Source organism: Phyllobacterium sp. GQ127, from assembly GCF_059758635.1.
Genome location: NZ_JCAXDZ010000001.1, coordinates 1,309,768 through 1,536,481, shown reverse-complemented (window position 1 = coordinate 1,536,481; position 226,714 = coordinate 1,309,768). Strand labels below are relative to the sequence as shown.

Sequence of the window (226,714 nt, the reverse complement as noted above, 5' to 3'; positions counted from 1 at the left end):
TGAATAAGACCCATGCAAACCCAGGTGATTGCAAAGGAAATGACTGCCAGAGCCGCAGGCTCATAGGCGCGGTTTGCACCGATAAGCTGCAGGAATGGTCCAAATGCGGGCCGGTTGAGCAGCGCCGCCATGGTAAATTCGCCGATGACGATGGCGAATGTCAGGAAGGCGCCGGAAAGCACGGCAACCAGAACATTGGGGAGAATGACGCTCCACATGATCTTTAACCGGCTTGCACCAAGACTTTCCGCAGCTTCGGTCATGGTGCGGATATCGATAGCGCCAAGGCCCGTATCCACAGCGCGATACATATAGGGCAATGCCAGCATCGTATAGCCAAAGACCAGCAGCAGGTTGGTACCCATGGCGGAGCCGGTCAAGGGCAGAAATGACGATGTATTGTAGAGGCGGATATAGCCGAACACGACAACAATTGCCGGAATGACCAGCGGTAGCAGCGTGATGAATTCAAGGAATGGACGCCAGCCGGGGAGCCGCAAGCGCACCCAATAGGCAGTGGGAACAACCAGCACGATACCGACAATAATTGTCACCAGCGCCATAACGATGGAGTAGCCGAATGTTGCCTGAAAGCGAGGATCGCTGAGGATGACCCAATAGGCATCGAAGGAATATACGCCGCGGCGCATGCGTAGCGAAAATTCCAGAGTGCCGATAAGCGGCACCACAAAATATATGATGCCAAAAGCAAGTGCGATCCAAGACCAGAAACGATTGGTTTTCATTTAAGCCACCGTTCGCTGCGGGCGCGCATCCAGATATAAATACCGTTGGAAACGCCGGTGATAACTATCATACCGAATGCCAGCGCATAACCGAGGTGAGGGTCTTGCAAGACGTCGCCGCGAATCTGCGCGAAGAGCACGATAGGAACAATGCTGAGCGATGAACCGGTGAGTGCATAAGCGGTCGCAATTGCGCCGAACGAGTTAGCAAACAATAGGAGAATCGTGCCCAGCAGTGCAGGCCAGAGAATGGGAAATGCGACCATGCGCCAATATTGCGGGCCGGTTGCGCCAAGAATGAGCGCTGCTTCCTTCCATTCCTTCTTCAGCCCGTCCAAAGCTGGCGTAATAATGAGGATCATCAGCGGAATTTGAAAGTAGAGATAGGTGATCGTCAGGCCCCAGAAACTGAGCAGATTGAAGCCGTGGCCATAAAGATTGAAGCCGAAAACATTATAGAGGAACGTCGTGACAAGCCCTGTTCGCCCCAGCGTCGCCAAAAAAGCAAAGGCGAGCGGCACGCCGGCAAAGTTGGAAGCGACGCCCGAAAAGGTCATTAGCGGCGAGCGTATCCAGGGCGGCAAACCGCCAAGTGTGACAGCAGCAGCGACGCAAAACCCTATGGCTGCACCGAGAATGGCCGAAGCAAGGGAAATTTTTATGGATATCCAGTAGGCATCCATGATGGATGGCTGGAACAGATTCACAATGTTTGTGAGTGTCAGATTACCCTGACTGTCCTGAAAGGCTCCGGCAATCAGATAGATTGTCGGCCATATCAAAAACAGCACGGCAAAGATGATGAAGGGCATGACCCCAAGCCAGTCGAGCGACAGGCGTTTGCGCTCATTCGCTATTGGCGCCGCCGGTGGAGCTGGTGATGAAACGTCTTGTTCTGAAACTGCACTCATGAGTGTTTGGGACCACTTGATAAAGTAATATTCAGCCGCGCCAGAGTAATGCAAAGGCAAGGCAGCCAGGATACCGACCCATCGGATATTCAGGGCCGACGCTGGCCCTCACATGATGGAAAAATCCCCGCGGCGGACCCGCGGGGATTTTTATCCTGTATTACTTGACGTTGGCGCCTACGATCTTGTCCCATCCCTTGGTGATGACTTCCTTGGCGGCAGCCTGTTCATCGAGAGTCGGGAAAATTGCCTTTTCATAGGCGGCAGCAGGAGGCAGCTTGTCGAGCAGGTCCTTGGGGATCTTGTTGTTCTTGGCAAGATCGTTGAAACGGATCGGATGGCAATAGCCCTTGAGCCATGTCAGCTGACCTTCGTCGGAATAGAGATATTCCATCCAGAGCTTGGCAGCATTTGGATGAGGTGCGTAAGCGCTGATGGCCTGAACATACACACCAGCAACAACGCCGGAAGCCGGAACAACAACTTCTACAGGCGGATTGCCCTTGAGAGTGTCGCGGCCGGAAAGCGCATTATAATCCCAGTTGATGATGATCGGTGTTGCGCCCTGAGCCAATGTACCGGACTTGCCGATAACTGGAACGAAGTTGCCAGCCTTGTTGAGGTCAGCAAAATACTTAAGACCTGCTTCACCTGCCGCAGCGCCATAAGTGCCGCCTGTGGAAACGCCAGCGGCGCCTACAGCAAGGATAGCCTGATTGGAAGCGCGCGGATCGCCAGCAAGAGCAACGGCATTTGCATATTCAGGCTTCAAAAGGTCAGCCCAATCTTTCGGGACTTCCTTGACGATGTCGGTGTTTACCTGGAAGGAAAGAACGCCGTAATAGTCGCCATACCAGTGACCTTCAGCATCTTTTACATTGTCAGGAATGGAGTCCCAGGTGGAGACTTTATAAGGCTGGGTTAGGCCGTCTTTCTTTGCCGATGGACCAAAAGCAAAGCCGACATCGATGACGTCAGGAGCCTGCGGGCCCTTATTGTCCTTGTTGGCCTTGATGGCTTCGATCTCGTCGCCCGAGCCTGCATCCGGATTCAGTTCGTTGACTTCAATGCCATATTTGGCCTTGAAACCAGCGATCACATCGCCATAGGCGCACCAGTCATGCGGCAAGGCGATTGTGGTCAGCGTGCCTTCCTTTTTTGCAGCCGCAACCAAATCTGCCGGTGCGTCGGCAAAGGAAACTGCCGTGCTGGCAAATAGCACAGCAGTCGACAGCGCTACCGCGCGTTTTGTATAACCTACCATTTTTAGACCCCTGTTTGAGCGATACGTCATTGGCTCTTTATCCGACGTCCGGCACCCGATACAGGTCTCTCATGTCAGTTGGATGACAGACCCGTGACGTGCCGGTGAACAGACTTTCCCTGAGCAGTAAGGATAAGTGAACCACTTTTTCGGCGGCTTAGCAATTCGGCGAAAGCCTAAATTTATGGGGTATTCCCAATCGTTTCAAAATTACTTCAATAACGACAAAAACATTGTTGGAGACGCCAATTCGGGCAGGGAAAAGGGGCGAATTGGCCACAATATGACAGCTTCAGCATCAGGACTGAACGCCAGAGCTGGCGAAACAACTTAGGAGACTAAGTTAATTTTCCCATTTGCCGGAGCAGGGGGATGCCGGGCGGATGGAGGGGGCGACTCTAATGTCCGCCGCCTCCGGATGCCGGTGCCCCTGGCTTGCGCATCAGGATTGCGAAAACCGCCAGCGATACAAAGAGCATTGTCAGGATATAGAAGACATCCATGAAGGACAGCAGCGAGGCCTGCTGATGAACCATGCCGGAGATTCTGCTCAGAGCGGTCGTGGTTCCATCCAGTCCATGTGAAGCAAAATTCTTCGACATGGAATTCATCAAATCTTCTGCTTCCGGATTGCCCCAGCGAACATTTTCGGAAAGCTGGGCGTAGTGCAGCGCACCGCGATCAGTGAGTATCTGGTTAATCACTGCCAGCCCGACCGCGCCGCCAAGATTACGCATCAGATTAAACAAGCCGGAAGCGTTTTTCAGGCGAGCCAGCGGCAAAGTGCCAAGCGCAAGATTATTGATCGGCACCATGCACAGCATGAGCGAACAGCCGCGCAGGATCTGCGGCACAAGCAATTCGTAGAAATCCCAGTCCGCAGTAAGATGCGTCATTGTCCAGGTGCCCGCGCCAAAACCGATAAAGCCGATCATGATCATAATACGCGGGTCCATCCTGCCGGACAGGAAACCGGCTATTGGCGCGGTCATGAACATGGCAAGCCCGCTGACAAACAGCGCTTCCCCGATCATCAGCGCGTCATAGCCGCGAATCTGCCCCAAATAGACCGGGTAGATATAGGTAAGGCCATAGAGGCCAATACCGAGGACGAACGAGAAGGCTGATCCAAAGGCAAAGTTCAGATTTTTGAAGGCGAAAAGATCGACGATGGGCTGTTCGGCGGTAAAGGCCCGATAGAAGAAGATGATGCCACCAATGACCATGACGATGCTGCAATAGTAGACGGCGTGATCCTGCAACCAATCATTGCGTGGACCTTCCTCAAGCACATATTCGAGCGAACCGAGGAATGCTGCCATACCGGCGAGACCCCACCAGTCGAATTTGCTCAACAGGGACCGGTCGCCCTTGTCGAAGTCGATCAGGTTCCACGCAGCGATCGCAACGGCGATACCGGGGATGACGTTGACAAGAAAGAGCCAATGCCACGAAAAAGCATGGCTCAGATAACCACCGACCGTCGGCCCGATCGTTGGGGCCAATGTCGCCACGAGGCCGATCATAGGGGAAACAATGGAGCGTTTGGAGGGCGGGAAAATTGTAAAGGCAGCCGCAAACACACTTGGGATCATACCACCGCCGATAAAGCCCTGGATGGCGCGGTAGACGATCATCTGGTCAATATTCGTTGCAGTGGCGCAAAGCACGCTGGCGGCGGTGAAACCTGCGGCAGATACCGAGAAAAGAATCCGCGTTGAAACCAGCCGTCCCAGAAAACCTGACAGCGGGATCATGATAACTTCGGCGATCAGGTAAGAGGTCTGGACCCATGAAATCTCATCAGCGCTGGCGCTGAGGCCTGCCTGAATTTCGGCCAGGGATGCCGAGACGATCTGAATGTCCAGAATCGCCATGAACATTCCAAAGACCATCGCCAGAAAGGCGATGGCTTTTTTGGGATCGATTTTATCTTCCGGAATGGCTGGAGCGCCCGGACCGCCGGCTGCCGTTGTTGCATTTGCCATAATCGTCGCCCTTTCCGATTCCGGAACCGGATTTACTTGGCTGGAGTCGTCCGCGTGTCGACATCGACAACGACGCTGAGGCCCGCCTGCAACTTGCCGCTGGCCAAGGCGTCACCCGGCAAGGCAATGCGAACAGGAACACGTTGCACAACCTTGGTGAAGTTACCCGTGGCATTTTCCGGAGGAAGAAGGGAGAAGACGGCGCCGGAGGCCGGTGCAATGGAAGCAACCGTGCCTTCAAACGTATCGCCATCCAGCGCATCGACCCGAATGTGGACTTTCTGGCCCACATTTATGTCACGAAGCTGCGTTTCCTTGTAATTTGCATCGATATAGAGCGCATTAACAGGAACGAGTGCAGCCAAACGCTGGCCGGGACTGACAAGGTCGCCCTTCTTGGCGGCAAGATTGCCAATGACGCCATCCACTGGTGCACGGATGACGGTAAAGCTCAGGTCGCGCGCTGCTTTGTCTTTCGACAGTTCGAGCGAGGCAATGGTGCCTTCAGCTTCCTTGTATTGGGCCTCAAGAACGCCGACATTGGCGGCTGCGCTGGCGATCTTTGCATCAGCGGATGCAAGATTGGCCTTTGCCTGATCCAATGCGGCAGTTGCATCATCAAGCGTCGACTGCGAAGCAAACCGCGTTGCATGCAACTGATTGGCCCGTACCGAACCGGCTTGCGCATTGGTCAGCACTGCCTGTGCGCTCAACTTTCCAGCCTGCGCCTCGGTCAGCGAAGCCCTTGCGGCCTCGGTCTGCGCCTTGATACGGTCAAGCGAAAGCTTCTGCGTGGCAATCTGTGCTTCGGCCTGTTCCTCAGCGAGCGTGTAATCGCCATTATCAAGCGTGATCAATGGATCACCCGCTTTGACGCGCTGGTTGGCAACAACATTGATTGTATCGATATAGCCGGTCACCTTGGGAGCGATGGCAGTAATATCGCCCTGGATATAGGCGTCATCGGTGGAAATCATAAAACGGCCCGTCGTCCAATATCCGTAACCGAAATATGCACCACCGGCGAGCGCCGCTACCAAAATAGTCGTCAGGATCAGCCGTTTGCGGGAGCGCTTGGGAGGCTCGGCTTTCTTTACGTCAGCGGCAACATCATGTTGCGGCGCTTCCGTAGTTGCGGGCATCTCGGATTTTGAAACTGGAGCCGGGAACTGACGGATGTCAGCCTCATTCTTTGCTTTGGACGCAGGCATTTGGGGTTTCTTTCTACGGATGTTCAGCCATAAAACTGATTGAACCATTCGGTTCGATCGTTGACATAGCGCAATTGAGAGCGCATATCAAGGGGATCGAACCGCTTGGTTCGAAAAAAGAACAACAAACGAGGAAACAGAACGAGAATGTCATCTAAAAAGGCCTATTCGACATCATTGTCCACCGCTAACGCGCTGGAAGCAGCGCTATCGGGCGATGAGCGGCAGGGCCGTTTAGCTGCCGGGCAAGATCCGGCAAAGCGTCAGCAAATATTGGAGGGAGCCGACCGGGTATTTTCCACGATGGGCTTTGACGCAGCCAGCATGAATGACATTACGCGCGAGGCTGGTGTCTCCAAAGGCACGATCTATGTCTATTTCGATAGCAAGGAGGAGCTTTTTCTCGAACTTTGCATCAGTTATCGCGAAAGGCTTTTCAGCGGTATTTATTCCGCCTTTGAGGGCGACTATGATTTGCGTGATGCACTTATCGCATTCGGTAAGGCGCTTTCGATCAAGGTGACGTCCGATGTGGTCATTCGTGCGCAGCGTGTTGTTATCGGTGTGGCCGAACGCATGCCCTCAATGAGCCGGAGCTTTTACGAGCAGGGCCCGAAAAAGGGGCAGGCGATGATGAAGGCATTTCTGGACAAGCATGTCGCCGCGGGCGATCTGGAAATTGAAGATACCGAACTTGCCACCTATCAACTGTCAGATCTTGTGATGACGGGCCTCTTCAAGCGCCGGCTGTTTGGCTGCATGGATGAGGCACCGACGGAAGAACAAATCAACAAGACGGTTACTGCGGGTGTCGATGTGTTTCTGAGAGCCTATGGCAAGCGCTGAATATTCAGGCTGTGCCACAGCTGGCGCAGATGCCGCGAATTTCGATTGTCGTTTTGGAAGGTTTAAACCCATTACCCTTTGTCCATTCACGGACACGGGCAGTGATAACGTCATCTGAAAACTCGGTAACCTGGCCGCATTTCTCGCAGATCGCGAAGGCGATCATGCCATGGTTGTGGCTATGATCATGAGGATGGGAGCAAGCAACAAAGGCATTTATGCTTTCAAGCCGGTGGATCATCCCATAATCGAGAAGTTTATCCAGCGCGCGATAGACCTGTAAGGGGGCGCGGAAACCATTTTCACGCAATTGGTCCAAAATAGTGTAGGCGCTCAACGGCCCGTCGGCGCGTGTCAAAGCGTCGAAAACCAGTGACTGGTTCTTGGTGAGTTCCTGAGTGGCCGCCATATTCGCTTGTTCCTTTTATCTGCTTACTAGATAAGAAATTTTTTCACGAACCGCCAGTGCGTCATCTCTTTTCCACTGATCTCAAATTTGCCATTGTTGACTAATGTAATAACATCACATACGAAGACGTCAAGAATTTGCCGAGAAGGCTTTCAGTAAATCCGGCTTTTCCGCGAGTTTTACCTTTATGACTGAACCAAGTCTGACATTTCGTGATCTTACGTTGGGTTACCACAGCCATCCAGCTGTGCATCACCTTAGCGGCGTTGTCGCGCGGGGATCTTTGACAGCCGTTGTCGGATCAAATGGTTCAGGCAAGTCCACGCTGATGAAGGGTATTGTCGGTGTGTTGAAGCCCATGTCCGGCTCATGCACAGTCGAGAAGGGCATGCGGATCGCCTATCTGCCGCAGCAATCAGAGCTTGACCGGTCTTTCCCGGCACGCGTGGTCGATCTCGTATCACTTGGTCTGTGGCCAAGGCGGGGATTACTGGGCCGTTTCAGCAAAGAAGACCGGGCAAGCGTTTCACAGGCATTGATGGCTGTGGGGCTTGGCGGCTTTGAAAAGCGCGGCATTGATACCCTGTCCGGCGGACAATTGCAGCGGGCATTGTTTGCGCGCGTTCTTGTGCAGGACGCTGACATAATTCTGCTGGACGAACCCTTCAATGCGATCGATGCCAAGACCGTTGCTGATCTCGTCGGCCTCATCAAGCGCTGGCATGGCGAAAGCCGGACCGTCATGGTTGTCGTGCATGATCTAGAACTGGTGAAGGAACATTTCCCGGAAACCCTGCTTCTGGCCCGCAAGCCAATTGCCTGGGGTTCATCCCGCGATACGTTGCGGCCGGAAAATCTTCTCCACGCCCGCCAGTTCCACGAAGCATGGGAAGAAGGCGCTGCATGGTGCGAGGATGACCAGTTGCATGGTCACGATCACACGCACGCCCACAATCACAGCGGACCCCATGACCATATGAAAAAGGGGGCTGCATAGCATGTATGATTTTCTGATTGCTCCCTTCGTTGATTATAGCTTCATGCAGCGTGCATTGCTGGGTTCGCTGGCTCTGGCACTTGGCTCATGTCCGGTCGGTGTATTTTTGATGCTGCGTCGCATGAGCCTGACCGGCGACGCGATGGCGCATGCGATCCTGCCCGGCGCTGCGGTCGGTTTCCTTCTCTATGGTTTGCAGATCGTGCCGATGACAATTGGCGGGCTGGTTGCCGGTGTCATCGTTGCCTTGGGGGCGGGGGCGGTTTCCCGCTTTACCATCCAGAAGGAGGACGCTTCAATGGCGGCTTTCTATCTCATATCGCTGGCGCTGGGTGTTTTGATTGTTTCGCTGCGCGGATCGAATGTTGATCTCATGCATGTCCTGTTCGGCACGGTACTCGCGCTCAATAATGATGCGCTTGGCCTGATTGGTCTTATCTCGGCAATCAGTGTCGTGACACTGGCAATCTTCTGGCGGGGATTGGTGGCGGAGTGTCTTGATCCGTTATTTCTGCGCTCTGTCAGCCGCATCGGTACGCCGGTTCATTTCATATTTCTCGGCCTGGTGGTGATAAATCTCGTCGGCGGTTTTCAGGCGCTTGGCACATTGCTTGCTGTCGGGCTGATGATGCTTCCGGCTGCCGCTGCGCGTTTCTGGACTGCTCGTGTCGGGCCGATGTGCGCCGTGGCCATAGCAATCGGCTTTGCCTCATGTGTCGGGGGACTGTTGATCTCCTATCATTTTTCGGTGCCATCAGGACCGGCTATTATTCTCTCTGCCGGTGCAGTTTATCTTTGCTCCATCATAATGGGCTCGCGCGGAATTCTACAAAGCCGCCTTCGCCCTCATCGTCACAGAACCGCATAAAATCAAGGAAAGAGACCATGATCAAAACCCTCAAACTTGCCAGTGCTTTAAATGTTATACTATTACTGAGTGCAGCCTATAGTTCTGCTTCTGCCGAAAACCTGAAAGTTGTTTCGAGTTTTTCGATCATCTCTGACTTCGCCAAGAATGTCGGTGGCGACAAGATCGATCTGACGACGCTGGTTGGCCCGGATGGCGACGCGCATGTTTATGAGCCAAAGCCATCTGATGCCGCAGCTGTTGCCAAAGCTGATGTTGTGTTGGTCAATGGTTTGAACTTCGAGGGATTTCTGCCGCGGCTTGTAGAAGCAAGCGCCACAAAGGCACCAATCGTTGAATTGACCAAGGGCGTTGAGCCGTTGAAAAGCGGCGAAGAAGAGCATGATCATGCGAGTGGAGAAGAGCACAAGCATGAAGGCGAAGAGCACAAGCATGAGGGTGAAGCGCATGCCCACGATCACGGTGCCTATGATCCGCATGCTTTTCAGTCCATCAGCAACGCAAAGATTTATGTGAAGAATATCGCCGACGCCTTCTGCACGGCTGATGCTGCAAATTGCGATACCTACAAGACCAATGCTGCCGACTACACCAAGAAGCTCGACGCGACGGAAGCAGATGTGAAGGCCGCAATTGCGTCAATTCCGGAAAGCAAGCGCCTCGTCATCACGTCGCACGATGCATTTGGCTATTTTGAACATGAATATGGCCTGAAATTCCTGGCGCCAGAAGGCATCTCGACGGATTCGGAAGCCTCTGCTGCCGATATTGTTGCCCTGATCAAGCAAATCAAGGAAGACAAGGCCTCGGCAATCTTTGTCGAGAATATCACCAACCCGCGTTTGATCGAGCAGATTGCCAGCGAAACGAAACTGAACGTCGGCGGCACGCTATTTTCGGATGCTCTATCCAAGCCTGAGGATGGTGCCGGGACCTATGTCGAAATGATGCAGCACAATATCGCTACATTCAAGAAAGCCATTCTCGGCAGTTAATACGGCACGCCGGAAAAGCGGAGCAGGACTCCGCTTTTCTTTTACCCAGAAATGTTATGTTATTACATTAGGAGAAAACCATGACACGGCACCTACTTGTGTTCTCGTCTCTCGCCATCACAGCTGGTTTGCTGATGACCCCCGCCTTGGCAGAGGGAAAAACGGCATGGCGGCTATTCGTCGCCGATCAGGCCGATCCCGTAATACGCGCTCTGGATGCCAAGACCGGCGAGGTGCTGGACACGTTCAAGATGAAAGCACCAGCCAGCCTTTCGAAGAGCGAAAGTGGTCGCCTGGTATTCGCCAACGAGCGTGATGCTGGCCAATTCTCAGTCATTTCAAGTGGCATTTCCCTTGATGATCATGGAGATCACGGGGATCTGAAAGTTGAAAAGCCTACGCTGCTCAATTTGAATTTTGCGGGAAAGAAACCGTCGCACTTTGTCGACCACCATGGGCAAATTGCCTTGTTCTTTGATGGGGACGGGGCGGTCAAAATTGTTAAAGAGTCTGACGTCCTGGGCGAGAAGGCCGATGCAAGGGAAGTGAAAGTTGCCTCGCCGCATCATGGCGTTGCGGTCGCTTTCGGTGAGAAGGTTCTCGTGTCCGAACCGCACCCGACAGAGCCAGTCAAGGAGCTGCCCATCGGCGTGCGTATTGCCGGAGCGAATAATAAAGTTTCAGGAGAATTGTATGATTGCCCGGATCTCCACGGCGAAGCGGCCTCAGGCAGTATCGTCGCCATAGCCTGTAAATCGGGTCTGCTTCTGGTGAAATCGGCGAATGACGAGCTGGAGATCAATCATCTTGATTATTCAAAATCGCTTCCAGAGGGCAAGTCCTCAGCTTTGGTTGGTGGCAAGGGGTTACAGTATTTTCTGGGCAATTACGGGCCGCAGGCGGTGGTTCTGATTGATCCAACCGCTGAAGATGCATTCCGTCTGATCGAGCTTCCCGCACGCCGCGTTCATTTTGCTGTCGATTCTGTGCGCCCGCGCTTTGCCTATATCTTTACCGAGGATGGTCAACTGCACCAGCTGGACGTCATCACCGGCAAGATTGAAAAATCGCTACAGCTTACAGAGCCTTACAGCATGGACGGCCATTGGAACCTGCCGCGGCCTCGAATTGCCGTCGCAGGCGATGACATCATACTTACCGACCCTCTGAAAAGCCGGTTGCAGGTCATTGACGCAGCCCGTTTCGAAAAGTCCCGCGATATTCCAGTTGAAGGCACTCCTTACAATGTTGTGGCCATAGGCGGGTCGGGCGAAGTTCACGAGTAATTCTATGCCCGCGCGCTTGAACAGCGCGTGGGCTTCTTTTTTTGGAAAGGCTAAAGCCATGCAAAACACAGCAACAGCCAAGCGCTTGCCCGTGACAGTGCTTTCGGGTTTTCTCGGAGCGGGCAAGACCACACTCCTCAATCATATTCTCAACAATCGTGAGGGCCGCCGTGTCGCGGTTATCGTCAACGATATGAGCGAGGTTAATATTGATGCCGCGCTTATCCGCGACGGCGGTGCTAACTTGTCGCGGACGGAAGAGCAATTGGTTGAGATGACCAATGGTTGCATCTGCTGCACCTTGCGCGACGATCTTCTCGCAGAAGTGCGGCAATTGGCAAGTCAAGGCCGGTTTGACCATCTGTTGATAGAGTCGACCGGCATATCAGAGCCGCTGCCGGTGGCATCCACCTTTGATTTTCGTGATGAAAACGGCATGAGCCTGTCGGATATCTCATGCCTCGACACAATGGTGACTGTCGTTGATGCGGCAAATCTTTTGAAGGATTATGCCTCCAGCGACTTTCTCAAGGATCGTGGCGAGTCACTGGGTGATGGTGATAACCGTACATTGGTCGATCTTCTCGTCGATCAAATCGAATTTGCCGATGTCATCATCCTGAACAAGATATCGTCGGCCTCCATGTATGACCGCGATATCGCACGAAAAATCATTCGTGCCCTGAATCCAGATGCCAAGGTAATCGAAACGGATTTTGCCAAGGTCAATCTTGCCGACGTTCTGGACACGGGCCTTTTCGATTTCGACAAGGCGCAAGAAAACCCGCTTTGGTACAAGGAACTGAACAATTTTGCCGATCACATACCTGAAACGGAAGAATATGGTGTTCGCTCATTTGTCTATCGTGAACGGCGCCCGTTCGATCCGCAAAAGTTCCAGGATTTCATCAACTCAAACTGGACCGGGGTCATCCGTGCCAAAGGCTTTTTCTGGCTTGCGACACGGCCGGACCATGTCGGCGAGCTTAGCCAGGCGGGTGCATTGGTCAGATCAGAAAAGCGCGGTCTTTGGTGGTCATCGGTTTCGAAAAGCCGTTGGCCTGATAGTCCCGAGTGGTTGAATGCCATGAAGCCATATCTTCATCCTATTTGGGGTGATCGGCGCCAGGAACTGGTCTTCATCGGCGTCGATCCCATGGATGAAGCTGAAATCCGCGCGCAACTCGACGCCTGTCTCTTGGATACGGATGAATTCACGCCGCATAAATGGGAGGCGTTGCTGGACCCCTTTCCAAGCTGGATGAGACAGGCTTCCTGAGAGCCGGCAAATGAGATTGCGCTTGGGAACCATGCAGAATCTGGCATCGAAACTCCTGGGTTTTGATGTCTCAGACGAGCGGGCAAAGCCTGTTCAAACCAAAAGCTTCAATTGCGATAGTCCTTCCCTTTTGGGGGAAGGACATCAGTGCCCGGAAGAGGTCATGAGTTGCGATTGCGAAAAAGCTTCTAGAGCATTTCCAATAAAAACGGAGTCACCGTAATGCTCTATCTCTTTGTTTTTACGCATTATCCAACGCAAAACCGCTTCACACTTTTGCTGGAAATGCTCTAAATGAAAAGCGCCGAAGCCAAGGTTGAACTGATGCGCACCTTGCCAATATTTCGGCCATCCATTTCTACAATTTCATACTCGTAGTCATCGACGGTCAGTTTTTCGCCTGTGGTCGGAATATGCCCAAGATTCCACAGAATATAACCGGCGAGCGTGGTGTAACGGTCGCCGTCATCGACCAAATCCCGATCGATGAGGCTGCCCAAACGGCGGATGTCGATATAGGCATCCACCACCATGCTGCCATCTTCGGACCGCTCGAGGATCGGGCTTTCTTCACCCTCTTCAGGAAAATCACCGGCAATCGCTTCGAGAATATCGGTTGGCGTCACCACACCCTCAAACGAACCATGCTCGTCGAGGATAACGCCCATCTGAACAGTTGAACCGCGAAGCTGTTCCATCACGCGCAGAACATTGGCGTTCTCATGCAAGATGAGTGGTTGGCGTGTCACCTTTTCCCAATCGATCTTGCCGCCATCCAAAATTGCGAACAGCAAATCCTTGGTGAGCGCGACACCAACAAAATCATCCACGCGCCCTCGGGCAAGCACAACGCGGCTATGGGCGAGCGTGCGGATTTCCGCGAGCAATTCCTCATTGGTTTCATCCAGATCAAGCCACTCCACTTCGTTGCGTGGCGACATGATCGAGCGCACCGGTCGCTCGACCAGATCGAGGACGCCGCGGATCATTTCCTTTTCTTCCGGATGGAAAACATCTGATGCAGCAGAATGTTCTGCTATGGCATCCAGCGTGTCCGAGTGAGGCGCATCGCTGCCGCGACCACCGCCGAGAAGGCGCAGAACGGCACCAGCCGTGCGATCGCGCAAGTCCATTGTGGTGATGCGTTTTTCGCGATTGTGGCGGCCAAACTGATTTGCAGCTTCCACGAGAACCGAAAAGCCAATGGCCGCGTAGAGATAGCCCTTTGGGATATGAAAGCCGAAACCTTCGATAATGAGACTGAAACCTATCATCATCAGAAACCCGAGGCAGAGGATAACCACTGTCGGATGACGATTAACGAAGCTCATCAATGGCTTTGCGGCGAGCATCATCACGCCGACGGCGACAATGACCGCAATCATCATCACTTCAAGGTGCTTGACCATGCCAACGGCGGTGATCACGCTATCCAATGAGAACACGGCATCCAGAACGACAATCTGCGCGATGACCTGCCAAAATACGGCGTGGACAGCATTGCTTTCCTTGGCTGCAAGACTTCCCTCCAGCCGCTCATGTAACTCCATCGTCCCCTTGAACAGAAGGAAAACGCCGCCCACGATCAAAATGAGATCGCGGCCGGAGAAAGCAAATCCTGCAACACTGAAAAGCGGTTCCGTGAGGGTAACGACCCAGGAGATAGAGGCGAGCAAGGCAAGCCGCATGACCAATGCCAGCGACAGGCCGACAAGTCGTGCCCGGTTACGCTGGTGCGGCGGAAGTTTGTCGGCAAGAATGGCAATGAAAACAAGATTGTCGATACCAAGCACGATCTCCAGAACGACGAGCGTCGCAAGACCGATCCAGGCATTGGGGTCGGCAATCCATTGAAATGTCAGATCCATTGGAAGTCGGGTCCTGTTAGCGGATAAAATGAGAGCATGACTTTGCGGGCGGACCGGCTGTCAAAAACAGCACAAATCCACCAGCATAGCGGGCAAATTCAGGATAAGGGAGAATGGCGGGTTTTCGGTGCTGACGCTGCGAGTGCAGAGTCAGCATGCTTCGCAAGTCCGGCTCTTCAGATTGATCGTCCGGCATTGATGCGCGCGGTCAGTCCCTGTGTCACTGGCTGAAATTGTGAAATGTATCGGTGCCAGATGCGCATATAATGGCAGTCCCGCCGCTTTGGTTCAAGTGGCGGACAATAACAAAGCCGATACCGCGATAGATATTTCAGCCGGCAAACCCGCCTGCATCAAGGAATGCGCGTTCTTCCTCGGTGGTATCGCGGCCCAATATTATGTTGCGATGGGGAAAACGTCCGAAACGTTGAATAATGTCATAGTGGTCATTGGCATATTCGACATTTGCTGGAGAACCGTGACTGCAAAGCTCTACACAACGGCGCTGGTCGTCCACATCTTCCGAATGCATGAATGGCAGATAGAAGAATGCGCGCAGTTCCGGCGCGACAGAAATGTCATGGCCTTGTTCCAGCGCCCGATTTGCGTAATAGCGCGCCAGTTCATCGGTCGCGTACATATGACCGGTATTGCGGAAACAATTGCGGGGAAACTGATCGAGCAGGATCATGAGTGCCAGCGCACCCTCAGCCGTGTCGACACAAGCTTCATATTCCCGTCTTGCGGCGGCGAAATGTTCGTCAAGAAATGTCTTGTGAAAAACAGTGTCGAAGGCTTCGTCCTTCTTGAACCATTTTTCCGGTCCGGCCTCACGCCAGAAGTCAGTGACTTCCTTGATTACCGACGATTGTTCCTTTGACATATTCTATCCTCTTTAGTCTGACCGGCCCACTCAGTTTGCGTCCGCAGATGCGGCAATGGGCAAGACACTTGCAGTTTCTTCGCTCAAGGGGCGTCCGGGCTGGCGTGGTTTGATCAAAGGTCCGGGAACCGGCATATTGCCCTTCATGAGATCATTGCCTGCATGTATGCCGCCAGCCAGTTGAAGATCGAGACGCTCGTCATCGCGCTGGCGGATGTCGCGGATGATCTCGGCTGCTTCTTCGGGATCAACGCCAAGTCCGATCAAAGTTGTTTGCCCGAACATGAGCGCGGATTCAAAGGTTTCGCGGAGTTGGTACTCGACGCCGATCTTGATCAGTTCAATCGTATTGCCACGATCAAATGACCGCGCATAAATCTGCACCAGCGGAAATTCGGCCTTGATGAGATGGGCGATTGAAAGAATTGTTTCTGCCTTATCGACGCAGATCAACACTGCCTGGGCGCGACCAGCACCGGCTGCGTGCAGAATATCCAGACGCGTGCCATCGCCATAATAGACCTTGAAGCCGAACTGCGCGGCTGCCTGGATCATTTCTATATCATTATCAATGATCGATACGTCGACATCGCGAAGCAGCAGCGGTTGGCTGGAAATCTGGCCGAAACGGCCAAAACCGATAACCAATACCCTGCCGGTCAATCCTTCCGCTATATCAACATCCTTCAGCGCCTGCGTCTCGGCTGGCAAGATATATCGCATGCCGATAATGGCGAGAGGCGTAAGAACCATGGAGATAATGATGATTGCCGTCAGGATCGCATTGGATTCGCCATCCAGAATGCCCACTGCCGTCGCCGTGGAATAAAGCACAAAGGCAAATTCGCCGCCCTGAGCCATTACAATGGCGCGTTCCAGCGATTCGCGATGGGATGATTTCAGCATGCGAGCCACAATGTAGATCGCGATTGCTTTGACGATCATGAAGGCGGCAACGTAGAAGACCACCATTTGCCAGTTGGCGGCAACGACAGCCAGATTAAGGGACATGCCGACTGCGAGGAAGAAAAGCCCAAGCAATATGCCGCGGAATGGTTCGACATCCGCCTCCAACTGATGGCGGAAGGTGGATTCAGACAGGAGTACGCCTGCAAGGAAAGCGCCCATGGCCATGGAAAGGCCGCTGACCTGCATGACAAGCGCGGCCCCGAGCACAACCAGCAAAGCGGCAGCAGTCATAACCTCCCGGGCTCTCGTCATGGCGAGCAGGCTGAACAGGGGATTGAGCAGGTAGCGCCCCGCAATGATAAGGCCCGCGACAGCGCCAATCCCGATGCCAATATCAAGCCAACGCAATCCGCCCGCCTCGGTGGTGCTGATGGGTGCAAGAAAAGCGACCAGCGCCAGCAGCGGTACGATTGCCAGATCTTCGAAAAGCAGGATCGATACCATGCGCTGGCCTTTGGCCGAGGCAATTTCGCCGCGCTCTTCCAGCAATTGCATGACGATGGCCGTCGAGGTCAGAACAAAGCCTGCGCCTGACACGAAAGACACGGCAACGGGAAAGCCGGTTGCGATGCCAACGCCAGTCAGCAGCAGCGCGCAGACGATGACCTGTAATGCACCGAGACCGAAAATCTCATTGCGCATGCCCCAAAGTTTCGTCGGCTGCATTTCCAGTCCAATAATGAACAGAAACATGACAACGCCAAGTTCAGCCACATGCAAAATGGTTTCAGGGTCAGAAAAGAAGCCAAGACCAAAGGGACCGATGACCAGTCCGGCGGCAAGATAGCCAAGCACCGATCCTAGCCCGAGCCTCTTGAACAGGGGGACAGCGACCACGCCTGCACCCAGCAGGACGACAACACTTAATAGATCGGGGCCACTTGCTTCAGCTGCCATTGTCTCTCCTGCGATGCGCAATTGCTCTGATTTTCACAGGTAAAGCGGTGGTGCCCAGCAGGCAAGCTAAAATGGACGAGATGTCCTCTACAATAATTTGAAGATTACAGCTTCCAGATCCGCTTGGCGTTTTGCGAGAAAAGTTTTGCCTTCTCATCCTTGCTACAGCCGGCAACAAGCGCATGCGTGGCAGCAACCCATGTGGCGAGGCCTCCACCCAACGTACATACTGGCCAGTCGCTTCCCCAAACCAGGCGATCAAAACCAAAACTGGCAATGACGTGGTTCACATAAGGGGCCAAAGTCTGAACGTTCCAGGTCTGCGCATCGGCATAGGCAATCACGCCGGATATCTTCGCCGTGACATTGGCGCGCTTTGCGATTTCGGTGATGCCTGCCTGCCATGGCTTGAATGCCTCGCCCTTGATATCGGGTACGCCGCAATGATCAAGAATGAACTGAACGTCGGGGGCAAGGTCGGCAAGGGCGATCGCTTTTTCGATCTGTTTGGGCAGAACGCACAGGTCAAAAGATAGCCCCGTGCCTCCAAGCTTCTTTAAATTCTCGCGAAATAATGGCTGCGCAGAAAGCTCGTCGGGCATGACGTGGAGAACGCGCCGAAAGCCCTTGACCAGTGGATTTGCGAGTTGCCGCTCAAGAAAGGCAGAAAAACCCTCATCTTCCGGGCGGCAGGAAGAGATCGCCCCCGCAATCAAGTTTCCTTCGCGTGCGGATAATTTGGCGACGTTGGTCGTTTCGCGCTCAATATCAGAGGCTGCGACGTCAACTTCCATATGCAATGCGCGGGTAATGCCGACGCGAAGTGCTTGCTGGGCATATTCTTCGTAGAGGAAATCACGGTTCAACACTTCCACGCTGGATAGCCAAGGATAGGACAAGACGGATTGGTCAATGAGGTGCAGGTGCGTATCAATCAATTCACTGGCCATTATTTGATTTCTCCAATCAGGTCTTACCTACGTCGGCGCCGGAAAGTTCCGACAGTTTTTTCGCTGTCGCAACTATCATCTGACAGACCTGATCAACGCTAGGTGCTTCAGGAACATTAAGGACCTGAATATAGGGGCAGGTGATTGCAGCAATCGCGCGCCCATCCGGCCCGAGTACTGGAGCAGAAACGTTGAAAACCCCTCCCGTCTGGGCACTGGGCATGACCTCGTAGCCGCGTTCGCGTATCATATTCAGCCGATCACGATAGTCGTCCGGTTGTGAATTATCATCAACGTGGCGTTCATACTCGGCGATCATCAGGCTACGCTCTTCAGGCGAACGGAATGCCATCAATACATGACCGGAGCCGGTATTGAGCAAACTCATATGCGAGCCGACCCGAATTGAGATTCCCCAATATTCAGGCGCTTCCTGCTGGGCAACGACCACGACTGCCCCGCGATCAAACACGCATAAATGATTTGCCTGCTTCGATTGAACCGCAAGATCGCGCATCAAGGGCGTTGCGTAAGCCGCCAACCGCCGAACAGGGGCGTGGAGCTGTGCAAGGCCGAAAAGCTTGAGCGTCAATGAATAGCGATCACCTTCGAGCCTGGTTACATAGCCTCGGCGCACCAAGCGATCTAGCATCCGGTAAAACTCGTTGGGGCTGCGGCCAAGGCGCTTGGCTATCTCCGCCTGTGTTACGCCGCCATCAATGCCGGCAAGCAGCTCCAATATATCAAGACCTTTGTCGAGTGCGGGCGCGCGATAGCGGTCACTGTCGTCTTCATCAGTCATATGCGAATACCCCCTGGAGCGCTTCTGCAATCTTTGAATCGCCTGCGCCCTGACTGTTTATTTTAGCGCAATTCCGAATAGAAAACCGGTTCCCATTTTCCTGGAATTCCTCTCATCTAGGCTTATACGAAGAACATGAGCAGATGGAAGCGGTTTCATTGCTTGACGATATGTGGCGCAAATGTTTGTATATGAATGAAGTTCCCATATATGGGTATATAATATATAAGGGCAATATACAAAGCCCGACGGGAGGATAATTTGGCTAAGATCCAGCGCGTGGAACTGCGGATGGTTGACCTGCCGCCAAAGGTGCTGCGGACGGATGCAATTCAGAGTTTTGTCAGCCAGGAAACGCCAATCGTTACAATTACCGATAGCGATGGCGCTGTGGGCACGGGTTATAGTTATACGATCGGAACGGGCGGATCGTCGGTAATGCGACTTCTTTCCGATCATCTGGCACCCAGACTGCTTGGCAAGGATGCAGACCAGATCGAAGCCATCTGGCATGATCTTGAATTTGCTACACATGCAACCACCATCGGCGCAATTACTGCGATTGCGCTTGCAGCCATTGACATCGCTCTGTGGGATTTACGGGCCAAGAAGCAGAATCTGCCTTTATGGAAACTCGCTGGCGGCGCAAAGGATCGCTGCCCGCTTTATACAACTGAAGGTGGCTGGCTGCATATTGAAAAGCAGGCTCTGGTCGATGACGCGCTGCAAGCCAAGGCAAAGGGTTTTAAAGGTGCCAAGGTCAAGATCGGCCGTCCGCATGGATCGGAAGATCTTGATCGCCTGTCGGCCGTTCGCGCTGCCGTCGGTTCCGGATTTGAGATCATGACGGATGCAAATCAGGGTTTTTCACTTGATGAAGCCATTCGGCGCTCGCACGTGTTGCGGGATATTGATCTGGCGTGGCTGGAAGAGCCGCTGCCAGCGGATGATATTGATGGGCATGTGCGCCTGTCAGCTTCTACACAAACGCCCGTGGCGGTTGGAGAATCGCTCTATTCGATCCGGCATTTCCGCGAATATATGCAAAAGGGAGCCTGCTCCATCGTTCAGGTCGATGTTGGCCGTATTGGCGGGATCACTCCCTGGCTGAAAGTGGCTCACGCAGCGGAAGCTTTCAATATTCCCATATGTCCACACTTCCTGATGGAACTCCATGTCAGTCTGACATGCGCGGTTCAGAACGGCAAATATGTTGAGTATATTCCCCAGCTTGATGATCTGACCAAGACTCAAATGCGGATCGAGAATGGCTATGCTTTGGCACCGATGGAACCAGGTATCGGAATTGACTGGGACTGGGATGCCGTCAAAGCGCGCAGCGTGGAAGAGTTCACCACTGAAATTCGCGTTTGATGGCTGACTTAACGAGAAATGATTGCCCTGTTCAGGGCTGAAGTGCATGACTGGCATCATAAGATGCCCAATGGAGATATGAGATGACAGGCAAGCTTGAAGGCAAACGCGTTCTTATCACGGCAGCTGGACAAGGCATTGGTCGGGCTTCGGTGCTGGCTTTCGCACGCGAAGGTGCAATCGTGCATGCAACCGATATCAATCAGCAACTGCTTGATGCTTTGCCGAAGGAAGCCAATATCAAGCCGCGCAAGCTCGACGTGCTCAAGGCAGAAGAAGTGACGCAGGTCATTGGCGAAATCGGCGCTATCGATGTGCTGTTTAATTGCGCTGGTTTTGTCCATGGCGGTTCAATTCTCGATATGCCGGACGCCGATCTGGATTTTGCACTTGATCTCAATGTCCGCGCCATGATCCGCACGATCAGGGCGGTACTACCGGGTATGATCGAACGTAAGGACGGTGCTATCGTCAATATGTCTTCAGTCGCCAGCAGCGTGAAAGGTGTCCCGAACCGTTTTGCCTATGGCGTGACCAAGGCTGCCGTATTGGGAATAACCAAATCGGTAGCCGCGGATTATATTACGCAGGGTATTCGCTGCAATGCGATCTGCCCCGGCACGGTGGAAAGTCCTTCGCTTGAGCAACGCATGCGCGCTGGTGGCGACTATGACGCCACGCGGGCGGCATTTATAGCGCGCCAGCCCATGGGGCGTCTGGGCCTCCCGGAAGAAATCGCTGACCTTGCCGTCTATCTTGCTGGTGCTACCTACACCACGGGACAGGCCTACAATATTGATGGCGGCTGGACAGTTTAGGAAAGACCATGACCATCATCACTGATCTTCGCGTTTTCGATATCCGTTTCCCGACCTCGCAAAGTCTGGACGGATCGGATGCCATGAATCCTGACCCGGACTATTCGGCTGCCTATGTGGTGCTGGATACGGATGCAGGGCTTTCCGGCCACGGCCTTACCTTTACCATCGGGCGCGGCAATGAGATCTGCTGCCTTGCCATTGAGGCCATGAAACACCTTGTTATCGGCCTTGAACTTGATTGGATAAAGGAAAACCCGGGCAGATTCTGGCATTTTATCACCGGTGACAGCCAGTTACGCTGGATCGGCCCTGATAAGGGTGCAATGCATCTGGCCACAGGCGCGGTAGTGAACGCCGTTTGGGATTTGCTGGCCAAGGAAGCGAAGAAGCCTGTCTGGCAACTGGTCGGTGAAATGACGCCGGAAGAGATCGTCAAAATCGTGGACTTCCGCTATCTTACGGACGTGCTGACGCCTGAAGAGGCGCTGGAAATTCTGCGTAGAGCAGAGGTCGGTAAGAAAGAACGTATTGAAACGCTAAAAGCAGATGGGTATCCCTGCTATACGACATCGGCAGGCTGGCTGGGCTATTCCGATGAAAAGCTCCGTCGCCTTTGTCAGGAGGCCGTGGATGCGGGCTTCAACCACATTAAGATGAAAGTCGGCCGCGATCTCGAAGATGATATCCGACGTCTTACCATCGCGCGCGAAGTGATCGGCCCTGACCGCATTCTCATGATCGATGCCAATCAGGTCTGGGAAGTGAATGAAGCCATTGATTGGGTGAACAAGCTTGCCTTCGTCAAGCCGTTCTTCATTGAAGAGCCAACGAGCCCCGACGACGTTGCGGGCCATCGCAAAATTCGGCAGGCTATCCATCCGGTGAAAGTCGCGACCGGTGAGATGTGTCAGAACCGCATCATGTTCAAACAGTTCATCGCCGAAGGCGCTATCGATGTCGTGCAGATCGATAGTTGCCGCATGGGTGGACTGAACGAAGTGCTGGCGGTGCTGCTTATCGCCGCAAAGTATGAGCTGCCAGTCTGGCCGCATGCGGGCGGTGTTGGTCTGTGTGAATATGTCCAGCATCTGTCAATGATTGATTATATCGCCGTTTCAGGGACGAAAGAGGGCAGGGTTATCGAGTATGTCGATCATCTGCACGAGCATTTTGTTGATCCCTGCAACATTCAGGATGCGGCCTATATGCCACCCTCGCTGCCGGGCTTTTCAATTGAGATGAAACCGGAATCGATCAAGCAGTATTTGCATCACGGTCTTTAAAGCCTTTCCGCCCGGTAAATGAACCATCGCCGTCTCTGGTGATATTCATTGCTGACATGGAAAGGGTATTGTGCCGCCATTCTGACGTGCCGGAGTGGCGGCATTTTCTGTTTTTTCGGTCGTGTCGTCTTGTGTAAATGCGATGTCGTTTCCGCACCTATTCTTTTTATCATCCGGATGCTTTTATCAGGCTACTTGAGGTGCCGCTTTCTAGGGAAGGTGGAGAATTGGGAAGCCGGTTTAATCCCGGCGCTGCCCCCGCAACGGTAGTGGAGTGAAACGCGGCAAAATAGCCACTGGAGCATGGTTCCGGGAAGGCGCCGTGAGGCTCGCAAGAGCAACTCCAGAGCCCGGAAACCAGCCGCAAGCGATAACACCGACTGATCGCGGTGGGCGATCAAGGAGCATTGTTTTGTATGGGCAGCCATACGGACGGTCTTCTCCGTCACCACCAGTCAGTTCTTTCGCAAATGAGATGGCGAGGACACGACATGGACGCACATAGTGAACTACTCCGGAACCTGAAACACCGGAAACCTGGTTATGGCCTTGAGCAGGCTTTCTACAATGATCCGGAGTATTTCCGGTTGGATATGGAAAATATCTTCTACCGCGACTGGCTGTTTATCGGTCATGATTGCGAAGTGGCGCGACCGGGCAATTATTTTACCGTGCAGATTGGCGATTATCCGGTCGTTATCGTCCGGGACCGCGAGAAGAAAATACGCGCGTTTCATAATTCATGCCGCCATCGCGGGTCGCGCGTTTGTGCTTCTGAACGGGGCACCTCGGCGAAGCTTGTTTGCCCCTATCATCAGTGGACTTATGAACTGGATGGCCGTCTATTATTCGCGCGCCAGATGGGCGACGATTTCGATGCCAGCCAGCACAGCCTGAAGACGGTGCATTGCGAAAGCGTTGGCGGCTATATCTTCATCTGCCTTGCGCCGATTGCGCCGGATTTTGCCGCTACGCGTGCCATGATCGATCCTTATCTTGCACCGCATCGCCTCAGCGAAACCAAAGTCGCCTTTCAAAGCTCGATCGTGGAGAAGGGCAATTGGAAGCTGGTGTGGGAAAACAACCGCGAATGCTATCATTGCGCCGCCAATCATCCGGAACTCTGTAAGACGTTTCCTGAGGCACCAAGCGTGACGGGCATACAAGGCTCAAAGGATGATCCGGAAATCGTGGCGCATTGGGACAAATGCGAAGCCGCAGGTCTTCCGAGCGTGTTCCGTATCGATGAAAATGGCCAGTACCGCGCGACACGCGTGCCGCTGCTTCACGAAGCCGAGAGCTATACCATGTCGGGCAAACGTGCTGTAGCGCGTCAGCTTAGCGATGATGTGAATGCACGGCAGATCGGTTCGCTATTGCTCTATCATTATCCGACGACGTGGAATCACATTCTGGGGGATCATGCCCTTTCTTTCCGCGTTCTCCCGCTTAGCCCGACCGAAACCCAGGTCACGACCAAGTGGCTGGTGCACAAGGACGCGGTGGAAGGCGTCGATTACACCATTGAGGAACTCACGCATGTCTGGCTCGAAACCAATGATCAGGACCGCCAGATCGTTGAAGAAAATGCTTTTGGCATTCGCTCTCCTGCCTATGAGCCGGGCCCTTATTCGGTAGAGCATGAAGGCGGTGTTCTGCAATTCCTTGAATGGTATTCCAACACGATGGAAACGCGCCTTTCCGGCGACAAGCGACTGAGCAAGGTAGCGTAGTGAATATGGGCATTCCTCAAAAGTACCCGCATCTCGATCAGATGCAGCCATGGAACGACCGGCTGCATCTGCTGGAGTGCCTGTCTGTCATTGAGGAAGCGCCCAATGTGAAGACATTCACATTTCGTTCCGACAATCAAAACTGGTTCCGGTATGAACCCGGCCAGTTCATGACGTTTGAATTGGGTACGCAACCGGATGCGGTCCTGCGTACCTACACACTCTCTTCCAGCCCCTCGCGGCCATTTACGATTGCAATCACGGTCAAAGCGCAGGATGGCAGCATCGGCACCCGCTGGATGCTGGACCACCTCACGCCGGGCGCGCGGCTGAAAGCATTTGGGCCGCTGGGTGACTTTTCAATCTCAAAACATCCCGGCGAAAAATATCTGTTTATTTCTGCCGGATCAGGCATCACGCCTATGATGTCAATGACGCGCTGGATGCAGGATTGTGCACCACAAAGCGATATTAGTTTTGTCAGTTGCGCACGCCGCCCGAGCGATATAATTTTTCGCAAGGAACTCGAATATCTGACCAGTTGCATGCCAAATCTCAAATTGTCCTTTCTGATCAAGGAACATGAAATGGGGCAGCTCTGGACGGGTATCAGAGGCAGGCTCGAAGCGCCGAAGCTTTCGCTATTGTCGCCCGACTTCAAGGAACGGACGATTTTCTGCTGCGGTCCTGACGGATTCATGCGCGATATTCGGGCCATGCTGGAAGAGTCCGGCTTCGATATGGCCAATTACCATCAGGAAAGCTTTGGTTCCGCCGCCGAACCTGTGCTTCCGGTAATGGACGATATTTCTACGGAGGTGTCTGAAACTGCCGCGATCGTCACTTTCTCCATGGCCGGCAAGGATGTGCACTGCGTCGCAGGCGATACAATCCTCAAGGCTGCCCGTGGTGCTGGCATTCGAATTGCCGCGGCCTGTGAATCCGGATTGTGCGGCACCTGCAAGGTCATGAAAATTTCCGGCAATGTCGATATGAACCATAATGGCGGGATTCTCGACGAGGAAATTGATGAAGGCTATATCCTGGCCTGTTGTTCCAAACCGTTGGGCAATGTTGAAGTGGAAGCCTAGCGCAAATTTTGCTCCAGCTCCCAAGCGCATTTTCGTGTTGTCGATCTCAATCCCCTTGCTTTTCCCGATGCATTGCTTGACGAAGCTCGTGTATTGCCAGAGGCCGAGATTCGCATAGAGCAGGCTGGCTCAAAGCTGTGGGGAGGAACCCAAAATGGCTGCACCAATTTTTGCTATCAATCATATCGCTACTCCTTATCTTCGCCCTGCCGCGTTTTTTCAGTTGGCGGTGGCGCTTGGCTTGCGCGATGTTGAGATTCGTAATGACCTTGGCGGCAATGCGATTATTGACGGCACAGCTGCAACTGAAATGAAGGCGCTATCGAAAGCAGCCGGCGTGCGCATTGCCACGATCAATGCCTTGCAGCGCTTTAACGAGTGGACTCCGGAACGTGAGCACGAGGCTATTGAGCTTGCGGATTATGCGCGAGACGCTGGCGCAGCGGCACTTGTTCTGGTTCCTGTCAATGATGGTACGGGTCAGGAAGAGGGTGAGCGGCAGACTAATTTGCGAAAGGCGCTGACGGCGCTAAAGCCCATTCTTGAGAGCCGCGGACTGTTGGGTTTTGTCGAGCCGCTGGGCTTTGAAATTTGCTCGCTTCGTTCAAAGGGCGAGGCGGCGCGTGCCATTGAGGCTATCGGGGATAAGGCTTGTTTCAAGCTTGTCCATGACACTTTCCATCATCGTCTTGCCGGAGAGCCAGAATTTTTTCCGGATTTGACAGGGCTCGTCCATATTTCCGGCGTGACGGATCCTCATGTGAGCATTGATGATATGCGTGATCCGCACAGGGTTCTGGTTGATGAGAATGATCGCCTTGGCAATGTCGATCAGATCCGCGCACTTTTGAAGCAGGGCTACGAGGGCCTGTTTTCGTTTGAGCCTTTTGCAGAAGAAGTCCAGAAAATGGCTGACCCGGCACGTGCCATTTCTGCCAGTATGGCATGGATTAATACCCGATTGAGCTGATCGCCGCTTCGCTCTAAAGGCCTATATCCCATGGCGTCCTCCTTTCTGATAAGGTAGGTGCGACTATTGTTGGGAGAATGGCGATGTTCCTGCAAACGATTGACGATGAAAGCGCGACGGACGAAGTGGCCGAAATTTATGCCAGGCACAAAGCCCAGCTTGGCTTCGTCATGGACGCGACGCGCTGCTTTACGGCGCGCCCTGATCTTTTGCCCGCCTATACAGATTTCATGGATAAAATACGGGCAGGCTTTTCGCTCGGCATGCGAGAATGGCGGCTGATCACGCTCATTGCGGCAAAGCACATCCCTTCGACCTATTGCTCGCATGTTTATGCGAAACAACTGATCGGCGATCTTGGGTCAAAGGAAATGGTACTCGCTGTCCATAGCGATTTTCGAACTGCCGGGCTTTCTGCTGCGGATGTGGAAATGCTGGTCTATGCGGAAAAGATTACGCAGGATGCTTCCAAAGTTGAACAAGAAGATATTAATCGGCTGCGCGCGGCGGGCTTCACGGATGTCCAGATATGCGACATCGCCCTATGTGCCTCATTCCGTTGTTTTGTCAGCCGTTTCTTTGATGCGACAGGCGCTGCGCCAGAAGCAATATTTCTTGATCCAGATACGAATTTTCAAACGGCGATGACTGTCGGAAAACGTTTCTAAACTGATGAGGCACTGCGCCGTTTTACAGGCTTCGTTGCGATAGGCTATGGCGCTGTTTCAGAATCTCTTTGGCATTGACCCAAGACGCTCGGTTGATTGTCATGTGATTTCGTCTTGGGTGCGACGGAACATTATCGCTCCCCCAAGGTTCCTGTATCCCAATCGACAGGAGGAAAATCATAATGAAGACACTAGCTGAGATTTTTGAACACACATTGCATGACGTCTATTATGCCGAGAATGCGCTCGTCAAAGCTCTACCAAAAGTTGCGAGCGCCTCCAAAGACGCCAAACTCAAAAAGGCAGTAGAAGAGCATCTTGAAGAGACGAAGGGTCAGGTAAAGACGCTGGACCAGGTTTTCAAATCGTTGGGTCTTAAGCCGAAAGCCGAAAAATGCGATGCCATTGAAGGTTTGATCAAGGAGACGGATGGTCTTATTGAAGAGGCTTCCGGCACCGCGCTGAATGCGGGCTTGCTTGCCGCTGCGCAAGCCGTGGAGCATTATGAGATTGCCCGCTACGGTTCATTGCGGGAATGGGCTAAAACACTCGGCCATGACGAAGCTCACAAGCTGCTCAGTGAAATTCTCGATCAGGAGAAGGCAGCCAATAACAAGCTGACCAACATCGCTGTTGAGAGCGTCAACAAGCCTTAACAGGCCCTTCTATCGGACAAATTGAGCGGGTCTGGCAAGTTTTCCGGGCCCGTTTTCATGTTGGATGGACAGCGAACCATTTTGCGCAGCTGTGCAACTAATTACTTCGTCTAACTATAATCGAGAGTTGAATCGGACTTGACGATGAAGCCTTAAAATGGAATAAATATTTCAGAAACTAGCGTGGCGGTCTGTACATTCCGAAAACGCGCCAGGATCGAGTTGCGCGAGAGATACGCGCTTTCCATAACTTCGTCGCTTGCCGGTCAGGGGTAGTGGCCACAAGGACGAAGTGGAAGATTCCGGATAGAAAGGTGTTGCCGGGCACCATTGTGGAGGAGAAAAAAGTGAAAAAGTTTCTATTGGGAGTGGCTGTTTCAGCGTTGATGAGCAGTTCGGCGCTGGCCGCCAATATAGGCGTGTCGATGGCGCAGTTTGATGACAATTTTCTCAACGTTTTGCGCACGGGGATGGAAGACTATGCCAAGACGCTTGATGGCGTGACTTTGCAGGTTGAAGATGCGCAGAATGACGTGGCGAAACAGCAGAGCCAGATTCAGAATTTCATCGCCTCAAAAGTAGATGCGATTATTGTCAATGCGGTGGACACGGATGCCACTGCGGCCATGTCGAAAATTGCTGCCGATGCCGGTATCCCACTGGTTTACGTTAATCGCCAGCCAGCAAATGTCGACGAATTGCCTGAGAAGCAGGCTTTTGTGGCCTCCAATGAAACTGAAGCGGGCACACTTGAAACAACGGAAGTCTGCCGGTTGCTCAAGGGGCAGGGCAAGGTCGTCGTCATGATGGGCGAGTTGTCCAATCAGGGTGCGCGGGCACGCACAAAGGCCGTGCATGATGTGATTGCGACCGATGCATGCAAGGGAATCTCCATTGTTGAAGAGCAGACCGCCAACTGGTCGCGCACACAGGGCGCGGATTTGATGACAAACTGGCTCTCGGCTGGCTTGGAGTTTGACGCTGTAATTTCTAACAATGACGAGATGGCAATCGGGGCTATCCAGGCGCTTAAGGCTGCAGGCCGTGCCCCGGACAGTGTCGTTGTTGCCGGTGTTGACGCCACACAAGACGCTTTGGCGGCAATGACTGCCGGTGATCTTGATGTAACCGTATTCCAGGATGCGGCAGGGCAAGGCAAGGGTGCTGTCGATGCGGCGCTCAAGATTTCCAAAGGCGAGAAGATTGAAAGCAAGGTCTATATTCCTTTCGAGCTCGTAACGCCTGAAAACCTGTCGAAATATCAGTCAAAAAACTAAGCAATAAGTCGTTGCCGGTCTCTCCCCCCCTGGGGAGAGACCGCATTGGTATTTAAAGCAGCCAAACTCTCTGGGAGGAGAAGAGCATGACACTCAGCCCTTCAACCATGGCGGCAGTTCGTGCCAGCGGTGCAGTGCCGCAGGCGGAATATCTTTTGAATGTTGAAAATGTCCGCAAGGAATTTCCAGGTGTTTTGGCGCTGGATGGTGTGCAGTTCCGGCTGAAGCGCGGGACAGTTCATGCGCTGATGGGTGAAAATGGCGCCGGTAAATCCACTCTGATGAAGATACTTGCTGGAATATATATTCCAGATGAGGGCGAGGTTTATCTCAAAGGCCTGCCCATTCGCCTGAAATCGCCATTGGACGCGCTCGAAAATGGCATAGCGATGATTCATCAGGAATTGAACCTGATGCCATTCATGACTGTAGCCGAGAATATATGGATTCGCCGTGAACCGAAGAATGCTTTCGGCTTTGTTGATCATGGTAAAATGTACGATATGACGGCCGAGCTTTTTCAGCGGCTGAATATCAGGCTCGATCCTGATAGCCAGGTGCGGGATCTCTCGGTCGCCAACCGCCAGATGGTCGAAATTGCCAAGGCGGTTTCCTATGAATCCGATGTGCTGATTATGGATGAGCCGACCTCTGCGCTGACTGAGCGCGAGGTGGAACATCTCTTCGCGATCATACGTGATCTGCGTTCGCAAGGGATCGGCATTGTCTACATCACGCACAAGATGAATGAACTGTTCGAGATTGCCGATGAGTTTTCGGTATTTCGGGACGGCCGTTACATCGGCACACATGCCTCAACCGATGTAACCCGTGATGACATTATCAAAATGATGGTTGGCCGTGAGATCACCCAGATGTTCCCGAAGGAAACTGTGCCTATCGGCGATGTCGTGCTTTCGGTGAAGGATTTGTCGCTGAAGAATGTATTTCACAACATTTCTTTTGATGTTCGCGCGGGTGAAATCCTGGGTATTGCCGGACTCGTCGGCTCTGGTCGCTCAAATGTGGCTGAAACCATTTTCGGTGTTACTCCAGCCACGACAGGAACCATTGCCATCAATGGCAAGGAGGTAAAGGTCACCACGCCCAACCAAGCCATCAATATGGGCATGGCCTTTCTGACAGAGGATCGCAAGGATACGGGCTGCCTGCTGATCCTCGATATTCTTGAAAACATGCAGATCGCTGTGCTGCAGGATCGCTTTACCAAATTTGGTTTTGTGCAGGAGAAGCAGATTACGGCTGTTTGCCAAAAGATGAGCGAAACCTTGCGGGTGAAGACGCCCAATCTTGAAGAAAAGATCGAAAATCTATCCGGTGGCAACCAGCAGAAGGTTCTCATTGGTAGGTGGTTGCTTACCAATCCTAAAATTCTCATTCTGGATGAGCCGACCCGCGGCATTGATGTTGGTGCCAAGGCAGAAATCCATCGCCTCGTCACGCAGCTCGCAAGGCAGGGCGTTGCGGTCATCATGATCTCATCGGAAATGCCTGAGGTGCTTGGCATGAGCGATCGCGTGATGGTGATGCATGAGGGGCGCGTAACGGGTTTTCTGGATAGGGCTGAAGCGACGCAAGTCAAGGTAATGGAGCTGGCGTCAAAATAATCCGGTCAAATTTTTCAGATCGGACGACGCTACTGGGGTATTGGGAGAAACTATAATGACAAGCGAAAAAGCAACTGCAACGCTTACGTCTCGCCGAAGCCGGCGGCTACCGCCTGAAGTCAACATTCTTCTGGTGTTGATCGGGATTGCGCTGGTGTTCGAAATCCTTGGCTGGATACTTGCAGGCCAGAGCTTTCTGATGAACACACAGCGCCTGCGGATCATCATTCTGCAGGTTTCAGTGATCGGCATTATCGCTGTTGGTGTCACCCAAGTGATTATCACGGGCGGTGTTGATCTCTCGTCAGGCTCGGTTGTAGGCATGACCGCGATGATTGCCGCGAGTTTTGCGCAATCCTCCACCTGGGCGCGACCGGTTTATCCCGGTCTTACCGACTTGCCGTTCGTCATACCGATCGCTATCGGGCTGGGTGTCGGGCTCTTGGCCGGGATCATCAATGGCTGGCTGATTGCTCGAACCAAAATTCCCCCCTTCATTGCCACGCTGGGCATGATGGTTTCTGCTCGTGGCATTGCAAAATGGTACACAAAGGGCTCGCCCATCTCGGGCTTGACTGATCAATTCAATTTTATTGGAACCAGTATCTGGCCGGTCATTGTTTTTCTCCTCGTGGCTCTCATTTTCCACATAGCCTTGCGATATACGCGCTATGGAAAGTTCACCTATGCCATCGGTGCCAATGCACAGGCGGCGCGGGTTTCGGGTATCAATATCGAACGGCATCTCATCAAGGTCTATGCCATTGCCGGTCTGCTGGCGGGGCTTGCCGGTATTGTCACCGCGGCTCGGGCACAGACAGCACAATCGGGCATGGGCGTGACCTATGAGCTCGATGCGATTGCAGCGGCCGTCATTGGCGGGACATCGCTGACAGGTGGTATAGGCCGCATCACCGGCACGGTTATCGGCGCCATTATTCTGGGCGTCATGATTTCAGGTTTCACCTTTCTTCGGGTGGACGCCTATTATCAAGAGATCATCAAAGGCATCATTATCGTTGCAGCGGTGGTCATCGACGTATATCGCCAGAAAAAGAGAAAAGTCTGAGTTTTGTAACGCCCGGGAATCATCCCGGGCCATTCTTCCATGAGGTAATGAAATGACTGTACGTTTTGGTCTGCTGGGCGCAGGCCGTATCGGCAAGGTTCACGCCAAGGCAATCGGCTCCAATGCACGGGCAGAGCTTGTTGCAGTGGCCGATGCGTTCGAACAGGCTGCCACGGATCTATCTGCTGCCTATGGCTGCGAAGTGCGCACCATTGATGAGATCGAGAGTGCCGGCGATATCGACGCCGTTATCATCTGTACTCCGACTGATACGCATGCGGATCTCATCGAACGTTTTGCGCGTGCAGGAAAGGCCATCTTTTGCGAGAAGCCGATCGACCTTGACGTAAAGCGGGTTGAAGAGTGCCTTGCAGTGGTAAGGCAGACAAAGGCGACATTGATGGTAGGCTTCAACCGTAGGTTCGACCCGCATTTTGCCGCAGTACGCAAGGCAATCGACGATGGCGCGATTGGCGACGTGGAAATGGTCACCATAACCTCGCGTGACCCCGGTGCGCCACCTGCCGAGTACATTACCCGCTCTGGTGGCATTTTCCGCGATATGACTATCCATGATTTTGATATGGCGCGCTTCCTGCTTGGCGAAGAGCCTGTGTCTGTCGCTGCACATGCTTCTGTACTTGTGGACAAGAAGATTGGCGAGCTTGGCGATTACGATAGTGTCAGCGTCATTCTTTCGACGGCTTCGGGGAAGCAATGCGTGATTTCAAACTCACGCCGTGCAACCTATGGCTATGATCAGCGCATTGAAGTGCATGGTTCCAAGGGAATGGTCGCAGCGGAAAATCAGCGTGCCGTTTCAATCGAAATTGCCAATGGCAATGGCTATACGCGCCCGCCGCTGCACGACTTCTTCATGACGCGTTATACGGAGGCCTATGCCAACGAAATCGCGGCCTTTATCGACGGTATTGCCACCGGCACGCAAGCTGCCCCCAGCGGCGAAGATGGGCTGATCGCATTGGCACTTGCCGATGCTGCCTTGCGTTCGGTGAAAGAAGGCAAGACGATTACGGTGTAAATTTCAAATTGCAGCTTCATCGTTTTTTCGGTGAAGCTACAATTGAAAGCTTATAGCTTTGTCAGCCATTCATGCTCGGCAGCATTGTGGAATTTCCACGTGCGCTTTGGACCGGCCATCACATTGAGATAATAGAGGTCATAGCCGTGGCAGGCCGCGCAGGGATGGTATCCTTTGGGCACCATGACCACGTCGCCATCCTCAATCGCCATGGCTTCATCAAGCGAGCGATCATCCGTATAGACACGCTGGAACCCAAAACCTTGCGGCGGGTTAAAGCGATGGTAGTAGGTTTCTTCCAGATAGGATTCGGCTGGAAGATTATCCTGATCATGTTTATGCGGAGGATAGCTGGAAGTATGTCCTCCCGGCGTAATCACCTCAACCACCAGAAGTGAGTCCGCAGGCTCGTTTTCAGGAAGAATATTGGTGACATAGCGGGTATTGGTGCCTTTGCCGCGCGTTTCCTGACCAAGGTCATCCGGCGATATCACGCGCACAGGTAGCCCGCCATCGAGGCTAGGTGCGGAGCAGACGGCAAGTTCGACGCCAGTCTCGGCTGAAATGGACCAATCCGAACCTTCAGGCAGGTAGACAGACCATGGCTTGCCATCAAATGGCGACATGCGTTTGCCGAGAAGGCCAAGGTCTTCGCCATTGGCAGTTACCTTGCCCTTGCCGGTTACAAAAACGAGGCAGACCTCTTTGTCCTCGGTTTTTCCACACAATGACTGCCCGGCTTCCAGCCGGTGCAGGTCAAAGCCTACATAAGTCCAACCAGCACTTTCAGGTGTGATATTGGCAATATGGCCAATACCATCCACGGCCTTGATTAAAAGTTTCGACATGGATCATTCCTTCTCGGCATTAACGTCCGCCGGCGGCACTGGTTCCGACGCGTCGTAGACGATGATGAATTGCCAAACGCCATAGCCTGCGAAGCCTAGTGCGATGATGCCCCAGAATGGTGTTCCCGTGGCAAATTCGAAAATTGCCCAAGCAACGCAGAACGCCACGACGGCAATTCTGCGCCACAGGGGACGGAAGAATGGATGGTTGGAGTCTTTAGTCACGCAAGCCCTGCTTCCTTTATGAAGCGGCTTAGATTGGCATGCCCAAGCTTGGAATAGGTTGCCGGATCAGCTTTCGTCGGATCCTGCTCAGCTTCGACAACCACCCAGCCGCTATAGCCTTTGAGTTCCTTAAGTACTCGAACATAGTCGATCATACCGTCGCCGGGAACAGTGTAAACACCGGCGAGAACGCTATCAAGGAATGACCAGTCTTCGCGGTTTGATGCCCACATGACGTCTTCGCGAATATCCTTGCAATGGACATGGCCGATGCGTGCTTTGTAATGCCGTGCCAGACGCGCCGGATCTCCGCCACCCCAAGTCGCATGCCCCGTGTCGAGCAGAAGATTTACCGCATCGCCAGTGACTTCCATGAAGCGGTCAATCTCGGATTCCGTCTGAACGACAGTACCCATATGGTGGTGATAGACCAGTTGCAGGCCATAGGTTTGCTTAATGGCTTGTGCCAAGCGGGTATAGCGCTCGCCGAAGACTTTCCAGGCCGATTTCAGCAAGACGGGGCGGGCGGAAAGTGGCAGCTCCTTATTGGAATGGATGGCATTTGATGTTTCCGCTGCAATCAGAACGGTGCAGCCCATGTCTTTCAACAATGTGGCGTGATCTTTAACAGCTTCAAGTTCCGCATCCACATCGCGGACCAGCAACTCGGTTGAATACCATCCGCTGACAAGGCTGTGCCCATAAGCGTCGAGAATAGGGCGCAATTTTTCGGCAGTGCGCGGAAATTTATTGCCAAGTTCCATGCCGGTAAATCCGGCTGCCTTTGCCTGCTCAAGACAGGTTTCCAGTGGAATATCGCCACCGATTTCCAGCATGTCGTCATTCGACCAGCCGATTGGGTTCGCCCCGATACGGATCATTCTTCAGTTCCTTTGGTTAGCGGTAAACAGCTTAGTCACCGACGCGCTGTAATTTCAATTTTTGTTCATATTCCTTGCGTGCCGCAGTGACCTGGCTGCGCTGGCTTACCTCCGGCACCGCCACATCCCACCAGGTGCCGCCTTCTTCCGTCGAAATCAGTGGGTCGGTATCAATGACAATAACTGTTGTGCGATCGTTGTCTTTTGCCCTTGCAAGCGCTGTTTCCAGCTCAGCAATTGAAGCGACTTTTTCTGAGATTGCACCGAGGCTACGGGCATGAGCAGCGAAATCGATATCGGGCAAGACTTCGTGCTTCGAATCCTTCAGAAGATTATTGAAGTTGGCCCCACCCGTTCCCATTTGCAGCCGGTTGATGCAGCCATAGCCGCGATTGTCGAGCAGCACGACGGTGATACGCTGACCCAGCATGACGGAGGTGGCAAGTTCCGAATTCAACATCAGATAGGAGCCATCGCCAATCATCACAACGACTTCATCGTCAGGCTTGGCCATCTTCGCACCCAGCCCGCCAGCAATCTCGTAGCCCATGCAAGAAAAGCCATATTCAGCATGGTAGGAGCCGGGAGCACCTGCCTGCCATAATTTGTGCATTTCGCCCGGCAGTCCGCCTGCAGCATGAAGGACCGTTGCCTCAGCGCCAAATGTACGTTGCACGGCACCGATAACCTGTGCATCCGAAGGCAGCGAAGCATTGGTAGGGCCGGTAACCTTTGCAGCGGCTTTTTGCCATTCGGCTTTTCCGGACTTTGCATTTTCTGTCCAGCTTGCAGGCGCCTTATATCCCTGCAAAGCGGCCGTGAGCTCCAGCAATCCTTCTTTCGCATCAGCAACCAGTGGCAGCGCCCGATGTTTTGCAGCATCAAAGGTCTGGACGTTAAGGCCGATGAAAGTCTTGGCAGAATTCTGGAAGAGTGACCACGAACCCGTCGTAAAGTCCTGCAAGCGTGTACCCACCGCAATGATCAGGTCGGCCTCTTGTGCCAGCCGGTTTGCAGCAGAAGTGCCGGTTACCCCGACAGCTGCCATGTTGAGTGGATGGCTATCGGGCAGCGAAGACTTGCCGCCTTGCGTTTCACAGACAGGGATACCCGCAGCCTCGACAAAATCAGCAAGTTCCTTTGAAGCTTGCGAAAAAATGACACCGCCACCGGCAATGACCAAAGGCTTTTTGGCGGATTGCAAGGCTGCAACAGCGGCTGAAAGCTCATTACGGTCAGGACGCGGGCGTCGAAGTGACCAGACGCGCTTATCGAAAAAGCTCTCCGGATAATCGTAAGCTTCCGCCTGCACATCCTGACAGAGAGCCAGAGTGACCGGGCCGCACTCCGCCGGATCGGTCAGCACTGTCATGGCGCGGGCGAGGGCGGGAATAATCTGTTCAGGGCGCGTGATACGATCGAAGTAACGAGACACAGGCCTGAAGCAGTCATTGGCGGAAATGGTGCCGTCGGCAAAGGATTCGACCTGTTGCAGAACCGGGTCGGGAATACGGTTTGCAAAAACATCACCGGGAAGCAGGAGGAGGGGCAGGCGATTGACATGGGCAAGGGCGGCGGCGGTGACCATATTGGTTGCGCCAGGTCCCACCGAACTCGTTACGGCCATCATACGCTGGCGGAAACTCGCCTTGGCAAAGGCGATTGCGGCATGGGCCATCGCTTGTTCATTATGCGCGCGATAGGTCGGCAGTTCATCGCGGACTTGATAGAGTGCCTCCCCAATACCAGCCACGTTGCCATGGCCGAAAATCGCCCAGACACCGCCGAAAATCGGCATTTCCTTGCCGTCTATCGTGGTCATCTGTGCCGCGAGAAAGCGTGTCAGTGCCTGCGCCATTGTCAGACGTACTGTATTGCTCATATCAATCTCCTCCCCGGTCCTATTCTCCGTATAACGGATGGAAAACCGGCTCCACTATTCGTAATTATCTAGTTCGACAATATATCGCGACTGGACAGCCATGCCTTGGTCAATTTCTCGAAACGACCAGCCATATCACCAACCGCTTCCTCGTCGGAAAGTTTACCCGAAAGCCAAGCTTCCGCAGCCTCCATGAAGAGTGTCCGGCCCACAGCAAAGCCCTTCACGATAGGAGCCTTGGCGGTGGCGGCGAAAGCTGCCTCCAACTCATCTTGCGGTGCTTCCAAACCAAGCAATACAACACCGCGGCACCAAGGATCATTTTTTTCAACGATCTGCTCGATATTTTTCCAAGCCGTTGCCGAGGCCTGCGGCTCAAGCTTCCACCAGTCGGGCTTGATGCCGAGTGCGTAAAGCTCTTCCAGTGCGCGTGGAATAGTGTTGTCATCCAGAATGCCGTGTTTTCCCGCGATAATCTCGATCAGCAATTCCCGGCCCACTTTGCGTGCTGCCTCAAAAAGCGTGCGCAATTTTTGCTGCTGTTCAAGCTTGAGGTCAGCAGGGTCGTCGGGGTGATAAAAGCACAAGCACTTTATGCAATGATCGACTGGCCACTCAACAAGCTGGGAGCCAATATCCTGCGAGAACTCAAACCGTAGCGGACGGGAACCTGGCAGTTCTACCGGACGTCCAAGCCAGTCAAAACTATGGCGTGCAAATTCGAACATGGCTTCACGACCGAACTTCTCATCCAGCAGCATTCCATATCCACCACGACCATCGGCAACTTTTGCAGCGGCTTTGACCGCCAATTCCTTGAATTCACCGATCTTTGATGTATTCGCACCCAGCTTTTGACAAAGATCTTCAAGCTGGACCCTGTGATCAATGGCGAAGGTCATCATTGAAGGAATTTCGCGCCGACGCGTTGTTGCCCAATGGATATGGTTGATGGCCTCGTCCTTGCGCAGAGCATGATGCTTGCTGCCATGTTCGAGGAAATATTGCAGCTCTGCGAAGGTTGGTATTTCCGGTGAGCAAAGCAAGCGCGAAACGGCAAATGCGCCGCAGGCATTTGCCCATGTTGCGGCAGTTGCCAGAGACTCGCCGCCGAGCCATCCGCGCAGCAGGCCGGACATGAAGGCGTCACCCGCTCCAAGGACGTTGAACACTTCGATAGGAAAGCCCTTGCCGACAATGCCATCTTCGAGATCGTCGGAGATGGGTCCCTCGTAAACAATGCAACCCATGGGTCCGCGTTTGAGGACAATCGTTCCTTTTGATAGAGCGCGAATGGTCTTGAGAGCGCTCAGAAGGTCATCTTCCCCGGAAGCGATCAAAACTTCTTCTTCGGTGCCAACAATCAAATCGCAATCAGGCAATACGGTTTTAAGGTGGTTGGAAACGGCATCAGATGCGATATAGCGGCTGTCGCCATCACCATGACCGGCAAGGCCCCAAAGGTTAGGACGATAGTCGATATCGAACACGACTTTTCCGCCAGCTTCTTTCATCAGGCGAATGGCTTTGCGCTGTGCAGCGTCCGGCTTTGGTTTAGAGAAATGCGTGCCTGTGACAACGACCGCGCGGGCTGAAGCGATGAAATCCGCGTCAATATCGCTTTCTTCCAATGCCATGTCGGCACAGTCTTCGCGATAGAAAATCAGTGGGAAGCTTTTATCATTCTCCACAGACAGAATAACCAGTGCAGAAAGACGCTGCGGGTCAGTAATAACGCCCGTTGTCGCGACGCCTTCCCGTACCATTTGTTCGCGGATAAAACGGCCCATCTGCTCATCACCGACACGGGAGAGCAGGGCAGAACGCAAACCAAGCCGCGCAGTGCCAATGGCAATGTTGGCCGGGCAGCCACCCACTGATTTTGCAAACGACGTGATGTCTTCGAGACGTGAGCCGATTTGCTGGCCGTAAAGATCAACTGACGAGCGCCCAATGGTTATGACATCAAGCGGCTTGCCAAGGGGCTTGGCGCTATCAGTTCTATCCATGTCGTTCTCCCGATATTCTGATTAAGTGTCCCATTTCGGACAGCAGGTTCTCGTCTATATGAAATAATAATTCTATCAAATCGTCAACATGGAATGTATATTCTTTTTAGGTTTTTGACATTCACAGTTTGCGGCGCCGTTCGGCAACGCTGACGGTCAAAGCCATGGCAAGCGCCATTGTGCCGGACAGTGAGCGGAAGCCTGAGAAATCGCCTTCCGCCGCCTCGAACCAGACTTTTGCCGACTGAGCGAGCGGCGAAAATGCGCTGTCAGTGATTGCAACGACAGGAACGTTGCGAGCAGCGAGCGTGGCGGCATGCTCAATTGTGGCTGATGCGTAAGGAGAAAAGCTGATGGCAATGGCTGCATCTGCCGGTGTTGCAAATGACAAAATCTCAGGATCAATCCCGGCTGTTGATTCAATCAACTGATTGCGAATTTTCAATTTGCCGAAGGCGTAGGCCATATAGGCGGTAATTGGATATGAACGTCGGCGGGCGAGAAGAAAGATGGTCTCGGCACCCGCCAGAATATCGACTGCCCGGTCCAGTACATCATCTTCGAGCTGCCGGGAGATCGTCTCCACAGATTGGCTGGCCGCAGCCAGAAACCCGTTGAGAATTGCGCGATTTTGGGAAAGACCATCCGTATTTCCATGCAGTGCGGAAAGGCGCTCTTCATAAGAGATTTGCCGCTCGCGCAGACGTTCGCGAAAAACAGATTGCAGGCTGGTGAAACCATCGAATCCGAGGTGCTGAGCAAACCGGATAAGGGTTGAAGGTTGCACGCCTGCCGTATTGGCTATGCTGGCGGCGGTACCAAAGGCAATCTCGTCGGGATTGCTGAGGGCATAGGCTGCGATCTGGGCCAAACGTTTCGGCAGGATATCTCGCCGCTCCAGGATGAGATTGCGCAATGCATCGAAGTCCCGCGGCAACTCCGCTCCATTGTCCATAGTACCCATCCGAATCATTGCCCCAATGACTACATCTTACAAAGCAAAATATTTATATCAAAGTGGATCAGTTATTCCATTTTCATCTGTTATAGATTATTTCATTCGTTATTCGCAAGCGCTGGAGAAGAGTCGATGCTGGGTGTTGGGCTGATCGGAACAGGTTTTATGGGCAAATGCCACGCTCTGGCGTGGAATTCGGTACGCGCCGTCTTTGGCGACGGCCCCGACATTTCCCTGGTTCATCTTGGCGAAGCCAATGAAAATCTTGCGGTAGAACGTGCAAGCGAGTTCGGTTTTCGAAGGGCATCCGGTGATTGGCGCGAAGTCATCAACGATCCACAGGTTGATGTTGTATCGCTTACAACGCCGAACCAGTTCCACCCTGAAATGGCAATTGCAGCTCTTAGGGCTGGCAAACATGTCTGGTGCGAGAAGCCGATGGCACCTGGCTTTGCAGAGGCAGAAGCAATGGCTGCTGCTGCAGCTCAGTCCGGAAAAGTAGCTGCGCTTGGATATAATTATACGCAAGGGCCAGCGATCCGTCATATCCGCAAGCTTCTGGATGAGAAGATTATCGGCGAGGTAAATCACCTGCGCATTGAAATGGATGAGGATTTCATGGCCGATCCTGATGCGCTTTTCTACTGGAAGCATGAAGCGACCTCGGGCTATGGGGCGCTTGACGATTTCGCCGTACATCCTTTGTCACTGTTGTTCACACTGTTCGGGCGCGTGTCGCGAGTGATGTGCGACATGGCGAAACCCTATGCGAGCCGCAAGACCCGAGATGGCACCAGCCGGGCTGTCGAAACCTATGACAGTGCCAGCGTTTTGATGCATATGGAAAACGGCGTGGCAGGTACATTGCAGGTGAACCGTTCTGCATGGGGACGCAAGGGCCGCATCGCGTTGCAGATATTCGGTTCAAAGGGCTCCATCCTGTTTGATCAGGAGCGCGCCAATGAATTTCAGCTCTATGTGACATCGGATCGCCCTACAGAGCAGGGCTATCGCACCATTTTAACGGCACCGCATCACGAGCCCTATGGCCGGTTCATTCCAGCGCCGGGCCATGGGCTTGGTTTCAACGATCTAAAAATCATTGAATGCCATGAGCTGATCAAGCGTATCGAAGGCCAAGCGGCGCATCTGATCGAGTTTGCAGATGGCCTGGAAATCGAGCGCACCGTTCATGCCATGGCTCGCTCTTTCAAGGATCAGCGCTGGGTGGATGTCAGGTAGCTATTTCTACCATCTGAGAAAGAAACGCCCGGCCAAGGCACCGATGAGGCCGGGTATCAATACGCCGAGCGTATACCAGACAGCGACAAACGGCATGGCGCTTTCCGTGCAGTGGAAAGAATAGATAACCGAGCCTATCGCGCCCGCTGCAATGCCGGCCGCAGCCCCCGCCATGGTGAGGCGAGTGGGTGCCATACCACGCAAAACCCAGAATGCGCCGATCAGCAGTGGCATGGACAGTACAACAATATTGAATGTGCATACGGCCAGCGATTTGCCGGTCAGCATCGTCATGTGCGCTTCGGGCGGTGCCATGGCGAATATTCCCGCAGCCAATATTCCGAATGCAAACAGTGCGACTGCCATCAAGACAAGATTGATGATGATGCTGCCAAGTGGATAAGCGATCCGCTTGACTGCCCATGCACCGATAACGGCGAGAAGAAGCGTATATGCGAGCTTTCCCCAGAAGGGCATTGTGGCAGAAGCTTCCATGAGATCTGGCCGCATGCCCAACCACCAGACCATCAAAAGCCAGGATGCGGCAAAGCCCAAGCCAAGACCTATGGCAAGCCGCTTGGCGACGCTGCTGCGCTGTATAGGCTTCAGATCGCGCGTGAGACGTGCAATCAAGTCATCCGTTGCCATGTGCACGTCCTTTCAATTTTGCGGCAATCGCCTTGATGCCTCTATGTATACCAACCTTCACCGCTGATTCCGAAAGTCCGGTGCTCGTCGCGACCTCTGCTATTGATTGCCCTTCAATTTTTGTACGGTAAATCAACTCCCGTGATTTCTCCGGGACTGACTGTAACAGGCTTTCCACATCTATCCGGTCTGCAGTTGCATCGGAATAATCCGCCGGTATCAAATCTTCAGCATTATCCAAAGGTATAGTTGCGCGAATTTTGTTGCGGCGGAAATGATCTATCAATTTATATCGCGCGATGGCGTGCAGCCAGGCGGTGAACGGGCGATCGGTTTCGTAGGTTGCCCGTTTGGTATGCAGCGCCATCAACGTCTCCTGCACGAGATCGTCAGCGTCCCCCTTATGGGCTTCAGAGAGCCGTCGCAAAAAATAAGAACGCAAATGCTTTGCCACGTCATTCAGAAGAATGGCGTAGCTGCGCGCATCACCTGCAAGACTAGCAAGCATCAGTTCTTTCAGTCGCGTTTCGACAGAATGCACTCCGGTTTAATTCCTTATTCGCAGCGGTGGCAGAAAGGTTACAGCATGAGGTGCAAGATGGCGGAACGTCAATGAGCGACACGCAAATTGGGTGCAAATGTTGGAATCAGACCACCCGCCCATCACCAATCCGTGATCCTCGTAACCAATTTCCTGTCCGATCCGTATTGCTTCATGTCACTGGCGACAACGCGCCGAAGCAATGTGGGTGTCAGAGGCACTCGAAACTTATGGGCACGTTTATCGTATCTGAATTAACTCAAGGAGAATGACCATGAACGTTTTCACACGTAGTATAGTCCTTTCGGCTTTCGCACTTACCGCTGGTTTGGCCAGTGTGAATCTGGCCGCTGCTGAAGATGCCATGAAGGCACAACCGGTGAAAAAGCAGGATGCGATGAAACATGACGCAATGAAACCAGATGCAATGAAAGCCGACCCGATGAAGGGCGATGCGATGAAAGCGGATGCCATGAAGCCGGACGCCATGAAAAAAGACGCGATGAAGGGCGATGCCATGAAGCCTGTCAAGAAAAAGCCGGATGCAATGGCTCCAGCAGCCAATTAGCATTGGCAAAGGTTATAATTGTGATCTCTCCTCGAAATTGGGGAGGGATACACAGTTGGAATAGATGCGATAATGGGCCGGTGGAGGCTTAAAATGACAAGTGTAACGACTGGCACTGCATTGAAGGAAAAGCCAAAAAGAGCTGTGGTCTACCGCCATTCCCTGGCGGTGCGGATTACCCATTGGCTGAATGTTTTGTGCCTTAGCTTCCTTTTGATGAGCGGTTTGCAAATATTCAACGCCCATCCGCATCTTTACTGGGGGCAATATGGTGCCGATGCTCTGCCTGATCCGGCATTTGTTTCCATCGAGGCATATCCCGATGGGGACAGCATGAAAGGCGTGACCAGCATTGGGTCCTTTCAGTTTACAACAACTGGAGTGCTTGGCGCATCGAAGGTTGATGGAGAATTAACCCCGCGCGCCTTTCCGGCGTGGGCGACAATCCCAAGCTATCAGGATCTCGCCACGGGACGACGCTGGCATTTCTTTTTTGCCTGGTTCTTCGTCATTAACGGGTTCGTTTATATGCTTTACGGGCTTGTCTCCCGGCATTTTCGCCGCGATCTGCTGCCGACGAAAGTTGAGTTGACCCCCAGGCATCTCGCTCACGAGGTTGCTGAGCACGCACGTCTGCGTTTTCCAAAGGGTGAGAAAGCTCGCCGCTACAACTCTTTGCAGAAGCTTGCCTATATCGGGGTAGGTTTCATCTTGTTGCCACTGATGGTGCTGACGGGCCTCACCATGTCTCCCGGCTTCAATGCAATTTTTCCTTGGTTGCTGGATGTATTTGGCGGTCGTCAGTCGGCACGAACAATTCATTTCATCACGGCCTCGCTGATCATTGTCTTCGTATTCATACACATTGCCATGGTTCTCTTATCCGGCGTCTGGAACAATATGCGCTCAATGATTACCGGCTATTACGCTTTAAAGCCTGAAGCAGATAAGGAGATAACCAAATGAGTATTGATCTCACACGGCGTCGTTTCCTGATTGGTTCAGGCATTGCAGCCACAGGCATTTTGACGGGTTGTGATGCGCTGGTTCAAAGCCCAAGCGTCAATGCCGTTCTTGAGAAAGGTGAGTGGCTTTCAATGAACGCTCAGCGTCTGCTTTTGGGCAACCAGCAGCTGGCTCGTGAATATAGCGAGGCGGATTTATCACCTGTATTCAAGGCAAATGGAACGCAAATGCCTGAGACAGATGTCTATAAGCAGCTTGTTGATAGTAATTTTGCCAATTGGCGACTTCAGGTTGGTGGCATGGTCAAGACGGCCAAGAGCTTCTCCATGGCGGATTTGAAAGCCATGCCGTCGCGCACACAAATTACCCGCCATGATTGCGTCGAGGGCTGGAGCGCGATCGGCAAATGGACCGGCGTCCCGCTCGGACTGGTTTTGGAACAGGTTGGTCTTGCGCCCGGAGCACGTTATGCGGTGTTCTATTGTGCAGACGATTATGAGCAATCACTTGACGGCAGCGGTCTTTACTATGAAAGCATTGATCTGGTGGATGCCTGGCATCCGCAAACAATCCTTTCCTATGGTATGAACGGCAAAGATCTGGAGATCGCCCATGGCGCGCCCTTGCGCCTGCGGGTTGAGCGGCAGATCGGATATAAACATGCCAAATATCTGATGCGAATTGAGCTTGTCGACAGTTTCAAGAACATCGGTTCCGGCAAAGGCGGCTTCTGGGAAGATCGGGGATATGAATGGTACGCCGGTATTTGAGTGTGCCCCTCCAAAAAGTAGGCGCTGGTCTTTGCCATATTCGGATCATCTGACATAAGAGGCGACACAATCCGCTAAAGAGAGATTTTTCGTGTCCGCAACTTTCGTCTTCGATAAAACTTATGCAGCCTTCCTCTTTGACATGGATGGCACGATTCTCAACTCCACCGTTGCTGCAGAGCGCGTCTGGAGCAAATGGGCAGAGTCTCACGGGCTTGATGTGGCGGCATTCATGCCAACCATGCATGGCGTGCGGGCGATTGATACTATTCGCCGTTTGGGATTGCCTGGTGTTGATCCTGAGGTTGAAGCTGCCAAGATAACGGAAGATGAAATAAACGACGTAGCTGGCGTGATGGCGCTGCCGGGAGCGGCGGCTTTCTTGGAAAGCCTGCCACCTGAAAAATGGGCGATTGTGACGTCCTCGCCGCTTGAGCTGGCAAAACGGCGCCTTGCCGCGGCGGGAATTCCCGTGCCGCGCACATTGGTGACAGCTGAAGACGTCAAGATCGGTAAGCCAAACCCGGATTGCTATCTGTTGGGCGCACGCAAACTGGGCTTTGACGCTTCAGATTGTCTCGTCTTTGAGGACGCTATTCCCGGTATTCTGGCTGGAGATGCCGCCAAAGCTGATGTTATGGTGATTACGGCAACCCATAAACATCCCGTCGAAACGACACACACGACAATAGCGGATTATGAGAACGTGGTTGCGCAGATTGATCTGAACGGAAGACTATCTGTTGTTAAAAGCAATTGATCGGCAGAACATTATTGGCTTTGCCGAGCAAACGCAAAATTGATCAATCTCCCCCACACAATTTGCGGCTCGTCCTTTTAATCCCTGCAGCTCTTCCCCATATGTAGCGCGAACGTCACGTGACGCATATTGAGGAGATTTGCATGCCGCTCGTACTATTCAAGCTGAGTTGGGCCACCCTTAGCAGGATTGCCGCGATACTCGTTATTGGACTGGCTGTAAGCTTTAGCGCAGTCTATGAGGCTGATGCACGTCGTGGCGGCGGCGGATTTGGTAGCCGTGGCTCCCGAACATTCGATGCGCCCGCACCGACACGCACCGCGCCGACCAACGCAGCGCCTATTGAACGTACAATGACACCCCGCCAGCAGACTCAGCCCGGTGCAGCTCAGACGCAGGCTACGCAGCAGCGCCCTGGCGGTTTGTTCGGCGGAATGGGCCGCTCGTTGATCGGAGGCCTCTTGGTTGGCGGCCTTATCGGAGCATTTCTCGGAAACGGGTTTGGCGGAATGGCGGGGTTATTCGGCATGCTGATCCAGATTGCTCTGGTCGTCGGCGTGGTGATGCTGGCTCTACGCTTTTTCCGCTCTCGCCAGACATCTTCAATGGCTCCCGCTGGCGCTGCTGGTCAGGCGTTCGGTCGAAATGCATTTAACGACCAGCCAGCCTCGTCTTCGTCAATGCGCGTTCCAACAATTGGTTCAGGATCAAGACAAAACGATACGGCGAGCAACGGTTTTGGCTCGGGCAGTGCTGCCAGTAGTGCTGCAGGCAATGCTAAACAGCAGCCGGGAAAGCTGGTCCCAGAAGATGAAATTGGTCTGACCCAAAACGATCTTGATCGTTTTGAAGCCCTGCTGACTGAAGTGCAAACTGCGTATGGCAAAGAAGACTATGCAACCTTGCGCAAGATCACGACGCCGGAAGCCATGTCGTATCTTGCCGAGGAACTTGGTCAAAATGCCACCGATGGACTGCGTAACAGCGTGACCGATGTCAAGCTCGTCCAGAGCGACATTGCTGAAGCATGGGCCGAGGGTGACAGGGATTATGCGACAGCCGCGCTGCGCTATTCCAGCATTGATGCCATGCTCGACCGCAATACAGGGCGCGTGGTCAATGGCGATGAAGGCGTACCAAGCCAGACAACGGAAATTTGGACATTTGTGCGCGAGAGCGGCCAAGAATGGAAGCTTGCCGCCATTCAGGACGCGGCCTGATCAAATCTGAACGAAATGCGGCCCGGTTCCACTCTACGTGGACCGGGCCTTTTTTTGCCCAGCCCGACACGTCCCAAGCAAGATCATCTCGATAAGCCTTGCTTCTAGCTTTTTTGCAAAGCGAGATGTGCGCCAAGGCCCACAAGAATGGCGCCACCAGCACGTTGCATGAGCTTTTGAGCGCGGCTCGAGCGTTGCAATCGGCTGAGCATTGCACCCGCAAGAAACACGCACAAAAGATCTGCGGACGAAAACACCATGTTGACGATTGTTCCAAGGAGAACGAACTGCACCCAGACAGGAAATGCAGCAGAGGGATCGATAAATTGAGGCAGGAACGCAAGAAAGAAAATTGCCGTTTTTGGATTGAGGACCTCAACGGTTATGCTTTCGAGAAAGGCGCGCTTGCCAGACTTTTGTTCAATGGGAGCCGACGCGATTTCTCTGTGTGTTTTGGTGCGGAAAAGTGAAATTCCCAGCCAGATCAAATATATTGCGCCAGCAAATTTAACCACCATGTAGATCAGGGGAACGGCGTGAAAAAGCACGGAAAGGCCCGCTGCTGCCGCGATGACATGAATATATCCGCCAAGATGAATCCCGAGCGATGCCATAAGCCCTGACCAGCGGCCACGGGCTATTGTTTGCGCAGCCGCGTAAAGCATTGCCGGGCCGGGGATAAAAGCAAAGACGGCAGTGGTTACCAGAAAAGCAATTAAAGTATCCAGAGGAGGCATGATCAAAGTCCTTTAGGAGGAATATTTATGGAATCGAATCGGCTTGCAATGATAGTCAGACAAATGTCTTGTTTCTGATCTCTAAAGCTGACGAGAACACCAGGAAAGAAAAATTTGTGATCACCAGATTGATAAATAGATTTCGAGCTTCGTCATCAGCCCATCGGGCAATGCTCGTTCATTTTCCTGACAGCAAGGAAGCGGCAATTCGTGCCGCAAGCACCAAGCAAAGCAATAATTTGGTTGTGGCCTTTTACACGCGGGATTCATTTTACGAGCGGGAAGCTCAACGCATGTCGGCCTCGGCAATCCGGCTGGGGTTATCCGTGGCTATGACGGCGGTGGACAGTGCCGGGAGCTGGGTGCGGAACGCTTCCATGAAAGCGGAGTTTTTGTTCAACGAACGTCGCGCAAGACGAGGTCCTTTGCTTTATGTCGACGTCGATGCTGTATTTCACCGCGATCCATGGCCAGCCCTGGAAGAATATATGGGAGATGTTGCGGTACATTATGATCCGCGTGTCAAAAAGCTGATCGCAGCAACCATTCTGATCAATGATACGCCGGCGGCTTTGATTCTGATGGAGATGTGGAAGGATCGTTGCAATGCCAATCCAGATATCTGGGATCAGGTAGTATTGGAGCAAATCATAGCAGAAGATGCCGCTGCAGATGCTCCGCAATTCGACGTCCGGCATATTCCAGTGGCTTTTTGTTGGATATTTGATCGTTTGTCGAATGTTCCGGTAGACGCAGTTTACATAGAGCAGCTTCAGGCAAGTCGTGAGGCGCGCAACAAGCCCAGATGGTTTGGCTTTGTCGGCAAACGCCTCCAACGTCGCAGAGATCGCGTAGAGATGATTGACCGTATTTTGATGCAAGAAAAAGACTCGGATCGAACCAAGTCATAGGGTCCGGACCCTAAGGCTCTAATTCGGCAAAATGCGCACTTTGTAGCGGCCAACTTTTGGCGATGTTCCCATTATCTTCAATTCGCTATTCTCAAACTTGATAATGGATGTAGTCATGCGGAATTCCGTATGAACGAAGACTGGATTGAGTTGACCGGCTTCACTGAAGCGAATCGCCGAGACATCATCATCGCGAAAGCTGATATGGACCCGCGTTTGTTCATCTACATTTCTATCGCTGCGAAATGAAACCAACGCATCAAAACGGCAACGTTGCCCGCGATCAATGTTAATGCCCGACTCCTCGATGAAATTGGTCAATGCCTCCCAGTTCGCATCTTCGTCAATCTGTTCCGGTTCGGTCGGTTCCATCGGGAGCTTTCATTGCTTTCAGCATGTCGTCAGTTATTTATACATCAAATCGCGGTTGTGGCGCGATGCTTGAATTTTCAATCGTGAAAGGGCTCTACAAAGGCGCGCTCACCCATCATGAATGCGTCTGCCACATGACGTAACGGGGCGATGTCGACATCGGATTTGCCATTCTTTACCAGATCGGCAAAGCGCCGGTAAAGCTCAGGATATTCGGCTTCTTCCGGCAAGGAAACAGCCTTGCCGCCAATGGTAAGCTTCGACCCTCCATCAATCAGGATCATCTGGCCAGCAGATGTTTCGGCTATGATATCCCATGTCTGCTTGCCAGTTTGTCGCCAGTCGAATTCTGCGTGAACAGGTGTCCCAATAGCACTGGTCATTTTCAGATCGGCAGCAATCGGCGCTTGCCGGTTCTCTGGAAATTCCAGTGTCGCGCTTCTGATGAATACCGGGTTTGGCATGATATGGGTAAGGATCGACAGGGCATTAATGCCCGGATCAAAAACGCCAAGGCCGCCAGCCTGCCAGATCCAGTCCTGGTTAGGGTGCCAATGCCGGACATCCTCCTTCCAGACGATGTGAACACTTTGGATCGTATTGGAGCCAAGGAAGGATTTCGCTGCTTCGACACCGGGAGCATAACGGGAGTGCCAACTGGCAAAGAGCGAAACGCCTTTTTCATTTGCCAAAGATGCCAGGCTCTCAACTTCGCTCAACGTCGCCCCCGGCGGCTTCTCAAGAAAGACGTGCTTGCCCGCTAGAATGGCTTCGTAAGCGGCGTCATAACGAAACTGCGGCGGCATGCATAAAGACACAGCGTCGATAGTCGGGACGGCCTCGAACATGGCCTTCATGGTGGTAAAATTGGGGATGCCGTCTACAGTGCCGTTGCGGCTTGCTGCGGCCACCAGCGTGAAGTCAGCATTTCTCTCTATGGAAGGCAGGTGTTGATCCCGGGCAATTTTGCCAACGCCGACGATTGCCAGATTGATTGGGGGCATAGCGACGTTCCTCTTTTTCCGTCATCGCATCAAGCGATTGAAGTGCACTGATTTTTCAGCAGAGGTAATGCGGAAATCGCGCAGCGGCAAGTGGGGCACGCGATAAACTGTGTATCAACGGCATGGTGCTCAACACCCACATGGGTGAGTTCAATCTTGCACTTGGAAGAAAATTGGAGTCCTGTCCGATATTGAGTTGAATCAGTTATGCGAGAAACAGAATGTCCTTCCAGAAAATCGACGATCATGGCCGCAAGCTCGAAGCGCTTGAGCATGCGCTGGCAATTCTGGGGGCCGATGAGGCCACGCACATGGCCGTCGGAGGTGGCGAAAAACGTGCCGAAGCAATGGCAGCGCTTGCGGGAATGTATCACAGACAAGCAACAGCTCCAGAAATTGCCGATTGGATTGCTGATGCTGAAGCGCAAACGCTGGGTGATGAACAGCTTGCCGCCGTGCGTGAGTTCCGGCGCCATTATACAAATCTGACTTGCCTGCCTGTTGAGTTTGTCGAGCGTCAGACAAATGCGCGGATGCGCTGTGAACAATTATGGCGGGACCTGCGGGCAAAAAACGATTGGGCTGGTTTTGTGCCCGCGCTCGACGGCGTTATTGCACTGGCCCGTGAGGAGGCGGCTCTGCGTGCACAGGCGTTAGGACTTACGCCTTATGACGCAATGATCGAGCAACATGATCCGGGTGCCCGTACCGCCACGATTGGCCCGGTTTTCTCGGAGTTGAAAAATTTCCTGAAAGATTTTGTTTCCGAGGCATTGGCTGTTCAGGAGGAGAGGGCGGCCAAACGCCCCGTAAAAGCTTTGTCCGGAGTTTATCCCGTCGAAAAACAGCGAGAGCTCGGACTGGCAATCATGGCGGCAACCGGCTTTGATTTGGCGCACGGAAGTCTTTCAGTTTCACATCATCCGTTTTGTGGCGGCGTGCCAAGCGATGTGCGTATCACCACGCGTTATAAGACAAGCGAATTCCTTTCAGCGCTCATGGGCGTCCTGCACGAGACAGGTCATGCGCTTTACGAGCAGAATCTACCGAAAGAATGGTCGCATTGGCCGCTCGGCAGAGCACGGGGAATGGCAATGCATGAGAGTCAAAGCCTTTTCGTGGAGAAACAGATAGGCCGCAATCCGGCATTTTGGCGCTGGGCGCTCCCGGTTATTGCCCAACATCTGAATGAGACATGGTCTTTGGAAGACATCCTTCCGCACGTGCATCATGTAGGGCGCGGGTTGATCCGCGTCGATGCGGACGAAGTGACTTATCCGCTTCACGTTATCCTGCGATATGAGCTGGAAGAAGAGATTATCGCGGGCAAACTGCAAACCATAGATCTTCCGGAAGCGTGGGACGCGAAAATGCGTGAATATCTGGGTCTGTCCACGATTGATACACCGGGGGATGGCCCGATGCAGGATGTGCATTGGCCCGCGGGTGCTTTTGGTTATTTCCCCTCATACACGCTCGGCGCAATGATGGCAGCACAGCAATGGGCCGCGCTGATACGCGACTACCCGACAGCGAACAACGATCTTGCGGAAGGCAACTTCACGAAGATCAATGATTGGCGACGTGAGAAAATCTGGTCGCAAGGCTCACGCTGGTCCACGCCGGAGCTGCTTGAGCGGGCTACTGGTGAAAAGTTGGATGCCAGCCACTTCATAGGGCATCTGCGCAGCAGATATGGGGCTGCCTGAATATTATAGCTTCAGCGATAGTTTGGCCAACTGCCTGGCTACTTCTTTCTTGCGGCTTGGATGAATGGCCAGAATATTGGCAACCCGTCCGGATGGAAAAGCGGAATCGATTGCCTGAACGTCGGGCAATCGATTGATCCTCCCATTCAGAACTTCCCATATCTGATAATCCCAACCTATCAGCCTGTCGTAAATTCCGCCGGGCGTCGTCTTTGACAAATTGGCAAGAACGTCGCGGTTTATCTCGATGAGCATTGTGGGAGTATATGCCGGGATCGTGTTTGTCGCGCCCTCCAAAAACAGGCCCTCTGCGCCTTCAATATCGACCTTGATGGAATCCGGCTTTAGCCCTTTTGCCATCACGTCCAGCGTCTCCACCTTTGTGCTCCGCTCGGATTTTGTATTGCCTGACCCCGCTACCAGACTTGTCGCTCCGGCATTGACCGAATATTCCGCTGTGTTGAGTTCCATCTCGCCAGGCTGATCGGCGAGAGCCAGTTGATGTACTTTGACCGTTTTCGAAAGCTTGTTTGCAATGATCGACTTGCTGAAAAGATTCCATAGATGAGGTAGCGGTTCAAACGAGACCACTTTCCCGTTGAACCCCGGCTTTGTGGCAATCGAAAGCGAGTAATAGCCGACATTGCCGCCTACATCGAAAAATGTACCATTGTCCGGCGTGACAGCTTTCATGATGTCTATGTCAAACTTCTCATATCCGCCGCTGAAAATACCAAACGTCATGTGATACTGACGCAGATCGAGATATATCTTGAAACTATTGGTCGTCTCGAACAGCAACTCGACGCTTTTGGGCACAAAATTGTTAAATATGATCTCGGCATGGCGCTGATGAAATTCGGATGAGGCGAAGAAGTTTCTGCGGTGCTGCTCAAGGGAAATCGTGCAAAGAGAGGACAGATTGTCCGATATTTTCAATTTCTCCTCGGCGTTGGCATCACGTCCGAGGATGAATTTATAACAGTTCAGAATATCGCCAAGATCAGTCATGTTGCCATCACGTTACTTCAGAAATCAGTGACCAAGGCTCACAGGATCAGGCTCGCCGGGCTATGAAATAATAAGCGTGAATTCCCGTCGTTGAACGGTCATGGATCAGATGTACATCGGTCATCTGGTTCTTGTGAAACAGCGCCATCACCGTGTTCGCGTCGTAATCATACATTTGAATATCAGGGTGATCATAATTATCCCTGTCGATGAAAACGGTTTCATTTTTGTAGTAATCATTGCGGAAATACATCATCCGGTCGTTATAATACTCGGCGCGGTTTGCGGTTTTGAACAGCGGAACGTGCAGCGAAGCAACACCGCCACTCTTCACACATTGCAAAAGATCATTGATGATAAAATAGCCCCGGCGCGGTTCAATGTGTTGCAAAACAATATAGCTATTGAGCCAATCGACTTTGACACCTTCCTTGACAAGGACCTCGGGTGACTCGACGCAGCGCACGTTTTTCAACCCGCGATTGGCGCAATTTTTCAAAGCAATATTTCGCATCGTTTCAGAAATATCGATGCCAATGGCATTTTTTGACTGCTCGGCGAGGGGGATCAGCAGTCTTCCTACCCCACAGCCAAAATCAATGATCGATTCAGTGGGAACCTCAAATTCCGGAACCAGACTTTTAATAAGCTTGGACAAATTGGCGATATCAGTCTGACCTGTGGCGAAGAATTCAGTTGCATCTTTTTTTGTCAATTTTTTCGATTTGAACTGGTCTTCTGTCAATACGGCCCAATAGGCATTGTCTTGAGCCAGTTTCTCCCAGTCTTCATTTGTATTGCGCATGGAATTCCCCTCGATCCAGTCAACTCATTTCAGGCAATTAAAAGTATTTTACATATATCTCAGCAAAGTATTTTCAGTATTAAATAGCATCAATGCAGCGCCTCTATAAGAACTGATTTTACCAAGTTGTGGCGGTTGGTGTACTGAACTTCCGGAAGAAATGGGTCCGGCGCCAATCTGGAGTATATTCCGAAGCTCTGTTCGATGAATTGTTCCAGGGAAATTTGCTTATATTCCTGGGGTACCTTGAACATGTAAGAGCCTCTCACGCCGAAAACTTCTCCTATTTCCGGGTAGACCGGATAGCATGCTCCTGAAGTCATCACGTCTGCTGGCACAAGATCTGTGCAATTGGGTTCGATGCCGCATTTTTCAAGAAATAATTGCGCGATATCGTGTATCGGCCGCGCCTTGGAGTGATTGATTCCGTACATGAAGCAATCGCCGCGTGTCCAAACCCTGAATTTGCGCGAAATATCGAGCCCGTGATTCATGAAGGTTTTCAGAAGCTGATCTCGCTCGATTTCCCATCGCGTGAAATAACCGCATCGTTCAAATACGTCGCGACGAAAGAGCGCCGTTGTTGTTTGAACATCGTATCCGGCTTGATAGGCGGCAAGCACAATCATTGAATGGAATGGCCCCAAGGGGCTATCCAACATTGCTCCCCGCGCTACCACCGTGCAAAGGTCCGGGTGATAAGCATCAAACTTTATGGACGGTATCTTGCTAAGATTGTCCAATGCTGAAAAATCATAGGCGAGGCCGTTAATGTCGGGGTGAATGATTACTTTCGCATATTGGGACAGCGTTTGTTTATAGTCATCAAGCTTGTTGCGGAACGACCAATAGTCGGCGTGATCGATCTTGATGCCATTGGTGAGCAATCGCAGTGAGTTCGCGAGTCCGAATGTATTGCAGTTGGAAACGAGTAGCCAATTATCCATGACAGGTTCTCGAGTTCGGGGTTACGGGCGCATCATCTCGATCTCGCGTTCGTCGCAAATGACATTGCGTTGCGGTGCTTCCGGAAGGGGCAACATTGTCGCCGCCGTCTTTTCTTCTTCCGGTTGAGACACATAATTTTTGACGAAGCAGCGCATGGCATGCGCCACACCGATTGAGTTTACCTCTCGATAATCGTCCTCATAATACAAGCCGCCCGCATAGCTGCCGGTTATGATCTCGTAGGAGGGAAAATAGTCCACCCAATCAAAACGCGCCAACATCTGTTCGGCAACTACCCGCAAAACGGATTTACTATAGGTGGTGGAAACAAGGACACTTCGGTCTTCATAGGTAGCGACTAGCGGTACTGGAGAGACAGTGAGCAGCACCTTAACGCGAGGATTGACCGCTTTCAGCTTTTCCAGAAAAAGAGTCATATCCATATCAACGTCAGCAACGTTGAAATTGATGAACTCGTATTTTTCAGCATCGTAAGCACCAGCGCTGACGCCAGGTGCCAGCGGAAAAACAGAGCCATCGGATCTCGATCGCCATGCTTCGGTCAGACCGAGCGTGAAAACGAAAACATCTGAATCGAGAAATACGGATTTAACTGCTTTAAGATGGGCGCGGCGTGCTTCCCTGACGGCTTCTTCCGTCTCATAGCCGTCCGGCTCAATGAGCGGACGAAATGGATCGACAAATTTGCCGTCCTTACGCCGCCAGGCGGTTTCCAGTGGTGTTCTTCCCTCAAAAACTTCCTCAAAAAGTTGCAAGAGCTGGCGGGCAGTATAGAGATTTCCGTAACGCGCAGAAAACACCCCGAAATTGCGGGAAATACGCTCCTGAGGGGGCAGGTCTTCACCGGATTCTGCAATCAAATAATGGAAACCTATCCGCTGCATCTGACGAGAGATATGTTGGGCGAAACAGCTTCCAGCCGTGGCAATTTTCATTGAACTGTCGATTTTGTACCGGGGATTTTCAACCGGATCAAAAAGATGGGTTTCCACTCGCGCAACCGAACGCCGCCACAACTGATAATCCTTGATTCCGACGTAGGGGTTGGTCATTTGTCCGCCTCCGCTATGATATTTTTGACGTGATTGTATCGGTCAGCAAAGAAATATTCGGCTGCAACTTCGCCCGGTGCCCATTTGGAATAGACCTCAAAACTTTTTTGAATGAACTCTTCCAGTGACATCAACCGGTATTCGCCCAGAACCTTGAACATGCGCGATCCGCGAAAGCCGAATGTTTCCGCAATTTCCGGGTAGACTGGAAGGCATATGCCGTCGACCAAGGTGTCGTGGGGTACAAGGTCAGATTTGTTTGTCTCAATGCCGATCGATTCAAGAAATACTCTCGCAACATCGTGAATTGGCCCAGCCTTTGGGTGACCGAGGCCATACATGAAGGACTGGCCGCGAGACCATGATCTGAAGGGCGCTGCTATATCGAGATTGAAGAATGAAAAAACTTTCATAAGCCGGTCCCGTTCCGGCTCCCATCGTGAAAGAAATCCGCACTGCTCGAATATTTCCCGCCGAAATAGTCGCTCGGTTTTCTCGACACTATAGCCCGCTTCAAAAGCGGCAAAAACCAGCATGGAATGATAGCCGGCCGTCGGGCCATAAATGCGCTGTCCGTCCGCAAAAAGATAACAAAGATCCGGATGATAGGCATCAAAGTCGATACCGGGAATTCGGCTGACGTTTTTCAGAAGAGAAAAATCATATTCTACGAATTGAATGGCAGGATTTATAATAACCCTATCATATCCCGGCATGGTTTCCTTGTACTTTTCGAGATTTTTCATCAGTTCGAAGACATCGAAACAGTCCAAGGTGAAACTGTTACTGAGAAGCTTTAAGGAGTTTGCCAATCCATATGTATTGCAGTTCGAAATCAGCAACCATTTTTCCAAGGGACGCTCTCTTCAAAGTGACTGTTACACAACGCTATATTCGATAGCTGCGGAATGGTTCCATTGCTCACAAAACTCGTCGGAATTCTCATGAACGGCTGTAAATCATTGTCAAATTACGACGTTGATCCGAGATAAGCCTTTTGGAGACTTATAAATCTATACAGATTGCGTCTTAACGCGTCATAATACGACCGTCGTACATTATCCTTTGAAGACTTGGTAAATGGCCGCTGGCATAAGCGCGGCAGTGCCCAACCTATGGCTGACGCAGAAGTTTTCGTCGCATCGTTTCGCAACAGCGAACTGTCAGATGACGTTTAAAGCGTGAAGTTTAAGCGACCCCGGTATCCGGTGATACCGGGGTTATGTGCGTTATGCCTCCGGCGCGTGGCAAACGGCCTCGATATTATGTCCGTCAGGGTCGATGACAAAGGCAGCATAATAATTGACGTGATAATGGGGGCGAAGACCAGGCGCACCATTATCTTTGCCACCAGCTTCCAAAGCTGCATGATAAAACGCGTCGACTTCCTGGCGGGTTTTTGCCGCGAAAGCCAAATGAATATGCGCTGGCTTTTCCTGGGTTTCGAACAGACACAATGAAGCCTCGCTTCCAGCGCTAAGCTCAATACCATATGAAGGCTCGCCCTCGGCGACGATAGTTACTCCCAGCGGTTTTAATGCCTCGACAAAAAATGCCCTGCTTGCAGCATAATCGCTAACGCCGAATTTGACATGATCAAACATTGGACCTCCTTGTTGCCTCGCTATTTTGCTGGAACAGGACAGTCCATGTCTCCATCCGTGCATTTGAGGTATAGTTTCAATTCCTGAATACGGGACCGAGTTTTATTATAGAGGCAAGAATTCGAGATAAAAGGGTATGCTGTTCCACCTTGAACGGTCGAACTTGAGAAGTTGCATTCCGCGTCTCGAAATCCAATCCAGGCTTTTTGTGCAGCCACCAAGAGTTTTGCGGTGTCCGGATCACCCTTTAATCGTCCTGCAATCTGCTTGTAGACCGAATTGAGTTCTCCGTCAGCTCTGGAATAAGCGTGCCCGGCACAAATATTCATGTCGGTCTGATTGGTCTTATCGCCACAGTTTTGCTGAGAATGTGCGAGTGAAATTCCTCCGAGAAATATGGCTGACGCCATAAACAGAACCTTCATTGCTTCTCTCTCCCTCTGAACAACGGATCAATGCCGCCTCGGCAGTCATATCAAACTGAAACAGGATTGTTGAGCCAATCGGCCAGCGCAAAATTTGCTCTAGGCGAAACAAAGCACCGTATGCTCGCCAATCTGTGCATATCGCCATTTGTTCGTATGAACCTCATGCATCAGATCGCGATCAATCAGCCTACGGAACTTGGCCAATAGTTGAGGGTGCTCAGAATAGGTGGTTAGAAAGAGCTTGTTCTGAAAAATCAGAAATGGTGCAAGGCGGCGGTTTGCAACGCGCATATATTCAAAGAAGCCTTCCGAAACACTAGGCCAATGTGGACCGAGGAAATCATCAAGCAGGATGACGCCGCCGGGTACGATCATTTCCTGAGCGAGCGTCATATCATTGATTACATGCTTGACCGTATGACCGCCATCGACCGAAAAAAGTCGCACACCAGAGCTTTTTAGCCGTTGTCGGATGGTTGCCGGTGTAAATGACATGCTGTCAGCCGAAATTGCTGTGACCTGCCGCTTCAGGTGGGAAAAATAACTGTCGAGATGCTGGTTAAACATCGACAATGACCCTTTCCCGCTATGATCAAGATTTTTTTCCTGGTCGTCAAAAAGGTCGATGGCAGTGCATTTCTCATTCGGTCTTGCCGTGGAAGCCATAAGGAAAAATAGTTTGCCGTGGTGCACACCGATTTCCACGATATCGCCAACGACATTATCTTCCAGCTGAATCTCCCTGATGAGCTTCAGAACATGGGGTACCCGGCTGCCTACCCAACCTTGGATGTTTATCCAAACATCTTTTAACGCGGTTCCAATTGGGTCGCTGTCATTTTCTACCGGAGTGTCGATGAATTCATCCCCCCTGCAATATGAAACTCCTGGAAACCTAGGAGCAATGATTGGGGGCAACAATACAAATCACGCCAGAAAAGCCCGGATGCAACGATTCCTGCGGAGCACGAAGATGCCATGGACAATTTTCCGGGAATTCGCCTATGTCGATCGTGCCTGCGGCATCCGAGGGCGATGGTTCATGATGATCGTCGTTCCCAAGCGGGATGGCCCATTACCCAGAGCGAAAGGTTGGAGGTGGCAGGGCCGATTAGTTGGTCGGCCCTATCGCGCATCATGACCGAAAAAATGCAAGAAGATCAGAGTTGATAGTATCCGCATGGGTCGTCGGCATCCCGTGCGGAAAGCCTTCGTAGGTCTTCAGCGTCCCGTTCTTCAAAAGCTTTGCCGACAATGGTGCTGAATCAGCATAGGGCACAATCTGATCATCGTCGCCGTGCATCACAAGCACGGGAACCGTGATTTTCTTGAGGTCTTCGGTGAAATCGGTTTGCGAGAAAGCAACAATTCCATCGTAATGTGCCTTGGCACCACCCATCATTCCCTGACGCCACCAATTATTGATCACTGCATCCGAAGGTTTGGCGTTTGGCCGATTGTAGCCATAGAAGGGGCCCGCAGCCACGGCATGATAGAATTCACTACGGCCTGCAGCGAGCTGTGCCTGAAAGCCATCAAATACATCTTTCGGCAAGCCATCCGGATTGGCATCGGTTTTCACCATGAGCGGTGGTACGGCACTTAGAATGGCTGCCTTTGCTACCCGAGCTTCGCCGTGGCGCGCGATATAGTGTACCACCTCACCGCCGCCAGTCGAATGCCCGACGTGAATGGCGTTTCTAAGGTCAAGTTTTTCCGTCAGTGCGGCAAGGTCATCGGCGTAGTGATCCATGTCGTGACCATCACCGACCTGAGCGGAGCGGCCGTGTCCGCGCCTATCATGTGCAATGACGCGAAAGCCATGATTCACGAAGAATATCATCTGTGCATCCCAGTCATCGGCCGAGAGTGGCCAACCGTGACTGAAGACAATAGGTTGGCCAGTGCCCCAGTCCTTATAGAATATCTCGACGCCGTCATTGGTGGTGATTGTAGACATTTGCTCTCCTTGACAAGATTGGACGATCTCATGCTGTACTTCGCAACCTCGGTTGCGTTTGCCTACCTGCTGGCCGCACTCCCCAAAGTATTTTCATTGAGCGTAACATCAAACATACCGTCAGAAAATATTGCTCAAATAAGCATATTTGCTAAGTCAATTCAGCAAGATGAAGGTCATAACCTCAGTCATGCAGGCGGCGGAGTTCATTGTGAACGAGTGTCCGGGCACTGATACCGAAAAGCTGGATATAGCCAAGCACACGCTCGTCAAATGTTATGATGGCAAAATGTCGCCCGGCGTTGCTCGCATGGCCTTTATTGAGGGGCCAAGGAAGCGGGCATTTACGTCGAAACGGCAGGCCGCCCGCCGCCTACCGGTAAGCTGGAAAAGTGGCGCAGAGCTTAGCCATGCCTTCCCCGCCTATGTTGGCGGTTTTGAGAACTGCTCCGATGGATGATTGAGGGCTGGAAGCTGCAAATCAGGTCACCCTACAGTGGCGACAAAAACATAGCCCGTTGCGATCTGTGAGAATCAAAGATGCCTTTGAATGGTCTTTGAGAACCACTTTAAGGTCATTCGAAAATATCGTCTGTTCTAAAATCGGGTGGCAAATTTTCAGAATCGCGCGGCGCGCTACAGTCATTTCACTATAACTTATTGAAATACCTACTCTTTAGGAGAATGGTAGCGAAGGAGGGATTCGAACCCCCGACACAAGGATTATGATTCCTCTGCTCTAACCTACTGAGCTACTTCGCCCCATATGTCTTGCGACCCGTAAATGGCTGCCTCATAAAGCTGACCTGGGAGCGCACTGTCATTCGCCGAAGACGGGCGACAGGGACGTGGGCGGATATATGTGGGTGGAATGGGCCTGTCAAGCAATCTTCTCTACCAGCAAGTCCAGAAATTGTCCGAAAACCGATTCATCACAGTTACCGTCTATGAAAAACCGGGAAAATCTATCCAATCGCGTTCCTTTTCGCCGTTGGTCACAACAATATTTACCATGCTTGTCCACTGTATGGGTTGAATTCTTTGGTAGCCATGTTTGCAACACTTGTGTTCGTTAGTTGCTCCAGATATTGCATGCGGGCATGAACAAGGCTGAAAAGATGGCTCCACGAATTGCAGTGCTCGGTTGTGGTTATTGGGGCAGCAATCATATCCGTACATTGAAAAGCCTCGGCGCGCTTTACGCCGTGGCTGATCAAAATAGCGATCGCGCTGCGGGCTTTGCTGCCGAGCAGGGTGTATTGCATATTGAGGTCGAAGACCTTTTCACTCATCCTGACGTTGATGCCATCGTCATGGCACTGCCGCCGCAGTTTCACGCTGCAGCCGCAATACGCGCCGTAAACAACGGTAAAGACGTTCTTGTCGAAAAGCCGATTGCCTTGACCGTGCCTGATGCGGAGGCAGCCGTGAAGGCTGCCCGCGATAATAATCGCATCTTCATGGTTGGCCATGTTCTTCGTTTTCATCCGGCCTTTGAGAAATTGCTGGAATTGATCAAGGTCGGCGATCTTGGTGATGTTCGCTATATCCACTCGCACAGACTGGGTCTTGGAAAATTTCATACGGAAAATGATGCGCTATGGGATCTTGCGCCGCATGACTTGTCGATGATTCTTGCAATCACCGGCACCGAGCCATTGGAAGTGCGGGGCGAGGGTGCAGCGGTTCTGGATCATTTGAGTGATTTCGCCCATCTTCATCTGCGGTTTCCAAACAATGTGCGGGGGCATCTGTTTGCCTCGCGGCTTAATCCCTATCGCGAGCGCCGCTTGACGGTGGTCGGGACCAAGGCCATGGCAGTTTTCGACGATATGGAGCCGTGGGACCGCAAGCTGGCTGTCTACAAACATTCGATCTGGCAGGATAATGGCCAGTGGGCTTCGACCACGGAAGAGCCGAGCTATATCAAGGTCGCGCAAGGAATGCCGCTGACGCGCGAATGCCAAAGCTTCATTCACAGCATCCAAACGCGTGAAGAGCCGAAAACCGATGGCGAAGAGGCCGTTCGCGTCTTGCGTATCCTGACGGCAGGCACCGTGGCTCACAACAAGGCCGGCTAACCTTCCTTGCCCTCCGGGATCGGCGTTGTTAGAACGGCCACGCCTTGTTACAAGAAGAGGCAAACTTTGAACGGCAACATCTGGCGGTTGTCGATCCGCCCTTTTAAAGAGTTGCCTAGATCTCGCCCGCAATGGATTCGCGGGAAACTTTTATTGGAGCAATGATGCAGTTCATCGATCTCGGCGCACAGCGTGAACGGATTAGCGGCAAACTTGACGCGGCCATCGCTAAAGTGGTGCGTGAAGGCAAATATATTCTCGGTCCGGAAGTCGCCGAATTTGAGAAACGCCTGGCCGATTATATCGGCGTTGAACACGTCGTTGCCTGCGCTAACGGCACGGATGCGCTGCAAATTCCACTGATGGCCAAGGGCATTGGTCCTGGCGATGCGGTGTTTGTTCCAAGCTTTACCTTTGCTGCAACAGCCGAAGTTGTTGCATTGGTCGGTGCGGAGCCGGTGTTTATCGATGTCGATCCCGACACCTACAACATTAATGTTGAGCAATTGCAGGCAGCGGTTGATGCGGTTCGGGCCGAAGGCCGGTTGCAGCCCAAGGCTGTTATTCCCGTTGACCTGTTTGGCCTGGCTGCGAATTACACCTCCATTTCGGCAGTCGCCGCCAAAGAAGGCCTGTTTGTTATCGAGGATGCTGCGCAGTCTATTGGCGGCAAACGTGACAATGCCATGTGCGGTGCCTTTGGAGACGTCGGCGCAACCAGTTTCTATCCGGCAAAGCCACTTGGTTGCTATGGCGATGGCGGCGCGATGTTTACCAATAATGGCGAGTTGGCCGAAATAATGCGGTCCGTGCTTTTCCACGGCAAAGGCGAAACCCAATATGACAATGTGCGCATCGGCCTGAACTCGCGACTGGATACGATTCAAGCGGCGATCCTCATCGAAAAACTGGCAATTCTTGAAGATGAGATGGAAACGCGGCAGGTTGTTGCCAAGCGCTATGCTGCAGGCTTGAAGGATATTGCCAAGGTTGCTGTCATGCCGGAAGGTTCGCGTTCAGCCTGGGCACAATATGCTATCGAAACTGAAAACCGTGATGGGCTGAAAGCACATCTGCAAGCGAACGGCATTCCTTCGGTTATTTATTACGTGAAGCCTCTGCATTTGCAGGATGCATATAAGCATTATGGCCGCGCACCGGGCGGGCTTCCGGTTTCAGAAACTTTGCCGAAGAATATACTCTGCCTGCCGATGCATCCTTATCTCAGCGCGGATGATCAAGACAGGATCATTGCTACGATCCGCGATTTTCATGAAAAAGGGGCCTGAGGCCCCAATTTCTCAAATATGATGATGTGATCAGGCGTGCAGACTGCTCTGTGCGGCCAGCTTCTTGAGCATGGCTTCGGCCTGTGGAGCGCGTTCCGAACGGCCGATGAAGCCGCCGCCATAAACGCGGGCTGTGTTGCTGTCGTCGGAATAAAGAACACAGGCCTGGCCCGGTGCAATACCGCTTTCGCCATCAACCAGTTCCACCCATGTTTCACCAGCCTGATGATGTAGAACTGCAGGGCGGGGCGGGCGTGTTGAACGCACTTTGGCATAAATTTCGACACCGTTTTCCGAGATGTCGGTCAATGCTTCATCGCCGAGCCAATTGACGTCGCGCAAATAGACTTTTCGGGTCTCAAGCGCTTCGCGTGGCCCAACGACCACGCGCGCATTGGCAGCGTCGAGATGCACGACATACAATGGATCGCCTGTGGCGACGCCAATTCCGCGACGCTGACCGATAGTGTAATGGACAATACCCTCATGCCGCCCAAGCACGCGGCCATCTATATGGACAATGTCGCCGGGATTTGCCGCTTCCGGCTTTAATTTCGAGATAATGTCGGAATATTTGCCTTGCGGGACAAAGCAGATGTCTTGGCTATCCTGCTTATTGGCAACGGTCAGGCCAAGTTCTTCGGCGATGGCACGCGTCTCCGCCTTGGTCAGTCCACCGAGTGGAAAGCGCAAATAATCGATTTGTTCCTGCGTTGTGGCGAACAGAAAATAGCTCTGGTCTTTATCGGTGTCTACGGGACGGAACAGCGAGCGGTGCGCACCATTTGCACGGCTGCGAATATAATGACCCGTTGCAAGGGCGTCGGCACCGAGGTCACGGGCTGTTTGCAACAGATCGGCAAACTTCACGGTCTGATTGCAGGACACGCATGGAATCGGCGTTTCGCCGCTAACATAGCTGGCAGCGAAGGGATCAATGACTGCTTCACGAAAGCGCGCTTCGTAATCGAGTACGTAGTGGGGGATGCCAATGCGCTCGGAAACCCTGCGCGCGTCTTCGATATCCTGGCCGGCACAACAGGAACCAGCACGGTGAGTCGAGGCGCCATGATCATAAAGTTGCAAGGTTACGCCAACAACGTCATAGCCCTGGCGTTTAAGAATGCCTGCGACAACAGAGGAATCCACGCCGCCGGACATGGCAACGACGATACGAGTGTCTTCCGGCCGAGCCGGTAGATCGAGACTGTTCAGTGTCATAAGCAATTCCAATTGGATGCAGCGGCATAAAAGCGCATGGCTGTTGTCCGCTCTATATAGGTGAAATGGGAGGGCCTGCCAACAAGAACCGGCATCACAACTATTTTTTCCCGCGAAGTCTGTTTCGCCTGCTTGTCCGGAACTTTGATCAGCTGCTTGGCGGGTTCGGCTAAAGTTTAACAAAAACAATATGATTCCATTAACCGAAGTTACCAGAGAGTGACTACGTGTTTAGTCAATTATTAAAGCCCTGCATGTATTGTCAGCTGCGATAGGTCTTGAAGTTAAGTGTAGAGAGTACAATGACCGATCTTGTTCGACCGAGAGTAAAATATGTAATCGGCCCGGATGGCAGCCCGCTGACCATCGCCGATCTTCCACCCGCTAGCACGCGGCGTTGGGTAATTCGCCGCAAGGCCGAGGTGGTTGCCGCTGTACGCGGCGGTCTTCTCAGTCTTGAGGAAGCCTGCCAACGCTATACACTAACGGTGGAAGAGTTCCTGTCCTGGCAGTCGTCGATCTCGGATCACGGCTTGGCAGGTCTTCGAACGACCCGGATACAGCAATATCGTCATTAGATGATGGTGCCTATAAACGTGGAAAAGGCTGGTCTTCGGATCAGCCTTTTCCTTTTTGACCGATTTGCTTGTGTATCGTAGGGGCAGTCAGTCGCTAGTTTTCGGCATCCTTGCGCACAACGAAATGGGTGGCAACAGCCGAAAGTATGGCGGATATGGTGAAAAACCACAGGCCAGGTTGAGCAATCGCAGTGGCGAGGTCGCTGGTCTTGGCGCCGAAAATCACCAAAGCCACCAATAAGACGTCCAACATTGACCATTTCGACAGGAACGCAACGGAATGGCGCCATTTGTGTCTTGCGGGGGTGGTCTGCAGAGCCGTCATTTGAGCCACTCCAAGCTTTGTGATTGGCAAAACGACGGAAAAGAGTGCGACAATTATTGCGAGCAATTGATCGCCGCCGCCCCACAGGGATTGTATGATACCGAGCAGTGACGGGTTTTCTTCAAAGAAATACAGTTTACTGACATTCATCAGGGGCATGGTCAGACCGAGTGCCAATGTGAATGTAGCAATAAACAGAAGTAACGGAACAATTGATCGCATTGACAACAGAGTTTCCAGTTAGCCTGTCAGGGCTATGGCACAGGATGGTTGCATCTATCCAGAGCAAAGCAATTTTTGGCAACGCCTGCGCCTTTAATTTCTGGCCGGACGTGAACAAACGCGATACAGACGTAATACAGTCTCGATAAGCACAGATATTGGATAGAAAATCATATGCGTACTAAAATCGGCTTTTTTCTGGTTTTCATTGGATTGGCAACCTCTGCCTTTGCTCTGGAGAGCGGTGCGCCACCGGTACTGAAGCCTTTGACTGAGCAGGCGCAAGCTGCGCATTTAAGCGCGCAATTTCTTATCCAATATCACTATAAGACTGTGCCACTGGGCGACGAGCTTTCCGAGAAAATCCTCAATCGCTATATCAAATCGCTTGATCCGGAGAAATTTTTCTTCTCGCAAGCGGATATTGATGTCTTCAATGCCGATAAAGACAAGCTGGATGACGGTATTTATGGTGAGGATCTGACGATCCCTTTTACCATTTTCAACCTTTACGAACAGCGCGTGGTGGAACGTCTCAACTATGCTCGCGACTTGCTGAAGCAAAATTTCGATTTCAGCACCAAGGAAGATTTTCCAATTGTTCGTGACGATGAGGCATGGCCGAAGACCGAAGCAGAAAGTCGCGATCTATGGCGCAAGCGCGTCAAGAATGATTGGCTGCGTTTGAAGTTGGCTGGAAATGATGATGCAACCATCCGCAAAACGCTCGAAAAGCGTTACGCCAATTCGCTTTCCCGCGCCTACAAATACAAAAGTGAAGATGTTTTCCAGATATTCATGAATGCCTATACAAACTCGATAGAGCCTCATACGGACTATTTTGGACCTACGGCGGCGTCGGATTTTGATATTTCCATGCGTCTTTCGCTGGTCGGAATCGGCGCTGTCCTACAGGAGCGCGAAGAGTACACAACCATTCGCGAGCTGGTCGCAGGTGGTCCAGCTCAGCTATCCGGGCAATTGGGCGTGGGTGACAGGATCGTTGGCGTTGCACAGGGCAAGGACGGCGAAATGGTCGACGTTGTCGGGACGCCGCTTCCAGATGTGGTAAAACTCATCCGGGGCACAAAAGACACGGTGGTTCGTCTCAGCATATTTCCATCCGACGCCGGACCTGATGGCAAACATCGCGAGATCAGCCTTGTTCGCAATACCATTAACCTGGAGAAACAGGCTGCAAAGAAGACCGTATTGCAGGTAAAGAATGGCGATGTGACCAATAAGGTAGGCGTCATTACCCTACCGACTTTCTACGAAGATTTCGATGCCCGCCGCAGAGGTGACAAGGATTACCGTAGCGCCAGTCGAGATGTTTCCAGACTGTTGACTGAACTGAAGAAAGAGCAGGTTGATAGTGTGATTATCGATTTGCGTAATAATGGCGGTGGGTCGCTGCCGCAAGCAATCGAGTTGACAGGGCTTTTTGTCGGCAAGGGGCCAGTCCTTCAGCAGCGCAACCATGAAGGCCAGATCAAGGTGAATGGTTCCGACGCGCGTTCAGCAGCCTGGACAGGCCCGCTTGGCGTTCTGATCAATCGCGGATCGGCCTCGGCGTCGGAAATCTTCGCAGCAGCAATACAGGATTATGGCCGTGGCATCATTATTGGTGAGCCTAGCTTTGGCAAAGGCACTGTACAAACCGTGGTCAATCTTGACGAAGAGGCCAACAATCCCAAGCCCGAATTCGGTGAATTGAAAATGACGGTCGCCCAGTTCTTTCGCATAAATGGCGGCACCACGCAGCTAAGGGGCGTCTTACCCGACATTAGTTTGCCGGGTTTTTCCGATCTCGAAAATTTGGGTGAGGCGAGCTATGACAATGCTCTGCCATGGCTTCAGATTAAAAAGGCTGATTATAAGCAGCTCGGTGACATTAAGGACCTGCTGCCCCAGGTGCAGACGCTACATAATGAGCGCGTGACAAAGGATAAGGATTTCCAACGTCTCGTGGAAGATGCGGCTGAACTCGAACGTCGTCGGAAACAAAAAGCGATCTCGCTGAACGAAACAGAACGACGTAATGAGCGCGAGCAGCAGTTGAGCCGTATCAAAGCCCGCGAGAAGGCTGATGGTGTGACACCGCTCGACGCGGCCTTTCAGGAGGACGGACTTCAGGCCAATGAGCGCAGCCTGAGCGCTGACATTGCAAGTGAGAAAGCATTGAAAAATGCCAAGGACGTGTTGCTCGAAGAATCTGCTCACATACTCGTGGACGTGACGGCGCTTACGAATGGCTCCTCAAGCACGGCAGGAAAAGCGGTAAAGCAATAGGTGCGCTCGCTCGAGACCCTCGGAGATTTGAATGTCTGAAAATATCAAGATTGAAAAGAAAGAGGCTGGAAGCGGCGGGCGCTATGTAGCCACACTGTCCGGCCATGAAGCGGAAATGGCCTATTCGCGGGCAAGTCCCAAGCTCATCATTATTGACCATACGGCCGTGCCCGATGCACTGCGTGGGCAGGGCGTGGGGCAGGCTTTGGCTTTACACGCAGTTGAAGATGCAAGGGCTGGCGGCTGGAAGATCATTCCGCTATGCCCATTCATGCGCGCCCAGTCGCTTAGGCACGAAGAATGGGCTGATGTCATTCAGCAAAAATGAGACGTTTTGATAGATTCGCGCGGGTTGCCGAACTCTATCAAAATGTCTCCGTCAACCGATCATTGCACGGCGGTCGGGCACGACAACTTCTTCGGCTTCTCTTGGCTTGCCATCACGCTGCTCGAGCGCTTCGGCCTTTGCCAATTCTTTTTCCGATTCCACAAGCGCAGCCTCCGCCTCATCTTTCTGATTCTTCAGGTCTCTGATCGATACAAAAAGATTATCGCGACGCTGACGTGCAGCTTTTGCGAAGGTCGGGTAGGCAAAATGCGTTGTGTCGGTGATGCCGGCTTTCGTCTCCTCAGACGTTATCTGTGCGTCTAGTTCGGCAGCCATACGTTCGAATTCACCCATCATCAGGTCAAGCTGGCCGAGTTGGCGGCGCTTCTCCTTAACCTGAAACAGCTTCAATCGTACTAAACCTTCATGCGACTTCATATTTACTACCCCCGTAACGCTTCACCAAAAGCTGGTACTCTGAGTGCTGTGAAACCCTTCCTGGCGCTCATCCAGCCCCATTCGACCCGAATCACTTGGGTAAAATGAAACAAAAACTTAAAGACAGGCCCGCTTGGTAACCTTTCCTTTACGTTCAGCATTAATCATACGCCTTAAGACTTAAAGCTCTGTAAACTGATGCATCAAGTTTTGAAGCGGCAAGTTTATTGAGTCGAATGAATCGCTTAGGTGGAAAACCTGATGCTTTGGCTGATGGTATTTTGGCGGCGAGTTGACCTTATGAATCAATGCAGTGTCTGCGATTTTTAATTTATGAGTCAAAGACACTTGCAAAGCGGAATTAGATTTTGTTAACCATTCGGTGGCAATCTTAACGTTATGGAAACGGCTTGTTTCGCGACCTGACTCGGGATTGCCTGACCTAGGGTTTTGGGCAACCCATTTCAGCGGCGGGAAAAGGGGAATGATATGCGGGTTCTTTTAATCGAAGATGATAGTGCAACGGCCCAGAGCATCGAATTGATGCTCAAGTCGGAAAGCTTCAATGTTTATACGACGGATCTGGGCGAAGAGGGTGTCGATCTCGGCAAGCTCTACGACTATGACATTATCCTCCTCGACCTCAATCTGCCGGACATGTCCGGTTATGAAGTCCTGAGGACCCTGCGTCTGTCGAAGGTAAAAACACCAATCCTTATCCTTTCCGGCATGGCTGGTATTGAGGACAAGGTGCGTGGTCTCGGCTTCGGCGCTGATGACTATATGACCAAGCCATTCCACAAGGATGAGCTGGTTGCTCGTATCCATGCAATCGTGCGCCGCTCAAAGGGCCATGCTCAATCGGTTATCACAACAGGTGATCTGATCGTAAACCTGGATGCAAAGACTGTAGAAGTCACTGGCCAGCGCGTTCACCTGACTGGTAAGGAGTACCAGATGCTGGAGCTTCTTTCGCTGCGCAAGGGTACGACACTTACCAAGGAAATGTTTCTCAACCATCTCTATGGCGGTATGGACGAGCCGGAATTGAAGATCATCGACGTCTTCATCTGCAAGCTGCGCAAGAAGCTCGACAACGCCTCAGGTGGTATCAATTATATCGAAACGGTCTGGGGTCGCGGTTATGTTCTTCGTGAACCGGATGCCGCTGATCTTCGCGAAATTGCCTGATCACTATAATTTAAAAAAGGGCTCCGCGAAAAGCGGAGCCATTTTTATTTTTGATGCGCGCTCAATCTATTAAATCCAAACGTCATTCTGCGCTGTGCGCTGGCTGTCCAGGTCGCCGGTGTTGAGCACGCCGCGCGGTTCGATCAGCATCAGTTTCACTTCTTTTTCCGCGTAGGGTTTATGCTCTACGCCTTTTGGGACAACATACATCTCGCCCGCTCGCAATGTGACTGCGCCGTCGCGAAAATCGATGCGTAGCTCGCCTTCGAGCACGATGAACGTTTCATCGGTATCTTTATGATCGTGCCAGATAAAATCTCCCTCCAGCCGGGCGATTTTGAACTGGTAATCATTCATTTCAGCAATGACTTTGGGTTGCCACTGTTCGGAAAACAGCTCGAACTTGTGACTGAAGTTGATTGCTTGGCGGGATTGTAATGATGTGTCATTGCTCATGGTGGAGGCTCTCTGGCTGACGGGACATTATCGTGGCGCGTTTCCGGCGTTGGTCAGATCTTCGCCTTGGGCGGATAAATAGTTTCGCCCCGTTCTAACATGTCGACGAATTTTTCAATCCTGCTGGCACGTGTCTTTGCTTGTTTTGCGGTAAAAATCCGGTGAAGAATGGCGTAGCGATTGGTTTTGTTGATCCGTTCGAAGAACTCCCTTGCAACCGGATTCAGATCAAGGGCCAATTGGAGGTCGTCCGGGACTTGTGCAGTGCTTGGGGGAGCATAGGCGGCGTCCCATCGGCCATCGGCTTTTGCCCGTTCGACTTCGGCCAATCCTGCTGACGTCATCCTGCCTTGTTCGATCAGCTCGGTGGCTTTTGAGCAGTTGCGTTGAGACCATTTGCTTTGAGCTTTGCGCGGCGTATAGCGCAAAAGCCAGAAATCGTCGTCGAATTTGTCGCTCTGACTGTCGATCCATCCATGACATAATGCGCTATCAATAGACTCCGCATGGGAAATGCTCGCCATACCGGCGTTCTTCTTGGCAAGCTTGAGCCAAAGCCCTTGCGAGGTACGTGGCTGTTCACTCAGCCAAGCTTCAAACTGTGCAGCTGAGTCAAACTGAATTATCGGAAGCTCAGATTTCGCTGGCATTTAGGTTCCAACTTCAATCGGCGGCATGATTTCTGCAAGCGATGCGCGGTTGAACGGTTTCAGCAAGTATCCTGCTGCTCCAGCGCGTTTTGCACGCATGATTCTGGTGATATCCATTTCCGGCAGGCAGAGATAGATTTTCGTGCTGTCGCCGCCAGGCAGTGCTCGAATTGTTTGGATTATTTCTGTTGCGGGCATATCGATGAGCCCGTCATCCAAAATGATCATGTCCGGCATTTCGACACTGCATGCGGCCACGGTCTGGTAACCAGTATCAGCTGTCGTCACAACGACTTTGTCGCTGGAGATCAGACGGCCAGCGACTTTTCGCACCACAGGTGAGCCGTCAACGATCATACAACGCAGCATAAGTTCCCCCGAACCGGACAGCCATCTCAGCTATTCAGGTGGTGAACCTATAGGCCGCCCGTGAATAAACAGGCAAGCGGAATGGTAAATATTGAAATACCGCCGGAGTTACCGGCGGTAACCCGTATGAGACTTAAGCGGCGGTAAAGATAATTTCTTCCGGTGTCGCATGGATGGAAATGGTCATGCCGGATTCTTGCGCCAACAAAAGCGTATAATAAGGTTGAACCGCGTGCGCATCGATTGCTTCTTCAGGAACTTTGCCGCTGTGAAGCTCAAGAAACTTTGGTGGCACGCGCAGCATCGGTCCCCGCGAGGTCAGGACAAAGCGCGGTTCGGTTTCCGGCGTTTGCAGGGAAACCGACAAGGTACCACCGCGTGGCAGGGCCGCATTGGCGATCAGGATGAGATTCAGCAGCAACTTAACTTTGTTCTTGGGCAAAAGAACGCGATTGCCCTCCCAGCTCAGTTCCGCTTTTTCGCCCTTCATATATTGTTCTGCAACATTGTGAGCGTCGCCTGTATCGATTTGTACTCCTGCCGATCCGGCAGCACCAAAAGCGATGCGGGCAAATTGCAGACGGGCAGAGGCACTGCGCGCGCTGGACTTGATAAGGTTCATCGCATCTTCGTCTGCGCCACCCTCTTCGAGCAGCTCAAGACCGTTGTTTATGGCTCCAACGGGCGAAATAATGTCGTGGCATATCCGGCTGGAAAGGAGCGCTCCAAGGTCAGTTGCCGAAAGGATGACGGGCAATGTCATAAGGGGTCTCCTGAAAATGAGCTTTATGGTTCTAAGTTCCCCGCGAATCAAAGCCGCGAATCACTTGGTTCTCGTGCTCTTCTGGATATAGAGGGCGGTGCGGATGGGCAAGAACGTCATGCAGCAGGATGAAAATGCCTAAAAAATGCAATTTTAACGAGCCATTGAAATGCCAAGATCAATTCATAAACTTTTATACAAGGTTTGCTGTCTTAAATAGGGTTAACGCAAACACAGATTTGCGAATCAGGCGTCGGACAATGAGCGAACACCAAAAGGAATTATTATGGCGTCTCTACTCTTGTCTTTGAATCGTGGCTTTCTCCTTCTCATGACCGTGGTGTCATTGTTTTTTGTGCAGGCGCAAGCAGCGCATGCTCAGAATACTTATACGATGGACGAAATCGTCAATTCCGGTCAGAGATTTTTCGGTTCGACCTCTGGCGGTCTGGCGACGGCCGTCGAGAAGGTTTTTCAAAGTTATGGTCTGCCGAATGGCTATGTCCTCGGCGAAGAAGGTTCTGGAGCCATTATCGGCGGTCTGACCTATGGCGAAGGCTCGCTCTATACGAAGAACGCAGGTGACCACAAAACCTTCTGGCAAGGACCCTCCATCGGTTGGGATTTTGGTGGTCAGGGATCGCGCGTCATGATGCTTGTCTATAATCTTGACGATGTGCAAAGTCTCTATGGACGTTTCGTTGGCGTGGCCGGCTCTGCCTATCTCTTTGCAGGTGTCGGGTTCAATGTTCTTAAGCGCAATCAGGTCTTGCTGGTACCGATCCGGACCGGTGTTGGAGCGCGCCTGGGTGTCAATGTCGGCTATTTGAAGATTACCCCTTCAGCGACGTGGAACCCGTTTTGATTTCTTGAAAACGGCGTTTGAAAGCCAAGGCGCGGGCAACCCAGTTCGCGCCTTTGTATTTTTAACACCTGACTGATAATAAGATTGTGTCGAGAAGACCTCTGACAGGACCCTATAGTGATCCAGACCGCGCTTTATTTTGCTCTTGGATTTCTGGCTGCCGTATTATTGGCATTGCTGGTAGTTCCGCCAATCTGGCGCCGTGCAACTTACTTAACTCGCAGACGCGTTGAAGCTGAAATACCCCTTACCCTGAATGAAATACAGGCGCAGCGTGATGGTTTGCGGGCTGAACACGCACTGGCTAACCGCAAGCTTGAACTTATGCTGGAGAATGCCAAGGAAAAGGCGGGACGGCTGCTTGCGGATGTGAGCGAAAAGGACAGGCTCGCAGCAAAGTTTGCGCAGGAGCTGGAGCAGCGCGAACAACGAATTTCCGAGCTAGAGGCGATATTGGCTTCGGATAAGGAAAACCTCAATAAATTGACAGCAGCAAGCGCGGCACAAGAAAAACTGCTGGAACAGCGTGCGGCAGAACTGGAACTGTTGCATCGCCGGTTGGCTGGTCTTGCGACGAATGCGGATAGTCTCAAGATAGATTTGGCCGCTCAATCGGCCCGTATCGATAATCTTTCTGATGACCTCAAGACCGCACGCAAAGACAAACGAGAAAGCGACGAACAGAAACGTAAGGCTGAAACAGAATTGAAAGCGCTACGCAGCTCGCTTGAGCAGGAAATCAGGCAAAGGTCTGAACTGGATAAACAAGCCAGCGCTCTTTTGCGGCAGCTTACAGATAGTGAAGCCAAACTTGCGCGACGTGAAAAAGATATCGAGCGTGTAAATGAGCGTTTGCGCAAGGTCCTTGCGGCAGAGAGAAAGCAGCCTGCAGTAACGGGCGAGGTGGCCCGGGGCAAACAGGCCTTTGTCCAGGCGCAAGAAGGCGATGTCTTGCGGGACCAGATGAACGATCTGGCTGCGCAAGTTATAGCAATGACTGCGAAGCTTGAGGGCTCAGAGTCGCTGATTAACGACTTGCTGGGTACGAGCAGCAATGGTTCGGAAGTGCGTGATGCGGATGGCAAGATTATTGTAAGTCTTGGCGATCGTATACGCGCGCTTCAGCAGGCCGCGTCACAAGCTGGCAAAGCGGCTGAGCCGCGATAAGGCAATCCCCGATGCGGTTGCAACATTAAGACTGTCGAAATCCGAAGACATGGGGATTCTGGCTGTTTGCAGTTGTTGCAAAAGGGCAGGAGGAAGACCTTCGCCTTCAGTCCCGAGCAAAAGCGCTGTTCTTTGTGCCGGCTGGACAGAGTTAATGCTGGTTAATCCGGAAGGACTGAGGCCAAAAAGTGTAAAGCCGGCATCCTGCAATGTCTCAATGATCGCCTCAATAGGGCCCTGCTGCGCGAAAGGAACCTTGAGTGTTGCCCCGACCGACACTCTTATCGCCTTGCGATAAAGCGGGTCGCAGCTGGTCTCGTCCATTATGACGCAATCTGCTTCAAAGGCTGCCGCGTTGCGGAAAATCGAACCCATATTATCATGATTGGATATGCCACAGAGCACAACGACCAAAGCCGTTGGGGAAAGCGTATCTATAAGGGCCTGCACGGATAGCGGGTTCATTCGCCTGCCAACAGCCAAGATTCCCCTGTGCATGGGGAAACCCGCAATCGCATCAATCGTTGTGCGAGAGACGCAATAAATCGGCACATCTGCTGGACATAAGCGGATTTGGTCTTTGAGGCCCACCAACCTGTTTTCAATGATCAGCAGAGATTCAATGGCGAACGACCTGTTGGCCAAGAGCACATTAAGGACGACCTTACCCTCTGCAATAAAGCGCCCCTCACGCCCCACCAGATCACGTTCCCTGACATTTCTATAGGGCGCAAGCCGCTCGTCCTCAGGACCAGCAATGCGGGTAATCCGCTGCTCCAGCCAAACGTCCGGATTAGCGTCGCTCACACCGGGGCCTGTTCCGCTGCTAGACCGGCGCGTGCCTGGCCAGCCATGCGCACCAATGTCATATGCATATCTTTTGCAGATTCCAGCGGCTTTTCAAAGAATATACGAGCCACTTCATCGCCATCCGCAATGTCAAACCCATCCGCATCAATACCGGTTATCCGCCATTTGCCATCCGGTAGCTTGGCATAATAACGGGCATATAAAGCGATCGCTTCAGCATGATCCTCGTTCATGTGATCGACAGCGTTCTTTTCTGCTTCAGCAAGTTCTGGGTTGACAGGGCTTAAGCTCAACCAATCCTTTGCTTCCAGTTGGTAAGCGCGTCCGAAACCACCATTCAATTTGGTATTTTCCGGTTCCAGCCGGAAAAACCGGAAATCGCCAAGGCCGACATAGAGTTTCGATTTGGGCAGGTGTGAAAGGTAGCGCCATTCAATACGGGCGTGTTCAGGAGTGCCTTTGACTATTTCCCGCGCTTTTGCAGAAATTGTCATCCGCGGATAGGCGAGGGGATCTCCCTTGCCAAGTTCACCAACCAAGAGCGAGCATCGCGGGTCGGCCAGCAAAGCAGGCGTATGAGCAGCAAGGGCAGAAACCAGGGTAATTGGAGTGCCGTCATGGTCTGTGGAAATGCCGATACGTGTTGCGATGGGGTTGCCGGTGTTTGGTTCCAGCGTTGCAATGACTGCATGTCGGGCGCTTCGCATCAAACGGCGTATAAGCCGGATCGCGCTGTCATCCATCTCACGCAAAACGTCCATCTTTTCGCTCACGTCATATCCTCAATCAGTCAGGAGCAAGTTTTTGCTCTGGGAATATCTGATTGATAAGAGGTGCAGCGAATTGGGACAAGTCCCGAAGTCTTATATCAGGCGGCGATTGCCTGATTATCATTGATCCCTGCATCTCTCATGCAGTCGGCAAGCAGATCAAGATCGACCGGTCCGATCGTGCAAAGGACTGGCGCGACATCCTCGGCTGCCACCTGCAATGACATCAATTCGCGCAGTGCGTCCATGAGTGATTCGCGCGTATCATATCGTGGTGGAGGAGAACGCATGAGCTTGCCCTTCGGACCTCATTTAGTTGCCCAAGATTAACTCGATAGTGGTAAACAAATTCTTAATTATGCCATTATTAGGATTTTCGTGCTATTGCATTGGATAAAATAAACGCATAATTTCAATTAGATAGATGTTGGATATCCAGAATTGTATTTTGTTGCCATTGTTTGGCCCCAAATGACATCATTCTGTGCTCAACTTCACCAGCAGGAAAAACAGCGATGAGAATTGCTTCGTGATCGGCGGTAAGTGGAAAATCCACTCTGTAGCGGGAATTGTAACGGCGGCGGCGCTCATCAGCGGTTGCACAACACAGAACGCGCAGACCAGCAAGATCAAGCCGCAAGCGGCAACCTCGCAGACTACATCCGGTAATTACGCCTACACGCCCAAGGACAAAGAATGCCTTGAACGGGCAATGTTCTTTGAGTCCAACCGTTCAAGCCAAGATGGTCTGGTGGCTGTTGGAACAGTGGTTATGAACAGACTTGATGCGGGCAAATGGGGAAACTCCATATGCAGCGTTGTTGGACAGAAGGGACAGTTCGCCCCGGGCGTCTTGTCTCGTCCGATGACGTCATCGGCACTTCCGGACGTTCAGGCTGCGGCAGACGCTGTGCTGAAGGGCAAGCGTAACCCTCAGGTCAAGAACGCAATGTATTTTCACACTGCCGGTTTGCGGTTCCCTTACAAGAACATGCATTACACTGTCGTTGCTGGCGGAAATGCGTTTTACGAAAAGCGCGATCGTTATAATTCGGCAGAAATTGCTTCCAAGGAAGCAAGCCAAGCCATTGCCAATGCATATATTGCAAGCATGAGAACCTCCGGCGCAGGCAATGCTACGCAAGTGGCAAGCGCAGCGACGACCACCTCCACACCGACCTCTGGTCGCGTTGTGGCTACGCAGCAACCCGTACTGGTTGCGCAGGCTGACATCGCTCCACCGCAAATGGCGTTTGCTAGCGAGAAGGTTGCTGTTCCTGTTGATCCGCCTGTTGGGGCCATGGAGCACACATTGCAGGCACAGCAGCAGGCCGCACAGACGACACCAGGCGCCGCTCCGGCTGGAATATTGGCCTATGAGGCTCCGACCAGCAAAAGCGTAGATGCTATTGGTCAAATGCTCCTGGCTCAGGACAGACCTAACGCCTTGAACTAATAAAAAAGCACGCTCCGGCGTGCTTTTTTATTATTGTACCCTGCTACAATAGCTCTTCAGGGCACCAGAAAATGATGGTCCCACTCATTGTGGGGAACCAACTGCCCAATCGCATACTGAAATGTCAGAATGGTCATATGATCGGGCGATGTCGAGCATGTGTATGACAGGTGATACCATTCGCCCTTACTGCGAAAGGCCGCACCCGTGGAGCGAATCTTGTCGCCGCTGATCTTGGGCTCGGCAAAAGCATAGGCCACCAATTCATCCGGAACCATTTTGGCCGGATCCTTGTGGATACGTTCCATTGCTTCCAGATCACAGCGCTGCTCAAGCCTTGTTTGCGGGTCCAGCCTTTCTAGCTCGTCGGCTGCGCTTTTATCCATTGCTGCGGCTGGAGCGGAAACCGCAATGGCAAGCAGAAAAGCACCAATAATTTTCATCAATTTGCTTTCCGGCGTAATCGCATGGCCCGTTGCGGGTCAAAGTTCTGTGAGATACCGCTGCATTTAAGACGGAATTGTGGAAATCAAAACCATTGGAACATTACAATTTTTTCATGAAGTGGGGGATTTTCGTCCCTTGTCTCCATTCGCTTCTATAAAGGAATAGATATAGGAGAAAGATGGTTGAGCGCGATTTGCCGGCTCAACCAAGCCTGCAACGCTGCCCAGCGAGGCTGCATAATTGTTGCAATTAAAGCCGAACATTCTCCAGAGCGGTGGATTGGCGAGATTGTAACGTACTTTGCCCAGTAATTGTTGATACTGACTTTCAGTCAATGAAACGCGATAAGCGGCGCCGGTTGAAAAATGGCAGTCCGCATAGCTTGGCTTCAGTTCAGCCGGCATCGGAATGATTGCTCCGCCGTAAAGCCCGATCAAGCTGCCTTTTGGAAACAGCCCATTATACTGGCGTGTTACCGGGTTGCCTTGCGCGTCAAGACGTCCAAAGACCACATAAAGATGGCCGCTCGGTATTCCCGGCGAAAGACGTTGGCGAAACTCGATATAGGCGGGATCACCGGTCTTAGTGCGATTGGCGGTGAGCTTCACAGCGTTGCCATTGACGCTGCCATGCGCAGCACAGGTCAATTGCGGTATCTCTGCAGCATATGCCGACACATTGCTTGCAGCGGTCGGCTGCGGTGACGATTGACACGCCGCAAGCGACAGTGAGAGCACCAGAACCGGCAGTGTTTTTGCGAGTGACGAACAGGACAGCTTGATTTTACGCACGATGAAAACTTTCAGCCAATCAATAGATGTAGGGCAAGACACGCCAGGTGCGTGCACGATAGACGTCGTATTCTTCTGCAAAGGCTTCACTCATCATCGTTTCCTCTGGACCCACCCGTGAGAAGAACAGATAGCCAAATCCAACAATCCCTGCAAATCCTGCAATATAGTTAGGCAAGAGCAGTGCTTGTGCAATGGCAAGGCACCAGAATGCCGTATACATCGGATGCCTGACGTGTTTGTAGATTCCTGTTGTGATGAGTTTGTGATCCTGTTTCAGTTGCAATGATACTGACCACATTTTTCCAAGCGCTTTATGCGTAAGCCTGAAAAGCACAAGCGCGATTATCCCAACGATGATGCCGAGTGCAAGCAGCATTGGATGCCCAGGATAGGATGCAAATCTCGGGAATCCGGTAACAAGGTATATGCCTGGTATGATGCCAAGTCCCGTCAGCGATATGGCCATCCGCAGGGTATCTGCTCCCGGCCGGCGATCAACGGTGAGCCGGCTTCGGCGAGCGCGGCGATCAAAGGGCCGGCGCAACAAATACCAACCAACGACCAGAAACGCCCACAGAGCCTTTCCAGCTAAAGCAAGGCTTATCATGTAATGGCAGGCCCCACGATCTTGAGGCTGTCCTTGGAACAGAGAGTTTTCTCGCAGGGCAATCCGCCGCGGGCGGCGATATCTGCAAAACGTTGAGGCCCACAAAGAATAGCATGCCAGGAATAATGTGTCCGTTTATCTACACCAAATACGAACTGGCGGTGCACGCGGAAAAAGTCGCGCCGGATTGCCTTGTAAGTCTCGTCGCAAAGCTGGTGTCTGAAACGCACTTGCATAAGAACAGGTGATTTTCCTTTTGCAATATCGAGATCTCTGATCGGATCAGATTTGTAAAAGTTCATTGGGTCAGTCAGCGATTGGGCATCAATCCAGGTCGTATTGCTTTGTGCGACATTGGCCACACAATCTCGCAAGCGAGATGCAGCAGGATGTAGTGCGACTTTGAGCAGGCTGGAGCCTACGGTAAGTAGTCCGTAGCGTCGCGATTTATTGCGCTTCACCGCTTCATCTATAATCGGAAGTGCGCAAATTGCGCCCAAGCTATGGGCGGCAATAATAACCTCGGTATCGCTTGGAGCTTCACTGATCAATGACGCGGCATGACCGACGACTTTTTCCATCTTCGTCATAACGTCTGAGCGCTTTCCGCGTGCCATGTCGCGAGCAAATGTCCAGTCGTCCATGAGCAGCAAAAGATGTAATTTTGCAGCAGAAAACCACAGTAGACATATCCCAGCCAAAAGACTTGTCCCTGCCAAAACAAATGGGCTGTTCGGAAAGGCATCGTCGACCAAGTATCCCATGCCAATAGATGTAATCACAATGGCTGCAAGCACGAGCAGTGGATAAACAAAGAACAGCGCATAGCGCCAGCTTGTCATGATGAAGCGGAAAAATGTGTCACTGACGATAAAGTCGAGCAGTGCAAGCAGTCCGCTCAGCAGGCGGACGACTGGATTTCTGGAGGCGTAAAACAGCGTGATATCGCCAAGCCCGTAAAGCACGAAATCGGTATGAGCCGCCCAGTCATCACCCTTGGCATGCAAACTGAAGCGACCCATGGCAACGCCGTCTTCGACAGCGCTGACAGATAGGGGGGAAGGCTCCGAGACGGTCATGTCGTAAACAGGCGCAGTTTTGCCTGCCTCGCGGACAAAGCGCCGATGGTGAGCCTCTACAGGCATATGCTCAAAGCCTGGCAGTAAAATCACCAGACGCTTGACGATCGTCATCCGCATCCTTTCCTCATCGCTTACCGATGATTGCGATCTACCTTACTTCGCTAACAAGGATTTTAGATGATCAGCGTTAACAGAACGTCGTCAGCGATAAGAAGTTGCAATAATTGGTAATGCAACTTCATTTTGGTGCCATGCGAATAGCTCCGTCAAGCCGGATCGTTTCTCCGTTTAGCATTGGGTTCTCGATAATATGCACAGCGAGCGATGCATACTCCTCTGGCTTACCAAGTCTTGAAGGGAAGGGAATGGATGCTGCAAGTGAATCCTGAACCTCCTGCGGCATTGCCAGCAGCATTGGCGTTGCGAAAATACCAGGAGCGATAGCCATAACGCGAATACCGAAGCGAGCAAGTTCCCGCGCTGCTGGCAGGGTAAGGCCTGCAATGCCGGCTTTGGAAGAGGCGTAGGCAGCCTGTCCGATTTGACCGTCGAATGCAGCGACCGAAGCGGTAGAGATAATCACACCGCGCTCGCCTGTTTCCAAGGGATCAAGCTTGGCGGCTGCATCTCCCACCAAGCGCAGCATATTGAACGAGCCGATAAGATTGACCTCGATCACGCGCCGGTAAAGCTCCAGATCATGCGGGCCATCTCGTCCGACAATACGTCCGGCATTTGCTATGCCAGCGCAATTGACGAGAACACGCGGTGTGCCAAATTTTTCGGTGACCTGACGCACTGCGCCTTCTGCATCGCTTGCACTGGAAACGTTGCAGCCGAGTGCAATGCCGCCGATTTCTTGCGCAACTTTCTGGGCAGCATCCAAATTAATGTCGAAAAGTGCCACCTTGGCGCCCTTTTCCGCAAAAAGCCGGGCCGTCGCTGCTCCAAGTCCAGATCCCCCGCCTGTTACAATAGCGGTATGTCCTTCAAGATTCATAATTTGCTCCCTTCCAGTGCAACGATTTCCTCAGCCGCTTACCATGGCAAGTGTGACGCCGATAGTCGCGCCCTTTGCTCATGTACGTAACTATGTGCCTTTGACTGTCAGAAATGTGAATGGACGGTTTTGTAGTGAAATTCACTATTTTTGCATTTATGTGGTCGAGTTTCCCCAGAATCGTGGATTATGGTTCTCCGGATGGGTTGACTGCGAATAAATCTGCTTGCATTGCGACATGGCAAAGGCTTCCATGCAGCTTCGGTTGCAGGCAAGGGGGCCGGCAACAAAAAAACCTCTGAAGGTGGAAAAACATGAAGACCTACAAGAAACTCATTGCGGCGACAGCGCTTGCAATGTTGACGGGTGGGCTGATGGCAGGTGGAGCCGCAGCTAAAACTTTCGTTTATTGCTCGGAAGCATCGCCGGAAGGCTTTGATCCCGGCCTCTATACGGGCGGTAACACCTATGATGCTTCGGCGCATACGGTTTATAATCGCCTTTTGGAATTCAAGGCTGGTACGACAGAAACCCAACCAGGTCTGGCCGAAAGCTGGACAATTTCTGATGATGGTTTGCAGTACACGTTCAAGATTCGTCCGGGCGTAAAGTTCCAGACTACAGAATTCTTCACGCCGACACGTGAACTCAACGCTGACGACGTGATTTTCTCCTATGAGCGCCAGTGGAAAGAAGACAGTCCCTGGAACAAGTATGTAACAGGTACTTCATGGGAATATTTTGCCGGCATGGGCTTCCCTGAGCTCCTGCAGTCGATTGAAAAAGTCGACGACATGACAGTGAAGTTCACACTGAAGCGCAAAGAGGCTCCGTTCCTCGCAAACGTTGCAATGCCATTCGCTTCGATCATGTCCAAGGAATATGCCGACAAGCTCCAGGCTGAAGGCAAGATGAACCAGCTGAACCAGATGCCTCTTGGCACCGGTCCTTTCTCGTTTGTCGCCTACCAGCAGGATGCCGTTATCCGTTTCAAGGCAAATCCTGACTACTGGAATGGCAAGCAGAAGATCGACGATCTGGTTTTCGCCATCACGACCGATGCTTCGGTTCGCTATCAGAAGCTCAAGGCTGGTGAATGCCATTTGATGCCTTATCCAAACCCAAGCGATGTGGCCGCGATGAAAGCGGATCCAGAGTTGAAGGTGATGGAGCAGGAAGGCTTGAACGTTGCCTACCTCGCGTACAACACGCTGATTGCACCGTTCGACAAGGTTGAAGTACGCCACGCGCTCAACATGGCCATCAATAAGAAGGCAATCGTTGACGGCGTATTCCAGGGTCTGGCAACACCTGCCAAAAACCCGATCCCACCGACAATGTGGTCCTATAATGACGCCATTGAGGACGACAAGTACGATCCTGAAGCAGCCAAGAAAATGCTTGCAGATGCCGGTGTAAAGGATCTTTCCATGAAGATCTGGGCGATGCCAGTTTCACGCCCTTATATGCTCAACGCTCGCCGCGCTGCGGAATTGATGCAGTCTGATCTTGCAAAGATCGGCGTCAAGGCCGAGATCGTGTCTTATGAGTGGGCCGAATATTTGAACAAGTCCAAGGCAAAAGACCGCGACGGTGCTGCTATTCTCGGCTGGACCGGTGACAATGGCGATCCAGACAACTTCCTTGATACATTGCTTGGTTGCGAAGCCGTCGGCGGTAACAATCGTGCGCAATGGTGCAACAAGGAATTTGATGCCCTGGTGAAGAAAGCCAAGGTTACAACAGACGTTGCAGAGCGCACAAAGCTCTACGAAGAGGCGCAGGTCGTGTTCAAAAAGGAAGCTCCTTGGAACACGCTTGATCACTCCCTGTCGATCGTACCGATGCGCAAGGGTGTCGAAGGCTTCCATCAGAGCCCGCTTGGTGACTTCGCCTTCGACGGCGTAGACATTACCGAGTAAGAGCTGAAAACTTGTAGGAAGGGCGTCCGTCAGGCGGGCGCCCTTTTTTCTTCCGAGCAAAAATGCGTTAAGGCAGCCGGAAGCACCGCCACCGATTGTGGCTGGAAGGTTCGATATGTTCAGATTTATTATGGGACGCGTGGCGGTTATGGCCCTGACTTTTGTCGGGGTATCCATCATCGCTTTTTCCTTTATTCGCATGCTTCCGGGCGATCCGGTTGCGTTACTTTCAGGCGAACGTGTCATGTCGCCAGAACGTCATGCAGCTATTTCGCGCGATCTTGGCTTCGACCAGCCGATCATCGTTCAATATTTCGACTATCTTCGGGGTATTCTGCACGGTGATTTCGGGACATCGATTGTAACCAAGCAGCCGGTTGTCGAACAGTTTTTCAATTTGTTTCCAGCAACGCTTGAGCTTTCAATTTGCGCAATTCTTTTTGCGGTTTTGCTTGGCATTCCAGCTGGTGTTTTCGCAGCGATCAAGCGCGGTTCCTTTCTCGATCAGTCAATCATGGGAACTGCCCTGATAGGCTTCTCGATGCCCATCTTCTGGTGGGGCCTGCTGCTGATCATGCTCGTATCCAACACATTGCACTGGACGCCTGTATCTGGCCGCATCTCACTGATGTTCTTTTTCCCGCCAGTGACCGGATTCATGCTGATCGATTCACTGATTTCTGGACAGTCGGGTGCTTTCAAGTCAGCCGTCAGCCACTTGATCCTGCCAACGATTGTGCTCGGCACTATTCCGCTGGCGGTTATTGCGCGTCAAACTCGTTCCGCAATGCTCGAGGTATTGTCCGAGGATTATGTGCGCACCGCTCGTGCCAAAGGCCTGGCTCCATTGCGCGTTATCGGTATTCACGCGCTGCGAAATGCCATGATCCCGGTTGTTACAACCATTGGTCTCCAAGTTGGCGTCATGCTGGCCGGAGCAATCTTGACAGAGACGATTTTCTCTTGGCCGGGTATCGGAAAATGGTTGGTCGATTCCGTCAGCCGCCGCGACTATGCGGTAATTCAGGGCGCTTTGCTCATCATCGCCGCCACCATCATGTTGGTCAATCTCGCTGTCGACTTGCTCTACGGCCTGATCAATCCGCGCATTCGACATTGAGGGGATAGATCATGGCCCAGACAAATATTCAAAGTGGAACCTCCACCGATTCATCTCTCCGACGGCAGCTTGCCGAGTTTTGGTATTATTTCTCGGAAAATCGTGGTGCCGTCATCGGCCTGGCAGTTTTCATATTGCTGATTATAACGGCTATTTTTGCACCATGGATTGCCCCGCACGGCCCGGCAGATCAGTACCGCGATGCTGTACTCCTGCCACCAATCTTCCAGGAAGGCGGACGTGCAGGCTATCTGCTTGGAACAGATGCCGTTGGTCGAGATATTCTCTCGCGTCTGATTTACGGCGCGCGCTATTCACTGTTTATCGGCATTGTCGTCACCTGTATCGCGCTTGTCGGCGGTATTTTTCTAGGTGTTATCGCTGGCTATTTCCGCGGTTGGGTCGATACAGTTATTATGCGCCTGATGGATGTCATCCTGGCCTTTCCATCATTGTTGCTTGCTCTGGTTCTGGTAGCAATTATCGGGCCGGGATTGACCGGGGCAATGATCTCCATCGCGCTGGTGTATCAACCGCATTTCGTGCGTTTGACCCGCGCTGCGGTGATGGCCGAAAAGACGCGTGATTATGTGGTGGCCGCAAAGGTTGCCGGTGCTGGTCCGCTGCGGTTAATGTTCAAGACGATCCTGCCTAACTGCATGGCACCGCTGATTGTTCAGGCGACGCTCTCATTTTCCAATGCGATTCTTGACGCTGCAGCACTGGGCTTCCTGGGTTACGGTGCTCAGCCACCGGCATCGGAATGGGGAACAATGCTGGCCGATGCACGTGAATTTATCGCAAGCGGTCAATGGTGGGTGGTAACGCTGCCCGGTCTCGCAATTCTGATTACAGTGCTTGCTATCAATCTCGTCGGTGACGGATTGCGCGATGCGCTTGATCCAAAACTGAAGAGGAGCTGAACATGAGCAAGCTACTCGAAATCAAAAATCTTTCTGTCGGCTTCGATACCAGCAATGGCATGTTTATGGCCGTCCAAGGCATTGATTTATCGGTCGAAGCTCGCGAAGTCCTGGCAATTGTCGGTGAATCCGGTTCTGGAAAATCCGTTGCGATGCTGGCTGTTATGGGGCTGCTGCCCAAATCAGCAACAGTCACTGCCGACAGCATGACATTTGATGGTCACGACATGCTGACAATGACGAGCAAACGTCGGCGTGAAATCATCGGGCGCGACGTTGCGATGATCTTCCAAGAGCCTATGGCGAGCCTTAATCCGTGTTTCACTGTTGGATTCCAGCTGGAAGAAGTTCTGCGGGTTCATATGAAACTCGACAAAAAGGCAAGGCGAGCCCGTGCCATAGAGCTCTTTAAACAGGTCGGTATCCCGACCCCGGAAGAGCGGCTCAACTCTTATCCGCATCAGATGTCGGGCGGGCAGTGCCAGCGCGTCATGATCGCTATCGCGATTGCGTGCAATCCAAAGCTGCTGATCGCAGATGAGCCAACGACCGCGCTTGACGTTACCATCCAAAAGCAAATTCTCGATTTGCTTGTTCGTCTTCAAGCCGAGCATGGCATGGGATTGATTATGATCACCCATGATATGGGTGTAGTGGCTGAAACTGCTGATCGTGTAATCGTTCAGTATAAGGGCACGAAGATGGAAGAGGCCGATGTGCTGACGCTTTTTGAGGCGCCCAAGAGCCCATATACCCGCGCATTGCTTTCCGCTCTTCCCGAAAATGCGACCGGCGATCGACTTTCGACCGTGGCTGATTTCATGAAAAACGAAGCAGCCAATGCAGGAGCTGCATCATGAGCGAGATTGTACTCGAAGGCCGCAATATCGTACGCGAGTATCACGTTGGCGGTGGCCTGTTTGGAAAGGCAAAGACCGTTCAGGCTGTAAAGGGCGTGAATTTCACTGTTGAGAAGGGCAAGACGCTTGCAATAGTGGGCGAAAGCGGATGCGGAAAATCGACACTTGGTCGTATTCTGACGCTGATCGATCCGCAGACATCCGGCGAATTGCTCATTGACGGCAAGCCTATCAATATTGCCAAAGACAAGGTGACGACCGAAATGCGCCGCAAGGTGCAGATCATTTTTCAGAATCCTTATGGTTCGCTGAATCCACGTCAGAAGATTGGTGAAGTTCTAGGCGAACCATTGCTGCTGAATACCAAGAAGACCGCTGCAGAGCGGCGCGAACTTGCCATGCAGATGCTGGTAAAAGTAGGCCTTGGCCCTGAACACTATAATCGCTACCCGCATATGTTCTCCGGCGGCCAGCGTCAGCGTATCGCCATAGCGCGCGCACTGATGTTGAGCCCAAGCCTGCTTGTTCTGGACGAGCCTGTTTCTGCGCTCGATCTTTCGGTGCAGGCGCAGGTTCTCAATCTACTTGCGGATCTGCAGGATGAGTTCAACTTGACTTATGTTTTCATCAGTCATGATCTGTCGGTGGTTCGTTATATCGCCGATGACGTTATGGTCATGTATTATGGTGAGGTGGTTGAATACGGTACGCGCGACGAGGTGTTTTCAAACCCGCAACACAGCTATACCAAGACGCTGTTTGCGGCGACGCCGAAATCTGACGTGGAGAGCATCCGGGCGCGTATTGCAAAGAAAAAAGCTGCCGCCTGAGCGAAGCCCGATTTGCAATCAGGCATTCACTCATTGAGCTTCAACAGGAGGAATGTCCGTGAGCAAAAAGCAGTCGATTTCATCTGCCCCGACAGATGGCAGCAAGGTGCAGATTTTCTGGACAGATGAAGATGGGCAGGAAAACCAATCCATCGGGCAGTATCGTTCGTTGGATCGCCTCAAAGTTACTGGCGGTCAGTGGGATGAGACCGATGCCGGATGGTGGGTATTTACCGATTCCAGCACGCAGAAAAAGGTAACGCCAACGGGATGGATGCCTGCTGGCAAATCGGATGAGTCCGAAGAAAACGAAGAAGAATAGCAAGAGCGGCGCTAAGTCCGGAAGTTAGGACGGACCTGACTATTTCTTCTGATGTTTGAGCAGACCGCGAACAATATCGTCAGCGGAAATCATGCCAAGAATAGCGCCTTTTTCGACAACGCCGACATCACCGCTATTCTTGGCCACTGCCTGCATCACATCCCGCACAGGTGTATCGGGCCGGGCAGTGGCCGCGAATGGCCGGTCACCGCGTGAGCGGTCAAGTGGAACCATGATGTCGGCCGCTGTCAGCACTCCAAGTGGATTCATATTGGCGACGAAATCCGCCACATAATCATCTGCCGGGTTTAGAAGAATATCCTGCGCTGTTCCGCACTGAATTATGCGGCCACCTTCCATGATGGCAATGCGATTGCCGATTTTCATCGCTTCATCAAGGTCGTGACTGACAAACACGATTGTCTTCTTCAGTCGATCCTGCAAGCTCAATAGCTCGTCTTGCAGCCTGTTGCGAATGAGAGGATCAAGGGAGCAAAACGGTTCGTCCATTAACAGGATTGGAGCTCCGGTCGCAAATGCGCGGGCAAGGCCCACACGTTGTTGCATGCCGCCCGAGAGCTCTCCAACCTTTCGCTTGGCCCAGTCTTTCAAATTGACCAGTTCAAGTTGCTGTTGAACGGCGCGCGCGCGCTCTTCCTTCGGCACTCCGGAAAGCTCCAGTCCGAAACCGACATTCTCCTCAACGGTACGCCAAGGCAAAAGTCCAAACTGCTGGAAGACCATCGACACCAGATGTTTGCGCAGGTTGCGCAAAGTCGTCTTGTCCGCCTTGCCTACGTCGATTGACTGCCCGTCATTATGAACGACGACTGAACCACGTGAAATAGGGTTGAGACGGTTGATAGCGCGCAGCAATGTGGACTTGCCAGAACCGGATAGGCCCATAAGGACCAGTATTTCGCCTTCGGCAATGGTCAGCGAACAGTTGTGAACGCCCAGAACATGACCGGTTTCAGCCTGAATCTCCGACCTGCTTTTTCCCTGGTCAGCCAAGGCCAGTGACGCGTCGGTCCGTTTGCCGAAAATAATGCAGACTTGATCAAGTGTAATAGCAGTCATTCACCTTGCTCCTTGCCGGGGCGGAAAATGCGGTCAAGCACGATGGCAACGACCACGATGACGAGACCGGCTTCAAAGCCAAGAGCGGTATTGACCGAATTAAGGGCACGAACAACCGGAACGCCAAGACCGTCGGCGCCAACCAGCGCGGCGATAACAACCATGGAAAGCGACAGCATAATGGTCTGGGTGAGGCCTGCCAGAATCTGCGGCATGGCATAGGGCAATTCAATCTTCCACAATAGTTGCCGCGACGAAGCGCCAAAGGCTTCCCCAGCTTCAACCAAATGCAGCGGGGTCGATGAGACGCCAAGATGAGTCAGGCGAATGGGGGCAGGTAGTACAAAGATTGCCGTGGCAAGCAAGCCCGGCACCATGCCAATGCCGAAGAACACGATGGCGGGAATAAGATAGACGAAGGTTGGCAATGTCTGCATCAAGTCCAGCACAGGGCGAATTGCCGAATAAAATTTGGGTCGATGCGCGGCAATGATGCCAATAGGGACACCGATACCCATGCAAAGGATGCAGGAAGAAAGCACCAGGGTGAGGGTTTCCATCGTCTCGTCCCAGTAGCCCTGGTTAACAATGAAGAGAAATCCCACAATCGTAAGAATGGTGACCGCAATTGAACGCCGCAAGGCATAGGCAACGGCAGCAAATATGGCGATCATAACCAAAGGGTGAGGGTATTTCAGCACGAACATAAGTCCGTCAATGAAACTTTGCATCACCATTGCAAGTCCGTCAAAGAACCCGGCAAAGTTGGTGGTGAGCCAATCGACGACGGCCTTAGCCGTCTTGCCGACTGGAATCTTGTCTTGTGTCAGCCAGTCCAACCGAACTATCCCTCTGTCGTTCTATCAATAAGCGGAAAAAGCCTCCCGGCCGGTTGGCCGGGCGGCACTTGTTTCATGCTCTTGTTGCACCGGCTTAAAGGCCGAGCTCTGCCTTGACAGCGGGGAGACCATCTTTGCCGTCATAGGTAGTGACACCAGCCAACCACGCATCGAGAACACCCGGATTGGCTTTCAACCATTCCGTTGCAGCGTCGGCAGCATCTTCCCCGTCATCCAGGATTTTGCCCATGATCTCGTTTTCCATGGGTAGCGTAAATTTGAGATTGGCAAGCAGTTTGCCAACATTCGGACATTCGGTTGTGTAGCCGGTGCGAACATTGGTATGGACTTCAGCGCCACCAAAATTAGGGCCAAATACGTCGTCGCCACCAGAGAGATAGGCGAGCTTGAAGTTGGCATTCATTGGATGCGGTTCCCAGCCGAGGAACACCACAGGCTTTTCGGACTTGGTATCTTTCGCAACTTGGGCGAGCATGCCCTGCTCGGATGACTCGGCAAGCTGGAAACCCTTCAGGCCAAACTGGTCTTTCGAAATCATGTCAAGGATGAGGCGATTGCCGTCATTGCCAGGCTCGATACCATAGATCTTGCCGCCAAGATCATCCTTGAATTTGGCGATATCCTTGAAATCCTTCAGACCCTTGTCATAAAGATATTGTGGCACGGCAAGCGTATATTTCGCGCCGGTTAGGTTCGAACCGAGGTCCTCAACGGTCTTGTTCTCAATGTAGGGTTTGATATCAGCTGATTGCGTTGGCATCCAATTGCCAAGAAAAATATCAATGTCTTTTTTGCCGAGGGAGGCATAGGTCACAGGCACCGACAGGACTTTTATGTCGGTGCTGTAGCCAAGCGCCTTGAGCACTTCGGCTGTTGTTGCGGTTGTGGCGGTCACATCAGTCCAGCCGACATCGGCAAAGCGTACATTTTTACAGCTCTCAGGTTCGGCAGCCAATGCGGTGCCCGCCGAAAGCACCAAAGCCAAGGTAACAGTCAATTTGGACAGAGTTTTCATATTTGTTTTCCCCTTCCGGCTTTTCCCGGCATTCAATCTGCTGAACCAAGCATCAAACGGGCAGCCATTCAAGCATAGGCGCGCATAAATCCGGTCAAATAGCGACAGTTGTTGATATTCCACAAAAAGTGAACGCTGTACTCATGCTGTGGCTTCAAGCCAGAACGCAAGTCTGGTTAAAGCGGTTATGGCAAAATTATACTTCAGTTATTCGGCAATGAATGCCGGTAAATCGACGCTTCTCCTGCAGGCTTCTCACAACTATCGAGAGCAGGGTATGCGAACCATACTGTTCACTGCCGGTCATTATGCAGAAAATGGTGTGGGGAGAATAACATCAAGGCTTGGCGTCAGTGCACCTGCCGAACTTTATTGGGACGATGACGATCTGTTTGCACGAATCAAGGATGCGAATGGTGAAGCTCCGCTCAGTTGCGCATTTGTTGATGAGGCACAATTTCTGACCAAGGAACAAGTGTGGCAGCTTGCCCGCGTAGCTGACAGATTGAACATTCCAGTTATGTGTTTTGGTCTTCGTACCGACTTTCAGGGAAAGCTCTTTTCTGGTTCCTCTGAACTCCTTGCTATTGCCGATACATTGCGTGAAATCCGGACAATCTGCCATTGCGGAGCCAAGGCTACCATGGTGGTGCGCAAGGACCAAACCGGCAAGGCGCTCACTGAAGGAAATCAGGTTGCCATCGAAAAGTCTGTCTATGTTTCGCTCTGCCGTAAACATTGGGAAGATGAAACCGGACATTCTTTATAGGGCAACCGTATAATTAGCCGATATTCTTCGCTTGCAAGTCCGCGCCCGCCGTTGTCATCTGGCTGCAGGCATTGTTTGACAAGATGTAATTGCTATATGCAATCGGGATCATGGTTGATATTTCAATTACGCAATAGGGGAGATTTATAATGGCGAGTTTGCAAGATTTCGACGCTGAGATTGAAAAGACCAAAACAATGGTCAACGACATGCGTGCGAAGATTGATCAGTCCAGCGTTGTTCTCGATAAATTCGCCAAAGCAGATGCAAAGATTGGCGCCGCCGACTTTGACATCGAGAATGCGCGCATCGACGACGTGTTGCGCCAGCAAAAGGCAATGGAAGGCAATATTGCCGAGTTGATTATCGGCTTGGAGGATGCCACCAACATTTTCGGTACAGAATTCGAAAGCATGAAGGGCTATTCGGGCTGGGAAAAATTTATTGGCGTGTTTTCAAAAGACAAGATGCAGCGTCTGCGCTCCGATAGGGTGCGCAACATGTCGCTCGCGGGCAATCTTCAGGAGCTTCTTACCAAATCAGATCGCATCGTCGGTATTTTGAAAGAGCAAAAAGTTGTTCTCGATGCCCGGTACAAAACCTCGGAAAACAGCCTGGCAACAGTGATTGAGCGCCGCAAGACCACTATTGCTACGCTTGAAGCGACTCAAAAGCGTATCGAAGAACTTAATCCGCTATTGCTTGATATCGAAAACCGCATTGCCGCGTCGACCGATCAAGGGACACGGGCGCAACTTGAGGGAGAGCGTTCCAAGCTCGCCACCGAGTATAATGAACGTCAGGCCAAGGAACAGGAACTGCTGGCTGAGAGCCAGACTCTTGAACGCTATACCTCGATGTTCCAGACATTTGTTGACTCGCTCAACAATCAGATCGCCGCTCAAAGCACGCTGATCAACAAGCTGGCTATCGATACCGAACAGCGCATTGTGCTTTACAAGGCTCTGGAAGACTCTCTCAAGACTGCGGCTCAACAAGATGTTGCCCACAAGATCAATACGCTTGGTAGCCAGGTGGACAAGGCGGCCGAGGAAACCATGGCTGGTGTTGGTGCCGCTGCACAAAAACACATTGGCGACCTTCTCGAGATGCACGAAAAGAACATGGTCAGTTCGCAAGATATTCAGCGCCGCAAGAAGCTTGCAGATGATGCATTTGCCCGCAGGTTCTCTGAAGTGCTCAAAAAACATAATTCTGCCGATTACGTTCAGAGTTAATTCATGGCGGAGAATGCAGATCTGGCGGCGGCGGAACGTTACTTCGGTGCAATCCGTGCAGCATTGGATGGGCTTGAAGTTTTCCTGAACAATCAAGACTCGCCGCTTTACAAGCATGATCTGGTTGCTCAGACCGTTGCAGAATATCTCGAGCGGCTGGACGCATCATTTGAGTGCTGGCGTAACAGGCTTGGCTTTACAGAGCGCTTCCGTATATCCAAGGCGGAAAGCGGCTTTCCTGTATTCCAGAACGTGCTGGAACTGGAAAATGACAAGAAGGAAGCAAAGGGACGACTTGCTGCCATATCGCCGGTGGAAACATTGCGCAGCGAGATGGTGGATTTCATCCTGCGCCACCGCGAGTTTCCGCGAGATTTACAAAAATCCATAGCTGAGCGCATCTATCTGGAGACAGTTTTGAAAGGCGAGGTTTTTTCGCCATTCGTACTTCCCACAACGATCCGTGTTTCAGTAAATCCAAAGACAATGCGCCCGTTTTACGTCGTGCATTGGGGAGCCTTCGATGGTGCTTCGAACCTCCCCCTGATCTATATGGCAGTCATTGAGGATTCTTCGGAAGACATCGTCGAAACACTGGTCCAGAAGGATGGAAAGCTCAATCCCAAAGTCAAAATTCCACTTCCAGTGGGTGGTTTGCTGAACCCCGATCTGGCAAGCCGTTTCGATGATTTTGCGGCAAAAAATTCCGCCTATTCACTATCCCCCGTAACAATCGCGATGAGCCTAGACAAGGATTTCCCAGAATTGCACCCCAAGCAATTGCGCCGAATTGTTCTAGGCCCATTCTATACGGCGGGGATCACAGAGCATAACCAGAAAGTTGCAGATGTGCTTGAGCGTGTCCGTCGGCCTGAAGACGCGTGGCTGTTGACCTGGACCATGCAGGAAGTGTTCTCGACAGCCGAGAAACCGGGAAAACGCGGCATCTGGTCTTCAGAACCGTCTCGCGAAGAATTTCATATTAATACTGACGATCTGGAAGCCACCCGACAGGGTGTAAGTTACTACGAGCAGCACGCTCTGGTTCCTCATGAAGCATATCAGGCGCTCTACGCCTCTGGGGAAGCATCGCGGATTTTTACCGGCTTTGAAACGCATATCCTGTCGAATGGGCAGGTTATCAGCGGCATTTAAAAGGACTGAGTTCATGGATGTCGGCCTGACGACGATTGAAGAAAAAGATATCGACAAACACCTTCCGGTTGCGAACGCAATGGTGACGCGATTTGTTTCGCTTGAAACCAGCGAGGGGCAGTCGGGCACCGAGATCGCGGGCACTGGCCGTCGTTTCGTTTCGACAGTCTCAACTGGCGGGCTACGCAAGACGCGTGAGGTCGAATTTGCCAAAACTGTGCAATCTGTGCGGGCGGATGACCCGATGTTGTCGATCGCCCAGCACACATTGTTGTTCAGAGCGCGACGCGGCGTCGCTATTGCTCTTGCCGTAGCGGATGTCTTTGGAAGGCAGAGCGACTTTGAAAGCCTGATGGCGCGCAATGCCTCTGCGCCGCTGCAAGGTGAGGAGGCCAGCCATTTCAAACGTCTCCTATCGGCGGCATCCTACATTGCGGCATTTTCTCTGTCTGCCTATCTGGCCCAATTAATCGAAGCGGACGGGGAGCCCGCAAATGATATTGCCGAGCCGGATTTCCTGTTTGACACGTCGCAGGATGCATTGAAGTCAGTAATCGCTGGACTGGATCGCGCCATAAGCGGGGTAAAGGACGAACAGACAATGCTGGCACGAGCCAAGGCTTTTGCAGCGCTCAGTATTGACGGGCTTTTGCAGCGAAAGGGTCGATTTGAAGGGCTGGGCAGTTTTGATGACATGCACCTGCGGCTGGATAGCGACGATTTCACATTGGATGGCTTCGACGTAGCGCCGTCAAAAAAACGCACGCCGCTGGTCATGACGTTCAGAAAGCCGAGCGAAGTTGTCGGCAATCACATCGCCAAATATCAGGCGTTAAAATTATCCAAAATGCTGATGGCTTATGATTTTGACAGACAGCTCAACCCGTTCGTGGAACTCGGTGGATTCCTGTTCACATTCATTGGCGACGGCGCGCCGGGTACGGGTAAAACAACACTGATCCAGATGATAGCGGGACTCGTCAATGATTACTGTCAGGTTGCTGGCTATGCCTTTCATTACGAAAACTTTGGTGTAGACCAGATATCCTCATATCAAGGCAAATCGGGTCAGAACTGTAAGCAGTTCGTTACCAATGTTCTCAATCCGCGTACCATCGGTTTCGGTACGATCGACGATATTGATCAGGTCGCCGCCAAGCGCTCGGATGACCGGGCTTCATCGGGCCAGCATGAGATAACCGGCGTTCTGATGGAAGCTTTTGCAGGTGCTTCGACTGTTGTGAGAGGCAACTGCTCTTTCGGCATGTTCTCCAACTATCCGGAGAATGTCGATGATGCGCTGCGCCAGCGCGCTGGTGCGCGTTGGCTGGTTGATGGTCCGCAGACACGCGACGACTATATTGACATCTTTGCGCTGCTGGCAGGTAAGAACCACAAGATTCCGCTTGGGGACCATAAGCTCTATGAAGCACAGCAAATTCAACGTGCGGTGGAGACTGCATATGAGGAATTGTCGAAGCCACAAGAAGATGGGCTGAAAGTCGTCTACGACCGTTTCATAAAGGATAATGGCCAACCCGAAACATTGTCCGATGTTGGCACATATCTCCATATGATCAAAGAGCGCGAACCGCGTTTCACGGGACGTGCGATCAAAAACGTCACCGATGCGATCAAGATGCGGGCAATGGATGTCGAGCTGCCGGACGAGTGGTTTGAAAAACCCGAAACGTTCATGCACAAGAATTATGATGATAAGAAAGCGATGATTGAGGCGCTGCGTAAACCGTTCACGATGGATATGGTGTTACAGGAAATCAATCGTTATGCGGATTCGGAATTCCGCTATGCCGACAAGTCCGACGATGCCGCCATCGACAAAATGGTGCGTGATGCAAGGCTGCGCGAGCGTGCTGTCAAGGAAGTCGAGGCGTTGAAAGCCAAGGGGCAATGGGAAGCCTGATGGAACTGCTCTACCAGAATGATCTGATCTATGGGCGGTTGTTGAAAATTGACCAGCCGCACCTTGTTGAGCGGTACAATAAAGCGCTTCAATCCTTTGGCTTTCCAGTTAGCAAGCTGAATGAGTTCGACATTGACAGGACAGGATTCTCGCCACAGATCGCCGAAGAACTGAAGGATCCCGCTTATCTTGATCCGAATGGCGTGAACAGACGCTTCATTATCCTCACGCCGTCGCAAGCCGACTTGCCCGTTGTTCACACGCAATTCTCCAATACGTCGCAATTGATGTACGAGTTTTTTTCGAGCAATGCCCGGGCGATCGATGCGCTGACCATCAAGGATGTCCTTTATGGCGAGATCGAAGATTCGGTTTCGGTTGTCTCTGATATCGAAGATCTGCTTTCCATTAATCAGGTCGAGTTTCGCGTGCTTTCAGCGCAAAACGTTATGGCGCAGGCGTCTGAGCTACGCTTGCTGGCCGACCGCCTCAAAGATGAGCCTGACGCATGGCGCGACAATGCAATGCTGGAGCGTATGGTCGAGCTTGCCAAAGTCACGGGTGATATCCGCGAAAACTCGCTGGTTCCCGACAAGGTGCTTTTCAGGCATACCGCCTTTTGGACCAGTCATTTTGGCGGGGTCTATATTTTTGTCGATGACAATACGACCACTGTTATCGGGAATCCTGAAGCACCAGGTTTCCGGCGCTCGCGTCCCTGGCAGGTCAATTATATTTCGATCAAGGATGCCGAGCAGGTTTTCCAGTTCCTGAGCACGACGTCGCGTATTGAATTGCCGCGTGCATCGTGGATTGAGCAATCCGGTTATCTGGAAAATCGCGGCGAGATGATTATCCGTCACCTGATCCAAACGCTGGAGCCAGAGCGTGATTTAAAGAATATTGACCGGATTTGGCTGCAAACATGGATTCATGCCAATGCCAGCCTGATCAATCATGATGGCACATGGCCATTTCTCAACGCAGTGAAGCGGGAGATCGGACAATCCGGCCAGTTAAATATATCTGAAACTGATCCGTCGCGGCGATTTCTTGTTGTCCGAGCGTTGCCCAAGCATCCTGATGCATGGCTGGTGAATCAGCTGATCAGTGATTTTGTGCCTTGGGATTTTCTGTCGCGCTATGTGTTTAACAAGCCCGGTTTTTATGCCGATTATCAACGCTGGAGTCTTCCTTATCAGGAACACGTTGTCGATATTCTCAAAACAACCTATTTGAAGGACAAGGAAGGGCTGCGAAAGCGGTTGTTTGGACTAGGATAGTGTGGATTGAAATTGGTCTGAAATATTTTCTACTTCATGCTCCGCCCCTTTCCTCTTTCAATACACAATTGTGACGTGTAGGGCGGTTTCTCGATCCTGCCATCTAGTAAGGCACTTCGAGGACCCGTCTATTGAAATAGGTTTGTTGGTGTTTGCAGCTGCAATCAGGATTGCAAGCATATTTTTTCCTACAGTTGTCGTGCCGTCAAAATCAAACTCTCCGGTGACGCTTTTGCCGCAGACTGGTACGTTGTTATGGGTATCAACACTAAATATTACCCTACCGTCGCCGATGACAGCAATCCTGCGGACAAGACCTGATCCTTCGCCTCCATAAGCGGAGAAACTAGAAACCATTGCTACCGCGACAAGGACATACTTCAAGAATGTCATATCAACATAATCTCCATTAGTGAATTTATATTAACCGGCTAATCGAAAAGGAGAAAAGTAACAGGACTCATTTCCAATTTGGATTTGAGCGCTCCATAATAATGCTGCACCATTGCAATATCGCCAGCGCTTAGAATGCCACCATTGTTCCATACTGGATTGCAGTAGTTCATGACGGATTCTGCATCCCATGGACCAAATTTTTTGTCCCCAGCAGTATCTCCGACTGGCTGTCCTTTGGTACAAATTGGAGGTTTATCGTCACGTAATTGCTCATGGGCGAAACCTAGAGCATGGCCAAATTCATGCACTGCAATTTTGCGAATGCATTCGATTTTTGTTTGCTGGCAACTGGTGCTGAAAGTCGTAAACTCGAAATTTAAGTCGATGCCAACGGATTTGTTCTTAAGCTGTGTTCCGAGGCCATAAGTGCCTGGTGCATCGTCGCTGTTTCCAATAATTGTATCGTCCACCACCGCAACTCTGAGGCCATCAATCGGTTGACCAGAGCACTGTTGCCAGCCGGTAAAACGTACCTGTGATACTGCTTCCCATGTGTCTGCAACTGCATTCTGCACGACCTGCCGTTGCGCGGCGTACCTATTGTAAGTGGTGTCATCCATTTTCCAGCACGTTGCTATATTCTTGGTGGGCCAGATGGATGTTTCAAGTGGAAATCCTTCAACCTTCCCGCTTCTGGAAGTGTGCTGTAATTTATCGTGAGCTAGTACTTCCGAGCTGCCACTGAAGCTAGCTAATGACAATATAAGAACATGGATTTGAAAAACGGGATACAATCTCATGGGCCTTCCCAAGTGTGATTGGAAAAATGAAAAAAAACTATAATATCAATATGTTATGCTGTGATTTCAGCAGTATGTATTGAGGTTGTCAATTTGACTTTAGTCGCAAATGAGCAATTTATTTCAGACTGCATTGTCGATATTCTCAAAACAACCTATTTGAAGGACAAGGATGGGCTGCGAAAGCGGCTCTATGGACTTGACCAGTGAAGGAAACAGGATGCTCGAGCCCGTAGTTAATTTTTTCAGCCGAATATTCACCTATATCGGACGTGGTATCGGGTTTATTGTCGGTATCCTCCTGTGGCCATTCATGTGGGCGGGCAGCTGGTATACGCAGAGGGGGTTTATTCTCAAGATTGTGGTGGGTCTTGCTCTTCTCCTCTGGCTGGGTCTTTACGGTTATTTCTTTTACAACACGCAGGCCTGGACCAATTTTAATCCGGATTATGTTGCGTCCTATAATTTCAAGAATCAGACAGCGCCTGCTGGCGAGCCATTGGCTGCGCCCGCTGCAGCTGCGACGACGGGCACAAATGTTGCCAAGACCTGTGCTCGTTCCGCAATTGTAACAGTCACTGCGGATTTGACGGATTTCAACGTCAACCAGAATGCCTGGATCTCCTCGATGCTGCTCTACAAGCTCGGATTTTTCGGTATGGATTGGGACAGGACGCCATTTCTTGATAACAAGGCATCCTTTCAACGAGGTATCAATTCAGCCGTCCGCCGAACGGGTATAGAGTTGGTCGATACGTTGGGGCGCGTTCGTGGCACCTCACAGATTGATGGTGACCTGCAAAAGGCTCGCGGTAATCTGCAGTTCACCGAGGATGCATGGTATTTCGGCCTCAATCCATTTGGTCCGAAAACGCCGACGCCAAGCTATTACCGCTCGGCTGTGAATGATCTGCGCACATTCAATACAAAGCTGGAAAACTGCAACGCGATCTTCGACGCGCGTGCGGATAATCTGATTCAGTTTATCGATCGTATCGCCAATGATATCGGTGCCACATCAGCTATCCTGAAAGATCGTTCCGAAAATCACAATAATGGCTGGTTCGATACGCGTGCCGATGATCGTTTCTGGTTCGCCTATGGTCAGCTCTACGCTTATTACGGCTTGATGAATGCTGCACAGGTCGATTTCAGGCAGGTGCTGGATGAAAAGCATCTTACGCCGCTATGGGATGGTATGGACGGCCAATTGCGCTCTGCTCTGGCTATTCAGCCCTGGATCATCGCCAATGGCAGTGAAGGGGGCTGGCTGTTGCCAAACCACCTAACGACCATGGGTTTCTATATTTTGCGCGTCCGCTCGAACCTGATCGATATCAAGCAGGTGCTGCAACAATAAGCGGGCTTTGATAGGTGAGGCGGGCTTAGCCCCGCCTCTTCTCAATCAAACCGGCAGGGCCGATGTTTCCTTAACTTCTTCCATGACCGCATAAGTATGGGTTTCGCGAACGCCCGGTAGCGAAAGCAGCGCATCGGAAAGAAAACGCCGGTAATGCTCCATATCGGCGACACGGGCTTTGATCAAATAGTCGAACCCGCCGGCGACCATATGACATTCCATCACGTCCGGGTTACGGCGCGTTGCAGCGGCGAAAGTTGCGAAAACGTCCGGTGTGGTGCGATCCAGCTTGATCTCGACAAAAACCAGCATTGCGCGATCGAGCTTTTTCGGCGACAATTTTGCTGTGTACCCAAGTATATAGCCGTCACGGGATAGGCGTTTCACCCTTTCGGTTGTCGCTGTTTGGGAAAGGCTGATACGTTCGGATAATTCAGTATTGGATAGCCTTCCATCTTTTTGCAGCTCGCGCAGAATCCTGCGATCGAGACTGTCCAAACTCTTCATCTCTAAAAAATTCCCCATTTTAGTTTTTTACTCTGATTAGGCTGTTTTTATTGGTGAGAATAACCAGCTGGAATAGATTATATGGAAAAAATCAATAAGGGGAAGCCTGATGACTAACCATTCGCCATCCACCCAAGATTTTTCCGCGCCCTATGCTGTCGATGATCAGCAATTGGTTGCTGATTTGCTGCACACCATTGCGCTTTCCGAACCGGTAAACCGGCGTATCGACGAGCGTGCCAGTAAATATATCGCGACGATCCGCAAAGAAGCGAATGGCATTGGCGGTGTCGAAGACTTTCTTCGCGAGTACGGACTTTCGACGCGTGAAGGCTTGGCCTTGATGGTGCTTGCCGAAGCGCTCTTGCGCGTGCCGGATGCTGCTACACAAGACAAGTTGATTGAGGACAAACTCAAGCAGGGCCACTGGTCCGAGCATGAGCCGAGCGGCGATACGTGGTTCGTTTCTGCCTCAGCTTGGGCACTTGGCCTTTCCGCTAAAGTTATCAAGCCAGGTGAAACGCCGGAGGGTGTATTATCGTCACTGGTCAAGCGGATCGGGCTGCCAACTGTTCGCACCGCCACCAAACAGGCTATGCGTTATCTTGGTCATCACTTTGTACTGGGCGAAACCATCAAGGACGCCTTGAAACGTGCCGGTACAAACGAAGCCAAGGGCTATCGCCATTCCTTCGATATGCTGGGGGAAGGCGCGCGGACACGTAAGGATGCGCAGGGCTATTTCAAATCCTATTCAGATGCGATTGATGCCATTGGCCGCGCTACGGGTAATAAGAAGTTGCCGGATCGTATGGGGATTTCTGTCAAACTGTCAGCGCTGCATCCGCGTTATCTTGCAACACACCATGATCAGGTCATGGCTGAATTGGTGCCTGATCTTTTGGTTCTGGCGCAAAAGGCGAAGTCCTATGATTTGAACTTCACGGTTGATGCGGAAGAGGCGGACCGGCTTGAGCTGTCTCTGGATGTGATTGACCGCGTTTTTGCTGATCCGTCACTGCATGGTTGGGACGGGTTCGGCCTTGCCATTCAGGCTTATCAGAAGCGTGCTCTCGCGGTCATCGATCACGTTGACAAGCTTGCCGCCCGCCATAACCGCAAGATGATGGTGCGGTTGGTCAAGGGCGCCTATTGGGATACTGAAGTGAAGCGAGCCCAGGAGCGCGGTCTCGCCGACTATCCAGTATTTACGCGCAAGCCTGCGACTGACGCTTCTTATATGGCCTGCGCCAAGCGTATGCTTGATGCTCGACCGCGGATTTTTCCTCAGTTTGCGACCCATAATGCGTTAACAGTCGCAATGATTCTGGAAATGGCCGGAGACGACAAGACTGGTTTTGAGTTTCAGCGCCTGCATGGCATGGGTGAAAGTCTTTATAAGCAGATCACCGAAAAGAATGACAAGATTGCTTGCCGCATATACGCGCCAGTAGGTGGATATCGCGATCTTCTTGCCTATCTCGTGCGCCGTCTGCTTGAGAACGGGGCAAATTCCTCATTTGTTTCGGTGGTTGGCGACAATAATGTGCCGATTGCCGATCTTCTGGTTCGTCCTACCGAGAAGCTGAATGACGGCAAGGGCTATCGTCATCCCAACATTCCGATGCCTCTGAAACTTTACGGCAAACGCACAAATTCGGCCGGTGTCGAACTTGGCGACAGGAAAGCATTGGCAGGTCTCTTATCGGGCATTGCTAGGGCATCCAAAAGCGTCAAGGCCGTTCCCTTGATCGACGGAAAACCATCGGGAAAGATGCAGGACGTAATTTCTCCGGTTAATGGTACAGCAATCGGTTCGGTTGTTTTTGCAACCGCCGAAGAGGCAGCGAAGGCTGTCGGCATTGCACGCAAGGGCTTTGTTTCATGGTCTCGCACTGCGGTTGAAACACGCGCAAAGGCACTGGAAAAGGCGGCTGATCTGCTTGAAGGCACTCGCGATCAAATGCTTGATCTTTTGTCGCGGGAGGCTGGCAAAACTCTTGATGATGGCATTGCAGAAATCCGAGAAGCAGTCGATTTTTGTCGATACTATGCTGCTGAGGCCCGCCGCCAGTTCGCAGCGGACAAAATAATGCCTGGTCCGACGGGCGAAGATAATAAGCTTCGCCACCGGGGACGCGGTGCATTTGTGTGTATCAGCCCGTGGAATTTTCCTCTGGCAATTTTCCTGGGACAGGTAACGGCTGCGCTTGCTGCAGGTAACAGTGTGCTTGCCAAGCCGGCGGAGCAGACGCCGCTTATAGCCTATGAGGCGATCAGAATCCTGCACGAAGCGGGCATTCCGAAAGATGCACTTCTGTTCGTACCGGGTGATGGTTCGGTTGGTGCGGCACTGACATCTCATGTGGACATCGCCGGGGTTGCCTTCACGGGCTCTACTGACACGGCTTGGGCTATCAACCGCACGCTGGCTGCAAAGAAGGGACCCATTGTACCGCTCATTGCAGAGACAGGGGGTCTCAATGCTATGATCGTTGACGCAACGGCTCTGTCAGAGCAAGTGGCTGATGATGTCGTCATGTCAGCTTTCCGTTCGGCAGGCCAACGCTGTTCAGCGCTGCGTATTCTCTACCTTCAGGAGGATATTGCGGACAATATGCTCCATATGATCGAGGGAGCTGCAAAAGAGCTGGTTCTCGGTGACCCGGCATTGGCATCTACTGATGTTGGACCAATTATCGACCGCGACCAACGCAACATGCTGCGCGATCACATCGAGGCAATGCGCAAAACTCAGAAGGTTCGTTTTGCAGGCGAGGCGCCGAGCGATGGCTTGTTCTTTGCGCCACATATTGTTGAACTGGATAGAGCCGATGCCTTGCAGCGCGAGGTATTCGGCCCGGTTCTGCATGTCGTCCGCTGGAAAGCAAAGGATCTGGATAAGGTGCTCGACCAGATTGCGTCGACCGGTTATGGCCTGACCTTCGGGCTGCACACACGTATCGAAGCAACGGTCGCGAAAGTCATCGACAGGCTCGACATTGGAAATATCTACGTGAACCGCAATACGATTGGCGCTGTTGTAGGAACTCAGCCTTTCGGCGGATCGGGTCTTTCCGGCACCGGGCCGAAAGCTGGTGGGCCGTCCTATTTAACGCGGTTTGCACTTGAGCAAGTCGTTTCCGTTAACACGGCTGCTGCTGGTGGAAATGCCAGCCTTATTGCCATGGGCGAATAGCAGCAAATGGGGATAGGCGTGTTCGGCCTATCCCCATTTCATGTACAGAATGCTATTGACGTTGTTAAACATTGGGGAAACGTCAATGGCCACCGTCAAGTCCGATATTGAGATTGCTCGCTCCGCTACCAAAAAAACGATTTTAGAGATTGGTGCAACGATCGGCATTCCGCCGGAACATCTGGTGCCCTACGGCCATGACAAGGCCAAACTGTCGGCAGAGTTTATCCGCTCCAAGAAGGAGGGGAAGAATGGCAAGCTCATTCTTGTAACCGCCGTTAGCCCAACGCCCGCTGGCGAGGGAAAAACTACCACCACCGTTGGTCTTGGCGATGGCCTTAACCGCATAGGCAAAAAAGCGATCGTCTGTATCCGTGAAGCTTCGCTCGGTCCGTGTTTTGGTACCAAAGGGGGCGCAGCAGGCGGTGGCTATGCGCAAGTTATCCCAATGGAAGATATCAATCTGCATTTCACTGGCGATTTCCATGCCATAACTTCCGCGCATAATTTGCTCGCGGCAATGATCGACAATCATATCTATTGGGGCAATGACCTCAATATTGATACGCGCCGGATCACGTGGCGCCGGGTGATGGATATGAATGACCGCGCCCTGCGCGGCATTGCATCATCCTTGGGCGGTGTAGCCAACGGCTTTCCTCGCGAATCCGGCTTTGATATCACTGTTGCTTCGGAAGTTATGGCAATCCTATGTCTTGCCGTTGATCTTGCCGATCTTGAGAAGCGTCTTGGCGATATCATCATCGGCTACAGATTTGATCGAAGCCCTGTATATGCTCGGGATCTGAAGGCGGACAAGGCTATGGCCGTTCTGCTAAAAGATGCGATACAGCCCAATCTTGTGCAAACGCTTGAGAATAATCCAGCTTTCGTGCACGGCGGTCCCTTCGCAAATATTGCGCATGGCTGCAATTCGGTTGTTGCAACGACAACGGCTCTAAAACTGGCAGATTTTGTTGTCACAGAAGCAGGGTTCGGCGCGGATCTGGGCGCTGAAAAATTCTTTGACATTAAGTGCCGCAAAGCTGGCTTGAAGCCTGCCGCTGCCGTTATTGTCGCCACGGTTCGGGCGATGAAAATGCATGGCGGCGTTGCCAAAGTCGATCTGGGGGAAGAGAATGTCGTGGCGGTTAAATCCGGCTGTGCCAATCTCGGGCGTCATATGGAAAACGTCCGGCAGTTTGGCGTGCCGGTGATCGTTGCGATCAATCATTTTACTGCGGATACCGAGGCTGAAATCGAGGCGGTCAAAGCTTTTGTGGCTGCTCACGGTGCGGAAGCAGTGTTGTGTAAGCATTGGGCGCATGGTTCGGCAGGCATAGAGGAACTCGCGCAGAAAGTTTCGGCACTGGCAGAAGGCGGATCGGCACAATTTTCGCCACTCTACGAAGATGAGCTTTCCTTGTTTGATAAAATCGAAACAATTGTAAAACGGATCTATCGCGGGGCAGAAGCAGACGCCGATGCCAGCGTTCGTGACCAACTGCGCCGCTGGGAGGAGGCAGGTTACGGCCATCTTCCGGTTTGTATGGCAAAAACGCAATATTCGTTTTCAACAAACCCTGATTTACGCGGTGCGCCAGTCAATCATGTTGTGCATGTGCGCGAGGTGCGGCTCTCGGCTGGAGCGGGCTTCGTTGTGGCAATATGCGGTGAAATCATGACTATGCCAGGCCTGCCAAAGTCTCCATCGGCGGAGCGTATTCATCTCAACGCTGATGGCTTGATCGAGGGCCTATTTTAGACCTTAGGCGCACAAGTGATTTTTGCAGTTGCAAGCGGCCCAATGTAACGATAACAATCGTCGCTATGAACACATGCATTTTCTCAACTGGCTGGTGGTGGGCTCGCTTTTAGCGGCCGCGCAGCCTTTTGCATGTTTGTGAAAAAGGACAGGGCCGCAACGGGTTTTCCGGGCGGCCTTTTTGTTTGACCGCTTGAATTGCCCTGAATGCCGAATGCAACAAAGGATTTGACGATGCATAGAATTGAGGGCCAGTTGGAAGTATTCGATACAAAGGGCGGGGTGACAATCACCCGTTCGCGGGTGGCAACAGCCTATGCCAGCGCTATTGATAGCTATATTGATGCGTTGGACGAGCGCCGTGGCGCGGTCTTTTCCTCCAATTATGAATATCCGGGCCGCTATACGCGGTGGGATACAGCGATCATCGATCCTCCTGTTGTAATTACCTCAAATGGACGGCACATGACCATTGAGGGGCTGAACAAGCGCGGTGAAGTGCTTCTTCTGCCCATTAAGCAAGCCATGGAAAAGCTTGAGGAAATAACAATCAGCTCGACCAGCGAGACGAAGCTGGAGCTGGAGATTGCGTTGCCGACGCGCGCATTTACCGAGGAAGAGCGCTCACGCATTCCTTCGGTGTTCACCGTTCTACGCGGCATTGTTGCGCTGTTCTTTACCGAAGATGATGCAAATCTCGGTCTTTATGGTGCTTTCGGCTATGATCTGGCTTTTCAGTTTGACCCGATCGAGTACAAGCTGAAACGACCGGACGATCAGCGCGATATCGTGCTTTATTTGCCCGATGAGATTTTGGTCGTTGATCACCATGCTGCCAAGGCTTGGCTGGACCGTTACGACTATGCTTATGAAGGAAAATCGACGGAGGGGCTGCCACGCGACACTGCCAAAAAGCCGTTTGAACCTACCGACATTATTCCAGGCAGGGGCGACCATAATCCGGGCGTCTATGCGGAATTGGTCAAGAAGGCCAAGGAAAGTTTCATGCGCGGCGATCTTTTTGAGGTCGTGCCGGGACAGACTTTCTATGAGCGTTGCGAAACCAAGCCATCGGTAATTTCGCGAAGGCTGAAGGCGATCAATCCCTCGCCTTATTCGTTCTACATCAATCTAGGTGACAACGAATATCTCGTCGGAGCCTCGCCTGAAATGTTTGTTCGGGTTGTCGGCCGCCGCATTGAGACTTGCCCGATTTCCGGGACTATCAAACGTGGTGAAGATGCCATAGCTGATGCCGAGCAAATCATCAAACTGCTGAACTCCAAGAAAGACGAATCCGAACTTACCATGTGCTCGGATGTCGATCGCAACGATAAAAGCCGTGTCTGTGAGCCGGGCTCTGTTCGCGTTATTGGCCGCCGCCAGATCGAAATGTATTCGCGCCTGATTCATACTGTTGATCATATTGAAGGCCGTCTGCGCGAGGACATGGACGCTTTCGATGGGTTCCTTTCCCATGCATGGGCAGTCACCGTTACCGGAGCGCCAAAGCTATGGGCGATGCGATTTATTGAGGAAAATGAACGCAGCCCGCGTGCATGGTATGGCGGTGCCATTGGCATGGTCAATTTCAACGGTGATATGAACACCGGCCTGACGCTGCGGACCATCCGCATCAAAGACGGCATCGCACAGGTGCGGGCAGGCGCGACCTTGCTGTATGATTCAATACCGGAAGAGGAAGAGGCCGAAACCGAACTGAAAGCATCGGCGATGATAGCGGCCGTACGTGACGCCCATAAGAGCAATATCGTTCCTGAAGAGCGTGCCGTCGCTCGCGTCGGTGAAGGATTGCAGATTTTGCTGGTCGATCACGAGGATTCTTTCGTGCACACCTTGGCGAACTATTTCAGACAGACCGGAGCCATTGTTACCACTGTCAGAACGCCCGTGCCGGAAGAGATATTTGACCGCATCAAGCCAGATCTTGTGGTTTTATCACCTGGCCCAGGGACGCCGACCGACTTCGACTGCAAGGCAACAATCAAGAAAGCTCGTGCACGCAACTTGCCAATATTCGGCGTTTGTCTTGGATTGCAGGCTTTAACTGAAGCCTATGGCGGAAGTCTGAGGCAGCTTCACGTGCCTGTGCATGGAAAACCCTCGCGCATCCGCATCACCAAACAAGGCAGGATTTTCTCGGGGCTGCCCAAGGAAGTGACGGTGGGCCGTTACCACTCAATTTTTGCCGATCCGGTACGTCTCCCGGATGATTTCATCGTGACAGCTGAAACAGAAGATGGTGTCATCATGGCTATCGAGCATAAGCATGAACCCATTGCAGCGGTGCAATTCCATCCGGAATCGATCATGACACTGGGGCACAATGCTGGTATGCGCATGATTGAAAACGTCGTGGCTCATTTACCGCGCCGTGCGAAGGAACGAGCGGCTTAGAGCGAGAAATTCAGCATGATAGATACACGCTCGGCAGTTAACGGCGAGACGACAGTTCGCCGGTTGGCATTCTGGTCGATTTTTATCGGCATTGCCGTGCTCGGTCTGAAATATGCCGCCTATCATGTTACGGGATCGGTAGCGCTTTATTCTGACGCATTGGAATCGATTGTAAATGTGGTTGCCGCTTTGGCAGCATTCTGGGCAATTCTGCTTAGCCATAAGCCTGCTGACCAGAATCACCCCTACGGTCATCACAAAGCGGAATATTTTTCAGCCGTTATCGAAGGGGTGCTGATTATTCTGGCTGCCTTGCTCATCTTGCGTGAAGTTTGGGTGGCTTGGGAAACACCCAGAAGTTTGGATGAACCTTGGCTCGGTCTTGCCATCAATGGCGGGGCCTCACTGATCAATGCGGTTTGGGCTTCGCTGCTACTTAGAAGCGGGCGCAAGCATCGTTCCCCGGCGCTGATTGCTGACGGCAAGCATATTATGACGGATGTGGTGACATCGCTTGGTGTGTTCATTGGTCTCGTTGGTGCGGTTGCGACCGGATGGACAATCCTCGATCCGCTGTTGGCGATTATCGTTGCCGTGAACATTCTCTGGCAGGGCTGGCGCGTGATCAGCAATTCCGTCCAAGGATTGATGGATGGCGGGGTGTCTACGGATGAAACCATGCGCATCCGCGATATCATATCGGCAAATGCTGGAGGTGCCTTGGAGGTTCATGATTTGAAGGCCCGCGTGGCCGGGCGTATGACCTTCATTGAGTTTCATCTTGTTGTGGACGCAAACATGTCTGTTCGAGATGCGCATATTATTTGCGACCGTATAGAAAACGCTTTGATGCACCACATTCCTGAAGCCAGCGTCGTGATCCATGTCGAGCCAGAAGATGAGGCAAAACTGCCCATCGGCACGGCTGCCGTTCCTTTTGCCTGATCCGTTGAAAGGATTGAAATTCTCATGAATGCACCCCGGGTTCACGTTAAATCGACCGAGCTTCTTTCAGATAATTGGGGAACTCTCACCAAATATACGTATAATTTTTTACGTCGTGACGGGCTTGTCGAAACACAAACTCGCGAAGTTTATAATCGTGGCAATGGGGCGGTGGTTTTGCCCTATGATCCGGTACGAGGAACAATTTTGCTGACAAGGCAATTTCGGCTGCCAGCTTTCGTGGTCCATCAGGAGCCGATGCTGATTGAAGCCTGTGCTGGCCTGCTTGATGACAATGATGCTGAAACCACTGCCCGCAAGGAAACGGAAGAGGAACTGGGCTACCGGCTTCGCGATATTGAGCGTGTCTTCGATCTGTTTATGAGTCCGGGCAGCGTGACCGAGCGTCTGGCATTCTTTATCGCAATCTATAATCCTACCGATAAAGTTTCCGCCGGTGGCGGCCATGAACACGAGGGCGAGGACATTGAGGTCCTAGAGGTGACGCTTGATGAAGCCATGACGATGATTGCCGAACAGCGTATCGTCGATGCCAAGACAATCATCCTGCTCCAGCATCTCAAATTGAAGCAATTATCGCGCTGACCGGCTCTTTTTGGTGCAGTCGCGCAACATTGCGTCACGTAATATTTCAAGCCGTCATGATTTTGTTACAATTATATTGACATAGAAGACGCGCTGGTTGAAACCTCGTCCAGCAATGCGAATTCTCCGAGCAGGATCAAGCCTAAAAGCGCGAAGTTGGGGACAAGTTCATTTGGTAAAGCGTCAGTTCCGAGGCTGGAATTGATAGCCAACACGCATGGCAGTGCCAGCGGACGACCGCGGCTGTTTACAAATTTAGTTAACCTTTAAACACTAGGATTAGCTTATGGGTAAACCTTATTTCTATGCACTTGTTGCTGGTCTATCGATGATCGTTCTGGCACAGCCTTCCTATGCACGTAGCACTGCTGATTGCGACAAGCTGCAATCGGGCAAGCCCGAAATTTTATCTGCAAATATTGATAACCAGCCTGATGCGGGCAAGAATGTTGTCGCGGATGCCTGCCCAACAAAGGGCAAGGTTGTCTCCCAGGGTCCGGAAAAATTGAAGCCCATCAACATCCTAGCAACTGGTGGTACAGGTATTTTGAAAAAGGCAGTGAAAGGCGAACTTCAATTTCAGAACGAAGGTTCGCTTCATGAGGATATGTCCTTTAAATATCGTATCTACCGCCCGGAAACGCCGAGCGGCGATACTATGGTGCTTTTGCACGGCTCGGGTCAGGATGAAACCAGCCTGGTATCATTCGCCTCGAAAATTGCACCGGACGCTTTGTTGCTCGCCGTTCGCGGCCGTGTCGTCCAAGATGGGTCAAATCGCTGGTATCGCCGATTGTCGCCAGTGAGCTTCGACCAGACGGATATTCGTTCAGAAGCCGAAGCCTTTGCTGGTTTCTTCACCCAAGCTGCATCAAAATATAAGATCGACATCAACCGCACCACGTTTCTTGGTTACTCAAACGGTGCAAATCTCGTCAATTCGGTCATGATGCTCTATCCGGACCTCGTGAAGCAGGCAGTGCTATTGCGTTCAATGCCGGTCTTGACGGGCTCTATAGATGCCAATCTGGGCAAGGCCCGGGTGCTGACGGTATCTGGCGCATCCGATCAGCTTTATGCCCCTTATGCTCCTGCACTGGAAGATATGTTGCGCTCGCACGGTGCTCGTGTGGAGGCGCGCTCGATCAAGTCTGACCATGGCCTTGGCAAGGATGACGTGAAAGTTGTCAGCGAGTGGCTTTCTGGTGCAACGGCTTCGCTAAAAAAATAACGGCTTTCTTAAGAGCTCTTGCATCCGAGCCGACACTCGTTTAGGTGTTTGCTCATGAAAATGCGCCCGACACAGATGTCCAATGCTCAGTCTGCCTTTGCAGGGCTGGCCAATCGCGCCTTTCTTCTACCGCTTCTACTCGACCTTATTGGCGATCGCCGGGCTCGTTGAAGGAGCGTCCGGCGGTCGAAACCGCCATGTGGCTCTCGCTCCTTATCCATTTACAACTTTAGCTCCAAGCCTAAAATAGTGCCATGATTGCGCCAGTTCAGCTGCGCACTTGGCCGGAAACGAGAAGCAGATGACTGACATTATAACATCCCGACCTGTCGCAGGAATGCCTGACGCAGCCAAGAAATATGAACCATATGCCTTCGTCGATCTCAAAGATCGTCAATGGCCATCCAAACGCATCGAAAAGGCACCGATCTGGTGTTCTGTGGATCTGCGAGACGGCAATCAGGCGCTTGTTGATCCAATGGGGCATGATCGCAAGGTGCGCATGTTTGCGCTGTTGCTTGATATGGGTTTCAAGGAAATCGAGATCGGATTTCCGTCAGCATCGCAGACAGACTTCGATTTTGCACGCTGGTGTGTGGAAGAAGGCAATCCCGGAGCGGATGTCTCGTTACAGGTGCTCGTCCAGTGCCGTCCGGAATTGATTACGCGTACATTTGAATCGCTGCAGGGTGCGCATAAACCCATCATCCATTTTTATAATTCCACCAGTGAATTGCAGCGCCGCGTGGTTTTCAACAAAGATGTAAATGGCATCAAGGCTATCGCAACCGATGCCGCAAAGATGATTACTGACATGGCAGCCAAAGCGGGTGGTGGCTTCCGGTTCGAGTATTCGCCGGAAAGTTTCACTGGCACTGAACTCGAAGTGGCCTTGGAAATCTGCAATGCTGTAACCGAGATCGTCAAACCGACGCCGGACAACAAGTTGATTATCAATCTGCCGTCTACGGTCGAGATGTCGACGCCCAATATCTACGCTGATCGTATTGAGTGGATGTGCCGTCAGCTGGATAACCGTGAAAATCTGATTGTTTCATTGCATCCGCACAATGATCGCGGAACTGGCATCGCGGCAACGGAGCTCGGCCTGATGGCCGGAGCAGACCGTGTTGAGGGTACTTTGTTCGGCAATGGCGAACGTACTGGCAATGTTGATATCGTCACATTGGCACTGAACATGTTTACGCAAGGCGTGGATCCGGAAATTGACTGTTCCGACATTAATCGCATGAAGGAAGTCTATGAATATTCCAACCAATTGGTGATTCCGGAACGGCATCCCTATGTTGGAGAGTTGGTCTACACGGCCTTTTCGGGCTCCCATCAGGATGCGATCAACAAGGGCATGAAGGCCATTAAACAAGCCAATAAAAGCTTGTGGGAAGTGCCGTATTTGCCGATTGACCCGCAAGACGTCGGGCGCAGCTACGAAGCGATTATTCGCATCAATTCGCAATCGGGCAAGGGTGGCATCGCCTATATCTTGCAGGCGGATTACGGGTTGAACCTGCCACGCGGCATGCAGGTGGAGTTCCGTGAAGATATTCAAAACATCACGGACGGCGAAGGCAAGGAAATGCCTTCCAAGCGTATTTATGATCGCTTTCAGGAACTCTATGTCGATCAGCCCAACGCCAGACTCAAGTTCGTCGATCACCACACCTATCCGGACACGGAAAGAAAGGGTGTTCGCATTCTTTCAGCTGAGATAACCGACAATGGTGAAACCAAGCGTATCGAGGGCAGGGGAACCGGACCTGTTGATGGCTTCATCGATGCTCTTTCGCATTATCTCGGTTTCAAAATGTCGGTGGTGAACTATTCTGAACATTCGCTGCAGCATGGCTCAGATGCGGCGGCTATCAGCTACATGGAAATCGAGCATCCAGCAGGAAAAATCTTTGGGGCCGGTATCAATAAGAACATTGTGACGGCTTCGCTGGAAGGCATTGTTTCTGCAGCAAATCGCATTATTGCAAAATAGCAGAACAGAGCCTTTTCGGCTTAATTTTATCAGCTAATGAATTCGGGCCAATCCTTTGCTTAAGTCAAAGGGTTGGCCTTGTTTTGACAAGTTTCAGGTGCATTGGCGTGGCATGATTGCTAATAATTGAGCCCGGATTTTGTTCACACGCCGATCGATTTTCAGCTTGAAGGAATTGATGAAAGAGAATTCGAATCCACGCGACAGGTTGAGCCTTTCAGAAGCAGTGCGTGGCGCGCAGCTTGCGTCTGCGGATAGGAACGATGTTCTAACCGATACGAAAGAAGCTGATCTTGCCCGGATTGAAGTTCTTGCCCAGGATTTGCAGGAGGTTTTCGACGAAGTGCCAGTTGATGATCCGCAGTGGCAATTTGCTGTTTCAAAAGGCCAGCAGCCGCGCTTATGGATCGACGTCACGTCGCATGTCACCATGGCCCGGGATCGACGTACATATCGCTTTGTTCGCGATACGAGGAATGGCCGAATTCTCGTCGCAGAGTCCACCGAGGTAAGACCTGTCGCCGATGCGGTAACGCGTTATATTGCCGAGCGAATTGTCGAGAGACGGCAAATGATGGAAGGCAGTCGGGTCGGGTTGATCGAGCCGAAACCTGTAAAAGAAACACGGCAGATCGAACAATCCATGCAGCCTGCGGTAACCATTCCTGCTATCAAACAACCATCTCGTCTGAGTTCATTTATTACAGCGGCATACTGGTTCCTTATTGGAGCAGCCATTGGATCAGGAGCATTCGTGGTGTTTTTTTGGGACCGCGTTTCGAACTACTTCTAGTTCAACCCAGTCAACCCCATTTGAAACTAGCTTCCTGCTAACAAGTCATCGTCACGTATAGTTTGGATCGTCATCTGGGCATCGATAACGCTTCGTTGTTTCATGTGGCATGACCAGCCTACATTGGTTTTTTCGATCGTAAACAGATTATATGCAGCTGGTGGCTTATGGCTGCCGGCGAAGCTCTGGCTTGCCGAAGGGACACATATGACGGGAACGGTCCAGCCTGGCCCGTTAATTTCGTAACGAGTGGCAAGATGGGTATGGCCATGTAAAACAAGTTCAGCGCCGTGCTGACGGACAATGCGCTGGAAAAGGCCGATTCCAAGCAATCTCTTATGGGAAGGGGCCGCGCCGCGAATAGGCGGATGATGGATCATGATGACACGAAACAGACCACGCTGACCCGTTTCTGTAAGAATTTCGGCCAGTTTCGTTGCCTGTTTTGACCTCAGATCGCCCGTTGCCATGAAGGGGGCGGTAGCGCGTGCGGAAGATACGCCGATAAGGGCGACGTCGCCGCGCACGCGTAGGTAAGGAAATTCGACAGGCAGGTTTTCGGCCGCTTGCTTGTCGCCTCGCATCCATGCTTCCCAGTAGCGGCGCGTCTTTTTCAACGCACCTGGAACATATGCGTCATGATTACCGGGAACTACAGAAACGTCCTTCGGCCGACCCAGCGTTTTGAGCCAACGCTGTGCTGTTTCGAGTTCTTCATCCAAGGCAAGATTGACCAGGTCACCAGTGACGGCGATATGGTCCGGGTGCTGTGTCAGGAGGTCATCTGTCAGCGCCTCCAAGGTGCCACCTGTCATCATGCCTTTGCGATTTGAGCGCCAGTTGATATAGCCGGTGATACGTTTTGAAATCAGCTCACGCAGGGTAAGCGCTGGCAGGGGTGACAGATGGATATCGGAGATATGTGCAAGACGAAACATGGTTCCAGCTTTATGAGACTATTAGGCAGGAATCCAGTGATAGAACCGTCGCATGGTTTGACAGTCTCGTTGAAAACCGGATGGCATGGCACAAAAACACTTTAGATGGCGGCTCCGCCTCTTTCACATCTATTTTTTATTTCGCCGCCCCATGACGCTGGGCGCACGCGGAGTCGTTTTCGATGAGGCAACCAACTCAGTTTTCCTTATCCGCCATACTTATGTTGCAGGCTGGCAATTTCCAGGTGGCGGCGTTGAAACCGGCCATACGGTTGAGCAAACCCTCGCCAAGGAGCTTATGGAGGAAGGCAATATTGAACTGACGGGGCGCCCTGAGCTTTTTGCCATTTATCATAATGCTCATGCTTCAAAGCGCGATCATGTCGCGCTTTATGTCTGCCGGTCATTTCGGCAGGCGACGCCCTTCCTCGCCAATCGTGAAATTGCCGAGGCAGGGTTTTTTAAGCTTGATGATTTGCCGCAAGACACTACGCCCTCGACACGACAAAGGCTCGCAGAAATATTTGACGGCTTGGAGCCGCCCCTGCTCTGGTAGTTCAGGCCATCTGATTGCGATTATGTGGTGCCGCATAGTCAATTTCAGGCCCAAGCGGGACGATACCCGTCGGATTTATTGTACTATGGCTCCTGTAATAATGCCCTTTTATGTGCTCCATATTGACCGTCTGTGCGACGCCGGGAACCTGATAGAGTTCACGTGTGTAATTTGAGAGATTGGGATAATCGGCAATCCGTTGTCGATTGCATTTGAAGTGGCCGACATAAACCGGATCAAAGCGTAGAAGCGTTGTAAATAACCGCCAGTCAGCTTCGGTCAGGCGATTGCCGGCGAGATAGCGCTGCTTTGAGAGTTTGACCTCTATTTTGTCCAGTGCACCAAACAACTGAGCGAATGCTTCTTCATATGCTTCTTGTGTTGTGGCAAATCCGGCTCGATAGACGCCATTATTGATGTTGGGGTAAACAATCGCATTGATGGCATCGATCCCGCCGCGTAATTCTTCCGGATAGAAATCAGAATCCGGATCACCATACTCATTGAAAGCAGAATTGAGCATGCGGATAATTTCAGAGGACTCGTTCGAGACGATTGTGTTCTGTTTTTTGTCCCACAGCACGGGCACAGTAACGCGTCCGGAGTAATTGATATCCGCGCGCGTATAGACTTCGTGAAGACGCCTGTAGCCGAAAAGGTGGTCGGCCGTGGCTCCGTCTTTTTCGGAGAATGTCCAGCCTTCGCTGCCCATGTAGTAATCCACAACAGAAACAGAAATGACGTCCTGCAATTTCTTCAAGGCGCGAAAGATCAGAGTGCGATGGGCCCAAGGGCACGCATATGAAACATAGAGATGATAACGGCCACGCTCGGCTTGGAATCCTGCTTCGCCGGTTGGGCCCGCACTGCCATCAGGCGTTACCCAGTTGCGAAACTGGGACTCCGAGCGGATGAAGCGACCTCCGCTTTCCTTGGTGTCATACCATTGATCATGCCAAACGCCGTCAATTAACAAACCCATCTCGTTCATCCTTCAAGGTTGCCCGTAACGACACGGGATATTCGCATTACGATGCTTACCTAGGCATTTTTTACCGTGCAACCAGAACGATGAATGTAAACAGTGTGTCGCTAATGCATGGAACTGATATTCGCATTCCTCTGGCGATCGCTAGGGACGGGAATGTCACAATCGGCCAATAGCCGGAAACCATGACACTTTTCCGGTTTACGCCGCCCCGGTTTAATGTTAGCGAGGAAAAATGGAGACAATTGTGACAGGTACTTTGTTCATCCGACGATGAAACCCTGACCGGCGCTAATAGCGGCGGACGTCCTGTCTTGCCTTCTGAACATGAAGGTTCTGTCCCACTCCCATATGAAGATGCCCAGAATGCTGTCCCATGTCGTAACCTACGCACCGGAAGAACCGGAGCATGACACTGCCATTGAAGACATCAACAAAGAGGCCTTCGGCCCCGGACGCTTTACTCGTGCCGCTTATCGTATTCGCGAGGGTGGGCCGCATGATCGCAGCCTTTCTTTTGTCGCCACAAGTGGCGGGCACGTCGTGGGTTCGGTACGGCTCACTCCCATTCTGATTGGGCAAACCAAGGCTATGTTGCTTGGCCCGCTTGCAGTGCGTCCTGCCTGGAAAAAGCAAGGCATCGGTGCGGCTTTGATGCGCACAAGCATGGAGGCTGCACGGCGTGCCAATCACAAGTTGGTAATTCTGGTCGGAGACGAGCCCTATTACGCGCCCTTTGGTTTCAGGCGGATCGAAGGCCATCAAATTGTTATGCCCGCGCCGGTTGAGCCGTCACGCTTTTTAGCATGTGAACTTGTTCCGCACGCATTGAAAGACGTGCAGGGAAGGGTCAGGCATGCTTCGGTGGCCTGACGCTACTTTCCCTCGCGATACCACATTCCGCCGAGCAGAAATATCATTGCAGCAAGTCCAAGAAATCCGGAAAACAGCGGTAGCCGGTCTACGCTTTTAAGAACTGTTTCATTGGTTGGGCGAAGTCCGATCCAGTTATCACCGCTGGCACTGGCTGCGCCGCGAGAGGCGACAATGTTCGGAATTTCAATTGACGCTTGATCCGCGCTCTCACGCAGACGGCGAGCGCCACCACCAGTTTCGCGGGTCAGCGGATCAAGTTTAGCTGTTGTGGACACGTTGTCTGCAAATTCAGGGGCGTCGACGGGACCAACATGCGCAAGTGTTGTCAGATCACCATTGGCCACCTGGTAAAGCCCAATTTCCTCCATGGGCACAGATGCGGTGAAAACGCCCGGTTCTGTTTCGGCCAAAGGCACAGACTGGGTCTTGCCCGAGGGAGTGATAATACTGGCGGGATCGGCCGTTTTTGCCATTGTCTGGCGGCGAATCTCCAAATTGCGCCCAGAGCCCTTTGCCGTCAGCGCTTCCTCTTCCAACTCGGGTTCTTTCATCAGCCAATGGGCGATACGCCGGTAAAGCGCCGCGTGAGGCCCGCCACCTTCAAAGCCACGCGCCCAAAGCCAGCCTTGATCGGAAAGGAACATGCCGACACGCCCTTCGCCCAATCGGTTCAACACGAGGAGTGGCCGGTCGCCAGCGTTCATCACCACTTCGCCCTCGGGCTTATTCACGTCGATAACGCGGAACCAGCGACTCCAGTTTGGTGGCTCTTGCGTGCTGCCTTCAAGCCCCCTTGTTACGGGGTGACGTTTTCCTTGTTCACTGAGACGAGGATAGAATGCTCTTTCCTCAATATTGCCGGTTGGAACAGCAGGAAGAACTGAAAGCAGCGGTGTATTGGCGATAGACATGTTGCCGGCATATTCTGGCCCGGCTGCAATCAGGAGCGCGCCGCCGCGCTGAACATAATCATTGATATAATCGTAATAGAGCAGCGGCAGCACATCGCGATGCTGATAGCGGTCGAAAATAATCAAATCAAAATCAGTGATACGTTCAACAAACAGCTCACGCGTCGGGAAAGCTATCAGGGATAGTTCGTTGATCGGCGTCGAGTCCTGCTTTTCCGGGGGACGCAGGATGGTAAAATGCACCAGATCCACCGATGCATCTGACTTGAGCAAATTACGCCATGTGCGCTCGCCATTGTGCGGTTCGCCCGAAACGAGCAAAACGCGAAGGTTCTCGCGAATACCATCAATCATTGCTACAGCGCGATTATTGACCTCGGTCAGCTCCCCCGGAACGGTATCGACGATGATTTCGACGATATTGACGCCAGCACGGGGAAGCGTGACTTCCAACGGCATATCTTCGCCAATAATCGCGTCCTGGCTGCTTACTTCTGTTCCATTGACGCGCACACGCACACCTGCGCGACCGCCCAGAGGCTCACCGGCACCAGTTACCTTATAGGTAATCTGTTGAGGCTTTCCGGTAAGTCCAAAACGCGGAGCGCGTACAAATTGAATGCGCCTATCGATCTCATTGGGCGTACCGGTAATCAAACCATGCACGGGAGCATTAAAACCGAGACCGCTTTTGTTGGCTGGAATATCATGGATTTGCCCATCGGTAATCATTATCGCGCCACCGATGCGGGCAGGGGGTACATCGCGGAATGCGCCGTTCAAGGCTCCAAAAAGACGCGTCGACGTGGCATCATCATTCTCAGCAGAGCGTCCGGATTCGACCGTGCGGACTTCAAATTGCGGTAGTCTCGCCAATGCTGCCTGCACTTGAGCAAGCGCAGCGTCGGTGTCGGCGGATCTAACGCCGATATCCTGACTTTGGCTTCGGTCCGCAATGACCGCCACCACGCTTTTAAGCGGCTCGCGTTCCTCGTTGACTACGATCGGATTAAAAAGGGCTGCTATCAGAGCGGCTACCGCCAGACTCCGGATCAGACTTCCGCGCTGGCGAAAGAATATGCCCGCCAAAGCCAGCGCTACAAGTGGCACGATGAGAAGGATGAGTAGAGTATTGGAGACGAGTGGCTGGAAATCGACTGAAATATACATTGCCTAATTCCCCAGTCGCAGGAGGAGGTCTGGCACATGTACCTGGTCGGATTTATAGTTCCCGGTCAGCATATACATGACAATGTTAATGCCGGTCCGAAAAGCATGCACACGCTGCACAGGATCGTTTGGAATCGTTGGCAATAAAGGCGCGCCATTAGCATCAATTGCCCAAGCTCCGGCAAAATCATTACCGGTGATGATAATGGGCGATACGCCGTCACCAGCGCGGACAGGCCGGTCGGAACGCCGATCCTCATTAAGCGATGCCTGGACCCAAAGAGGGCTACCGCGGTAACGTCCGGGAAAATCCTGCAAAATGTAGAATGTTTTGGTCAAAACATGATCACCGGGCACGGGTTCCAGTGGCGGTATATTCAGGCCTGAGAGAATGTCCCGCAGCCTCTGGGTGGACGGCGTCGTTGAGTTATCGAGATTGAATGCAGCCGCGTCCTGATCGCGCGTGTCAAACAGGACAGTACCGCCTTGCTGCATGTAAGCATTGATTTTAGCGATTGCCTCAGAGGAAGGCATGTTAGCGTCGGCATCGACAGGCCAGTAAATTAATGGATAGACAGCAAGCTCGTCTCGGGCAGGATCAACACCGATGGGATCGCCGGGTTCCAATGCCGTACTGTCAGCCAGAGCCTTGGAAAGACCAAGCAAGCCCGCCTTGCTGATGTCGTCGGTCGGCCCATCCCCGGTAATGACGTAGGCCAGGTGCGTTACATTGATAGCATCAAGGATGGCTTGGTCACCTGGCTTACTGTCATTTTGTTGAGCCTGCGCAGGCGAAGGTGCAAAGGCAATAAGAGCGGGGAGCAAGAGGATTGCCAGTGACGCGGCAGCGGTTGTGCGAAGTCGGCGGCGCAAATGTCCCCCGAGCCAGATTATGGCCAGAGCATCAAGCGCCAACAGAGCTGCGGCAAGAGCAAAAAGTGGTCCGCGCAAGGGTATGGATTCATCGACAGCATAGCGTGCGGTCGTGACGCGAAAGTTAAGTTCCGGACGAGCGAGCGGATTGATCTCGCTGTCAGGTTTGAAAAGGTTGAGCGCGGTCATTGCGTCTTCCACACCGTAGAAGCCCGGCGGATTTTCAAATGTCACCGACAGATTTGAACCCGATGTAATGAGCGGCTTGGTGTCCTGATTTGGAGGCATCAACGCACCATCGCCATTGAGCGTCAAATAAGGTGGCAAAGCTCGAGCGCTGTTCGCGCCACTATCCTGTGCGATGGTACCGGCGTTTGACGAAAGAGAGACAATCCTGTGCAACATATCTACAAAGCTGCCGCTAATGGGAAGATTGGACCAAGTTGCTTCGGGAGTAACGTGAAAAAGAACAAGCTGTCCACGTCCTCGTGTTTCCCCGGTAACGAGTGGCGTTCCATCGGCAAGATTGGCCCAGCTTTTTTCAAAGAGGTCGGAAGATGGATCGGCGAGCACCTGCCGCGACACGGTTACGTCTTGTGGTGTAGGCAAACCGGCGAAAGGACCATTTGACGGAAAAGATGCGACAGGCTGAGCCTCTTTCCACGATAATGCGCCGCCCAAGGAGCGTTCGCCCTTGCGCAGCCTGACTGGGAGCAGCGGGTCTTCTTCGCTTCCACCAGCAAGGCGCGGACCGGCAAAGCGGATCAGCGTGCCGCCCTTGTTCACCCAGTCTGACAAAGTCTGTTCAGTTTCAGCCGGGAGCTTGCCAATATCAGCCATTATAATCACAGAAGGCTTCTGTTCCAGCAATTCCGGCACAGCGCGGATCAGCTCGGAATTTCGCGGCCGAAGCAGATCGGCAAATGGCTCAAGCGCGCGAGAGATATAATAAAGCGGTGATAACAAGGGCTGCGACAGGTCTGCTTCAGATCCAGAAAGTAACGCAACCCGGCGACGCTTATTGTTATCGTCGATCAGATAAGTAGCCCCAGCCTGTGCAGTGCCATCGATCCTCAAGCTATGAAAATCATTTCGTAGCTCATAAGGCGCAGCTATTACGCCTTCGGCAGCAGTTTCACCTGCGTTGAATGCGATTCCGGTGTCGGCAATGCGCCGGCCTTTTTCGTCAAATGCTCCAACGGTAACCACATTGCGGCTAGTATCAATGCTTGAACGGACAATACGGACGGTGAGGCCATTTGCATTATTCGTCGCTTGCCTTATCGCAACAAGGGAAGCTATCGATGGTTGATACCAGATCATGGAAGCAATGCCGGAGCCTTCAAGTGACTTGATTGCTTCTGCCGCTCGCGGTTCATCCACACCATCATTAAGATATGCCAGCCGCGTCCCTTTGGTATCTGCCAAAACTGCCTTAAGCCGGGCAAAAGCTTGTGAGCGATCAACGGGGATAGGCCGCACAGTCAAGGCACGAAGCCGCTCCAAGGCAGTATTGGCATCAAAGGGGCCGATATCGGTATTCGCTTTTTCAGCCGTCCCAACGATATAGATCAGTGCGCCATCGCTTTGTGTATCGGAAATCAGTCTTTCAGCAGTCTCCTTGCGGGCAGTCCATTCCTCATTTGAAGACCAGCCATTATCAAGCGCAATGGCAACAGGTTCCTTTCCTGACATGGTCTCAAGCCGTGGGTTCCATACGGGTTCGGAGAGTGCCAGAATAATGAATGCGGCAAGCAAAAGACGCAAAAGCGTCATCCACCAAGGGCTTTTGTTGGGCGTTTCTTCTTTTTGCTTTAGCTGTGCGAGTATCTTTAGCGGTGGAAATATTTCCAGGACCGGACGCGGCGGCGTCACCCGTAACAACCACCAGATAACAGGAAGAACCAAGAGGCCAGCCAGAAGGTACGGCGCGCCAAAAGCCAGGGGAAGCGCATTCATGATGCCCCCCCTTGATAGCCCACATTGGCAGTCATATTCATATGGACTGATACGAGTGCTTCGGATGCCAGCCTGTCTGTGCGATTGGTGGTATAGCTCCAGCCAATGCGCTTGCAAAAATCGCTTAATGCTGCGCGTCGGGCAAAAAACAGGCGGCGGTACCCGTCGGCATAATCCTCCGCTCTGCCAAATGTCAGTGAGGACCCCGTTTCTGGGTCGACGAATTCGGTTCTGCGCCGATAAGGAAAATCCTCTTCGGCAGGATCATAAACTTCGATCAAATGAGCACGTGCACCTGAATGAGCCAGCTTTTCCAGAGTAGCGATTGTTTCATCGACAGGATCAAGAAAATCGCTGACGAGCACGACTTCCGAAAAGCGTTTGATACGACTGAGATCTGGCTTGGCGCTGAGATTACCCGCATGCGCAAGGGAGGTAGCCAAACGTTCAGCGCCGTTTCGTGCGGAAGTCGGATCGGTCACACCCGGAAAGCCGATCCGCTCGCCGCTGCGTGACAACAGCTCCGCCAGAGCCAATATCATGACAAGCGCACGCGATTCTTTTGATGCTTGAGCCTGCTCGGATTTGAACAGCATCGAAGGTGAGGGGTCTGCCCATAACCAAACCGTATGGGCTGCTTCCCATTCCTGATCACGAATGTAAGTGCGGTCATCACGAGCTGAGCGGCGCCAGTCGATGCGCGATATGGCTTCTCCTTCCGTATAGGGCCGGAATTGCCAGAAGCTTTCACCAACCCCGCTCTTGCGACGGCCATGCCATCCAGTATTGACGGTATTGAGAATCCGGCGGGCTTCAACCAGCAGATCAGGCAGAAGCGCGGCGCGCTGACGGGCGCGCGCAAGCGCATCGCCCGTGCCAGTCTTTTGGACCTGCGCGCCAATTGCTGCCATCAGAGCGTGGCCTTTGTCAGGTTTCCAATGACGTCCCGGACATTCATACCATCGGCGCGGGCGGCAAAGGTCAGCGCCATGCGATGCTGTAGTACTGGCTCAGCTAGCGCCTTTACATCATCAACCGATGGCGCAAGACGACCATCGTAAAGTGCCCGTGCTCTTGCACAGAGCATCAAGGCCTGGCTCGCACGAGGGCCGGGTCCCCACGAGATGAGTTTCTTTGCTATCTCATTATCCGCACCCGGGCGTGCAGCCCGAACGAGAGTGAGGATTGCATTGACCACGCCTTCGGGAACCGGCATCCGCCGAATAAGGTTTTGCATGGCGCGGAGGCGCTCGGCATCAATGATTTTGGCTGCAACAGCTTCCGTTGTGCCGGTTGTCGCGAGAAGGATTTGCCTCTCAGCCTCAAGTTCCGGATAAAGAATATCGATTTGCATGAGGAACCGATCGAGCTGAGCTTCCGGAAGCGGATAGGTGCCTTCCTGTTCCAGTGGGTTTTGCGTTGCCAGCACATGAAAGGGCTGCGGCAAATCATAGCGTTCGCCTGCAATCGTTACATGATATTCCTGCATTGCTTGCAGCAGCGCAGATTGCGTACGAGGCGATGCGCGATTGATTTCGTCTGCCATGAGCAATTGCGCAAAAACTGGACCTTTAACATAGCGGAAAGTCCGCTTGCCGTGCTCGTCCTGTTCCATGATTTCTGAACCAAGAATATCAGAAGGCATGAGGTCTGGTGTGAATTGAATGCGGCGCTCGTCAAGGCCAAGCACTGTGCCCAATGTCTCGACCAATTTTGTTTTTGCGAGGCCCGGCACCCCGACGAGAAGAGCATGTCCACCGGCCAAAAGCGCAACAAGTGTTCGTTCGATGACGCTTTCCTGCCCGAATATGACTTTGCCAATACCCGCTTTTACGCTGGCGATATCTGCGAGCGCCTTTTCAGCCTCTGCGACCATCTCTTTCGGGTCGACCGATACCTCAGGTTTAATCACACTCATGGGGTCACCTCTTAACTGGTATCTGCTCAGACTCTTTCTTAAATGAATCTAAATCACTATGACATGCTGACAAGCGGTCCAACGTTGACTATTTCGTGACGTATACAGAAAAAAGGTCCGGCCATGGCAAAATCTACGAACCTACCGGGAGACGCTGCAGGGCTCGAAGCTTTGATCTCGCGCGCGGCGGTTTCAGAAAAGGGACTGCCACCCGTTGACAAATGGAACCCGGATTTTTGCGGCGATCTTGACATGGAGATAAAGGCCGATGGGACGTGGTTCTATTTGGGGACGCCTATTGGAAGGCAACCGCTCGTCCGGTTGTTTTCTACAGTTTTGCGCAAAGATGAAGATGGCAAAACCTATCTCGTTACCCCTGTAGAGAAGGTTGGCATTCGCGTTGAGGATGCACATTTTCTCGCGGTTGAACTGAATGTGGCGAGCGCAGCGGGCGCTCAAATCATGACGTTCCGCACCAATGTCGGCGATATAGTGGAGGCTGGCCCGAACAATCCGCTTCGCTTTGTTATCGACGAGGATAATGGCGGATTGAAACCCTATTTGCTTGTGCGGGGGCGCCTTGAGGCGCTGCTTGCGCGGCCCGTAATGTATGAATTGGTGAATTATGGTGAAGAGATTGAAATTGACGGCAAGACCATGTTTGCAGTTCGTTCGAACGGCGCAGTCTTCCCCATCATGCCTGCCGGTGAACTTGAGAAACAAAGCCTATGACTGAACAAACGGCTTTTATTGAAGGGTTTTCAGCGCAGTCGTTTGCACAGCGCGTGGGTCTCAAGGGCAATCAGGATGTGAACGTCGACCATGGCGACCATATTCTCAATCCCGAGCTTGACGTGCTGATTGCTGCCAATCCGTTGCGGGATGCGGCAGTGCTTGTGCCGATTGTCGATCGCGGTGCGGAGGCCAATGTTATACTGACATTGCGAAATGCAAATATGCGAAAACACTCCGGACAGGTCGCGTTTCCGGGAGGAGCAATCGACCCGGAAGACAATTATGAAGCAGAGACGGCGGCATTGCGCGAGGCCCAAGAAGAAATTGGATTGGAACGCCGCAACGTGGAGTTGATAGGTCGTCTTCCCCGTTATTTGACCACGACAGGCTATTCGATCACGCCTGTAATCGGGTTGGTCTATCCGCCCTTTGACCTCATTCCCAACCCGGATGAAGTGGCGGATGTTTTCGAGGTACCTTTGTCATTCTTGATGAACCCTGCCAATCATCGCCGTGAGAGCCGAATGTGGCAGGGCAAGGAACGCTATTACTATACAATGCCGTTTGGAGACCGCTTTATATGGGGCGTGACCGCAGGTATTATTAGAACGCTTTATGAAAGGCTCTATGCGTGAGCAAGATGATTTCCATCGCCGGTAAGGCAGATTGGCTGAATGAACCTTCATTGCAATCATTGCTGGCTGTGCTGTCTTCCGGTGGCGAAGAAGCGCGCATTGTCGGTGGCGCTGTGCGTAACACCCTGCTCAATCAAACCGTATCCGATATTGACATTGCGACGACATGTTTACCGCAAATGACGATTGAACGAGCAACGAGTGCAGGCTTCAAAGCGATCCCAACCGGCATTGATCACGGAACGATAACGGTTGTAAGTCACGGCAAGCCTTATGAAGTGACAAGTCTGCGCGCCGACGTGAGTACGAATGGGCGACATGCCGAGGTAGCGTTTGGTCGCGACTGGCTCGTAGATGCCCAGCGCCGTGATTTCAGCATCAACGCGCTTTATGCTGACGCCGACGGCACAATTACAGATTTGGTGGGCGGTATTGCAGATATAGAAAGCCAGACGCTTCGTTTTATCGGGGATCCTGAGCAACGTATCCGCGAGGACTATCTCCGTATATTACGGTTTTTCCGTTTCTTTGCGTGGTATGGAAAAGGTCGTCCCGAAAGCGAAGGATTGAAAGCCTGTGCGCGTTTGAAGGATGGCCTCGCACAATTGTCGGCTGAGCGAACCTGGTCAGAACTCAAGAAACTTTTTGCGGCGCCGGATCCCTCGCGGGCTTTATTGTGGATGCGGCAGGCCGGTGTTTTGACGGCGGTGCTACCGGAAAGTGAGAAATGGGGCATTGATACGATCCACGGCCTTGTTGATACCGAGCAGGATTTGCGGTGGGAGGTCGATCCTATATTGCGCCTAGCCAGCATTGTTCCGCCAGATGCGGGTCGTATAGCGGAGATGGCAGCAAGGCTTAAGCTGTCAAATAGCGAGCGTGAGCGGCTCGAAAACTGGGCAGATACGACCCTGCCTGCTGCGGAAATATCTGAAACCGGTTTTGCCAAAAAACTGTATCGCAGCAACGCCCAAGGCATGGAAGACAGGCTGCGCTTGGCAATCGTCAGCGCACGTGCTCAAGCAATGGCAGATAACGGCGCAATGATGCGCGCTGGGCTATTGTCCAAACAGCTCGACTATATTGCGGACTATAATCGGCCTAAATTTCCGCTCTCCGGCGGGGACATTGTTGCTGCAAGCGGACTCAAGGGACCGGCAATTGGTCAAATTCAACGGCAGCTCGAAGAAGAATGGGTCAACTCCGGCTTCACGCTGGACCGCGACGCACTTTTAGCACGCATACCGGAGATTGCCGCTACAGAGTAAGCAAGATGGTCAGGCCGCCTTGCCCTTTTCAGGCTGGATATTGGCTTTGATTGTTTCCAGCATAGACTCGCGAATGGTTGTCTCACCATGGGTTTCGCGCAGATGGTCAGTGGTTCGACGTATGATTTCAGCATCCGTGTCGTGACGTGTGTGCCACTGGCAGCCGGGAACAATACAATGAAGTTCTTTCATGGCTTCTCTCCCTATTGCGAGTGCCCACAAGCACTCTTTTCACAACGGTGAGGACTATAACGCATCAAAACCCGAATTGATCCCCCAAAATTCCTATTATGGCCATTTCACCGTTGGGGGCATGGATGAAAGAATAGAGTCGACATTACCTCCGGTCTTCAATCCAAAGATTGTTCCGCGATCATAAAGCAGATTGAACTCGACATAGCGACCACGCCGGACAAGTTGCTCCTGACGATCAGCATCAGTCCAATCCTGATTGAAGTTTTGCCTTACGAGATAGGGATAAACAACCGAGAATGCCCGGCCAACATCGCGCGTGAAATTGAAGTCCGCGTCCCATCCGCCGTTCTCGTCGGATGAATGCAACCAGTCATAGAAAATGCCACCGGTGCCACGGGGTTCGTTACGGTGCGGCAGGTAGAAATACTCGTCACACCAGGATTTGAATTTTTCATGGTCGGCGACTGCGGAATGCTTGTCGCAAACAAATTTCATCGCTTTGTGAAACGCCACAGTGTCAGAATCATCTGACTGCCGCTTACGTTCCAGAACAGGCGTCAGATCGGCCCCTCCACCGAACCATTGGCGGGTGGTCACTACCATTCTCGTGTTCATGTGCACGGCAGGCACGAGAGGACTTTGCGGATGGGCAATCAATGAAATTCCCGACGCCCAAAAACGTGGGTCCTCGTCAGCGCCCGGGATTTGTTTGCGGAATTCTTGACTGAATTCGCCATGAACTGTTGAAATATGAACGCCGACCTTTTCGAAAACACGGCCATGCATGACCGACATGGTTCCGCCGCCGCCATCGCCTTCACGCTTCCAGGGCGTTTGTTTAAAGCGGCCAGGCGTGCGATCGGACAGGGGGCCTTCCAACTCGTCTTCCAACAACTCAAAACTTGCGCAAATCTTGTCGCGTAGTTCGGTAAACCAGGCCGTTGCTGCAGTTTTCTTCTCTTCGAGCTTTTCGGGAAGGATGGCGGGTATGTCGGGACGGTCCATGAGATGAGAATCCTTGTTTGCTCGAACAATAGCACAACAGATTACAGCCAAAAGACAAAGCCGTTTACCCAATTCGCAAATGCACAAAAAATGACTCGTTTTTCGGCGGCCCTCCACTTAATCTATCAGGTGTAGGGCTCAGTGAGGATACGAGTATGGTTTCCAGAGCACCCAAATCGCAGTTTCCGAAACCGCCTCTCGACGGGCTGCGCAAGAGATTGAGGCAAAGCCGTGAAGATGTTGGGTTGCAGCGCGGTGCGTTCGTTCGCGAGAGTTTTAAGCTTCCGCGACTGGCAGCGCGCGAAAAAGCGAAGGAGTGGTTCGCTCAATATCCAAAGGCTGCATATTGGACCGAGATCGAAAGCTGGTATGAGCGTCCGGGAGATATAATTGAGTTTACCATGCGGCGACTGCCGAATGCTGACTAAGTCACATTTTGGCATTTTGGCACCAAACAACAATAAAATTGATGGATTCTTCAATAAATTGATCGGGTTTTGACCAAAATCATCCGTATTTTCAAATTATTTCGAGTTTTTAGGCGATTTCTCGCTAATTCCAATGAATCGTGCTGACAGTCTATTTTAAAGCCAGTAGAACTTTTTCCAGCACCGGAGAATCTTCCGGGACGCACAATAATTGGAGGATAATATGCGTTTATCATTAATCTCTGGAGTGGCTCTGGCAGCCGTGATGGCAATGACATCATTTGCCCGCGCTGACATCATTGTGGGTATCATCGCGCCGGTCACGGGCCCCGTTGCCGCTTACGGTTTGCAGGTCAAAAATGGCGTTGAGAGCGCGGCCGAGGCAATCAACGCGGCTGGCGGCATCAAGGGTGAAAAGATTGTAACCAAGGTGTTTGATGACGCAGGCGAGCCGAAGCAGGGTGTTTCTGTGGCCAACCAGGTGGTGGGTGAAGGCATCAAGTTTGTTGTTGGTCCGGTAACATCCGGCGTGGCAATGCCCGTATCCGATGTGCTGGCCGAAAATGGCATTGTGATGGTTACACCGACTGCCACGACGCCGGAACTGACAACCCGTGGTTTGGAGACCGTATTCCGTACCTGCGGACGGGATGATCAGCAGGCCGATGTCGCTGGCAAATACATTCTCGACAATTTCAAAGACAAGCGCATTGCCATTATCTATGACAAGACGCCTTACGGCACTGGTATTGGCAACGGTCTGAAGGCTGTTCTCAATAAAGGCGGTGTAACCGAGGTCGTTTTCGAAGGCATCAATGCCGGTGAGAAGGACTACAGCGCACTCATTACCCGTATCAAGTCTGAGAAAGCCGATGTGATTTACTTCGGTGGTTATCACGCGGAAGGCGGTCTGATTGCCCGCCAGTTGTCGGATCAGGGCATCAAAGCACAGCTCATTGGCCCCGATGGCCTCTCAAACACTGAATATTGGGCCATTGGCGGTGAGGCTGCTGCTGGTACACTATTCACGAATAGTGCTGATCCAACAAAGAATCCTGCCGCCGCAAAAATTGTAGAAGCACTTACAGCCAAGAATATCCCGGCTGAAGCATTCACGCTCAACGCCTATGCTGCCTTGCAGGTTATAGCTGCTGGCATTGAAAAGGCAGGTTCGTCAGAACCAACGGAAGTTGCTGCCAAGATAAAGTCGGGCGAAGCACTGCCGACAGTTGTTGGCGATCTTGCCTACTCGGCAACTGGCGATCTGACAACACCAGCTTTTGTTTTCTACAAGTGGGAAGGCGGTAAGCCGGTTCAGCTGGATTAATCTCTGAGTAAACCGCCGGTCTTAGTGACCGGCGGTTTTCAATCCGGACTGTAATTGCCGGAGCGCTTCACTTGTGGCAATTGCGGCGGACAATGCGAGGTTCAACGACCGAGCGCCTTCAACCATGGGAATTATTAGTCGCGAATTTGCCGCTTGGTGAACCTCATCCGGGACACCCGATGATTCTCGCCCCAGCAGCAGAATGTCACCGGGTTGAAATGAAAATTCTGTGTAGGGCGTAGCCGCTTTGGTCGAGAATAGAAGCAATCGGCGATTTTCACCCAGCCGCCATTCTTGAAATGCCTGCCAGTTCGAGTGGCGGGTCAGAGCTGCCTGTTCCAGATAATCCATACCCGCGCGTTTGAGTGAACGGTCGGAAATGTCAAAGCCTGCAGGCTCGATCACGTCAACGCCGATGCCAAAACAAGCGGCCATCCGCAATATGGTACCGGTATTACCGGGAATGTCAGGCTGATAGAGCGCTACTCGCAGGTTCAAACTATTATCGGTCAAGTGTGGCGTGCTCCATGGGCAACAATTGGCTGAACGAAGTGCCGTTACGCAGATTGGCCTCTCGCTTTTGACGTTCATAATCGCTATAGGGGTTGCACCGCAACGCTTGAGCAAAATTTGGAGGTGTCGATGACCGAATTTTTCCGACTTCTTCCAAGCCGGATAGTTTCACCAATGGAAGCTGTGGCCGGTTTCGCAGGCGGCGTGGGGTCAATTTATACGATCTAGTTTTTAAGACACAAACCGCATTCGTTCTCATGGTTGGCGATTTACTGACCAATCAGCTCCGGCAATTCATGCCGGTATAATTTCTTGCCGATCCCAAAAGAGGTCCGACAATGTTCCGCTGGTTTGAAGACAGGCTTGAGCCATTTCCCACTGCTGAGCCGAGTGAGCCGCCCAAAACACTAATTGCGTTCTGTCTGCACTACACACGTGGTGTCTGGCCATGGCTTGCCGTTATGGCGGTGTGCACATCGCTGATCGCTGTTCTCGAAGTATCCATGTACGCATTTCTGGGCAACATCGTCGATTGGTTGTCGAATCATTCGCGGGAAACATTCATCGCGGATGAGGGGTGGAAACTCGCATTGCTTGCGGGTGTTGTGCTTATAGCAATGCCAGGTATCGTACTTCTGGATTCGCTGGTTATTCATCAGACCCTTTTGAGCAACTATCCAATGCGAATCCGGTGGATGGTGCACCGCTATGTGGTTCGCCAATCAATGACTTTTTTTCAGGATGAGTTTGCTGGACGTATTTCGACCAAGCTGATGCAGACCTCTCTGGCGGTCCGTGAAGCGGTGATGAAACTGCTCGATGTGCTTAATTATGTAATCGTCTACTTCACCGGGACCCTCATTATCGCTGCTGCGGCCGACTTGCGACTGATGGTGCCGTTTCTACTCTGGTTGATGGCCTATATAGGCCTGATGTGGTATTTCATCCCAAAATTGCAGGTTGCATCTAAAGCACAAGCAGATTCCCGTTCGTCAATGACGGGCCGGATTGTCGACAGTTATACCAATATTGCGACGGTCAAGCTTTTCTCCCATTCCAAACGGGAGGAAAGCTATGCCCGCGAAGGGATGCAGGATTTTCTGTCGACAGCTTATCGCCAGATGCGCATGGTGACCGGCTTTCATGTGACTCTGTATGCGATGAACTGCCTGTTATTGTTCTCCGTAAGCGCCATAGCGATCTGGCTTTGGCTTGGGGCAGCGATCACAGTCGGTGCTGTGGCAGTGGGTATAGGTCTTGTGCTTCGCCTTAACGGCATGTCGCAGTGGATCATGTGGGAAATGTCGGCACTGTTCGAAAACATCGGCACGGTGGAAGACGGTATTACGTCCATATCGCTCCCACGATTGGTCATGGACGTGCCTGATGCTCCCAACCTTGATGTACGAGCCGGCGCTATCACCTTTGATAAAATCGGTTTCCACTATGGCAAGGGAGCCGGCGTTATTGATCGGCTGTCTCTTGATATCAAGCCAGGTGAGAAAATCGGATTGGTCGGACGTTCCGGCGCGGGCAAGTCCACGCTCGTCAATCTCCTGTTGCGATTCTACGATCTTGAAAGCGGCAGAATCACGATTGATGGGCAGGATATTTCGAAAGTCCGACAAGATTCGCTGCGCGAACATATCGGGATGATCACTCAGGACACATCATTGCTGCATCGCTCAATCAGAGACAATGTGCTTTACGGAAGACCAGATGCTTCGGAAGAACTGATGAGGCAAGCGGTCAGGAACGCGCAGGCAGATTCGTTTATTGAAGCGGCTTCCGATCCGAAGGGGCGTCGTGGTTTCGACGCTCATGTGGGCGAGCGCGGCGTCAAGCTTTCTGGCGGACAGCGTCAGCGCATTGCAATTGCCCGCGTAATGCTCAAAGACGCACCTATCCTTATCATGGACGAGGCGACATCGGCTCTCGATTCAGAAGTGGAAGCCGCAATTCAGGACAATCTCTATCGCCTGATGCAGGGCAAGACAGTTATTGCCATCGCGCATAGGCTTTCTACCATTGCAGCACTCGACCGTCTCGTTGTCATGGACAAAGGGCAGATTGTAGAAAGCGGCAGTCATGATGAGCTTATCGCAGCTGGCGGTATTTATGCCGATCTGTGGGCGCGCCAGTCCGGAGGCTTCCTGGGAATGGATGATTAGAGCAAATTCGCTCTGGCAGACAGTAGAGTGAACCAAGTTTAATTTGACGACCGCCGGGACTCAACGGAAAGTACTCCGCCGGTCGTCATTTGTTACGGCTGTTTGGTTTTAACAAACCGCAAGGATTCCAAACTGATGTGGTTTGCATGAAGCGTCTGTTCGCCCTTTTCGAAAGCTGGGTTGATCCCTACGCCAAAGCTCCGGCGGACCGTGTTCCAAACCACACATTGGCATTTATGTGGTTCTACGTCCGGCAGCAGAAATATGTGTTTCTTGCGATGCTTGTCTGTGGCGGGCTTATCGCCTTTTTTGAAGCAGGGCTTTTCTGGTTTGTCGGCAAAATCATCGATATCCTCTCTTCGGCGGATCGCGTTGAAGGATGGGACGGATTAATCGAGAAACATGGGATAGCGCTTCTTCTCATGCTTTTGGCGGTGTTGATTGGTCGTACGCTGGTACTTTCACTTGCGGCGCTGGTTGAGGAGCAGGCAATTGTTCCCGGCTTCAATAATCTCGTGAGGTGGCAAGCTCACAGCATAGTCTACCGTCAGAGCCTGTCGTTTTTCCAGAATGATTTTTCCGGTCGTATTGTTACGAAGGTCTGGGCTACCGGGCAGGCGCTTGGCGATTTCATGGTGACGCTGCTCCAAGCCGTCTGGTTCAGCGTGGTCTACTGCGCCACTACGCTCTTTCTGATCGGGCGGCTGGATTGGCGCCTTGCATCTGTGGTGATCGCATGGCTTGCTGTTTTTGGTTTGACCGCGCGTTATTTCCTGCCGCGTGTGCGCCGGGCGGCCCGTGAAACGGCGGAAAGCAGCTCAGTTGCGATGGGTCAACTCGTGGATGGTTATAGCAATATCCAGACATTGAAACTGTTTGGTACTGCAAGCCGCGACGATGCCTATATCCGTCAGGGCATGGATCGTTGGTTACAGGCTATCACCACGCTGACGCGTGGCCTGAGCGGCATTCGCATTTCATTGGCCTCTACCAGCGGAATTATGATCTGCACAGTTGCCTATGTGTCGATAGACCTGTGGCTGGCCGGGGAAATCTCATCGGGCGAAGTGGCTTTTACTCTGGGGCTGGTGCTGCGCCTGAGCATGTTGCTGACCCGGATGATGGCTAATCTGAATGGCCTTTTGCGCAACTACGGCACGATACAAAATTCCAAAGAGCTACTGGCAAAGCCTGTGACTGTGCTCGACAAACAAGATGCACAAGAATTGGTGGTGCCGCAAGGTTCGATTAACTTCGAAAATATCCGGTTTCACTATGACAGCGCCAGATCGGTCATTAATGACCTGTCACTGTCCATTCGACCGGGTGAGAAAGTGGGGCTGGTAGGGCGCTCGGGAGCGGGAAAGTCCACGCTCGTTAATTTGCTTTTGCGTTTTTATGATCTCGAAGGCGGTAAAATTATCGTTGACGGGCAGGACATAGCGAACATTACGCAGGATTCCCTGCGCGCCAATATCGGTATGGTCACGCAAGACACATCGCTACTGCATCGTTCCGTGCGAGACAATATTCTGTATGGCAGGCCGGACGCATCCGAAGAGCTTTTGCAAAAGGCAGTTAAAAATGCACAAGCCGATATTTTCATTGATGATTTAAGTGACCAGAAGGGTCGAAAGGGTCTGGACGCACATGTTGGAGAGCGTGGCGTGAAGCTTTCCGGCGGGCAACGGCAGCGCATCGCAATTGCGCGTGTCATGCTGAAGGACGCTCCCATTTTGGTACTGGACGAGGCCACCTCCGCGCTTGATTCCGAGGTTGAGGCGGCCATTCAGGAGAGTCTTTACCAATTGATGCAGGGAAAAACGGTCATCGCTATCGCCCATAGACTCTCGACCATTGCCGCATTGGATCGCTTGGTCGTGATGGACGAGGGGCGCATTGTGGAAACAGGCAAGCACGAAGAACTCATCGCGGCGAATGGGATTTATGCCAGTCTCTGGGCGCGGCAGTCAGGCGGGTTTATCGCTCATGATTAACGCTTGCGGGATGAATTTGATATTTGCATCCGGTCCAGCCGCAAACTCCGGTGCGAATATCAAATCACTCTACTGGAATCATATGCTTATCGGTGGTCTTGCCGATTCCAACATTCGCAACAAGCATGATCGAAATGAGATGCGAATGTTAGAATAAGACCACCAAGCTTATCCCTGCGACATCCTGCCCTTGTGGCTTTGTCAGGCTGGACAAGCCCCTGCGACACGCTTAGAAACCACCCGATATGTTGGGGATTCCGCGAGGCTCATTAATATGGGCCAGTCTGCTATTGTTGATAAAGCGGGGGCTCCAGCTGCGTTGTTATTCGGAAAGGACCAGGCCCCGTGAGCGCACACGATACGACCGAGCCGACACGGCGTGACTTCCTCTATATTGCGACAGGTATGGCCGGTGCGGTCGGTGTAGGCGCCTTTGCTTGGCCCTTTATCGACCAGATGCGCCCGGACGCCTCCACGCTGGCAGTCTCGTCCATCGAAGTTGATGTTTCAGCCTTAACGCCGGGTATGTCGCTGACAGTAAAATGGCGCGGCAAGCCGATCTTCATTCGTAATCGTACGCCCAAGGAAGTCGAAGAGGCCAAAGCTGTACAGCTCAGCGAGCTTAAGGATCCAATTGCGCGCAACGCCAATCTGCCGAGTGACGCACAGGCGACAGATGCTGATCGTACTGCAGTCAAGGAAAAGGAAAACTGGCTGGTGATGGTGGGGGTTTGCACCCATCTCGGCTGTATTCCACTTGGTCAGCAGGGCGACTTTGGTGGATGGTTCTGCCCATGCCATGGTTCGCACTACGACACGGCTGGACGTATCCGTAAGGGCCCTGCGCCGGAGAACCTGCCGGTTCCGCCGCTTTCATTCATTTCCGACACCGTCATCAAAATCGGCTAAGGTTTTACGGGGAGACACGACATGAGCGGTGGACATTCATCCTATACGCCTAATACCGGTATCGAAAAATGGTTTGATGCGCGACTGCCGTTGCCGCGTCTGCTTTATGATAGCTTTGTAGCTTACCCGGTTCCGCGCAATCTCAACTATGCTTATGCCTTTGGCGGAATTCTGGCATTGATGCTGGTTTCGCAGATCATTACAGGCATCGTGCTGGCCATGCATTATGCCGCAGACACGGGTCTTGCGTTCAACTCCGTTGAAAAGATCATGCGCGATGTCAATTCTGGCTGGCTTCTGCGCTATCTGCATTCGAACGGCGCTTCGATGTTCTTTCTTGCGGTGTTCATTCATATATTTCGCGGTCTTTACTACGGGTCTTACAAGGCTCCGCGCGAGCTATTGTGGATACTTGGTGTCATCATCCTGCTTTTGATGATGGCAACAGCTTTCATGGGGTATGTTCTACCCTGGGGGCAGATGTCGTTCTGGGGTGCTACGGTTATCACCGGCTTCTTCACGGCTTTCCCGGTTATCGGCAATCCTATTCAGGAGCTGCTGCTTGGTGGTTTTGCTGTCGATAACCCTACACTGAACCGGTTTTTCTCACTGCATTACCTTCTGCCGTTCATGATTGCCGGTGTAGTCGTTCTCCACGTATGGGCGCTGCATGTTACCGGTCAGACGAACCCCACGGGTATCGAAGTCAAGTCAAAGACCGATACAGTCGCGTTCACGCCATATGCGACGGTCAAGGATGCTTTCGGTCTTTGCATCTTCTTTATCCTCTTCGCTTACTTCGTATTCTACATGCCTAATTATCTCGGTCATCCGGATAATTACATTCCAGCGGACTCGTTGAAGACGCCTGCGCATATCGTTCCTGAGTGGTACTTCCTGCCGTTCTACGCGATGCTTCGTGCCATCACCTTCAACATCGGACCAATCGACTCGAAGCTCGGCGGCGTGTTGACCATGTTCGGTTCCATTGCGATCCTGTTCCTGGTGCCTTGGCTGGATACGTCTAAAGTTCGCTCTGCTGTCTACCGTCCTTGGTACAAGCTATTCTTCTGGCTGTTCGTCATTGACGCAATCATTCTCGGCTGGCTCGGTTCACGTCCTGCTGAAGGCCTCTATACGGTCTTCTCACAGATCGGAACGGCATACTACTTTGGCTTCTTCATCATCATCATGCCTTTGCTGGGGTTGATTGAGACGCCGCGCCGCTTGCCGAATTCAATTACGGAAGCCGTACTTGCCAAAACCAAGAGTGGTGAGCAGCTAGCTGGTGCAACCACTGCGTCGGAAACCAGGGCCTGAGAATCGTGAAGGACTCAACCATGAAAAAAATCCTCCTCGGTCTTGCCGCTGCCGGTCTCGGTACAATGCTGGCTTTCAGTGGTGCGAAGGCGGCAGAAGAAGCTAACCACGCAGCGGAGCCAACGCATTTCCCGATCAAGCATCCGGAAGAAATGAAGTGGACCTTTTCCGGCCCCTTTGGATATTATGACAAGCAGCAACTGCAGCGCGGCTTGAAAATATATAAGGAAGTTTGCTCGGCCTGCCATTCCATGAGCTTGGTTCCATTCCGCGCTTTGGAAGAGTTGGGTTACAACGAAGCTCAGGTAAAAGCCTTCGCTGCCGAATATGAAGTGCCGGATGCACCGAATGCCGATGGTGAGATTGTTAACCGCAAGGCCATTCCTGCCGACCATTTTCCATCGCCATTTCCAAATGTTCAAGCTGCCGCCGCCGCCAATGGTGGCGCTGCTCCGCCCGATTTCTCGCTGATCGCAAAGGCCCGTTCAGTTGAACGCGGTTTCCCGCAATTCCTGTATGATATCGCACCGTGGGTTCAATATCAGGAAGGTGGTCCGGATTATATCCACGCGCTTTTGACGGGTTATGGTCAGACGCCGCCGGAAGGCATGCAGATTCCAGAGGGAACGCACTATAATCCCTACTTCATTGCCGCCAAATCGCTTGCAATGGCACAGCCTCTGCAAGACGGACAGGTGACCTATGATGATGGTTCGCCAGCGACCTTGTCGCAATATTCACAAGATATCGCAGCGTTCCTCATGTGGGCTGCTGAGCCGCATCTGGAAGAGCGCAAGAAGACCGGCTTCCGCGTCATGATCTTTCTGATCTTGTTTGCGGGTCTGGTTTATCTGGCCAAGCGCCGGATTTGGTCTGACGTTCCGCATTGAGCGGTTGATAGTATTGATCGTGGAAGGGGCGCAATGCGCCCTTTTCTTTTGTGGGCATGGCAAAGAAACAAAGGAATCATGAGATGGATTCAAGTCTGAAGCAGACCTTGGTCAATTCCATCCGGAACATTCCGGACTATCCAAAACAGGGTGTCATGTTTCGTGACATTACAACCCTCCTTGGCAATGCGCGAGCCTTCCGCCGCGCCGTTGATGAATTGGTCCATCCCTATGCCGGCGGCAAGGTCGACAAGATTGCAGGCATCGAAGCGCGGGGCTTCATCATAGGCGGGGCGATGGCGCATCAGTTATCAGCTGGCTTCGTACCTATCCGCAAGAAGGGCAAGCTGCCCCATGATACTGTGCGCATTGCCTATAGCCTTGAATATGGGCTGGACGAGATGGAAATGCACAGGGACGCCATTATCCCTGGCGAAAAAGTTCTGCTTGTCGATGATCTCATTGCAACCGGCGGCACCGCAGAAGCGGCAGTAAAGCTCTTGCAACAACTGGGCGCCGATATCGTCGCTGCCTGTTTTGTTATTGATCTGCCGGAGCTGGGCGGCCGAAAGAAACTAGAGGCGCTTGGCGTAAACGTTCGCACATTGATCGATTTTGACGGCCACTAACAAAAGTCTTATGTTGGTGGCGAATTAGTCAGGCAGGGCAATAAGAGCGGCGCTGTCGAATTCCATCACGCGGATGCCATTCTGATTATAGGCCGCTGAGGACATCTGCATCATCGACCAGCCGGGACGTGATTGAAGTGTACGCACGCTATTCACGGTTCGGGTAAAACGGATTGTGTCTCCGGCATAGACCGGCTTCAACCATTTCAGGTTCTCAAATCCGGGCGAGGGGCCGAATGTTGGCGGTTGTTCGCCGCGCTTCATAGCCTCTTTAATAAGGGCTTTCATGCTCTCCACGTTAAGCCGCATCCAGATGGCTGTCGTGTGCCAACCTGATGCACAAAGCGCGCCGAAATTGCTATGCTTGGCAGCTTCGGGATCAACGTGAAATCGCTGCGGATCGTATTTTTTGGCAAAGGTAATAATTTCTTCCGCACCGAATGTATGGCTGCCCAGGTCCATTTCGACACCGATGTGGGCTTCAATGTCGTTGCTCATGATGCCAATGGCTCCCGCAAGGAAAACATGCCGGTGTTTTGCAGTTCACACACGAGCACGCCATCCTGATTGAAAACTTCATGGTGTAAAACCACAAAGCCAAGTGAAGGCTTGGACTTGGATACCCGGCTTTCGATGACGGTTGTCTTGCCCGTCAGCGTGTCACCGGCAAGTACTGGTGCACGCCATCTCGCATAGTCTATTCCTGGTGCTCCTTGCGAGGTCGAGTCGAGGAGATAGGCGTCACACATCATACGCATGAACATTGAGACTGTATGCCAACCCGACGCTGCAAGGCCGCCTAAGATGCTTGCTTTGCCTGCTGCTTCGTCCAAATGGAATGGTTGAGGATCGAACTGGCTGGCAAAATCGATGATCTCGCCAGCGTCGACTATCTTTGAACCCAGCGGCCATTCGCTGCCAACAGCAAAATCTTCAAATGCGTAGCGGGGTTCACTCATCATTGCCTCTATGTGTTGAAGCGGAACAGCATGATGTCGCCGTCCTGCACGATATATTCCTTACCTTCGTCACGGGCTTTACCGGCTTCCTTGGCTGCGACTTCGCCACCAAGCGTCACATAGTCATTATAGGCGATCGTCTGCGCGCGAATGAAGCCCCGCTCGAAATCCGTGTGGATGACGCCAGCCGCTTGAGGCGCTTTAGAACCGCGTTCAACGGTCCAGGCACGCGCTTCCTTTGGACCAACTGTGAAATAGGTAATGAGATGCAAAAGCTTGTAGCCGGCCCGGATAAGGCGGTCCAAGCCAGGCTCATCAAGGTTCATAGCGTCCAGATATTCCTTGGCCTCTTCCTCGGGAAGTTGAGCGACTTCTGCTTCAATGGCTGCGGATATGACGACGGTTTCAGCGCCCTGCGCAGTGGCCATCTCTTCGACCGCTTCGGTGTGTTCATTGCCAGTGGCCGCGTCTTCCTCGGCTACGTTACAAACATAAAGCACTGGCTTGGACGTGAGGAGATTTAGGCCCTGCAATATTTCAAGGTCTTCGGCAGCTATGCCATTCAGCATGAAACGGACGGGTTTGCCATCCTGAAGCAATGCGAGCGCCTCTTCCATCACGGGAAGCAATGTCATTGCTTCCTTATCTTTGCTGCTCGCGCGCTTCCTGAACTGGACGATGCGGCGCTCAAGGCTTTCGAGATCCGAGAGCATCAGTTCTGTTTCGACAGTTTCCGCATCGGAAACGGGATCAATGCGGCCTTCAACATGCGTAATATCGTCATCTTCGAAACAACGCAGCACGTGCACGACCGCATCGACTTCGCGGATATTGGCGAGGAATTGATTGCCGAGTCCTTCACCCTTGGAAGCACCACGCACGAGGCCTGCAATATCTACAAAGCTGATACGAGTTGGTACTATATTCGCTGACTTGCCAATCTTGGCGATTGCTTGCAGGCGCGGGTCCGGCACAGCAACTTCACCCGTGTTGGGTTCGATGGTGCAGAAGGGATAATTCGCAGCCTGGGCAGCGGCGGTCTTTGTCAGCGCGTTGAAAAGCGTGGATTTGCCAACATTTGGCAGGCCAACGATGCCGCATTTGAAACCCATAATGTGCGATCCTTATTCTTTCTTGCCGAAGAGCTTGTTCAGCATGTCGGCCATAGGGCCGGATTTTGGAATGTTAACTGTCGGTTTTTGAACCCGAGCCTGCCGGATATGGCTTTGACTGGCCGGTTTTGCAACAGACTTTTCAACTTGTGTTTTCTCGGGCTTTCCGCCGGTGGCCAGAGCAACGCGATTCATAAAGCCAGCATCGTCTTTTTTGACGATATAGTCTGCATTGACAGCAATCGCATCGAGCACTGGCTCCAGCCACTCGGAGTCCGACTTCGCAAAATTGCCAAGCACGTGATGTGTGACCAGTTCCTTGACACCCGGATGATCTATACCAATACGAACGCGGCGATAATCTTTGCCAATATGTGCATCAATGGACTTTATTCCATTGTGTCCGCCAGAACCGCCCCCAACCTTCACACGAACTTTCCCGGCGGCGAGATCAAGTTCGTCATAAATAACGGTAAGATCGCCAAGGCCAAGTTTGTAGAAGCGCATGGCTTCACCAATCGACTGACCGGAAAGATTCATGAAGGTTTGCGGTTTGATCAGAATTATCTTTTCGCCGTCGATCATGCCGTCGGCGATGAGTGCCTGAAACTTTTTCGCCCAAGGCGAAAAATTATGGCGGCGGTGTATTTCATCCGCCGCCATAAAACCAATATTATGCCTGTTATAGGCATATTGAGAGCCGGGATTGCCAAGACCTGCAATGAGCAGCACGCGACCAGCTCCCTGTAAAGGCGATTATTCGCCTTCTTTTTCTTCTGCTTCAGTGCTTTCAACTGCGGCTTCCGTTGTCTCGTCTTCAGCAGCGAGAACGGCAGGAGCAGCAATGGTAGCAATGGTGAAGTCACGATCCTGAATAACCGGTGTCACACCCTTTGGCAGGGTAACATCAGAAATGTGAATCGAATCGCCGATAACCTTGCCGGTCAAATCAATTTCGATTGCTTCCGGAATGGCATTGGCTGGCGCATGAAGCTCAACGTCGTGACGAACGATGTTGAGAACGCCGCCGCGCTTAATGCCAGGCGAAAGCTCGTCATTAAGAAAGTGAATCGGCACATGTACGTTTACGACCGATTTGGCCGATACACGCAGGAAGTCAACGTGAACTGGTTTGTCGCTGACCGGATCAAGCTGGTAGTCCTTTGGCAGGACCTGGATCGACTTGCCGTCAAGAATGATGTTGGCAATGGTGGTTTTGAAACCGCCGCCATGGATCTTGTAGTACAGCGTCTTGTAGTCGAGGGTAATCGAGATTGGCGCCTTTTTGTCACCATAGATGACTGCTGGCACTTTACCGTTGCGGCGAATTTCTCGGGCGGACCCCTTACCAACCCGTTCGCGCGCCTCGGCCTTGAGCTCGTATGCTTCGCTCATGGCATTTCCTTTCGAGGTTCAAATCTGGAGTGTTCCTGCAAGGTCAAATGAATGACAATCCAAAAAACATGAAGCGGCCCAAAGGCCATCCCAACGAGAGATCCCGTAACAGATGATTGGCCGCCTCATTCCGCGTTGCCTCCAAGGGTGTCTACGCGGATGGCGGCTCTATAACGGAAAGATCACGATTGTGCAAGTTATGAGCGTAGCAACCTCAATCAAACAGGCTGGAAACCGACTCTTCCGATGCGGTACGTGCAATTGCTTCGCCGATCAGATCAGAAATGGGCAATACACGGATATTATGGGCAGCATTGACGGCAGGGGTTGGCTGAATGGAATCAGTTATAACCAGTTCCTTCAGCTTGGAGCCGGTGATGCGGGCAACCGCGCCGCCTGAAAGTACGCCATGCGTTATATAAGCAGTAACGCTTGTTGCGCCTTTTGCGAGTAGCGCTTCGGCAGCGTTGCAAAGCGTGCCGCCCGAATCAACAATATCGTCGAACAGCAGGCAGTCCTTGCCGCTGACATCACCAATGACATTCATCACTTCGGATTCGCCCGGACGATCGCGGCGCTTGTCAACAATAGCCAACTGCGCATCAATGCGCTTTGCCAATGAGCGGGCGCGGACCACACCGCCGACATCAGGAGATACGACCATCACGTTTGAAGTGCCGTAGTGGGAGCGAACATCACGGGCAATAACTGGCACGGCGTAAAGATTGTCAGTCGGGATATCGAAGAAGCCCTGGATCTGGCCAGCATGCAGATCAAGCGTCAGAACTCTATTTGCACCAGCTTCGGTGATCAGATTAGCCACGAGCTTCGCGGAGATTGGCGTGCGCGGACCGGGTTTACGGTCTTGGCGGGCATAACCGAAATAGGGGAGAACCGCCGTGATACGTTTTGCCGACGAACGACGGAAGGCATCGATCATGATGAGCAGTTCCATCAAATGATCATTTGCCGGGTAGGACGTGGATTGCATGACGAAGACATCTTCGCCTCGAACATTCTCTTGAATCTCGACGAAAATCTCTTCATCGGCGAAACGCCGTACACTTGCTTTGCCGAGTGGAATATTAAGATACTTGGCTACAGATTCAGCGAGAACACGATTGGAATTGCCCGCGAAGAGTTTCATGCTGTATTTCCTCACGTCTTTTTCAGAGCGTCAGCCAAAATAAGGGTATGGCGCGCCTTTTACTGTGACTGACGCACATTGCAAGCGGGCAGAGTCGATTCATGCACAGTTGGACAAGGTTAAGCCCTCAAACGTGTAAATATGTCACGTCTTGGAGCCTGAAACCCACGATAGATAGCCGCCGATTGCTTTGTCAGCTATGCCTTCCATCGTTGCTGCTGGCACGGAACTCCATGGATCAGCCGCACCGCCGGGCACTTTTTCTTGCCCTTGTATGCGATGAAGGCGTGTTCCCGCCGGATCAAGGATGTCCCACACGTAGATTATCGTGGTCAGATTGCCATCGGGCAGGGCAGAGAAATAGCCCTTCATAATGTGGGTATTGTCCGTATCGCCAGCGGTGCCCAAAACAATACCTTTTTGCTTGGCAAGTGCCGAGAGGCGTTGGGACAGTGGTGTAGCAGCGGCAATAGGTGCGCCAACAATAGGCGCAAAACGCAGTTTAGCGGTCTGCGACACACCTGTAGGCATTGCAGTTCCGGTGGCGGCCGAAGCCGTACCTGTGGTTGGCGTATTGCCTGGCACAGGAGCCGCTGCCGGATCAGTTCCCGGCGCTCCTGTTGCACCACCTTGCGCCGGTGGCAGATCGGATTTGGTGACGCCCAAGGTATTTTCAGAGCTGTTGCACCCACTCAAAACGATCATCATGAAAGCGGTGACGGTGCAAGTCAGTGCGTTACGCAACTTCATCTTCACTCAAACCCCATTAAGCAACCGCAAAAGCGGCTTGATAAGCAAAGCTGACAAAAGTTTTATTTCACGATCAAGTCAAGAGGTTGGCGTGAAAGCGTTTCCGCCTTGCCATTGGTTGTAAGGTAGGTCTGGCCCAATGTCATGGCCGTATTGCTGTCGGAGTCCATGATAATCATATGGGCGAACAAGGTCATATCCGGCTGGATGCGTTCAGGGTTGCCCGAATAGAACATGGGCATGTCCATCCAAGACGGCGTGAAGCGGGCGCCGACTGAATAGCCGCATGCATTGAGGCGGTGGCGGGTCAACTCGTGCTCTTCCATTACCTTGGCATGCGCATCAAACACATCACCAAAGGTGGAATCCGGCGTCATGGCCGCTTCAACAGCCTGCAGTGCTTCGAGTGCAGCGTCGTAAAGCTCCTGGTGGCGCTTCGATGTCTTGCCCGTCAGGACGGTACGCATCATTGGCGCATGATAATGTCGATAGACACCCGACCATTCGAGCGTCAGCTGGTCATTTTTCGTAAGCTTGCGCCTGCCAGCCTTATAACGGCAGAGCAATGCATCATCGCCCGAACCGATGATGAATTCGTTGGCCGGATAATCGCCGCCGCCAGCAAAAATTGCTCCCTGCATGGCAGCTAGAATGACGCCTTCATCCGCGCCTGCCTTTATTAGTTTCAAAGCTGCGGTGAGAGCATCGTCGCCGAGTTCGGCAGCCTTGCGGCTATAGACGATTTCAGCTGGACTCTTGAGAACACGAAGCTTGTCCACAAGTCCGGATGCATCCACGAGTTGGCCAAAGGCTGCAAGCTGCTCATCCAACTTTCGACCATTGGCCGCCGTTAGACCGTGGGTTTGATATTCAATACCGATGCGACAGCCCAGCAGATCAAGGTCATTAAGCAGTTCGCGCAAATCCGCCGCCGGATTGGCATTGTCCCGATCTGCCCAAACAATGATGTTTTCAATATTGGAGGTCTGCCGCGCCTGCCGCAAATCGGCCGAGCGGGTCATCAGCACATTACTACCATCGGCTTTGACAACGAGGCATTGGAAGAAGCAAAAGCCAAAAGTATCGTAGCCGGTCAACCAATACATGCTTTCCTGTGCAAAGAGCAGGATCGCATCAAGCTTTTGCTCGGCCATGACCATCATCAAACGATCACGGCGCGCATTGAATTCTTCCGGTTCGAAATGAAGGCCCATAATGCTACTCCGTAATTGTAATGGCCGATATCTGCCGGCCATAATCTGGTTCGTTGCGGTGCGTGGTGCGGCGATAGGAAAAGAACTGGTCTTCATCAGCATAGGTACACAGTTCAAGTGCTGAAGCATTTACACCTGCTTGCTCAAGCTGTGTGATTATGAATGCCCAAAGATCAAACATCTTATGGTTTTCATTGGTTGATTCGCGGAAAAATTTACTGAATGACGAATTCGTTGAGACGAATTGCTCGTAGAATTCCCGGCCCACTTCGTAATTGTCGGGACCAATGGTAGGTCCCAGAACAGCTTGGATACGATCACGTTTGGCACCAAGCCCGATCATGGCCTCGACCGTGTTGCCCAGCACGCCACCAATGGCGCCACGCCAACCGGCATGAGCCGCGCCGATGACCCCAGCGTCCGGGTCGGCGAAAAGAATTGGACCGCAGTCGGCCGACAATGCGCCTATCACTATACCGGGCGTGGCCGTTACCATAGCGTCGGCTTTGGGCCGGTCTCCAGTGAGGGGAGACGTCACGGTTATGACGTCCGGCGAATGCACCTGATGCACCGTCACAAGTTGAGAAAGTGGCACGCCTAACGTTTCTGCAACCCGCCGTCGGTTTTCCGTGACATTGACTTGATTGTCATTGGAGCCGCTACCGACGTTAAGGCCGCGATAAATACCATCAGAGACACCACCTTTTCTGGTGAAAAATCCATGATCGATTCGGTTTTGCCCGGGTGAGCCCAGCAGGGAAGAACGCAGTGGTGCTGGTTTTTCGTACGTGTTCATCGTGGAGTGGTTTCTCCCAAAGGCTGCGGATGGTGATTTAGCTCTCGGACGAAGTCAATCTTCCGTTTCATTTTGTCTGAAAAGGAAATGTATGGGTGGCAGGATCTGTTATACACAGAACCTTGAATAAGGTTCCCATCTCGGTGGGTCCGGCTAGACGTTCAACATCAATATGCAGTTGCTCCTGAACGTCGGGAGATTTGCCTTGCCCTAAAGCACCGGCGCGGTCCAACAACCCCATGGCAATGAGAAAATCGCCTTGTGTCATTGCGCTGGATTTGCACCCTTCAGCACGGGCAGATTGCGCGAGACTATGAAAGTCGACGTGGGTCGTTATGTCCGCTGCGCCCGGCGTGCTAAGGGCATTGATCGGCCTGTGCTGGCTCAATGCCTGCAAAGTGTCGCCATAACCTTGTTCCAGGTGGCCATAATCAACAAGCAATGCTGCTCCGCGTTCGCGGCAAATATGGTTGGCGATCTGATGCATGAGCGCGTTGCGAGCGGGAGCGATTTCGAAAATACTGCCATCTGCCGCAGTATCGCTGCTGCCGGGCAACAGGGCCTTTTCAAGAGAACCAGAGCCTGCAGCAAAAAACAGATTGCCCTCACTGTCGGCAGAAACCATTCTTTCGACAAAGCGACCATTTGATTTCACATATTGCCTTGATGGGATTGCGTCGAAAAGTTCATTGGCAACAAGGATCAGCGGGTTCGCCGGAATTTCGGCGATAGTTTTACGCCATTCGATGTCTGCTGTGTGCTGCGCCAGCGCTTCTTGCTGAATTTTGGTCAACCGCTCGCTAAGTTCAACCATTATTACCTTGGCCGCCTTCATAAAGGCGGGCGAAATTTTTCCGGCGGTGCGTAAAAGATCGTTCATTAAGGTCCCGCGGCCGGGCCCCACTTCACAAAGGCTGAAATGTTGCGGAGACCCTAGTGCTTGCCAGGCTCCAACGCACCAGACACCAATGAGTTCGCCGAACATTTGGCTAACTTCCGGGGCGGTGATAAAATCGCCACTTCTGCCGAAGGGTTCTTGTGTTGTGTAGTAGCCATTATCCCGATCGAACAGGCACAAAGCCATATAATCTGCCACGCTGATCGGACCCGTTGTCTCGATCTGCCGGATAATGCGCTGCTTTAAACTCATCGTTGCGTTTTTACCTCAGGGTTGCGCGCGGACAAGATAAACGCCAGACCAATAATGACCATTGGGATTGAAAGCACCATGCCCATCGTCAACCAGCCGCCAAAAAGATAGCCGAGTTGAGCATCCGGCTCGCGGAAAAACTCGACAAAAATACGAGACAATCCATAGAGCGCCACAAATGTGCCCGAGATAAAACGGGGGCTTTTTAGTTTGCGGCCATAGAAGATCAGTACTGCAAGCACCGCAAACAGCACGATACCTTCAAGTGCGGCTTCATAAAGCTGGCTTGGATGACGTACTACAGGTCCTCCCGTCGGAAAAACCATTCCCCACGGCACATCTGTCTCTCGGCCCCACAACTCACTATTGATAAAGTTTGCTACGCGAACGAGGCCAAGGCCGACCGGTACACCGGCGGCAACAGTATCAAGCATGCTGGATATATTGATTTTGCGCGAGCGGGCAAAAAGTACCATTGCGAGTGTCGTGCCCAGCATGCCGCCATGAAATGACATTCCGCCTTCCCAAACCTTGAATATGTCCAAAGGATTGGCGATGTATTTGGCAAAATCGTAGAAGAGAATGTAGCCAATACGGCCACCCAGAACTACACCCAGTGCGGCCCACAAGACGAAATCGTCGAGATCTATGGGCTTCATTGGCGGGGTATTGTTTGCCCAAAGTCGTGGCTTGCTGATGAGTTTCTTGGCGTACCACCAAGCAAAAAGAATACCGACCACATAGCCAAGTCCATACCAGTGTACCGCTATGGGACCTATGGAAAAGATAACCGGATCGATCTCGGGGAAAGCTATCGCAGCAAATGTCGGTACAAGTAGCTCGCTCACAAGGACACTCCGTCTCGGTTTTCTCGATTTTGCGGGACCATGCGCGAGGGCGTGATAGGCGTCAAGCCGCATCTGCGGTAACATTTGTCCGGGCTGGCTTAGCGCTAACTTGCTTGCAATCATTATAAGTGGTCATTATTTGAATGGTGAAACCAGAAAGGTATCTGCAATGACCAATGGATCAAATCGCGTTCTCGATGAACTGGCAAAGCTCGTTACAGATGCTGCCGGTGCTGCCCAAGGCGTGCGCCGCGAAGTTGAAACCGCATTTCGAGGTCAGGCGGAGCGTCTGCTCAATACAATGGACGTTGTCCAGCGTGAAGATTTTGAAGCTGTGCGTGAAATGGCAATAAGGGCCCGGGCGGAGAATACAGCCCTCCAAGCACGTATCGAGGCCTTGGAGGCGCTGGTTGGCAAAAAAGACGAATCGGCGAAGCCTACCTCATCGCGTGCCAAAAAGGCTTAGTGCCTATTTGAAATTATCTAGGCAATGTCGTCTTCGGCCAGGCTTTCTTCACCGTCGGCGATTGCCTCTTCTTCCGTATCATAAGGGCCGACCTTCGGTCCTTCTACGCCGTCTTTAGTGACGACATAATACCAGTTGCCATCATCGTTTTTTTGTACGGCTTTGACTGTTGGTTCAGTTGCATCGGACATGCTCGTTCTCCTGTTTGACCGTTCCAGACTCCCGCGAGAGCCGCGTTGGAAATAACAAGCTAAGACGTTTTGATATCGACTATATGACGAAGTTTTTTAGGCCCTAATCCATTGGGGTCCGCTGATAGTCCCGCTTTGGTCGTTTTTCTCTCCCGCGGACCACTATCCCCAAAATAAATCTTAAGTATTTATCAACAGGTGGAAATCGCCGAAAACTGTTTCCTTAGAGTCAGTTAAAGCGACCAAGTGAATCTTTTTCCTAACTTCTGTCCACACCCATTCTCGTCAATTGGTCAAAAGGGGACTGGCGCTGTGACTCAGCATCAATACACTGAAATTACTGCATGATTCGTTTCAGTGTTCATGCAGCGGTCCGTAAGTTCATGGCCGCAACCCGGTTGGTGTGTTCTGCCTGCCGGTGAGTTTAAAAAATGTTACCGCATTCAGCGTGGGTCTATGTTGACGTGCAGAAAACATTTGGTGTGCTTGGTTTGGGTGCGCTGTATCTCCCGCAGCGTTATACGAGATTCGATTTAGCAGGTAATGGCGATGAGCCTTCTGGAACTAGAGATTGCGCGTGACTTACATCCCGTAGATGTGATCGAGCACGTTGCCCATGCAAACGAATGGGCATTTGAGCGCACCGGTGAAGATGAGATTGCGATTACGGTCGAAGGTAGCTGGACCGATTACCAGATATCCTTTTCGTGGATGGAAGACTTTGAAGCCCTGCATCTGGCCTGTGCTTTCGATATCGCCATCAGCGAGCCTCGCATCAATGAAGTGATGCGGCTTCTCTCATTGGTCAATGAGCAATTGCTGATGGGACATTTTGATCTCTGGAGGCAGGAGGGTGCGGTCATGTATCGCCAGTCCCTGCTTCTTTCCGGCGGTGCCGAGCCTACCAGTAAACAGGTTGAAGTTTTGCTTTCGAGTGCGCTCGATGCATGCGAAACCTATTTCCAGGCTTTCCAGTTTGTCGTCTGGTCCGGCTCAACAGCGCGGGAATCGCTCGACAGCATTTTGTTCGAAACCGTTGGATCAGCCTGATTTTCCTGAAATGGGCTAGGCGGTGGAGTTGAGAAATCATGACCATCAGTTTTGATGATTTCGAGAAAGTCGATATTCGCGTCGGGACTATTATAGAGGCGGAAATATTCCCCGAAGCGCGTAAGCCCGCATTCAAATTACGGATCGATTTTGGTTCAGAGATAGGTATCAAAAAATCCTCCGCCCAAATTACCAAGCGACACGCATTGGAAGAGCTAAGGGGAAAGCAGGTCATGGCCGTGGTCAATTTCCCGCCACGCCAGATCGGTCCCTTCATGTCAGAGGTATTGACGCTTGGTTTTCCCGATGAAGCCGGTGACGTTGTTCTAGCTACCGTGAGCCATACGGTTCCGAATGGCGGCAAATTGTTTTAAGCAACGTGTTCTCGTCAGGCTGGAACTTTGACTATCGCACGTAAGCCGTTCTTAGGGCTGTCTTCAAGCGTAATATCGCCGCCATGACTACGAGCGATATCCAAGGCGATTGCAAGTCCCAGGCCAGTGCCGCCTGCGTCCTGGTTGCGGGCCTGGTCAAGCCTGAAGAATGGTTTGAAGACCTCATCACGCATTTCTTTCGGGATACCTGGCCCATCGTCATCGATGGTCAGTATCAGCCAGCCATCGCGATGATCGGCTGCGACAAAAACATTCTGCGCATAGCGGAAGGAATTTGAAACAAGATTGGTGATCAATCGCGAAAACGCGTTGGGGCGGACATGAATTTCCGGTTGTCCGCGAATGGTAGAGGTGAATCCCCGTTTGAGCAGTATCGCTTCTTCCTTGAGTTTGGCGAATAGGCGCTCAAGATTGAAGACGCCGGTCTCTTCGTCAGCCTCGCCCCGTGCGAATGAAAGGTAGCCTTCTAGCATTGACTGCATGTCGTCTATGTCTTGTTCCATCGCTTCGGTATCGACCCTGTTGCTCACCAGCGCCAGTTGAAGCTTAAAGCGGGTCAAAATGGTTCGCAGGTCATGACTGACGCCGCTGAGCATTGTTGTACGCTGCTCAATTTGCCTTTCGATACGTTCACGCATGACAATAAAGGCCGCACCAGCGCGCCTCACTTCTTCGGCGCCGCGGGGCTTGAAGTTTGGTGGCGGTGCTCGTCCTTTGCCGAAACTGTCTGCGGCAGTGGCCAATTGCTGGATTGGTTTAATCTGATTGCGCAGAAACAGGATCGCAATAGCCAGCAATACAAGGGCTGAACCAGCCATCCATACCAGGAAGATCAACGTGTTGGATGCATAAGCCTGACTACGTCGTGCAAAGACGCGCAAAACCTTGTCCTCGAGTTGTATTCGAATTTCCACCAAATCCGAATCCCCGATCGTATCGATCCAGAACGGTCGATTAATCTGCTTGGTGATTTCTTCACTCAGAATATTGTCGAGAATGGAATAGAACGGTTTGGGACCGGGCGCGGGGAGCGGGTCGGGTGGCAATATGGATATGTTAAGAGCTAAACGTTCGCGCGAAATGCGGATCAGGTTCTCGTAGCCAGGATCTTGGGGAAACGTGTCCATCAGATCAATGATGCCGGAAATATCCCGCACCACGGCAGTCGAAAGACGCTGAGTGACTGTCTGCCAATGGCGTTCCATAAACACGAATGCAATAAGCGATTGTAACAGCACCATTGGCGCAATGATGATAATCAACGAACGGGCATAGAGCCTTTTGGGCATCCAGCGGGCCAGCCAACGCGTCAGCTTTCGCCAAGGACCAAGCAATGTGCTTCGTTTGCGCCGCCAATGGCGTTTCTTCACGGCCAATGCGCGATCTGCGGCGTCCGGGGGGCTCATTACATCGATATCCGCTTGCGCTTCCTGCTTTGCGTGTTCGTTATTCAACACTCAACTTATAGCCAACGCCTCGTACTGTCTGCAACCAAACCGGATTTGCAGGATCGTTCTCGATCTTGCGACGCAGGCGATTTATCTGAACGTCGATTGTCCGCTCACCTACGTCTCCTTCCTGTCCGGTCAGTTCGTGACGTGGAACAGTTTCACCCGCGCGGGCAGCGAAAATCGCCATGATGTCCTGTTCGCGATCGGTGAGACGAATCAAATCCCCTGACCGTTTCAGCTCGCGTTTTGCGATGACGAATGTGTAGGGTCCAAATACGATCTGCTCGATCTTCGCCTGTGTAGCGGGAGCGCCACGCCGCAGAATATTGTTGATGCGGAGTATCAGTTCACGCGGATCGAATGGTTTGGGCAGATAATCGTCTGCGCCTGCTTCGAGACCGGTAATGCGGCTGTCTGTTTCCGAGAGCGCGGTAAGCATGAGAATCGGAACGTTTTTTTCCTGACGCAGAGCTTGAGTCAAAGCGATACCGCTTTCGCCCGGCATCATAACATCGAGGATGAGCAGATCATAATCTATGCCGGCAAGCTTTCGTCTTGCCTCGTCGGCATTGGCCGCTACCGTAATGCGAAAGCCGCTGCCTGTCAGATATTGGGACAGTAGATTTCGAATTCTGGTATCGTCATCAACGATCAGCAAATGTGGGGCATCGTCCGACAGCGCGAGATCGCTGCTAACGGGTGTTTTTTCTGTATCCTGTACCATGCATCCCCTCTTCACCAAGTGGAACCTATATCTATCCTGACTTCGGCAGGCTGTCGATCTGTTGCCACTGTGCGGGATTTACCATGGCTTTGAGAAAATGCTCAATCACCGCCCGGTCGCTTGGATCGAGCTGTTCCAATGCATTGGCAATGCGGCGTGATTGCGGTGCTGCCAATTCAAGTGCAAGCTCACGCCCCTGATGCGTGGGGTAGAGTTCGCGCTGCCGCCGATCGCGCGGCCCTTGTATCTGCACAATGTGGCCGGTGTCGATCAATTGCTTGAGAACGCGTGCCAAGCTTTGCTTGGTGATCTTTAAAACTTCCAGCAATTCTGCAACGGTCATGCCGGGCTTTCGATTGACGAAATAGAGAACACGGTGGTGCGCCCGCCCGAAAGTAAGCTTCTCCAGTATCATATCCGGGTCGGCGGTAAAGTCGCGATAGGCAAAGAAGAACAGCTCGATAATATCGAGTTCCTTGGCGTGCTGCTCGGTCAGGGCTGTCTCAATGTGCCTATCTGGTGTATAAGATTTCATGCAAGGTCCCCGGTCTTGGAAAAGATTATGTCAGCGTTGTTGACTTAATTTTAGACTGCTGATAATTTTTGGCAAGCTGTTGGCTGCATTTTGAATGAATCGAAAAGCCAATACGTGTTTCTGGAAACTTTCCGTAATGAAACGCCTATTGGTGCTGAAGGGCAATGGTACACCAATTGGGAAGCGGGACCAGTTGGCGGAAGGCAAATCCCCGTAAAACATCAGGATAAGGCCTGGAGGAAAACATGGCATCCGTTCCATTCGATCAGCTTGAAGGTTACATCTGGATGAATGGCGAATTTGTTCGCTGGGCAGATGCAAAGGTCCATGTACTTACACATGGCCTCCATTATGCAAGCTCTGTGTTTGAAGGTGAGCGTGCCTATGGTGGCGAAATTTTCAAGCTGAACGAACATACGGAACGGTTGCACGAATCCGCGCGAATTCTTGGCTTTACGATTCCCTATTCTGTTGACGAGCTTAACGATGCCTGCCGGAAGCTTTTGGCGAAGCAGGGTTTTCAAGATGCTTATGTGCGTCCGATTGCATGGCGCGGAAGCGAGTCCATGGGCGTTTCGGCGCAAGCGAACAAGATCAATGTTGCGATCGCGATCTGGCAATGGCCGAGCTACTTTGATCCAGCGCAAAAGCTGAAAGGTATCAGGCTCGATATGGCTGAATACCGCCGTCCAGATCCCAAGACCGCGCCTTCTAAATCAAAGGCTGCCGGTCTTTACATGATCTGCACGATCTCAAAGCATGCGGCTGAAGCCAAAGGCTATGCAGATGCATTGATGCTGGATTGGCGCGGGCAGGTGGCTGAGGCGACGGGGGCCAATGTGTTCTTCGTGAAGAACGGCGTAATTCATACGCCAAAACCTGACTGTTTCCTGGACGGGATTACGCGGCGTACGGTTATCGATCTTGCCAAGCGCAGAGGTTATGAAGTTATCGAGCGGGTAATCATGCCCGAAGAGATGGCAGACTTTGAGCAATGTTTCCTGACAGGAACTGCTGCTGAAGTTACGCCCGTATCTGAGATTGGTTCATACAAATTCACGGTAGGCGAAATCGCCATTAACTTGATGAATGACTACGCTGCAGAAGTAACGCCCAAGAAAGTCGCAGCAGAATAACCGCAATTTTCGGTCAACATTACAAGCCTGATACAAATCGATTGTGGTATCAGGCTGTTTGACATTGCTTAAAACTTAGTCATCATGATGTATGTCAGGCATGAGTCTGACGTTGAAACGTTGACGGGGTGTCCATTATGGAAGCGCTTCTTCCTATCGTTATCCAGCTTATCTCTGGTGGTGTCGGCGGCAATATTGTCGGCGGTCTTCTTAAAAATCTCAGCCTTGGTACAACCGGTAATACTGTCGCAGGCGGTGTTGGCGGATTGATTGGCGGTTATCTAACCCAATATCTGGGTGCAGGTGGCGCAGCAGTCGTTGCGGATGCGGTTGCATCTTCCGGGCTCGATATTGGTGCTATTGTCGGCCAAATTGCAGGCGGTGGTATTGGCGGTATCATCTTGACCGCAATTGTGGGAGCCATAAAGAACTCAATGGCCAAGACCTGATCATTGCTAGATGAAGATTTGTTGGGGCGGTCGCTTAGACCGCCCTTTTCATTTGGTATGCTGTTACATTAGGTTCTTTGCGGTTTGATCAGTGAATGACATAGGATTTAGATATTATGGGACAATTGCAGGCCGGTATTATTCCCGTCACGGCCTTTCAACAAAACTGCACCATTCTTTTCGACAGCGATGACAAGCGGGGTGTGCTTATTGACCCGGGTGGGGACAATGATCAGGTGCTTCACGCCATTCAGTCAAATGGGATCATAATCGAGGCAATCTGGCTGACCCATGGTCATATTGATCATGCCGCTGGTGCCATGGATATGAAAGAAGCACTGGCTGTTGATATTGTTGGACCGCATGAGGCCGACCGTTTTTTATTGGAAAGCTTGGAAGAAAAGGCGCTTCAATACGGAATCTCGGGGAATGTGCGCAATTGCACACCGGATCGCTGGCTAAGCGACGGGGACACAGTGTCGTTTGGTGATCATTTGTTTGAAGTCCTGCATTGTCCGGGACATGCTCCTGGTCACGTTGTATATTACAATAAGAAAGCCAAGTTCGCTCACGTTGGAGATGTGCTTTTTAACGGTTCCGTTGGACGGACTGATCTGCCTGGCGGCGATCACGCTGTGTTAATCAATTCAATCACGACAAAACTTCTGCCGCTGGGGGATGATATCGGGTTTATCTGCGGTCACGGTCCGGGTGGAAGATTTGGGGAAGAGCGTCGTACCAACCCGTTTTTGAACGAATAAATGAAAACCGCCGGAATGACCGGCGGTTTTAGTTCAAAATTTAGTTTGCGTTACAGAAATAGTCACGTCCGTCATAGCCGCGGAATGTTCCTGTTTCCGGATTGAAAGACCGATAACGATCCGTGCAATAGCGATACCAAGCGCGAGTCCAAGGCTGAGCCGATCCATAATAGCGCGGTGCTTCGACCTGGCGGTACACTCGAACCGGAGCCCTGTATGTGGGACGGTCGTCATAGTCACGATAAATCACTTCCGGTTCGCGCGGTTGCGCAAGTGCACCACCAATCAGCGCGCCGGCTGCCAGCCCAATAGCACCGGCGGCTAGAGCGTCGCCGCCGCGGTGATGATGACGATAACCACGATCATAATGACGCCAGCGATGATCAGCTGACGCTGTCGACAGTGGTGCGATGACGGTCGCAGCTACAGCAGTTGCAAGAATGGCAATTTTCATACCCTTATTCATCTGTGCCTCCTTGAAGCATCTTGGCGATTTTCTACGCCGCTTGATTATTTTGGGTCGCGATCACTTAGACCGCCAACCGTAATGTTGTTTTAACCATCTCAGAATGAATGCAGGCTGAACGGCGACCAAGGCAGTTTGTTCCTTGCTGATCCAGTCAAACATTGTTCCGGAGGGGGGAACAGGACACATGATTTCAGCAATTCCAAGGCGCGATAAAGATACTTGAAACCAATCTGACGAGTTGGTTTCAAATTCTTGGTCAAGAAGATTGAAATCCCCGTGCGAAAAGGGGATTTCAACAAATGTCATTCAAGCATAGATCGCTCAGGCCCGCCCCGTTTGGCGGGCTAAAATGGCAGTGCGGTTACAGAATTTACTCTGTAATCGAGATATTCACTGCTTTTGGGCCCTTACCACGGCGATCTGGCTCTGTATCGAACGAAACTTTCTGATTGTCTGCAAGATCTGTAAGCCCGGATGCCTGTACTGCAGAGATGTGAACGAAAATATCCGCTGCTCCGTCATCCGGCTTGATAAAGCCAAAACCTTTTTCGCTGTTGAAGAATTTGACCGTACCGGTCTGTGCCATGCTCAGTTCCTTTTTCTAAATTACCGCGTTCCCCTCCGGGTTTGCGGGATTGGTAGTGCCGTCTTCTGTACTTACTTCCGACGGAGGTCATGCAGGCAATTCTCGAATTCAGGAAAGGAGCCGATCATTGCCGGGATTGCTCCCGACCCGGTATTCTTGCGGTTCCGGCGCGCCGTTCTTCCAGTCTTCCAGTGTTCATAGATGCCCGAACGCTTTGAGACTGCTAGAATAAGTCTTTTTTGGCAAGCAAAAGTTTTTCTACCACTTGAGTGAATAGGTAGAAATGCGTTGCCGCTATGAGCAAGGCATGTAGAAATTACGTCGTTATATGTATGTTGCAAACCTATGCCTGTTACGTGGCGAGCTAGAGCAAGTTTTGCTTATAGAGAGTATCTCGCGGTGCTCCGCATTTTCGGCTAACGGCTAGCCAATAAAATTGCTTCGGCGTCAACGATTACGCGTAACGATGCAGGCGCCACCAGCACTTTGCAGTTGTGCGCAGATTTGGTTGGCTTCCCCGCGGCTATCGGCACCGATGCGGACCGCGTAAATTCCGCGCCTGCCCATAGCTGAACGTTTCCGGCTGATGATCGGTTCATGCTTGTCGAGAATGGTGGGGAAGTTTCGCTTTAATCGCTGCATCTGACGTATGGCCGCAGATTGCCTGAAATTTCCGGCGATCTGGATACCCCAAGGCTTTGGCTTGATCTGCGCCATCGAGACTGTCGCAAACCGTACGATTGGCAGCTGTCTGCAAGCGGCGTCAAAATTGAGTTTGCTGTTGAGCGGGAGCTGCTTGATTTCGGCACCGGTTGAAAAATCGTCGGCTGAAATTCCGGTTATATCGAGCACATATTCTTCGGTTTCCAGGGGGAGGAAGCCTCCATTGGATATCCAACGGGAAACTCTTGTGGGGCCTGCATTATAGGCAGCGGCAGCCAAACCCCAGTTTCCAAATGCTTTTCGGAGATCTTTCAATAGTTTAGCTGAAGCAGGAAGCGCCTGCAAAAAATCATAAGGGTCGGCGAGGCCGCGCTCTTTTGCGGTTCCGGGCATGAACTGTGCGATCCCTTGCGCTCCGACTGGGCTTGTTGCGGACACGTCAAACCGGCTCTCTTTCCAGATCAGTCTGGCAAAAAAGTCCCGAGGAACACCATGACCATCCGCATTCGTCGCTATGGCTGCGCAAATCTGGGTAACGCTGGGTGGTAACGGTGCAGCCGGAATTGAAACAGACGGATTGTCCGCAGCAAATGCATCAAAGGCGGCTAAAACACCGCCTGCCACAAGTACGGCAATCGATCTGTAACGGGTCACAATGGCCTTTCAACCTGGAGAACGATATTGAGCATTAAGCACGCTTATATTTCTGATAAAAGGTACTGGTTTACGATTCCGTTGCTACCGGATGGCCAGTGTAGCCATCCAGATTGAAGAGAAATATTATGCCGCTCTCCGTTACAACGATTGGTTTTGATGCAGACGATACGCTCTGGGAGAATGAGCAGTTTTTTCGTTCGTCAGAAAAGCATTTTGCAAATCTCTTGGCGCCCTATGCTGATATCGCCGATCTACCCCAGAGGCTGCTTGAGGTCGAGAAACGCAATCTGGAGTCCTATGGATTTGGGATCAAGGGCTTTACACTTTCATTGGTCGAAACAGCCGTAGAGGTAACTGAGGGAAAGGTGCCCGCAACAATTATCGCCGAAATCCTTGATGCTGGGCGTGAAATGCTGCGTCATCCGGTTCAAACTTTACCCCATGTGGCGGAAACACTTGAGCAACTGACTGGGCGCTACAAGCTGGTGTTGGTCACGAAAGGGGATCTATTCGATCAGGAGCGCAAGCTGGCTCAATCCGGACTGGGAGATTTCTTTGATGCAATTGAAATCGTCAGTAACAAGGACACTGGTACATATGAGCGTGTGTTCAGCCGGCATGGCAACGGTGCCGAGCGGGGTTTGATGATCGGCAATTCACTAAAATCCGACATCGTTCCCGCGATTGAAGCTGGAGCGTGGGGCATATTCGTGCCCCACGAACTTACTTGGGTGCTGGAGCATGTTGAAGCCCCGATCGAGAATCCGCGATTTCGCCAGATAGAACATCTAGGCCAGCTCACTACTCTCCTTGAGGAGATAGGCTGATTATTCAGCCGCGTATTGTTCTTGGGTCTGTTCGTCCGGTCCGTTGGGATCGCCCGCTGCTGTCTCGCAGCCTAAATCCGGGAACGCCACCACGCGGTTACCCGTAAAATCAGTACGTACAACGACCAAGCCCTGTTCCTCAAAATAGGTAAGCAGCCGTCGCGCACGGCGGGCCGAGTGCGTACCGTAGGCTCGCGCTATCGTTGCATCAGAAGGGCATGGACTCGTCGTAACGGCCGCTTGAGCCACAATAAAGAAAACACCTTGAACATCGTCTGGCAGGCTCTTTGAAAGTTCCAGTGCCTGCTGCCAGGGCTCGCTTTGAGCGGTCTCTCCATCAATTCCAGCGCGTGCGACAGCCAATTTGCGCCGAAATGCGGGGAGTGAGAGCTGATCTCCCGGAACGCGGCGAATGCGGCAGCGGACAAGAAAATCTTGGTACAATACGGCGTCGGTGCGGAAGGACGCGTCGGGATCATTGAGCATTTCATGCATGACCGCCTCGATAAGACTGTTGCGTTCGGCCTCGTCGATTTCAGGAAACAAGGTTGGCGTGGGCGACTCTGCCTGCGCCATAGCCTTGGCCTGGGTCAGCTGGTTGAGGATATCCGCTGTGGGGGTGGGGGCAGGCGGCGTGTGCGTCTTGCGCACCACAGCGCGACGCTCCTCCGGAGCTGGTATGAATATAAGATCACGGGCATCGTCACCCGGTTGGGGAAGAGGGGTAAGCTTGGGGCTGGAAGAGCGCGCTGATGTCTCGACGGCTCCAATGGTAACCGGAAGCGGTCGGCGTGATAAAGCAGGCCCTAGCGCCACGAAATGACCCCGAGCCAGATCACGAAACTGCTCTGCCTGGCGACGTTCCATACCCAACAAATCTGCTGCCCGCGCCATATCAATATCGAGAAATGTGCGCCCCATTAGAAAATTGGATGCTTCTGCAGCTACGTTCTTTGCAAGCTTCGCCAGTCGCTGGGTTGCGATTACTCCGGCTAGGCCGCGTTTGCGTCCACGGCACATGAGATTGGTCATCGCGCCCAACGAAAGTTTACGAGCTTCGTCCGAAACTTCACCAGCTATGGCTGGTGCAAATAGCTGGGCCTCGTCCACGACGACCAGCATTGGATACCAATAGTCTCGCTCTGCATCGAATAGCCCGCCAAGAAAGGCTGCGGCGCATCTCATTTGCTGTTCTACATCCAGACCCTCAAGATCCAGAACCACCGATACGCGGTGCTGCCGGATGCGGGCGGCAATCCGTGTCAGCTCGTTCTCCGTACGAGCTCCATCAACAACGACATGACCATATTTGTCCGCCAGCGTGACAAAATCGCCTTCTGGGTCAATGACGCATTGCTGAACCCATTGCGCGCTCTGTTCAAGAAGGCGGCGCAGGAGATGAGACTTTCCAGAACCCGAATTGCCCTGAACAAGCAAGCGTGTTGCCAAAAGCTCTTCAAGGTCGAGCATGGCCTTTGCGCCTGCTGGCGCTGCTCCCATGTCGATATCGACCTTCATTGCTTCTCCAGTCTTGATATGATTCCGCGCGCGAAATTTCGCGCGCGGCTTGTCTAGCACTCCTTCACGCCGGATGCTTGAGCGTTCTCGTATTTTGCAGATTTAACCCACAGCTGGTTTGACGTTCTCCTGAAAAATTGCGCCGAATTCTTTCATCCGATCAACGATATAATCAGCATCTATCAGAGAGTCCGGCAGATAGAGTCCGGCTTTTACGGGTTCGCCGCCATGCAGCCCAAGAAGACGTTCAACGCTAAGCGCCACGTGCAGCGCAGTGAGAGGAGCCTGTCCCTCCGGGTGCACAATATCAAGCCGAATCGCAGCACGCTCGCCGGTAACCAATTCACCAGTGATCTCGATAGCGATCTCAGTTGAAAAAGCTTCTCCGCGTCTGCGGCTGGCCGAAGTGCCATAGACAAGGCCAACACGGATGGATTTGGCGTTTGTAGCTGCCGATAGGCTGAGGACATCCAGCGGCGAATAGGCCGTGGATTCTAATATTGTGCCGTCAATATCCACAAATGGCCGCTTGGCATCGTCATCTTTTATCCATTGCCAGTGTCCATCCACTAGGAGGAGTGGATTGGGTGCCGATTCTGTAAGCCGTTGGTAGTCCGCAAGAGCGGCTGGTCCGCCCATGTCTTCTTCGTCAAGCACGACTGTGATTGAGATGTTGTCAATAGTTTTAAACTTACGTACGGCCTGCAAAGTCGGAAATGTTGCAGCACCCGCAAGCCAATTGCTCGCCATTAATATTGGAGCTGCATTCGGCTTATTGATAGCAAGTGCCATTTCTGGTCCTACTTCGAAAACTCCGCTCGACACACTGAGGTAGGGTAGTCCATGCGCCTGAGCATATTTCATGCTATTGAGCGTCGCGTCTTTTACGAAGACTGCAATTGCGCTGTAGTTGGCACCATCGACCTGGCCCAGATCATCGCGTTCCAAGTGAATTTTGACAGCTTGCGCGTGACCGATCCCGTCAGCGACGCGTTTCGCTTTGGCCAGGTTACGACCACCGATGGCAATGGGCAGATCCGGATATAGTTTGCGTAGTATTTGCGCTGCTTTTGCACCGACAACTCCTGATCCGCCGATGATTAATACGGGATCGGTGATGGATAGCGGCATGGCCTCGACTCCTGCTTTAAACTGGACAATGGTTAAACGTTGGCTGGGATTTTCTTTCCCGATAGCGCATGTTACTATTAGTAAGTTACTATTAGTAATATTGCAACATGCCGAGGGACCAATATTGCCGTTTGTTAAATCCAGGGTTGAATGTGAAATGGGACTAGCCGCTGCCAAGAAGATGCCAAAGGCGCAACGCCGCGATCAGCTTTTATCGATTGCTCTCGATATCGTTCGAGACGAAGGTACTGATGCCTTGACCCTTGGCTACGTTGCTGAAAAGGCAGGTGTGAGCAAGCCGATTGCCTACGAGCACTTCGGGACGCGTAGTGGATTGCTCATTGCTCTGTTCGAGCAACTTGATCAGCAGCAAATCGACCAGCTTGCCGCTGCGATTGCAGAAGCGCCCAAGCGGTTGGAAGATGTCGCCCGTGTCGTGAGCGATGCTTATATGGCATGCTATCAGGCCATTGGAGCAGAATGGTCATCCATTTCTGCGGCTCTTAGAGGCGACGAGGTTATGGATGAAATCCAATGCGGCCTAATCGACAGCTACGTCGATCTCTATTGTTCCATACTCGCGCCATATACAAAAATCACTGCAGACGATCTTCGCTTGCGCTGTGTTGGAATCGTTGGCGCGGCAGAAGCAATTTCACGCGAAATGATCCGCGATAAGCTTGAAGAAAAAGCGGCTGCTGCGGTGCTGCAGTCGCTCATCGTCACTTGGTTATCCAAATAGATTTGCCCGTTAATTAACAGGAACAGTCTCCAGAACAGGATTTGGCTTGCCGTGCTTGCTAAGAGTTAACACCAACAGAGCGGCGATCAAACACAATATGCCTGCTACGAAAAATGCGGGCATATAGGTCTGGTATTCGGTGCGAACGAACCCGCCACCATAGGCCGCGGAAGCGGCGCCCAATTGGTGGCCCGCAAAAACCCAGCCAAAGATCAGCCCCGCCCTTTCGCGGCCAAAGCGATCAGTTGCCAGTTTGACTGTCGGGGGCACTGTCGCAATCCAGTCCAGCCCATAGAACATGGCAAAAAGTGACAGGCCATAGAATGAAAAGTTCGAGTAAGGTAGGTACAGGAGCGAAAGACCACGCAGGCCATAATACCAGAAAAGCAACCAACGATTGTCTACGCGATCGGAAAGCCAGCCGGAGCCGATTGTACCGAAAAAATCAAAGAAGCCCATCATTGCCAGAACGCTGGCTGCCATTATCGGCACCATGCCGAAATCACCGCACATGGCAACGAAATGTGTTCCGACAAGACCATTGGTACTCGCCCCGCAGACGAAGAAGGTCGCAAATAGAACCCAAAAGGTGCTGCTACGTGAGGCATCCTTCAGGGCGATCAACGGCATGGTGATAAGGGTGATAAGCCCTCCCGTGACCGGAGGCGTGGGGACAACCTCTTTGTCGCCATAGGCGGGCAGACCAACATCCGCAGGTCGATCACGCATGAGGAAAAAGACCGCAAGAACTGCAACAATCAACAAGCCACAGATCAGCATAATGGCAGTTCGCCAACCATAATTTTCGCTAAGAGAAGCCATAAGCGGCATGAAAGCTAGCTGGCCCGTAGCGGAGCTCGCCGTCAGCATACCAAGGGCAAGTCCTCTGCGCTCAGTGAACCATCGAGCTGCAACCGTTGCGCCCAGTACCATTGCGGTAAGACCTGTACCGAAACCAACGACTACGCCCCACAACAGGATGAGTTGCCAGATTTCCGTCATTGCAAGCGATGCAAAGAGACCTCCAGTGATAAGGATTAGCGCGACGCAAACGACCTTCCTGACACCAAAATAGTTCATGAACGCCGCTGCAAACGGACCCATCAGGCCGAACAGCAGGAGCCGGATTGAAAATGCTGTTGCAATTTCCTTTGTCTCCCAACCGAACTCTTTTTCGAGCGGGACAATCAGTACGCCGGGAGCGCCGACAGCGGCCGCCGTTACGAGCATTGTCAAAAAAGTAACGGCAACAACCACCCAGCCGTAGTGGAAGTTACGCTTCGCCAAGGCGGCCGCGAGCGGATTGGAGATCATGTCAGGTCTTTCAACAATGGGCTGCTGATTGCTGCCGCTTAAATGATGGGCATCATGTTTGACTATTCATGACGATCATCATATATTTTGTCAATAGTTGTTTTGAAGGGGACCGCAGCATGCGTGTCAGTAAAGATCAGGCAGCGGAAAACCGCGCCCGTATCATAGAAGTTGCAAGCCAGCAGTTCCGTCAGAAAGGCTTTGATGGAATTGGGGTAGCTGATTTAATGAAAAGTGCCGGGCTGACCCATGGGGGGTTCTATGGCCATTTTGCATCAAAGGATGACCTGATCGCAGTTTCCTGCGATGAGGCGATGAAGCGATCTGCGGAAAAATGGTCCGCCTTGACTGAACAGCAAGAACCCGAGGATGCGCTAGCTGCGATTGTATCATCATATCTGGCAAAATATCATTCGGGTGGACTTGCCAATAGCTGCACCATGGCGATGTTAGCGCCGGATATTGCGCGGCACGGTGGGGATGTTCAGACGAATTTCACTGATGGCACCAAGAAATTGCTCGAAATCCTTGCAAGCGTAACTGCGGGTAAGACTGACAAGGACAAGCGGGAAAAGGCTATTGCCACCATGGCCGGTTTGGTTGGTGCCGTCGTCTTGGCCCGCGCCGTTAATGATCCGGCTTTTGCCGATGAAATATTAAGCGCAGGCAGTGTGATTTTTGGACCGGAAAGCGACGACCGATAGGTCGTCCTTATCGACCTGGCCGACCTGTTTTTCCGGGGCGACGCTTTTTACGCGCATCGCTAGAGTCCTCATATGAACCCGCTCCGGTACGTTCGCGGCGAATGATCGTCTGGTCATTCCGGTTCGTGCCCGTGAAAGCGGGTTTCTCAGGAACATTACCGATGACAGGCTTTTCGGTGCGCCCGACGGTCATTTCATCCAGCGAATTTTTACGGAAAACTCCAGGTCCAAGAGGGCGAGTTGTATCACCACCCATTTCGTCGAGGTGCGGTTTGCGAAAGAGCGCAGTGTTCGCCTCGCTTTCATCGGTGACCACGCGATGCACCGAGCGACCGGCATTGTGTCTGCCCTTGGTGCGGCCAGTGACGGGACTTTCCATCTCCACTTCTCGAGCCATTGGATCGTCCGAAATGGCAAGCTCCATTTCCCGCAAGCGCTTAATTTCGTCGCGCAGTCGGGCAGCCACTTCAAAGTCCAGATCGTCCGCCGCATCCCGCATTTGTTTCATGAGATGTTCAAGATGGGTCTTGAGATTATTGCCCATCATTGCACCCTCTTCGGCAAAACCGGAGATGTCAGCGCGGACGTGATCGCGTTCATAGACGCTATTGAGAATATCGCCGATATTCTTCTTGATACTGGCAGGCGTTATGCCGTGTTTCGTATTATATGCTTCCTGCTTTTCGCGGCGACGATTGGTTTCCGCCATCGCCCGCTCCATGGAGCCGGTGATATTATCGGCATAAAGCACAACTTTGCCGTCGACATTACGTGCAGCGCGACCGATCGTCTGAATCAATGAAGTCTCTGAACGCAGAAACCCTTCCTTGTCCGCATCAAGAATAGCAACGAACCCGCATTCCGGAATATCGAGACCTTCGCGAAGCAGGTTGATGCCAACTAATACGTCAAACGCACCAAGGCGCAAATCGCGCAAAATCTCAATACGCTCCAACGTATCAATATCAGAGTGCATGTAGCGGACGCGTATCCCCTGTTCATGCAAATATTCCGTCAGGTCCTCTGCCATGCGCTTGGTGAGAACCGTTACGAGGGTACGATAGCCTTTGGCAGAGGTTTCGCGGATTTCTCCCAGTACATCATCCACCTGTGATTTGGCTGGACGTACTTCCACCGGAGGGTCAATAAGGCCGGTCGGGCGGATAACCTGTTCGGCAAACACACCGCCAGATTCTTCCATTTCCCATTTGCTCGGCGTCGCCGAAACAGCAACGGTTTGCGGACGCATCGCATCCCACTCCTCAAACCGCAATGGACGATTGTCCATGCAGGAGGGCAAGCGGAAACCATACTCGGCCAAGGTCGCTTTACGGCGGAAGTCGCCCTTATACATCGCGCCAATCTGCGGAACCGTGACATGGCTTTCGTCTATGAAAACCAAGGCATTGTCAGGAATATACTCGAAAAGCGTGGGCGGTGGTTCGCCCGGCTGGCGGCCGGTCAGGTAACGGGAATAGTTTTCAATGCCCGCACAGGATCCTGTTGCCTCAAGCATCTCGATGTCGAAGGTACAACGTTGCTCCAGACGTTGGGCTTCAAGCAGCCGTCCGGCAGCATTCAATTCCACCAGGCGGTGTTTTAGTTCTTCCTTGATCGATTTTATCGCCTGATTGAGCGTTGGACGCGGTGTAACATAATGCGAATTGGCGTAAATCTTAACGGAACGCAGATCGCCGGTTTTCTGGCCGGTGAGTGGATCGAACTCTGTTATCGTTTCAATTTCATCGCCGAACATCGAAATACGCCAAGCACGGTCTTCCAAGTGGGCCGGAAAAAGCTCAATCGTGTCGCCGCGTACGCGGAACGAACCGCGGGTGAAATCCATGTCGCGCCGCTTATATTGCTGTGCAACCAGATCAGCGAGCAACGCACGCTGATCCAATCGGTCACCGATCTTCATTTCGAAGGTCATTGCGGTATAGGTTTCAACTGAACCGATACCATAGATGCACGAGACCGAGGCGACGATAATCACATCATCGCGCTCGAGAAGCGACCGGGTTGCCGAATGGCGCATACGATCAATCTGTTCGTTGATCGACGATTCTTTCTCAATATAGGTGTCGGAACGCGGCACATAGGCTTCCGGCTGATAGTAGTCGTAGTATGAAACGAAATACTCGACCGCATTGTTGGGAAAGAAGGACTTGAACTCACCGTAAAGTTGAGCTGCCAAGGTTTTATTCGGCGCTAAAATAAGGGCAGGGCGTTGGGTTTCTTCAATCACCTTCGCCATGGTGAAAGTTTTACCCGAGCCAGTAACACCGAGAAGAACCTGGGTTTTATCATTATCGCTAATGCCAGCCACCAGGTCGCGTATCGCCGTTGGCTGATCACCAGACGGCACGAATTCAGTTTCCATCTGAATGGATATGCCACCTTCAGATTTGTCTGGTCTAGCCGGTCGATGCGGCTGCCATGCCGTGCCGTTCTTAAACAGCGGATTACCGCTTTCGATCAGAGCAGAAAGCGCGGCGACAGTCGCGGTGGCACCGCCCGGTGCAATGCTGGATGCGTCCTCCAGATTAATATCAAGCCCGGCAACCGGATTAAGACCTGCTGCTGCGCGGATTTTAGGATCGGATGATCCGCCAATGGAGGTTCCGCGAGACGTCCTGCTCGCGTTTGATTTGTCGCCTGACGTCTTTTTGACCTTGGCAGATTTAGGTTGTGATTTTTTGGTTTCCTCGGTGATTTGGGCAGCCCAGTCACCAATTGAGCCAGTCAGCGGGGTGCCTTCCAGTTCAGGTTGGGGCGCTTCGCCGAAACCGTAGAGCTTATATTTGTCAGGTGATTTTGCCATAGGCTTAATATGGTGAGAGTCTATACAAATGGAAAGAGGCACGCCCTCAAAAGCGATATATTGGAACATGCTACTGACATAAGGCTGTCAGTAGCATGTCAGGATAGAGCGCTACTTTACGGTTTGAATACATGCTCGCGATGGTAGCGAAGAAAATCGGGATGCGGACGTACGAGCACGTCTTTCGGCAGCATGATTCTGCCGGATTCATTGATCAAATTGTCTATCTTCGGGTGATAATACCGCGATGACTTCACAATTCGGTAGTCGGATTCAACCGAGATAAAGCCTTTGTCGAAAAGCCAGTGAATGGTCCGTAGTAATGGTATTCCATTGCTAACCGCGTCAGGCCCCGAATCTTTAACTGGCTTGATATGGGCGCATTCGACTTCGTGACCGCCATCCGCTGCACGCAGATGAATTCCCGTCATTGCGCATCTCCATCCGTAAGCTTCCCCCACAGCTTTGCTGAATGTGCGGTCACGCAACGCACGTGAGGTTATGAAACGGCTTCGCAACAAAGGTTCAGACGGATCTTCTGCAAAGCCAGAGTGGGGGGCGGTGGGGACTTCTGCCTTCTTTTGGTTCATGGGCTCATTGAAAGCCGATTCCATAATTCTGTTGTACTCTTCAACGGACAGAAGACGTACGCGCTGTTGACTGGCATGTTTGTTCAAACTGCCATCTGATTGCTGCATATTTTGCTCAAAGTAAAACTTGGTGAGGGCGTCTGGCGATGTGACGCTAAAGGGAACGGTTGGGAATTCACAAAAATCAACCAATTTGGCAGCACAATACCCATCCTTACCGACGGAGAATTCCACGGAGACGATGCGGGCAGTTGCGAAATATCCTGTCGTTCTATTGCCAAATTCACCAGCTCGCTTGGCTGGCGAATAGTAAATTATCCAGTCATTCAGAACTAGCTCTACTATAGGTAAGTACTTCTTCTCAAAGTAAAAAAATTCGTGAATTGAAGTTGTGGACTCTTGGTTTGATCTGATCTGGAATACTGCAGGCATGCGATTTGAAAATAACCTGTTGAAACATTGATACGTTCCAAACTTATGGTGTCACGCGACAAGCGAAACTTACCTGCAATTGTATTTTATATAGGCATGCAATCCATACATCGGTTGAGCGCTCAGCCATACCGCAGCTTGAGGCCAAGAATCGCGAGAATCAGCAGCAGCGTCATTCCGTTCGCTGCCATAACGGGCCATGACATGATCATGATGCCATAGCAAAGCCAGAGAAAAACACCCAAGGCCAAGGTGATATTTGTCACGAGGGAAATACTCGCCGCATCCCTGTGTTTCACGATTTTTATGATCTGTGGAATCCAACCCATGGTGGTTATGACAGCAGCAAGGCTGCCAATGAGTTCAATATGAAGCGGCACGGCGCGTACTTTCAAAAGAGTTTTTTGCAAAGAATATATATGCGAGGATTCACTGCGAAATATAGCGGAATCGTGACGTTAGAGTTGCCCGTGCATAACAATTTCTTCTGTTATCGTACAACACCTAAAAGTCGTCCCGGCAAGTAGATCACCAGTGACGCTGCACCCGTGATTACCGATGTGCCGTCGGCCAACACAGCCTGTCCTGCCGAGCGTTCATCGCCATCAAGAACACGTTCGGAAAGCTGACCGCTTCGAGCCATATTCATGAGCGTAGGAGAGCTTGCAAAAACACCGTGCGCGCCCCCATCAAGATCAGAAGCATCAAGTACAACGATACCTAGTTTTTGCAGCATGGGAATACTTGAGCCATCACCAACGCGCGGGTGCCCGCCAACAATTCGTCCTGATACGTTCAGTGCCCGATCAGCGCGTGACACCAATACAGTGAAAGGCTTTGGCAACTGGCCTATGTCGGCAACTTGAGCCTGGAAAACGTCGATATCTATATCAGGTGCCGCGAGCATTACACCTGACATCCGACGGAAAACATCTGTTTGACCATTCTCTGCCAACTCGCGCAGAGCTTCCATAACGACAAATGTACCCATGGAATGTCCGACAAGCAGAATCTTGCTGGCTTTGGTTTTGGCGGCAAGTCGCAAGGTTTCAGCCAATCCGTCCCGTCCAAAAGTCGCGCTATCGCGATCATAGACGTAAAGGCCAAGCGAGCCAGCGGAGGGCCATGAATAGTGAACTGTGACGGCTGGAATGCCAAAATCATAGCTCATTTGAGCTGCGCGAAAGACGCTGTCCGCAAAGTTGTTGTTGTAGCCGTGCACAAAGATAAAAAGTTCGCGCTGGTTTGCTGGACGTTTTGCAAGTTCAGCATTGATCCTGTCAACGAAGACCGCGCCTGTATCGTAAGGCTGGAATGTCGTGGCGGCAAAGTTGCGTGCCGGATTAGGCTTGGTGCTCGATTTTTCTACCTGCCCGTTCTTGTGGGTAGGAGGAATACCAATATCAATCCGGGAGAAATTCAATTTCGGCGAGCGTTTGGCCGAATAAGGCAAAGAAAGATTGTCTGAGCGCTCGCGACTCGTCGCAACAAACACCGGTATAACGGCTTTTGGACCAGTCTTGTCGTTGAGAACCGGGGCAGGAATGGTAGCATTGGCTTTGACCACGCCACTTGCATCCAGCCCAAGCACCGCGCGTCCGCCGCAACCAGACAAAACAAACATGAGAAGCAGTAATGCCGACAAGCGCGAAAGTGTCATGGCTGAACTCCGGACTACCATCACCGAGCTTGAAACAGCAATCGCCGATTACTGCAACTGAAATCCCATATTATCTTATAAATTAAACCCGTAATTGCTCACCAGCGTGACAAATTTCCAACATTTAAAATTGCGAAAACTCAGACTATCAATGGATTGCGTCCCATATTTAAATGGAGTTCATGCCCATGATAGGCATACTCTTCCGCGACCGCTTCGTCCAATTCCACACCAAGCCCGGGCTCGGACGAGGGAATGACGTAGCCGTTTTCCCACAGAATAGGTTTTTTCAAGATTTTTGCATGAAATCCGCCAAAGGCCTGGATGCACTCCAGGATCAAGAAGTTGGGGCTGCAGGTTGCTAGCTGAATATTTGCTGCGCCCACAATTGGCCCGCAATAAAGATGCGGGGCAATTTGCGCATGAAAGGTCTCGGCCATACCGGCGATCTTTTTCGCTTCGAGTAGACCACCAACACGCCCGAGATTCATCTGGAGGATATTAGCCGCGCGGTTCACCAGCAAGCGTTGGAACTCATATTTGGTGGTCAGACGTTCACCGGCGGCGATCGGGATAGAGGTGTGTTGCTGAACATATCCCATATTTTCCGGCATATCGGGCGGCACGGGCTCTTCCAGCCACAATGGATCATAGGGCTCAAGCCGCTTGGCAAGCCGCACAGCGCTGGTGGGGGTCATCTGTCCATGGGTCCCGAACAGGAGATCGGCCTTTGCACCGACTGCATCACGCACAAGCCGCACAAATTTTTCACCTAGTTCGAGATGTTCCAGAGACAGCTGGCGTGGGTCGAACGATGTATAGGGGGCAACGGGGTCAAATTTCACTGCCGTATAGCCTTGCGCGACATACTCCGCTGCCCGCTCTGCGGAAGCCTCGGCGTTCCAGTATATATCGGCAGTTTCGCCAAGCTCCGGCTTTGGATAGATATAGGTATAGCTGCGCAATTTATCGTGGACTCGGCCGCCGAGCAGTTCGTAAACAGGTTTATCGGCTTCTTTGCCAATGATATCCCAACAGGCCATCTCAAGTGCTGACACGGCCCCCATGACAGTAACGTCCGGGCGCTGTGTAAATCCGCCGGAATAGGCACGTCTGAAGAATTTCTCAATGTGATGCGGGTCTTCGCCAATAAGCCAGCGTTCGGCTATATCCTCCACCACTTTCCGCATAATTTGCGGGCTGATCGTGGAGTTATATGCCTCGCCATAGCCTATAACACCGGAATCTGTGACTAATTTGACGAAAAGAAACCATGTGCCTCCAAATAAAGGCGGTGGATTGCCGACAACGAAAGTTTTGACATCGGTAATTTTCATGGCTTCTCCAGACATTTGCCTTACAAGAGACTATGCGAGGCTTGACCTATTGCGGAAACCGCGTAACGACCCGGGATATCAGGTTTCCGACAGTTTCCGGACAAGATGGCGGCAACCAGAACAGAGAAGATACATAATTAAAATTGCCTTGGAGACTGTAAATGACCGAACAGACCCAGCCTATCGGCGAGTTGACGCTTCGTACACTGGCTATGCCCGCAGACGCCAATGCAGCAGGCGATATTTTTGGCGGTTGGGTTATGGCGCAGATGGATTTATCCTGCGGTATCCGGGCTGCGGAACGGGCGAGGGGCCGCGTCGTAACCGCTGCTGTTAAGGAAATGGCTTTCGCCAAGCCGGTCAAGATCGGGGATACGCTTTGCGTTTATACCCATATTTCTCATGTCGGGCGGACGTCAATCACTCTTAAGGTCGAGGCTTGGGCACAGCGCTATCTTTCCGATTTAATGGAACGGGTTACTTATGCCGACTTTGTGATGGTTGCGCTCGACAAAGAGGGTCACCCCACGCCCGTGCCAGCAGAAATCTGATGGCTGCGTGGGTTCTGACCGCGTAATTTGCGATCGGATGGCATGCAAATGTCAAATTTGCTAGCCTTGACTGCCGATCATATATTTATCCCAGAAACCGGACTGGGCTTCGATCTGTTCAACCACGTCAATCCACAGACCTGATGGATCGTGGAAACCGAAACGCCGTTGGCCGAATGGTTCGTCGGTAATTGGATATTCGATTTTCAGGCCGGTAGCGCTAATTTTTTCAAAGGCCGCTTGGGCATCGTCAACCTGCAGTTCAAAGCATATTCCGGTCCCGCTAAAACTCTCCGAACCCGGAGGCGATGATGGATGATCAGGGGTCATGAAGGCAATGGACGCTGAGCCTTCCTCTGTTGAGAGCCATGAAAACCATGTGCTGTCAAAACCGCTGACGAAGCCCAGATGTTTAATCCAGAAATCCCGGCACGCTTCTTTTTGAGAAGTGATAATAATGGGATAGCGGTCGGTAAAATTCATTGCATTCTCCGCGACGTTACGAGTCAGCCGGCATTTAACACGATAGGCAAAAGCCGGAGCAAGCCCTGTTTGTCAGGAGCGTTTGTCGAATGAACTCTTTTTGAAAGAATGTTCGGCTTTATTGGTCAAAGAGTGTGCTGGTGACAGAGGAAAATGTCTCTGCAATAAGGTATTATAAGATTTTTGCGGCATACAAGAGCCGTTGCCGTAAACTGTGATTGTAGTGGCGTGTTCTTTTTTTGATTTCATGAGGTGAAGAGTGGTTTTTTCGGGTGCAATTCGTGACTACTCCCGCAAGAAGAATGCGAAAGATAGTTCAAAGGTCGATTTCGTAGAGCTGTTCTTTGATCTGGTATTCGTATTCGCCATCACGCAGATTTCGCACTTGCTTCTGCACGATCTGACATTGAAAGGCCTCGTTGAAAGCGCGCTCCTGCTCGCGGCAGTGTGGTGGGTTTGGGTTTACACCACATGGGTGACAAACTGGATGGACCCTTCCAAACCCCCGATACGCGCCATGTTGTTTGTTCTTATGCTTGCCGGGCTGGTGCTTTCCACGTCCATTCCAACAGCTTTTGGCGAGCGCGGCCTGATTTTTGCGATTGCTTTTGTATTCATGCAACTTGGAAGGTCGCTGTTTATGTTATGGGCGGTTCGCCGTCATAACCAAAGCAATTTCAGCAATTTTCTGCGTATTTCGATATGGCTGGCAATATCGGGAATGTTCTGGATCGCTGGTGGACTCGCTGACCCTGAACATCGAATATTCTTTTGGGGCTTGGCGTTGGCGGTCGAACTTGGCGGACCGGCACTTGGTTTCCGTACGCCGGGATTGGGTTCATCCACTACAGCGGATTGGGACATTGATGGCGATCACATGGCTGAACGCGCAGCTCTGTTCATCATTATCGCGCTCGGAGAATCCATTCTTGTTTCAGGGGCGACCTTTGCCGAACAACACTGGAATCTCATTTCTTTCTCCGCATTTCTGACGACATTCACGGCGTCAGTCGCAATGTGGCTGGTCTATTTCAATGTCGGGCAATCAGCGGCTCACCATAAGATCACGGCAACGGACGATCCAGGTCGTGTTGCCCGCATTGCTTATACCTACATTCACGTCCTTCTGGTTGCAGGAATCATCGTGGTTGCTGTGTCTGATGAACTGATACTTGCTCATCCATCCGGTCACATTGAGACAGCGACCATATGGACATCAATCGGCGGAACAGCTCTCTATCTGTTGGGAAACTTGCTGTTCAAATTCTATATTGCCGGGCGCCCGCCATTGTCCCATATGGTGGGGCTGGGCTTGTGTGCAGTACTTGCTTGTTTTGCCAGCCATATGTCGCCGCTCATGCTAGGCCTTCTCACCAGCCTCATTTTGATCATTGTGACGATCTGGGAATTGAAAGGCAGGCCCAACGACCAACACCACGCCTAACGACAGGAACGCTTTCCACTGCGACGATCCATAAGGTCAAAATGGAAATGGTCGCGGTGGAAGATGTCGTAGCCTGGCCCAAGGACCGTGGTGAAGTAATTACAGGCGTCCGAGCGCACGCTATTGAGCAAGCCGCGCTGGCGAAATGAGAACAATCCCGGCTTTTGAACTTTAATGTCCTTCCCATTGTTCAAAGTGACCTTGGCAATATCCAACGCATTTCCCTTTGAATGCTCCGACATGGCCCGTCCACGCTGATTGCTCATTGTGCGGCAGGAATAACTGGATGCCTGATGAATCGTATTGATGCCTGAGAGGTAACGCAGACGAGTGGAGGGTGACAGATCGCCTTTAACCCATTTGGCGAAGGCGAGTGTCATTTGACAATTCAGGGTGGCGGCTGGTTTCAGTTTTATTCGCCCGCTGGCAAATCCGCTGACCTTTAGAGGATGGTCGATGCGGCAAACACCGCCATCATTGATCGGCTCTCGTTCCTGAAAAATCACGCCGAGCTGTTTAAGCTGTGTTCGGCATGAAACCTCGCTACCTGACATTGCAAATGTGCTTTCACCGCGCGATATCGGATCACTGATGCTGCCGGGATAACCATAACTTTCTTCGGAAGCGTTTTCACTGTTTTGCACGGGCAGCTCTTCAGCCCGGGAAAGCGGTTGCATTCCATCTTCAGGTTGCTCGGTTTGTTCCGTTTCGGTGGGCGCAGGAGCAACAGTTACGACCTGCTCATAGTTCTCTTCAGCCTGGGGCTGCATATCCTGCTGCGGTTGTGTGGCGATCACGTCTTGCGGATTGCCGACATCGGCGGAGGGGCGTCTGACATCCCCCATTCCGCACGCACTTAAAGAAGCCGAAAGCGTTAAAGCGGCAAAAGTCAAAAGACGCCAAGAGCGCTTGGGGGACGACAACGCAAAACTCATGTCACCACTTCCTTTTGCCCGAAATCGGGTCAATTGCACGCAAAAATAGCGTCAAATTGTAAAGGAATAGTCAGCGGCCCCGTTAAGGCTTATGGCGAGACTGAGGCTCGATCCATTGAAGATCGGTTCCGCAAAGCTGGAATAAGCTCTACGGCGATCATGGCGGTGAAGATGAGCGCACAGCCAATTGCTCCACGAAACGATATTGTCTCGCCAAGAAGCATTGCCCCGAAAAGCGCCGCGAAAAGTGCTTCGGATGACAGCATGATCGCGGCCTGCGCGGATGTTGTGAAGCGCTGGCCAACTGCCTGCAGGGTAAAGGCGATACCGGAAGAAAAAATGCCGGCAAAGATAATGAGAGGCGCAACCGAAAGAATATCGGAAACATTGCTGTGCTCGGTGCCACTTGAAATAATCAAGCCAAGCGCAGCGCAGACGAGAAATTGCACGAGCGACAACATAATCGGTCGACCGCTTTTAACAGCGAGCCGGTTGATGAAGATAATCTGTAGCGCCCAGAAGGCCGCGCAAGCTATGGTCAGCCAATCGCCGACAGACAGTCCTTCTACATTGCCTCCCGATAGCAAGTAAATTCCGGCTAGAGCAGTCAATGCGCAAGGCCAAACGATCGGGTGAGGCCATTGCCAGAACAGGACAACCGCTAGGAAGGGCACCATCACCACATAAAGACCAGTGAGAAAGCCTGAGTTTGTGACGGAGGTTGTTTCCAAACCAACCTGCTGCAGCGCGGCACCAGTGAAAAGCAGTGTCCCGATGAAAATGAATCCCAAATAATCCTTTGGTTCCAGCTTCCCGGTTGCAAGGCGTGCCTCGCGAAATGCAAGCGGTGTCACGGTAAGAGCAGCCAGAAGAAACCGCAGTCCGATGAACATAAAAGCTTCCACGCCCCGCATAGCACTTGATTGAGCGACGAAACCAAGACCCCAGATGGCTCCGGCTGCAAGAAGAAGTAAATTGGCACGCCCGCGCGTCATGATATCCCCATTGATTGTAACGGCTAAAGCGTCGACGCCATCTCTATCCACTGGGATGGAACACGGCAAGCGCATCATCCATCAGAAGCGCGGGTCAGCCTGATAATTTTTCCATTGCTCGCATCTGTAAGCAGATAGACTGATCCATCCGGCGCTGCGCGCACATCCCGGATACGTCCGAACTCTCCCTCGAAGAGCCGTTCTTCGCCCTTCATCTTGCCCTTCTCGTCGCGGTCAAGACGTACAAGCATTTCAAATTTGAGGGCGCCTGCAAGCAAATCACCCTTCCACTCTGGAAACATATCGCCACTGTAAGCGACTAGGCCCGATGGCGCGATTGACGGATCCCAATAGTATAAGGGCTGTTCGTAACCTTCGGCTGCGGTGCCTTGGCCGATTTTTGCTCCCGAATAGTCCACCCCATAGGTTATTACCGGCCAGCCATAGTTCTTTCCGGCTTGCGGCTGATTGATTTCATCCCCTCCCTTTGCGCCATGCTCGAGGGTGAGCAAAGAGTGGGTTATTGGATCCCATGTTGCGCCCTGCGGATTGCGATGGCCCTTGGACCAGATTTCCGGCAAAGCCTTTTTTCCGTCTGCATAAGGATTGTCAGAGGGAATTGTCCCGTCCGCATTGACGCGCAATACGGAGCCGGCATGGTCCATGTAATCCTGTGCCCGCTTTTGCTCGCCCCGTTCACCCATCGTGACAAACAGTTTGCCCTCGGGCGAGATCACGATCCGAGAGCCAAAATGTTGACCCTTGTTTGTTCTTTTGCTCATCGACACCAGGGTACGAACGTTTTCAAGTTCAGTACCATCAGAACCGTACACGAGCTTCGCGCTGGCAAGGGCCGTGCCCGCGCCACCTTGGCCGGGCTGGGAGTAAGTGAAGTAGATCGTATTACTGGTCGAAAAATCTGGGGCCAAGGCTACGTCAAGCAGTCCGCCTTGGCCATTTGCCCAGACTTCCGGAACATTTTCGATAGGCTCGGAGAGTTTCCCTTGCTTGACTAGCCTCATTGTTCCCGAACGTTCGGTCACGAGCAGCGAGCCGTCAGGCAAAAATGCGAGGCCCCATGGGTGATCGAGACCATCGGCGATGGTTTCTGCGGAGACGGTGACAGTCTGGGTTTTGAAATCCTTTGCTTCTGCCGGTAGTGATAGCGCGGAAAGAAGTGCCGACAGGCTTGCGGTCATTACTTTATAATTCCGTCTCATGCCTCGACCTCCTCTAAATTTGGCATTGCGTTGCGATTTTGCATGTAATCCAGGTCACCGTCGTCTCACAGTGGTGTGAATTGGCTCGTTTCGTGCCTGAAATCATGTAAGCGTAACGTGGGTGCGACTTTTTCCACTTTCTTCGTGAAATTGCGGCAAACAGTGCTATATTAAAGAACGACTGACTGAACGGTTCCGAAGTCTTTGAACTTTGGCGACCGTTTTCTTTTTGTGTTGCGAGGCCCGGGAAAGGGCAACCCAACATTGACTACGAAAGGAGAGGGCATGGAAAAGGTCCCGATGACTCAAGCTGGTTTTGATAAGCTCAAGGAGGAGCTGCGCTTTCGACAACAGGAAGAGCGGCCACGGATTATTCTGGCGATTTCTGAAGCGCGCGCCCATGGCGACCTGTCGGAAAATGCAGAATATCATGCCGCCAAGGAAGCGCAGAGCCACAACGAGGGACGCGTCGGCGAACTTGAGGATTATACGGCCCGCGCCGAAATCATCGATATTTCCAAGCTGTCGGGCGACAAGATCAAATTTGGCGCTACCGTTGAGCTTATCGATGAAGATACTGAAGACAAGAAAGTCTATCAGATCGTCGGTGATCAAGAAGCAGATCCAAAGGCTGGTCGCATATCCATTTCGTCACCAATTGCTCGTGCCCTGATTGGTAAGAGCGAAGGCGATACGATTGAAGTGAATGCCCCTGGTGGTGCGCGGTCTTATGAGATCGTCGGATTTAAATTTATCTGAAGCACGTGCCTGAATCATTGAACAATGTCGAGGTGATAGCCCCAAATTTGAAGCGCAAGCTCTCTGGGGTCACCTCGACAATCGTTCAACTTGTTCCGCTGCAACGAGCCAACGGTCTTGGAATTGTTACAATAGGGCCGGGTCTTCCCTCTACGCTGCCGCATATTGGCTGGGTCGATTTGCTGGGCGCTTGGTTCAAGCCGCATAATCGACCATTCCGCATCTGGCACGCACGGCGCAATACCGAGATGGTCGCAGGCATCATTCTACGCTCTGTTCTACGCATGAAGTTCAAGCTGTTATTTACGTCAGCTGCTCAGCGTGATCATAGGCCCTTTACCAAATGGCTTATCCGGCAGATGGACGGTGTTATCGCAACAAGCGGTAGATCAGGAAGCTTTCTCAAGGTTCCGCACCGAGTCATTATGCACGGGGTCGACACCGAAAAGTTTCATCCGCCACAAAACGCGGAGGATCGTTTTTCGGCTTCGGGCTTGCCGGGTAAATATCTCGTGGGGTGCTCTGGTCGCATTCGCCCGTCGAAAGGCACTGACCTTTTCGTTGATGCGATGATCAGTCTTTTACCTCAATATCCCGAATGGACGGCAGTGATGACTGGCCGGACAACCCATGAGTTCGCTGGCTTCGAGAAAGAACTGCGTGGGCGCATAGCCGCTGCAAATCTGCACGATCGGATATTGTTTCTCGGTGAAGTTCCGGACGTACGTATCTGGTACAGAAGAATGACGCTCTATGTTGCCCCGTCGCGTAATGAGGGCTTTGGCTTGACGCCGCTCGAAGCCATGTCTTCGCAGACGGCCATTATTGCTAGTGATGCAGGAGCCTATGCGGAAATGGTAACGCCCGAAACCGGTGCGGTTGTACCTGCTGGTAACGGGCGCGCTCTTGAGCAAGCCATCAAGCCATATCTGGCTGATCCCGCAAAATGCGAAGAGGCAGCAAAAGCCGGGCTTGCTCACGTGCGGGCAAATTTTCCGCTGCAGAAGGAAGCCTCAAATATTCTTGAAGCCTATGAAGAGATTTTTTCCGGTAATCAGGTAGTCTAAAGCACCATTAATGGTTCGTTTTTGACAGACCGGATCGTCAGTGATGTGCGCACGCTGTCGACATTGGGCGTCGATGTCAGCTCTTCAATAACGAAATTTTGGAAAGTACTAAGATCGGCTGATACGCAATGCAGCAGAAAATCGGATTCGCCAGAAACCATCCAAGCCCGTCGAACAATGGTCCAACTCTTGGTTTTCTCTGCGAAACTTTTCAAATCGGCATCAGACTGGCGATGCAGCCGGATCATGCAGAATGCTACAATATCCTGTCCAAGTATCGCGCCGTTCAAAATCGCGCGGTAGCCTTGTATGATGCCGCTTTCCTCCAGCTTGCGTACGCGACGCAAGCAGGGTGGCGCAGAAATACCAACCCGTTCAGCCAATTCAACATTGGTGATACGGCCATTCTCCTGCAGCTGTTTCAGGATTTTCCAGTCGATAGCGTCGAGGTCCGCCTTCAAAGGCATGATTTTTATCTATCCCCATCCCAAAGCTTGACGATCACCATAGGCGATTCCTGACGCTGTGTAATGCATCGCGCGGCGGTTGCAAACAGGTTCATTCTATCGGCTCCAAAAACGGCGCGTGAAGAGAATGACGATTGTGATGATCTCAAGGCGTCCGGCGAGCATGAGATAGCTAAGAACGAGCAAGGAAGGATCGCTGAGTGTCGAAAAGTTGCCGACGGGTCCTATCGTGTCGCCAAAGCCTGGTCCGACATTGGAAAGTGCTGTCAGCGCGCCTGTGATGGAGGTGCCAAGGTCGTTGCCGAGCATGGTGAGCGCGGTCGCACCGATGACCAGGGAGGCCATGTAGAGAAATATGAAAAGCAGAGCCGACTGAGAAACATCCTGCGTTATTTCGGTACGGCCATAGCGCATTTTTATAATGGCATTGGGTATGATCAGGCGAGTGAGGCTTGCGGATGCAAGCTGCCAAAGGATGATGATGCGATTAAGCTTGATGCCCCCGGAGGTCGAGCCGGAGCAACCACCGAGAAATGTGACAAGGAAGAATATGCCCAGCGCTTCCGCGCCCCAGAGCGTATAGTCCTCGGTTGCAAAGCCGGTTGTTGATAATACCGAAACGAGATTGAATGAGGTGGCGATCAGCGCATCACCAAAGCCGATACTTGTCTCCAGCTTCAGCCCGATCGCTAAGAAAAAGCTGAAACCAACAACAATACTGAAAAACAGAATCAGCTGTGGGTCCGCTAGCGATGAGAGGCGCTGCGGCATCAAGGCTTTGATGTAGAGCACAAAGGGTAGGGCACCCAAGATCATGAAAATTGTCGCGATCACCAAAATGGCGCGGTTATGGGCATAAAAACCCAATGAGGAATCATGTGTGGAAAAACCGGCTGTGGCGACAGTCGTCATGCCGTGATTGATGGCGTCGAACATTCCCATGCCCGCAACAAAATAGAGCAGCGTGCAAAGCAGCGTCAGGGTGAGATAGGCAAGGACGATACCCTGTGCGATCTGGTGGATGCGGGGCAGTATTTTTTCAGACTTGTCGGACGACTCCATGTGCAGCAATTGAATGCCTCCCACGCGCAAGGATGGCAGTAGCAAAAGACCCAATCCGACAAAGCCGAGGCCGCCAAACCAGCACAGGAGCGATCGCCACATCAGTATTCCGCGCGGCATTGTATCCAGTCCCGTCAAAACCGTCGCTCCAGTCGAAGTAATACCAGACATTGATTCGAAGAGCGCTTTTGAAAAGCTGATGGGGAGGGTCGAAAAATAGAGCGGAAGCGCTCCCAATAGCGCTGCTGTCAACCAGATGGCAACGATCAGCAGAAATCCCAATCGCGGACTGAAGCGAATATCGGAGTTGTGGGTCGCGAGCACCACTAGCCCGCTCAAGACACCAGTGAATATAGCTGACTGCACGAACACCAGCCAATCTCTGTTGCCTATATGCAGGTCAACTAAAGCTGGAATAAGCATGGTTCCAGCCATGACCAAGCCAAATCTTGCGCAAATATTGGTAATGGTACGAAGGATCGGACTGGCCTCGTGCTCGCGATTTTGACTGGTGGTATTTCATAGACTTATCTCGGAATTGACACAATCCGCCCTGAAACACCAGTCTGACCTGCACAAGCTGTGGCTAACCTTGCTATATTGGTTGCAGACCTTGCAAGGAGGGGGGCTGAAACACTACTTTAAAGCCATTGAAAGCGATGGTGGTGTGTGCCAACTATCGCATAGTTCTAAAAGTGCACCATCAAGGTCTAGTTATGACACAGCGCCATGTGCCCGTCCTTATTATCGGTTCCGGTCCAGCCGGTTATACCGCCGCAATCTATGCGGCTCGTGCCAATCTGAAACCTGTCATTGTTGCAGGCCTTCAGCAGGGCGGTCAGCTTATGATCACGACCGATGTGGAAAACTATCCCGGCTATGCCGATCCGGTTCAAGGTCCGTGGATGATGGAGCAGATGCGGCTTCAGGCCGAACATGTCGGCACTAAGATTATTCATGACATCATTACCGAAGTTGATCTGTCGATCCGCCCATTTCGTCTGACTGGCGACAGTGGAACGCAATATACTTGCGATGCCTTGATTGTTGCGACAGGTGCGCAAGCGAAATGGCTTGGCTTGCCGACTGAGCAGACATTCATGGGCTTTGGCGTTTCCGCCTGTGCTACATGCGATGGCTTTTTCTATCGTAACAAGGATGTTGTTGTCGTTGGCGGCGGCAATACCGCTGTTGAAGAGGCGCTGTATCTCTCAAATATCGCCAAGTCAGTCACGATCGTGCATCGCAAAGACCATTTCCGCGCGGAAAAAATTCTACAGGATCGGCTCTTTGGCAAAGAAAATGTCAAAGTTATCTGGGACAATGTCATTGATGAGATTACCGGGATCGAAGCGAAGCCTCCAATGGCTGCATCGGTCACTGGTGTACGGTTGAAAAATATAAAGAGCGGCGAAACCACAGAACTTGAAACGCATGGCGTATTCATAGCCATAGGACATGCACCTGCGGTGGAACTGTTCAAGGGGAAACTCAAGCATAAGCCGAATGGCTATTTGTGGACTGCGGCGGATTCAACCGCCACGGACGTTCCGGGTGTTTTTGCTGCGGGTGATGTAACCGATGATATTTATCGTCAGGCCGTCACCGCTGCTGGAATGGGCTGCATGGCAGCTCTCGAAGCCGAACGTTGGTTGGCGGCACAGGAACCGGTGCGTCAGGCAGCAGAATAGGCTGTATAAGAGGCCGGTCTCGATTTTCGGGACCGACAAAGGGGGAGAGACCGCGCGATGTCGCTTGATTGGGACAAGTTGCGAATATTTCATGCTGCTGCCGAGGCTGGGTCGTTCACTCATGCCGCCGAGACACTGCATCTATCGCAATCAGCTATCTCCCGTCAGGTCAGTGCGCTGGAGCAAGATGTCGGGGTTCCCCTTTTCCATAGGCATGCTCGCGGTCTGATTCTGACTGAGCAGGGCGAGGTACTCTACCGCACAGCACATGAGGTGCTGATGAAGCTGGAGAATGTTCGCTCCCGTCTTACCGAAAGCAAGGATAGGCCTTCAGGTAAGCTGCGGGTGACCACTACGGTTGGCCTCGGCTCCGGTTGGCTGGTTGAGCGCGTTCAAGAGTTTATCGAGCTGTTCCCGGAAGTGCAGCTGCAATTGCTCTTTGACAATGAAGAACTTGATCTGACTATGCGTCACGCGGATTGTGCTATCCGTTTGCGTCAGCCGCAACAACCGGACCTGATCCAGCGCCGATTGTTTACGGTGCATATGCACGTATACGCGTCGCCAAGTTACATTGCCAAGTATGGCAAGATTGAAAATATAGACGAGATCGACTCGCACCGCATTGTGAGTTTCGGTGAGCCGGCACCCTCATATCTTACGAACCTTAACTGGCTTGAAGTCATAGGGCGTTCCGACGGTAATCTTCGCCCGGCGGTACTTCAGATCAATAATCTGCTCTCGATTAAACGTGCAATCCAAAAGGGTGTAGGTATCGGGGTCTTGCCGGATTATATGATCGAAAAGGACTCCACGCTGGTGCGATTGTTACCTGAGATGGAGCTCCCCTCATTCGATACGTTTTTCTGTTATCCTGAGGGGATAAAGAATGCTGCAAAGTTGCATGTGTTCAGAGATTTTCTTTTCAACAAGGCTCGTACCTGGTCTTACTAGTCAGGAAATTTATTTGGGAAGATTTTCTTTCCAGAAATCAGTTTTATCTTGAAAGCAAATTGCTCAAGGAAAGGCGATAGAGGGTTCAAATTCTGATCGGCGAAACAATTGAGTGGTTATGAGCTTTGTGCATAGCAGCTATGCATTTTTGCAGGGTTGTAAGTCGGATAGGGAGAGAACATATCCACATCACTTGGTCGTGCGTCTCCTCCTCCCATTTGCGCACCACCAAGTGTTCCCCTCTGGAGGTTTTGCTGGAAACGGCACCTTCAAAACTTATAGGCCGGGCACTTGTCCGGCCTTTTTTTCATTTACTCACATTTATCCAATAGGCTTGATCTGGCCTAACTTAGATATTTGGCCGAGTCCGATAGCGACACAAAAAAAGGGCCATCTCGGCCCTTTTTCAATCCTTATAACTATGTGTTTAGCGAAGATTAGCGCAGAAGCGCTGTATCCGCTTGCCTGCTTCTTCGAGGTTTGCATCGGAGGTTGCATAGGAAATGCGGAAATTTGGACCAAGGCCGAAGGCAGAGCCGTGCACTGCTGCCACAGCTTCAGTGGCCAGCAGTTCGCTGACGAAGTCTTCGTCATTTTGAATGATTTTGCCTGATGGTGCAGTCTTGCCGATAGCAGCAGCACAGGAAGGATAAACGTAGAACGCACCTTCCGGCTTGGGGCAATCCAGCATATTCGTCTGATTCAGCATTGAAACGATTAGATCGCGACGTCCTTCAAAAGCTTTTTTGAAAACCGGCAAATGTTCTTGCGTGCCATCCAGCGCTTCAACGGCAGCCCATTGTGAAATGGAACTTGTTCCTGAAGTCTGTTGTCCCTGAACCATATCCATTGCCTTGATCAGCTCAATGGGTCCGGCCGCATAGCCAATACGCCAACCAGTCATGGCATAGGCCTTCGAGACGCCGTTCATGGTCAGCGTGCGATCATAAAGATTTGGTTCGACTTGCGCTGGTGTGACGAATTTGAAATCACCGTAAGTCAGATGCTCATACATATCATCGGTCAGAATCCACACGTGCGGATGACGAACGAGAACATCGGTCAACTTCTTCATCTCATCCCAGGTGTAAGCCGCTCCAGATGGATTCGAAGGCGAGTTCATGATGATCCATTTGGTCTTCGGCGTAATAACGCGTTCCAGATCCTCTGGCTGCAACTTGAAATCGTTTGCCTGAATGGCAGACACAATTACCGGTGTTCCCCCGCAAAGAGAAACCATCTCCGGATAGCTGACCCAATATGGCGCAACACAAATAACTTCATCGCCGGGGTTCAACGTCGATAGAAGGGCATTGTAAATGACGTGCTTGCCACCTGTGGAAACGATGGTCTGATTGGCCTTGTATTCCAGTTCGTTCTCACGCTTGAACTTGCGCGTAATGGCTTCGCGCAACTGCGGTATGCCAGAGACCGGCGTATATTTGGTTTCGCCGCGGCGAATTGCAGCAATAGCAGCTTCCTTGACATTGTCAGGTGTGTCGAAGTCCGGTTCCCCTACGGAAAGAGAAATGACATCACGACCCTCTGCTTTCAAATCACGCGCTTTCTGGGTGATCGCAATCGTTGCGGATGTCTTCACACGGGAAAGGGTGTCGGCGAGGAATGCCATGGTATCGTTCTCCTGAAGCGAGCGTTGATGACCGGTAGCCGGTTTGCGGGACTGCTATGTCCCAAGACCTGCAGAATCGCAAGTAAAAGCGTGCGCAAAGGCTTCACTTCCTGCGCTTTCTGTGCAGGGTGTGACATCCCATGTCAAAAACATCAGTGTCGGTTGTGTAAAGCGTCAATAGAACTGATTGGACATTGTCAACGGTTGCGGGAAAACACTGCCCGCCACAGGAGAGACGGACCATGCCGAAACTATACTCCCAAATTGAATCCGGAAATTGCTATAAGCCCCGGCTTTTGATGGCTAAATTGAGCTTGCCGTTCGAGCACATTTCGATGTCATCTGTCGATGGCTCAACCCGCAAACCGGATTTCATGGCCAAGAACCCCAATGGCAAGGTTCCTCTGTTGGAATTTGATGACGGACGCCTTCTGGCGGAATCGAATGCGATATTGCTGCATCTAGCAGAAGGCAGCAGGTTTATTCCTGAGGATGCCTATGAACGTGCTCTAATGTATCAATGGTTGTTTTTCGAGCAGTATACACACGAGCCTAATATTGCTGTTCGGCGGGCGTTGCTCGTCTATCCGGAACGAGCCAAGGATGCCACGCCAGAAAGATTGGCTGCCACTCTGGAAGGCGGCAACAAGGCATTGCTGGTGATGGAAAACCAGCTACAGAAAACACCCTACTTGGTCGGTACAAATCTGACGATTGCCGATATAGCACTCTATGCCTATACGCACGAAGCCAACCAAGGCGGCTTTGATCTTTCGGCATATCCATCAGTCGCAAAATGGCTAAGCCGCGTTGCCGGAGATGAAGGGCATGTGCCGATAACATGGCTACCGGCATAATGGCGTGATTTATTTAACTTCGCGATCTGCACCGGTCATGCCGGGTAGCCACGCGGCTAGAGCGTCGATGAGAACTCTGATGCGACCTGGCATATAGGGTTGCTTCGGCCAGACCGCATGTGTGTCGAATATCATCTGTTCAACGTCGGGCAGGAGCCTCTTCAGCGTCCCTGATTCCACCTGATTGCGTATAAGCCAGCAAGGCAACCAAGCAACGCCCATGCCGCTGGCGGCTGCATCCGCTACCGTTTCCAGATCATCAAAAATGACACGGCTTACGGTCTTGGCACTGTCAAATCCCCTCCGTTTGTTTGGAAAAAGCCAAGAACGTATATTGCCATCCTGACCATAAAGAATGGCTTGGTGTGAGGCGATATCTTCAATCGTTTCGGGCGTGCCATGTTTTTCAAGATAGGATGGCGAGGCGCATACCGTCATCCGCTGCCGGGCAATGCGCCTTGCCGCCAGATTGGTTGTATCCGGCAATCCAGCATTGCGAACAACGAGGTCATATCCTTCTGCAACGAGATCCACCGGGCGGTCTGTAAAAGACACTTCGAAGCGTAACAACGGATATTGGCGGGCGAGATCAAACAAAACTGGAGCGACACAACGTCGGCCGAATAGCACAGGCAGACTTAGGCGAAGTCGCCCGGATATTATGTCCTTGCCGGACGTGATGGCATTTTCCGCCGCTTCAACTGTCATCAGTATCGATCGGCAATGTTCGTAAAAAGTGTGACCGTCATCGGTGAGTTTGAATGAACGCGTTGTTCTTTGGCAAAGCCGAGTGCCAAGTCGTTCTTCCAACCGCGCAATTGTCTTCCCAACGGCTGAACGCGATAGATGTAACTTGTCAGCCGCCGCAGAAAAGCTGCCCGCGTCCACCACCGCAACAAATTCTTCGATGCCAATCAGCCTGTCCATTTTAAGTCCTTTGTAGAGTTTAACGACACAATCATGGGTAAAATCGGCGCAACTGCTTTGCTCTCATCTCATATAAATACGGAATCCTTGATTTAAAGCGAGGATTTCACATGAGCAAAACAATGAAACAGTGGCAGATTGCAATGCCCGGACGAACTAATCTGAAGCTGGTTGAAACCGCGGCTCGGGAGCCCAGGCGAGGGGAGATACTTATCAAGGTCGCCGCGGTCTCCCTGAACTATCGTGACGGGCTGCTGATTGATACCGGATTTGGCATGCCTGAAAACATGGGCGAGCCGCTCGTTCCCGCTTCAGATCTTGCCGGAACTGTCGTAGCAACCGGCGAAGACGTTAGCCGATTTGCAGCGGGCGATAGAGTGATATCAACCTTTATTCCGGATTGGATTGAGGGTGCCGGACCGGGTACTGCACGAACCCCCAATGGCCGAACTTTAGGCGGTCCGCTGCAAGGTGTCCTGGCAGAATACGTGACGGTGAGCGAAGATTGGGCAATTCATGCTCCTGCAAAACTAAATCAGGTAGAGGCGAGTACATTGCCATGCGCTGGACTGACTGCCTGGACAGCGCTGGTGGAGCGCGGAAATATCAAAGCCGGTGATAGAGTAGTCGTGCTCGGCACTGGAGGCGTTTCCCTCTTTGGAGCACAAATTGCCCTGATGCATGGAGCAGAGGTTATTGTGGTTTCCGGAGACGATGCAAAATTGCATCGTGTGCAACAGCTTGGAGTTCATCACACTATAAACCGGAAGAAAGAAGATTGGGTCGAAACCCTTTACCAGATTACCAATGATCATGGAGCCGATCATATTCTGGAGACAGTAGGTGGCCCACATCTGGACAAATCATTGCGGGCCACAGCGGTAACTGGACGCATTTCAATGATCGGTATTCTGGATGGTTTGGAGGTTTCTGGCGGCTTTGTGCCTCTCGCGGTTAAACGCGTGGTTTTGGAAGGTATTCAGGTTGGTCATCGCAAAGGGTTGGAAGACTTGGTAAGAGCTTTTGACCGAACTGAAATCAAACCCGTTATAGATGCGGTTTATTCCTTCAATAAGTTAAATGATGCTTTGGATCATTTAAAGCGGGGTGCATTCGGCAAGATCGTCGTGGAGCTGAACTAAATACATCCAGCCACAGATCAAAAATGGGGCGACCATTGAAACCAATGGCCGCCACAATCATATCAGGGGATATCAGCGGCAGTTTTTAAGGACCGAATCATGAAGATACTCATCGTCCTCACCTCCCACGACAAGCTCGGCGATACAGGCAAGAAAACGGGCTTCTGGCTCGAGGAATTTGCCGCGCCTTACTACGTATTTTTGGATGCAGGCGCAGAAATAACGGTTGCTTCGCCGAAGGGTGGGCAGCCGCCGCTTGATCCCAAAAGCGATGAACCCGACAGCCAAACTGAAATGACGGAGCGATTCCGGCGGGATAAGGCTGCCCAACAAGTTCTGGCAAATACAAAAGTTCTATCAGAACTGAAAGAGGCGGATTACGACGCTGTGTTCTATCCTGGCGGCCATGGCCCGCTTTGGGATCTGACTTCTGACCTCGCCTCAATCAGACTCATTGAACAATTTTACAAAAACGGAAAGCCAGTCGCGGCTGTATGCCATGCGCCTGCGGTATTGCTGCAGGCGAAGATTGACGGCGAACCGCTCGTCAAGGGCAAGCGGGTAGCTGGTTTCACAAATAGCGAGGAAGAAGCGGTGCAACTTACGAGCGTCGTGCCGTTCCTTGTTGAAAATGAGTTGAAGCGGCTCGGCGCTCATTATGAAAAAGTTGATGACTGGCAGGTGCTGGCTGTTACCGACGGTCATCTGGTAACTGGCCAAAATCCCGCTTCTTCCGCAGCGGTCGCCAGTGAGGTTCTCAAGCTGCTGGGATAGGGCAAGAATGCAAAAAGGCGGGATTAATCCCGCCTTTTCTAATTTATGTGCGTTCAGAAATCAGACGATTCCCGTATGCGGCTATCAGCCTTCAACGCTAAGGTTGTCTGCTGACGACTTGCCCGAACGACGATCCTGAACGATCTCGTAGTTGACCTTCTGGCCGTCATTGAGACCGCGCAAGCCTGCACGCTCAACAGCGGAAATATGGACAAAAACGTCTGCACCGCCAGTATCGGGCTGGATGAAACCGTAGCCCTTAGTGCCGTTGAACCATTTCACTGTTCCCGAAGCCATGGGAAGTTCCTTTCAGATATATAAAACAGGCAGCATGCACATATGCGGCCCAGGGAATCGAACCTATGCAATGGAGCTCGTCAGGAAGCGCAACAGGTTACGCAGGTCGCAAAGTCACTCGACCGATAAAATCGATGCAAAATACATATGATAGAATTTCTGGCAAAACAAGCCGTTTTCAAAACGGAACTACACGCGACTTTTCGGGTATCCCGCTGAGCATCTAGCGCGAAAGTTTCTGTACTATCGCAAAAATTGCAGGTGCGGTTGAGTGGTTTGAAAGAGTCAATGTTAGAGTGAGAAAGCCGAATCACGGCCTTCGACGGGGGAGCCCAATGGCGAAGCAGAAACCCAACCGAGTGCCAGCAACCTCCGTCGCTGGCGAAGTGCAAGCGGGGCTTTTGGCGCAGCTTGGCGTTATTGCTGACATTTATTGGAACTCTCCAGTCCGCAATCGTCTGATATTGTTCATTTCGGGCGTGTTCGGCATTATCATTTTGACCTCAGTAGGACAGGTACTTCTCAATCGTTGGAATGTGCCGTTTTATGATGCTCTGTCGCGACGCGACTTTCAGGCCTTTCTCGACCAGCTCATGGTGTTTTTCGGGATTGCGGCGGTGCTTCTTGTCTTGAGTGTGGGCCAGACGTGGCTCAACCAGATGACGCGCCTGAAACTGCGGGAAGGCCTGACGCGAGATCTCATTGGCGAGTGGCTGGTGCCCCGGCGTGCATTCAAACTTTCCAATTCAGGGCCCATCGGCGTTAATCCCGATCAACGCTTACATGAGGATGCACGGCATCTGGCGGAAATGTCGACGGATCTCGGCTTTGGCTTGCTGCAATCCACGATCCTGATGGTCAGCTTTGTCGGTGTGTTATGGGCGCTTTCAAGCGGATTCGTGTTCAATGTATATGGCTACAGTTTTTCTATTCCGGGCTACATGGTGTGGGCTGCAATTCTTTATGCGTCTCTCGCATCATGGTTGAGTTGGCTTGTTGGACGCAAACTCATTAAGTACAATGCCGATCGCTACCAAAAGGAATCTGAACTGCGTTTCTCGCTGATGCGGGTGAACGAACATATTGATGCGATTTCACTTTACCGCGGTGAAGCCGACGAAAACCGTCGCCTCGGCTTTGATGTCGATAGTCTTCTGGCTTCCATACGATTGCTGGTTAGAGCTTTGACGCAACTCACATGGGTCACGTCTGGCTATGGCTGGATTACCATCGTCGCACCTATTCTCGTTGCTGCACCAGTTTACTTCGCAGGCAATCTTTCGTTCGGCGGTCTTATGATGGCTATCGGGGCATTTAATCAGGTTCACGATGCATTGAAGTGGTTCGTCAACAATTTCGGCGCGATTGCTGACTGGCGTGCAACGCTTTTACGCGTGACGTCTTTCAGGCAGGCCGTGCAGGCAACCGACGCCATGAACAGCATTGAACAGCGCATAAAATTTGCCGAGTCCGATAGGGATCAAATTATTCTTGATTCGCTGAAGATCACCGCGCCACGTGCTACAGTACGGCTCAAGGAAAAGCACGCTGTTGTCAAAGAGGGTGATCGCGTTCTCATTACAAGCGAAGCGGGTATTGATCGCACTTTGCTGTTTCGGGCAATTGCCGGCCTTTGGCCTTGGGGGGCTGGAACAGTCACGTTACCTGCCAACAAAACCATTATCTACATGCCGCGTCTGCCCTATTTTCCGCCCGGCAGCTTGCGTGAAGCGATGTCCTATCCGCTCGGTAAAGATGGTTTTACTGACGAGCAACTGGTTGGAGCCTTGCATGAGCTTGGACTGAAGCGGCTTGAAACCATGCTGGATTTCAGTGCTCGCTGGGATCGCGAGCTTAGTGATGATGAGCAACAGTCGCTCGCATTTGCACGGTTGATGCTGCACAAGCCAGAGTGGGTGGTTATTGACGAGTCGCTCGACGCGATGGAGTCAGATGCTTATGACCGGGTGGTGGCAGTCTTGCGCGAGCACCTCGCCAAATCGACGATTGTGCATATTGGGCGAGAAGACAAGAATGATCATGTCTTTTCGACGGTGCTGCATTTTGTCAGCGACCCCTCCGGCCACGGATTGGAGGAGGAGGGGTTGCTAGGTGTTTAAACAATTTCGCCAGACGAAGTTAAGCGAAATAATCCTGAAGTGGCCGTACTTCCAGTGATCCAGCCTTGAGCGCAGCAATTGCTTCTGCAACGGCATCGGCACCCGATAGCGTGGTGTAGTATGGCACTTTTTGCATCAGGGTCGCGCGGCGAAGCGATTTTGAATCCGAGATCGCCTTGGCACTGTCTGTCGTGTTGAAAACCAATTGAACCTGACGGTTGCGGATTGCGTCTTCAACGTGCGGACGACCCTCTTGCACCTTGTTGATCTTTTGCGCTGCTACGCCGTTCTCGCCAAGGAAGCGAGCTGTTCCGCCAGTAGCGAGTATCTTGAAGCCCAATTCCGCCAGCCGTTTTACCGGCGCGAGAATGCGCTGTTTGTCTTCGTCCCGTACGGAAACGAACAAAGTACCGTCGCGTGGAAGATCAACACCTGCGCCCAGCTGAGCTTTGGCAAAGGCCAGCGCGTAGTCATAATCCAGTCCCATGACTTCGCCCGTCGAGCGCATTTCCGGTCCGAGCAGTGTATCGACACCGGGGAAACGAGCGAACGGGAACACAGCCTCCTTGACTGCAATATGTTTGCGCCCTGTAGCGGAAGGCTTGCCGCCATAATGCGACAAAGCTTGTTCCAGCGTCTCTCCCGCCATGATATGGGCCGCTACTTTGGCAATCGGAGTGCCTATGGTTTTGGCAACGAAGGGTACTGTCCGTGAGGCGCGTGGATTGACCTCAAGAACATAGATCGTGCCGTCCTTGATGGCGTACTGGACGTTCATCAATCCAACCACGTTAAGCGATTTGGCAAGCGCGGCGGTCTCCTTTTCCAGATCGGATACAGTTTCGGCGGAAAGGGAATGAACTGGCAAAGAACAAGCACTGTCGCCGGAGTGGATGCCAGCTTCTTCAATGTGCTCCATGATGCCGGAGACCCAAGTGTCCTTGCCATCGCAGAGGCAGTCCACATCGACCTCGATGGCTTCGGTCAGATAACGATCAAACAGCAGAGGATTTTTACCAAGCAGCGTGTTGATTTGTCCGGTCTTGTCGTTCGGGTATTTCTGCTTGATATCTTCCGGCACGAGCTCAGGAACCGTATCAAGCAGGTAGGCCTGTAAGCCGCGCTCATTGTGGATGATCTGCATCGCGCGACCACCCAAGACATAGGAGGGACGTACGACCAGCGGGAAGCCAAGCTCTCCAGCTATGGTGCGTGCCTGCTCAACCGAGTAGGCAATGCCATTCTTGGGCTGCGTGAGATCAAGCTTGATCAGCAACTTCTGGAAGCGGTCGCGGTCTTCAGCAAGGTCGATGGCGTCCGGCGAAGTTCCAAGGATAGGAATGCCAGCTTTTTCAAGCGCATCTGCGAGTTTCAGCGGTGTTTGCCCGCCAAATTGCACGATCACGCCATGCAAGGTTCCTGCCGTTTGTTCGGCCCGCAGGATTTCCAACACGTCTTCGGCTGTCAGTGGCTCAAAGTACAAGCGGTCTGACGTGTCATAGTCTGTGGATACTGTTTCAGGGTTGCAGTTGATCATGATGGCTTCGTAGCCAGCATCCCGCAGCGCAAAGGCAGCATGGCAGCAGCAATAATCGAACTCAATGCCTTGGCCGATACGATTGGGTCCGCCGCCGAGAATCACAACCTTCTTGCGGTCGGAAATCTGGGCCTCGGAAACCAAAGCACCTGCAAATGGAACTTCATAAGTGGAGTACATATAGGCCGTTGGCGATGCAAACTCAGCCGCGCAGGTATCAATGCGCTTGAACACCGGATGAACGTCAAGTTTGTTGCGTAGCTTGGTAACTTCGCTGGGCTCGATTTTTGCCAGACTTGCAAGGCGGGCGTCGGAAAAACCCATGCCCTTCAATGCGCGCAGGTTTTGCGCGTCCTGAGGAAGCCCGTGCTCGCGCACGCGCTCTTCCGTGCCAATGATCTCTGCCATTTGTTCGAGGAACCACGGGTCGATCTTGCAGCCTTCATGCACTTCTTCGACAGTCAGTCCAAGCCTTAGTGCTTGCCCCACCATACGGAGCCGGTCTGGGGTAGGAGTGCCAATAGCGGCGCGAATAGCATTGTTGTCATTGCCCTCGCCAATGCCTGGAATTGTGATCTCATCAAGTCCGGTAAGGCCAGTCTCCAGTCCGCGCAAGGCTTTCTGAAGCGATTCTTTGAATGTACGGCCAATGGCCATAACTTCCCCGACCGATTTCATGGCTGTCGTTAGGGTAGGTTCTGCGCCGGGGAACTTCTCAAAGGCAAAGCGCGGTATTTTGGTGACGACGTAGTCAATAGATGGCTCGAACGAGGCTGGCGTAGCGCCGCCGGTAATATCATTATCGAGTTCATCGAGCGTGTAGCCTACAGCAAGCTTGGCTGCAATCTTTGCGATCGGGAAGCCAGTGGCCTTCGATGCCAGTGCAGATGAGCGTGACACACGGGGATTCATTTCGATAACAATCAGGCGGCCATTTTCCGGATTGACCGCAAACTGTACATTCGATCCGCCGGTCTCTACGCCGATCTCGCGCAATACCGCAATCGATGCGTTGCGCATGATCTGGTATTCCTTGTCGGTCAGCGTCAAAGCTGGGGCAACAGTAATGGAGTCGCCGGTATGAACACCCATCGGATCTATATTTTCGATGGAGCAGATAATGATGCAATTATCCGCCTTGTCGCGAACGACCTCCATCTCGTATTCTTTCCAGCCGAGAACGGATTCTTCAATCAGCACTTCAGTGGTTGGCGATGCGTCAAGACCACTGCCGATGATCTCGTAAAATTCTGTTCGGTTATACGCGATACCGCCGCCTGTACCGCCCATGGTGAAGGAGGGGCGGATGATGGCAGGTAGACCAACATGGTCTAATGCGGCACCGGCCATGCCGAGGGCATGCGATACATAGCGCTGCTTGCGGTCACCTTCGCCGAGCTGCCACTCGGTTTCCAGCTTGTCTAAAGCCGCATCGAGCTCTGCACCGGAATATTGGGCTTTAACCGCTTCGCGCTGTTCCTGGTGTAATTTGCGGTCGAGATCTTTTACCTCAGTAGCGTTTGCGAGCATTGATTTTGGTGTTTCCAGACCAATCTTTGCCATGGCCTCGCGGAATAACGCGCGATCTTCCGCCTTGTCGATCGCTTCAGCATTCGCGCCAATCATTTCGACATTATAACGATCGAGTACACCCATGCGACGCAGCGAAAGGGCGGTGTTCAGCGCAGTCTGACCACCCATGGTTGGCAGCAGCGCGTCGGGACGTTCCTTGGCGATGATCTTCGCAACGACTTCAGGCGTGATTGGCTCAATATAGGTCGCGTCTGCCAATTCCGGGTCAGTCATTATCGTTGCCGGGTTGGAGTTGACGAGGATGACCCGGTAACCCTCTTCTTTAAGTGCCTTGCAGGCCTGGGTGCCGGAATAGTCGAACTCGCATGCCTGACCGATAATGATCGGGCCAGCGCCGATAATCAGAATAGATTTGATGTCGGTGCGTTTTGGCATGTTCGGGTCCTTATCATAGCGGTCTGCACAAAAAACCGCACGGTTTCACCGTACGGGTAGCTACTTGAATTCAAATGCGAGGCTAAGGCTGCCTTATAGGCAAAGGAAACGCTTTGCGTAACCCCAAAAAGCGACGTTAACGCATTTTAAGGCGGTTTTGGGGTTTCGTTTCGCATTACGGCCACAACGTAACATTCCATCGCAAAAGTTGATGTGCCACTTCCTGCAAGCAAAAGTTGAAAAATAACATCGCGCATGAAACAAATGCCGCGTATTGATGTTGTGCATACAGCGTATCAGCCGGTTTGGATCGGCAAGCGATCGGGAGACGGAACATGCGTTGGCAGGGGCGTAGACAGAGCGACAATGTTGAAGATCAACGCGGCGAAGGCGGCGGCGGTTTTCCAGGGGGCGGAAGATTTCGTATTCCTGGCGGTTCCGGATTGCGGACGGCCGGCGGCGGTGGATTTTCCGGCATTCTAATCCTCGCTGCAATTTTTCTTTTTTTGAAATTCTGCACCAATATTGATCCGATGCAGATACTGGTCGATTCGGGTGGCGGGCAATTGGTGCCGGGCCAAACCCAGAGCGATACCTCGGTCAAAAACAACGACGAGACGACGCAATTTGCCAAGACAGTTCTTGCAGAGACGGAAGATGTCTGGAGCGGTATCTTCAAAGCTGAGGGTCAAACCTATCCAGCGCCAACGATGGTGTTATTCAGTGATCAAGTGCGTTCCGCATGTGGCTTTGCCAGCGCAGCGTCCGGTCCCTTCTACTGCCCGGGCGACCAGAAGCTTTATATCGATTTAAGCTTCTATGACGAGCTGGATAAGAAGTTCGGGGCATCGGGCGATTTCGCGCAAGCCTATGTGCTGGCGCATGAGGTTGGGCATCACGTACAGAATTTGATTGGCGTGTTGCCCAAGTTCAATCAAATGCGGCAGAACATGAGCGAAGCGGAAGCCAATGCCATGTCAGTGCGTGTTGAACTGCAGGCAGACTGTTTTGCCGGTATATGGGGACACTTTACCGAGCAGAAAGGTATTCTTGACGTTGGCGATCTGGACGAGGCACTCAATGCTGCGCAACAGATCGGCGATGATACTATGCAACGCAAGACTCAAGGTTATGTCGTTCCAGAGAGCTTTAATCATGGAACGTCTGATCAGCGCAGCAAATGGTTCAAGCGTGGATTTGATAGCGGCAAGCTGGATAATTGCGATACGTTCAGCGGTAGTATTTAATTAGATAAGAACGCGATTAGATCGCGTTCTTTCTGTTCTTGACGTTGTTGCCCAATGCATAAGCAACGGCTGCCTGCGAATGTATGGTTGTAGAGTCGTAGACCGGTAACGCCAAATTATCTTCGGTCAGCGATAAGCAAATTTCGGTGCAACCGAGAATTACGCAATCAGCGCCAGCCTCTTTGCCACGGGCAACGATTTTCTCCAGTGCATGGCGAGACTCGTCTTTGACCAAGCCGCAGCAAAGTTCGTCAAAAATGACGGAGTGAATCTTGGCCCGGTCAATTTCATTGGGGACGGCGAGGTCGATCTGGAAATTATTGTGCAAATAATCCGCGTAAAAGCCGTGCTCCATCGTATAGCGTGTAGCCAATAGAAGCGGGCGCTTCTTGCCTGCGGCTGATAAAGTGCGGCCTGTTTCGTGCCTGATATCAATGAGCGGAATACTGACAGCAGCAGCAACGGCGTCGGCAACAAGATGCATCGTGTTTGTGCAGATTAGGATGCAATCTGCTCCTGCCGCTTCAAGGCGGCTGGCTGCATCCGACAGAAGCGCAGCAGCATCATTCCAGCGGTCGCTCTTTTGCAAGGCGACAACTTCGGAAAAATCCAGCGATTGGAGGGCGATTTTTGCAGAGGATAATCCGCCAAGATGTCCGCGGATTTCCTCATTGATCTGACGATAATAAACCGCAGTGCTTTCCCAGCTCATCCCGCCGATCAGTCCAATAGTGCGCATGATGGATCCCTCATTTCCCTAGCCAGAGGATAGAGGTTGCAGCGCACAATGTGTTCGCATAGTTTTTAAAATTCAGATATGTTGGCGCAAATATTGCGCGTAAATATCTAATACCACGCGATAAATTTGTTGGGATTTATAGATGATCGACGATCGCGATCGCAAGATTCTGGATATTCTGCAAGAAAATGCCTCTGTGGGCGTATCCGATCTCGCTAACAGAGTGAACCTTTCCATTTCCGCGTGTTCCCGTCGCATCCAGCGCCTGGAAGAGGAGGGGTATATCCAGCGCCGCGTTGCTCTGGTAGATCGGCCTCTGGCCGGATTACCAACGACCATGTTTGTTATCATTCGTACGGCGCGCCACTCGGCGGAATGGCTGGAACAGTTTCGCGCGGCAATTTCCGACATACCGGAAATTGTCGAGGTGCATCGCATGACCGGCACTATCGATTATATATTAAAGCTCGTTCTGCCACGTGTGGAAGCTTATGACGAAATATATAAGTCATTGGTCGAAAAGGTGGAATTTTTTGACATCTCAGCATCAGTTTCAATGGAAACGTTGAAATCCACTACAGCAGTTCCAACGCATTACATAAAGTGACTTCTGTCGCGGTATCAATTTGACCGATCTCTATAAGCAAACTTGCTTTAAGTGGTTAGCTGCTTTTCTATACGGATCATGGCCCGCTCAAATACGGACGGGTTGTTAAGCGCGCGAGCTATTACCAAGGCGCCCTGAATGTCTATTATAGCTTCTTCAGCGAGAGCTGCGGCCACTTCTGGATCGTGCCCAAGCTTCTGCAAAGCCTTATTGAGTGCAGCAATCCATGCCGCGAAGTAATTATTGATCTGTAACGCGAAGCGATCACGGACATTGTCGAGAGCAAACGCACCAACGAGACAGATGCGGCGGCCGGACTTGAAGTATTCAATTACCGCGGCGCACATCATCCGTATCGCAGTTTGAGAGTCGGTGGCTTCGCGCAATGGGCTGTAAATCTGCTTTTCAAACCAACCTTCTATCTCCGCGAGGACGGCCTGTGCCATTTCGGTTTTTCCGCCTGGAAAGAAGTAGTAAAGGCTACCTTTTCCAAGCCCGGTCTTTTCGGTGATGATTGAAAGACTTGCCTCTTCAAAGCCGTGTTCCCGAAAGATTTCGGCAAGCACCGGAACAACGTCAGAGCGTTCGGAGACAGTTTTGACCATATTACAGCTCGAGTTCCGATAATCCCGGATGTCCAATCGGACGTGGACCAGTTTGATCCCACAAGAACTTCCGATCTGCCTCTTTGATTGCAAGATCATTGATGGAAGCATAGCGTTTCTGCATCAGGCCATTTTCGTCAAACTCCCAGTTTTCATTGCCATAGGCGCGAAACCAATTGCCAGAATCGTTGTGATACTCATATGCAAAACGCACTGCTATCCGGTTGCCCGAAAACGCCCAAAGTTCTTTGATCAGGCGGTATTCCAATTCTCGCTTCCACTTTTCTTGCAGGAAGGCGACGATTTCGGCGCGGCCACATAAGAATGTTGATCTGTTCCGCCAATAGCTATCCTGTGTGTAAGCCAGCGCCACGCGCTCAGGATTGCGTCCGTTCCAGCCGTCTTCCGCAGCCCGAACCTTTTGGATCGCAGTGTTGTGCGTAAAGGGTGGAAAAGGCGGACGTTGCTCTGACATTTGATTTCTCCTTTTGTACCAAATGGTAAGGTGTGTACCTATTGGTACATTATCAGCTCTTAGTCAAGGGACGCTGTACCCTTGTCCTCCCGTGGTGAGGCTTTAAACTAGACGAGCCATAATCATTTGCAGGAAATCAGCATGTCCTATGAAACACGTATCTCGGTGGGTAGTTTGAGCCTATCCCGATTGGTCCTTGGCGCATGGAGGTTGCTCAGCGACCTTGAACGATCTGATGCTGATAGTGTCGCCAGGCTGGTTCATGGTGCAATTGACATCGGTATTACGAGTTTCGACCACGCTGATATTTATGGGAATTATGGTGTGGAAGAGGCTTTTGGTGCCGGATTACAAAGGTGGGGCGGCAGCCGTGATACAATTGAGCTGATTACCAAATGCGACATTATGCTGATATCGGGCGCCCGCCCTGAAAATCGCATTAAGCACTATGATACGAGCTCGGCGCACATTCGGGCTTCCGTGGAGCGGTCGCTGAAAAACTTACATACGGATTATATTGACGTGCTGTTACTGCATCGGCCCGATCCCTTGATGGATGCCGATGATACAGCCCGGGGTCTGGAAGATGTAGTCAAGGCTGGCAAAGTCCGTGCGGTTGGCGTATCAAACTTTCTGCCGCATCAGTTTGATCTTCTGGCATCAAGATTGCCATTCCCGCTGGTCACCAACCAAATCGAATTTTCTGTCAAATATGTTTCGCCTTTGACGGATGGAAGTCTCGACCACGCCCAAAGATTGAAATATGCGCCGATGATCTGGTCACCGCTTGGCGGCGGCAGTCTTTTCACAGCGAGGGCGTGCAAGAGGTACGGCTCCGCGCTGCTCTGAGAGATATTGCTTCGCAATTGGATAATACAGATATTTCGGCAATTGCCATTGCTTGGCTGCTGCGTCACCCCGCCAGCTTAATCCCCGTTCTTGGAAGCCTGAAGATTGATAGACTAAAAACAATGGCGACTGCGCTGGATATCGAGCTCAGTCGCCAACAATGGTTTGCAATTCTAAAGGCGAGTACCGGAGAGGACGTTGACTAAGCGGCGTGATCACGCTCCGATAGTAACTCCATGCCCTTCTTCTGCCGGATCAGATTGAAAAACCGGCGGAAAAGATAGTGTGAGTCCTGGGGACCGGGAGATGCTTCGGGATGGTGCTGAACCGAAAATACAGGACGTCCAGTTAGCCGCAGACCGCAATTGCTGCCATCAAAGAGCGAGACATGGGTTTCTTCGACATTGTCGGGGAAGGAGGCTGCATCAACAGCAAAACCATGATTCATGGATACAATCTCAACCTTGCCGGTTGTGTCATCACGAACTGGATGATTCGCCCCATGATGGCCTTGATGCATTTTCTTGGTGTCGCCACCAAGCGCCAATGCCAGCATCTGATGTCCAAGACATATACCAAAAACCGGGATGTCAGTTTTAATCAGCTCTTTGATTGTTGGGACAGCGTATTTTCCGGTTGCCGCAGGATCGCCGGGACCATTGGAGAGAAAAATTCCATCTGGATTATAGGCAAGGACATCTTCGGAGGTCGCTGTCGCGGGGAGAATTGTTATCTTTGCACCAAGTCCTGCGATTAGGCGCAGAATATTCCGCTTGATACCGTAATCAATGGCAACGACGTGAAACTCTGGTGCGGACTGTTCAGCAAAGCCCTGATCCCAAACCCATGGCTTTTCGGTCCAAACAGAGCTTTGTCCGGATGTAACATCCTTGGCGAGATCGAGATCCAACAATCCATGCCACGAAGCAGCGCGCGCTTTGAGCGCCGGAATATCGAATTTGCCGTCAGGATCATGTGCAATTACGGCGTTTGGCATGCCCTTTTCGCGGATGAGCGCCGTCAAGGCCCTCGTATCGACACCGGCAAGGGCGATAACACCCCGTGCTTTCAACCAAGCATCCAGATGATCGACCGATCGATAACTTGATGGCGAAGTGATATCGGCTTTGAATACTGCTCCAACAGCACCGGCGCGCTTTGCCGGCGTAAGGTCTTCAATGTCTTCATTGTTTGCGCCGACATTGCCAATATGCGGAAACGTAAATGTGACAATCTGACCGGCATAGGAGGGGTCAGTGAGGATTTCTTCGTAGCCAGTCAAAGCAGTGTTGAAGCAGACTTCAGCTTCGCAAATGCCCGTAGCGCCGAGACCTTTGCCTTCAATAACCGTGCCGTCAGCCAGCACGAGCAAGGCTGTGGGCTTTACTTCGGACCAAGCCGCAGTTTTTGCTTGCGTACCTGCTTCTATTGATGTGGCTGTCATGCGGTACTCCTGAATGAGCTAGCGTCGCACTGGATAAAGGGGGCCATTGAAAAATGTCCTCGAATATCCCATATGACGTGGCTGAGCGCGATGGTTGGGTAATCATCCACCGCAGCAACAATAAAAATGTCTGGCTAAGTCCCAGTCCATAAACAAAGCAACGCCTTCGGTCAATTGCAAGACGAGCACTTGGTGGTAATTCATGTCGTGGATGACGTGGCGCCATTGTTGATTTCGCTCGAAGCGACGACTAGGGTGGGCGCATAACAGGAGAATACGGCCATGCGCGATATAATCGCCGGGGCACTGAATACAGCCATCAAATCTCAGGACAAACGCCGCGTCTCGACGCTACGCCTGATCATGGCAGCCATCAAAGATCGTGACATTGTAAATCGCGGAATCGGGAAAGATCCGGTTAGCGGTGATGAAATCAGCGTAATTCTGGCGAAGATGATCAAGCAGCGCGAAGAATCTGCGAAGATGTACGAAGAAGGTAACAGGCTTGAGCTGGCTGAACAGGAGCGTGAAGAAATCGAGATCATTCGTGATTTCATGCCCAAGCAGTTTTGTGAGTCTGACATACGCAATGCCTGTACGCAGGTAATCGGCGAAATTGGCGCTGGTGGGCTGCGCGATATGGGTAAGTGCATGAACGCTCTTAAAGAGAAATATGCTGGGCAAATGGATTTCAGCAAAGCCAGTGGCATCGTGAAGGAAATATTGCAGTAGCAATTGAGTTACCGCTTGGGTTTGACCCAATGAAGGGCGAAAGACTTCGGTCTTTCGCCCTTTTTATTTTCGGTCACATGGTGTTTTTTAGAAATGCACGGCGCTGTAAGACGAGTGCTGACAGCACGATTATGGGAAGCAGCAGGCAGTAGACCACCAATGGCAGGGGGGTGCCCCCGTCAAACAAAACTACCACGCTGGTTCCTACAAGCCCCGTGATCAGACTTTGAATGCAGAAGTAGTAGGCTACAGCGGAGCCAGCCCTATCAGCAAAATCGGCGAGGGCGCCATTCGCTGTAACCGATCCCGTCAGCACGATGCCAGCAGCGATAATCCACATCGGCAAAACAAAGCTCGCAAATGATAGGGCGAAAAACAGCTGGCTGATAAAAAGCACAATCGCTCCGGTAATAATTGTCAGCATTCCTCGTATTAAACAGCCCGCAATGCCCCATCTGGCGACGACGTGTTTAACGAAATAGCCGGTAATGATCATCACGACTGCAACAGTTGCGAAGATAAGGCTGAAATGAATTTCGCTATACTTCGCATTGTTGATCAGAACTCTCGGCGCTGTTGAGAAGAATACAAAGAATGCTCCCATTGCTGCACTGAATCCCAGTGTATAGGTCCAGAATGTCAAACTGCCCAAGATGGGTAAGATCGACCTGTCCTTTGAGGATCGTTGAGGCGGGCTGGTTTCGTGCCACATGAAAACAGCCCTCAAGCCCGCAAATATTCCGATACAACCCAGTGCCAGGAATATAGCCCTCCAGCCGAGCATGTTCGCAATGAGGGCGCCTGCGATGGGACCAAGTGCCGGCACGAATGCGAGCATTGACGTAAACATCCCATAGATGATCGTGCTTTCCGGTCGTTCACCATAGACATCTCGAACCGTGGCAAATGTGGCGACCAATACCGCCGATGCGCCGATTGCCTGTAGAGTTCGAAACAGCAGGAAGGGCAGTGGCGTGGACGAGAGGGCGAGGCAAAATGATGCTCCGGTAAAAAGCAGGGCGCCTGTAAGCAGGATCGGCCGCCTGCCGATCCTGTCGGATAAAGGTCCGAACACGATTTGTCCAAGTCCTAAAAGAACCATGTAAAGACTAAGGGAGAGCTGGATGACGTTTGAAGTCGTTCCCAAATTTCTTGGCATTGCAGGAACGACGGGAAGGTAAATGTCCATTCCAAGTGAAGCCAGAATGTCAAATGGCACCATCAGCAGGAGGGTAGCCGGGAGCGAGTAAGCCCAAATTTGTCGTTTGATAGGCATGATTATATGTCCGCTAAATGAATTCATTTGGCGGCGTCTGCCTGCGATCAAAATGATGGATGGTCTGACAGATGCGCCGCAACAACGAAAGGTTGCTGCGGCTTACTTGTCCGAGGTTTTCTGTGCACCCATTTGTGCTGCTCCAAAAGAGACGTGGTAGTCGCTATTTGACTAGCAGTCAGCGGTGTGAAGCGCAACCGGTGCGATATGGTATGCAACTATTTGCATAGCTATTATGCATATTTGAAGGTAGCAAAAATTTTGGGCTTTGCTATCTTGAACTTGTTGGGCTCTTTCCTCCCAGATATCCCAACGTCGAATGTACTGCACCTCCTCCCGCGGTACATTTACAATCAGGACCGCTGCACCTCCTCCCGCAGCGGTCCTTTTTTGTTTTAGCCTTCTTCAGAATCGCGTTTGCCAGGTTGCAGGCCTCTTGCGGCTTTTCTCAAATGCACGACTTCCCGCTCGCAAAGCTCATCTATTTTCTGGTGCATTAGTTCAATCTTCTCATGAAGAAGCTCAATTTCGAGCTCAGCCTTGATGTTGATCTTATAGTCGTTGGCGGCTTCTTTCCGGTCTATATCCTGTTGCCTGTTTTGGCTCATCATAATGAATGGTGCAGCATAAGCTGCCTGAAATGACAGAGCCAGATTGAGGAGGATAAAGGGGTAAGGATCCCACTCCCGCACATAGGCGGTAACGTTCAGCACAATCCAAAAGAACAATATTGTGGTCTGGATAATGATGAATTTCCATGAGCCCATGGTCGCAGCAACAGCATCCGCAATTCTTTGACCACGAGTAAGCTGGTCTTCTATTTCCGCCGGTTTGTGGCTTCGTATTCTGCGGCGAACCGTGCGTAGCTGCTGGAGCAGCTTCCGCTCGGCATCATGAAGGCCCTTCGTCACATCATCCGTTTCGGCCATCGCTTCTCTCCAAAGCGGCAATTTGTTTGCTCATATTGATGCCTGTCACGTGGAACCCACAGGCATCATAAAGATTTTTCGCACGAGGATTATTGGCGGCAACCCGTAATTTGATTTGCCGAACCCCCGCTTTTACCGCCTCATTTTCGAGAAGGCTTAGTGCTTGTTTACCGTGCCCCTTGCCCTGCTCGGATGGAAAAACGTAGAAGTCGCAAATATGAATCTCCCCCATTTTTGTATCTACTTTATACCAAAGATAACCCACGACACGTTCGGTGTTCGCTTGCAAATCGACGAGACAGACCAAACTGTGCCCGGGCGTATCAATGCCCTGTTCCAAATCGTGATTGATTTCATCGATAGCGCGATCTTTTGCAACAGAATGCTCAAGGCCATAATTGGCCGCAATCTCCGTCGCGTAGTCGGCGATGAAATAATCCAGAAAATCCGAATAGTCGTCCGCGCGCATTGGTTTAAACATAAGCATCGGCTGCTTCCTATTGCGTGTGCTAAGCGCTGTGCGCGCAAGCGGATGGAACCGAAACGACGCACTTACGTTTATGGTTAATAAAAACGGAGGCTGATATGAAAGAACATAGCTGGTCTACCATAATCGGAATAGTTGCGGGCCTGTCGATAGGCGCAGGCATTGGCGAAACTGTTATGGGCAACATGTTGCTTGGGCTCCTCATTGGCTCGGCAATGGGAGCTTTCATCGGTTCAAATACCCACATTCATCGTAATTATTAACAAGTTCCATTCGCTCAGCTGTGCAACGCCCGCAGACGCGTTGTGTTCAACAGACCCTGTTCTTCAAGGACAGGATAGGCCATGGATGCGAGCAGCGAGTTAATCTGCTTGAGGTCTCGTATGGTGTCGAGATGAATTGAGCTGGTTTCCAGGCTACGGACTGTCCCTTCACGCAATCTACTGAAGTGGCGTTGACTGCTCTGCTTTTCCAGGTCACGCAGGTGGTCCTTTTCCAAAACCAGCTGATGTGCGGTTTCCCGATCGCGAGATACCAGCACATTGAAAGCCATACGGGCATTAACCAATACTTTTGCGTGGAAGTTGCTGAGTTCCAGCCAGCCTTCATCAGTAAATTTAAGTTTGCGATCCATTTTTTTCTGAACGAGGGCGAGCATATTGCGGACAATGATGTCGCCCACCTGTTCAAGCTTGACGCAGGCACCCAATAGTTCCTGAGCACGGGCCACCTCAAACTCGGACAGTTTTCTCGTTGTTAGTTTGGCCAGATAAAGTTTGATGGCTGCATGTTTGCGGTCCACCTTATCGTCAAGCATCGATAGTTCGTTGATGCGATCCTGTTCCGGGTTTTCATAAAGCGCGATAACGCCGCGAAGCATTATTTCCACAGTTTCGCAGACCATCACGGTTTCCCGGGTGGCATTTGTCAGTGCCAGGCTTGGTGTGTCCAATACGCTTTCATCCAAAGCACTGAGCTCTGCTTGAACAAGAGAGGGCGCTTGCTCGACAGGTGCGTTCAACGCAACAACCGCCTTGGTTACGCGTAAAACCAGTGCTGACAGCGGGACACCCGCTAGCAGAATGATGATGTTGAACAAGATATGACCATTGATGACTTGGTCCGCTGGTGACGAGCCAAGGAAGGCAATAGAGGGTTTGAATGTCATGAAGAGAATGAGGATCACGATTGATCCAGCGCCCCGCATCAGCAGGTTTCCCATCGGCACGATCCGAGCCTGTGGGGCAGCTGATCGAGTGAGGAGGGGGGCAATGAACGATGACCCGAGATTTACGCCAAAGATCATCACAATTCCGAGCTCAGGCTGGATAAGACCCCGCGAGGCAAAGGTGACCAGCAAAAGCACGGCAGCAATGCTGGAGTGGAATAGCCAGGTCATGATCGCCGCAAGCAGAAATGCTGTAACCGGATCGGTGCTGAGATAACCAACAATAACGGGCAGCAAGTCGCTGTTGCGTAGCGGTTCGGTCGCTTGCCCTGTCATTTCCAGCGAAAGCACCAAAAGACCAATGCCAACAAGAATGCGGCCAATCTGCCGCCAATTGCTGCGCTCCGTGGACATGAAGATTACAGTGCCCGCGACAAGGCAGAGCGGTACCAGCAAGGTTAGGTCAAAGCTGAGAATCTTTACGACCAGAGCGGATCCGACCTCAGCGCCGCGAACGGCCATCAATCCTGCAACGCCACTGACAAAGCCTGAACCGACGAAAGACCCGACAAGGAGGCTGACTGCTGTCGAACTCTGCAATGCGATTGAAAGCATCAAGCCCCAGAGAACAGCAAGAATGGGATTGTGAAGGACGCCGCGTAGACTTTGACGCATGCGCTCGCCATAGGCGCGCTCGACGCCTGTTCGAACCATTCGTGTTGCCCAGAGCAGGAGCGCTACAGCACCTGCCAAATGCAACAAAATTGCGGAACCGTTCACTTGCTACAATCCTGTCGTGTTGAGAGAAGCGAGAATAGCAACCATGCCAAGTTTGATTGCAATTTATTAATATAAGATATCACTCAAAAAGCGAAAAAAATATGTTCCGGCTAAGAAAAAATATGTCGTTCTTAGCACAAATACGCTGGCAGAAGATAATTCAGACCTGACACGCTGATAATTTGCCGGCTTTGTAAAAACCAAATCCCTTCATGCTTTGATCGAACAGTATGAGTCGGGGATGAAGTGCTTGAAGGCCTTTCATAGCAGTCTTATTTAAGGCACAATGAACCTGGACCTCAGACGTGAGTGTTGAGCACTCCATATCCCGCAGCAGAGTTTAATTTAGAACGAACATTCATATGCGATTTCCGCCATCTTTTCTCGACGAGATCAGGGAGCGTGTGCCGATATCCAGCGTCATCGGGACACGCGTTTCGTTTGATCGCAAGAAGACAAATGCCCAGAAAGGCGATTTCTGGGCCTGCTGTCCATTTCACGGCGAGAAATCACCCAGCTTTCACTGTGAGGATCGCAAAGGGCGGTATCATTGTTTCGGATGCGGGGTCACAGGCGATCATTTTCGTTTTCTGACTGAACTTGAGGGCCTGAGCTTTCCGGAAGCGGTCGAGCGTGTTGCAGATATGGCGGGTGTTCCCATGCCCGCGCGCGATGCCGAAATGGAGATACGCGAGGCAAAGCGCGCCACGCTCTATGATGTCATGGAAATGGCAACGAAGTTTTTCGAGGAGCAGTTGCAAGCGGCCGGTGGTGCAAAAGCACGGGCTTATTTGCGCGATCGCGGGCTCAGCGCTGCAACGCAGCACTCTTACCGTCTCGGCTATGCACCGGAAAGCCGTAATGCCCTGAAAGAACATCTGGCCAGCAAAGGGGCTACAAAGGATCAGATAGAAGCCTGTGGCTTGGTGGTATATGGCGATGACAAGCCAGTTTCCTTTGATCGTTTTCGTGATCGCATCATGTTTCCGATTGAAGATTTACGGGGGCGTATCATTGCCTTTGGCGGGCGAGCGCTGGCTCCCAATGCCATCGCAAAATATATGAACTCCAATGAAACCGAGCTTTTCCACAAAGGAAAAATTCTGTTCAACGCATTGCGCGCCCGCAAGGCAGCACAGCCGCAAGCGGGACAGCCAGCCAAAGCTGTCATTGCGGTGGAAGGATATATGGATGTTATCGCCTTGGCGCAGGCGGGGTTCTCACATGCGGTTGCGCCGTTGGGTACAGCGCTGACGGAGGATCAGCTGGGTCTTCTTTGGCGAATGTCACCCGAGCCCGTACTTTGTTTTGACGGCGACAGTGCCGGCATAAAGGCGGCGCATAGGGCAATCGACTTGGCTTTGCCGGTTTTGAAGCCGGGATATTCGCTCCGTTTTGCTGTGCTGCCAGAAGGCAAAGATCCCGATGACCTCGTTAAGTCGTCAGGGCCACAGGCTTTTCAGGAAGTCCTTAATGATGCCCGCCCCTTGGCGGACATGCTATGGAGTCGTGAGACATCAAGCGGTGTCTTTGATACGCCTGAACGTCGGGCCGAGCTTGAATCTCGCTTAAAACAGATGACTGCTTTGATTGCCGATGAGAATGTCCGGCGTCATTATGGCCAGGATGTACGTGAGCGAATCCAGCAGTTTTTCGGGCCTAACCAACGTAACAATGGTGAGCGCGGCAACAATCAGAATGCCTATGGTCAGCCCAGATATGGTTCTCGCGGAAAAGGTGCTGCCACCGGGCGGTTTGCTGTCAGTGATAATCTGACAAAGTCGGCATTGGGCGCTCGCTCGTCATCAAAGCTTCCTGTTAGAGAAACAGCTATTCTGATGACCTTGTTCAACCACCCCCGTCTGATTGAAGATGACTTTGAAACGGTTGTTGATCTTGAATTGGAGCATCCGGACCTGAAGCGTTTTCATGCTGCTATGCTCGATGCGATGGCGGAGCATCATGTCTCCAGTGGAGCAGAGATGCGCAAGGCAATCGCGAATCAGGGATTGGCAACGCTGGTGGAGGCGCTTGAAGCTATTATCCGACGCAACCGTGAATGGTCTGCTTCTGCTGAAGCTGCAGAAGAGGACGCCAGAGAAGCTTTGCGGCAGGCGATCCACTTGCATCAGCGCGCTCGCGCACTACATAAAGAACTAGAATTGGCGCGGGTAGCTTTGGGTGCTGACGCGACCGAGGAAAACTTTAACAGGTTACTCGATATACAGAACGATATCCGTAACGCGCAGGCTACGGAGGCGCTGATCGAAGGGTTTGGAATCCCCTCTGGACGCTCCGCGAAGGGTTTTTGACCGAATTGATTCGCTTTTTTGACCCGAATCAGTTGAGTCGGGGTTGACGTGGGTCAATAATGACGGAATCAGATTGCGCAGAATTGTAGATATTGCGCTGATGTTTGTGGGTTTTGCAGAAATACCGGCAAATTCGACAAATATGCAGCGTGCTCGCCACCGGAATAACAGGGTTAATCCGCCATTAACAGGATTTCGGCTAGTCGATCATTTAATACCTTGATTGATGTAGGGGAACCGGTGCGCTGCTGCACTCGTTGTTCTCATGCATGAAAAAAGCGAATGTCGCTTGGAGATATAGAATATGGCAACGAAGGCAAAGGAAAATGAAGAAGTAGAAGTCGAGCGCGAAGGCGCGCCAGACGGTCCGCTTCTCGACCTTTCCGATGACGCTGTCAAGAAGATGATCAAGCTCGCTAAGAAGCGCGGCTATGTGACGATGGACGAACTCAATGCAGTTCTGCCATCCGAAGAGGTCACTTCAGAACAGATCGAAGACACAATGGCGATGCTCAGCGATATGGGCATCAATGTTGTTGAGGATGACGAGCAAGACGCGGACGCCGAAGAGGCCGATAATAGCGCCGATGATGAAAGCGATGCGCGCGAGCTCGCCGAGTCGACCGGTACGGCTGTCGCTCCGACTGTCACCAAGAAAGAACCAACTGACCGCACAGATGACCCTGTTCGCATGTATTTGCGTGAAATGGGCACTGTTGAGCTCTTGTCGCGTGAAGGCGAGATTGCGATCGCCAAGCGTATCGAGGCTGGTCGTGAGACTATGATCTCAGGCCTATGTGAAAGCCCGCTGACGTTTCAGGCGATCATCATCTGGCGCGAAGCGCTGAATGAATCGCAGATTCTTCTGCGCGAAATCATTGATCTGGAAACGACCTATGCTGGCCCTGAAGCCAAGCAGGCACCGGTAATTGAGCGCGTCGAAGAAGAAAGACCTGCTCCAGGAAATGATCGTTCGCGCAGCCGCCGCGATGATGACGACATTACAAATGTTGGTGGCGATACGCAGGTCGAAGACGACGATGATGAGGATGATGAGGCCAATCTGTCGCTTGCAGCGATGGAAGCCGAATTGCGTCCGCAGGTCATGGAAACCCTTGACGTTATTGCTGACACTTACAAAAAGCTTCGCAAGCTTCAGGATCAGCAAGTTGAAAATCGCCTTGCTGCATCGGGTTCGTTGTCACCAAGCCAGGAGCGCCGTTATAAGGAGCTCAAGGACCAGCTGATCAAGGCAGTGAAATCGCTATCGCTGAACCAGAATCGTATTGAAGCTCTGGTGGCTCAACTTTATGACATCAACAAGCGTCTCGTGCAGAACGAGGGCCGGTTGTTGCGTCTTGCGGAGTCCTATGGCGTACGTCGTGAAGACTTTCTGAAAGAGTATCAGGGCAACGAACTTGATCCGAACTGGCTGAAAGCTGTTTCCAACCTGACGACACGCGGTTGGAAAGAGTTCACGAAGAACGAAAAAGAGACGATCAAAAATCTGCGTACCGAAATTCAGAATATGGCGCAGGAAACTGCAATTTCCATTTCGGAGTTCCGCCGCATCGTCAACCAGGTGCAAAAGGGTGAGCGCGAAGCCGCTCTTGCCAAGAAAGAAATGGTTGAGGCAAATCTGCGTCTCGTCATTTCCATCGCCAAGAAGTACACCAATCGCGGGTTGCAGTTCCTTGATCTTATTCAGGAAGGCAATATTGGTTTGATGAAAGCGGTCGATAAGTTTGAGTATCGCCGTGGGTACAAGTTCTCGACCTATGCGACATGGTGGATCAGGCAGGCGATTACCCGTTCTATTGCCGACCAGGCACGTACAATCCGTATTCCGGTGCACATGATTGAAACGATCAACAAGATCGTTCGTACGTCGCGCCAGATGCTGCACGAAATCGGCCGTGAACCGACACCGGAAGAATTGGCTGAAAAGCTGGCTATGCCACTTGAGAAGGTGCGCAAGGTCCTGAAGATTGCCAAGGAACCAATCTCGCTCGAAACACCGGTAGGTGATGAAGAAGATTCGCACCTCGGTGATTTCATCGAGGATAAGAATGCGCTTCTGCCTATCGATGCTGCGATTCAGGCGAACTTGCGCGATACCACTACGCGGGTGCTGGCATCACTGACACCGCGTGAAGAACGTGTCCTGCGTATGCGTTTCGGTATCGGCATGAATACGGATCATACGCTGGAAGAAGTTGGACAGCAGTTTTCGGTTACGCGTGAGCGCATTCGTCAGATCGAGGCGAAAGCATTGCGCAAGCTCAAGCATCCGAGCCGTTCGCGCAAGCTGCGCAGCTTCCTCGACAGCTAAGCGATCTTTATCTGCAAAAATAGAGAACGGGATGGGCGAAAACCCATCCCGTTTTGCATTAGCGGGTGGACGAGTCACAGATACTGCTGACGATACGGCGAACGACAGGCAGCACCATTAAAAGTGTTGGAAATGCAACAACCCACGACAAGGCCCAAGCTGTTACCCAATTGTAAGGCAGGTCGGCGTGAAGCCCGAGATTCTTTACTGTCGCAATGAATGACACCACTAAAGTCATGAGCAACGAGAGAATAAGCGGTGTAATGACAGCAATGTACTTCGCTGGCAACTTGCGACGAAAAGACAATTTCTGATTATAGTTCATGGTTTTTCCGTAAGTATGCGGTCTCATGTGCAACGATCCTTGGCCGATAAAAGCCGCGCCGGTTAGAGACCGGAGGAGATGCGTTGCCTGACGTAAGACGCTTACGGTAGGGCTGAAAGTTCAACCTACGCTTGTCCTTTACACGCGGCATAGACGTGTTGGCAATAAAAAAGCCCGGCTGACCGGGCTTTTTTATTCAGAGCGACGGCTCGTGGAATTTTTTGTCGCCTTTATCCTTGACCATGAGTTTGTCGATATAGGCGAGGAACAAGGCCGAAAACACGAAGGCAAGGTGAATAATTGTGAACCACATCAGTTGGTCGTTGCTATACTGCGTCAGGTTCAAGAATATCTGCAACAGATGGATCGATGAAATCGCCACGATGGTCGATGCGACTTTGATTTTAAGTGATCCAGCGTCGATTGTACCGAGCCAGTGCACTTCATCCGCTTGGTCGAACCGCGATACGAAATTTTCGTAACCGGAAATGATGACCATGACCACAAGACTTGCAACGAGGGCTGCATCGATAAGGCTGAGCATTTTGAGGATCGTGTCGGTTTCGTTCAGGATCATGACCTTGGAGACGAAATCGACGAGCTTCCCGGCAAAAGAAAAAGCATAGATCGCCAATGCAATCGCCAGCCCGAGATAAAAAACGACCAGAAGCCAACGTGAAGCGAGGATGATGTTTTCGATAAAGATTTCTATGCGTTTCATTTGCTCATTCCGATAGAAGTACAGGTTCAAACAACAAATAACGAGCATCTGCGTGAACTCAAGGCGCAAACGCAAAAAACCCGGGCTTTTGCCCGGGTCCGATTGTTTCGAAAGTGATTAATTATTGCTTGCCATCGGGGCAACCAACGGCGTGATCCTGCGGATTGCAACACGGCGATTCTGTTGCTCAGGACCCTCTGATTTAATCTTCAGATAGTTCTCGCCATAACCTTGTGTGGCCATGTTCTCTGGCGGAATATCGAAGACATTGGTCAATGCCTGTGCGACTGATTCAGCCCGTTTATCCGACAGAACGAGATTGGCCTGATCCGAACCCACGGCATCCGTATGGCCTTCGATGAGAAATGTCTCTGCAGGATTCTTCTTCAAAATCTGGGCCATGGCCTTCGCGACGCTTTCAATGCGCGCGATCTGATCTTCACCGATTTCGGCAGAACCGAAAGGAAAGGTGATGGTGTCGAGATCAACACGGCGTACCTTGTCGCGGATACGTGCAGAGCGCTTTACCTCGTCTATGGAATAGAGACGCTCGACACGTTCGACCGGAGGCTGAGTGAAGAATTCGTAGACTTCTTCCTCGGGCACTTCTTCCGCGTCCATAATGTATTCGCGTACAGGGATCGTGAGACGCAGGGGTGGCAGATCGTCACCCGGATCGCGCCACACGAGGCGTTCTTCGCGATCATAGTCGGGCGCGTAGCTAAGAACCACCTCACGCCCGTCAGGCATCAGCCGTGAGCGTTGGATCACATCTCCATACCGATTGCGAACCGTTATGATTTGGACGCCATTTTCACGAATAATGGTTTCTCGCGTGCGATTGCGCGGCAAGTCTTCGTAATACACATCCTGCGCGTCCCGAGACATGCGGGGGCGATCCGAACTTTCAACGAAGATATTATTATTCACTTCGACAATCGTGCGATTATCAAACTGCTTGATAACCTGTACGTCATCGGGACGTTCATCCCGTCTAGGTTCCTTGGTGCGTACGCCTTTTTCTGTTCGTACTGGCTCGATCTTGACCGGAGCAAGTTCTTGCTGAACATCTGCGTCAGTTTTTGGCGGCGCGACGGGAGCAGTTTCCGGTGTTTGGCTGGCTGGCTGCTCCTGTGAAGCTTCGCCTGTAGCTTGGCCCTGTTTGCTGCCCTTTTCTCCGCGACGGCCCTTCCGGGGCTTATCGCTATCGAGCACAGGTGCTGCATTTTCTGGAAGCGGCGATGCTTCCTGTTGTTCCGGTTTAGCTGCCTGTCCCGAAGGAGCTTCGGTGGTTCCATCGGCAGGCTTTGCACTTTGGTCTGGCGTTACAGGCGTAGCCTCCTGTGAGGGTACTGCCGGAGTTTCGCCCGTAGGCTGGCTAGGCGTCGTTTCAACAGGAGATTTCTGTTCGACGGCTTCGGGTGAGGTTTGCTGGGCGGGCGTTTCCTTGGCTGCTTTGTCTGCAGCCTTCTTGGCTTCTTCGGCGGCCTGATCTGTCTGTTTCTCGGCAGCTTTCTGAGCACTGTCTGCTTTTTTCCGTGCTTCTTCTTCAGCTAATTTTTGGGCTTCTGCTGCCTTGTCAGTTTCTTGTTGAGCAGCTTTCTTAGCCTTTTCCGCTTCCTTGGCAGTTTCTTTCTCGGTTGCTTTGACCGCTTCAGATTCTTCTGCCGCCTTCGCGCGTGCAGCTTCTCCTACAGCTTTCTGCTGTTCGGCCGCCTTATCAGCTTCGGCCTGAGCATCGCGTTTAGCCTGTTCGGCATCCTTGGCAGCCTTCTTTTGTGCAGATTCGACGGCCGCAGCTTCATCGGCCGCCTTTTGTTTAGCCTCCGATTCGATTGCCTTTTGCTTCTCCGCAGCTTTGTCAGATTCGGCTTGGGCATCCCGTTGGGCTTGTTCTGCCTTGGCAGAGGCTTCCGCTTCGGCTTCCTTTGCGGCCTGATCGGCTTGCTCTTTTGCCTGCTCTGCGGCCTGCTTTTGTGACTCGGCAGCTGCATCGGACTCTTCGGTCGCGCGCTGCTTGGCATCGTCTACTTGTTCCTCAACCGGGCGCTTTTTCTTGACAGGCTCTTCAGTTGTTTCAGCTTCAGGCTGTTGCTCTTCAACTTGAGCGAGCAACATTTGGGGATCATTGGTGTTCGATGAAATATACGGCCTGTTCAAAGCGGGTTGCTCCGCCATCGCATGCGGCGACGAAAAGAGAATTGCTGTTGAGGCGAAAAAAAGTGCTGTCCGTTTCATGTCCATCCCTGTCTCGCATTTCAAAAGCTTGAAACACGTCAAATGTTCTTAACCGCAACCTGTTCCCATTTTATGGCAACCTTTTGTGGCGCGATCATCGTTTTTCCGGCCATGGCGACCGAATTCGAAAGAGGCAGCATTCCACTACCCGCCTGTATGCGGTGTGAAGGCGCTGTTCATCTTGCATTCATGGACAACTACCGGTCGCTACTATGGACGGGAGCATATCAGCGTTGTATTTGATGGCATGCCTAGCGAACCATTTTGGAAAACCAAAACACTTGATGAGCTTAATCGCGCTGAATGGGAAAGCCTCTGCGACGGTTGCGGCCGTTGTTGCCTTCACAAACTTGAAGATGAAGATACGGAAGAAATCTACTTCACGACAGTGGCGTGCACGCTGCTTGATGCGGGCACATGCCAATGTTCCGACTATGTTGATCGGAAAAAGAAGGTGCCCGACTGCGTGTTTCTGACGCCTGAAATTGTCAGGACTGTCGACTGGCTCCCTGAAACCTGTGGCTATCGGTTAATAGATGAGGGCCAGGATCTCTATTGGTGGCATCCCCTCGTCTCCGGTACCAGCGAGACTGTCCATGAAGCCGGAATCTCTGTTCGGGGCCAAGTAACGGCGTTCGATCATGATCTGAAATCTGACGAAGATTACTTTGAACATATGGTAAGAGTTACCGGCAATTAACTATTTGTAACCTGGGAACAAAGTGGACTTGTTGGACCTTTATGGTGTGTCCGGTTTGACGGACTAAATGACAGGGAGAAACGTTCAATGGCTCGTGTTTCATTAAGAATCCTGGCACTCGGTGCCGCGATTGGTATCTCTTCCGTATTTGGACTTGGGGTCGCGTTTGCTACGCCTTCGGTCCAAACACTCGGAATTGCGAATTCGGAAATCATCAATGTCAATCACCGGCCAGGGCACTGGGGCCCGGGTTATCGGCGCGCCTGCACAGCTGGCCAAGCAGCAAGTAAAGCACGCCGTATGGGGCTGCGTAACCCGACGGTAACAGTGCGCAGAAACGTTTTACGAGTAACGGGCTGGAGATATGGCCATCGCAGCGCAGTGGTGTTTGCGAGAGCTAGAGGATGCCCGATTATCCGCTGATCAGCGATAAAATATAAAAAGGGTGCTTTGAAGCACCCTTTTTATTACTGGCTGTGTAGATTGATCAGTTCTTTAGTTCAAAAGTAACATCCACAGTTACGTTGTAGGTGTTCTCGCCAGCAGCGACCGGCACAGAATCTGCAGCCATTGCCATCATCTTGCTTTGCGCCATTGGCATGGGACGAGGGTTTCGCGATTGCTCGCTAATCTGTACAATTTTGCCAAGTTCAACACCAGCAGCTGTGCTGAGAGTTTTCGCTTTTGAAATTGCACTGGCAACGGCTTTTTTTCGTGCTTCTTCTAGGATCGCATCCGGCTTGTCGTTGGTGAATACGAGATTGCCACCCTGATTAACGCCAAGTGACACAGATTGGTCCAAAATTTCTCCAACCTTTTTCAAATCGCGGACGCGCACGGAAAGCGAATTGGACACCGCATAGCCAACGATTTTTGGTGCTTCAGGCTGTTGTTTGCCGTCCTTGTTTTCCGGATAAACATAACGCGGTTCAATGTTGAAGCCGGAGGTCTGGAGATCGCGATCTGCGATTCCTGCCTTCTTCATTCCGTCCAGAACCTTGGCCATTGATTCATTGTTGGCAGTCAGCGCTTCCCGTGCCGTTGGTTTCTCCTCCATAACAACCAGCGAAAGAACCGCTGTGTCAGGTGCAATCGCAGCTTCGCCTTCGCCGGTTACGATGATGTGCGGGCGCGGAGTTTCATCCGCAAGAGCAGCAAAAGGAAAAGCAATCATCGCAGTCGTTGCAAGGGCTAGGGTCAGGATTTTAGATGTCATGGATATCTCCCCAAATGACGTGAAGCTGCTGACTCGCAGGTCATTATGGGTGGATTAGGGCAAAAAGCAAAAAATCTCCGACTGCATAAAATGCATCCAAAAGCGTTGTTCGACGTTCCTGAACAACCAAAGGAGTGCATTATGACCGACGAAAGAGAGAAAATTAGCGGCAAACAGCCGGAAAAGCAGGAAAAGCCTGACAGAACACCAATCGAAACCCAGGATTGGGATGAGGTTGGTGTGACTGAAGTGCAGGCCGATGATGAGCTGGCAATACTGGGTGAGCGGCAAACCCAATCCGAAGACGCCGGCGATCTGTCCGAAGACGACGATGATAATCCATATCAGGAAAGCGATGCAGCTTTGCCTGATGACGAGGAGGAAGCTGAGATCGCATTTGATCCGGAGCGAGAGGGTCACCGGTTTGGTGACTAAACAGCAGTAACTTTGCTGGAAAGACAACGCCTCGTTAAGGGGCGTTTTCTTTTTCTACAGCATCGCAAGTTGTGGACATAGGTATTGACTAAGATACAAATGTTCATTACTCGATATGCAGTGCTGCCATGTCTTTCGGGTCGCGAGCAGCGTAATTCGACAATCAGTCAAGGAGTCCCGGGATGGCTTCCGCCAGAACGTCAAATGCCAAGCTCAAGGACGACGGCAGCAACCTTCCATTCGCCTTTCGGCACTACACGCCAGATCAGTTAAAGGAAGCCTTGCGCAAAATGTATCTGATACGCCGTTTTGAAGAGGGCGCTGAGGAATCGTACACACGCGGGCTGATCCACGGTACGATGCACCTTTCAATCGGTCAGGAGGCGAGTGCCGTCGGTATATCCATGCCGCTTGCCGAAAATGACATGATCACCTCTACACATCGTGGTCATGGTCATTGCATTGCCAAGGGCGCGGACGTTGCAAAAATGTTTGCTGAGTTCTTTGGCAAAGAAACCGGTTACTGCAAGGGGCGTGGTGGCTCCATGCATATTGCAGACGTTTCCAAAGGCAATCTTGGTGCAAATGGCATTGTCGGCGGAGGCATTCCTATCGCCGTGGGCGCAGCGCTGTCAGCCAAGAAACAGAAAAACGGTAAGGTCGTTGTTTCCTATTTCGGCGATGGTGCAAACAATGAGGGTGCCTTTCATGAGGCCCTCAACATGGCCTCGGTATGGAAGCTGCCTGTTGTTTTCGTCTGCGAGAATAATGGTTATGGCATGTCTACTTCCACCGCACGTTCTACTGCTGTCGCCAATGTGGCAGACCGGGCGGTCGCCTACAACATGCCGGGTGTAATCGTCGACGGTAATAATCTTTCAGACGTTGCCGAGGCCTCTCACAATGCAGTGGAGCGGGCGCGGCGCGGCGAAGGGCCCACTCTTGTCGAATGCAAGACCTATCGGCATCGCGGACATTCGAAAAGTGACCGCAACCGCTATCGTACCAAAGAGGAAATCGAGGAGTGGATCAGCAATCGTGACCCCATTCATCTATTTGAGGATCAATTGAAAGAGTTTGGTTTCCTTGATGACAACCAGATCGCTGACCTTCGCGATAGTGTAGCAAAGGAGATCGCCGACGCGATCGAATTTGCCAAGGACAGTCCATCACCGGACCTCAATAATCTCACGCGTGACGTATATACGGACTGATCACATGAATGAAGTAGTGCGCGAACTGAGCTATTCGCAGGCAATCCAGGAGGCGATGGCCATCGCCATGGAGGCTGATGACCGGGTGTTCCTTATGGGCGAGGATATAGGCGTCTACGGCGGCGCCTTTCAGGTAACCGGTGATCTGGTACAACGTTTCGGCGAAGATCGCGTCATGGACACACCCATTTCAGAACTAGGCGGGGCGGGTGTTGCTGTGGGCGCAGCTCTGACAGGCATGCGGCCCATATTCGAGTTTCAGTTTTCTGATTTTGCCGCGCTGGCGATGGAACAGATTGTCAACCAGGCAGCGAAAATGCGCTATATGCTCGGCGGTGCCGTCTCAGTTCCTCTGGTCATGCGGTTCCCTGCGGGCTCCGGCACGGGAGCGGCAGCACAACACAGCCAAAGCCTCGAAGCATGGTTCGGTCATGTCCCCGGATTGAAAGTTATCCAACCCTCGACGCCCTATGATGCCAAGGGCATGCTTCTTGCTGCCATCGAGGATCCTGATCCTGTCATGATCTTTGAACATAAGCTTCTTTACAAAATGAAGGGGCCGGTTCCCGAGGGTCATTACATTGTCCCTATAGGCAAGGCGGCTATTGTGCGCGAAGGCACTGACCTCACGATTGTTGCGTCGGCGATCATGGTTCACAAGGCGCTTGAAGCGGCCCAGGAATTGGCCAAAGAAGGCATCAACGTTGAAGTCGTCGATTTACGAACTGTGCGTCCGATGGACAAGGACACCATTATTGCCAGCGTAAAGAAAACGTCGAAGCTCATGTGCGTATATGAGGGTGTGAAAACACTTGGCGTAGGTGCCGAGGTGAGCGCCATGATTGCCGAAAGTGAAGCATTTGACTATTTGGACGCGCCAATCGTTCGTCTTGGCGGCGCCGAAACTCCCATTCCTTATAATCCCGATTTGGAGAAGGCGACAGTTCCTCAAGTGCCCGGAATTATCCAGAGCGCGCGCGATCTCGTAAAAGGGGTGCGATAGGTTATGCCAGTCGAAGTTATCCTGCCAAAGGTCGATATGGATATGGAAAGCGGCCAAATTTCGCGATGGTATGCGAAGGAGGGGGACTCGATAACAAAAGGTCAATTGCTTTTTGAAATCGAGACTGACAAGGCGGCGATGGAAGTTGACGCGCCGGCATCCGGTATTTTGCGTAATGTGACGGCAGAGGAGGGATCTATCGTTCCCGTAGGACAAGCTGTCGGCTGGATATACGCTGAAGATGAAAGCTATGACGCGGCCATCGCTCCTGTAGAGAATGAAGTGCAAGCTACAGTGCCGCAGCAGCAGTTAGAGGTAGTGTCGCAAGATGTTCCGGCGAAACCTACGGACGTGGCCTCTGCCTCACATGAAAACGACGGTATCCGCGCAACTCCTCTGGCCAGGCGTATTGCACGCGAAGCGGGTGTCGATCTCGCCTCTATCGCCGGTTCCGGACCAAAAGGCCGAGTGCAAAAGAAAGACGTTGAACTGAAAACCTGCGTCAAGGCTGCTGCCATGCCTAAAGCCAGCCAGACACAAGCCAGCAATGGAGATATGCTCAAGACCGCTTGGTTGCGGGAGGGCAAAGACAAGTCGCTTGCGCCGGTTGTGCTACTTCATGGCTTTGGCGCAGATATGAATAGCTGGCGACCGATGCTCGGCGGTGGCAGTATTGATAACCCAATTTTCGCCGTCGATCTGCCTGGTCATGGCGGGTCCACATGCTCTATTCCCGGCGAACTTGAAGCGATTGCTGAAATGGTTGAGCAGACCATTGCCGCGCAACATTCCGGACCACTCATACTCGTTGGGCATTCGTTCGGTGGAGCTATTGCTGCTCTGATTTCTGGTCGCGGAAATTTGGACGTTCAAGCTTTGGTCTTGATAGCGCCAGCTGGATTAGGCCCGGAGATCAATGGTTCATTCCTTGCCGGTTTCGTACGCGCCCGGACTGAAGCCAGCTTGACTGCGTGGATGAAGCAACTGGTTGAAGATGAGAGCCTTCTAACCAAGCCCTTTGTTGCTGCAACTTTGCAACAGGCAGAGAACCATGATCTGCGTGAAGCGCAAAGGCTGATCAGTGACCGCTTTTTTGCCGACGGCACTCAGGTTTTCGACATAAGGCTGACCTTGAATCGTCTCTCTATTCCGGTCCGCATTATTTTCGGTGCTGCTGATCGTATCATTCCGGCAAGCCATGGCGCTGGCCTACCGGGCGAGATCGCTTTGCATATGTTTGGTCAAACCGGTCATATGCCGCAACTGGAACGCCGTGAGGCTGTTATGCGGATATTGAAGGACGTCAGCCAGTCGGTAAAATAAGATTGGCAGTCCTTTTACCTAGCGTGGCGCGCCGGATGGCGCTCCGTGCGGATGCGAGATTTGGTGTGATCCAATTGGGCTCGATGCCGATGAATTTGTCGAGAAAAGCAATCGCGTAATCGGGTATTTCAGCAACATTCTCGCGATAAGACCACCAAGTTCGTAAATCCTCGGCGCATTTGCTGGTCTCCGGTGCTGTGCCAAACTCCTGTTGGCAGATGGCGGCAATCGCACCCACGCAATAGTTTGTGTAGAGAAAGCCCTCTGGCCAAAACGCAACAATTTCGCGCATTTCCGGTTGTGACAGGGCATTTTCGCTCGTCTTTCCGGTGAGCTTTGCAGGCTCCTCTTTAATCAGTTCCTTAAGTGCGATACCTGCCGCGAAGATGATGAAGTCTTTCCGATCGATATCAGCGTATGATTTTTGCAATTCGACGGTTTCAATCCAGTTGAGAAAGGCCCGCGTCAATTTGGTATCGTCGATCGAAAAGTGATAGCCAAAATGCTGGGTGATAAGCGCAGCGTTTTTGCGAAAAGCCATGCGAAACCAGCGCAATTGACGCAAGCGATGCCGCAGGTCCGGCACATGGACAAGTTCATCCTTAAAAATAAAGCTCATTCCTGTTCACCTGCCTGCGTTTAGCTTGGACTTATGTATTATACATATTGACACTTTAAAGAACAAATGTTCTATTTTTTCTGTTCACTGTCGGTATTTTCGATCATCGCCATTCCCTTTTCAAAAACCCGTGACGGTTTTTCAGGTTATAGGCTAATCATAACACATCGTACGGTGAAACAGGGAGGAGAGTTGGTATGGTCATGTGGCAATGGGGGTTGCTCGCGCTCGGTCTTTTGTGGGCTTTGCAATCGCTGGGCGTCTGGTACCAGATGCGCCACTATACCGACGTCATGAAGGGGATCACGTCGAAGTATAATGATGGTTTTGTTGGAGCCGGCAATGTTCGCGGTCGCCTTGGCAAGGGCATGATCGTACTGATCGTAACAAATGCAGATCTGGCAATTCAACGATTTCTGGTCATGAGTGGCCGTTCGGTTTTTGCGAAGTTCAGGCGACGCCCCGAATTTGAAAATATGTCGATTGAGGCTTTGCGAACAAGTTCAATGATGACGACAGAGGAAGATCGTGCGCTCGCAAAAGCGACAGAAGTTGCGATAGCTCAGATCGATAGAGCAAAGGCTGAGCCGAAGAGTAAGGGTCTTACCGGTATAAAGGCTGTCAACGCATAGGGATGGTCACTTCGAGGGGGTGACCAAAAGGAGGAGGGAAACATGTCAATTCTAACAATTTTGGCACAGCATGCGGATATCGCCGCCCACCATATATCGGTGGCCGGGTCGATTGTTTCGGATGCGGCCTTGCATGGGAAACATGCAATCGATCATGCGGGAAATGATCTTGTCATTCTTGCACAGTCAACCGGCGACATTTCCGTCGAAGAATTCAAGCAGAAGCTGCAGAATGTACAGCAAGAAGAACAACTTGGCTGGCTGACAAGTATCGGTAAATATTTCATCGGTATTTTTCAAAAGGGTGGTGAGGTTTTCGCCGGTTTCGTGACCGGTATCATCCCTACTCTGGTCGTGCTGATGACGGCGTTCTATGCTCTGACGGAACTAGTGGGAGAAGAGCGAGTCCACGGTATCGCACGTGGCGCTGGGCGTATCGCACTGACACGCTACACAATTCTGCCGCTCCTTTCGGTGTTTTTCCTTACCAATCCAATGGCCTATACTTTCGGCTCCTTCCTTGAGGAAAAGCATAAGCCTGCATTCTACGATGCGGCTGTTTCTTATGTGCATCCACCTCTTGGGCTTTTCCCGCATATCAACCCGGGCGAGTATTTCGTTTGGGGTGGTATTCTGGTGGCGCTTCTGGAGCTTGAGAAAAAAGGTGCTGTCCCCGCCGGCTATCACATCAACGTCGCGATCTGGTACGCGATTGTTGGACTGGTAGTCATTTTGCTGAAGGGCATGCTGACTGAGCGGATAACGGCCATCATGGCGCGCCGTCAGGGCATTGAGCTTTAGTCTGGGGGGAACAGATAATGTCAAAAACTTATACGCCAGTTAAAATCTCTCGCGGCAAGAACGGATGGGGCGGCCCACTCGTGATCCAGCTGACACCGGAGCGGAACAAAGTTGTTTCCGTTACCGGAGGTGGTATTCATCCAGTCGCAAGGCGAATTGCCGAGCTTACCGGTGGTGAGGCGGTTGACGGCTTCAAGGCCCCGCCCGTTGAAGGTGAAATGGGTGTTGTTGTTGTCGATTGCGGTGGTACGGCGCGTTGCGGCGTTTATCCTCGCAAGCGCATTCCGACGGTTAATCTGACATCGGTTGGGCAAGCTGGACCTTTGGCACAGTTCATAACCGAGGACATTTATGTATCGGGCGTGAAAGAAGCCGATATCGAGCTTGCGGACGGATCTCAGTCTAGCACGGTTGCAGGCGCATCAGCTTCACGATCAGCACCTCCGACGCCGGCAGAGCTTGCCGCTTCGATGGGGGCTTCTGATGCAGGACAGTCCAGCGAGGGCGGTCTAATTGGCCTGATCAGTGCTGTCGGTCGTGTGATGGGCCGTGTCGTTGGCATTTTCTTTAATGCCGGTCGCCGTACAATTGATCAGGTCGTTCGTAATGTTCTGCCTTTCATGGCGTTCGTTACCATGCTCATCGGCTTCATCCTCTATACCGGTATTGGCGATGTACTGGCACAGCCTATGGGCCCTCTTGCCAATAATATTGTTGGTTTGCTGATACTTTCCGCCATTTGCGGTTTGCCGTTCCTATCACCAATATTAGGGCCGGGCGCCGTAATCGCGCAGGTTATCGGGGTTGCAATTATCGGTCCACAGATCGCCAATGGCACTATATCGCCTGCGATGGCTCTGCCGGCGCTCTTTGCCTATAATACGCAAGTTGGCTGTGACTTCGTTCCGGTTGGCCTGGCGCTGGGTGAAGCCAAGCCAAAGACCATTGAAATTGGTGTCCCCGCTGTTCTGATCAGCCGCCAGATCATGGGACCCGTATCGGTGCTGATCGCTTGGGTCGTCAGCCTGATCGTATTTTAAACCAAAAGAAGAGATAGAGGTTCGCCATTATGTCAGTCCAATTCAAAACACGGATAACAGCCGTCGGGCCTGAAGTGGCGGATCTTGCGGAAGGAGGCGTCGTCATTCTTTTTGCCGACGGCGCTCCTCCCGAGCTTGCCGAGGTTTCCGTTCTCCATCTAGCGGAAACAGAAGCTTCTGATTCCAGTCCTCCCGTCGGCTCAGTCATTCAGATCGGCGATATCTCCGCCAAGATTACCGGAATGGGTGATTATGCATGGCAAAAGGTCAAGGAAATTGGCCATGTTGTTATTACTTTTAATGGCGCCAGCAAGGTGGAGCGACCTGGGGAAATTTGTGCTGCTGAAATATCAGCTGACAGGCTTGTAGCCGCCCTGAAAGTGGGAACCGTAATTACCATCGGTTGATTGCCGGAAAACACATCGAATACCGAAGAGAGAATTGAATGGAACGCTCGACTATCGTCCGGGTGCATGATGGATTGCATGCCCGACCAGCCACTCGATTTGTAAATCTTGCCAAAGGTTTCGAATGCGATATCGAATTGATCAAGGCTGACAAGTCGATCAATGCGAAAAGCTCAGTGAAGTTGATGCTGCTTGGCGTCAAGGAAAATGACGAGATAACTGTTCGTGCTACTGGAGCAGATGCGGCCGAGGCCATTGAGGCGCTTATCGGCTTTCTCGAAAATCCACACTCAGGCACATTTGAAATCAATACAGCCGAAAAAATCAAATCGGTTGAGGTCGCGCCGGTTGCAAACAACACCGTGTCGCACAGCCATCTGCGCGGTGTTGCGGCAAGTGAAGGCTTGGCAATCGGGAAGGCCTTTGGTTTTTTTCCGGCCGTAATTGATCAGGAAAACCGGACAATCGCGAAAGACGCCATACCAGCCGAACTCGCCCGGTTGAAACAGGCTTTTGCAACAGTGCAGGATCGCATGAATGCATCGCTTGAAATTGATAATCTTGCCGCAAGCGATAGAGGGATCATTGCGGCGCTAAAAGATATTGCTTGTGACCAAGATCTCGTCGACGGTGCCACAACACTTGTTGAAAGTGGAATGGATGCAATATCGGCCGTGATTGGCACGACATCCCGAATAGCCTCAGATTTTGCTGCTATCGATGATCCTTATTTGAACGCGCGCGCTGACGACATGAACGCTGTCGGCCGCCAGATATGCCTGGCTCTGCTTGGCCAAAACGATGTCAATTTGGACGCAATTCCAGAGGGATCAATCCTGATAGCCGAAGATATAGGGGCGTGGGATTTGGCGCGTGCGCCCTTGAAGCGCATTGCAGGTATTGTATGCGGCCGCGGAGGGGCTACTTCGCATGTGGCCATTATTGCGCGCGCGCACGGTGTTCCTGCGGTGCTCGGACTTGGATCGGATGTGCAACGACTAAGCAATATTGGCACCGTTGCAATCGATGGTAGTAGCGGCGAAGTGTTTGAAGATCCGGATCAGGAGATTGTCGCAAGGTTTCAAAGAAAAATCGCAGAAGCTACAGCCGAGAAACATGCGCTGAGCGTCTTCAAAGACTTCATTCCCAAACGCGCAGATGGAACGATTATCGAAATTGCGGCTAATATAGGCTCGCTTGAGGAAATTGAAGCAGCGCAGGAAGCCGGTGCAATGGGTGTCGGGCTTTTCCGGACCGAGCTTTTGTTTATGCGGCACATGCATCTGCCATCAGAAGATTTTCAGACAGAAACCTATGCAGCGTTAGCCACTGCTTTTGCACCTTATCCGGTTATTGTCCGCACACTTGATATTGGCGGAGACAAGGCCGTTTTGGGCATTGATTTTCCTGACGAGGATAATCCATTTTTGGGATGGCGCGGAATTCGCATGTGTCTTGATCGGCCCGATGTGTTTAAACCCCAGCTGCGTGCGCTTTTGCGGGCTTCCGCGAAGGGAAATATCAAAGTCATGTTGCCAATGGTCTCAAGCATCGATGAGGTGCATGCCACGCGAGCGCTGATTGATGAGTGCATTGCTGAACTGAAAGCTGAGGGCCAGGAATATGCATTGTTTGATTTGGGGGTGATGATCGAGACGCCAGCTGCCGTATTGATCGCTCCGGCATTGGCACGCGAAGTGGCATTTTTCTCTATAGGGACGAATGATCTGACCCAATATATCATGGCTGCTGACCGTCTCAATCCCACGGTTGCCAAGTTGAATGACGTAACCCATCCGGCTGTCATGACCGCAATTGAGATGACAACCACCGCCGGTGTTCAGGCGGGCATAATGGTCGGAATGTGCGGCGAAGCAGCAGGCCGTCCTGATCTCATCCCGACTTTCATTAAAATGGGCCTAACCGAGCTGAGTATGAGTCCTGCGTCGATACAAAGGGCTAAAAAATGCGTACAGGACTTCGGTTAGCTTAAGGCAGGTGTGGTATCAGAAACGCGAACAGGTCGGATAATGCGTGAAGCTTATCCCGTGCCATTATAGCCTGTTCGAGTTTTTCGGGGCGAGCCTGTAAGGCCAATAAGGTTGTTTCTACCAACTTCTCCCCGTCGGGTTGATGATTTGAATATGTTGCCAGACCTATAGCTAGAGCGAGTGCAGAGAAGCACAAAAATGATCTCGTTTGATCCGTCGCCTGCTGGGTGAACAGAGCGGTGCTCCGGTAGCGCGCGTGCAGTTCAATAGCCAATGCGGCGCATGCATTTGCAATCGCCTTCGGATCACCGCTTTTTGTTGCGGAAAGCAAGGTTGCATGCCGGCGAATCATGGTGGCATGGACGGATGCGAAGCCCGCTTCATGAACGAGCGCATTGGATTCATGGAGTGCCTTCAAAAGATATTTTGTCAGGTAATAAGCGTCGCGGCAGAACAATGCTTCGCCGGCATCGCCATTTTCAAAGAAGTAGGCGGCCAAGCTACGCGCCTCGGGAGCGCCCGAATGAGCAGTCGGATCGTGTGAAATCAACGAAATTGACACTGTTTCTGCTGATGTGAACGCTTTATCCAAAACCCGTGCGACCTTATCGAGCATGAATTCCGGGAGTTCTTGAGGCGTCAATTTCACATCTTGCCGACTGGCTCTTATGAGATGGCGAACATCTCGGAGCCTGTCTTTAAGATTGACGACGAAATCGTTTTGAATGTCCCGTAGCATATTGGCAATCCCGCGCAGGAAAGTGGATAAGACTTTGTATCTTTTTTTCGTGGCTTGCTAAATAACATTCTGGTGGAGTTGTATAATAATGACCACGCAGGTGATTTGCCTGCAGGTATAGGGGGGAGATGATTGACCGATCGACGCAAGCGACCGAATAGTGCTGCCGGCAGCCCGAAAAAAGCAGCGCTCGATGTGGGCCAGCCTGATACAAAAATCAGCCGGATGCGCATGCGTGCTGCATGGATGTATTACATAGAACAGATGACGCAGAACGAGATTGCCGAGGTCCTCGGGGTTGGACGCGTGACAATTGTGCGCATGCTGGCAGAGGCGAGGGCGCGCAATGAGGTCAAAATCGGTATCCAGGGTTATCTTTCTGATCTCATCGCGTTGGAGCGCGAAGTAGAGCAGCAATTCGGCTTGGAGAAGGTGATTATCGCACCCTTGTCCCAAGCGGAAAGCGATCCGATACCTGCCATCAGCGCTGCAACTGGCGCATATCTATCCGATGTTGTCAGTAATGGCATGCGCGTGGGGGTGGGCTGGGGCCGCACATTGCTCAGCACGCTCTCATTCATTGAGGCGCGCGCGCTGGAAGACTTCACCGTGATCTCGCTTTTGGGTGGAATCAGCCAACCGCGCCGATTCAATCCGGCGGAATTTGCATGGCAATTCGCCCAGCTTTTTCAGGGTGAAGGCTATCTTATCCCCGCTCCGGCAATGGTGGACAGCATTGAAACCCGAACCGCGCTCATTGAGCGATGCGGATTGAAAAGCGTGTTCGAAATGGCGGAAGACCTGGATATGGTGCTGCTCAGCGTTGGCGCCATCGAAACTGCATCAAGCACACCTTATCGTATCGGGTTTCTCAATGAAGGGCATCAAGCCTCACTGGCTGAAAGAGGCGCGGTTGGCGATCTGTTATTCCATTTTTATGATAGGCAGGGAAATCTGGTCGATCACCCGGTTCATGATCTCGTCATGTCTGTCGGCATCGACACCATACAAAGAGTGCCGGTGCGCGTGCTTACATCGGGCGGGCGGGAAAAGATCAATGCGCTTCATGGAGCTATGAAGCTCATTCGGCCAACTGTATTCATCACCGATGAAGAAAGCGCCCGACAATTGCTTGCGCTGGCCGATGGCGAAACGGCGCGAACCGAAATTTCTGTTAGAAAAAGTTGAGGTAATTGGACTGTTTGGCAAGTCGGGGATTGCATTCAGGATTTTTCCCGTTATTGATCCCCGCACGGCTTGCGTGTCTTGCAACGCTGCCTCAGGTGGGGCCTGTAGCTCAATTGGTTAGAGCCGGCGGCTCATAACCGCTTGGTTGGGGGTTCAAGTCCTCCCGGGCCCACCATTTTTCCATTAGACAAGTGATTTCCATGGAATAGCGCTTTGGATTACCAAGCGTCGGCTTTGATCTTTTCAAAGCTCTCTCCCGCAACATCCGATTGATAAATTCTGCTCGGAGTTAGAGCCTTTCATCGCCTAATTGTAATTCACACCCAACAAGCCTTTTAATGCCTTTATATGATGAGCGTTAGACAGTGGTGCCGTTTGGACACGTATTGATGGAGCGCATTCAAGCATTGATCCCCCACCTCCACAACACGCTCCGACTATGACCATAATAGTTGGCGATTGCAGTCAGAGCTGGACGGCAAGCTGCATGAAACCGAATTCGGCATCTTGATGAGCGGTGTCACCGTCCATTACGGAGAAGTTTCAACCAATGCTTCCTCAGTACTCGACGATGGTTCGATTGACACGGACGGATATGGCTTTGGCGGCACGCTGACCTGCTGGCGCAAAACGGCTTCTATGTTGATGGTCAGGTCCAAGTGAAACCGACATTGGTTCCGATATGCTGGGACGCAGCTTGGCCAATGACAATGATGGTTTTGGTTATTCGCTGAGCCTTGAAACAGGCAAGCGGATTGCCCTTGATGGAAACTGGTCAGTCACGCCGCAGGCGCAGCTGGCATATTCCAACGTGGACTTTGACAGCTTTACCCACCCGTTTGGCGCTCGAGCCTCGATGGACAGAAGTGAGAGCCTTAAGGGGCGCGTCGGGGTTGCAGCTGAATATCAAAACGCTTGGCAGGATGCTTCAGGCAGGATGGCGCGCAGTAATGTTTACGGCCTTGCCAATCTGTACCATGAGTTCCTTGATGGATCGGATGTTGATGTGGCTGGTGTGAACTTTGCCAATGAAACAGACCGGACGTGGGGCAGCATCGGTGCTGGCGGTTCTTATAGCTGGGCCGATGACAAATATTCCATCTTCGGTGAGGTTTCGCTGAATACCAGCCTGAGCAATTTTGCCGACAGCTATAGCGTCAATGGAACAACAGGCTTCAAGGTGAAGTTCTGATTGCTTGATTTGAATAATGTTGGCGGGCCGGAGCAATTCGGCTCTTCAGCGTTGAGTACCTATTGGAAAGTGCGTGGCGCATTTTTGAAGGCTGCGCCATGATGGTTGCTGCACGCCTTTTGCCTGTTGATCAGCTTCTACACTGTATGCAGTATAGGCTTGAACAGGGAGGATAAGTGATGCCAATCGCCAAAAACACAATATGCATTTGGTACGACAAGGATGCTGAGGCTGCTGCACGCTTCTATGCAGAAATTTTCCCCGACAGTTCAGTTACAGCTATTCACCATGCTCCCGGTGACTTTCCGTCCGGTGAGAAGGGAGATGTACTGACTGTTGAATTCACTGTCGCTGGGATACCGTGCCTCGGTCTCAATGGTGGCCCGGCATTCAAACATAATGAAGCTTTCTCGTTTCAAATCGCTACGGATGATCAGGAAGAAACAGACCGTTATTGGAACGCAATAGTAGGGAATGGCGGACAAGAGAGCGCATGCGGATGGTGCAAGGACAAATGGGGCGTGTCATGGCAAATCACGCCACGAGTACTTACTGAAGCTTTGTTTGCCGGAGGCGATGGAGCTAAACGCGCATTTGCAGTGATGATGAATATGAAGAAAATCGACGTCGCCGCAATCGAAGCCGCCCGCCGAGGCTGATAAATAGGGCCCCAGCGGGCAGGAGCCGTCCTTTATGCTCAGGCAGTCATAAGACCACCGTTCGGCTTTGCTTTCATGATCCAGGGCATCACAGCAGCTGGATCTTCAAGGATTTTTGCCTTTCGCGCAAAACCTTCGAATGCCGAGTGGGCCACACTTAACGGTTTGTGACCATCAAATGCTTCATGGCAAATTCGCGTCGCGGTTTCATGAATGAGGTCGCGATTTCTTTCCGGCCAATTGTCCAAAAATTCGATCGCCTCATCGAGGGTTGCGATTTCTTGAACGATCATCGACCCCTCTTTTACGAAGATCGGGCTTTCAAAATATAAGTTCATCAAGTCCTCCTGAATGGGAAACCGAGAGTTCGTGAACTTTGACCTCAGGCTTTACCCAACCTTATGCGGCGACGCATACAGCCACCTTTGGCTTTGCGGAGGATTTGGGAGATCGTTTCGGGCGGTGCGTAGTCTCGAGCCACCTGAGCCTTGATTTGTTTAAGGAGCTCCGGTGAAGCCACGCGATTAGTAGTTTTTAGAGTCAGTCCTTCCATGTTTTGCCACTCCCTGAAGAATAACAAACTGCACCCACGGATTAAGCGTGGTGTAGGTTTTGGGTTGTTTGGATGGCTTAAATTATAATTTTGAGAAGTAAGGGTTTCAAGACTTTTGTACAAATTTCATTTCCTATGCGGGCGGGAAAAGCGGTTGCGTCGAAGTAACGAAAGAGGACAATCCTGTTCGGCCCGCGTGTGGCATGTCGGAACCATAATCATTTTCGATGGTTCATCTTTCAAACGGAAGGAGGCAGTCATGACCGATACGCGCTCATCGAACCATAATGTGAAAGAAACCGGGAAAGAGGCAAGGCAGGGCCCACTGGGCAAGCCGATATTGTATGTTTTAATAGGTGGGCTGCTTCTTGCATTGATTGCTTGGGGCGGTGCCGAATTGTTCGGAGAAGGTACTGACAACAGTGCAACTATAACCGAGCAAGAAAATCCTGCAGCCGGTCAGAATAAACCTTCCGATCAGGCAACACCTCCGTCTGGCGATCAACCCACCACCAATCCGCCAGCCGAAAATGCCAGGCCGCAGACCGGCACTGGTGGAGGAACGCAAGCAAACCCTCCAAGCGCCACGCCGCAGTGATGCTGAACAGATATGGATCTCGAAAGGAACATTACGTTGACAGAAAAATTGGGTAAGGATGACCCGAAAAAAGACGCCAAAGGTCAGTTTGCAAAAACTCGGCATGGCGCGAAAAATGATGGGGTCTCCAGCGCCAACCCGCGAATTATGTCCGGCAAGGAAGATGGTGATGCCACATTCAAATCAAGCGCAAAAGAAAACGAACGTGATCGGCAAGCGCCAGCTAAGTAGTCTCAAGCAGATGCTGTCAGATCCGTTCAGCCGGAACTGCGTCAGGCTGGCGATGCAATCGCTAGAACGATTGCGATTATTAGCAATAAAGGTCCCATCCATTTGAAATGAGGAACGATGTTTGCAAGCCAAGCATTCTTGGCGCTTTGATCGGGAGTTGGAAATGAAAGATAACGGAAGCCCACACCCGTCATCCATAATCCGGCACAAAACATAATCACTTCGTCAATATAAGCGGCGATCATCGACTTGCCCCCCTTTGTTACAGCGCAATCTAACCGTGTAGCCAAGTGGAAAACAAGAGGGCGCACGCCGGGGTTTGAAGGCAAGACTATTGGTTCAATTATCGTTATTGCCCGGATTGATCTAACGCATGCGGTGATGGTTGTTGCCCGGTCGTGCGATTTTCAAGCGGATTGATAATAATGAATGCAGTTATCGCGAT

225 protein-coding genes, 2 tRNA genes, 1 pseudogene and 1 riboswitch (1 of these 229 cut by a window edge) are annotated in these 226,714 nt (G+C 52.0%); of the genes and pseudogenes, 113 read left to right on the top strand and 115 right to left on the bottom strand.

Going from position 1 to position 226,714, the window contains the following annotated elements:
* The 5 genes from AC6CHM_RS07805 to AC6CHM_RS07785 form a co-directional block, all read right to left on the bottom strand.
* Positions 1-746, bottom strand: partial view of an ABC transporter permease gene (locus tag AC6CHM_RS07805; RefSeq protein WP_115052289.1) — the 5' portion only. The gene continues 46 nt to the left of window position 1, outside the view; 746 of the gene's 792 nt are visible here — the first part of the coding sequence; its start codon is at positions 744-746; the stop codon falls past the left edge of the window.
* The gene (locus AC6CHM_RS07800; protein ID WP_498172570.1) at positions 743-1,657 is read right to left on the bottom strand and encodes an ABC transporter permease; all 915 of its coding nucleotides are present in this window, start codon (positions 1,655-1,657) and stop codon (positions 743-745) included. The genes AC6CHM_RS07805 and AC6CHM_RS07800 overlap by 4 nt, the downstream gene beginning before the upstream one ends.
* Before the next feature lie 160 nt (positions 1,658-1,817).
* The gene (locus AC6CHM_RS07795; protein ID WP_115052291.1) at positions 1,818-2,921 is read right to left on the bottom strand and encodes an ABC transporter substrate-binding protein; all 1,104 of its coding nucleotides are present in this window, start codon (positions 2,919-2,921) and stop codon (positions 1,818-1,820) included.
* A 398-nt stretch (positions 2,922-3,319) separates the two neighbouring features.
* Positions 3,320-4,909 (bottom strand): DHA2 family efflux MFS transporter permease subunit, encoded by a 1,590-nt coding sequence (locus AC6CHM_RS07790; protein WP_115052292.1) that lies wholly within the window; start codon positions 4,907-4,909, stop codon positions 3,320-3,322.
* A gap of 32 nt (positions 4,910-4,941) precedes the next feature.
* Positions 4,942-6,120, bottom strand: a complete 1,179-nt coding sequence (locus tag AC6CHM_RS07785; RefSeq protein ID WP_498172569.1) for an HlyD family secretion protein — start codon at positions 6,118-6,120, stop codon at positions 4,942-4,944.
* A gap of 147 nt (positions 6,121-6,267) precedes the next feature.
* On the opposite strand from AC6CHM_RS07785, the gene AC6CHM_RS07780 reads away from it, so the two are divergent.
* Positions 6,268-6,966 carry a TetR/AcrR family transcriptional regulator gene (locus AC6CHM_RS07780; protein ID WP_307279834.1) on the top strand — a complete coding sequence of 233 codons (699 nt, stop codon included), beginning with the start codon at positions 6,268-6,270 and terminating at the stop codon, positions 6,964-6,966.
* Positions 6,967-6,970: 4 nt separating this feature from the next.
* On the opposite strand, the gene AC6CHM_RS07775 is transcribed toward AC6CHM_RS07780, so the two are convergent.
* A complete protein-coding gene (locus AC6CHM_RS07775) occupies positions 6,971-7,375 on the bottom strand; it encodes a Fur family transcriptional regulator (protein ID WP_307279831.1) in 405 nt (134 codons plus the stop codon).
* A 187-nt stretch (positions 7,376-7,562) separates the two neighbouring features.
* Between AC6CHM_RS07775 and aztA the strand changes: the two genes are divergently transcribed.
* The 5 genes from aztA (at position 7,563) to zigA (ending at position 12,800) form a co-directional block, all read left to right on the top strand.
* A complete protein-coding gene (gene aztA / locus AC6CHM_RS07770; RefSeq protein WP_307279828.1) occupies positions 7,563-8,372 on the top strand; it encodes a zinc ABC transporter ATP-binding protein AztA in 810 nt (269 codons plus the stop codon).
* A 1-nt stretch (position 8,373) separates the two neighbouring features.
* Positions 8,374-9,240 (top strand): zinc ABC transporter permease AztB, encoded by an 867-nt coding sequence (gene aztB, locus AC6CHM_RS07765; RefSeq protein ID WP_498172566.1) that lies wholly within the window; start codon positions 8,374-8,376, stop codon positions 9,238-9,240.
* A gap of 17 nt (positions 9,241-9,257) precedes the next feature.
* The gene (aztC, locus tag AC6CHM_RS07760; protein WP_498172565.1) at positions 9,258-10,235 is read left to right on the top strand and encodes a zinc ABC transporter substrate-binding protein AztC; all 978 of its coding nucleotides are present in this window, start codon (positions 9,258-9,260) and stop codon (positions 10,233-10,235) included.
* Between the two features lie 80 nt (positions 10,236-10,315).
* Positions 10,316-11,521: a zinc metallochaperone AztD gene (gene aztD, locus AC6CHM_RS07755; protein WP_498172563.1), complete on the top strand. Its 1,206-nt coding sequence runs from the start codon at positions 10,316-10,318 to the stop codon at positions 11,519-11,521.
* Between the two features lie 58 nt (positions 11,522-11,579).
* Positions 11,580-12,800 (top strand): zinc metallochaperone GTPase ZigA, encoded by a 1,221-nt coding sequence (gene zigA / locus AC6CHM_RS07750; protein WP_115052300.1) that lies wholly within the window; start codon positions 11,580-11,582, stop codon positions 12,798-12,800.
* 290 nt (positions 12,801-13,090) lie between these two features.
* Here zigA and AC6CHM_RS07745 read toward each other — a convergent pair whose 3' ends face one another.
* The 5 genes from AC6CHM_RS07745 to AC6CHM_RS07725 form a co-directional block, all read right to left on the bottom strand.
* Positions 13,091-14,668, bottom strand: a complete 1,578-nt coding sequence (locus tag AC6CHM_RS07745) for a TerC family protein (RefSeq protein WP_115052301.1) — start codon at positions 14,666-14,668, stop codon at positions 13,091-13,093.
* Between the two features lie 331 nt (positions 14,669-14,999).
* The gene (locus AC6CHM_RS07740) at positions 15,000-15,551 is read right to left on the bottom strand and encodes a DUF924 family protein (RefSeq protein ID WP_498172561.1); all 552 of its coding nucleotides are present in this window, start codon (positions 15,549-15,551) and stop codon (positions 15,000-15,002) included.
* Between the two features lie 30 nt (positions 15,552-15,581).
* Positions 15,582-17,417, bottom strand: a complete 1,836-nt coding sequence (locus AC6CHM_RS07735) for a monovalent cation:proton antiporter-2 (CPA2) family protein (RefSeq protein WP_115052304.1) — start codon at positions 17,415-17,417, stop codon at positions 15,582-15,584.
* A gap of 104 nt (positions 17,418-17,521) precedes the next feature.
* Positions 17,522-18,367, bottom strand: a complete 846-nt coding sequence (locus AC6CHM_RS07730) for an amidohydrolase family protein (RefSeq protein WP_498172560.1) — start codon at positions 18,365-18,367, stop codon at positions 17,522-17,524.
* A 16-nt stretch (positions 18,368-18,383) separates the two neighbouring features.
* Positions 18,384-19,169 (bottom strand): IclR family transcriptional regulator, encoded by a 786-nt coding sequence (locus AC6CHM_RS07725; protein WP_498172559.1) that lies wholly within the window; start codon positions 19,167-19,169, stop codon positions 18,384-18,386.
* Between the two features lie 261 nt (positions 19,170-19,430).
* On the opposite strand from AC6CHM_RS07725, the gene AC6CHM_RS07720 reads away from it, so the two are divergent.
* From AC6CHM_RS07720 to iolG, 12 genes are all read left to right on the top strand, one after another.
* Positions 19,431-20,543 carry a mandelate racemase/muconate lactonizing enzyme family protein gene (locus AC6CHM_RS07720; RefSeq protein ID WP_354344387.1) on the top strand — a complete coding sequence of 371 codons (1,113 nt, stop codon included), beginning with the start codon at positions 19,431-19,433 and terminating at the stop codon, positions 20,541-20,543.
* A gap of 83 nt (positions 20,544-20,626) precedes the next feature.
* Positions 20,627-21,361, top strand: coding sequence for an SDR family oxidoreductase (locus tag AC6CHM_RS07715; protein WP_307279802.1), 735 nt, complete (start codon positions 20,627-20,629; stop codon positions 21,359-21,361).
* Positions 21,362-21,369: 8 nt separating this feature from the next.
* A complete protein-coding gene (locus tag AC6CHM_RS07710; RefSeq protein ID WP_336439648.1) occupies positions 21,370-22,647 on the top strand; it encodes an L-fuconate dehydratase in 1,278 nt (425 codons plus the stop codon).
* Between the two features lie 181 nt (positions 22,648-22,828).
* Positions 22,829-23,027, top strand: a riboswitch (cobalamin riboswitch).
* Positions 23,028-23,138: 111 nt separating this feature from the next.
* The gene (locus AC6CHM_RS07705) at positions 23,139-24,380 is read left to right on the top strand and encodes an aromatic ring-hydroxylating oxygenase subunit alpha (RefSeq protein WP_115052310.1); all 1,242 of its coding nucleotides are present in this window, start codon (positions 23,139-23,141) and stop codon (positions 24,378-24,380) included.
* A gap of 5 nt (positions 24,381-24,385) precedes the next feature.
* Entirely contained in the window at positions 24,386-25,471 is a 1,086-nt protein-coding gene (locus tag AC6CHM_RS07700) for an FAD-binding oxidoreductase (protein WP_498172556.1), read from the top strand.
* A gap of 154 nt (positions 25,472-25,625) precedes the next feature.
* Positions 25,626-26,441: a TIM barrel protein gene (locus tag AC6CHM_RS07695; protein WP_498172555.1), complete on the top strand. Its 816-nt coding sequence runs from the start codon at positions 25,626-25,628 to the stop codon at positions 26,439-26,441.
* 83 nt (positions 26,442-26,524) lie between these two features.
* Positions 26,525-27,109: a carboxymuconolactone decarboxylase family protein gene (locus AC6CHM_RS07690; protein WP_498172554.1), complete on the top strand. Its 585-nt coding sequence runs from the start codon at positions 26,525-26,527 to the stop codon at positions 27,107-27,109.
* Positions 27,110-27,291: 182 nt separating this feature from the next.
* On the top strand, positions 27,292-27,765 hold the full coding sequence (locus AC6CHM_RS07685; RefSeq protein WP_336439653.1) for a YciE/YciF ferroxidase family protein: 474 nt from the start codon (positions 27,292-27,294) through the stop codon (positions 27,763-27,765).
* Positions 27,766-28,112: 347 nt separating this feature from the next.
* Positions 28,113-29,042: a sugar ABC transporter substrate-binding protein gene (locus tag AC6CHM_RS07680; RefSeq protein WP_115053215.1), complete on the top strand. Its 930-nt coding sequence runs from the start codon at positions 28,113-28,115 to the stop codon at positions 29,040-29,042.
* 86 nt (positions 29,043-29,128) lie between these two features.
* Positions 29,129-30,670 (top strand): sugar ABC transporter ATP-binding protein, encoded by a 1,542-nt coding sequence (locus AC6CHM_RS07675; protein WP_336439654.1) that lies wholly within the window; start codon positions 29,129-29,131, stop codon positions 30,668-30,670.
* Between the two features lie 55 nt (positions 30,671-30,725).
* Positions 30,726-31,739 carry an ABC transporter permease gene (locus tag AC6CHM_RS07670; RefSeq protein ID WP_498172551.1) on the top strand — a complete coding sequence of 338 codons (1,014 nt, stop codon included), beginning with the start codon at positions 30,726-30,728 and terminating at the stop codon, positions 31,737-31,739.
* Positions 31,740-31,791: 52 nt separating this feature from the next.
* Positions 31,792-32,781, top strand: coding sequence for an inositol 2-dehydrogenase (iolG, locus tag AC6CHM_RS07665; protein ID WP_307279780.1), 990 nt, complete (start codon positions 31,792-31,794; stop codon positions 32,779-32,781).
* A gap of 50 nt (positions 32,782-32,831) precedes the next feature.
* Here the strand turns inward: iolG and iolB are convergent, their stop codons facing one another.
* The 6 genes from iolB to AC6CHM_RS07635 all read right to left on the bottom strand — a co-directional run bounded on the left by iolB (position 32,832) and on the right by AC6CHM_RS07635 (position 39,590).
* The gene (gene iolB, locus AC6CHM_RS07660; RefSeq protein WP_498172550.1) at positions 32,832-33,629 is read right to left on the bottom strand and encodes a 5-deoxy-glucuronate isomerase; all 798 of its coding nucleotides are present in this window, start codon (positions 33,627-33,629) and stop codon (positions 32,832-32,834) included.
* Positions 33,630-33,632: 3 nt separating this feature from the next.
* A complete protein-coding gene (locus AC6CHM_RS07655; protein ID WP_115052319.1) occupies positions 33,633-33,854 on the bottom strand; it encodes a DUF3329 domain-containing protein in 222 nt (73 codons plus the stop codon).
* Positions 33,851-34,735, bottom strand: a complete 885-nt coding sequence (gene iolE, locus AC6CHM_RS07650; RefSeq protein WP_498172549.1) for a myo-inosose-2 dehydratase — start codon at positions 34,733-34,735, stop codon at positions 33,851-33,853. Before iolE ends, AC6CHM_RS07655 begins: the two co-directional genes overlap by 4 nt.
* Positions 34,736-34,766: 31 nt before the next feature.
* Entirely contained in the window at positions 34,767-36,617 is a 1,851-nt protein-coding gene (gene iolD, locus AC6CHM_RS07645) for a 3D-(3,5/4)-trihydroxycyclohexane-1,2-dione acylhydrolase (decyclizing) (RefSeq protein ID WP_440805351.1), read from the bottom strand.
* Between the two features lie 68 nt (positions 36,618-36,685).
* Positions 36,686-38,626 carry a bifunctional 5-dehydro-2-deoxygluconokinase/5-dehydro-2-deoxyphosphogluconate aldolase gene (locus tag AC6CHM_RS07640; RefSeq protein ID WP_337354430.1) on the bottom strand — a complete coding sequence of 647 codons (1,941 nt, stop codon included), beginning with the start codon at positions 38,624-38,626 and terminating at the stop codon, positions 36,686-36,688.
* A gap of 121 nt (positions 38,627-38,747) precedes the next feature.
* The gene (locus AC6CHM_RS07635) at positions 38,748-39,590 is read right to left on the bottom strand and encodes a MurR/RpiR family transcriptional regulator (RefSeq protein WP_115052323.1); all 843 of its coding nucleotides are present in this window, start codon (positions 39,588-39,590) and stop codon (positions 38,748-38,750) included.
* A 126-nt stretch (positions 39,591-39,716) separates the two neighbouring features.
* Here AC6CHM_RS07635 and AC6CHM_RS07630 point away from each other — a divergent pair, with 126 nt between their 5' ends.
* A complete protein-coding gene (locus tag AC6CHM_RS07630) occupies positions 39,717-40,826 on the top strand; it encodes a Gfo/Idh/MocA family protein (RefSeq protein WP_115052324.1) in 1,110 nt (369 codons plus the stop codon).
* Between the two features lie 6 nt (positions 40,827-40,832).
* On the opposite strand, the gene AC6CHM_RS07625 is transcribed toward AC6CHM_RS07630, so the two are convergent.
* The gene (locus tag AC6CHM_RS07625) at positions 40,833-41,474 is read right to left on the bottom strand and encodes an NrsF family protein (protein ID WP_115052325.1); all 642 of its coding nucleotides are present in this window, start codon (positions 41,472-41,474) and stop codon (positions 40,833-40,835) included.
* The gene (locus AC6CHM_RS07620) at positions 41,461-42,015 is read right to left on the bottom strand and encodes a sigma-70 family RNA polymerase sigma factor (RefSeq protein ID WP_115052326.1); all 555 of its coding nucleotides are present in this window, start codon (positions 42,013-42,015) and stop codon (positions 41,461-41,463) included. The genes AC6CHM_RS07625 and AC6CHM_RS07620 overlap by 14 nt, the downstream gene beginning before the upstream one ends.
* A gap of 274 nt (positions 42,016-42,289) precedes the next feature.
* Here AC6CHM_RS07620 and AC6CHM_RS07615 point away from each other — a divergent pair, with 274 nt between their 5' ends.
* The 5 genes from AC6CHM_RS07615 (at position 42,290) to AC6CHM_RS07595 (ending at position 46,299) form a co-directional block, all read left to right on the top strand.
* A complete protein-coding gene (locus AC6CHM_RS07615; protein ID WP_336439661.1) occupies positions 42,290-42,583 on the top strand; it encodes a pentapeptide MXKDX repeat protein in 294 nt (97 codons plus the stop codon).
* A 93-nt stretch (positions 42,584-42,676) separates the two neighbouring features.
* A complete protein-coding gene (locus tag AC6CHM_RS07610; protein WP_307279747.1) occupies positions 42,677-43,549 on the top strand; it encodes a cytochrome b/b6 domain-containing protein in 873 nt (290 codons plus the stop codon).
* Entirely contained in the window at positions 43,546-44,319 is a 774-nt protein-coding gene (locus AC6CHM_RS07605; protein WP_307279745.1) for a molybdopterin-binding protein, read from the top strand. Before AC6CHM_RS07610 ends, AC6CHM_RS07605 begins: the two co-directional genes overlap by 4 nt.
* A gap of 91 nt (positions 44,320-44,410) precedes the next feature.
* The gene (locus tag AC6CHM_RS07600) at positions 44,411-45,079 is read left to right on the top strand and encodes an HAD family hydrolase (protein ID WP_498172547.1); all 669 of its coding nucleotides are present in this window, start codon (positions 44,411-44,413) and stop codon (positions 45,077-45,079) included.
* A 143-nt stretch (positions 45,080-45,222) separates the two neighbouring features.
* Positions 45,223-46,299, top strand: coding sequence for a Tim44 domain-containing protein (locus AC6CHM_RS07595; RefSeq protein ID WP_336439664.1), 1,077 nt, complete (start codon positions 45,223-45,225; stop codon positions 46,297-46,299).
* Between the two features lie 104 nt (positions 46,300-46,403).
* Here AC6CHM_RS07595 and AC6CHM_RS07590 read toward each other — a convergent pair whose 3' ends face one another.
* Positions 46,404-47,036 carry a LysE family translocator gene (locus AC6CHM_RS07590; RefSeq protein ID WP_115052332.1) on the bottom strand — a complete coding sequence of 211 codons (633 nt, stop codon included), beginning with the start codon at positions 47,034-47,036 and terminating at the stop codon, positions 46,404-46,406.
* Positions 47,037-47,206: 170 nt separating this feature from the next.
* Between AC6CHM_RS07590 and AC6CHM_RS07585 the strand changes: the two genes are divergently transcribed.
* Positions 47,207-47,947 carry a putative nucleotide-diphospho-sugar transferase gene (locus AC6CHM_RS07585; RefSeq protein WP_115052333.1) on the top strand — a complete coding sequence of 247 codons (741 nt, stop codon included), beginning with the start codon at positions 47,207-47,209 and terminating at the stop codon, positions 47,945-47,947.
* Between the two features lie 18 nt (positions 47,948-47,965).
* Here AC6CHM_RS07585 and AC6CHM_RS07580 read toward each other — a convergent pair whose 3' ends face one another.
* Together AC6CHM_RS07580 and AC6CHM_RS07575 are read right to left on the bottom strand one after the other, a co-directional pair.
* Positions 47,966-48,319 carry a hypothetical protein gene (locus AC6CHM_RS07580; protein WP_115052334.1) on the bottom strand — a complete coding sequence of 118 codons (354 nt, stop codon included), beginning with the start codon at positions 48,317-48,319 and terminating at the stop codon, positions 47,966-47,968.
* A 77-nt stretch (positions 48,320-48,396) separates the two neighbouring features.
* Entirely contained in the window at positions 48,397-49,323 is a 927-nt protein-coding gene (locus AC6CHM_RS07575; protein WP_307279734.1) for a Gfo/Idh/MocA family protein, read from the bottom strand.
* A gap of 221 nt (positions 49,324-49,544) precedes the next feature.
* On the opposite strand from AC6CHM_RS07575, the gene AC6CHM_RS07570 reads away from it, so the two are divergent.
* On the top strand, positions 49,545-51,032 hold the full coding sequence (locus AC6CHM_RS07570; protein WP_307279731.1) for a carboxypeptidase M32: 1,488 nt from the start codon (positions 49,545-49,547) through the stop codon (positions 51,030-51,032).
* A 3-nt stretch (positions 51,033-51,035) separates the two neighbouring features.
* On the opposite strand, the gene AC6CHM_RS07565 is transcribed toward AC6CHM_RS07570, so the two are convergent.
* The 9 genes from AC6CHM_RS07565 to AC6CHM_RS07525 form a co-directional block, all read right to left on the bottom strand.
* Complete coding sequence (locus tag AC6CHM_RS07565; RefSeq protein WP_115052337.1) at positions 51,036-52,043, bottom strand: FkbM family methyltransferase; 1,008 nt, start codon at positions 52,041-52,043, stop codon at positions 51,036-51,038.
* Positions 52,044-52,089: 46 nt separating this feature from the next.
* Positions 52,090-52,848, bottom strand: a complete 759-nt coding sequence (locus AC6CHM_RS07560; RefSeq protein WP_115052338.1) for a class I SAM-dependent methyltransferase — start codon at positions 52,846-52,848, stop codon at positions 52,090-52,092.
* Between the two features lie 89 nt (positions 52,849-52,937).
* Positions 52,938-53,795 (bottom strand): WcbI family polysaccharide biosynthesis putative acetyltransferase, encoded by an 858-nt coding sequence (locus AC6CHM_RS07555; RefSeq protein WP_498172543.1) that lies wholly within the window; start codon positions 53,793-53,795, stop codon positions 52,938-52,940.
* Positions 53,796-53,816: 21 nt separating this feature from the next.
* Positions 53,817-54,869, bottom strand: a complete 1,053-nt coding sequence (locus AC6CHM_RS07550; RefSeq protein ID WP_307279725.1) for a GSCFA domain-containing protein — start codon at positions 54,867-54,869, stop codon at positions 53,817-53,819.
* The gene (locus AC6CHM_RS07545; protein WP_115052341.1) at positions 54,866-55,711 is read right to left on the bottom strand and encodes a WcbI family polysaccharide biosynthesis putative acetyltransferase; all 846 of its coding nucleotides are present in this window, start codon (positions 55,709-55,711) and stop codon (positions 54,866-54,868) included. The genes AC6CHM_RS07550 and AC6CHM_RS07545 overlap by 4 nt, the downstream gene beginning before the upstream one ends.
* 387 nt (positions 55,712-56,098) lie before the next feature.
* Positions 56,099-56,473: a VOC family protein gene (locus AC6CHM_RS07540; protein WP_336439671.1), complete on the bottom strand. Its 375-nt coding sequence runs from the start codon at positions 56,471-56,473 to the stop codon at positions 56,099-56,101.
* A 20-nt stretch (positions 56,474-56,493) separates the two neighbouring features.
* Positions 56,494-56,898: a lysozyme inhibitor LprI family protein gene (locus AC6CHM_RS07535; protein WP_115052343.1), complete on the bottom strand. Its 405-nt coding sequence runs from the start codon at positions 56,896-56,898 to the stop codon at positions 56,494-56,496.
* A 99-nt stretch (positions 56,899-56,997) separates the two neighbouring features.
* Positions 56,998-57,594, bottom strand: a complete 597-nt coding sequence (locus tag AC6CHM_RS07530; RefSeq protein WP_498172677.1) for a class I SAM-dependent methyltransferase — start codon at positions 57,592-57,594, stop codon at positions 56,998-57,000.
* Positions 57,595-58,036: 442 nt separating this feature from the next.
* The gene (locus tag AC6CHM_RS07525) at positions 58,037-58,861 is read right to left on the bottom strand and encodes an alpha/beta fold hydrolase (protein ID WP_498172539.1); all 825 of its coding nucleotides are present in this window, start codon (positions 58,859-58,861) and stop codon (positions 58,037-58,039) included.
* 169 nt (positions 58,862-59,030) lie between these two features.
* Between AC6CHM_RS07525 and AC6CHM_RS07520 the strand changes: the two genes are divergently transcribed.
* On the top strand, positions 59,031-59,321 hold the full coding sequence (locus AC6CHM_RS07520; RefSeq protein WP_498172537.1) for a DUF982 domain-containing protein: 291 nt from the start codon (positions 59,031-59,033) through the stop codon (positions 59,319-59,321).
* A 225-nt stretch (positions 59,322-59,546) separates the two neighbouring features.
* Here the strand turns inward: AC6CHM_RS07520 and AC6CHM_RS07515 are convergent.
* Positions 59,547-59,623: transfer RNA gene (locus AC6CHM_RS07515), tRNA-Met, on the bottom strand.
* 356 nt (positions 59,624-59,979) lie between these two features.
* Here AC6CHM_RS07515 and AC6CHM_RS07510 point away from each other — a divergent pair.
* Both AC6CHM_RS07510 and AC6CHM_RS07505 read left to right on the top strand, forming a co-directional pair.
* Entirely contained in the window at positions 59,980-60,942 is a 963-nt protein-coding gene (locus AC6CHM_RS07510) for a Gfo/Idh/MocA family protein (RefSeq protein WP_115053217.1), read from the top strand.
* 164 nt (positions 60,943-61,106) lie between these two features.
* A complete protein-coding gene (locus AC6CHM_RS07505) occupies positions 61,107-62,231 on the top strand; it encodes a DegT/DnrJ/EryC1/StrS family aminotransferase (RefSeq protein WP_307286208.1) in 1,125 nt (374 codons plus the stop codon).
* Positions 62,232-62,261: 30 nt separating this feature from the next.
* Here AC6CHM_RS07505 and mnmA read toward each other — a convergent pair whose 3' ends face one another.
* Entirely contained in the window at positions 62,262-63,452 is a 1,191-nt protein-coding gene (mnmA, locus tag AC6CHM_RS07500) for a tRNA 2-thiouridine(34) synthase MnmA (protein WP_307279708.1), read from the bottom strand.
* A 302-nt stretch (positions 63,453-63,754) separates the two neighbouring features.
* Here mnmA and sciP point away from each other — a divergent pair, with 302 nt between their 5' ends.
* The gene (sciP, locus tag AC6CHM_RS07495) at positions 63,755-64,030 is read left to right on the top strand and encodes a CtrA inhibitor SciP (RefSeq protein ID WP_008124404.1); all 276 of its coding nucleotides are present in this window, start codon (positions 63,755-63,757) and stop codon (positions 64,028-64,030) included.
* Positions 64,031-64,124: 94 nt separating this feature from the next.
* On the opposite strand, the gene AC6CHM_RS07490 is transcribed toward sciP, so the two are convergent.
* The gene (locus AC6CHM_RS07490; protein ID WP_498172676.1) at positions 64,125-64,577 is read right to left on the bottom strand and encodes a paraquat-inducible protein A; all 453 of its coding nucleotides are present in this window, start codon (positions 64,575-64,577) and stop codon (positions 64,125-64,127) included.
* Between the two features lie 174 nt (positions 64,578-64,751).
* Here AC6CHM_RS07490 and AC6CHM_RS07485 point away from each other — a divergent pair, with 174 nt between their 5' ends.
* Both AC6CHM_RS07485 and AC6CHM_RS07480 read left to right on the top strand, forming a co-directional pair.
* A complete protein-coding gene (locus AC6CHM_RS07485) occupies positions 64,752-66,869 on the top strand; it encodes a carboxy terminal-processing peptidase (RefSeq protein WP_498172535.1) in 2,118 nt (705 codons plus the stop codon).
* Positions 66,870-66,900: 31 nt separating this feature from the next.
* Entirely contained in the window at positions 66,901-67,197 is a 297-nt protein-coding gene (locus tag AC6CHM_RS07480; protein ID WP_115052349.1) for a GNAT family N-acetyltransferase, read from the top strand.
* A 51-nt stretch (positions 67,198-67,248) separates the two neighbouring features.
* Here AC6CHM_RS07480 and AC6CHM_RS07475 read toward each other — a convergent pair whose 3' ends face one another.
* Complete coding sequence (locus AC6CHM_RS07475) at positions 67,249-67,635, bottom strand: flagellar export protein FliJ (RefSeq protein WP_115052350.1); 387 nt, start codon at positions 67,633-67,635, stop codon at positions 67,249-67,251.
* A gap of 489 nt (positions 67,636-68,124) precedes the next feature.
* On the opposite strand from AC6CHM_RS07475, the gene ctrA reads away from it, so the two are divergent.
* Positions 68,125-68,826 carry a response regulator transcription factor CtrA gene (gene ctrA, locus AC6CHM_RS07470; protein WP_008124398.1) on the top strand — a complete coding sequence of 234 codons (702 nt, stop codon included), beginning with the start codon at positions 68,125-68,127 and terminating at the stop codon, positions 68,824-68,826.
* A 69-nt stretch (positions 68,827-68,895) separates the two neighbouring features.
* Here ctrA and AC6CHM_RS07465 read toward each other — a convergent pair whose 3' ends face one another.
* The 4 genes from AC6CHM_RS07465 to chpT all read right to left on the bottom strand — a co-directional run bounded on the left by AC6CHM_RS07465 (position 68,896) and on the right by chpT (position 71,064).
* Positions 68,896-69,282 (bottom strand): cupin domain-containing protein, encoded by a 387-nt coding sequence (locus AC6CHM_RS07465; protein ID WP_337354440.1) that lies wholly within the window; start codon positions 69,280-69,282, stop codon positions 68,896-68,898.
* Positions 69,283-69,335: 53 nt separating this feature from the next.
* Positions 69,336-69,932, bottom strand: a complete 597-nt coding sequence (locus AC6CHM_RS07460; RefSeq protein WP_498172532.1) for a YdeI/OmpD-associated family protein — start codon at positions 69,930-69,932, stop codon at positions 69,336-69,338.
* Positions 69,933-70,301: a response regulator gene (locus AC6CHM_RS07455; protein ID WP_115052353.1), complete on the bottom strand. Its 369-nt coding sequence runs from the start codon at positions 70,299-70,301 to the stop codon at positions 69,933-69,935. It lies immediately after the preceding gene.
* A gap of 133 nt (positions 70,302-70,434) precedes the next feature.
* Positions 70,435-71,064 carry a histidine phosphotransferase ChpT gene (gene chpT / locus AC6CHM_RS07450; protein WP_115052354.1) on the bottom strand — a complete coding sequence of 210 codons (630 nt, stop codon included), beginning with the start codon at positions 71,062-71,064 and terminating at the stop codon, positions 70,435-70,437.
* A 331-nt stretch (positions 71,065-71,395) separates the two neighbouring features.
* Here chpT and AC6CHM_RS07445 point away from each other — a divergent pair, with 331 nt between their 5' ends.
* Positions 71,396-71,929: a DUF1134 domain-containing protein gene (locus AC6CHM_RS07445; protein WP_307286202.1), complete on the top strand. Its 534-nt coding sequence runs from the start codon at positions 71,396-71,398 to the stop codon at positions 71,927-71,929.
* 117 nt (positions 71,930-72,046) lie between these two features.
* Entirely contained in the window at positions 72,047-73,096 is a 1,050-nt protein-coding gene (locus tag AC6CHM_RS07440) for a coiled-coil domain-containing protein (RefSeq protein ID WP_337354442.1), read from the top strand.
* On the opposite strand, the gene AC6CHM_RS07435 is transcribed toward AC6CHM_RS07440, so the two are convergent.
* The 3 genes from AC6CHM_RS07435 to AC6CHM_RS07425 all read right to left on the bottom strand — a co-directional run bounded on the left by AC6CHM_RS07435 (position 73,064) and on the right by AC6CHM_RS07425 (position 74,966).
* Entirely contained in the window at positions 73,064-73,876 is an 813-nt protein-coding gene (locus AC6CHM_RS07435) for a TrmH family RNA methyltransferase (protein WP_354344553.1), read from the bottom strand. The genes AC6CHM_RS07440 and AC6CHM_RS07435 overlap by 33 nt on opposite strands.
* A 23-nt stretch (positions 73,877-73,899) precedes the next feature.
* A complete protein-coding gene (locus AC6CHM_RS07430) occupies positions 73,900-74,679 on the bottom strand; it encodes a HugZ family pyridoxamine 5'-phosphate oxidase (protein ID WP_115052357.1) in 780 nt (259 codons plus the stop codon).
* 95 nt (positions 74,680-74,774) lie between these two features.
* Positions 74,775-74,966, bottom strand: a complete 192-nt coding sequence (locus AC6CHM_RS07425) for a hypothetical protein (protein ID WP_115052358.1) — start codon at positions 74,964-74,966, stop codon at positions 74,775-74,777.
* A gap of 239 nt (positions 74,967-75,205) precedes the next feature.
* Here AC6CHM_RS07425 and AC6CHM_RS07420 point away from each other — a divergent pair, with 239 nt between their 5' ends.
* Positions 75,206-76,132 carry a cell wall hydrolase gene (locus AC6CHM_RS07420; protein ID WP_115052359.1) on the top strand — a complete coding sequence of 309 codons (927 nt, stop codon included), beginning with the start codon at positions 75,206-75,208 and terminating at the stop codon, positions 76,130-76,132.
* A 56-nt stretch (positions 76,133-76,188) separates the two neighbouring features.
* On the opposite strand, the gene AC6CHM_RS07415 is transcribed toward AC6CHM_RS07420, so the two are convergent.
* The 5 genes from AC6CHM_RS07415 to AC6CHM_RS07395 form a co-directional block, all read right to left on the bottom strand.
* Entirely contained in the window at positions 76,189-76,575 is a 387-nt protein-coding gene (locus AC6CHM_RS07415; protein WP_115052360.1) for a DUF930 domain-containing protein, read from the bottom strand.
* Positions 76,576-76,689: 114 nt separating this feature from the next.
* Positions 76,690-77,460 carry a hypothetical protein gene (locus tag AC6CHM_RS07410; RefSeq protein ID WP_336439680.1) on the bottom strand — a complete coding sequence of 257 codons (771 nt, stop codon included), beginning with the start codon at positions 77,458-77,460 and terminating at the stop codon, positions 76,690-76,692.
* Positions 77,390-77,980, bottom strand: coding sequence for a protein-S-isoprenylcysteine O-methyltransferase (locus AC6CHM_RS07405; RefSeq protein WP_336439681.1), 591 nt, complete (start codon positions 77,978-77,980; stop codon positions 77,390-77,392). The genes AC6CHM_RS07410 and AC6CHM_RS07405 overlap by 71 nt, the downstream gene beginning before the upstream one ends.
* Positions 77,977-79,173: a hypothetical protein gene (locus tag AC6CHM_RS07400; protein WP_498172529.1), complete on the bottom strand. Its 1,197-nt coding sequence runs from the start codon at positions 79,171-79,173 to the stop codon at positions 77,977-77,979. Before AC6CHM_RS07400 ends, AC6CHM_RS07405 begins: the two co-directional genes overlap by 4 nt.
* Before the next feature lie 127 nt (positions 79,174-79,300).
* Entirely contained in the window at positions 79,301-80,062 is a 762-nt protein-coding gene (locus AC6CHM_RS07395; RefSeq protein ID WP_115052364.1) for a 3-hydroxyacyl-CoA dehydrogenase, read from the bottom strand.
* Between the two features lie 314 nt (positions 80,063-80,376).
* Here AC6CHM_RS07395 and AC6CHM_RS07390 point away from each other — a divergent pair, with 314 nt between their 5' ends.
* The 6 genes from AC6CHM_RS07390 (at position 80,377) to AC6CHM_RS07365 (ending at position 86,039) form a co-directional block, all read left to right on the top strand.
* Positions 80,377-81,984, top strand: coding sequence for an ABC transporter substrate-binding protein (locus tag AC6CHM_RS07390; protein WP_115052365.1), 1,608 nt, complete (start codon positions 80,377-80,379; stop codon positions 81,982-81,984).
* 115 nt (positions 81,985-82,099) lie between these two features.
* Entirely contained in the window at positions 82,100-83,104 is a 1,005-nt protein-coding gene (locus tag AC6CHM_RS07385) for an ABC transporter permease subunit (RefSeq protein WP_115052366.1), read from the top strand.
* Between the two features lie 11 nt (positions 83,105-83,115).
* The gene (locus AC6CHM_RS07380; RefSeq protein WP_115052367.1) at positions 83,116-84,027 is read left to right on the top strand and encodes an ABC transporter permease subunit; all 912 of its coding nucleotides are present in this window, start codon (positions 83,116-83,118) and stop codon (positions 84,025-84,027) included.
* Between the two features lie 2 nt (positions 84,028-84,029).
* Positions 84,030-84,887: an ABC transporter ATP-binding protein gene (locus AC6CHM_RS07375; RefSeq protein WP_115052368.1), complete on the top strand. Its 858-nt coding sequence runs from the start codon at positions 84,030-84,032 to the stop codon at positions 84,885-84,887.
* Positions 84,884-85,717, top strand: coding sequence for an ABC transporter ATP-binding protein (locus AC6CHM_RS07370; RefSeq protein WP_115052369.1), 834 nt, complete (start codon positions 84,884-84,886; stop codon positions 85,715-85,717). The genes AC6CHM_RS07375 and AC6CHM_RS07370 overlap by 4 nt, the downstream gene beginning before the upstream one ends.
* Before the next feature lie 58 nt (positions 85,718-85,775).
* Positions 85,776-86,039 carry a hypothetical protein gene (locus tag AC6CHM_RS07365; RefSeq protein WP_115053220.1) on the top strand — a complete coding sequence of 88 codons (264 nt, stop codon included), beginning with the start codon at positions 85,776-85,778 and terminating at the stop codon, positions 86,037-86,039.
* A 39-nt stretch (positions 86,040-86,078) separates the two neighbouring features.
* On the opposite strand, the gene choV is transcribed toward AC6CHM_RS07365, so the two are convergent.
* The 3 genes from choV to AC6CHM_RS07350 form a co-directional block, all read right to left on the bottom strand.
* Positions 86,079-87,119 (bottom strand): choline ABC transporter ATP-binding protein, encoded by a 1,041-nt coding sequence (gene choV / locus AC6CHM_RS07360; RefSeq protein ID WP_337354445.1) that lies wholly within the window; start codon positions 87,117-87,119, stop codon positions 86,079-86,081.
* Complete coding sequence (gene choW / locus AC6CHM_RS07355; RefSeq protein WP_115052371.1) at positions 87,116-87,958, bottom strand: choline ABC transporter permease subunit; 843 nt, start codon at positions 87,956-87,958, stop codon at positions 87,116-87,118. The genes choV and choW overlap by 4 nt, the downstream gene beginning before the upstream one ends.
* A gap of 94 nt (positions 87,959-88,052) precedes the next feature.
* A complete protein-coding gene (locus tag AC6CHM_RS07350) occupies positions 88,053-88,994 on the bottom strand; it encodes a choline ABC transporter substrate-binding protein (protein WP_336439685.1) in 942 nt (313 codons plus the stop codon).
* Between the two features lie 187 nt (positions 88,995-89,181).
* On the opposite strand from AC6CHM_RS07350, the gene AC6CHM_RS07345 reads away from it, so the two are divergent.
* The 5 genes from AC6CHM_RS07345 to AC6CHM_RS07325 all read left to right on the top strand — a co-directional run bounded on the left by AC6CHM_RS07345 (position 89,182) and on the right by AC6CHM_RS07325 (position 95,363).
* Positions 89,182-89,763 carry a thymidine kinase gene (locus tag AC6CHM_RS07345; protein ID WP_498172527.1) on the top strand — a complete coding sequence of 194 codons (582 nt, stop codon included), beginning with the start codon at positions 89,182-89,184 and terminating at the stop codon, positions 89,761-89,763.
* A gap of 149 nt (positions 89,764-89,912) precedes the next feature.
* On the top strand, positions 89,913-91,001 hold the full coding sequence (locus AC6CHM_RS07340; protein ID WP_115052374.1) for a hypothetical protein: 1,089 nt from the start codon (positions 89,913-89,915) through the stop codon (positions 90,999-91,001).
* Positions 91,002-91,004: 3 nt separating this feature from the next.
* Positions 91,005-92,156 carry a hypothetical protein gene (locus AC6CHM_RS07335; protein ID WP_115052375.1) on the top strand — a complete coding sequence of 384 codons (1,152 nt, stop codon included), beginning with the start codon at positions 91,005-91,007 and terminating at the stop codon, positions 92,154-92,156.
* 13 nt (positions 92,157-92,169) lie between these two features.
* Complete coding sequence (locus AC6CHM_RS07330; RefSeq protein WP_307279647.1) at positions 92,170-94,080, top strand: AAA family ATPase; 1,911 nt, start codon at positions 92,170-92,172, stop codon at positions 94,078-94,080.
* Positions 94,080-95,363 (top strand): DUF6638 family protein, encoded by a 1,284-nt coding sequence (locus tag AC6CHM_RS07325; protein WP_498172525.1) that lies wholly within the window; start codon positions 94,080-94,082, stop codon positions 95,361-95,363. Before AC6CHM_RS07330 ends, AC6CHM_RS07325 begins: the two co-directional genes overlap by 1 nt.
* A gap of 57 nt (positions 95,364-95,420) precedes the next feature.
* On the opposite strand, the gene AC6CHM_RS07320 is transcribed toward AC6CHM_RS07325, so the two are convergent.
* Entirely contained in the window at positions 95,421-95,756 is a 336-nt protein-coding gene (locus AC6CHM_RS07320; protein WP_440805490.1) for a hypothetical protein, read from the bottom strand.
* A gap of 38 nt (positions 95,757-95,794) precedes the next feature.
* Entirely contained in the window at positions 95,795-96,559 is a 765-nt protein-coding gene (locus tag AC6CHM_RS07315) for a M12 family metallopeptidase (protein ID WP_115052379.1), read from the bottom strand.
* Positions 96,560-96,779: 220 nt separating this feature from the next.
* Here AC6CHM_RS07315 and AC6CHM_RS07310 point away from each other — a divergent pair, with 220 nt between their 5' ends.
* On the top strand, positions 96,780-97,919 hold the full coding sequence (locus AC6CHM_RS07310; RefSeq protein ID WP_115052380.1) for a DUF2333 family protein: 1,140 nt from the start codon (positions 96,780-96,782) through the stop codon (positions 97,917-97,919).
* Between the two features lie 45 nt (positions 97,920-97,964).
* Here the strand turns inward: AC6CHM_RS07310 and AC6CHM_RS07305 are convergent, their stop codons facing one another.
* Positions 97,965-98,426, bottom strand: coding sequence for an Lrp/AsnC ligand binding domain-containing protein (locus AC6CHM_RS07305; protein ID WP_115052381.1), 462 nt, complete (start codon positions 98,424-98,426; stop codon positions 97,965-97,967).
* A 109-nt stretch (positions 98,427-98,535) separates the two neighbouring features.
* Here AC6CHM_RS07305 and putA point away from each other — a divergent pair, with 109 nt between their 5' ends.
* The 8 genes from putA (at position 98,536) to AC6CHM_RS07265 (ending at position 111,388) form a co-directional block, all read left to right on the top strand.
* The gene (gene putA / locus AC6CHM_RS07300; RefSeq protein WP_498172523.1) at positions 98,536-101,625 is read left to right on the top strand and encodes a bifunctional proline dehydrogenase/L-glutamate gamma-semialdehyde dehydrogenase PutA; all 3,090 of its coding nucleotides are present in this window, start codon (positions 98,536-98,538) and stop codon (positions 101,623-101,625) included.
* Between the two features lie 85 nt (positions 101,626-101,710).
* Positions 101,711-103,390 carry a formate--tetrahydrofolate ligase gene (locus AC6CHM_RS07295; RefSeq protein WP_336439691.1) on the top strand — a complete coding sequence of 560 codons (1,680 nt, stop codon included), beginning with the start codon at positions 101,711-101,713 and terminating at the stop codon, positions 103,388-103,390.
* A 234-nt stretch (positions 103,391-103,624) separates the two neighbouring features.
* Positions 103,625-105,808 carry an anthranilate synthase gene (locus AC6CHM_RS07290; RefSeq protein WP_498172522.1) on the top strand — a complete coding sequence of 728 codons (2,184 nt, stop codon included), beginning with the start codon at positions 103,625-103,627 and terminating at the stop codon, positions 105,806-105,808.
* Positions 105,809-105,823: 15 nt separating this feature from the next.
* A complete protein-coding gene (locus AC6CHM_RS07285) occupies positions 105,824-106,753 on the top strand; it encodes a cation diffusion facilitator family transporter (RefSeq protein WP_498172521.1) in 930 nt (309 codons plus the stop codon).
* A gap of 24 nt (positions 106,754-106,777) precedes the next feature.
* Complete coding sequence (locus AC6CHM_RS07280) at positions 106,778-107,359, top strand: NUDIX domain-containing protein (RefSeq protein WP_498172520.1); 582 nt, start codon at positions 106,778-106,780, stop codon at positions 107,357-107,359.
* 286 nt (positions 107,360-107,645) lie between these two features.
* A complete protein-coding gene (locus AC6CHM_RS07275; protein ID WP_498172518.1) occupies positions 107,646-108,590 on the top strand; it encodes an alpha/beta hydrolase in 945 nt (314 codons plus the stop codon).
* 301 nt (positions 108,591-108,891) lie between these two features.
* Positions 108,892-110,595, top strand: a complete 1,704-nt coding sequence (leuA, locus tag AC6CHM_RS07270) for a 2-isopropylmalate synthase (RefSeq protein WP_307279616.1) — start codon at positions 108,892-108,894, stop codon at positions 110,593-110,595.
* Between the two features lie 178 nt (positions 110,596-110,773).
* Positions 110,774-111,388 carry a hypothetical protein gene (locus tag AC6CHM_RS07265; RefSeq protein ID WP_337354456.1) on the top strand — a complete coding sequence of 205 codons (615 nt, stop codon included), beginning with the start codon at positions 110,774-110,776 and terminating at the stop codon, positions 111,386-111,388.
* 26 nt (positions 111,389-111,414) lie between these two features.
* Here the strand turns inward: AC6CHM_RS07265 and AC6CHM_RS07260 are convergent, their stop codons facing one another.
* Positions 111,415-112,326 (bottom strand): metallophosphoesterase family protein, encoded by a 912-nt coding sequence (locus AC6CHM_RS07260; RefSeq protein ID WP_498172516.1) that lies wholly within the window; start codon positions 112,324-112,326, stop codon positions 111,415-111,417.
* An 85-nt stretch (positions 112,327-112,411) separates the two neighbouring features.
* Between AC6CHM_RS07260 and AC6CHM_RS07255 the strand changes: the two genes are divergently transcribed.
* Positions 112,412-112,882, top strand: a complete 471-nt coding sequence (locus tag AC6CHM_RS07255; protein WP_115052389.1) for an NUDIX domain-containing protein — start codon at positions 112,412-112,414, stop codon at positions 112,880-112,882.
* A gap of 1 nt (position 112,883) precedes the next feature.
* Here AC6CHM_RS07255 and AC6CHM_RS07250 read toward each other — a convergent pair whose 3' ends face one another.
* On the bottom strand, positions 112,884-113,864 hold the full coding sequence (locus AC6CHM_RS07250) for a glutathione S-transferase family protein (protein ID WP_498172515.1): 981 nt from the start codon (positions 113,862-113,864) through the stop codon (positions 112,884-112,886).
* Positions 113,865-114,236: 372 nt separating this feature from the next.
* On the opposite strand from AC6CHM_RS07250, the gene AC6CHM_RS07245 reads away from it, so the two are divergent.
* Positions 114,237-114,743 carry a GNAT family N-acetyltransferase gene (locus AC6CHM_RS07245; protein WP_440805510.1) on the top strand — a complete coding sequence of 169 codons (507 nt, stop codon included), beginning with the start codon at positions 114,237-114,239 and terminating at the stop codon, positions 114,741-114,743.
* Between the two features lie 2 nt (positions 114,744-114,745).
* On the opposite strand, the gene AC6CHM_RS07240 is transcribed toward AC6CHM_RS07245, so the two are convergent.
* The 4 genes from AC6CHM_RS07240 to AC6CHM_RS07225 are packed head-to-tail and all read right to left on the bottom strand — an operon-like array spanning position 114,746 to position 121,577.
* On the bottom strand, positions 114,746-116,821 hold the full coding sequence (locus AC6CHM_RS07240) for a hypothetical protein (RefSeq protein ID WP_307286192.1): 2,076 nt from the start codon (positions 116,819-116,821) through the stop codon (positions 114,746-114,748).
* A gap of 9 nt (positions 116,822-116,830) precedes the next feature.
* Complete coding sequence (locus AC6CHM_RS07235; RefSeq protein WP_498172513.1) at positions 116,831-119,659, bottom strand: DUF4159 domain-containing protein; 2,829 nt, start codon at positions 119,657-119,659, stop codon at positions 116,831-116,833.
* The gene (locus tag AC6CHM_RS07230; protein WP_115052394.1) at positions 119,656-120,570 is read right to left on the bottom strand and encodes a DUF58 domain-containing protein; all 915 of its coding nucleotides are present in this window, start codon (positions 120,568-120,570) and stop codon (positions 119,656-119,658) included. Before AC6CHM_RS07230 ends, AC6CHM_RS07235 begins: the two co-directional genes overlap by 4 nt.
* Positions 120,570-121,577 carry an AAA family ATPase gene (locus tag AC6CHM_RS07225; protein WP_307279598.1) on the bottom strand — a complete coding sequence of 336 codons (1,008 nt, stop codon included), beginning with the start codon at positions 121,575-121,577 and terminating at the stop codon, positions 120,570-120,572. Before AC6CHM_RS07225 ends, AC6CHM_RS07230 begins: the two co-directional genes overlap by 1 nt.
* A 123-nt stretch (positions 121,578-121,700) precedes the next feature.
* On the opposite strand from AC6CHM_RS07225, the gene AC6CHM_RS07220 reads away from it, so the two are divergent.
* From AC6CHM_RS07220 to AC6CHM_RS07210, 3 genes are read left to right on the top strand one after another with little or no spacing between them, the layout of a single operon-like run.
* On the top strand, positions 121,701-122,309 hold the full coding sequence (locus tag AC6CHM_RS07220; RefSeq protein WP_498172511.1) for a DUF1285 domain-containing protein: 609 nt from the start codon (positions 121,701-121,703) through the stop codon (positions 122,307-122,309).
* Complete coding sequence (locus tag AC6CHM_RS07215) at positions 122,306-122,947, top strand: CoA pyrophosphatase (protein WP_115052397.1); 642 nt, start codon at positions 122,306-122,308, stop codon at positions 122,945-122,947. Before AC6CHM_RS07220 ends, AC6CHM_RS07215 begins: the two co-directional genes overlap by 4 nt.
* On the top strand, positions 122,944-124,215 hold the full coding sequence (locus AC6CHM_RS07210; RefSeq protein ID WP_498172510.1) for a CCA tRNA nucleotidyltransferase: 1,272 nt from the start codon (positions 122,944-122,946) through the stop codon (positions 124,213-124,215). Before AC6CHM_RS07215 ends, AC6CHM_RS07210 begins: the two co-directional genes overlap by 4 nt.
* A 9-nt stretch (positions 124,216-124,224) precedes the next feature.
* On the opposite strand, the gene AC6CHM_RS07205 is transcribed toward AC6CHM_RS07210, so the two are convergent.
* Together AC6CHM_RS07205 and hemF are read right to left on the bottom strand one after the other, a co-directional pair.
* Positions 124,225-124,407 (bottom strand): DUF1059 domain-containing protein, encoded by a 183-nt coding sequence (locus AC6CHM_RS07205; RefSeq protein ID WP_115052399.1) that lies wholly within the window; start codon positions 124,405-124,407, stop codon positions 124,225-124,227.
* Positions 124,408-124,503: 96 nt separating this feature from the next.
* Entirely contained in the window at positions 124,504-125,415 is a 912-nt protein-coding gene (gene hemF, locus AC6CHM_RS07200; RefSeq protein WP_498172508.1) for an oxygen-dependent coproporphyrinogen oxidase, read from the bottom strand.
* A 155-nt stretch (positions 125,416-125,570) separates the two neighbouring features.
* Between hemF and AC6CHM_RS07195 the strand changes: the two genes are divergently transcribed.
* Both AC6CHM_RS07195 and AC6CHM_RS07190 read left to right on the top strand, forming a co-directional pair.
* Complete coding sequence (locus tag AC6CHM_RS07195; RefSeq protein ID WP_115052401.1) at positions 125,571-125,843, top strand: hypothetical protein; 273 nt, start codon at positions 125,571-125,573, stop codon at positions 125,841-125,843.
* A 223-nt stretch (positions 125,844-126,066) separates the two neighbouring features.
* Positions 126,067-127,170, top strand: a complete 1,104-nt coding sequence (locus tag AC6CHM_RS07190) for an ABC transporter substrate-binding protein (protein WP_115052402.1) — start codon at positions 126,067-126,069, stop codon at positions 127,168-127,170.
* A gap of 21 nt (positions 127,171-127,191) precedes the next feature.
* Here the strand turns inward: AC6CHM_RS07190 and AC6CHM_RS07185 are convergent, their stop codons facing one another.
* Positions 127,192-127,668 (bottom strand): tRNA (cytidine(34)-2'-O)-methyltransferase, encoded by a 477-nt coding sequence (locus AC6CHM_RS07185; protein ID WP_115053223.1) that lies wholly within the window; start codon positions 127,666-127,668, stop codon positions 127,192-127,194.
* 353 nt (positions 127,669-128,021) lie between these two features.
* Between AC6CHM_RS07185 and AC6CHM_RS07180 the strand changes: the two genes are divergently transcribed.
* The 6 genes from AC6CHM_RS07180 (at position 128,022) to AC6CHM_RS07155 (ending at position 135,599) form a co-directional block, all read left to right on the top strand.
* On the top strand, positions 128,022-129,854 hold the full coding sequence (locus AC6CHM_RS07180; RefSeq protein WP_337354462.1) for an ABC transporter ATP-binding protein: 1,833 nt from the start codon (positions 128,022-128,024) through the stop codon (positions 129,852-129,854).
* Positions 129,855-130,000: 146 nt separating this feature from the next.
* Complete coding sequence (locus tag AC6CHM_RS07175; protein WP_498172506.1) at positions 130,001-131,851, top strand: ABC transporter ATP-binding protein; 1,851 nt, start codon at positions 130,001-130,003, stop codon at positions 131,849-131,851.
* A 345-nt stretch (positions 131,852-132,196) separates the two neighbouring features.
* Positions 132,197-132,760, top strand: a complete 564-nt coding sequence (gene petA, locus AC6CHM_RS07170) for a ubiquinol-cytochrome c reductase iron-sulfur subunit (RefSeq protein ID WP_115052405.1) — start codon at positions 132,197-132,199, stop codon at positions 132,758-132,760.
* A gap of 21 nt (positions 132,761-132,781) precedes the next feature.
* Positions 132,782-134,080: a cytochrome b gene (locus AC6CHM_RS07165; RefSeq protein ID WP_115052406.1), complete on the top strand. Its 1,299-nt coding sequence runs from the start codon at positions 132,782-132,784 to the stop codon at positions 134,078-134,080.
* A 20-nt stretch (positions 134,081-134,100) separates the two neighbouring features.
* The gene (locus AC6CHM_RS07160) at positions 134,101-134,970 is read left to right on the top strand and encodes a cytochrome c1 (RefSeq protein WP_115052407.1); all 870 of its coding nucleotides are present in this window, start codon (positions 134,101-134,103) and stop codon (positions 134,968-134,970) included.
* Between the two features lie 83 nt (positions 134,971-135,053).
* Positions 135,054-135,599 carry an adenine phosphoribosyltransferase gene (locus tag AC6CHM_RS07155; RefSeq protein WP_115052408.1) on the top strand — a complete coding sequence of 182 codons (546 nt, stop codon included), beginning with the start codon at positions 135,054-135,056 and terminating at the stop codon, positions 135,597-135,599.
* A 24-nt stretch (positions 135,600-135,623) separates the two neighbouring features.
* Here AC6CHM_RS07155 and AC6CHM_RS07150 read toward each other — a convergent pair whose 3' ends face one another.
* From AC6CHM_RS07150 to lgt, 11 genes are all read right to left on the bottom strand, one after another.
* Entirely contained in the window at positions 135,624-136,097 is a 474-nt protein-coding gene (locus tag AC6CHM_RS07150) for a MaoC family dehydratase (protein WP_162802459.1), read from the bottom strand.
* Positions 136,094-136,558 carry a MaoC family dehydratase gene (locus AC6CHM_RS07145; RefSeq protein ID WP_307279564.1) on the bottom strand — a complete coding sequence of 155 codons (465 nt, stop codon included), beginning with the start codon at positions 136,556-136,558 and terminating at the stop codon, positions 136,094-136,096. The genes AC6CHM_RS07150 and AC6CHM_RS07145 overlap by 4 nt, the downstream gene beginning before the upstream one ends.
* Before the next feature lie 8 nt (positions 136,559-136,566).
* A complete protein-coding gene (ychF, locus tag AC6CHM_RS07140) occupies positions 136,567-137,670 on the bottom strand; it encodes a redox-regulated ATPase YchF (RefSeq protein ID WP_115052410.1) in 1,104 nt (367 codons plus the stop codon).
* Positions 137,671-137,682: 12 nt separating this feature from the next.
* Positions 137,683-138,402 (bottom strand): aminoacyl-tRNA hydrolase, encoded by a 720-nt coding sequence (gene pth, locus AC6CHM_RS07135; RefSeq protein ID WP_354344295.1) that lies wholly within the window; start codon positions 138,400-138,402, stop codon positions 137,683-137,685.
* 24 nt (positions 138,403-138,426) lie between these two features.
* On the bottom strand, positions 138,427-139,065 hold the full coding sequence (locus AC6CHM_RS07130) for a 50S ribosomal protein L25/general stress protein Ctc (RefSeq protein WP_115052412.1): 639 nt from the start codon (positions 139,063-139,065) through the stop codon (positions 138,427-138,429).
* A gap of 214 nt (positions 139,066-139,279) precedes the next feature.
* Complete coding sequence (locus AC6CHM_RS07125; protein WP_008124277.1) at positions 139,280-140,212, bottom strand: ribose-phosphate pyrophosphokinase; 933 nt, start codon at positions 140,210-140,212, stop codon at positions 139,280-139,282.
* A gap of 144 nt (positions 140,213-140,356) precedes the next feature.
* Positions 140,357-140,962 (bottom strand): hypothetical protein, encoded by a 606-nt coding sequence (locus tag AC6CHM_RS07120; RefSeq protein WP_498172503.1) that lies wholly within the window; start codon positions 140,960-140,962, stop codon positions 140,357-140,359.
* A 62-nt stretch (positions 140,963-141,024) separates the two neighbouring features.
* Complete coding sequence (locus AC6CHM_RS07115) at positions 141,025-142,176, bottom strand: M24 family metallopeptidase (RefSeq protein ID WP_498172502.1); 1,152 nt, start codon at positions 142,174-142,176, stop codon at positions 141,025-141,027.
* A gap of 4 nt (positions 142,177-142,180) precedes the next feature.
* Complete coding sequence (gene pgeF / locus AC6CHM_RS07110) at positions 142,181-142,972, bottom strand: peptidoglycan editing factor PgeF (protein WP_307279552.1); 792 nt, start codon at positions 142,970-142,972, stop codon at positions 142,181-142,183.
* 67 nt (positions 142,973-143,039) lie between these two features.
* On the bottom strand, positions 143,040-144,122 hold the full coding sequence (locus AC6CHM_RS07105; RefSeq protein ID WP_336439709.1) for a class I SAM-dependent methyltransferase: 1,083 nt from the start codon (positions 144,120-144,122) through the stop codon (positions 143,040-143,042).
* A complete protein-coding gene (lgt, locus tag AC6CHM_RS07100) occupies positions 144,119-144,970 on the bottom strand; it encodes a prolipoprotein diacylglyceryl transferase (RefSeq protein WP_307279546.1) in 852 nt (283 codons plus the stop codon). The genes AC6CHM_RS07105 and lgt overlap by 4 nt, the downstream gene beginning before the upstream one ends.
* A gap of 169 nt (positions 144,971-145,139) precedes the next feature.
* Here lgt and AC6CHM_RS07095 point away from each other — a divergent pair, with 169 nt between their 5' ends.
* A complete protein-coding gene (locus tag AC6CHM_RS07095) occupies positions 145,140-145,436 on the top strand; it encodes an accessory factor UbiK family protein (protein WP_115053225.1) in 297 nt (98 codons plus the stop codon).
* Between the two features lie 17 nt (positions 145,437-145,453).
* On the opposite strand, the gene AC6CHM_RS07090 is transcribed toward AC6CHM_RS07095, so the two are convergent.
* The gene (locus AC6CHM_RS07090; protein ID WP_307279543.1) at positions 145,454-145,627 is read right to left on the bottom strand and encodes a hypothetical protein; all 174 of its coding nucleotides are present in this window, start codon (positions 145,625-145,627) and stop codon (positions 145,454-145,456) included.
* A gap of 549 nt (positions 145,628-146,176) precedes the next feature.
* Between AC6CHM_RS07090 and AC6CHM_RS07085 the strand changes: the two genes are divergently transcribed.
* Positions 146,177-146,677 (top strand): type III secretion system chaperone family protein, encoded by a 501-nt coding sequence (locus AC6CHM_RS07085; protein WP_115052418.1) that lies wholly within the window; start codon positions 146,177-146,179, stop codon positions 146,675-146,677.
* A 38-nt stretch (positions 146,678-146,715) separates the two neighbouring features.
* Positions 146,716-147,051, top strand: coding sequence for a tRNA-binding protein (locus tag AC6CHM_RS07080; RefSeq protein WP_498172500.1), 336 nt, complete (start codon positions 146,716-146,718; stop codon positions 147,049-147,051).
* 14 nt (positions 147,052-147,065) lie between these two features.
* On the opposite strand, the gene AC6CHM_RS07075 is transcribed toward AC6CHM_RS07080, so the two are convergent.
* The 3 genes from AC6CHM_RS07075 to AC6CHM_RS07065 all read right to left on the bottom strand — a co-directional run bounded on the left by AC6CHM_RS07075 (position 147,066) and on the right by AC6CHM_RS07065 (position 149,782).
* On the bottom strand, positions 147,066-148,361 hold the full coding sequence (locus AC6CHM_RS07075) for a sensor histidine kinase (RefSeq protein WP_435530168.1): 1,296 nt from the start codon (positions 148,359-148,361) through the stop codon (positions 147,066-147,068).
* A 157-nt stretch (positions 148,362-148,518) separates the two neighbouring features.
* Positions 148,519-149,247 carry a response regulator gene (locus AC6CHM_RS07070; protein WP_307279537.1) on the bottom strand — a complete coding sequence of 243 codons (729 nt, stop codon included), beginning with the start codon at positions 149,245-149,247 and terminating at the stop codon, positions 148,519-148,521.
* 31 nt (positions 149,248-149,278) lie between these two features.
* Positions 149,279-149,782, bottom strand: coding sequence for a MarR family winged helix-turn-helix transcriptional regulator (locus tag AC6CHM_RS07065; protein WP_307279534.1), 504 nt, complete (start codon positions 149,780-149,782; stop codon positions 149,279-149,281).
* A 245-nt stretch (positions 149,783-150,027) separates the two neighbouring features.
* Here AC6CHM_RS07065 and AC6CHM_RS07060 point away from each other — a divergent pair, with 245 nt between their 5' ends.
* From AC6CHM_RS07060 to AC6CHM_RS07050, 3 genes are all read left to right on the top strand, one after another.
* A complete protein-coding gene (locus AC6CHM_RS07060) occupies positions 150,028-150,918 on the top strand; it encodes a branched-chain amino acid aminotransferase (protein ID WP_336439711.1) in 891 nt (296 codons plus the stop codon).
* 137 nt (positions 150,919-151,055) lie between these two features.
* On the top strand, positions 151,056-151,367 hold the full coding sequence (locus AC6CHM_RS07055; protein ID WP_115052423.1) for a hypothetical protein: 312 nt from the start codon (positions 151,056-151,058) through the stop codon (positions 151,365-151,367).
* Between the two features lie 116 nt (positions 151,368-151,483).
* The gene (locus AC6CHM_RS07050; protein ID WP_307279528.1) at positions 151,484-152,128 is read left to right on the top strand and encodes an MBL fold metallo-hydrolase; all 645 of its coding nucleotides are present in this window, start codon (positions 151,484-151,486) and stop codon (positions 152,126-152,128) included.
* 40 nt (positions 152,129-152,168) lie between these two features.
* Here AC6CHM_RS07050 and AC6CHM_RS07045 read toward each other — a convergent pair whose 3' ends face one another.
* The 4 genes from AC6CHM_RS07045 to AC6CHM_RS07030 form a co-directional block, all read right to left on the bottom strand.
* Complete coding sequence (locus AC6CHM_RS07045) at positions 152,169-152,594, bottom strand: BA14K family protein (RefSeq protein ID WP_498172498.1); 426 nt, start codon at positions 152,592-152,594, stop codon at positions 152,169-152,171.
* Positions 152,595-152,654: 60 nt separating this feature from the next.
* Complete coding sequence (locus AC6CHM_RS07040) at positions 152,655-152,903, bottom strand: hypothetical protein (RefSeq protein ID WP_337354466.1); 249 nt, start codon at positions 152,901-152,903, stop codon at positions 152,655-152,657.
* A gap of 64 nt (positions 152,904-152,967) precedes the next feature.
* Positions 152,968-153,183, bottom strand: coding sequence for a cold-shock protein (locus AC6CHM_RS07035; RefSeq protein WP_008124224.1), 216 nt, complete (start codon positions 153,181-153,183; stop codon positions 152,968-152,970).
* A 447-nt stretch (positions 153,184-153,630) separates the two neighbouring features.
* Positions 153,631-154,500, bottom strand: coding sequence for a transglycosylase SLT domain-containing protein (locus AC6CHM_RS07030; protein ID WP_336439712.1), 870 nt, complete (start codon positions 154,498-154,500; stop codon positions 153,631-153,633).
* Between the two features lie 128 nt (positions 154,501-154,628).
* Between AC6CHM_RS07030 and AC6CHM_RS07025 the strand changes: the two genes are divergently transcribed.
* Positions 154,629-155,330, top strand: coding sequence for an HAD family hydrolase (locus AC6CHM_RS07025; RefSeq protein ID WP_115052427.1), 702 nt, complete (start codon positions 154,629-154,631; stop codon positions 155,328-155,330).
* On the opposite strand, the gene AC6CHM_RS07020 is transcribed toward AC6CHM_RS07025, so the two are convergent.
* Together AC6CHM_RS07020 and AC6CHM_RS07015 are read right to left on the bottom strand one after the other, a co-directional pair.
* On the bottom strand, positions 155,331-156,848 hold the full coding sequence (locus tag AC6CHM_RS07020) for a helicase HerA domain-containing protein (protein ID WP_498172495.1): 1,518 nt from the start codon (positions 156,846-156,848) through the stop codon (positions 155,331-155,333).
* Between the two features lie 102 nt (positions 156,849-156,950).
* Positions 156,951-157,979 (bottom strand): Rossmann-fold NAD(P)-binding domain-containing protein, encoded by a 1,029-nt coding sequence (locus tag AC6CHM_RS07015; RefSeq protein ID WP_498172494.1) that lies wholly within the window; start codon positions 157,977-157,979, stop codon positions 156,951-156,953.
* Between AC6CHM_RS07015 and AC6CHM_RS07010 the strand changes: the two genes are divergently transcribed.
* Positions 157,966-158,721: a TetR/AcrR family transcriptional regulator gene (locus AC6CHM_RS07010; RefSeq protein ID WP_498172492.1), complete on the top strand. Its 756-nt coding sequence runs from the start codon at positions 157,966-157,968 to the stop codon at positions 158,719-158,721. The two genes, AC6CHM_RS07015 and AC6CHM_RS07010, sit on opposite strands and share 14 nt — an antisense overlap.
* A 9-nt stretch (positions 158,722-158,730) precedes the next feature.
* Here the strand turns inward: AC6CHM_RS07010 and AC6CHM_RS07005 are convergent, their stop codons facing one another.
* Positions 158,731-160,035, bottom strand: a complete 1,305-nt coding sequence (locus AC6CHM_RS07005; protein ID WP_498172490.1) for an MFS transporter — start codon at positions 160,033-160,035, stop codon at positions 158,731-158,733.
* A 119-nt stretch (positions 160,036-160,154) separates the two neighbouring features.
* On the opposite strand from AC6CHM_RS07005, the gene AC6CHM_RS07000 reads away from it, so the two are divergent.
* Positions 160,155-160,739 (top strand): TetR family transcriptional regulator, encoded by a 585-nt coding sequence (locus AC6CHM_RS07000; RefSeq protein WP_115053227.1) that lies wholly within the window; start codon positions 160,155-160,157, stop codon positions 160,737-160,739.
* A gap of 7 nt (positions 160,740-160,746) precedes the next feature.
* Here the strand turns inward: AC6CHM_RS07000 and uvrB are convergent, their stop codons facing one another.
* The 5 genes from uvrB to AC6CHM_RS06975 form a co-directional block, all read right to left on the bottom strand.
* On the bottom strand, positions 160,747-163,563 hold the full coding sequence (gene uvrB / locus AC6CHM_RS06995) for an excinuclease ABC subunit UvrB (RefSeq protein ID WP_498172488.1): 2,817 nt from the start codon (positions 163,561-163,563) through the stop codon (positions 160,747-160,749).
* Positions 163,564-163,679: 116 nt separating this feature from the next.
* Positions 163,680-164,585, bottom strand: coding sequence for an HNH endonuclease (locus tag AC6CHM_RS06990; RefSeq protein WP_498172486.1), 906 nt, complete (start codon positions 164,583-164,585; stop codon positions 163,680-163,682).
* Between the two features lie 122 nt (positions 164,586-164,707).
* Positions 164,708-164,995: a SemiSWEET family sugar transporter gene (locus AC6CHM_RS06985; protein WP_498172484.1), complete on the bottom strand. Its 288-nt coding sequence runs from the start codon at positions 164,993-164,995 to the stop codon at positions 164,708-164,710.
* An 80-nt stretch (positions 164,996-165,075) separates the two neighbouring features.
* On the bottom strand, positions 165,076-166,245 hold the full coding sequence (locus AC6CHM_RS06980) for an alpha/beta hydrolase (RefSeq protein ID WP_498172483.1): 1,170 nt from the start codon (positions 166,243-166,245) through the stop codon (positions 165,076-165,078).
* Positions 166,246-166,385: 140 nt separating this feature from the next.
* Complete coding sequence (locus AC6CHM_RS06975) at positions 166,386-167,582, bottom strand: mandelate racemase/muconate lactonizing enzyme family protein (protein ID WP_498172481.1); 1,197 nt, start codon at positions 167,580-167,582, stop codon at positions 166,386-166,388.
* Positions 167,583-167,743: 161 nt separating this feature from the next.
* Between AC6CHM_RS06975 and AC6CHM_RS06970 the strand changes: the two genes are divergently transcribed.
* A complete protein-coding gene (locus tag AC6CHM_RS06970) occupies positions 167,744-168,133 on the top strand; it encodes an acyl-CoA thioesterase (protein WP_115052435.1) in 390 nt (129 codons plus the stop codon).
* A gap of 60 nt (positions 168,134-168,193) precedes the next feature.
* On the opposite strand, the gene AC6CHM_RS06965 is transcribed toward AC6CHM_RS06970, so the two are convergent.
* Complete coding sequence (locus AC6CHM_RS06965) at positions 168,194-168,616, bottom strand: VOC family protein (RefSeq protein ID WP_498172480.1); 423 nt, start codon at positions 168,614-168,616, stop codon at positions 168,194-168,196.
* Positions 168,617-168,875: 259 nt separating this feature from the next.
* On the opposite strand from AC6CHM_RS06965, the gene AC6CHM_RS06960 reads away from it, so the two are divergent.
* Positions 168,876-170,060, top strand: a complete 1,185-nt coding sequence (locus AC6CHM_RS06960) for a low temperature requirement protein A (RefSeq protein ID WP_498172478.1) — start codon at positions 168,876-168,878, stop codon at positions 170,058-170,060.
* On the opposite strand, the gene AC6CHM_RS06955 is transcribed toward AC6CHM_RS06960, so the two are convergent.
* From AC6CHM_RS06955 to AC6CHM_RS06945, 3 genes are all read right to left on the bottom strand, one after another.
* Complete coding sequence (locus AC6CHM_RS06955; RefSeq protein WP_498172477.1) at positions 170,057-170,995, bottom strand: extensin-like domain-containing protein; 939 nt, start codon at positions 170,993-170,995, stop codon at positions 170,057-170,059. The genes AC6CHM_RS06960 and AC6CHM_RS06955 overlap by 4 nt on opposite strands.
* A gap of 89 nt (positions 170,996-171,084) precedes the next feature.
* Complete coding sequence (locus AC6CHM_RS06950) at positions 171,085-171,990, bottom strand: DMT family transporter (RefSeq protein WP_440805576.1); 906 nt, start codon at positions 171,988-171,990, stop codon at positions 171,085-171,087.
* Positions 171,991-172,064: 74 nt separating this feature from the next.
* Positions 172,065-173,210, bottom strand: coding sequence for a PQQ-dependent sugar dehydrogenase (locus AC6CHM_RS06945; RefSeq protein WP_337354476.1), 1,146 nt, complete (start codon positions 173,208-173,210; stop codon positions 172,065-172,067).
* A 285-nt stretch (positions 173,211-173,495) separates the two neighbouring features.
* Here AC6CHM_RS06945 and greA point away from each other — a divergent pair, with 285 nt between their 5' ends.
* Positions 173,496-173,969 carry a transcription elongation factor GreA gene (gene greA, locus AC6CHM_RS06940; protein ID WP_115052440.1) on the top strand — a complete coding sequence of 158 codons (474 nt, stop codon included), beginning with the start codon at positions 173,496-173,498 and terminating at the stop codon, positions 173,967-173,969.
* Between the two features lie 5 nt (positions 173,970-173,974).
* The gene (locus AC6CHM_RS06935; protein WP_354344270.1) at positions 173,975-175,036 is read left to right on the top strand and encodes a glycosyltransferase family 4 protein; all 1,062 of its coding nucleotides are present in this window, start codon (positions 173,975-173,977) and stop codon (positions 175,034-175,036) included.
* Here AC6CHM_RS06935 and AC6CHM_RS06930 read toward each other — a convergent pair.
* Both AC6CHM_RS06930 and AC6CHM_RS06925 read right to left on the bottom strand, forming a co-directional pair.
* Positions 175,033-175,503 (bottom strand): winged helix-turn-helix transcriptional regulator, encoded by a 471-nt coding sequence (locus AC6CHM_RS06930; RefSeq protein WP_115052442.1) that lies wholly within the window; start codon positions 175,501-175,503, stop codon positions 175,033-175,035. The genes AC6CHM_RS06935 and AC6CHM_RS06930 overlap by 4 nt on opposite strands.
* Before the next feature lie 96 nt (positions 175,504-175,599).
* On the bottom strand, positions 175,600-177,000 hold the full coding sequence (locus AC6CHM_RS06925; RefSeq protein WP_115052443.1) for a TrkH family potassium uptake protein: 1,401 nt from the start codon (positions 176,998-177,000) through the stop codon (positions 175,600-175,602).
* A 281-nt stretch (positions 177,001-177,281) separates the two neighbouring features.
* Between AC6CHM_RS06925 and trxB the strand changes: the two genes are divergently transcribed.
* Entirely contained in the window at positions 177,282-178,256 is a 975-nt protein-coding gene (gene trxB / locus AC6CHM_RS06920; protein ID WP_498172473.1) for a thioredoxin-disulfide reductase, read from the top strand.
* Between the two features lie 57 nt (positions 178,257-178,313).
* Positions 178,314-179,210 carry a LysR family transcriptional regulator gene (locus AC6CHM_RS06915; RefSeq protein WP_115052445.1) on the top strand — a complete coding sequence of 299 codons (897 nt, stop codon included), beginning with the start codon at positions 178,314-178,316 and terminating at the stop codon, positions 179,208-179,210.
* 427 nt (positions 179,211-179,637) lie between these two features.
* Here the strand turns inward: AC6CHM_RS06915 and AC6CHM_RS06910 are convergent, their stop codons facing one another.
* Complete coding sequence (locus AC6CHM_RS06910) at positions 179,638-180,840, bottom strand: pyridoxal phosphate-dependent aminotransferase (RefSeq protein WP_115052446.1); 1,203 nt, start codon at positions 180,838-180,840, stop codon at positions 179,638-179,640.
* Between the two features lie 242 nt (positions 180,841-181,082).
* Here AC6CHM_RS06910 and AC6CHM_RS06905 point away from each other — a divergent pair, with 242 nt between their 5' ends.
* Positions 181,083-181,697: a glutathione S-transferase family protein gene (locus tag AC6CHM_RS06905; RefSeq protein WP_336439726.1), complete on the top strand. Its 615-nt coding sequence runs from the start codon at positions 181,083-181,085 to the stop codon at positions 181,695-181,697.
* 9 nt (positions 181,698-181,706) lie between these two features.
* Here AC6CHM_RS06905 and AC6CHM_RS06900 read toward each other — a convergent pair whose 3' ends face one another.
* Positions 181,707-182,624, bottom strand: a complete 918-nt coding sequence (locus AC6CHM_RS06900; RefSeq protein ID WP_307279453.1) for a LysR family transcriptional regulator — start codon at positions 182,622-182,624, stop codon at positions 181,707-181,709.
* A gap of 110 nt (positions 182,625-182,734) precedes the next feature.
* On the opposite strand from AC6CHM_RS06900, the gene AC6CHM_RS06895 reads away from it, so the two are divergent.
* The gene (locus tag AC6CHM_RS06895) at positions 182,735-183,766 is read left to right on the top strand and encodes a zinc-dependent alcohol dehydrogenase family protein (protein WP_498172470.1); all 1,032 of its coding nucleotides are present in this window, start codon (positions 182,735-182,737) and stop codon (positions 183,764-183,766) included.
* A 99-nt stretch (positions 183,767-183,865) separates the two neighbouring features.
* A complete protein-coding gene (locus tag AC6CHM_RS06890; RefSeq protein ID WP_115052450.1) occupies positions 183,866-184,540 on the top strand; it encodes a DJ-1/PfpI family protein in 675 nt (224 codons plus the stop codon).
* An 84-nt stretch (positions 184,541-184,624) separates the two neighbouring features.
* On the opposite strand, the gene AC6CHM_RS06885 is transcribed toward AC6CHM_RS06890, so the two are convergent.
* Entirely contained in the window at positions 184,625-184,837 is a 213-nt protein-coding gene (locus AC6CHM_RS06885; protein WP_008124164.1) for a cold-shock protein, read from the bottom strand.
* 335 nt (positions 184,838-185,172) lie between these two features.
* On the opposite strand from AC6CHM_RS06885, the gene AC6CHM_RS06880 reads away from it, so the two are divergent.
* The gene (locus AC6CHM_RS06880; protein WP_115052451.1) at positions 185,173-186,957 is read left to right on the top strand and encodes an ABC transporter ATP-binding protein/permease; all 1,785 of its coding nucleotides are present in this window, start codon (positions 185,173-185,175) and stop codon (positions 186,955-186,957) included.
* Positions 186,958-186,976: 19 nt separating this feature from the next.
* Here AC6CHM_RS06880 and carB read toward each other — a convergent pair whose 3' ends face one another.
* Positions 186,977-190,462 carry a carbamoyl-phosphate synthase large subunit gene (carB, locus tag AC6CHM_RS06875; RefSeq protein WP_498172469.1) on the bottom strand — a complete coding sequence of 1,162 codons (3,486 nt, stop codon included), beginning with the start codon at positions 190,460-190,462 and terminating at the stop codon, positions 186,977-186,979.
* A gap of 335 nt (positions 190,463-190,797) precedes the next feature.
* On the opposite strand from carB, the gene ypfJ reads away from it, so the two are divergent.
* Positions 190,798-191,709 carry a KPN_02809 family neutral zinc metallopeptidase gene (gene ypfJ, locus AC6CHM_RS06870; RefSeq protein ID WP_498172467.1) on the top strand — a complete coding sequence of 304 codons (912 nt, stop codon included), beginning with the start codon at positions 190,798-190,800 and terminating at the stop codon, positions 191,707-191,709.
* A gap of 16 nt (positions 191,710-191,725) precedes the next feature.
* Here ypfJ and AC6CHM_RS06865 read toward each other — a convergent pair whose 3' ends face one another.
* A complete protein-coding gene (locus tag AC6CHM_RS06865; protein ID WP_336439729.1) occupies positions 191,726-192,448 on the bottom strand; it encodes an aspartate/glutamate racemase family protein in 723 nt (240 codons plus the stop codon).
* A gap of 142 nt (positions 192,449-192,590) precedes the next feature.
* Here AC6CHM_RS06865 and AC6CHM_RS06860 point away from each other — a divergent pair, with 142 nt between their 5' ends.
* Positions 192,591-193,055 (top strand): Lrp/AsnC family transcriptional regulator, encoded by a 465-nt coding sequence (locus AC6CHM_RS06860; RefSeq protein WP_307279428.1) that lies wholly within the window; start codon positions 192,591-192,593, stop codon positions 193,053-193,055.
* Between the two features lie 47 nt (positions 193,056-193,102).
* On the opposite strand, the gene AC6CHM_RS06855 is transcribed toward AC6CHM_RS06860, so the two are convergent.
* Entirely contained in the window at positions 193,103-193,660 is a 558-nt protein-coding gene (locus tag AC6CHM_RS06855; RefSeq protein WP_498172465.1) for a TetR/AcrR family transcriptional regulator, read from the bottom strand.
* Position 193,661: 1 nt separating this feature from the next.
* Positions 193,662-194,135: a nuclear transport factor 2 family protein gene (locus AC6CHM_RS06850; protein WP_307279424.1), complete on the bottom strand. Its 474-nt coding sequence runs from the start codon at positions 194,133-194,135 to the stop codon at positions 193,662-193,664.
* A gap of 141 nt (positions 194,136-194,276) precedes the next feature.
* Here AC6CHM_RS06850 and AC6CHM_RS06845 point away from each other — a divergent pair, with 141 nt between their 5' ends.
* Together AC6CHM_RS06845 and AC6CHM_RS06840 are read left to right on the top strand one after the other, a co-directional pair.
* Positions 194,277-194,984, top strand: a complete 708-nt coding sequence (locus AC6CHM_RS06845; RefSeq protein WP_498172463.1) for an aldo/keto reductase — start codon at positions 194,277-194,279, stop codon at positions 194,982-194,984.
* A complete protein-coding gene (locus AC6CHM_RS06840) occupies positions 194,954-195,190 on the top strand; it encodes an aldo/keto reductase (protein WP_498172461.1) in 237 nt (78 codons plus the stop codon). Before AC6CHM_RS06845 ends, AC6CHM_RS06840 begins: the two co-directional genes overlap by 31 nt.
* Here AC6CHM_RS06840 and carA read toward each other — a convergent pair.
* On the bottom strand, positions 195,187-196,428 hold the full coding sequence (gene carA, locus AC6CHM_RS06835; protein ID WP_115052459.1) for a glutamine-hydrolyzing carbamoyl-phosphate synthase small subunit: 1,242 nt from the start codon (positions 196,426-196,428) through the stop codon (positions 195,187-195,189). The two genes, AC6CHM_RS06840 and carA, sit on opposite strands and share 4 nt — an antisense overlap.
* A gap of 282 nt (positions 196,429-196,710) precedes the next feature.
* Between carA and AC6CHM_RS06830 the strand changes: the two genes are divergently transcribed.
* A complete protein-coding gene (locus AC6CHM_RS06830) occupies positions 196,711-197,160 on the top strand; it encodes a GatB/YqeY domain-containing protein (protein WP_115052460.1) in 450 nt (149 codons plus the stop codon).
* 73 nt (positions 197,161-197,233) lie between these two features.
* On the opposite strand, the gene cml is transcribed toward AC6CHM_RS06830, so the two are convergent.
* From cml to AC6CHM_RS06815, 3 genes are all read right to left on the bottom strand, one after another.
* A complete protein-coding gene (cml, locus tag AC6CHM_RS06825; RefSeq protein ID WP_498172460.1) occupies positions 197,234-198,436 on the bottom strand; it encodes a CmlA/FloR family chloramphenicol efflux MFS transporter in 1,203 nt (400 codons plus the stop codon).
* A 395-nt stretch (positions 198,437-198,831) separates the two neighbouring features.
* Positions 198,832-199,365 carry a DUF1003 domain-containing protein gene (locus AC6CHM_RS06820; RefSeq protein WP_115052462.1) on the bottom strand — a complete coding sequence of 178 codons (534 nt, stop codon included), beginning with the start codon at positions 199,363-199,365 and terminating at the stop codon, positions 198,832-198,834.
* The gene (locus AC6CHM_RS06815; RefSeq protein WP_336439734.1) at positions 199,349-199,852 is read right to left on the bottom strand and encodes a GNAT family N-acetyltransferase; all 504 of its coding nucleotides are present in this window, start codon (positions 199,850-199,852) and stop codon (positions 199,349-199,351) included. Before AC6CHM_RS06815 ends, AC6CHM_RS06820 begins: the two co-directional genes overlap by 17 nt.
* A 98-nt stretch (positions 199,853-199,950) precedes the next feature.
* On the opposite strand from AC6CHM_RS06815, the gene AC6CHM_RS06810 reads away from it, so the two are divergent.
* Entirely contained in the window at positions 199,951-200,115 is a 165-nt protein-coding gene (locus AC6CHM_RS06810) for a hypothetical protein (RefSeq protein WP_162802461.1), read from the top strand.
* A gap of 14 nt (positions 200,116-200,129) precedes the next feature.
* Here AC6CHM_RS06810 and AC6CHM_RS06805 read toward each other — a convergent pair whose 3' ends face one another.
* Positions 200,130-201,800 (bottom strand): Na/Pi cotransporter family protein, encoded by a 1,671-nt coding sequence (locus AC6CHM_RS06805; protein WP_115052464.1) that lies wholly within the window; start codon positions 201,798-201,800, stop codon positions 200,130-200,132.
* 362 nt (positions 201,801-202,162) lie between these two features.
* Here AC6CHM_RS06805 and dnaG point away from each other — a divergent pair, with 362 nt between their 5' ends.
* Together dnaG and rpoD are read left to right on the top strand one after the other, a co-directional pair.
* Entirely contained in the window at positions 202,163-204,112 is a 1,950-nt protein-coding gene (gene dnaG / locus AC6CHM_RS06800; protein ID WP_498172459.1) for a DNA primase, read from the top strand.
* A 304-nt stretch (positions 204,113-204,416) separates the two neighbouring features.
* The gene (gene rpoD / locus AC6CHM_RS06795; RefSeq protein WP_115052466.1) at positions 204,417-206,444 is read left to right on the top strand and encodes an RNA polymerase sigma factor RpoD; all 2,028 of its coding nucleotides are present in this window, start codon (positions 204,417-204,419) and stop codon (positions 206,442-206,444) included.
* 58 nt (positions 206,445-206,502) lie between these two features.
* Here the strand turns inward: rpoD and AC6CHM_RS06790 are convergent, their stop codons facing one another.
* The 3 genes from AC6CHM_RS06790 to AC6CHM_RS06780 form a co-directional block, all read right to left on the bottom strand.
* A complete protein-coding gene (locus tag AC6CHM_RS06790; RefSeq protein WP_498172458.1) occupies positions 206,503-206,796 on the bottom strand; it encodes a DUF2798 domain-containing protein in 294 nt (97 codons plus the stop codon).
* Positions 206,797-206,965: 169 nt separating this feature from the next.
* Positions 206,966-207,490 carry a TIGR00645 family protein gene (locus AC6CHM_RS06785; RefSeq protein ID WP_498172457.1) on the bottom strand — a complete coding sequence of 175 codons (525 nt, stop codon included), beginning with the start codon at positions 207,488-207,490 and terminating at the stop codon, positions 206,966-206,968.
* A 117-nt stretch (positions 207,491-207,607) separates the two neighbouring features.
* Positions 207,608-209,728, bottom strand: coding sequence for an OmpA family protein (locus tag AC6CHM_RS06780; RefSeq protein WP_498172456.1), 2,121 nt, complete (start codon positions 209,726-209,728; stop codon positions 207,608-207,610).
* A 247-nt stretch (positions 209,729-209,975) separates the two neighbouring features.
* Here AC6CHM_RS06780 and AC6CHM_RS06775 point away from each other — a divergent pair, with 247 nt between their 5' ends.
* Positions 209,976-210,428 carry a YcgN family cysteine cluster protein gene (locus AC6CHM_RS06775; protein WP_498172674.1) on the top strand — a complete coding sequence of 151 codons (453 nt, stop codon included), beginning with the start codon at positions 209,976-209,978 and terminating at the stop codon, positions 210,426-210,428.
* Positions 210,429-210,915: 487 nt separating this feature from the next.
* On the opposite strand, the gene AC6CHM_RS06770 is transcribed toward AC6CHM_RS06775, so the two are convergent.
* Positions 210,916-211,644, bottom strand: a complete 729-nt coding sequence (locus AC6CHM_RS06770) for an SIMPL domain-containing protein (protein ID WP_337354484.1) — start codon at positions 211,642-211,644, stop codon at positions 210,916-210,918.
* A 141-nt stretch (positions 211,645-211,785) separates the two neighbouring features.
* On the opposite strand from AC6CHM_RS06770, the gene AC6CHM_RS06765 reads away from it, so the two are divergent.
* The 4 genes from AC6CHM_RS06765 (at position 211,786) to AC6CHM_RS06750 (ending at position 215,619) form a co-directional block, all read left to right on the top strand.
* Complete coding sequence (locus AC6CHM_RS06765) at positions 211,786-212,079, top strand: hypothetical protein (protein WP_337354485.1); 294 nt, start codon at positions 211,786-211,788, stop codon at positions 212,077-212,079.
* A gap of 182 nt (positions 212,080-212,261) precedes the next feature.
* On the top strand, positions 212,262-213,293 hold the full coding sequence (locus tag AC6CHM_RS06760; RefSeq protein WP_336439740.1) for a thiamine pyrophosphate-dependent dehydrogenase E1 component subunit alpha: 1,032 nt from the start codon (positions 212,262-212,264) through the stop codon (positions 213,291-213,293).
* 4 nt (positions 213,294-213,297) lie between these two features.
* Positions 213,298-214,296: an alpha-ketoacid dehydrogenase subunit beta gene (locus tag AC6CHM_RS06755; protein ID WP_115052473.1), complete on the top strand. Its 999-nt coding sequence runs from the start codon at positions 213,298-213,300 to the stop codon at positions 214,294-214,296.
* Between the two features lie 3 nt (positions 214,297-214,299).
* Entirely contained in the window at positions 214,300-215,619 is a 1,320-nt protein-coding gene (locus AC6CHM_RS06750; RefSeq protein WP_498172453.1) for an acetoin dehydrogenase dihydrolipoyllysine-residue acetyltransferase subunit, read from the top strand.
* On the opposite strand, the gene AC6CHM_RS06745 is transcribed toward AC6CHM_RS06750, so the two are convergent.
* The gene (locus tag AC6CHM_RS06745; RefSeq protein ID WP_115052475.1) at positions 215,600-216,238 is read right to left on the bottom strand and encodes a hypothetical protein; all 639 of its coding nucleotides are present in this window, start codon (positions 216,236-216,238) and stop codon (positions 215,600-215,602) included. The genes AC6CHM_RS06750 and AC6CHM_RS06745 overlap by 20 nt on opposite strands.
* Before the next feature lie 197 nt (positions 216,239-216,435).
* On the opposite strand from AC6CHM_RS06745, the gene AC6CHM_RS06740 reads away from it, so the two are divergent.
* From AC6CHM_RS06740 to ptsP, 5 genes are read left to right on the top strand one after another with little or no spacing between them, the layout of a single operon-like run.
* Positions 216,436-216,870, top strand: a complete 435-nt coding sequence (locus AC6CHM_RS06740) for a transcriptional regulator GutM (RefSeq protein ID WP_336439744.1) — start codon at positions 216,436-216,438, stop codon at positions 216,868-216,870.
* Positions 216,871-216,912: 42 nt separating this feature from the next.
* A complete protein-coding gene (gene srlA / locus AC6CHM_RS06735; protein WP_307279373.1) occupies positions 216,913-217,671 on the top strand; it encodes a PTS glucitol/sorbitol transporter subunit IIC in 759 nt (252 codons plus the stop codon).
* A gap of 17 nt (positions 217,672-217,688) precedes the next feature.
* Entirely contained in the window at positions 217,689-218,711 is a 1,023-nt protein-coding gene (gene srlE, locus AC6CHM_RS06730; protein ID WP_115052478.1) for a PTS glucitol/sorbitol transporter subunit IIB, read from the top strand.
* A gap of 29 nt (positions 218,712-218,740) precedes the next feature.
* Positions 218,741-219,118, top strand: coding sequence for a PTS glucitol/sorbitol transporter subunit IIA (locus AC6CHM_RS06725; protein ID WP_115052479.1), 378 nt, complete (start codon positions 218,741-218,743; stop codon positions 219,116-219,118).
* 38 nt (positions 219,119-219,156) lie between these two features.
* Positions 219,157-221,106, top strand: a complete 1,950-nt coding sequence (ptsP, locus tag AC6CHM_RS06720; RefSeq protein WP_498172452.1) for a phosphoenolpyruvate--protein phosphotransferase — start codon at positions 219,157-219,159, stop codon at positions 221,104-221,106.
* 1 nt (position 221,107) lies between these two features.
* Here the strand turns inward: ptsP and AC6CHM_RS06715 are convergent, their stop codons facing one another.
* Positions 221,108-221,848, bottom strand: a complete 741-nt coding sequence (locus AC6CHM_RS06715) for a hypothetical protein (RefSeq protein WP_115052481.1) — start codon at positions 221,846-221,848, stop codon at positions 221,108-221,110.
* Between the two features lie 132 nt (positions 221,849-221,980).
* Here AC6CHM_RS06715 and AC6CHM_RS06710 point away from each other — a divergent pair, with 132 nt between their 5' ends.
* The 5 genes and pseudogenes from AC6CHM_RS06710 to AC6CHM_RS06690 all read left to right on the top strand — a co-directional run bounded on the left by AC6CHM_RS06710 (position 221,981) and on the right by AC6CHM_RS06690 (position 224,887).
* Positions 221,981-223,036, top strand: coding sequence for a sugar-binding transcriptional regulator (locus tag AC6CHM_RS06710; protein ID WP_370878725.1), 1,056 nt, complete (start codon positions 221,981-221,983; stop codon positions 223,034-223,036).
* A gap of 98 nt (positions 223,037-223,134) precedes the next feature.
* A tRNA-Ile gene (locus AC6CHM_RS06705) sits at positions 223,135-223,211 on the top strand.
* Between the two features lie 260 nt (positions 223,212-223,471).
* A pseudogene (locus AC6CHM_RS06700) lies at positions 223,472-223,699 on the top strand (autotransporter outer membrane beta-barrel domain-containing protein); the annotation flags it as partial.
* A gap of 19 nt (positions 223,700-223,718) precedes the next feature.
* Complete coding sequence (locus AC6CHM_RS06695; protein WP_498172450.1) at positions 223,719-224,228, top strand: autotransporter outer membrane beta-barrel domain-containing protein; 510 nt, start codon at positions 223,719-223,721, stop codon at positions 224,226-224,228.
* Positions 224,229-224,413: 185 nt separating this feature from the next.
* Positions 224,414-224,887, top strand: coding sequence for a VOC family protein (locus tag AC6CHM_RS06690; protein WP_498172672.1), 474 nt, complete (start codon positions 224,414-224,416; stop codon positions 224,885-224,887).
* 38 nt (positions 224,888-224,925) lie between these two features.
* On the opposite strand, the gene AC6CHM_RS06685 is transcribed toward AC6CHM_RS06690, so the two are convergent.
* Positions 224,926-225,225, bottom strand: coding sequence for a DUF982 domain-containing protein (locus AC6CHM_RS06685; RefSeq protein WP_498172448.1), 300 nt, complete (start codon positions 225,223-225,225; stop codon positions 224,926-224,928).
* A 474-nt stretch (positions 225,226-225,699) separates the two neighbouring features.
* Here AC6CHM_RS06685 and AC6CHM_RS06680 point away from each other — a divergent pair, with 474 nt between their 5' ends.
* A complete protein-coding gene (locus tag AC6CHM_RS06680; protein ID WP_307279356.1) occupies positions 225,700-226,038 on the top strand; it encodes a hypothetical protein in 339 nt (112 codons plus the stop codon).
* 36 nt (positions 226,039-226,074) lie between these two features.
* Positions 226,075-226,269 carry a hypothetical protein gene (locus tag AC6CHM_RS06675; protein ID WP_336439749.1) on the top strand — a complete coding sequence of 65 codons (195 nt, stop codon included), beginning with the start codon at positions 226,075-226,077 and terminating at the stop codon, positions 226,267-226,269.
* Between the two features lie 41 nt (positions 226,270-226,310).
* Here AC6CHM_RS06675 and AC6CHM_RS06670 read toward each other — a convergent pair whose 3' ends face one another.
* Positions 226,311-226,514 (bottom strand): hypothetical protein, encoded by a 204-nt coding sequence (locus tag AC6CHM_RS06670; RefSeq protein WP_115052487.1) that lies wholly within the window; start codon positions 226,512-226,514, stop codon positions 226,311-226,313.
* Positions 226,515-226,714 lie beyond the last annotated feature (200 nt).

Coding starts and splice junctions, on each gene's coding strand:
- AC6CHM_RS07800 (WP_498172570.1), bottom strand. CDS start 1,657: ATGAGTGCAGTTTCAGAACAAGACGTTTCATCACCAGCTCCACCGGCG.
- AC6CHM_RS07795 (WP_115052291.1), bottom strand. CDS start 2,921: ATGGTAGGTTATACAAAACGCGCGGTAGCGCTGTCGACTGCTGTGCTA.
- AC6CHM_RS07790 (WP_115052292.1), bottom strand. CDS start 4,909: ATGGCAAATGCAACAACGGCAGCCGGCGGTCCGGGCGCTCCAGCCATT.
- AC6CHM_RS07785 (WP_498172569.1), bottom strand. CDS start 6,120: ATGCCTGCGTCCAAAGCAAAGAATGAGGCTGACATCCGTCAGTTCCCG.
- AC6CHM_RS07780 (WP_307279834.1), top strand. CDS start 6,268: ATGTCATCTAAAAAGGCCTATTCGACATCATTGTCCACCGCTAACGCG.
- AC6CHM_RS07775 (WP_307279831.1), bottom strand. CDS start 7,375: ATGGCGGCCACTCAGGAACTCACCAAGAACCAGTCACTGGTTTTCGAC.
- aztA (WP_307279828.1), top strand. CDS start 7,563: ATGACTGAACCAAGTCTGACATTTCGTGATCTTACGTTGGGTTACCAC.
- aztB (WP_498172566.1), top strand. CDS start 8,374: ATGTATGATTTTCTGATTGCTCCCTTCGTTGATTATAGCTTCATGCAG.
- aztC (WP_498172565.1), top strand. CDS start 9,258: ATGATCAAAACCCTCAAACTTGCCAGTGCTTTAAATGTTATACTATTA.
- aztD (WP_498172563.1), top strand. CDS start 10,316: ATGACACGGCACCTACTTGTGTTCTCGTCTCTCGCCATCACAGCTGGT.
- zigA (WP_115052300.1), top strand. CDS start 11,580: ATGCAAAACACAGCAACAGCCAAGCGCTTGCCCGTGACAGTGCTTTCG.
- AC6CHM_RS07745 (WP_115052301.1), bottom strand. CDS start 14,668: ATGGATCTGACATTTCAATGGATTGCCGACCCCAATGCCTGGATCGGT.
- AC6CHM_RS07740 (WP_498172561.1), bottom strand. CDS start 15,551: ATGTCAAAGGAACAATCGTCGGTAATCAAGGAAGTCACTGACTTCTGG.
- AC6CHM_RS07735 (WP_115052304.1), bottom strand. CDS start 17,417: ATGGCAGCTGAAGCAAGTGGCCCCGATCTATTAAGTGTTGTCGTCCTG.
- AC6CHM_RS07730 (WP_498172560.1), bottom strand. CDS start 18,367: ATGGCCAGTGAATTGATTGATACGCACCTGCACCTCATTGACCAATCC.
- AC6CHM_RS07725 (WP_498172559.1), bottom strand. CDS start 19,169: ATGACTGATGAAGACGACAGTGACCGCTATCGCGCGCCCGCACTCGAC.
- AC6CHM_RS07715 (WP_307279802.1), top strand. CDS start 20,627: ATGACAGGCAAGCTTGAAGGCAAACGCGTTCTTATCACGGCAGCTGGA.
- AC6CHM_RS07710 (WP_336439648.1), top strand. CDS start 21,370: ATGACCATCATCACTGATCTTCGCGTTTTCGATATCCGTTTCCCGACC.
- AC6CHM_RS07705 (WP_115052310.1), top strand. CDS start 23,139: ATGGACGCACATAGTGAACTACTCCGGAACCTGAAACACCGGAAACCT.
- AC6CHM_RS07700 (WP_498172556.1), top strand. CDS start 24,386: ATGGGCATTCCTCAAAAGTACCCGCATCTCGATCAGATGCAGCCATGG.
- AC6CHM_RS07695 (WP_498172555.1), top strand. CDS start 25,626: ATGGCTGCACCAATTTTTGCTATCAATCATATCGCTACTCCTTATCTT.
- AC6CHM_RS07690 (WP_498172554.1), top strand. CDS start 26,525: ATGTTCCTGCAAACGATTGACGATGAAAGCGCGACGGACGAAGTGGCC.
- AC6CHM_RS07685 (WP_336439653.1), top strand. CDS start 27,292: ATGAAGACACTAGCTGAGATTTTTGAACACACATTGCATGACGTCTAT.
- AC6CHM_RS07675 (WP_336439654.1), top strand. CDS start 29,129: ATGACACTCAGCCCTTCAACCATGGCGGCAGTTCGTGCCAGCGGTGCA.
- AC6CHM_RS07670 (WP_498172551.1), top strand. CDS start 30,726: ATGACAAGCGAAAAAGCAACTGCAACGCTTACGTCTCGCCGAAGCCGG.
- iolG (WP_307279780.1), top strand. CDS start 31,792: ATGACTGTACGTTTTGGTCTGCTGGGCGCAGGCCGTATCGGCAAGGTT.
- iolB (WP_498172550.1), bottom strand. CDS start 33,629: ATGTCGAAACTTTTAATCAAGGCCGTGGATGGTATTGGCCATATTGCC.
- iolE (WP_498172549.1), bottom strand. CDS start 34,735: ATGATCCGTATCGGGGCGAACCCAATCGGCTGGTCGAATGACGACATG.
- iolD (WP_440805351.1), bottom strand. CDS start 36,617: ATGAGCAATACAGTACGTCTGACAATGGCGCAGGCACTGACACGCTTT.
- AC6CHM_RS07640 (WP_337354430.1), bottom strand. CDS start 38,626: ATGGATAGAACTGATAGCGCCAAGCCCCTTGGCAAGCCGCTTGATGTC.
- AC6CHM_RS07635 (WP_115052323.1), bottom strand. CDS start 39,590: ATGGGTACTATGGACAATGGAGCGGAGTTGCCGCGGGACTTCGATGCA.
- AC6CHM_RS07630 (WP_115052324.1), top strand. CDS start 39,717: ATGCTGGGTGTTGGGCTGATCGGAACAGGTTTTATGGGCAAATGCCAC.
- AC6CHM_RS07625 (WP_115052325.1), bottom strand. CDS start 41,474: ATGGCAACGGATGACTTGATTGCACGTCTCACGCGCGATCTGAAGCCT.
- AC6CHM_RS07615 (WP_336439661.1), top strand. CDS start 42,290: ATGAACGTTTTCACACGTAGTATAGTCCTTTCGGCTTTCGCACTTACC.
- AC6CHM_RS07610 (WP_307279747.1), top strand. CDS start 42,677: ATGACAAGTGTAACGACTGGCACTGCATTGAAGGAAAAGCCAAAAAGA.
- AC6CHM_RS07605 (WP_307279745.1), top strand. CDS start 43,546: ATGAGTATTGATCTCACACGGCGTCGTTTCCTGATTGGTTCAGGCATT.
- AC6CHM_RS07595 (WP_336439664.1), top strand. CDS start 45,223: ATGCCGCTCGTACTATTCAAGCTGAGTTGGGCCACCCTTAGCAGGATT.
- AC6CHM_RS07590 (WP_115052332.1), bottom strand. CDS start 47,036: ATGCCTCCTCTGGATACTTTAATTGCTTTTCTGGTAACCACTGCCGTC.
- AC6CHM_RS07585 (WP_115052333.1), top strand. CDS start 47,207: ATGCTCGTTCATTTTCCTGACAGCAAGGAAGCGGCAATTCGTGCCGCA.
- AC6CHM_RS07580 (WP_115052334.1), bottom strand. CDS start 48,319: ATGGAACCGACCGAACCGGAACAGATTGACGAAGATGCGAACTGGGAG.
- AC6CHM_RS07575 (WP_307279734.1), bottom strand. CDS start 49,323: ATGCCCCCAATCAATCTGGCAATCGTCGGCGTTGGCAAAATTGCCCGG.
- AC6CHM_RS07570 (WP_307279731.1), top strand. CDS start 49,545: ATGTCCTTCCAGAAAATCGACGATCATGGCCGCAAGCTCGAAGCGCTT.
- AC6CHM_RS07565 (WP_115052337.1), bottom strand. CDS start 52,043: ATGACTGATCTTGGCGATATTCTGAACTGTTATAAATTCATCCTCGGA.
- AC6CHM_RS07560 (WP_115052338.1), bottom strand. CDS start 52,848: ATGCGCAATACAAATGAAGACTGGGAGAAACTGGCTCAAGACAATGCC.
- AC6CHM_RS07555 (WP_498172543.1), bottom strand. CDS start 53,795: ATGGATAATTGGCTACTCGTTTCCAACTGCAATACATTCGGACTCGCG.
- AC6CHM_RS07550 (WP_307279725.1), bottom strand. CDS start 54,869: ATGACCAACCCCTACGTCGGAATCAAGGATTATCAGTTGTGGCGGCGT.
- AC6CHM_RS07540 (WP_336439671.1), bottom strand. CDS start 56,473: ATGTTTGATCATGTCAAATTCGGCGTTAGCGATTATGCTGCAAGCAGG.
- AC6CHM_RS07535 (WP_115052343.1), bottom strand. CDS start 56,898: ATGAAGGTTCTGTTTATGGCGTCAGCCATATTTCTCGGAGGAATTTCA.
- AC6CHM_RS07525 (WP_498172539.1), bottom strand. CDS start 58,861: ATGTCTACAATCACCACCAATGACGGCGTCGAGATATTCTATAAGGAC.
- AC6CHM_RS07520 (WP_498172537.1), top strand. CDS start 59,031: ATGAAGGTCATAACCTCAGTCATGCAGGCGGCGGAGTTCATTGTGAAC.
- AC6CHM_RS07510 (WP_115053217.1), top strand. CDS start 59,980: ATGGCTCCACGAATTGCAGTGCTCGGTTGTGGTTATTGGGGCAGCAAT.
- AC6CHM_RS07505 (WP_307286208.1), top strand. CDS start 61,107: ATGCAGTTCATCGATCTCGGCGCACAGCGTGAACGGATTAGCGGCAAA.
- mnmA (WP_307279708.1), bottom strand. CDS start 63,452: ATGACACTGAACAGTCTCGATCTACCGGCTCGGCCGGAAGACACTCGT.
- sciP (WP_008124404.1), top strand. CDS start 63,755: ATGACCGATCTTGTTCGACCGAGAGTAAAATATGTAATCGGCCCGGAT.
- AC6CHM_RS07490 (WP_498172676.1), bottom strand. CDS start 64,577: ATGCGATCAATTGTTCCGTTACTTCTGTTTATTGCTACATTCACATTG.
- AC6CHM_RS07485 (WP_498172535.1), top strand. CDS start 64,752: ATGCGTACTAAAATCGGCTTTTTTCTGGTTTTCATTGGATTGGCAACC.
- AC6CHM_RS07480 (WP_115052349.1), top strand. CDS start 66,901: ATGTCTGAAAATATCAAGATTGAAAAGAAAGAGGCTGGAAGCGGCGGG.
- AC6CHM_RS07475 (WP_115052350.1), bottom strand. CDS start 67,635: ATGAAGTCGCATGAAGGTTTAGTACGATTGAAGCTGTTTCAGGTTAAG.
- ctrA (WP_008124398.1), top strand. CDS start 68,125: ATGCGGGTTCTTTTAATCGAAGATGATAGTGCAACGGCCCAGAGCATC.
- AC6CHM_RS07465 (WP_337354440.1), bottom strand. CDS start 69,282: ATGAGCAATGACACATCATTACAATCCCGCCAAGCAATCAACTTCAGT.
- AC6CHM_RS07460 (WP_498172532.1), bottom strand. CDS start 69,932: ATGCCAGCGAAATCTGAGCTTCCGATAATTCAGTTTGACTCAGCTGCA.
- AC6CHM_RS07455 (WP_115052353.1), bottom strand. CDS start 70,301: ATGCTGCGTTGTATGATCGTTGACGGCTCACCTGTGGTGCGAAAAGTC.
- chpT (WP_115052354.1), bottom strand. CDS start 71,064: ATGACATTGCCCGTCATCCTTTCGGCAACTGACCTTGGAGCGCTCCTT.
- AC6CHM_RS07445 (WP_307286202.1), top strand. CDS start 71,396: ATGACCGTGGTGTCATTGTTTTTTGTGCAGGCGCAAGCAGCGCATGCT.
- AC6CHM_RS07425 (WP_115052358.1), bottom strand. CDS start 74,966: ATGCGTTCTCCTCCACCACGATATGATACGCGCGAATCACTCATGGAC.
- AC6CHM_RS07415 (WP_115052360.1), bottom strand. CDS start 76,575: ATGAAAATTATTGGTGCTTTTCTGCTTGCCATTGCGGTTTCCGCTCCA.
- AC6CHM_RS07405 (WP_336439681.1), bottom strand. CDS start 77,980: ATGATAAGCCTTGCTTTAGCTGGAAAGGCTCTGTGGGCGTTTCTGGTC.
- AC6CHM_RS07400 (WP_498172529.1), bottom strand. CDS start 79,173: ATGACGATCGTCAAGCGTCTGGTGATTTTACTGCCAGGCTTTGAGCAT.
- AC6CHM_RS07395 (WP_115052364.1), bottom strand. CDS start 80,062: ATGAATCTTGAAGGACATACCGCTATTGTAACAGGCGGGGGATCTGGA.
- AC6CHM_RS07390 (WP_115052365.1), top strand. CDS start 80,377: ATGAAGACCTACAAGAAACTCATTGCGGCGACAGCGCTTGCAATGTTG.
- AC6CHM_RS07385 (WP_115052366.1), top strand. CDS start 82,100: ATGTTCAGATTTATTATGGGACGCGTGGCGGTTATGGCCCTGACTTTT.
- AC6CHM_RS07380 (WP_115052367.1), top strand. CDS start 83,116: ATGGCCCAGACAAATATTCAAAGTGGAACCTCCACCGATTCATCTCTC.
- AC6CHM_RS07375 (WP_115052368.1), top strand. CDS start 84,030: ATGAGCAAGCTACTCGAAATCAAAAATCTTTCTGTCGGCTTCGATACC.
- AC6CHM_RS07370 (WP_115052369.1), top strand. CDS start 84,884: ATGAGCGAGATTGTACTCGAAGGCCGCAATATCGTACGCGAGTATCAC.
- choV (WP_337354445.1), bottom strand. CDS start 87,119: ATGACTGCTATTACACTTGATCAAGTCTGCATTATTTTCGGCAAACGG.
- AC6CHM_RS07350 (WP_336439685.1), bottom strand. CDS start 88,994: ATGAAAACTCTGTCCAAATTGACTGTTACCTTGGCTTTGGTGCTTTCG.
- AC6CHM_RS07345 (WP_498172527.1), top strand. CDS start 89,182: ATGGCAAAATTATACTTCAGTTATTCGGCAATGAATGCCGGTAAATCG.
- AC6CHM_RS07340 (WP_115052374.1), top strand. CDS start 89,913: ATGGCGAGTTTGCAAGATTTCGACGCTGAGATTGAAAAGACCAAAACA.
- AC6CHM_RS07335 (WP_115052375.1), top strand. CDS start 91,005: ATGGCGGAGAATGCAGATCTGGCGGCGGCGGAACGTTACTTCGGTGCA.
- AC6CHM_RS07330 (WP_307279647.1), top strand. CDS start 92,170: ATGGATGTCGGCCTGACGACGATTGAAGAAAAAGATATCGACAAACAC.
- AC6CHM_RS07325 (WP_498172525.1), top strand. CDS start 94,080: ATGGAACTGCTCTACCAGAATGATCTGATCTATGGGCGGTTGTTGAAA.
- AC6CHM_RS07320 (WP_440805490.1), bottom strand. CDS start 95,756: ATGACATTCTTGAAGTATGTCCTTGTCGCGGTAGCAATGGTTTCTAGT.
- AC6CHM_RS07315 (WP_115052379.1), bottom strand. CDS start 96,559: ATGAGATTGTATCCCGTTTTTCAAATCCATGTTCTTATATTGTCATTA.
- AC6CHM_RS07310 (WP_115052380.1), top strand. CDS start 96,780: ATGCTCGAGCCCGTAGTTAATTTTTTCAGCCGAATATTCACCTATATC.
- AC6CHM_RS07305 (WP_115052381.1), bottom strand. CDS start 98,426: ATGAAGAGTTTGGACAGTCTCGATCGCAGGATTCTGCGCGAGCTGCAA.
- putA (WP_498172523.1), top strand. CDS start 98,536: ATGACTAACCATTCGCCATCCACCCAAGATTTTTCCGCGCCCTATGCT.
- AC6CHM_RS07295 (WP_336439691.1), top strand. CDS start 101,711: ATGGCCACCGTCAAGTCCGATATTGAGATTGCTCGCTCCGCTACCAAA.
- AC6CHM_RS07290 (WP_498172522.1), top strand. CDS start 103,625: ATGCATAGAATTGAGGGCCAGTTGGAAGTATTCGATACAAAGGGCGGG.
- AC6CHM_RS07285 (WP_498172521.1), top strand. CDS start 105,824: ATGATAGATACACGCTCGGCAGTTAACGGCGAGACGACAGTTCGCCGG.
- AC6CHM_RS07280 (WP_498172520.1), top strand. CDS start 106,778: ATGAATGCACCCCGGGTTCACGTTAAATCGACCGAGCTTCTTTCAGAT.
- AC6CHM_RS07275 (WP_498172518.1), top strand. CDS start 107,646: ATGGGTAAACCTTATTTCTATGCACTTGTTGCTGGTCTATCGATGATC.
- leuA (WP_307279616.1), top strand. CDS start 108,892: ATGACTGACATTATAACATCCCGACCTGTCGCAGGAATGCCTGACGCA.
- AC6CHM_RS07265 (WP_337354456.1), top strand. CDS start 110,774: ATGAAAGAGAATTCGAATCCACGCGACAGGTTGAGCCTTTCAGAAGCA.
- AC6CHM_RS07260 (WP_498172516.1), bottom strand. CDS start 112,326: ATGTTTCGTCTTGCACATATCTCCGATATCCATCTGTCACCCCTGCCA.
- AC6CHM_RS07255 (WP_115052389.1), top strand. CDS start 112,412: ATGGCACAAAAACACTTTAGATGGCGGCTCCGCCTCTTTCACATCTAT.
- AC6CHM_RS07250 (WP_498172515.1), bottom strand. CDS start 113,864: ATGGGTTTGTTAATTGACGGCGTTTGGCATGATCAATGGTATGACACC.
- AC6CHM_RS07245 (WP_440805510.1), top strand. CDS start 114,237: ATGCTGTCCCATGTCGTAACCTACGCACCGGAAGAACCGGAGCATGAC.
- AC6CHM_RS07235 (WP_498172513.1), bottom strand. CDS start 119,659: ATGAATGCGCTTCCCCTGGCTTTTGGCGCGCCGTACCTTCTGGCTGGC.
- AC6CHM_RS07230 (WP_115052394.1), bottom strand. CDS start 120,570: ATGGCAGCAATTGGCGCGCAGGTCCAAAAGACTGGCACGGGCGATGCG.
- AC6CHM_RS07225 (WP_307279598.1), bottom strand. CDS start 121,577: ATGAGTGTGATTAAACCTGAGGTATCGGTCGACCCGAAAGAGATGGTC.
- AC6CHM_RS07220 (WP_498172511.1), top strand. CDS start 121,701: ATGGCAAAATCTACGAACCTACCGGGAGACGCTGCAGGGCTCGAAGCT.
- AC6CHM_RS07215 (WP_115052397.1), top strand. CDS start 122,306: ATGACTGAACAAACGGCTTTTATTGAAGGGTTTTCAGCGCAGTCGTTT.
- AC6CHM_RS07205 (WP_115052399.1), bottom strand. CDS start 124,407: ATGAAAGAACTTCATTGTATTGTTCCCGGCTGCCAGTGGCACACACGT.
- hemF (WP_498172508.1), bottom strand. CDS start 125,415: ATGGACCGTCCCGACATACCCGCCATCCTTCCCGAAAAGCTCGAAGAG.
- AC6CHM_RS07195 (WP_115052401.1), top strand. CDS start 125,571: ATGGTTTCCAGAGCACCCAAATCGCAGTTTCCGAAACCGCCTCTCGAC.
- AC6CHM_RS07190 (WP_115052402.1), top strand. CDS start 126,067: ATGCGTTTATCATTAATCTCTGGAGTGGCTCTGGCAGCCGTGATGGCA.
- AC6CHM_RS07180 (WP_337354462.1), top strand. CDS start 128,022: ATGTTCCGCTGGTTTGAAGACAGGCTTGAGCCATTTCCCACTGCTGAG.
- AC6CHM_RS07175 (WP_498172506.1), top strand. CDS start 130,001: ATGAAGCGTCTGTTCGCCCTTTTCGAAAGCTGGGTTGATCCCTACGCC.
- AC6CHM_RS07165 (WP_115052406.1), top strand. CDS start 132,782: ATGAGCGGTGGACATTCATCCTATACGCCTAATACCGGTATCGAAAAA.
- AC6CHM_RS07160 (WP_115052407.1), top strand. CDS start 134,101: ATGAAAAAAATCCTCCTCGGTCTTGCCGCTGCCGGTCTCGGTACAATG.
- AC6CHM_RS07155 (WP_115052408.1), top strand. CDS start 135,054: ATGGATTCAAGTCTGAAGCAGACCTTGGTCAATTCCATCCGGAACATT.
- AC6CHM_RS07150 (WP_162802459.1), bottom strand. CDS start 136,097: ATGAGCAACGACATTGAAGCCCACATCGGTGTCGAAATGGACCTGGGC.
- AC6CHM_RS07145 (WP_307279564.1), bottom strand. CDS start 136,558: ATGAGTGAACCCCGCTACGCATTTGAAGATTTTGCTGTTGGCAGCGAA.
- ychF (WP_115052410.1), bottom strand. CDS start 137,670: ATGGGTTTCAAATGCGGCATCGTTGGCCTGCCAAATGTTGGCAAATCC.
- AC6CHM_RS07130 (WP_115052412.1), bottom strand. CDS start 139,065: ATGAGCGAAGCATACGAGCTCAAGGCCGAGGCGCGCGAACGGGTTGGT.
- AC6CHM_RS07125 (WP_008124277.1), bottom strand. CDS start 140,212: ATGAAACTCTTCGCGGGCAATTCCAATCGTGTTCTCGCTGAATCTGTA.
- AC6CHM_RS07120 (WP_498172503.1), bottom strand. CDS start 140,962: ATGAAGTTGCGTAACGCACTGACTTGCACCGTCACCGCTTTCATGATG.
- AC6CHM_RS07115 (WP_498172502.1), bottom strand. CDS start 142,176: ATGGGCCTTCATTTCGAACCGGAAGAATTCAATGCGCGCCGTGATCGT.
- pgeF (WP_307279552.1), bottom strand. CDS start 142,972: ATGAACACGTACGAAAAACCAGCACCACTGCGTTCTTCCCTGCTGGGC.
- AC6CHM_RS07105 (WP_336439709.1), bottom strand. CDS start 144,122: ATGAGTTTAAAGCAGCGCATTATCCGGCAGATCGAGACAACGGGTCCG.
- AC6CHM_RS07095 (WP_115053225.1), top strand. CDS start 145,140: ATGACCAATGGATCAAATCGCGTTCTCGATGAACTGGCAAAGCTCGTT.
- AC6CHM_RS07090 (WP_307279543.1), bottom strand. CDS start 145,627: ATGTCCGATGCAACTGAACCAACAGTCAAAGCCGTACAAAAAAACGAT.
- AC6CHM_RS07085 (WP_115052418.1), top strand. CDS start 146,177: ATGAGCCTTCTGGAACTAGAGATTGCGCGTGACTTACATCCCGTAGAT.
- AC6CHM_RS07080 (WP_498172500.1), top strand. CDS start 146,716: ATGACCATCAGTTTTGATGATTTCGAGAAAGTCGATATTCGCGTCGGG.
- AC6CHM_RS07075 (WP_435530168.1), bottom strand. CDS start 148,361: ATGCCCAAAAGGCTCTATGCCCGTTCGTTGATTATCATCATTGCGCCA.
- AC6CHM_RS07070 (WP_307279537.1), bottom strand. CDS start 149,247: ATGGTACAGGATACAGAAAAAACACCCGTTAGCAGCGATCTCGCGCTG.
- AC6CHM_RS07065 (WP_307279534.1), bottom strand. CDS start 149,782: ATGAAATCTTATACACCAGATAGGCACATTGAGACAGCCCTGACCGAG.
- AC6CHM_RS07060 (WP_336439711.1), top strand. CDS start 150,028: ATGGCATCCGTTCCATTCGATCAGCTTGAAGGTTACATCTGGATGAAT.
- AC6CHM_RS07055 (WP_115052423.1), top strand. CDS start 151,056: ATGGAAGCGCTTCTTCCTATCGTTATCCAGCTTATCTCTGGTGGTGTC.
- AC6CHM_RS07050 (WP_307279528.1), top strand. CDS start 151,484: ATGGGACAATTGCAGGCCGGTATTATTCCCGTCACGGCCTTTCAACAA.
- AC6CHM_RS07045 (WP_498172498.1), bottom strand. CDS start 152,594: ATGAATAAGGGTATGAAAATTGCCATTCTTGCAACTGCTGTAGCTGCG.
- AC6CHM_RS07040 (WP_337354466.1), bottom strand. CDS start 152,903: ATGACATTTGTTGAAATCCCCTTTTCGCACGGGGATTTCAATCTTCTT.
- AC6CHM_RS07035 (WP_008124224.1), bottom strand. CDS start 153,183: ATGGCACAGACCGGTACGGTCAAATTCTTCAACAGCGAAAAAGGTTTT.
- AC6CHM_RS07025 (WP_115052427.1), top strand. CDS start 154,629: ATGCCGCTCTCCGTTACAACGATTGGTTTTGATGCAGACGATACGCTC.
- AC6CHM_RS07020 (WP_498172495.1), bottom strand. CDS start 156,848: ATGAAGGTCGATATCGACATGGGAGCAGCGCCAGCAGGCGCAAAGGCC.
- AC6CHM_RS07010 (WP_498172492.1), top strand. CDS start 157,966: ATGGATAGCGGCATGGCCTCGACTCCTGCTTTAAACTGGACAATGGTT.
- AC6CHM_RS07015 (WP_498172494.1), bottom strand. CDS start 157,979: ATGCCGCTATCCATCACCGATCCCGTATTAATCATCGGCGGATCAGGA.
- AC6CHM_RS07005 (WP_498172490.1), bottom strand. CDS start 160,035: ATGATCTCCAATCCGCTCGCGGCCGCCTTGGCGAAGCGTAACTTCCAC.
- AC6CHM_RS07000 (WP_115053227.1), top strand. CDS start 160,155: ATGCGTGTCAGTAAAGATCAGGCAGCGGAAAACCGCGCCCGTATCATA.
- uvrB (WP_498172488.1), bottom strand. CDS start 163,563: ATGGCAAAATCACCTGACAAATATAAGCTCTACGGTTTCGGCGAAGCG.
- AC6CHM_RS06990 (WP_498172486.1), bottom strand. CDS start 164,585: ATGCCTGCAGTATTCCAGATCAGATCAAACCAAGAGTCCACAACTTCA.
- AC6CHM_RS06980 (WP_498172483.1), bottom strand. CDS start 166,245: ATGACACTTTCGCGCTTGTCGGCATTACTGCTTCTCATGTTTGTTTTG.
- AC6CHM_RS06975 (WP_498172481.1), bottom strand. CDS start 167,582: ATGAAAATTACCGATGTCAAAACTTTCGTTGTCGGCAATCCACCGCCT.
- AC6CHM_RS06970 (WP_115052435.1), top strand. CDS start 167,744: ATGACCGAACAGACCCAGCCTATCGGCGAGTTGACGCTTCGTACACTG.
- AC6CHM_RS06965 (WP_498172480.1), bottom strand. CDS start 168,616: ATGAATTTTACCGACCGCTATCCCATTATTATCACTTCTCAAAAAGAA.
- AC6CHM_RS06955 (WP_498172477.1), bottom strand. CDS start 170,995: ATGAGTTTTGCGTTGTCGTCCCCCAAGCGCTCTTGGCGTCTTTTGACT.
- AC6CHM_RS06950 (WP_440805576.1), bottom strand. CDS start 171,990: ATGACGCGCGGGCGTGCCAATTTACTTCTTCTTGCAGCCGGAGCCATC.
- AC6CHM_RS06945 (WP_337354476.1), bottom strand. CDS start 173,210: ATGAGACGGAATTATAAAGTAATGACCGCAAGCCTGTCGGCACTTCTT.
- greA (WP_115052440.1), top strand. CDS start 173,496: ATGGAAAAGGTCCCGATGACTCAAGCTGGTTTTGATAAGCTCAAGGAG.
- AC6CHM_RS06930 (WP_115052442.1), bottom strand. CDS start 175,503: ATGCCTTTGAAGGCGGACCTCGACGCTATCGACTGGAAAATCCTGAAA.
- AC6CHM_RS06925 (WP_115052443.1), bottom strand. CDS start 177,000: ATGGCTGGAACCATGCTTATTCCAGCTTTAGTTGACCTGCATATAGGC.
- trxB (WP_498172473.1), top strand. CDS start 177,282: ATGACACAGCGCCATGTGCCCGTCCTTATTATCGGTTCCGGTCCAGCC.
- AC6CHM_RS06915 (WP_115052445.1), top strand. CDS start 178,314: ATGTCGCTTGATTGGGACAAGTTGCGAATATTTCATGCTGCTGCCGAG.
- AC6CHM_RS06910 (WP_115052446.1), bottom strand. CDS start 180,840: ATGGCATTCCTCGCCGACACCCTTTCCCGTGTGAAGACATCCGCAACG.
- AC6CHM_RS06905 (WP_336439726.1), top strand. CDS start 181,083: ATGCCGAAACTATACTCCCAAATTGAATCCGGAAATTGCTATAAGCCC.
- AC6CHM_RS06900 (WP_307279453.1), bottom strand. CDS start 182,624: ATGGACAGGCTGATTGGCATCGAAGAATTTGTTGCGGTGGTGGACGCG.
- AC6CHM_RS06895 (WP_498172470.1), top strand. CDS start 182,735: ATGAGCAAAACAATGAAACAGTGGCAGATTGCAATGCCCGGACGAACT.
- AC6CHM_RS06890 (WP_115052450.1), top strand. CDS start 183,866: ATGAAGATACTCATCGTCCTCACCTCCCACGACAAGCTCGGCGATACA.
- AC6CHM_RS06885 (WP_008124164.1), bottom strand. CDS start 184,837: ATGGCTTCGGGAACAGTGAAATGGTTCAACGGCACTAAGGGCTACGGT.
- AC6CHM_RS06880 (WP_115052451.1), top strand. CDS start 185,173: ATGGCGAAGCAGAAACCCAACCGAGTGCCAGCAACCTCCGTCGCTGGC.
- carB (WP_498172469.1), bottom strand. CDS start 190,462: ATGCCAAAACGCACCGACATCAAATCTATTCTGATTATCGGCGCTGGC.
- ypfJ (WP_498172467.1), top strand. CDS start 190,798: ATGCGTTGGCAGGGGCGTAGACAGAGCGACAATGTTGAAGATCAACGC.
- AC6CHM_RS06865 (WP_336439729.1), bottom strand. CDS start 192,448: ATGCGCACTATTGGACTGATCGGCGGGATGAGCTGGGAAAGCACTGCG.
- AC6CHM_RS06860 (WP_307279428.1), top strand. CDS start 192,591: ATGATCGACGATCGCGATCGCAAGATTCTGGATATTCTGCAAGAAAAT.
- AC6CHM_RS06855 (WP_498172465.1), bottom strand. CDS start 193,660: ATGGTCAAAACTGTCTCCGAACGCTCTGACGTTGTTCCGGTGCTTGCC.
- AC6CHM_RS06850 (WP_307279424.1), bottom strand. CDS start 194,135: ATGTCAGAGCAACGTCCGCCTTTTCCACCCTTTACGCACAACACTGCG.
- AC6CHM_RS06845 (WP_498172463.1), top strand. CDS start 194,277: ATGTCCTATGAAACACGTATCTCGGTGGGTAGTTTGAGCCTATCCCGA.
- carA (WP_115052459.1), bottom strand. CDS start 196,428: ATGACAGCCACATCAATAGAAGCAGGTACGCAAGCAAAAACTGCGGCT.
- AC6CHM_RS06830 (WP_115052460.1), top strand. CDS start 196,711: ATGCGCGATATAATCGCCGGGGCACTGAATACAGCCATCAAATCTCAG.
- cml (WP_498172460.1), bottom strand. CDS start 198,436: ATGCCTATCAAACGACAAATTTGGGCTTACTCGCTCCCGGCTACCCTC.
- AC6CHM_RS06820 (WP_115052462.1), bottom strand. CDS start 199,365: ATGGCCGAAACGGATGATGTGACGAAGGGCCTTCATGATGCCGAGCGG.
- AC6CHM_RS06815 (WP_336439734.1), bottom strand. CDS start 199,852: ATGCTTATGTTTAAACCAATGCGCGCGGACGACTATTCGGATTTTCTG.
- AC6CHM_RS06810 (WP_162802461.1), top strand. CDS start 199,951: ATGAAAGAACATAGCTGGTCTACCATAATCGGAATAGTTGCGGGCCTG.
- dnaG (WP_498172459.1), top strand. CDS start 202,163: ATGCGATTTCCGCCATCTTTTCTCGACGAGATCAGGGAGCGTGTGCCG.
- rpoD (WP_115052466.1), top strand. CDS start 204,417: ATGGCAACGAAGGCAAAGGAAAATGAAGAAGTAGAAGTCGAGCGCGAA.
- AC6CHM_RS06790 (WP_498172458.1), bottom strand. CDS start 206,796: ATGAGACCGCATACTTACGGAAAAACCATGAACTATAATCAGAAATTG.
- AC6CHM_RS06785 (WP_498172457.1), bottom strand. CDS start 207,490: ATGAAACGCATAGAAATCTTTATCGAAAACATCATCCTCGCTTCACGT.
- AC6CHM_RS06780 (WP_498172456.1), bottom strand. CDS start 209,728: ATGAAACGGACAGCACTTTTTTTCGCCTCAACAGCAATTCTCTTTTCG.
- AC6CHM_RS06775 (WP_498172674.1), top strand. CDS start 209,976: ATGCCTAGCGAACCATTTTGGAAAACCAAAACACTTGATGAGCTTAAT.
- AC6CHM_RS06770 (WP_337354484.1), bottom strand. CDS start 211,644: ATGACATCTAAAATCCTGACCCTAGCCCTTGCAACGACTGCGATGATT.
- AC6CHM_RS06765 (WP_337354485.1), top strand. CDS start 211,786: ATGACCGACGAAAGAGAGAAAATTAGCGGCAAACAGCCGGAAAAGCAG.
- AC6CHM_RS06760 (WP_336439740.1), top strand. CDS start 212,262: ATGGCTTCCGCCAGAACGTCAAATGCCAAGCTCAAGGACGACGGCAGC.
- AC6CHM_RS06755 (WP_115052473.1), top strand. CDS start 213,298: ATGAATGAAGTAGTGCGCGAACTGAGCTATTCGCAGGCAATCCAGGAG.
- AC6CHM_RS06750 (WP_498172453.1), top strand. CDS start 214,300: ATGCCAGTCGAAGTTATCCTGCCAAAGGTCGATATGGATATGGAAAGC.
- AC6CHM_RS06745 (WP_115052475.1), bottom strand. CDS start 216,238: ATGAGCTTTATTTTTAAGGATGAACTTGTCCATGTGCCGGACCTGCGG.
- AC6CHM_RS06740 (WP_336439744.1), top strand. CDS start 216,436: ATGGTCATGTGGCAATGGGGGTTGCTCGCGCTCGGTCTTTTGTGGGCT.
- srlA (WP_307279373.1), top strand. CDS start 216,913: ATGTCAATTCTAACAATTTTGGCACAGCATGCGGATATCGCCGCCCAC.
- srlE (WP_115052478.1), top strand. CDS start 217,689: ATGTCAAAAACTTATACGCCAGTTAAAATCTCTCGCGGCAAGAACGGA.
- AC6CHM_RS06725 (WP_115052479.1), top strand. CDS start 218,741: ATGTCAGTCCAATTCAAAACACGGATAACAGCCGTCGGGCCTGAAGTG.
- ptsP (WP_498172452.1), top strand. CDS start 219,157: ATGGAACGCTCGACTATCGTCCGGGTGCATGATGGATTGCATGCCCGA.
- AC6CHM_RS06715 (WP_115052481.1), bottom strand. CDS start 221,848: ATGCTACGGGACATTCAAAACGATTTCGTCGTCAATCTTAAAGACAGG.
- AC6CHM_RS06695 (WP_498172450.1), top strand. CDS start 223,719: ATGCTGGGACGCAGCTTGGCCAATGACAATGATGGTTTTGGTTATTCG.
- AC6CHM_RS06685 (WP_498172448.1), bottom strand. CDS start 225,225: ATGAACTTATATTTTGAAAGCCCGATCTTCGTAAAAGAGGGGTCGATG.
- AC6CHM_RS06680 (WP_307279356.1), top strand. CDS start 225,700: ATGACCGATACGCGCTCATCGAACCATAATGTGAAAGAAACCGGGAAA.
- AC6CHM_RS06670 (WP_115052487.1), bottom strand. CDS start 226,514: ATGATCGCCGCTTATATTGACGAAGTGATTATGTTTTGTGCCGGATTA.